General features: G+C 57.7%; 210 protein-coding genes, 4 tRNA genes, 8 pseudogenes and 1 riboswitch (2 of these 223 cut by a window edge). Of the genes and pseudogenes, 136 read left to right on the plus strand and 86 right to left on the minus strand.

Annotation, left to right across the window (positions count from 1 at the left end; all coding sequences use genetic code 11):
- The 7 genes from ltaE to I9H09_RS08145 all read left to right on the plus strand — a co-directional run.
- Positions 1–520 carry the 3' portion of a low-specificity L-threonine aldolase gene (gene ltaE, locus I9H09_RS08115; protein WP_236502257.1) on the plus strand. 485 nt of this gene lie to the left of the window's left edge, so 520 of the gene's 1,005 nt are visible here — the last part of the coding sequence; the start codon falls outside the window, past its left edge; its stop codon occupies positions 518–520.
- A 144-nt stretch (positions 521–664) separates the two neighbouring features.
- Entirely contained in the window at positions 665–3,289 is a 2,625-nt protein-coding gene (gene alaS / locus I9H09_RS08120; RefSeq protein WP_122346661.1) for an alanine--tRNA ligase, read from the plus strand.
- Positions 3,290–3,379: 90 nt separating this feature from the next.
- The gene (locus I9H09_RS08125; RefSeq protein WP_005889913.1) at positions 3,380–4,612 is read left to right on the plus strand and encodes an aspartate kinase; all 1,233 of its coding nucleotides are present in this window, start codon (positions 3,380–3,382) and stop codon (positions 4,610–4,612) included.
- A gap of 172 nt (positions 4,613–4,784) precedes the next feature.
- A complete protein-coding gene (gene csrA / locus I9H09_RS08130; RefSeq protein ID WP_002554426.1) occupies positions 4,785–4,973 on the plus strand; it encodes a carbon storage regulator CsrA in 189 nt (62 codons plus the stop codon).
- A gap of 62 nt (positions 4,974–5,035) precedes the next feature.
- A tRNA-Ser gene (locus I9H09_RS08135) sits at positions 5,036–5,126 on the plus strand.
- A 109-nt stretch (positions 5,127–5,235) separates the two neighbouring features.
- A tRNA-Arg gene (locus I9H09_RS08140) sits at positions 5,236–5,312 on the plus strand.
- 87 nt (positions 5,313–5,399) lie between these two features.
- Positions 5,400–5,476, plus strand: a tRNA-Arg gene (locus tag I9H09_RS08145).
- 43 nt (positions 5,477–5,519) lie between these two features.
- Here the strand turns inward: I9H09_RS08145 and bamE are convergent.
- On the minus strand, positions 5,520–6,011 hold the full coding sequence (gene bamE / locus I9H09_RS08150) for an outer membrane protein assembly factor BamE domain-containing protein (protein WP_122346662.1): 492 nt from the start codon (positions 6,009–6,011) through the stop codon (positions 5,520–5,522).
- A 324-nt stretch (positions 6,012–6,335) separates the two neighbouring features.
- Here bamE and mgtE point away from each other — a divergent pair, with 324 nt between their 5' ends.
- A complete protein-coding gene (gene mgtE / locus I9H09_RS08155; protein WP_024670853.1) occupies positions 6,336–7,778 on the plus strand; it encodes a magnesium transporter in 1,443 nt (480 codons plus the stop codon).
- A gap of 171 nt (positions 7,779–7,949) precedes the next feature.
- Here the strand turns inward: mgtE and I9H09_RS08160 are convergent, their stop codons facing one another.
- From I9H09_RS08160 to I9H09_RS08170, 3 genes are all read right to left on the minus strand, one after another.
- Positions 7,950–8,276, minus strand: coding sequence for an Arc family DNA-binding protein (locus I9H09_RS08160; protein WP_002554423.1), 327 nt, complete (start codon positions 8,274–8,276; stop codon positions 7,950–7,952).
- Positions 8,277–8,703: 427 nt separating this feature from the next.
- A complete protein-coding gene (locus tag I9H09_RS08165) occupies positions 8,704–8,889 on the minus strand; it encodes a PA3371 family protein (RefSeq protein WP_024689781.1) in 186 nt (61 codons plus the stop codon).
- Between the two features lie 49 nt (positions 8,890–8,938).
- Positions 8,939–9,178 (minus strand): hypothetical protein, encoded by a 240-nt coding sequence (locus tag I9H09_RS08170; protein WP_183142401.1) that lies wholly within the window; start codon positions 9,176–9,178, stop codon positions 8,939–8,941.
- Positions 9,179–9,494: 316 nt separating this feature from the next.
- On the opposite strand from I9H09_RS08170, the gene I9H09_RS08175 reads away from it, so the two are divergent.
- Positions 9,495–9,571, plus strand: a tRNA-Arg gene (locus I9H09_RS08175).
- A gap of 342 nt (positions 9,572–9,913) precedes the next feature.
- Complete coding sequence (locus tag I9H09_RS08180) at positions 9,914–10,102, plus strand: hypothetical protein (protein WP_005889922.1); 189 nt, start codon at positions 9,914–9,916, stop codon at positions 10,100–10,102.
- Positions 10,103–10,952: 850 nt separating this feature from the next.
- Here the strand turns inward: I9H09_RS08180 and I9H09_RS08185 are convergent.
- Positions 10,953–11,690 carry an NUDIX hydrolase gene (locus tag I9H09_RS08185; RefSeq protein ID WP_005889923.1) on the minus strand — a complete coding sequence of 246 codons (738 nt, stop codon included), beginning with the start codon at positions 11,688–11,690 and terminating at the stop codon, positions 10,953–10,955.
- A 167-nt stretch (positions 11,691–11,857) separates the two neighbouring features.
- Here I9H09_RS08185 and I9H09_RS08190 point away from each other — a divergent pair, with 167 nt between their 5' ends.
- Positions 11,858–12,292 carry an NUDIX hydrolase gene (locus I9H09_RS08190; protein WP_236502256.1) on the plus strand — a complete coding sequence of 145 codons (435 nt, stop codon included), beginning with the start codon at positions 11,858–11,860 and terminating at the stop codon, positions 12,290–12,292.
- 28 nt (positions 12,293–12,320) lie between these two features.
- Here I9H09_RS08190 and I9H09_RS08195 read toward each other — a convergent pair whose 3' ends face one another.
- Positions 12,321–13,001 carry a haloacid dehalogenase type II gene (locus I9H09_RS08195; RefSeq protein WP_053480546.1) on the minus strand — a complete coding sequence of 227 codons (681 nt, stop codon included), beginning with the start codon at positions 12,999–13,001 and terminating at the stop codon, positions 12,321–12,323.
- A gap of 302 nt (positions 13,002–13,303) precedes the next feature.
- Here I9H09_RS08195 and I9H09_RS08200 point away from each other — a divergent pair, with 302 nt between their 5' ends.
- Positions 13,304–14,038, plus strand: coding sequence for an IclR family transcriptional regulator (locus I9H09_RS08200; RefSeq protein WP_005889926.1), 735 nt, complete (start codon positions 13,304–13,306; stop codon positions 14,036–14,038).
- A gap of 140 nt (positions 14,039–14,178) precedes the next feature.
- On the opposite strand, the gene I9H09_RS08205 is transcribed toward I9H09_RS08200, so the two are convergent.
- Complete coding sequence (locus tag I9H09_RS08205) at positions 14,179–15,513, minus strand: MFS transporter (RefSeq protein WP_122324078.1); 1,335 nt, start codon at positions 15,511–15,513, stop codon at positions 14,179–14,181.
- 82 nt (positions 15,514–15,595) lie between these two features.
- Positions 15,596–16,579 carry a hydroxyacid dehydrogenase gene (locus I9H09_RS08210; RefSeq protein ID WP_236502255.1) on the minus strand — a complete coding sequence of 328 codons (984 nt, stop codon included), beginning with the start codon at positions 16,577–16,579 and terminating at the stop codon, positions 15,596–15,598.
- A gap of 226 nt (positions 16,580–16,805) precedes the next feature.
- Between I9H09_RS08210 and I9H09_RS08215 the strand changes: the two genes are divergently transcribed.
- Both I9H09_RS08215 and I9H09_RS08220 read left to right on the plus strand, forming a co-directional pair.
- Positions 16,806–17,483, plus strand: coding sequence for an RraA family protein (locus tag I9H09_RS08215; RefSeq protein WP_122347845.1), 678 nt, complete (start codon positions 16,806–16,808; stop codon positions 17,481–17,483).
- Positions 17,484–17,561: 78 nt separating this feature from the next.
- A complete protein-coding gene (locus tag I9H09_RS08220) occupies positions 17,562–18,806 on the plus strand; it encodes an MFS transporter (RefSeq protein WP_122347846.1) in 1,245 nt (414 codons plus the stop codon).
- 25 nt (positions 18,807–18,831) lie between these two features.
- Here I9H09_RS08220 and I9H09_RS08225 read toward each other — a convergent pair whose 3' ends face one another.
- From I9H09_RS08225 to I9H09_RS08240, 4 genes are all read right to left on the minus strand, one after another.
- The gene (locus tag I9H09_RS08225) at positions 18,832–19,644 is read right to left on the minus strand and encodes an oxidoreductase (RefSeq protein WP_122347847.1); all 813 of its coding nucleotides are present in this window, start codon (positions 19,642–19,644) and stop codon (positions 18,832–18,834) included.
- A 102-nt stretch (positions 19,645–19,746) separates the two neighbouring features.
- The gene (locus tag I9H09_RS08230; protein ID WP_053480550.1) at positions 19,747–20,535 is read right to left on the minus strand and encodes an SDR family NAD(P)-dependent oxidoreductase; all 789 of its coding nucleotides are present in this window, start codon (positions 20,533–20,535) and stop codon (positions 19,747–19,749) included.
- Positions 20,536–20,583: 48 nt separating this feature from the next.
- Positions 20,584–21,666: an alkene reductase gene (locus tag I9H09_RS08235; protein ID WP_248972602.1), complete on the minus strand. Its 1,083-nt coding sequence runs from the start codon at positions 21,664–21,666 to the stop codon at positions 20,584–20,586.
- A 251-nt stretch (positions 21,667–21,917) separates the two neighbouring features.
- The gene (locus tag I9H09_RS08240; protein ID WP_053480552.1) at positions 21,918–22,514 is read right to left on the minus strand and encodes a TetR/AcrR family transcriptional regulator; all 597 of its coding nucleotides are present in this window, start codon (positions 22,512–22,514) and stop codon (positions 21,918–21,920) included.
- A gap of 117 nt (positions 22,515–22,631) precedes the next feature.
- Here I9H09_RS08240 and I9H09_RS08245 point away from each other — a divergent pair, with 117 nt between their 5' ends.
- Positions 22,632–23,495, plus strand: coding sequence for an alpha/beta hydrolase (locus I9H09_RS08245; protein ID WP_005889938.1), 864 nt, complete (start codon positions 22,632–22,634; stop codon positions 23,493–23,495).
- A 52-nt stretch (positions 23,496–23,547) separates the two neighbouring features.
- On the opposite strand, the gene I9H09_RS08250 is transcribed toward I9H09_RS08245, so the two are convergent.
- From I9H09_RS08250 to I9H09_RS08270, 6 genes and pseudogenes are all read right to left on the minus strand, one after another.
- The gene (locus tag I9H09_RS08250) at positions 23,548–24,342 is read right to left on the minus strand and encodes an NYN domain-containing protein (protein WP_053480553.1); all 795 of its coding nucleotides are present in this window, start codon (positions 24,340–24,342) and stop codon (positions 23,548–23,550) included.
- A 117-nt stretch (positions 24,343–24,459) separates the two neighbouring features.
- The gene (locus I9H09_RS27105; protein ID WP_371903657.1) at positions 24,460–25,299 is read right to left on the minus strand and encodes a methyl-accepting chemotaxis protein; all 840 of its coding nucleotides are present in this window, start codon (positions 25,297–25,299) and stop codon (positions 24,460–24,462) included.
- A gap of 15 nt (positions 25,300–25,314) precedes the next feature.
- A pseudogene (locus I9H09_RS27110) lies at positions 25,315–26,349 on the minus strand (HAMP domain-containing protein); the annotation flags it as partial.
- 148 nt (positions 26,350–26,497) lie between these two features.
- A complete protein-coding gene (locus I9H09_RS08260; RefSeq protein ID WP_032618566.1) occupies positions 26,498–26,836 on the minus strand; it encodes a hypothetical protein in 339 nt (112 codons plus the stop codon).
- Complete coding sequence (locus tag I9H09_RS08265) at positions 26,826–28,907, minus strand: hybrid sensor histidine kinase/response regulator (RefSeq protein ID WP_005889950.1); 2,082 nt, start codon at positions 28,905–28,907, stop codon at positions 26,826–26,828. The genes I9H09_RS08260 and I9H09_RS08265 overlap by 11 nt, the downstream gene beginning before the upstream one ends.
- 263 nt (positions 28,908–29,170) lie before the next feature.
- A pseudogene (locus tag I9H09_RS08270) lies at positions 29,171–30,634 on the minus strand (NCS1 family nucleobase:cation symporter-1).
- A 343-nt stretch (positions 30,635–30,977) separates the two neighbouring features.
- Between I9H09_RS08270 and I9H09_RS08275 the strand changes: the two are divergent.
- Both I9H09_RS08275 and I9H09_RS08280 read left to right on the plus strand, forming a co-directional pair.
- Complete coding sequence (locus I9H09_RS08275; protein WP_055004288.1) at positions 30,978–31,697, plus strand: GntR family transcriptional regulator; 720 nt, start codon at positions 30,978–30,980, stop codon at positions 31,695–31,697.
- 10 nt (positions 31,698–31,707) lie between these two features.
- Complete coding sequence (locus I9H09_RS08280) at positions 31,708–32,439, plus strand: aspartate/glutamate racemase family protein (protein WP_054990838.1); 732 nt, start codon at positions 31,708–31,710, stop codon at positions 32,437–32,439.
- Positions 32,440–32,489: 50 nt separating this feature from the next.
- On the opposite strand, the gene I9H09_RS08285 is transcribed toward I9H09_RS08280, so the two are convergent.
- The 3 genes from I9H09_RS08285 to I9H09_RS08295 form a co-directional block, all read right to left on the minus strand.
- Complete coding sequence (locus I9H09_RS08285) at positions 32,490–32,714, minus strand: PLD nuclease N-terminal domain-containing protein (RefSeq protein ID WP_024670177.1); 225 nt, start codon at positions 32,712–32,714, stop codon at positions 32,490–32,492.
- 12 nt (positions 32,715–32,726) lie between these two features.
- Entirely contained in the window at positions 32,727–33,959 is a 1,233-nt protein-coding gene (locus I9H09_RS08290; RefSeq protein ID WP_122325087.1) for a zinc-dependent alcohol dehydrogenase, read from the minus strand.
- A gap of 104 nt (positions 33,960–34,063) precedes the next feature.
- A complete protein-coding gene (locus I9H09_RS08295; protein WP_005889960.1) occupies positions 34,064–34,969 on the minus strand; it encodes a LysR family transcriptional regulator in 906 nt (301 codons plus the stop codon).
- Positions 34,970–35,131: 162 nt separating this feature from the next.
- Here I9H09_RS08295 and I9H09_RS08300 point away from each other — a divergent pair, with 162 nt between their 5' ends.
- From I9H09_RS08300 to I9H09_RS08310, 3 genes are read left to right on the plus strand one after another with little or no spacing between them, the layout of a single operon-like run.
- Positions 35,132–36,022: an NAD(P)-dependent oxidoreductase gene (locus I9H09_RS08300; protein WP_122347653.1), complete on the plus strand. Its 891-nt coding sequence runs from the start codon at positions 35,132–35,134 to the stop codon at positions 36,020–36,022.
- Positions 36,023–36,025: 3 nt separating this feature from the next.
- A complete protein-coding gene (locus I9H09_RS08305) occupies positions 36,026–37,543 on the plus strand; it encodes an aldehyde dehydrogenase family protein (protein ID WP_122347652.1) in 1,518 nt (505 codons plus the stop codon).
- Between the two features lie 4 nt (positions 37,544–37,547).
- Positions 37,548–38,705: a M20 aminoacylase family protein gene (locus I9H09_RS08310; protein WP_053931366.1), complete on the plus strand. Its 1,158-nt coding sequence runs from the start codon at positions 37,548–37,550 to the stop codon at positions 38,703–38,705.
- Between the two features lie 207 nt (positions 38,706–38,912).
- On the opposite strand, the gene I9H09_RS08315 is transcribed toward I9H09_RS08310, so the two are convergent.
- Positions 38,913–39,839 (minus strand): LysR substrate-binding domain-containing protein, encoded by a 927-nt coding sequence (locus I9H09_RS08315; RefSeq protein WP_122325090.1) that lies wholly within the window; start codon positions 39,837–39,839, stop codon positions 38,913–38,915.
- A gap of 150 nt (positions 39,840–39,989) precedes the next feature.
- Between I9H09_RS08315 and I9H09_RS08320 the strand changes: the two genes are divergently transcribed.
- Together I9H09_RS08320 and I9H09_RS08325 are read left to right on the plus strand one after the other, a co-directional pair.
- Complete coding sequence (locus I9H09_RS08320) at positions 39,990–40,772, plus strand: YqcI/YcgG family protein (protein ID WP_183142495.1); 783 nt, start codon at positions 39,990–39,992, stop codon at positions 40,770–40,772.
- Between the two features lie 6 nt (positions 40,773–40,778).
- A complete protein-coding gene (locus I9H09_RS08325) occupies positions 40,779–41,414 on the plus strand; it encodes a LysE family translocator (protein WP_005889973.1) in 636 nt (211 codons plus the stop codon).
- A gap of 48 nt (positions 41,415–41,462) precedes the next feature.
- Here the strand turns inward: I9H09_RS08325 and I9H09_RS08330 are convergent, their stop codons facing one another.
- Complete coding sequence (locus I9H09_RS08330) at positions 41,463–42,839, minus strand: L-serine ammonia-lyase (protein WP_005889975.1); 1,377 nt, start codon at positions 42,837–42,839, stop codon at positions 41,463–41,465.
- A 129-nt stretch (positions 42,840–42,968) separates the two neighbouring features.
- Between I9H09_RS08330 and I9H09_RS08335 the strand changes: the two genes are divergently transcribed.
- Positions 42,969–43,898, plus strand: coding sequence for a LysR substrate-binding domain-containing protein (locus I9H09_RS08335; protein WP_024689790.1), 930 nt, complete (start codon positions 42,969–42,971; stop codon positions 43,896–43,898).
- On the opposite strand, the gene I9H09_RS08340 is transcribed toward I9H09_RS08335, so the two are convergent.
- The 3 genes from I9H09_RS08340 to I9H09_RS08350 form a co-directional block, all read right to left on the minus strand.
- Positions 43,892–45,220 (minus strand): DUF3100 domain-containing protein, encoded by a 1,329-nt coding sequence (locus I9H09_RS08340; protein ID WP_122347651.1) that lies wholly within the window; start codon positions 45,218–45,220, stop codon positions 43,892–43,894. The two genes, I9H09_RS08335 and I9H09_RS08340, sit on opposite strands and share 7 nt — an antisense overlap.
- Before the next feature lie 417 nt (positions 45,221–45,637).
- Positions 45,638–47,026: a 2-oxoadipate dioxygenase/decarboxylase HglS gene (gene hglS / locus I9H09_RS08345; RefSeq protein WP_122347650.1), complete on the minus strand. Its 1,389-nt coding sequence runs from the start codon at positions 47,024–47,026 to the stop codon at positions 45,638–45,640.
- A gap of 22 nt (positions 47,027–47,048) precedes the next feature.
- Entirely contained in the window at positions 47,049–48,296 is a 1,248-nt protein-coding gene (locus I9H09_RS08350; RefSeq protein ID WP_122347649.1) for a 2-aminoadipate transaminase, read from the minus strand.
- A 249-nt stretch (positions 48,297–48,545) separates the two neighbouring features.
- Between I9H09_RS08350 and amaB the strand changes: the two genes are divergently transcribed.
- Positions 48,546–50,036: an L-piperidine-6-carboxylate dehydrogenase gene (amaB, locus tag I9H09_RS08355; protein WP_122311653.1), complete on the plus strand. Its 1,491-nt coding sequence runs from the start codon at positions 48,546–48,548 to the stop codon at positions 50,034–50,036.
- Between the two features lie 42 nt (positions 50,037–50,078).
- Positions 50,079–51,365, plus strand: a complete 1,287-nt coding sequence (gene amaA / locus I9H09_RS08360; RefSeq protein WP_122311654.1) for an L-pipecolate oxidase — start codon at positions 50,079–50,081, stop codon at positions 51,363–51,365.
- Between the two features lie 12 nt (positions 51,366–51,377).
- Here amaA and I9H09_RS08365 read toward each other — a convergent pair whose 3' ends face one another.
- Together I9H09_RS08365 and I9H09_RS08370 are read right to left on the minus strand one after the other, a co-directional pair.
- Positions 51,378–52,751, minus strand: a complete 1,374-nt coding sequence (locus I9H09_RS08365) for a sensor histidine kinase (protein ID WP_122323953.1) — start codon at positions 52,749–52,751, stop codon at positions 51,378–51,380.
- On the minus strand, positions 52,748–53,410 hold the full coding sequence (locus I9H09_RS08370) for a response regulator (protein WP_005889997.1): 663 nt from the start codon (positions 53,408–53,410) through the stop codon (positions 52,748–52,750). The genes I9H09_RS08365 and I9H09_RS08370 overlap by 4 nt, the downstream gene beginning before the upstream one ends.
- Before the next feature lie 168 nt (positions 53,411–53,578).
- Between I9H09_RS08370 and I9H09_RS08375 the strand changes: the two genes are divergently transcribed.
- The 7 genes from I9H09_RS08375 (at position 53,579) to I9H09_RS08405 (ending at position 61,574) form a co-directional block, all read left to right on the plus strand.
- A complete protein-coding gene (locus I9H09_RS08375; protein ID WP_005890000.1) occupies positions 53,579–53,842 on the plus strand; it encodes a PepSY domain-containing protein in 264 nt (87 codons plus the stop codon).
- Complete coding sequence (locus tag I9H09_RS08380; RefSeq protein ID WP_122311657.1) at positions 53,842–54,387, plus strand: cytochrome b/b6 domain-containing protein; 546 nt, start codon at positions 53,842–53,844, stop codon at positions 54,385–54,387. Before I9H09_RS08375 ends, I9H09_RS08380 begins: the two co-directional genes overlap by 1 nt.
- A gap of 37 nt (positions 54,388–54,424) precedes the next feature.
- Positions 54,425–55,723 (plus strand): sialidase family protein, encoded by a 1,299-nt coding sequence (locus I9H09_RS08385; protein WP_122323952.1) that lies wholly within the window; start codon positions 54,425–54,427, stop codon positions 55,721–55,723.
- Positions 55,720–56,340, plus strand: a complete 621-nt coding sequence (locus tag I9H09_RS08390; protein WP_122323951.1) for a hypothetical protein — start codon at positions 55,720–55,722, stop codon at positions 56,338–56,340. The genes I9H09_RS08385 and I9H09_RS08390 overlap by 4 nt, the downstream gene beginning before the upstream one ends.
- Before the next feature lie 10 nt (positions 56,341–56,350).
- Positions 56,351–58,384, plus strand: coding sequence for an LTA synthase family protein (locus I9H09_RS08395; protein ID WP_122323950.1), 2,034 nt, complete (start codon positions 56,351–56,353; stop codon positions 58,382–58,384).
- Between the two features lie 341 nt (positions 58,385–58,725).
- The gene (locus I9H09_RS08400; protein ID WP_122323949.1) at positions 58,726–59,340 is read left to right on the plus strand and encodes a biliverdin-producing heme oxygenase; all 615 of its coding nucleotides are present in this window, start codon (positions 58,726–58,728) and stop codon (positions 59,338–59,340) included.
- Complete coding sequence (locus I9H09_RS08405; protein WP_122323948.1) at positions 59,337–61,574, plus strand: ATP-binding protein; 2,238 nt, start codon at positions 59,337–59,339, stop codon at positions 61,572–61,574. The genes I9H09_RS08400 and I9H09_RS08405 overlap by 4 nt, the downstream gene beginning before the upstream one ends.
- A gap of 61 nt (positions 61,575–61,635) precedes the next feature.
- Here the strand turns inward: I9H09_RS08405 and I9H09_RS08410 are convergent, their stop codons facing one another.
- The 3 genes from I9H09_RS08410 to I9H09_RS08420 all read right to left on the minus strand — a co-directional run bounded on the left by I9H09_RS08410 (position 61,636) and on the right by I9H09_RS08420 (position 67,385).
- Complete coding sequence (locus I9H09_RS08410) at positions 61,636–62,322, minus strand: permease (RefSeq protein WP_122346952.1); 687 nt, start codon at positions 62,320–62,322, stop codon at positions 61,636–61,638.
- Positions 62,319–65,717, minus strand: coding sequence for a toxin VasX (locus I9H09_RS08415; RefSeq protein ID WP_248972603.1), 3,399 nt, complete (start codon positions 65,715–65,717; stop codon positions 62,319–62,321). Before I9H09_RS08415 ends, I9H09_RS08410 begins: the two co-directional genes overlap by 4 nt.
- Before the next feature lie 342 nt (positions 65,718–66,059).
- Positions 66,060–67,385 (minus strand): MFS transporter, encoded by a 1,326-nt coding sequence (locus I9H09_RS08420; protein WP_122347227.1) that lies wholly within the window; start codon positions 67,383–67,385, stop codon positions 66,060–66,062.
- Between the two features lie 572 nt (positions 67,386–67,957).
- Between I9H09_RS08420 and I9H09_RS08425 the strand changes: the two genes are divergently transcribed.
- The 3 genes from I9H09_RS08425 (at position 67,958) to I9H09_RS08435 (ending at position 71,723) form a co-directional block, all read left to right on the plus strand.
- Positions 67,958–69,058, plus strand: a complete 1,101-nt coding sequence (locus I9H09_RS08425; RefSeq protein WP_005890020.1) for an amidinotransferase — start codon at positions 67,958–67,960, stop codon at positions 69,056–69,058.
- Positions 69,059–69,199: 141 nt separating this feature from the next.
- On the plus strand, positions 69,200–70,450 hold the full coding sequence (locus I9H09_RS08430) for an ATP-grasp domain-containing protein (RefSeq protein WP_122347226.1): 1,251 nt from the start codon (positions 69,200–69,202) through the stop codon (positions 70,448–70,450).
- Between the two features lie 31 nt (positions 70,451–70,481).
- Entirely contained in the window at positions 70,482–71,723 is a 1,242-nt protein-coding gene (locus I9H09_RS08435) for an ATP-grasp domain-containing protein (RefSeq protein WP_122347228.1), read from the plus strand.
- Positions 71,724–71,770: 47 nt separating this feature from the next.
- Here I9H09_RS08435 and pobA read toward each other — a convergent pair whose 3' ends face one another.
- Entirely contained in the window at positions 71,771–72,955 is a 1,185-nt protein-coding gene (pobA, locus tag I9H09_RS08440) for a 4-hydroxybenzoate 3-monooxygenase (RefSeq protein WP_054991436.1), read from the minus strand.
- A 152-nt stretch (positions 72,956–73,107) separates the two neighbouring features.
- On the opposite strand from pobA, the gene I9H09_RS08445 reads away from it, so the two are divergent.
- On the plus strand, positions 73,108–73,977 hold the full coding sequence (locus I9H09_RS08445; protein WP_054991435.1) for a helix-turn-helix domain-containing protein: 870 nt from the start codon (positions 73,108–73,110) through the stop codon (positions 73,975–73,977).
- 51 nt (positions 73,978–74,028) lie between these two features.
- On the opposite strand, the gene ppnN is transcribed toward I9H09_RS08445, so the two are convergent.
- The gene (gene ppnN / locus I9H09_RS08450; RefSeq protein WP_024670760.1) at positions 74,029–75,402 is read right to left on the minus strand and encodes a nucleotide 5'-monophosphate nucleosidase PpnN; all 1,374 of its coding nucleotides are present in this window, start codon (positions 75,400–75,402) and stop codon (positions 74,029–74,031) included.
- 437 nt (positions 75,403–75,839) lie between these two features.
- Here ppnN and I9H09_RS08455 point away from each other — a divergent pair, with 437 nt between their 5' ends.
- The 3 genes from I9H09_RS08455 to I9H09_RS08465 all read left to right on the plus strand — a co-directional run bounded on the left by I9H09_RS08455 (position 75,840) and on the right by I9H09_RS08465 (position 79,202).
- Positions 75,840–76,514, plus strand: coding sequence for a TIGR04211 family SH3 domain-containing protein (locus I9H09_RS08455; protein ID WP_024670759.1), 675 nt, complete (start codon positions 75,840–75,842; stop codon positions 76,512–76,514).
- Between the two features lie 394 nt (positions 76,515–76,908).
- Positions 76,909–78,510 (plus strand): tetratricopeptide repeat-containing response regulator, encoded by a 1,602-nt coding sequence (locus I9H09_RS08460; protein WP_122347225.1) that lies wholly within the window; start codon positions 76,909–76,911, stop codon positions 78,508–78,510.
- Positions 78,507–79,202, plus strand: a complete 696-nt coding sequence (locus I9H09_RS08465) for a sensor histidine kinase (protein ID WP_053481197.1) — start codon at positions 78,507–78,509, stop codon at positions 79,200–79,202. Before I9H09_RS08460 ends, I9H09_RS08465 begins: the two co-directional genes overlap by 4 nt.
- Positions 79,203–79,409: 207 nt before the next feature.
- On the opposite strand, the gene I9H09_RS08470 is transcribed toward I9H09_RS08465, so the two are convergent.
- Entirely contained in the window at positions 79,410–80,219 is an 810-nt protein-coding gene (locus I9H09_RS08470; protein ID WP_122347224.1) for a glycosyltransferase family 2 protein, read from the minus strand.
- Positions 80,220–80,452: 233 nt separating this feature from the next.
- On the opposite strand from I9H09_RS08470, the gene I9H09_RS08475 reads away from it, so the two are divergent.
- The 3 genes from I9H09_RS08475 to I9H09_RS08485 all read left to right on the plus strand — a co-directional run bounded on the left by I9H09_RS08475 (position 80,453) and on the right by I9H09_RS08485 (position 84,227).
- Complete coding sequence (locus tag I9H09_RS08475; protein ID WP_122347223.1) at positions 80,453–81,364, plus strand: methyltransferase domain-containing protein; 912 nt, start codon at positions 80,453–80,455, stop codon at positions 81,362–81,364.
- A 175-nt stretch (positions 81,365–81,539) separates the two neighbouring features.
- Entirely contained in the window at positions 81,540–82,781 is a 1,242-nt protein-coding gene (locus tag I9H09_RS08480) for a glutamine synthetase family protein (RefSeq protein ID WP_183130790.1), read from the plus strand.
- Positions 82,782–82,835: 54 nt separating this feature from the next.
- On the plus strand, positions 82,836–84,227 hold the full coding sequence (locus I9H09_RS08485; protein ID WP_236502271.1) for an MFS transporter: 1,392 nt from the start codon (positions 82,836–82,838) through the stop codon (positions 84,225–84,227).
- Positions 84,228–84,303: 76 nt separating this feature from the next.
- Here the strand turns inward: I9H09_RS08485 and I9H09_RS08490 are convergent, their stop codons facing one another.
- From I9H09_RS08490 to flgA, 4 genes are all read right to left on the minus strand, one after another.
- A complete protein-coding gene (locus I9H09_RS08490) occupies positions 84,304–85,050 on the minus strand; it encodes a flagellar brake protein (RefSeq protein ID WP_005890037.1) in 747 nt (248 codons plus the stop codon).
- Between the two features lie 82 nt (positions 85,051–85,132).
- Complete coding sequence (locus I9H09_RS08495; RefSeq protein ID WP_005890038.1) at positions 85,133–85,600, minus strand: flagella synthesis protein FlgN; 468 nt, start codon at positions 85,598–85,600, stop codon at positions 85,133–85,135.
- A gap of 49 nt (positions 85,601–85,649) precedes the next feature.
- Positions 85,650–85,964 carry a flagellar biosynthesis anti-sigma factor FlgM gene (gene flgM, locus I9H09_RS08500; RefSeq protein ID WP_005890039.1) on the minus strand — a complete coding sequence of 105 codons (315 nt, stop codon included), beginning with the start codon at positions 85,962–85,964 and terminating at the stop codon, positions 85,650–85,652.
- Between the two features lie 160 nt (positions 85,965–86,124).
- Positions 86,125–86,883, minus strand: coding sequence for a flagellar basal body P-ring formation chaperone FlgA (gene flgA, locus I9H09_RS08505; RefSeq protein WP_053481193.1), 759 nt, complete (start codon positions 86,881–86,883; stop codon positions 86,125–86,127).
- 78 nt (positions 86,884–86,961) lie between these two features.
- On the opposite strand from flgA, the gene I9H09_RS08510 reads away from it, so the two are divergent.
- From I9H09_RS08510 to I9H09_RS08550, 9 genes are all read left to right on the plus strand, one after another.
- Positions 86,962–87,888 carry a chemotaxis protein CheV gene (locus tag I9H09_RS08510; protein WP_005890041.1) on the plus strand — a complete coding sequence of 309 codons (927 nt, stop codon included), beginning with the start codon at positions 86,962–86,964 and terminating at the stop codon, positions 87,886–87,888.
- A 51-nt stretch (positions 87,889–87,939) separates the two neighbouring features.
- Complete coding sequence (gene cheR / locus I9H09_RS08515; RefSeq protein WP_005890042.1) at positions 87,940–88,767, plus strand: protein-glutamate O-methyltransferase CheR; 828 nt, start codon at positions 87,940–87,942, stop codon at positions 88,765–88,767.
- Between the two features lie 110 nt (positions 88,768–88,877).
- Complete coding sequence (gene cynS / locus I9H09_RS08520; protein WP_005890043.1) at positions 88,878–89,345, plus strand: cyanase; 468 nt, start codon at positions 88,878–88,880, stop codon at positions 89,343–89,345.
- Between the two features lie 10 nt (positions 89,346–89,355).
- The gene (locus tag I9H09_RS08525) at positions 89,356–89,829 is read left to right on the plus strand and encodes a nuclear transport factor 2 family protein (protein WP_003370064.1); all 474 of its coding nucleotides are present in this window, start codon (positions 89,356–89,358) and stop codon (positions 89,827–89,829) included.
- A gap of 319 nt (positions 89,830–90,148) precedes the next feature.
- Positions 90,149–90,556, plus strand: a complete 408-nt coding sequence (flgB, locus tag I9H09_RS08530; RefSeq protein ID WP_005767037.1) for a flagellar basal body rod protein FlgB — start codon at positions 90,149–90,151, stop codon at positions 90,554–90,556.
- Between the two features lie 3 nt (positions 90,557–90,559).
- Positions 90,560–91,000, plus strand: a complete 441-nt coding sequence (flgC, locus tag I9H09_RS08535) for a flagellar basal body rod protein FlgC (RefSeq protein ID WP_002554316.1) — start codon at positions 90,560–90,562, stop codon at positions 90,998–91,000.
- 15 nt (positions 91,001–91,015) lie between these two features.
- Positions 91,016–91,705 carry a flagellar hook assembly protein FlgD gene (flgD, locus tag I9H09_RS08540; RefSeq protein ID WP_005890044.1) on the plus strand — a complete coding sequence of 230 codons (690 nt, stop codon included), beginning with the start codon at positions 91,016–91,018 and terminating at the stop codon, positions 91,703–91,705.
- Positions 91,706–91,730: 25 nt separating this feature from the next.
- A complete protein-coding gene (gene flgE, locus I9H09_RS08545; protein WP_005890046.1) occupies positions 91,731–93,059 on the plus strand; it encodes a flagellar hook protein FlgE in 1,329 nt (442 codons plus the stop codon).
- A gap of 195 nt (positions 93,060–93,254) precedes the next feature.
- The gene (locus I9H09_RS08550; RefSeq protein WP_122347222.1) at positions 93,255–95,003 is read left to right on the plus strand and encodes a flagellar hook-basal body complex protein; all 1,749 of its coding nucleotides are present in this window, start codon (positions 93,255–93,257) and stop codon (positions 95,001–95,003) included.
- On the opposite strand, the gene I9H09_RS08555 is transcribed toward I9H09_RS08550, so the two are convergent.
- Positions 95,004–95,195 carry a hypothetical protein gene (locus I9H09_RS08555; protein ID WP_024670749.1) on the minus strand — a complete coding sequence of 64 codons (192 nt, stop codon included), beginning with the start codon at positions 95,193–95,195 and terminating at the stop codon, positions 95,004–95,006.
- Positions 95,196–95,479: 284 nt separating this feature from the next.
- Here I9H09_RS08555 and I9H09_RS08560 point away from each other — a divergent pair, with 284 nt between their 5' ends.
- The 50 genes from I9H09_RS08560 (at position 95,480) to I9H09_RS08805 (ending at position 150,759) form a co-directional block, all read left to right on the plus strand.
- Positions 95,480–96,220, plus strand: a complete 741-nt coding sequence (locus tag I9H09_RS08560) for a flagellar basal body rod protein FlgF (protein ID WP_024670748.1) — start codon at positions 95,480–95,482, stop codon at positions 96,218–96,220.
- Between the two features lie 46 nt (positions 96,221–96,266).
- Positions 96,267–97,055, plus strand: a complete 789-nt coding sequence (gene flgG, locus I9H09_RS08565) for a flagellar basal-body rod protein FlgG (protein ID WP_005890056.1) — start codon at positions 96,267–96,269, stop codon at positions 97,053–97,055.
- A gap of 84 nt (positions 97,056–97,139) precedes the next feature.
- Complete coding sequence (gene flgH, locus I9H09_RS08570; RefSeq protein ID WP_005890058.1) at positions 97,140–97,853, plus strand: flagellar basal body L-ring protein FlgH; 714 nt, start codon at positions 97,140–97,142, stop codon at positions 97,851–97,853.
- Positions 97,854–97,866: 13 nt separating this feature from the next.
- Positions 97,867–98,976, plus strand: a complete 1,110-nt coding sequence (locus I9H09_RS08575) for a flagellar basal body P-ring protein FlgI (protein ID WP_236502272.1) — start codon at positions 97,867–97,869, stop codon at positions 98,974–98,976.
- 10 nt (positions 98,977–98,986) lie between these two features.
- The gene (gene flgJ / locus I9H09_RS08580; protein ID WP_005890062.1) at positions 98,987–100,228 is read left to right on the plus strand and encodes a flagellar assembly peptidoglycan hydrolase FlgJ; all 1,242 of its coding nucleotides are present in this window, start codon (positions 98,987–98,989) and stop codon (positions 100,226–100,228) included.
- A 10-nt stretch (positions 100,229–100,238) separates the two neighbouring features.
- Complete coding sequence (gene flgK / locus I9H09_RS08585; protein WP_054990577.1) at positions 100,239–102,299, plus strand: flagellar hook-associated protein FlgK; 2,061 nt, start codon at positions 100,239–100,241, stop codon at positions 102,297–102,299.
- A gap of 13 nt (positions 102,300–102,312) precedes the next feature.
- The gene (locus tag I9H09_RS08590) at positions 102,313–103,905 is read left to right on the plus strand and encodes a flagellar hook-associated protein 3 (protein ID WP_054990578.1); all 1,593 of its coding nucleotides are present in this window, start codon (positions 102,313–102,315) and stop codon (positions 103,903–103,905) included.
- Positions 103,906–103,993: 88 nt separating this feature from the next.
- Entirely contained in the window at positions 103,994–107,569 is a 3,576-nt protein-coding gene (locus tag I9H09_RS08595; RefSeq protein WP_122347221.1) for a glycosyltransferase, read from the plus strand.
- A gap of 113 nt (positions 107,570–107,682) precedes the next feature.
- Entirely contained in the window at positions 107,683–110,592 is a 2,910-nt protein-coding gene (locus tag I9H09_RS08600; RefSeq protein WP_122347220.1) for a TIGR00180 family glycosyltransferase, read from the plus strand.
- Between the two features lie 305 nt (positions 110,593–110,897).
- Positions 110,898–111,824 carry a ketoacyl-ACP synthase III gene (locus I9H09_RS08605; protein ID WP_005890072.1) on the plus strand — a complete coding sequence of 309 codons (927 nt, stop codon included), beginning with the start codon at positions 110,898–110,900 and terminating at the stop codon, positions 111,822–111,824.
- A gap of 330 nt (positions 111,825–112,154) precedes the next feature.
- A complete protein-coding gene (locus I9H09_RS08610) occupies positions 112,155–113,003 on the plus strand; it encodes a flagellin domain-containing protein (RefSeq protein ID WP_005890073.1) in 849 nt (282 codons plus the stop codon).
- Positions 113,004–113,075: 72 nt separating this feature from the next.
- Positions 113,076–113,468, plus strand: a complete 393-nt coding sequence (locus I9H09_RS08615) for a flagellar protein FlaG (protein ID WP_005890075.1) — start codon at positions 113,076–113,078, stop codon at positions 113,466–113,468.
- 84 nt (positions 113,469–113,552) lie between these two features.
- Positions 113,553–115,004, plus strand: a complete 1,452-nt coding sequence (fliD, locus tag I9H09_RS08620; RefSeq protein ID WP_005890078.1) for a flagellar filament capping protein FliD — start codon at positions 113,553–113,555, stop codon at positions 115,002–115,004.
- A gap of 121 nt (positions 115,005–115,125) precedes the next feature.
- Positions 115,126–115,515 (plus strand): flagellar export chaperone FliS, encoded by a 390-nt coding sequence (gene fliS, locus I9H09_RS08625; protein ID WP_024670741.1) that lies wholly within the window; start codon positions 115,126–115,128, stop codon positions 115,513–115,515.
- Positions 115,516–115,541: 26 nt separating this feature from the next.
- Positions 115,542–115,838: a flagellar protein FliT gene (gene fliT / locus I9H09_RS08630; RefSeq protein WP_005890082.1), complete on the plus strand. Its 297-nt coding sequence runs from the start codon at positions 115,542–115,544 to the stop codon at positions 115,836–115,838.
- Between the two features lie 179 nt (positions 115,839–116,017).
- Positions 116,018–117,493 carry a transcriptional regulator FleQ gene (gene fleQ / locus I9H09_RS08635; protein ID WP_024670740.1) on the plus strand — a complete coding sequence of 492 codons (1,476 nt, stop codon included), beginning with the start codon at positions 116,018–116,020 and terminating at the stop codon, positions 117,491–117,493.
- 123 nt (positions 117,494–117,616) lie between these two features.
- A complete protein-coding gene (locus I9H09_RS08640; RefSeq protein WP_024690371.1) occupies positions 117,617–118,831 on the plus strand; it encodes a sensor histidine kinase in 1,215 nt (404 codons plus the stop codon).
- A complete protein-coding gene (locus I9H09_RS08645) occupies positions 118,831–120,243 on the plus strand; it encodes a sigma-54-dependent transcriptional regulator (RefSeq protein WP_122347219.1) in 1,413 nt (470 codons plus the stop codon). The genes I9H09_RS08640 and I9H09_RS08645 overlap by 1 nt, the downstream gene beginning before the upstream one ends.
- Positions 120,244–120,483: 240 nt before the next feature.
- Positions 120,484–120,813: a flagellar hook-basal body complex protein FliE gene (gene fliE / locus I9H09_RS08650; protein WP_005890094.1), complete on the plus strand. Its 330-nt coding sequence runs from the start codon at positions 120,484–120,486 to the stop codon at positions 120,811–120,813.
- 15 nt (positions 120,814–120,828) lie between these two features.
- On the plus strand, positions 120,829–122,616 hold the full coding sequence (gene fliF, locus I9H09_RS08655; protein ID WP_122347218.1) for a flagellar basal-body MS-ring/collar protein FliF: 1,788 nt from the start codon (positions 120,829–120,831) through the stop codon (positions 122,614–122,616).
- The gene (gene fliG / locus I9H09_RS08660; RefSeq protein WP_005890098.1) at positions 122,609–123,625 is read left to right on the plus strand and encodes a flagellar motor switch protein FliG; all 1,017 of its coding nucleotides are present in this window, start codon (positions 122,609–122,611) and stop codon (positions 123,623–123,625) included. Before fliF ends, fliG begins: the two co-directional genes overlap by 8 nt.
- Before the next feature lie 15 nt (positions 123,626–123,640).
- Positions 123,641–124,462 (plus strand): flagellar assembly protein FliH, encoded by an 822-nt coding sequence (gene fliH, locus I9H09_RS08665; protein WP_122347217.1) that lies wholly within the window; start codon positions 123,641–123,643, stop codon positions 124,460–124,462.
- Positions 124,452–125,810 (plus strand): flagellar protein export ATPase FliI, encoded by a 1,359-nt coding sequence (fliI, locus tag I9H09_RS08670; protein ID WP_024670736.1) that lies wholly within the window; start codon positions 124,452–124,454, stop codon positions 125,808–125,810. Before fliH ends, fliI begins: the two co-directional genes overlap by 11 nt.
- Positions 125,811–125,816: 6 nt before the next feature.
- Entirely contained in the window at positions 125,817–126,266 is a 450-nt protein-coding gene (fliJ, locus tag I9H09_RS08675; protein WP_122347216.1) for a flagellar export protein FliJ, read from the plus strand.
- Between the two features lie 82 nt (positions 126,267–126,348).
- Complete coding sequence (locus tag I9H09_RS08680; RefSeq protein ID WP_005890106.1) at positions 126,349–126,651, plus strand: STAS domain-containing protein; 303 nt, start codon at positions 126,349–126,351, stop codon at positions 126,649–126,651.
- Between the two features lie 4 nt (positions 126,652–126,655).
- The gene (locus tag I9H09_RS08685) at positions 126,656–128,362 is read left to right on the plus strand and encodes an ATP-binding SpoIIE family protein phosphatase (RefSeq protein WP_122347215.1); all 1,707 of its coding nucleotides are present in this window, start codon (positions 126,656–126,658) and stop codon (positions 128,360–128,362) included.
- A 33-nt stretch (positions 128,363–128,395) separates the two neighbouring features.
- Complete coding sequence (locus tag I9H09_RS08690; protein WP_005890108.1) at positions 128,396–128,752, plus strand: Hpt domain-containing protein; 357 nt, start codon at positions 128,396–128,398, stop codon at positions 128,750–128,752.
- A gap of 100 nt (positions 128,753–128,852) precedes the next feature.
- Complete coding sequence (locus tag I9H09_RS08695) at positions 128,853–130,268, plus strand: flagellar hook-length control protein FliK (protein WP_122347214.1); 1,416 nt, start codon at positions 128,853–128,855, stop codon at positions 130,266–130,268.
- Positions 130,269–130,473: 205 nt separating this feature from the next.
- Entirely contained in the window at positions 130,474–130,980 is a 507-nt protein-coding gene (gene fliL / locus I9H09_RS08700) for a flagellar basal body-associated protein FliL (RefSeq protein ID WP_005890110.1), read from the plus strand.
- A gap of 9 nt (positions 130,981–130,989) precedes the next feature.
- Positions 130,990–131,958, plus strand: coding sequence for a flagellar motor switch protein FliM (gene fliM / locus I9H09_RS08705; protein WP_005890111.1), 969 nt, complete (start codon positions 130,990–130,992; stop codon positions 131,956–131,958).
- A 60-nt stretch (positions 131,959–132,018) separates the two neighbouring features.
- Complete coding sequence (gene fliN / locus I9H09_RS08710; protein ID WP_005890112.1) at positions 132,019–132,480, plus strand: flagellar motor switch protein FliN; 462 nt, start codon at positions 132,019–132,021, stop codon at positions 132,478–132,480.
- Positions 132,481–132,921 (plus strand): flagellar biosynthetic protein FliO, encoded by a 441-nt coding sequence (gene fliO / locus I9H09_RS08715; protein WP_024690367.1) that lies wholly within the window; start codon positions 132,481–132,483, stop codon positions 132,919–132,921. It abuts the gene before it with no gap.
- Positions 132,921–133,673: a flagellar type III secretion system pore protein FliP gene (gene fliP, locus I9H09_RS08720; protein WP_005890114.1), complete on the plus strand. Its 753-nt coding sequence runs from the start codon at positions 132,921–132,923 to the stop codon at positions 133,671–133,673. Before fliO ends, fliP begins: the two co-directional genes overlap by 1 nt.
- 25 nt (positions 133,674–133,698) lie before the next feature.
- The gene (locus I9H09_RS08725; protein WP_002554277.1) at positions 133,699–133,968 is read left to right on the plus strand and encodes a flagellar biosynthetic protein FliQ; all 270 of its coding nucleotides are present in this window, start codon (positions 133,699–133,701) and stop codon (positions 133,966–133,968) included.
- Between the two features lie 6 nt (positions 133,969–133,974).
- Entirely contained in the window at positions 133,975–134,760 is a 786-nt protein-coding gene (gene fliR / locus I9H09_RS08730; protein ID WP_032618644.1) for a flagellar biosynthetic protein FliR, read from the plus strand.
- A 1-nt stretch (position 134,761) separates the two neighbouring features.
- Positions 134,762–135,898: a flagellar biosynthesis protein FlhB gene (flhB, locus tag I9H09_RS08735; protein ID WP_005890117.1), complete on the plus strand. Its 1,137-nt coding sequence runs from the start codon at positions 134,762–134,764 to the stop codon at positions 135,896–135,898.
- A 306-nt stretch (positions 135,899–136,204) separates the two neighbouring features.
- Positions 136,205–138,334: a flagellar biosynthesis protein FlhA gene (flhA, locus tag I9H09_RS08740; protein ID WP_005890119.1), complete on the plus strand. Its 2,130-nt coding sequence runs from the start codon at positions 136,205–136,207 to the stop codon at positions 138,332–138,334.
- A gap of 11 nt (positions 138,335–138,345) precedes the next feature.
- Positions 138,346–139,677 carry a flagellar biosynthesis GTPase FlhF gene (flhF, locus tag I9H09_RS08745; RefSeq protein ID WP_005890121.1) on the plus strand — a complete coding sequence of 444 codons (1,332 nt, stop codon included), beginning with the start codon at positions 138,346–138,348 and terminating at the stop codon, positions 139,675–139,677.
- Positions 139,678–139,792: 115 nt separating this feature from the next.
- Positions 139,793–140,626 (plus strand): flagellar synthesis regulator FleN, encoded by an 834-nt coding sequence (gene fleN, locus I9H09_RS08750; RefSeq protein WP_122347213.1) that lies wholly within the window; start codon positions 139,793–139,795, stop codon positions 140,624–140,626.
- Positions 140,623–141,363: an RNA polymerase sigma factor FliA gene (gene fliA, locus I9H09_RS08755; protein WP_003378731.1), complete on the plus strand. Its 741-nt coding sequence runs from the start codon at positions 140,623–140,625 to the stop codon at positions 141,361–141,363. Before fleN ends, fliA begins: the two co-directional genes overlap by 4 nt.
- 254 nt (positions 141,364–141,617) lie before the next feature.
- A complete protein-coding gene (locus tag I9H09_RS08760; RefSeq protein ID WP_172678989.1) occupies positions 141,618–141,992 on the plus strand; it encodes a chemotaxis response regulator CheY in 375 nt (124 codons plus the stop codon).
- 19 nt (positions 141,993–142,011) lie between these two features.
- Positions 142,012–142,797, plus strand: a complete 786-nt coding sequence (locus I9H09_RS08765; protein WP_005890129.1) for a protein phosphatase CheZ — start codon at positions 142,012–142,014, stop codon at positions 142,795–142,797.
- A gap of 32 nt (positions 142,798–142,829) precedes the next feature.
- Entirely contained in the window at positions 142,830–145,142 is a 2,313-nt protein-coding gene (locus I9H09_RS08770) for a chemotaxis protein CheA (protein ID WP_236502273.1), read from the plus strand.
- A gap of 50 nt (positions 145,143–145,192) precedes the next feature.
- Complete coding sequence (locus I9H09_RS08775) at positions 145,193–146,368, plus strand: protein-glutamate methylesterase/protein-glutamine glutaminase (protein ID WP_024670730.1); 1,176 nt, start codon at positions 145,193–145,195, stop codon at positions 146,366–146,368.
- Complete coding sequence (locus I9H09_RS08780) at positions 146,368–147,108, plus strand: flagellar motor protein (RefSeq protein WP_005890135.1); 741 nt, start codon at positions 146,368–146,370, stop codon at positions 147,106–147,108. Before I9H09_RS08775 ends, I9H09_RS08780 begins: the two co-directional genes overlap by 1 nt.
- Positions 147,109–147,114: 6 nt before the next feature.
- Positions 147,115–148,005 carry a flagellar motor protein MotD gene (gene motD, locus I9H09_RS08785; protein ID WP_122347212.1) on the plus strand — a complete coding sequence of 297 codons (891 nt, stop codon included), beginning with the start codon at positions 147,115–147,117 and terminating at the stop codon, positions 148,003–148,005.
- Positions 148,006–148,047: 42 nt separating this feature from the next.
- A complete protein-coding gene (locus I9H09_RS08790; protein ID WP_005890137.1) occupies positions 148,048–148,836 on the plus strand; it encodes a ParA family protein in 789 nt (262 codons plus the stop codon).
- A gap of 102 nt (positions 148,837–148,938) precedes the next feature.
- On the plus strand, positions 148,939–149,820 hold the full coding sequence (locus tag I9H09_RS08795) for a CheW domain-containing protein (protein ID WP_053481176.1): 882 nt from the start codon (positions 148,939–148,941) through the stop codon (positions 149,818–149,820).
- Between the two features lie 57 nt (positions 149,821–149,877).
- Positions 149,878–150,357 (plus strand): chemotaxis protein CheW, encoded by a 480-nt coding sequence (locus tag I9H09_RS08800; RefSeq protein WP_002554262.1) that lies wholly within the window; start codon positions 149,878–149,880, stop codon positions 150,355–150,357.
- A complete protein-coding gene (locus tag I9H09_RS08805; protein WP_005890139.1) occupies positions 150,358–150,759 on the plus strand; it encodes a DUF2802 domain-containing protein in 402 nt (133 codons plus the stop codon).
- Positions 150,760–150,949: 190 nt separating this feature from the next.
- Here the strand turns inward: I9H09_RS08805 and I9H09_RS08810 are convergent, their stop codons facing one another.
- Together I9H09_RS08810 and fnr are read right to left on the minus strand one after the other, a co-directional pair.
- Positions 150,950–151,498 (minus strand): adenine phosphoribosyltransferase, encoded by a 549-nt coding sequence (locus I9H09_RS08810; RefSeq protein ID WP_005887391.1) that lies wholly within the window; start codon positions 151,496–151,498, stop codon positions 150,950–150,952.
- 60 nt (positions 151,499–151,558) lie between these two features.
- Positions 151,559–152,290 carry a fumarate/nitrate reduction transcriptional regulator Fnr gene (gene fnr, locus I9H09_RS08815; protein ID WP_122323587.1) on the minus strand — a complete coding sequence of 244 codons (732 nt, stop codon included), beginning with the start codon at positions 152,288–152,290 and terminating at the stop codon, positions 151,559–151,561.
- A 152-nt stretch (positions 152,291–152,442) separates the two neighbouring features.
- Here fnr and I9H09_RS08820 point away from each other — a divergent pair, with 152 nt between their 5' ends.
- The gene (locus I9H09_RS08820) at positions 152,443–152,910 is read left to right on the plus strand and encodes a chemotaxis protein (RefSeq protein ID WP_122323588.1); all 468 of its coding nucleotides are present in this window, start codon (positions 152,443–152,445) and stop codon (positions 152,908–152,910) included.
- A gap of 15 nt (positions 152,911–152,925) precedes the next feature.
- On the opposite strand, the gene hemN is transcribed toward I9H09_RS08820, so the two are convergent.
- From hemN to I9H09_RS27115, 8 genes and pseudogenes are all read right to left on the minus strand, one after another.
- The gene (gene hemN / locus I9H09_RS08825) at positions 152,926–154,308 is read right to left on the minus strand and encodes an oxygen-independent coproporphyrinogen III oxidase (RefSeq protein WP_122347211.1); all 1,383 of its coding nucleotides are present in this window, start codon (positions 154,306–154,308) and stop codon (positions 152,926–152,928) included.
- 88 nt (positions 154,309–154,396) lie between these two features.
- On the minus strand, positions 154,397–155,086 hold the full coding sequence (locus I9H09_RS08830) for a sulfite exporter TauE/SafE family protein (RefSeq protein ID WP_122323590.1): 690 nt from the start codon (positions 155,084–155,086) through the stop codon (positions 154,397–154,399).
- On the minus strand, positions 155,079–155,282 hold the full coding sequence (gene ccoS, locus I9H09_RS08835; RefSeq protein WP_024690360.1) for a cbb3-type cytochrome oxidase assembly protein CcoS: 204 nt from the start codon (positions 155,280–155,282) through the stop codon (positions 155,079–155,081). The genes I9H09_RS08830 and ccoS overlap by 8 nt, the downstream gene beginning before the upstream one ends.
- The gene (locus I9H09_RS08840) at positions 155,261–157,723 is read right to left on the minus strand and encodes a heavy metal translocating P-type ATPase (RefSeq protein WP_122347210.1); all 2,463 of its coding nucleotides are present in this window, start codon (positions 157,721–157,723) and stop codon (positions 155,261–155,263) included. Before I9H09_RS08840 ends, ccoS begins: the two co-directional genes overlap by 22 nt.
- A 2-nt stretch (positions 157,724–157,725) precedes the next feature.
- Positions 157,726–158,262 (minus strand): FixH family protein, encoded by a 537-nt coding sequence (locus I9H09_RS08845; RefSeq protein WP_024670722.1) that lies wholly within the window; start codon positions 158,260–158,262, stop codon positions 157,726–157,728.
- A gap of 10 nt (positions 158,263–158,272) precedes the next feature.
- Entirely contained in the window at positions 158,273–159,685 is a 1,413-nt protein-coding gene (ccoG, locus tag I9H09_RS08850; protein ID WP_122347209.1) for a cytochrome c oxidase accessory protein CcoG, read from the minus strand.
- 64 nt (positions 159,686–159,749) lie between these two features.
- Positions 159,750–160,202, minus strand: coding sequence for a type II toxin-antitoxin system VapC family toxin (locus I9H09_RS08855; protein WP_122312765.1), 453 nt, complete (start codon positions 160,200–160,202; stop codon positions 159,750–159,752).
- Positions 160,202–160,315 (minus strand): annotated as a pseudogene (locus I9H09_RS27115) (type II toxin-antitoxin system Phd/YefM family antitoxin); the annotation flags it as partial. The gene I9H09_RS08855 and the pseudogene I9H09_RS27115, both read right to left, overlap by 1 nt.
- Positions 160,316–160,573: 258 nt before the next feature.
- On the opposite strand from I9H09_RS27115, the gene I9H09_RS08860 reads away from it, so the two are divergent.
- Positions 160,574–162,220: a metallophosphoesterase gene (locus I9H09_RS08860; protein WP_236502274.1), complete on the plus strand. Its 1,647-nt coding sequence runs from the start codon at positions 160,574–160,576 to the stop codon at positions 162,218–162,220.
- A gap of 73 nt (positions 162,221–162,293) precedes the next feature.
- On the opposite strand, the gene ccoP is transcribed toward I9H09_RS08860, so the two are convergent.
- Genes ccoP through ccoN form a run of 4 tightly spaced genes read right to left on the minus strand, consistent with a single transcriptional unit; the run spans position 162,294 to position 165,515 of the window.
- Positions 162,294–163,271: a cytochrome-c oxidase, cbb3-type subunit III gene (ccoP, locus tag I9H09_RS08865; RefSeq protein WP_122312736.1), complete on the minus strand. Its 978-nt coding sequence runs from the start codon at positions 163,269–163,271 to the stop codon at positions 162,294–162,296.
- The gene (locus I9H09_RS08870; protein WP_005887420.1) at positions 163,268–163,459 is read right to left on the minus strand and encodes a CcoQ/FixQ family Cbb3-type cytochrome c oxidase assembly chaperone; all 192 of its coding nucleotides are present in this window, start codon (positions 163,457–163,459) and stop codon (positions 163,268–163,270) included. Before I9H09_RS08870 ends, ccoP begins: the two co-directional genes overlap by 4 nt.
- 5 nt (positions 163,460–163,464) lie before the next feature.
- Positions 163,465–164,073: a cytochrome-c oxidase, cbb3-type subunit II gene (gene ccoO, locus I9H09_RS08875; RefSeq protein WP_024670718.1), complete on the minus strand. Its 609-nt coding sequence runs from the start codon at positions 164,071–164,073 to the stop codon at positions 163,465–163,467.
- Positions 164,070–165,515, minus strand: coding sequence for a cytochrome-c oxidase, cbb3-type subunit I (gene ccoN, locus I9H09_RS08880; protein ID WP_122347207.1), 1,446 nt, complete (start codon positions 165,513–165,515; stop codon positions 164,070–164,072). The genes ccoO and ccoN overlap by 4 nt, the downstream gene beginning before the upstream one ends.
- 294 nt (positions 165,516–165,809) lie before the next feature.
- Between ccoN and I9H09_RS08885 the strand changes: the two genes are divergently transcribed.
- A complete protein-coding gene (locus I9H09_RS08885; RefSeq protein WP_327393871.1) occupies positions 165,810–166,499 on the plus strand; it encodes an alpha/beta family hydrolase in 690 nt (229 codons plus the stop codon).
- A gap of 1 nt (position 166,500) precedes the next feature.
- Here I9H09_RS08885 and I9H09_RS08890 read toward each other — a convergent pair whose 3' ends face one another.
- From I9H09_RS08890 to I9H09_RS08900, 3 genes are all read right to left on the minus strand, one after another.
- Positions 166,501–166,959, minus strand: coding sequence for a hypothetical protein (locus tag I9H09_RS08890; RefSeq protein WP_122323595.1), 459 nt, complete (start codon positions 166,957–166,959; stop codon positions 166,501–166,503).
- A gap of 91 nt (positions 166,960–167,050) precedes the next feature.
- Entirely contained in the window at positions 167,051–168,643 is a 1,593-nt protein-coding gene (locus I9H09_RS08895; protein WP_183136849.1) for a hypothetical protein, read from the minus strand.
- 88 nt (positions 168,644–168,731) lie between these two features.
- The gene (locus I9H09_RS08900) at positions 168,732–170,612 is read right to left on the minus strand and encodes a hypothetical protein (RefSeq protein WP_122323599.1); all 1,881 of its coding nucleotides are present in this window, start codon (positions 170,610–170,612) and stop codon (positions 168,732–168,734) included.
- Positions 170,613–170,938: 326 nt separating this feature from the next.
- On the opposite strand from I9H09_RS08900, the gene I9H09_RS08905 reads away from it, so the two are divergent.
- Positions 170,939–173,233 carry an autotransporter family protein gene (locus I9H09_RS08905; protein WP_221033512.1) on the plus strand — a complete coding sequence of 765 codons (2,295 nt, stop codon included), beginning with the start codon at positions 170,939–170,941 and terminating at the stop codon, positions 173,231–173,233.
- Positions 173,234–173,296: 63 nt separating this feature from the next.
- Here I9H09_RS08905 and I9H09_RS08910 read toward each other — a convergent pair whose 3' ends face one another.
- From I9H09_RS08910 to acnA, 3 genes are all read right to left on the minus strand, one after another.
- A complete protein-coding gene (locus I9H09_RS08910; protein ID WP_053480636.1) occupies positions 173,297–173,830 on the minus strand; it encodes a hypothetical protein in 534 nt (177 codons plus the stop codon).
- A 908-nt stretch (positions 173,831–174,738) separates the two neighbouring features.
- Positions 174,739–176,304 (minus strand): methyl-accepting chemotaxis protein, encoded by a 1,566-nt coding sequence (locus I9H09_RS08915; RefSeq protein ID WP_122312734.1) that lies wholly within the window; start codon positions 176,302–176,304, stop codon positions 174,739–174,741.
- A gap of 165 nt (positions 176,305–176,469) precedes the next feature.
- Positions 176,470–179,214, minus strand: coding sequence for an aconitate hydratase AcnA (acnA, locus tag I9H09_RS08920; RefSeq protein ID WP_122347205.1), 2,745 nt, complete (start codon positions 179,212–179,214; stop codon positions 176,470–176,472).
- A 191-nt stretch (positions 179,215–179,405) separates the two neighbouring features.
- Here acnA and rlmM point away from each other — a divergent pair, with 191 nt between their 5' ends.
- From rlmM to pdxB, 3 genes are all read left to right on the plus strand, one after another.
- Positions 179,406–180,479, plus strand: coding sequence for a 23S rRNA (cytidine(2498)-2'-O)-methyltransferase RlmM (gene rlmM, locus I9H09_RS08925; RefSeq protein WP_053480633.1), 1,074 nt, complete (start codon positions 179,406–179,408; stop codon positions 180,477–180,479).
- A gap of 66 nt (positions 180,480–180,545) precedes the next feature.
- Positions 180,546–180,800 (plus strand): sulfurtransferase TusA, encoded by a 255-nt coding sequence (gene tusA, locus I9H09_RS08930; protein WP_005887451.1) that lies wholly within the window; start codon positions 180,546–180,548, stop codon positions 180,798–180,800.
- An 89-nt stretch (positions 180,801–180,889) separates the two neighbouring features.
- Positions 180,890–182,032 carry a 4-phosphoerythronate dehydrogenase PdxB gene (gene pdxB / locus I9H09_RS08935; RefSeq protein ID WP_122347204.1) on the plus strand — a complete coding sequence of 381 codons (1,143 nt, stop codon included), beginning with the start codon at positions 180,890–180,892 and terminating at the stop codon, positions 182,030–182,032.
- A gap of 85 nt (positions 182,033–182,117) precedes the next feature.
- Here the strand turns inward: pdxB and I9H09_RS08940 are convergent, their stop codons facing one another.
- Complete coding sequence (locus I9H09_RS08940) at positions 182,118–182,288, minus strand: PA1571 family protein (protein WP_005887456.1); 171 nt, start codon at positions 182,286–182,288, stop codon at positions 182,118–182,120.
- Between the two features lie 286 nt (positions 182,289–182,574).
- Between I9H09_RS08940 and I9H09_RS08945 the strand changes: the two genes are divergently transcribed.
- A complete protein-coding gene (locus I9H09_RS08945; protein WP_024670707.1) occupies positions 182,575–184,344 on the plus strand; it encodes an ABC transporter transmembrane domain-containing protein in 1,770 nt (589 codons plus the stop codon).
- A 32-nt stretch (positions 184,345–184,376) separates the two neighbouring features.
- Here I9H09_RS08945 and ppnP read toward each other — a convergent pair whose 3' ends face one another.
- Together ppnP and I9H09_RS08955 are read right to left on the minus strand one after the other, a co-directional pair.
- Positions 184,377–184,658, minus strand: a complete 282-nt coding sequence (gene ppnP, locus I9H09_RS08950) for a pyrimidine/purine nucleoside phosphorylase (protein ID WP_005887461.1) — start codon at positions 184,656–184,658, stop codon at positions 184,377–184,379.
- 141 nt (positions 184,659–184,799) lie between these two features.
- A complete protein-coding gene (locus I9H09_RS08955; protein ID WP_005887464.1) occupies positions 184,800–185,342 on the minus strand; it encodes a 3'-5' exonuclease in 543 nt (180 codons plus the stop codon).
- Between the two features lie 239 nt (positions 185,343–185,581).
- Between I9H09_RS08955 and I9H09_RS08960 the strand changes: the two genes are divergently transcribed.
- A complete protein-coding gene (locus I9H09_RS08960) occupies positions 185,582–186,421 on the plus strand; it encodes a substrate-binding periplasmic protein (RefSeq protein ID WP_122312732.1) in 840 nt (279 codons plus the stop codon).
- 33 nt (positions 186,422–186,454) lie between these two features.
- On the opposite strand, the gene I9H09_RS08965 is transcribed toward I9H09_RS08960, so the two are convergent.
- Positions 186,455–186,622 (minus strand): DUF2897 family protein, encoded by a 168-nt coding sequence (locus tag I9H09_RS08965; protein WP_005887468.1) that lies wholly within the window; start codon positions 186,620–186,622, stop codon positions 186,455–186,457.
- 116 nt (positions 186,623–186,738) lie between these two features.
- Entirely contained in the window at positions 186,739–188,103 is a 1,365-nt protein-coding gene (gene eat / locus I9H09_RS08970) for an ethanolamine permease (protein ID WP_122347203.1), read from the minus strand.
- A 294-nt stretch (positions 188,104–188,397) separates the two neighbouring features.
- Between eat and pyrF the strand changes: the two genes are divergently transcribed.
- Positions 188,398–189,096 carry an orotidine-5'-phosphate decarboxylase gene (gene pyrF, locus I9H09_RS08975; protein ID WP_024670705.1) on the plus strand — a complete coding sequence of 233 codons (699 nt, stop codon included), beginning with the start codon at positions 188,398–188,400 and terminating at the stop codon, positions 189,094–189,096.
- Between the two features lie 129 nt (positions 189,097–189,225).
- Here the strand turns inward: pyrF and I9H09_RS08980 are convergent, their stop codons facing one another.
- Complete coding sequence (locus tag I9H09_RS08980; protein ID WP_005887473.1) at positions 189,226–190,233, minus strand: NADP-dependent oxidoreductase; 1,008 nt, start codon at positions 190,231–190,233, stop codon at positions 189,226–189,228.
- 230 nt (positions 190,234–190,463) lie between these two features.
- Between I9H09_RS08980 and I9H09_RS08985 the strand changes: the two genes are divergently transcribed.
- The gene (locus tag I9H09_RS08985) at positions 190,464–191,399 is read left to right on the plus strand and encodes a S66 peptidase family protein (RefSeq protein WP_122347202.1); all 936 of its coding nucleotides are present in this window, start codon (positions 190,464–190,466) and stop codon (positions 191,397–191,399) included.
- Positions 191,400–191,420: 21 nt separating this feature from the next.
- Here the strand turns inward: I9H09_RS08985 and I9H09_RS08990 are convergent, their stop codons facing one another.
- Together I9H09_RS08990 and I9H09_RS08995 are read right to left on the minus strand one after the other, a co-directional pair.
- Positions 191,421–192,611, minus strand: a complete 1,191-nt coding sequence (locus tag I9H09_RS08990; RefSeq protein ID WP_236502275.1) for a benzoate/H(+) symporter BenE family transporter — start codon at positions 192,609–192,611, stop codon at positions 191,421–191,423.
- 115 nt (positions 192,612–192,726) lie between these two features.
- On the minus strand, positions 192,727–193,197 hold the full coding sequence (locus I9H09_RS08995; RefSeq protein WP_122325323.1) for a MarR family winged helix-turn-helix transcriptional regulator: 471 nt from the start codon (positions 193,195–193,197) through the stop codon (positions 192,727–192,729).
- A gap of 82 nt (positions 193,198–193,279) precedes the next feature.
- On the opposite strand from I9H09_RS08995, the gene I9H09_RS09000 reads away from it, so the two are divergent.
- From I9H09_RS09000 to I9H09_RS27120, 3 genes and pseudogenes are all read left to right on the plus strand, one after another.
- The gene (locus tag I9H09_RS09000; protein ID WP_024690345.1) at positions 193,280–194,446 is read left to right on the plus strand and encodes an aminotransferase-like domain-containing protein; all 1,167 of its coding nucleotides are present in this window, start codon (positions 193,280–193,282) and stop codon (positions 194,444–194,446) included.
- 39 nt (positions 194,447–194,485) lie between these two features.
- Entirely contained in the window at positions 194,486–195,088 is a 603-nt protein-coding gene (locus I9H09_RS09005; protein ID WP_005887479.1) for a glutathione S-transferase family protein, read from the plus strand.
- A 36-nt stretch (positions 195,089–195,124) separates the two neighbouring features.
- Positions 195,125–195,259: pseudogene (locus I9H09_RS27120) on the plus strand (lysozyme inhibitor LprI family protein); the annotation flags it as partial.
- Between the two features lie 21 nt (positions 195,260–195,280).
- Here I9H09_RS27120 and I9H09_RS09010 read toward each other — a convergent pair.
- The 5 genes from I9H09_RS09010 to I9H09_RS09030 all read right to left on the minus strand — a co-directional run bounded on the left by I9H09_RS09010 (position 195,281) and on the right by I9H09_RS09030 (position 198,155).
- The gene (locus tag I9H09_RS09010; RefSeq protein ID WP_024670701.1) at positions 195,281–195,658 is read right to left on the minus strand and encodes a glutathione S-transferase N-terminal domain-containing protein; all 378 of its coding nucleotides are present in this window, start codon (positions 195,656–195,658) and stop codon (positions 195,281–195,283) included.
- Between the two features lie 75 nt (positions 195,659–195,733).
- Complete coding sequence (folE, locus tag I9H09_RS09015) at positions 195,734–196,279, minus strand: GTP cyclohydrolase I FolE (RefSeq protein ID WP_005887481.1); 546 nt, start codon at positions 196,277–196,279, stop codon at positions 195,734–195,736.
- A gap of 218 nt (positions 196,280–196,497) precedes the next feature.
- Positions 196,498–197,055: a Smr/MutS family protein gene (locus I9H09_RS09020; RefSeq protein WP_005887482.1), complete on the minus strand. Its 558-nt coding sequence runs from the start codon at positions 197,053–197,055 to the stop codon at positions 196,498–196,500.
- 45 nt (positions 197,056–197,100) lie between these two features.
- On the minus strand, positions 197,101–197,418 hold the full coding sequence (locus I9H09_RS09025) for a hypothetical protein (RefSeq protein WP_005887483.1): 318 nt from the start codon (positions 197,416–197,418) through the stop codon (positions 197,101–197,103).
- A 146-nt stretch (positions 197,419–197,564) separates the two neighbouring features.
- Positions 197,565–198,155, minus strand: a complete 591-nt coding sequence (locus I9H09_RS09030; RefSeq protein WP_005887484.1) for a cysteine hydrolase family protein — start codon at positions 198,153–198,155, stop codon at positions 197,565–197,567.
- Between the two features lie 247 nt (positions 198,156–198,402).
- Here I9H09_RS09030 and prmB point away from each other — a divergent pair, with 247 nt between their 5' ends.
- On the plus strand, positions 198,403–199,311 hold the full coding sequence (prmB, locus tag I9H09_RS09035; RefSeq protein WP_053480628.1) for a 50S ribosomal protein L3 N(5)-glutamine methyltransferase: 909 nt from the start codon (positions 198,403–198,405) through the stop codon (positions 199,309–199,311).
- A gap of 55 nt (positions 199,312–199,366) precedes the next feature.
- On the opposite strand, the gene I9H09_RS09040 is transcribed toward prmB, so the two are convergent.
- Both I9H09_RS09040 and I9H09_RS09045 read right to left on the minus strand, forming a co-directional pair.
- Positions 199,367–200,170 (minus strand): hypothetical protein, encoded by an 804-nt coding sequence (locus I9H09_RS09040; RefSeq protein WP_080267883.1) that lies wholly within the window; start codon positions 200,168–200,170, stop codon positions 199,367–199,369.
- Positions 200,171–200,270: 100 nt separating this feature from the next.
- Positions 200,271–201,290 carry an alpha/beta hydrolase gene (locus I9H09_RS09045; protein WP_122347200.1) on the minus strand — a complete coding sequence of 340 codons (1,020 nt, stop codon included), beginning with the start codon at positions 201,288–201,290 and terminating at the stop codon, positions 200,271–200,273.
- Between the two features lie 141 nt (positions 201,291–201,431).
- On the opposite strand from I9H09_RS09045, the gene aroC reads away from it, so the two are divergent.
- From aroC to I9H09_RS09075, 6 genes are all read left to right on the plus strand, one after another.
- The gene (gene aroC / locus I9H09_RS09050) at positions 201,432–202,523 is read left to right on the plus strand and encodes a chorismate synthase (RefSeq protein ID WP_005887488.1); all 1,092 of its coding nucleotides are present in this window, start codon (positions 201,432–201,434) and stop codon (positions 202,521–202,523) included.
- 30 nt (positions 202,524–202,553) lie between these two features.
- On the plus strand, positions 202,554–203,717 hold the full coding sequence (locus I9H09_RS09055; protein WP_122325326.1) for an MFS transporter: 1,164 nt from the start codon (positions 202,554–202,556) through the stop codon (positions 203,715–203,717).
- Positions 203,714–204,328, plus strand: a complete 615-nt coding sequence (locus I9H09_RS09060; RefSeq protein ID WP_005887490.1) for a methylthioribulose 1-phosphate dehydratase — start codon at positions 203,714–203,716, stop codon at positions 204,326–204,328. Before I9H09_RS09055 ends, I9H09_RS09060 begins: the two co-directional genes overlap by 4 nt.
- Positions 204,329–204,424: 96 nt before the next feature.
- The gene (locus tag I9H09_RS09065; RefSeq protein WP_005887491.1) at positions 204,425–204,970 is read left to right on the plus strand and encodes a 1,2-dihydroxy-3-keto-5-methylthiopentene dioxygenase; all 546 of its coding nucleotides are present in this window, start codon (positions 204,425–204,427) and stop codon (positions 204,968–204,970) included.
- 16 nt (positions 204,971–204,986) lie between these two features.
- Complete coding sequence (mtnC, locus tag I9H09_RS09070; protein WP_122312729.1) at positions 204,987–205,670, plus strand: acireductone synthase; 684 nt, start codon at positions 204,987–204,989, stop codon at positions 205,668–205,670.
- Between the two features lie 277 nt (positions 205,671–205,947).
- Positions 205,948–206,670, plus strand: coding sequence for a response regulator transcription factor (locus I9H09_RS09075; protein ID WP_005887493.1), 723 nt, complete (start codon positions 205,948–205,950; stop codon positions 206,668–206,670).
- 124 nt (positions 206,671–206,794) lie between these two features.
- Here the strand turns inward: I9H09_RS09075 and I9H09_RS09080 are convergent, their stop codons facing one another.
- Positions 206,795–207,073: a DUF3509 domain-containing protein gene (locus I9H09_RS09080; protein WP_005887494.1), complete on the minus strand. Its 279-nt coding sequence runs from the start codon at positions 207,071–207,073 to the stop codon at positions 206,795–206,797.
- 378 nt (positions 207,074–207,451) lie between these two features.
- On the opposite strand from I9H09_RS09080, the gene I9H09_RS09085 reads away from it, so the two are divergent.
- Complete coding sequence (locus I9H09_RS09085; protein ID WP_024690340.1) at positions 207,452–207,997, plus strand: ankyrin repeat domain-containing protein; 546 nt, start codon at positions 207,452–207,454, stop codon at positions 207,995–207,997.
- A gap of 95 nt (positions 207,998–208,092) precedes the next feature.
- Positions 208,093–208,611 (plus strand): hypothetical protein, encoded by a 519-nt coding sequence (locus tag I9H09_RS09090; RefSeq protein ID WP_236502276.1) that lies wholly within the window; start codon positions 208,093–208,095, stop codon positions 208,609–208,611.
- On the opposite strand, the gene I9H09_RS09095 is transcribed toward I9H09_RS09090, so the two are convergent.
- Positions 208,608–209,534 carry a ZIP family metal transporter gene (locus tag I9H09_RS09095; RefSeq protein ID WP_024670692.1) on the minus strand — a complete coding sequence of 309 codons (927 nt, stop codon included), beginning with the start codon at positions 209,532–209,534 and terminating at the stop codon, positions 208,608–208,610. The genes I9H09_RS09090 and I9H09_RS09095 overlap by 4 nt on opposite strands.
- A gap of 154 nt (positions 209,535–209,688) precedes the next feature.
- Between I9H09_RS09095 and I9H09_RS09100 the strand changes: the two genes are divergently transcribed.
- The 8 genes from I9H09_RS09100 to I9H09_RS09135 all read left to right on the plus strand — a co-directional run bounded on the left by I9H09_RS09100 (position 209,689) and on the right by I9H09_RS09135 (position 217,975).
- A complete protein-coding gene (locus tag I9H09_RS09100) occupies positions 209,689–209,880 on the plus strand; it encodes a PLDc N-terminal domain-containing protein (protein WP_002552853.1) in 192 nt (63 codons plus the stop codon).
- Between the two features lie 200 nt (positions 209,881–210,080).
- Positions 210,081–210,941: a polyamine aminopropyltransferase gene (speE, locus tag I9H09_RS09105; protein ID WP_053931338.1), complete on the plus strand. Its 861-nt coding sequence runs from the start codon at positions 210,081–210,083 to the stop codon at positions 210,939–210,941.
- A gap of 261 nt (positions 210,942–211,202) precedes the next feature.
- The gene (locus I9H09_RS09110; RefSeq protein ID WP_005887499.1) at positions 211,203–213,290 is read left to right on the plus strand and encodes an LTA synthase family protein; all 2,088 of its coding nucleotides are present in this window, start codon (positions 211,203–211,205) and stop codon (positions 213,288–213,290) included.
- A gap of 187 nt (positions 213,291–213,477) precedes the next feature.
- Complete coding sequence (locus tag I9H09_RS09115; RefSeq protein WP_005887500.1) at positions 213,478–213,714, plus strand: hypothetical protein; 237 nt, start codon at positions 213,478–213,480, stop codon at positions 213,712–213,714.
- 246 nt (positions 213,715–213,960) lie between these two features.
- Entirely contained in the window at positions 213,961–214,302 is a 342-nt protein-coding gene (locus I9H09_RS09120; RefSeq protein ID WP_122346933.1) for a ribonuclease E inhibitor RraB, read from the plus strand.
- A 464-nt stretch (positions 214,303–214,766) separates the two neighbouring features.
- Positions 214,767–216,176 (plus strand): circularly permuted type 2 ATP-grasp protein, encoded by a 1,410-nt coding sequence (locus I9H09_RS09125; protein WP_122346932.1) that lies wholly within the window; start codon positions 214,767–214,769, stop codon positions 216,174–216,176.
- Positions 216,177–216,188: 12 nt separating this feature from the next.
- A complete protein-coding gene (locus I9H09_RS09130; RefSeq protein WP_005887503.1) occupies positions 216,189–217,148 on the plus strand; it encodes an alpha-E domain-containing protein in 960 nt (319 codons plus the stop codon).
- On the plus strand, positions 217,145–217,975 hold the full coding sequence (locus I9H09_RS09135) for a transglutaminase family protein (RefSeq protein ID WP_005887504.1): 831 nt from the start codon (positions 217,145–217,147) through the stop codon (positions 217,973–217,975). The genes I9H09_RS09130 and I9H09_RS09135 overlap by 4 nt, the downstream gene beginning before the upstream one ends.
- A 51-nt stretch (positions 217,976–218,026) precedes the next feature.
- Here the strand turns inward: I9H09_RS09135 and I9H09_RS09140 are convergent, their stop codons facing one another.
- The gene (locus I9H09_RS09140) at positions 218,027–218,398 is read right to left on the minus strand and encodes a rhodanese-like domain-containing protein (RefSeq protein WP_005887505.1); all 372 of its coding nucleotides are present in this window, start codon (positions 218,396–218,398) and stop codon (positions 218,027–218,029) included.
- Positions 218,399–219,006: 608 nt separating this feature from the next.
- Here I9H09_RS09140 and I9H09_RS09145 point away from each other — a divergent pair.
- Positions 219,007–219,117, plus strand: a pseudogene (locus tag I9H09_RS09145) (amidotransferase); the annotation flags it as partial.
- Between the two features lie 7 nt (positions 219,118–219,124).
- On the opposite strand, the gene I9H09_RS09150 reads toward I9H09_RS09145, so the two are convergent.
- From I9H09_RS09150 to I9H09_RS09175, 6 genes and pseudogenes are all read right to left on the minus strand, one after another.
- Positions 219,125–220,287, minus strand: a protein-coding gene (locus tag I9H09_RS09150) for an IS3 family transposase (protein WP_122346372.1) whose coding sequence is annotated in 2 segments (ribosomal slippage) — positions 219,125–220,032 and positions 220,032–220,287 — 1,164 coding nt in all. Because the reading frame shifts where the segments join, the coding sequence is not laid out codon by codon here.
- A gap of 536 nt (positions 220,288–220,823) precedes the next feature.
- On the minus strand, positions 220,824–221,204 hold the full coding sequence (locus I9H09_RS09155; RefSeq protein ID WP_122312406.1) for a hypothetical protein: 381 nt from the start codon (positions 221,202–221,204) through the stop codon (positions 220,824–220,826).
- 81 nt (positions 221,205–221,285) lie between these two features.
- Positions 221,286–221,711: a hypothetical protein gene (locus I9H09_RS09160; protein ID WP_268949056.1), complete on the minus strand. Its 426-nt coding sequence runs from the start codon at positions 221,709–221,711 to the stop codon at positions 221,286–221,288.
- A pseudogene (locus I9H09_RS09165) lies at positions 221,686–222,863 on the minus strand (polymorphic toxin type 44 domain-containing protein). Before I9H09_RS09165 ends, I9H09_RS09160 begins: the two are co-directional and overlap by 26 nt.
- Positions 222,864–223,055: 192 nt before the next feature.
- Entirely contained in the window at positions 223,056–223,475 is a 420-nt protein-coding gene (locus I9H09_RS09170) for a hypothetical protein (RefSeq protein ID WP_054997232.1), read from the minus strand.
- Positions 223,462–224,532 (minus strand): annotated as a pseudogene (locus I9H09_RS09175) (polymorphic toxin type 44 domain-containing protein); the annotation flags it as partial. The pseudogene I9H09_RS09175 and the gene I9H09_RS09170, both read right to left, overlap by 14 nt.
- A gap of 66 nt (positions 224,533–224,598) precedes the next feature.
- Here I9H09_RS09175 and I9H09_RS09180 point away from each other — a divergent pair.
- Positions 224,599–225,761, plus strand: a protein-coding gene (locus I9H09_RS09180) for an IS3 family transposase (RefSeq protein WP_122346372.1) whose coding sequence is annotated in 2 segments (ribosomal slippage) — positions 224,599–224,854 and positions 224,854–225,761 — 1,164 coding nt in all. Because the reading frame shifts where the segments join, the coding sequence is not laid out codon by codon here.
- Here the strand turns inward: I9H09_RS09180 and I9H09_RS27125 are convergent.
- From I9H09_RS27125 to acnB, 3 genes and pseudogenes are all read right to left on the minus strand, one after another.
- Positions 225,761–225,862, minus strand: a pseudogene (locus tag I9H09_RS27125) (PAAR domain-containing protein); the annotation flags it as partial. The gene I9H09_RS09180 and the pseudogene I9H09_RS27125 sit on opposite strands and share 1 nt — an antisense overlap.
- A 302-nt stretch (positions 225,863–226,164) precedes the next feature.
- Positions 226,165–226,737 carry a manganese efflux pump MntP gene (gene mntP / locus I9H09_RS09185; RefSeq protein ID WP_005897358.1) on the minus strand — a complete coding sequence of 191 codons (573 nt, stop codon included), beginning with the start codon at positions 226,735–226,737 and terminating at the stop codon, positions 226,165–226,167.
- 6 nt (positions 226,738–226,743) lie between these two features.
- A riboswitch (yybP-ykoY riboswitch) is annotated at positions 226,744–226,909 on the minus strand.
- Positions 226,910–227,016: 107 nt separating this feature from the next.
- On the minus strand, positions 227,017–229,617 hold the full coding sequence (gene acnB / locus I9H09_RS09190) for a bifunctional aconitate hydratase 2/2-methylisocitrate dehydratase (protein ID WP_024668896.1): 2,601 nt from the start codon (positions 229,615–229,617) through the stop codon (positions 227,017–227,019).
- 402 nt (positions 229,618–230,019) lie between these two features.
- Between acnB and I9H09_RS09195 the strand changes: the two genes are divergently transcribed.
- Both I9H09_RS09195 and I9H09_RS09200 read left to right on the plus strand, forming a co-directional pair.
- Positions 230,020–230,490, plus strand: coding sequence for a DUF1289 domain-containing protein (locus I9H09_RS09195; RefSeq protein ID WP_005897353.1), 471 nt, complete (start codon positions 230,020–230,022; stop codon positions 230,488–230,490).
- 85 nt (positions 230,491–230,575) lie between these two features.
- Positions 230,576–230,686: the 5' end (the start) of a MiaE family protein gene (locus I9H09_RS09200; RefSeq protein ID WP_024668895.1), read on the plus strand. Its footprint extends 501 nt past the window's final position; the window shows 111 of its 612 coding nt (coding positions 1–111); its start codon is at positions 230,576–230,578; its stop codon lies beyond the right edge, outside the window.

Consider the following 230,686-nt stretch of genomic DNA (forward strand, 5'->3'; position numbering starts at 1 on the left):
CCTGGCGCTGCACCTGGACGGCGCCCGTCTTTACAACGCAGTGGTGAGGCTGGGCGTCGATGCTCAAGAGATTACCCGGCATTTCGACTCCGTTTCGGTGTGCCTGTCCAAAGGCCTTGGTGCGCCGGTCGGCTCCGTACTGTGCGGCTCGCAGCCACTGATCGCCAAGGCGCGCCGCCTGCGCAAAATGGTTGGCGGCGGTATGCGCCAGGCTGGCGGCCTTGCCGCTGCCGGGCTGTACGCTCTGGATCATCAGGTCGAGCGGCTGGCTGACGATCATGCAAATGCAGCGCTTCTCGCCGAAGGGTTGAGCGGGCTGGGCTACAGTGTCGACCCTGTTCAGACCAATATGGTCTATGTGCAGATCGATGATCATGCCGCCTCACTCAAGGCGTTCTGCGCCGAACGCGGTATCGTGCTTACCGCTACGCCGCGGTTGCGTATGGTCACCCACCTGAATATTTCGCGTGCGCAGGTGGCGCAGGTCGTCGATGCATTCGCTGCGTTCAACCGCCCATGACATGCCGGGCGTCAAGTTACTTGTTTCTATCGCACAAACACACTGTACCGAGAGCGCAACGCCTATATAATGCGGCCCTTTGCCGTCGCAACGTCCTTTGACGTTATGTACTTGCCTCTGGCCGCAGTCTCCGTGGAAGAACCTATGAAAAGCGCAGAAATCCGTGAAGCCTTCCTTGGCTTCTTCGAAGAGCAAGGCCACACCCGTGTCGCTTCAAGCTCCTTGATTCCGGGCAATGACCCAACCCTGCTGTTCACCAACGCAGGCATGAACCAGTTCAAGGATTGTTTCCTGGGCCAGGAAAAGCGCGCCTACACCCGGGCCGTGACCAGTCAGAAATGCGTGCGTGCCGGTGGCAAGCACAACGACCTGGAGAACGTCGGCTACACCGCCCGTCACCATACTTTTTTCGAAATGCTGGGTAACTTCAGCTTCGGTGATTATTTCAAACGCGATGCCATCACCTACGCCTGGACCTTTCTGACGTCCGAAAAGTGGCTGAACCTGCCCAAGGAAAAGCTCTGGGTTACCGTCTACGCGACCGATGACGAAGCCTACGATATCTGGACCAAAGAGATCGGCGTGCCTGCCGAGCGCATGGTTCGCATTGGCGACAACAAGGGCGCGCCGTACGCCTCCGACAACTTCTGGACCATGGGTGATACCGGCCCGTGCGGTCCTTGCAGCGAAATTTTCTTCGATCACGGTCCGGAAATCTGGGGCGGTCCTCCAGGCTCGCCGGAAGAAGACGGCGACCGTTACATCGAAATCTGGAACAACGTTTTCATGCAGTTCAACCGCACGGCTGATGGCGTGCTGCATCCGCTGCCCGCGCCGTCGGTGGACACAGGCATGGGCCTTGAGCGTGTCAGTGCCGTTCTGCAGCACGTGCATTCCAACTACGAAATCGATTTGTTCCAGAGCCTGCTGGCTGCGTCGGCCAAGGCCATCGGCTGCAGCAACGAAAACCAGGCTTCCCTGAAAGTGGTGGCGGATCATATCCGCTCCTGCGGTTTTCTGATCGCCGACGGTGTGCTGCCGTCCAACGAAGGCCGTGGCTACGTGCTGCGCCGTATCATTCGTCGCGCCTGCCGTCACGGCAACAAACTGGGTGCCAAAGGCAGCTTCTTCTATCAGATCGTCGCCGCGCTGGTTGCCGAGATGGGCTCTGCCTTCCCTGAACTGGTGCAACAGCAGTCGCACATCGAGCGCGTTCTGAAAGGCGAAGAAGAACAGTTCGCCAAGACTCTGGAGCAAGGCTTGAAGATCCTCGAGCAGGACCTCGCCGAGCTGAAAGGGACCGTGGTTCCTGGCGAAGTCGTGTTCAAGCTGTACGACACGTATGGCTTCCCGATGGACCTGACCGGCGACATCGCCCGCGAGCGTAACCTGACCCTGGATGAAGAAGGCTTCGAGCGCGAAATGGACGCCCAGCGCGTGCGCGCCCGTTCTGCCAGTTCTTTCGGCATGGACTACAACAGCCTGGTCAAGGTCGACGTAGCCACGCAGTTCACCGGCTACTCGGCAACCACTGGCAGCGCCACTGTCGTCGCCCTCTATAAAGAAGGCCTGTCGGTCACGCACCTGAACGAAGGCGAAGAGGGCATGGTGATTCTCGACTCCACGCCGTTCTACGCCGAATCGGGCGGCCAGATCGGCGACAGCGGCTTCCTGCTGGCCGGTGATGCACGCTTCGACGTCAGTGATACCACCAAAACCGGCGGTGCGTTTCTGCACCACGGTGTTGTGGCGTCCGGCAGTCTGAATGTTGGCGCTCAGGTGGAAACACAGGTGGCTGATGAGGTTCGCGATGCAACCGCATTGAACCATTCGGCCACTCACTTGCTGCACGCTGCATTGCGCCAGGTACTGGGCGATCACGTTCAACAGAAAGGCTCGCTTGTCGACAGTCAGCGCCTGCGCTTTGACTTCAGCCACTTTGAAGCGATCAAGCCCGATCAGTTGCGAGCGCTGGAAGATATCGTCAACGCCGAAATTCGCAAGAACACGCCGGTAATGACAGAAGAAACCGACATCGAAACCGCCAAAAAGAAAGGTGCGATGGCACTGTTTGGTGAAAAGTATGGCGACAGCGTTCGGGTACTGAGCATGGGCGGCGAGTTTTCCGTCGAGCTGTGTGGCGGCATCCATGCCAAGCGTACAGGTGACATTTCGCTGTTCAAGATCGTCAGTGAAGGCGGCGTTGCTGCCGGCGTGCGCCGTATCGAAGCGGTGACCGGTGCTGCAGCCCTGGCTTGGCTGAACTCGGCCGAAGATCAACTCAAGGAAGCCGCGACGCTTGTCAAAGGCAATCGCGACAACCTGCTGGATAAGCTGACGGCGGTGCTTGAACGTAATCGCCTGCTGGAAAAGCAACTGGAACAACTGCAGGCCAAGGCAGCCAGCGCAGCCGGCGACGACCTGTCGTCTGCCGCGCAGGATGTCAAAGGGGTCAAGGTTCTGGCCACGCGCCTGGATGGTCAGGATGGCAAGGCGCTGTTGGCGCTTGTCGACCAGTTGAAAAACAAGCTCGGCCGCGCAGTGATCCTGCTCGGCAGTGTTTATGAAGACAAGGTTGTCTTGGTCGCAGGCGTGACCAAGGACCTGACTGGCCAACTCAAAGCCGGTGATTTGATGAAACAGGCGGCCGCCGCCGTCGGTGGTAAAGGTGGTGGTCGTCCTGATATGGCTCAAGGTGGTGGTGTCGATGCGAGCGCGCTGGATGCAGCACTGGCCCTGACCGTTCCTTTTGTAGAGCAGGGAATCTGAGTCGAATCCGCGGGCCTGCCGGATGACGACAGGCCCTGCATGATTCGAATGTCAATGGATGCTCTTAACGGGTTTTGAGGCGGCTTTGAGATGGCTTTAATCGTACAAAAATTTGGAGGCACCTCTGTTGGCTCTGTCGAGCGCATCGAGCAGGTGGCCGACAAGGTCAAGAAATTCCGCGAGGCGGGTGACGATCTGGTGATCGTACTGTCGGCCATGAGCGGCGAAACCAATCGCCTGATAGAGCTGGCCAGGCAGATCAGCGAACAGCCGGTTCCTCGTGAACTGGACGTGATCGTCTCTACGGGCGAACAAGTCACCATCGCCTTGCTGGCGATGGCGCTCATCAAGCGTGGCGTGCCAGCGGTGTCCTACACCGGTAATCAGGTGCGTATTCTCACCGACAGCGCGCACAACAAGGCGCGCATTCTGCAAATCGATGACCAGAAGATCCGCTCCGACCTCAAGGCAGGTCGTGTGGTAGTGGTCGCCGGTTTCCAGGGCGTCGATGAGAACGGCAACATCACAACCCTGGGGCGTGGCGGTTCTGACACCACCGGTGTGGCCCTGGCGGCGGCGCTGAAAGCCGACGAGTGCCAGATCTACACCGATGTCGATGGTGTCTACACCACTGACCCGCGTGTGGTGTCGCAGGCTCAGCGTCTGGACAAGATCACGTTCGAAGAGATGCTGGAAATGGCCAGCCTCGGCTCCAAGGTGCTGCAGATCCGTGCGGTCGAGTTCGCCGGTAAATACAACGTCCCGCTGCGCGTTCTGCACAGCTTCAAGGAGGGGCCGGGCACCCTCATTACCATTGATGAAGAGGAATCCATGGAACAGCCGATCATTTCCGGCATCGCGTTCAATCGCGATGAAGCCAAGCTGACCATCCGTGGCGTGCCAGACACCCCCGGCGTGGCGTTCAAGATTCTCGGCCCGATCAGCGCGGCAAATATCGAAGTCGACATGATCGTGCAGAATGTCTCGCACGATAACACCACCGATTTCACCTTCACGATCCACCGCAACGATTATCAGGCGGCACTGCAGGTGCTTGAAGCGACCGCGCGCGAAATCAGCGCACGTGAGGTTTCCGGCGATACCAAGATTGCCAAGGTGTCTATTGTCGGTGTCGGCATGCGCTCGCACGCAGGTGTCGCGAGTCGCATGTTTGAAGCTCTGGCCAAAGAGAGCATCAACATTCAGATGATCTCCACGTCCGAAATCAAGGTTTCTGTGGTTATCGAAGAAAAGTATCTGGAGTTGGCTGTGCGCGCGTTGCACACGGCATTCGAGCTGGATGCTCCTCGGCAGGGTGACTGATGCTGCCGCCGAAGGGTGCGGTCTGATCGCGTCTTTCGGATACTGCGCAGATAGGCTGATGTTTTCTCTGCGCAAGTCGATACACAGATAATGGTTATGGCATTTTGCTACTGGCCATTGCCTATTGGTTTTGCAGACTGTTGTCCCTGAATAAAGGCGTAAGGAGAAAAGTATGCTGATTCTGACTCGTCGGTGCGCGGAAAGCCTGATCATCGGTGACGGTGAAATCACCGTTACCGTACTCGGTGTAAAGGGTAATCAGGTGCGAATTGGTGTCAATGCGCCCAAGGAAGTCGCTGTTCACCGTGAAGAGATTTACCTTCGCATCAAGAAAGAGAAGGATGAAGAACCAAGCCATTAATTTTTATTGAATTTTTGGTTTGCAAACGGGGAAAAGGGTGGTTATTATACGCCCCGTGTTGCGGAGAGCTGGCCGAGTGGCCGAAGGCGCTCCCCTGCTAAGGGAGTACACCTCAAAAGGGTGTCGGGGGTTCGAATCCCCCGTTCTCCGCCATTATTTGTGTAGTGCGTCAGATTGGGCTTGATCGGTAAGTTGTTGAATTTACTAGAGAAAGTGATTGACAAAACAATCTGACGACCTATAATGCGCGGCACCAACACATGCACTCGTAGCTCAGCTGGATAGAGTACTCGGCTACGAACCGAGCGGTCACAGGTTCGAATCCTGTCGAGTGCACCATTTAAAGTTGTTTGAATCACTGTAAGCAATTACAAGGTTTCCGATAGCTGGCTTCAACCAGGGGTGATCTGGTCTAAAAACACCAATGCACTCGTAGCTCAGCTGGATAGAGTACTCGGCTACGAACCGAGCGGTCACAGGTTCGAATCCTGTCGAGTGCACCATACAACGAAAAGCCCGTATCGAAAGATGCGGGCTTTTTGCTTTCTATCGCTTTCCTTTAACGCAGCCGTGTTCGTCGAACGTCACCTTGTTGGTGCGGCCTTTCTTCTGTTTGTATTCGTAATGCAACTCGCCATTGCGGTTGGTGACGTTGTCCGGGCGCCCCAGCAGGCTCTCGACATCGCGCTTGGTCATGCCAGGCGGCGTGCGTTGATTGATGATAGCTGCTCTGCGTTGTTCGGCGTTCAGGCGATTGCCGCAGCCGTCGTCACGTGTGCCCACCACTACCAATTCCCTGGTTGTCGATTGACCGCCCGCGAGCGCTCGATCGTCTTTGGGTGGCAGTAATCCGATGATGGTCCCGGGCGGGGCGTTGAAGGCTCTCTGTGTGCGGGTACTTTGGCCTGACGCACAGCCCAGGGTGGTAAATGTAATCTTTCCGGTTGCATCCTCGCAGCGTTGAACGCTATTGGCGGTTGCATGGCCGGGCAAGCAGAGCAGAACGCTCCACAGGGATAAATGAATGACGGCACGCATAACCAGGTCCTCCATGACTGAGTGTCGCAAGAGCCTAGCGGCGGCCTTTTGCCGGGGCCAGCGGGATTTATTGCCAGGATGTGACGTCGGGTGCCCGGCGGTTCAAGCAAGCTTGCAGCTTTGTGTTGCAAACGATTGTTATAAGCTGAATTTCTCGCGTGCGCTTCGCTAAAAGCGGTGTATCATTGCGCCCGTCAGCCCCGCCGGGGCTTGTGGAATACCTCCATGGACTTACCCAGTCGTAACTCAATAGTGTTTTTTGACAATCATGAATTAACTGATTGATCTCCCGGCGTGCTCTGCTGCTGGGAGTGGAGCTCGCCTATGACCGAAAGAGAAGTAAAAAAAACGCAGGAAAGCTTGCAGGATCGCCTGGCTCAGGTTGTGGATCTGCTGCAGCGCCAGCGTATTGTTGAAGACCTGACTCACCGTCAGGAAGGTCAGCATCAGGATCGCGTAGAGCACCTGGTTCACCGGCAGAACCTTGTCGAGCTGCAGCGCAAGCTCGAAGATCTCCACTCTGCCGATGTCGCTTATATCCTCGAAGCCTTGCCTCTGGAAGATCGCCTGACCGTCTGGCAACTGGTCAAGGCCGATCGCGACGGCGACATTCTTCTCGAAGTATCCGATTCCGTTCGTGAAACCCTGATCGCCGACATGGACGATCATGAGTTACTCGCGGCGGCACGGGACATGGACGCCGACGAATTGGCTGACCTTGCTCCCGAATTGCCCCGTGACGTTGTTCACGAGCTGATGGAAGCGCTGGACTCACAGCAGCGTGAGCGCGTGCGCTCTGCATTGTCCTACGACGAGGATCAGGTCGGCGCACTGATGGACTTCGAGATGGTGACGATCCGTGAGGATGTCAGCCTTGAAGTCGTGTTGCGCTACCTGCGAAGGCTCAAGGAGCTGCCGGGTCACACCGACAAATTGTTCGTAGTTGATTCAGAAGGTGTGCTCAAGGGTGTTTTGCCCATCAAGCGCTTGCTGGTCAATGACCCGGAAAAACAGGTTGGCGAAGTCATGGCCAACGATCCGGTCAGCTTCCATCCTGAGGATGACGCCTATGATGCTGCGCAAGCATTCGAGCGTTACGACCTTATTTCCACGCCTGTTGTGGACAAGAATGGCCGACTGATCGGCCGACTGACCATCGATGAAATGGTCGACCTGATTCGTGAGGAAAGCGAAAGCGAAGTCCTCAACATGGCGGGTCTGCGCGAAGAAGAGGATATCTTCGCTTCGGTATGGCGCTCGCTGCGTAACCGTTGGGCCTGGCTGGCAGTCAATCTGGTGACGGCATTTCTGGCGTCGCGGGTCATCGGCCTGTTCGAAGGGTCTATCGAAAAGCTGGTCGCGCTTGCTGCCCTGATGCCGATCGTTGCTGGTATAGGTGGTAATTCGGGTAATCAGACCATCACCATGATTGTTCGCGCGATGGCTCTGGATCAAGTCAACACGGGGAACACGGCTCGGCTGCTGCGTAAAGAGCTGGCTGTCGGCCTGATCAACGGCTTGCTTTGGGGGGGCGTGATAGGCGTTGTCGCCTACATGCTGTATGGCAGTTGGTCACTCGGCGTTGTCATGACGGCGGCTATGACGCTCAATCTGCTGCTGGCTGCGCTGATGGGGGTTTCGATCCCTATGGCTCTGGCGCGTCTCGGGCGGGACCCTGCGATGGGGGCGAGCGTCATGATTACGGCGATGACCGACAGTGGCGGTTTCTTCATCTTTCTTGGGCTGGCTACGATCTTTTTGCTCTAAGCCGTCTTTCTTAAAAGCGTTAAACAAAAAAACCGCCATAAACAGGCGGTTTTTTATTACCCGGCGCATTGCCCTACGGCGGTATTTGTTAATACAGCCGGTATTAACGACGAAAAGGACTACAACAAAAAAGGCCAGCTTTCGCTGGCCTTTTAACGTTTACGCTGAATCTCAAGACTCTTCGGAAGCAAGTTCCGTGTCGTGGGCAATCAGCGAAACAAGGGCGTTCTGTTGACGATGTGACAGCTGGCGAAAACGCTGCAGCAATTCGCGCTCGTGCAAGGACAGCTCAGGACTGTCAAGGCGCAGGCTTGGCTCGTCGCCAAGAGCACCTTCCTGAATCAGGCTTTGTTCGAGGCGAGCAATGATCTCCGAGTTCATGCTGCGGTGATGATTCTTGGCTACCTCTTGCACGCGATTACGCATGCCGTCTGGTAGGCGAACGACGAACTTGTCAGCCGTGCGGCTGGAATAAGTAGCCTGTTTCATAGGGCTCATATATTTAACCGGTTAGTTCAGGGGGAGCGGTTCTAGCAAGTGGCCGCAAGATTGTCATTCTCAGACAGTCGTTTTGGACAAATGTTCAACCGCGAATCCAAGGGCCGACATCATGCCGCAATACGTCGAATCCTTGGCGTCAATTCTGTGACAAATATTGACTCAGGTAGAGGCGTTTAGCCAGTACTAATTGTCGGAAATGCGAACGAATCTGCAAAGTCAGCGCATTGGCCGTCAGACAATTCAGACAGCATCTGAATGCTAAGTGCCATCACGCTCGTCTGATTCTCAGCTTAGGCGCGAATTCAAAACACAAGGAGGCTAACCGACCGAGGGTCTGGTAAGGCTTAAAGCAGGGGTTTGGACGGTTTGGGCGTGAAGATACAGGGTCGGGGGAGGTTATCCGGCGTGGGGAGGTGCTACATGATCAGCGCAGAACGGGGTCAAACTTGAAGCGGCGGCCGACGAACAGCGCAACCACGAACAGACTGGCAAACACTCCGGCACAAATGTTGGCTGCAATGCTCATGGCTTGGGCCTGGACAGGCAGCAACAGATCAACGACCACAGCCATGAGCGCAAGGACCAGAAACGACAGTGCAGATTTTGACATGGCTACTTTCTCAAAAATGGGGGCGTGAAACCGGTTTGCACATACACAATCAGAAGACCCAACGCTGATCGGCGTGCGGCATCTGTAGCGCTTCATCGCCATCGTTTGCCAGCACCACAGCGCTTGAACTGTGGTCGGTCATGATCGCCAACTGAGGCGCCTGGCTGATTTGATGATGAACACGGACCGGTGCAGTTACCTGCTCGCTTTGAGCGCCAGAATCCTGGAAATGAAACGCTACCAGAGCCACCAGAGCTGCCGCATTCAACACTGAGAGAGTCTTGTTCATTGTCCAGTACCTGTGCCCGACCGTTTGGGATGAGATGTGTTCACTGATATTGATAATGCAGTCTGCATGCCAAGCTGAAATAGATAAAAAGTCTATATAAATCAATAATTTATTAAATATAAAAAAGTCTGATCCAGTGCGTTTTGCAATGATGGCTTTTTGGGGTGTTGCAAAATGCACGATGGGTTTATTCGGCCCGCTTCCGAGGTGACATCGGCTACAGCCCTGAAGGGCAATGACGACATGACAAATGCCGTGCATGCCGCTAAGATGCACGCCGTCCTCGCTGGCACCGATCGGTGTGCTGGCATGCAGTGTCTCAGTAGCTCAATTGGATAGAGCATCCCCCTCCTAAGGGGAAGGTTGCAGGTTCGAACCCCGCCTGGGACACCATATTTATCGAAGCTTTACAGGCTTTTCTACTGCTCATACTGAAACCTTATGGTGTTGCATCGTATGTGCATGGAAGATGGAAAGCTTTCGGTGGCCCGCCGTTGCTTGATGTGAGTACGAAGCTTAACGCGATGATTGATTCCCTACCAAAAGCCGAATTTTTTTATCGGCTTTGACGTCTCTTACGTGTGTTTATTCTTCAATATGCCGAATTGGTTTCGGCTTCCTTTGCTCGATACTTCCCCTTGTAATGTTATCAATTTGATAGCGTATCAAACGCTCAATCAGCCACGATCAGATGGTGCCAGACTGTTTTTTCTTGCAAACCAAAGGACGTGTCAGATGAAGCTGATTTTTGCAATGTTGTTGATGTTCAGCGCGTATACATTTGCCAGTTGCAGCAGCATCAGTGATCATGACGAGCGTGCCTATTTTGAAGCCAAACAGGGTGGCGGTAGTTGTACCACTATCAATGATCATGATTTACGCGCTCAATGTGAGTCGATGAAACAGTGGTATTGGTTTTGCTGATTAAGCTTCCTTACTGACCGATAGTTTTCGGTCACAGGGATAGCCATTTTTTTGCCTGGCCTAGTCTCGATGGTTGAGGCCGATGGAGGCGCGGCAGTTCCGGGATTGGATACTTCCCTGTCTGTAAGGCCAGCACGCTCGATCTTTCATGCTGGGTGATTGCCGCACGATGGTCAGTTTTACTTTCTTTGAGGCCTCCTTTCTCAGGGAAAGGTCGGAGCCAACTCGAAGTGCAACGACGTTGTCGGCGCCTTCAGGAATGAAGTTCTGATCATTGAAGACGGTTTGATGAGCTGTATTGGCGGGTAAGCGTGTTTCCGATGATGCTCGAAGCCATGATGAATCAGGGCCTTGCCTCGCAGGCATGTCACTTGCGCGCGCCAGTGCCTCGATTTTTCCGGTTGGGCTTATCGTCTGTTTATACGCTGAGTCCAGGCCGGGGGCTCGGCTTACCCACTGTAGCGCACCTATCGTGGCTACGCTTCCAATCACCAGGCAGGTGACCGTGTAGAAAACGCTGTGTTTGTGACGTCTTCGCATTACTTGTTTAGGAGCATCGCTACTGTCAGCTTTCATCCATTCTCCGGCTCGTCCTTGAAGGGCTAAAATCGTCCCTCTCTTACGGGTTCAGCCCGCACAAGGCGGGCTAAGGGGGCGTATTTCTCGTCCGGATTAAATCATATCGGAGCGATGCAAGGCGATCACTTTGAGATATCAGAAACAGTGGGCTGCCCTCAATATATTGCGCTGCCAGATGATTCAAACTAACCCAGCGCTCCGCATATATGACAGTCGGTTGGGTTAAAAACATTCAATAGCCGGACGTATTCCTGACGCTGGTCTGAATTGATCAGCCAGCCGCCGTGAAAATTTCCTGTTTTTTGTGAGGCCCAATGTTGCCCGAATAGGGAGTGGAGATCAGCCCTTGACTGAATGCTACATCGGTAACCAACTGCCGGTTGAACAAGCTGTTGCGAGCGTCTGCCACGTAGGTCTGCAGCGCTACCCATTTTGCTTCTTCAATCTCGTCGGTGTCCTGTATGTTGATACGTTGCGTCATGGCTGTCATTCGGCAAATAAAGTGAATGTTGGATTTGCCAAACTGGTAGGGGTGTTTGGTAGTGAACGCCACAATAGAATCGCACTTCGATTCAATCCCTGTCTCTTCGAGTACCTCGCGCTCGATCGAATCCTGAATTCGCTCGGCTGGGTCTACATGGCCTCCCGGTAGTTTGAAACCAGTAGTACCTCGTTCCCTTATGACAAGAAGTTCTCCCGCGTCGTTTATGACGATGGCCCCGGCCCCTACTGTATGGGTGGGTATGAATGGCACAAAGGCTTGCTCGAAGTGGCGGCGTACCAAGGTCAACTGATCGCTCAGACAGCTATGGAAGGAGAAACCGGCGGCGGTGAAGACCGGAATGGCTTGAGCATCGCTGATCGGCAGGGTAATCCAGGCCAGGGCAAGACGCTCCTGCTGGATGAGGACGACTAACGCGTCGACGGCGCTACGCAACGCTTGCAGGTCGACCGGCAGCGAGGCGGCGGCAATAATGATGCCGTTGAATTTATCCCGTTTGAACTCCACGTCACACCTTTGAATTGTCGATTTGTCGAGATTGTAGTGGGGGAGGGGCCGCTCCAAGAATGGCAGCCATACCTTGACGACGCATCTAAATCAATACATTCCGTTGTAGGCTACTGTCGTTTCAACTCGTTCAAGACTAAAAATTATTGACCAAGAGGTGGCACGGCATGGTGGTGGACAAAGCTTGCCCGGTAGTGCTGCGAAACCGGGAAACCATAGAGATTTTGGCGTTCGTCCATCCAATGGCAGGGGGGCAACTGGTCAAGGGAAGTGTTGAGCCGGGAGAGTCAACCGAAGTGGCTGCTGTGCGTGAGCTGCTTGAGGAAGCCGGTATCCGTGGCAAGGCTGGACGATATCTCGGTTTGTTGCGTTCTATAACAGGACAGACGTGGGCATTTCACCAATGTCACGTTACGCAAGAGCTTCCCGATACTTGGGTTCATTTTGCCGAAGATGACGGAGGCCACGCCTTTGAATTCTTTTGGCATCCGCTGGATAGCGAGCCCTCTGGCGCATGGCATCAAATCTACCAAGAGGCCTTGGGTTTCCTCAAGCGCAGCCTTGCTCAAGCACCCCAAGACAGTTCATATCCAATCGATTGATCTGCAAAGCACCCCTCTCGAAGCGCCGCTACGACGCTTCGGTATTGTCTGCGCATATTTTTCTGGCGACATCCTCGAGATCTTTGCCGATCCAGTCGGGCTTCGTTCCGATCGGGTTGAGTACCTTTCCCGGACGTTCGACAAAAGCCGTCTTGCAACCGGCCCGGGCCGCCCCGGCGATGTCCCAGGCATGGGCCGCGACCATGATCATCTGGTCCGTGTTGACGCTCAAACGGTCTGCGACCATTTGATAGGTTTGCAGCGCTGGCTTGAATCGACTGATTTCGCTACCCGCCATGATGTAGTCGAAGCAGTCGGTCAGTCCTGACGAGTTGAGCTGTTTGCTTAGCGCTTCCAGCGCGCCATTGCTCAGGGCAACCAGGACAAACCCGTTGTCACTCAGCATTTGAAGAGCCTGATGAACATCCTTGTGCGGAGGAAGCGACGTGATTCCATCTGTCAGTTCCCGGCACTGGTGGTTGCCGATCTTTACCTGATGTCGTGAGGCGACCATGTTCAACGCGGCCTGTGCCAGATCGCCGAACGGTTGATACTGGCCGGTTATGACGTTGGTCATCCAGCACTCTTGCAGCGTCAAAAACCATTCGGTTCGCACGCAGTTGTTGCCGAACAGGTTTTCGAATAAGGGGTCGAGTGCAGCCAGGTCCAGCAGTGTTTCGTTTACATCAAAAACAATAGTTTTGAGCATGCAGCAGGTCCCCTCCGGGCATGATTTTCTGGAACGGGCGTTGACTCGGCAGGCTGCCGGTTCGCCGTTGACCTCATTTGATAAAGAGAACGAAGTCAGGTGAGAGTTCAGCATCGCGGACGCCCGGGCGAGCACGATGTCAGCTTTCGGCTTTTGCCTGCTGGCGCCAAACGAAGCTGGTAGCCAGCTCGCTATAACCTGTTTACCCCTCACCAATAGCGATCAGGCCGCCGCTAACGGATAATGGTGCTCACGCGTTCGGTTTCTGCTGAACGATCCAAGACAAACGGAGCATCTATTCAATGGTTAAAACGCGTCCAAGACCCGCCGTCAGTGGTGTCGCGTCTGCTGATCGTGTGCTGACCGTTCTGACCGCGTTTCAGGTTGGGGACACGGCCCTGAACCTTGTGGAGCTCACAGAGCGCACGGGCCTGATAAAAAGTACGATCATGCGCCTCATGGTTTCTCTGGAGAATCATGGTTTTGTGACGCGTCTGTCTGATGGTCGCTATATGCTGGCCAGCGAGGTGATGCGCCTGAATGCGGTCTATCAGGAGGCGCTGGATCTGGAGCGGCACGTACTGCCAAGGCTGCAGCGGCTGACCGATGAGACCGGAGAAACGGCCTCTTTCTATGTCCGTCACGGGGCTTATCGACTGTGTCAGTACCGCGTCAACTCGCCTCATCCGCTTCGGCTTCATCTTCAGCCCGGGGATATGCGACCGATGGATCGCGCAGCGGGGGCACAGGCTTTGCGTGCCACTGGTGCCGTCGAAGGCATGGAACCTATCTACTCGTGTGGCGCGACTGATCCACACGCGGCATCGATGGCGCTGCCTGTGTTCGGGCCGTTGAACGAGCTGGTGGGGGCGCTGGTTATTTCCGGGCCGGCCAGCCGCTTGACGGAGGAGCATGCCAGGCAGTTAGGGAAGATTTTCTCTGATGTCGCTGATGACCTGACACGCAGCCTGGGTGGCAAGCATCATCGGGCTGATCCGCTTGCAAAGGATGCTCTGAAAGCAGGCGCGGTTAGCTGAAACCTTGAGGTTTTACCAGGTTGTCGCGAAGAGTTGGGCGGTGATCCCTCTTCATAAACCCATTGAATCAACGCCATCCAGAATGCTGGCGTCAACGCCATTGGCCGTGTCAGTGCCTATGGCGTTGCGCAGAGGGCGGGTCAGCTTACTTTCGACGGGGTTGCGCTGGAAGACGCTTCTTTCTGACGCTTGCGGCCCATGACCAGCACCATGATTCCGCCTGTTGCGCACAGCGCTGCCAGTGGCAGCATGGCAATGGCATAGCTGCCGGTTGCTTCATGAATGGCGCCATAAGCGTTGACCATCAGGCCGCCGCCTATCAGGTTGGCAAGTGCCCCGATTGCCGCCAGGCCAGCCGCAGCGGTCGACGAGGACAGCCAGCCAGATACCAGCGCCCAGAAAGGGCCTTTCATCGAGTAGGCGCCAATCAGAACCATGGTGAGCAGGAAGACGGTTGCGGCGAGCGAGGACGTTACCAGCGCCAGCAGCAAGCCTGCGGTAATCAGCAGCAATGTCAGCGAGGTGTGCCAGCGACGCTCGTTGGTGCGGTCGGAACTGCGCCCCCAAATGATCATCGCCACCGAGGCAATGCCGTAGGGAATGGCATTGACCAGGCCTATTTCCAGGTTGGACAGGCCGAAGGTTTTCAACAGCTGCGGGGCCCATACGCTCATGGTGCTTCCGGCTGCCGAGGCACCGGAGTAGATCAGTGCAAGCACCCAGATATCTTTGTGCTTGAGCAGCTTCCAGAGCGACATATGCCCGATGTTGGTTTTTTTCTGACGCTCTTCTGCGAGCCTGCCCGTGAGCCAATGGCGCTGCTCGTCGGTCAGCCATTTCGCCTGTTCGGGGCGATCGGTCAAAACAAACAGGCAGGCAATACCGAGCAATACAGCCGGGATGCCTTCCAGAATGAACAACCAGTGCCAGCCGCGCATGCCCATCCAGCCATCGAGACTGAGCAGCAACCCGGACAGCGGAGAGCCTATGAAGTTGGCGCCCGGGATGGCAACCATGAAGATCGCAACCATGCGCGCCCGATAAGCGGCCGGCAGCCAGTAGGTGAGGTAGAGCAGCACGCCGGGGAAAAAGCCGGCTTCCGCCGCCCCTAGAAGAAAACGCATGACATACAGGGAGTTCGCGCCTTGCACGAACGCAGTGCCTGCGGAGACGATCCCCCAGGTGATCATGATTCTGGCGATCCACAGCCGTGCGCCGAATTTCTGCAGCGCAAGGTTGCTGGGCACTTCGACCAGAAAATATGAAACGAAAAACAGACTGCTGGCAAACCCGAAAATGGCCGGGCTCAGGCCCAGGTCATGGTTCATTTGCAGCGATGCCATCCCGATGTTGCCACGATCGATAATAGCGATCAGGTAGCAGATGATCAGAAATGGAAGCAGGCGCCAGGCCACGCGTTTCATGGTCAGACGTTCTAATTCACTGATGCCGGGTGAGGCTGGGGCTACGGCCATGATGCTCTCCTATGTTTATTTTTTTGGAGAATCGGTGTGCAGGTTATCGCCGGTTCGGGAATGCCGATCCGGTCGTGAAACGTCAGGCTTCAGCCGATAGCAAGCGTCGGTTGACGATGCAGCGCGGATCCAGATCGCCACCTGCCCAAACGCTGACGATCTGCTGAACGGCCAGCAGTCCGACCCGATCACGGGAATCGGTGGTATTGGCGCCCACGTGAGGTGTTGCTACCAGGTTTGCGAGGCTCCACAAAGGGCTGTCTGCAGGCGGTGGTTCAGGGTTGAAAGTGTCCAGCCCGGCGCCCAGGATCTGACCTGTCTTCAGGGCTTCGACCAGTGCAGCAGTGTCGACAAGTTCTCCGCGAGCAGTATTGATAAGAATGCTGTAAGGGCGCATGCGCTCGAATTGTTCGCGGCCGAAGAGGTTGCCGTTGTCGTCAGTCAGCGGGCAGTGAAGGCTGATGACATCGCTGGTTGCCAGCAGGTTGTTGAAGTCGGTTTCACGCTCGACGTAATCGCGATCAGGAAGCGTCTTGAGGTAGGGATCGAAGACTTTCACTTTCATGCGCAACGGAGCAACCAGTTCCATCAGGATGCTGCCAATAGAGCCCAGGCCTACCAGGCCCAGCGTCTTGCCAAAAAGCTCGACCCCATTGGCCGTTGCCTTGTCCCAATGCCCCGCGCGCATGTGGGCATCAAGTGCCGCTGTCTGGCGAGCCACACTGAACATCAGCGCAAAGGCATGTTCTGCAACCGATTGGGCATTGGCACCGAGTGCGATTGTCACGGGAATGTTGCTGTCAGCCGCCGCCTGAATGTCGATGGTGTCGTAACCCACACCATGCTTGGCAATGATTTTCAGATTGCCTGAGGCCTGGATCATGTCCTTGGTCAGCTTGCCTTGGCGCACGATGATCGCGTGAGGTTGTTCGTCACGGATTATTGCAGTCAGCTCTTCGGCGGGCATGTAGGGCGTGGTGGGGATGATGGTAATGCCTTGAGATGCGGCGTAGGCCATCGCATCGGCTGCCAGTTCGGGGCCTGTCAGCAGGATCTTCCGATTCATGATCGATACCTTGTTTTTATAGAGGTCGTGTGCGGCGTCGAGAAGACATCTGCACCTGGCTGAACCCTACCATAATGAAATGTCGTTGCAATATAGATGAATTGATAATCTTGATGAGTGGTTTTTATTTGGGTATCCGCCTATTGATCCTGTTAAAATGAAATGTCATTCTGTTATTTGGTTTAGTGCCTGGCCGCATCCAATAATTTCAAGAGAGAAAAGCCACATGACGATCGGATTCAGAGTTCTCAGTGCAGCCCGCAAAGTCAGCCCGGAATGGGTCGCCCGCTACCGCGATGTTCCGGTGGCCAATGTCAGTGACTCGATGAACCGGATGACCGCTGGCGGGTCCAGGCTGCGCCCCATGCACCGTGCGGGCGTTCTCGCCGGGCCGGCCTTGACGGTCAAGGCCCGTCCGGGTGACAACCTGATGCTGCATTACGCTATTGATATTGCTCAGCCGGGCGACGTGATTGTGGTGGATGCCGGGGGCGACCTGACTAACGCGCTGATTGGCGAAATGATGGTGGCTTATGCTGTAAAACGTGGTGTGGCTGGCATCGTCATCAACGGCGCCATCCGTGATGCCGCCAGCATCGGTGCACGCGACTTCCCGATGTTTGCAGCTGGTGTATCGCATCGGGGTCCTTATAAAGACGGGCCAGGCGAAATCAATGTCCCGATCGCCATCGACGGCATGGTCATCGAGGCGGGGGATCTGGTGATAGGCGATGACGACGGCTTGCTGTGTGTCCCTTACGACCAGGTTGCAGAGGTGTATGACCGGGCAGCAGCCAAGCATCATGCAGAGCAAAAGCAACTGGAGCAGATCGCCAAGGGCGAAAATGATCGCTCCTGGGTACTTGAATCATTGAAGAAAAAAGGCTGCCAGCTTCCAGAATGAGCTGGTGTAATCGTGCCTTTCGCGCACGATCTCCAGCTTGCCAGGGGTTGAGCGCGAAGGGCTTTATGTGAGGGCTCCATGCAATCTTCCCCAGATTCAGCATCGACGCGCTGGCCCGGCCCTGTTCGGGCATTGGCGCATCGAAATTTCCAGATTTATTTTGCCGGCCAGGCCATCTCTACCCTCGGCAAGTGGGTACAGCAGGTCGCGTTATCCTGGTTGGCCTACCACCTGACATCTTCCGCGTTATTGTTGGGGCTTCTGACGTTTCTGATGTTGGCGCCGCAGTTGGTGGTGGGGCCTTTGGCTGGCGCCTGGATCGATCGGCATGACAAGCGCCAGCTTCTGATCTGGGCTCAAGGGCTGCTGGCTGTGCAGTCGTTTTGCATGGCTGTGCTCGCCTGGACAGGCTGGCTGACGGATGTCGCAATGATCGTCATGGCGTTGATCCTTGGGTTGCTGAACGCTGTGGAAACACCCTTGCGGCAGGCACTCATTGCAAGCTTTGTCCCAAAACCGTCCGACCTCCCAAATGCATTGGCACTCAACGCCATGCTTATCAATGCTGCCCGGTTCATTGGCCCACCCCTGGCAGGCGTGCTCATTACGCTCAGTGGTGAAGGCGCGTGCTTTCTCATGACCTCCATCGCCTTCACGTTGCTGCTGGTCAGCTTGAGCAGAACGAAAATAGCGCCTGTCGCGAGGGCCACAGGCTCGACAGGCGAGATGTTCAAGGAGGGCCTGAATTACATCTGGCGCACGATGAGCGTCCGTCGTTTGATTATCGGCGTCGTCGCGGTGAACCTGCTGGCCTCGAACTACGCGGTACTGCTGCCCATCCTGGCAAAAACCGACTACGCCGGTGACGCGCAGACACTGGGCTGGTTGTGGGGTGCTGCCGGGGCGGGCGCATTTATTGCCACGCTGATGCTTGCGTTAGGCGGGTCGCTTGATCGGCTTCAAGTGTTCATCTCGGTGGCTGTAGTCAGCTGTTCAGTCGCAATGCTCGGGCTGGGTTTCAGTCTTCCGCTGACGGCCGCGTTGGGGCTATTGGCGCTGGTGGGTTTCGGCATTACCGCCAGTAACGTCAGCACCAACATGTTGCTGCAAAGCCAGGCGCCATCTGAGCTTCGTGGGCGCATCATCTCGTTCTATATCGCGATGAGGTTTGGCTTCGAGGCCATTGGCGGCCTTTTGGCCGGGCTGTGTGCGGCGGCGCTGGGCGCGCCCGCGACCCTGGGCATCAGCGGTGCCCTGCTGGCGCTGTTTTTTATCGCCGATGCCTACTGGTTCGCGAAGCGCTCACCAGGCTTTGCACGTTAAGTGGCTGCGGTCGGAGCGCTGTGGTTCAGGTCGGCAAGCGGAATTGCTTGCGCAGGCTTTTATCAAATAGCCCGGCGGGGGCGAAGCGACGCAGGATGCTGATTTGTCGTGCCGCCTTGCCGGCCGTGTAACGCTGTTTGGGGCTGGTATCGCCTGCGGCGTTCAGCACGACAGCCGCCACGACTTCCGGCAGGTCGGCTTTGGGCATCACATCGGCCAACAGTGCCTTGAACCCGGCTCGCGCCTGGTCGTACTCCTTCAATCGTGAATCCGGCTCGATGCCGTTTTGATCGAAAACGGTTCTTACAAATGCAGGTTCAATGACCGAGACTCTGATATTGAAGGCCCGAATCTCGTGATCGAGAGATTCCGAATAGCCTTCCAGCGCGTGTTTGACCGCCGAATAATGAGACGAGTAGGGCGCAGGTATCACTCCCAGAATCGAACCGATATTGATGATGCGCCCTTGGCCACGTTGCCGCATCGACGGCAGCACTGCGTTGATCATGCGGATGACGCCGAACAGATTGACATCGAACAGTGCCTGCACCTGCGGAATCGAAAACTCTTCGGCGCCACCCAGCAGACCGATGCCAGCGTTGTTGACCAACAGGTCGATCCTCCCGGTCTGGGCAAGTACCGAGGATACGAGAGCGCTGACAGACTCATCATCTGTCACATCGCAAGGGAGCATCGACACTTGCTGAGGACTGTCGCCGGTTTTGCGACTTGTGCCAAATACCGTATAGCCTGCCTGCGAAAGCGCCTCGGCAATCGCCCTGCCAATACCGGAGGACGCACCCGTTACGATTGCGATTTTTTCGGAAAACTGATTCATCTGATACTCCGGCGTTGGGCAGGCCAGCCTTGGGCAATGTACGAAAAGTGGCTGCGCTCGATGTTGCTGAGTTAAAAACAGGCTCGGATACGAGTCCAGTCCTCAGGCGTCTGGCCGGTAACGCTCTGCGGCCCTGGCTTGTTGAATGTCCGACAGCAGGCCCTGACGCGCGCCTTCCAGCGCATCCCAACGGCCCGCCACGTGCAGCGGCGGAATGGTCACCAGCTCTCGTCGGTCGAAACCGAGCAATGCCGCATCGACCAGTTCCGCAACGTCCATTACCTCAGAGAGCGTGTTGACGTCGATCCCTGCGCGCTCCCAGATTTCGGTGCGGGTGGCTGCTGGCAATACCGCCTGCACGTAGACCCCTTTGGGCGACAGCTCCAGGTGCATGCCTTGCGACAGGTAAAGCACGAAGGCCTTGCTGGCACCGTAGATGGACATGCCGAACTCAGGCATGAAGCCCACCACCGAGCCAATGTTCACGATCGCCCCGGTGCCTGATTGCGCAAAGCGTGGCGCTACGGCGGCGGCAAGACGCGTGAGCGCGGTGATGTTAAGCGCTATCAGTTTGTCGATGGCTTCGGCGTTCTGCTGGACGAGCCCTCCGGATTGGGCAATGCCGGCGTTATTGATCAGCACGCCGATTCGGGCGTCGTCGCGCAGGCGGATCTCGAGTGCGCCAAGGTCCGCAGGCTCGGTCAGGTCAGCCTGAAGCACCTCCACAGCCACTTGGTTTTCTTCGCGCAGGCGCGCAGCCAGCGTATCTAGACGTTGCTTGTCGCGGGCGACCAGCACCAGGTCATGACCACGGCGGGCAAACCGTTCGGCATAGACGGCACCGATACCGCTGGAGGCGCCGGTGATGAGTACAGTGGAAAGTGTTGTCATCGAGAATGTCCTTTAAAAATACGCCGCGGGGCAGTGCAGCGACGTGTTTCAGCCGTTGAGTGGCGGGTAGTCGGTGTAGCCTTCGGCGCCACCGCCATAAAGCGTCGCCTGGTTGAGCGCTGCCAGTGGCGCGCCTGTTTTCAAGCGTTCGACCAGGTCAGGGTTACTGATGAACGGACGGCCGAAGGCGATCAGATCCGCCTGGTTCGCGTTGACGCGGGCGGTAGCGAGCGTCAGGTCGTAGCCGTTGTTGGCCAGGTAGGTGTGCTTGAAGCGCTGGCGCAGTGCGTCGTAATCGAACGGCGCAACATCACGCGGGCCGCCGGTCGCGCCTTCCACCACATGCATATAGGCAATACCCAGCTCACCGAGCTGTTGTGCGATGTAGTCGAACTGCGCTTGCGGGTCGCTGCTGGACACACCATTGGCTGGAGAAACCGGCGAGATCCGGACACCGATGCGCTGCGCACCTATTTCCTTCACCACGGCGCCGACCACCTCCAGCAGCAGGCGTGCCCGGTTCTCTATCGAGCCGCCGTAGGCGTCGGTACGCACGTTGGCGTTGTCCTTGATGAACTGATCGAGCAGGTAACCGTTGGCACCGTGAATCTCCACGCCGTCGAAGCCCGCAGCGATGGCGTTCGCCGCCGCCTGACGGAAGTCGTCCACAATGCCCGGCAGCTCGTTCAGCTCCAGCGCGCGAGGCTCGGAAACGTCTGCGAAACCGTTATTGACGAAGGTTTTGGTCTGAGCGCGGATCGCGGAGGGGGCAACCGGCGCTGCGCCGCCCGGCTGCAGGTCAACGTGGGATACGCGGCCTACGTGCCAAAGCTGCACAAAAATGTGTCCGCCCTTGGCATGCACGGCATCTGTGACCTTGCGCCAGCCAGCGATTTGCTCGGCCGTGTACAGGCCTGGAGTGTCCTGATAACCCTGCGCCTGAGCTGAGACTTGCGTCGCTTCGGTAATGATCAGCCTGGCAGAAGCGCGTTGGGCGTAGTAAGTCACCGCCAAGTCTGTAGGGACCAGACCTGCACCCGCACGGTTGCGAGTGAGCGGCGCCATCACGATATGGTTCGCGAGTGTCATGTGATCCAAGGCAAAGGTTTCAAAAAGCGTTTTCTCGGACATTGTGTCGACTTCCAGAGGAGGGGATGGTGCTTATGATTACGATCAAACTCTAAAAAGTCAACGCATTGATGTTGAGTGGCATCAAAAATTCCGAAAGCTCGTATTTGCCTGGTGATTGGCGAAGATTGAGGTGAGGGGGAAGGCAGATCGTACGCACACCTGAACCGCCTTCCCCCGTTCATGGACGCGGTTACAGTGACGTTCGCTTTCAGGGGGGAGTGGCGGATTGAGCGATCCGTGCTCCGTGTGCTTTATGGTGTAAGCAGGAAAACGGCCATCGGTTTGAATATCGACTCGGCGGACACGGAGGAGGGTTCATCTATCTTTCTGTCGATCGTCAGCGATGCATAGCCATGTGCGGTACTCCAGGCCGAAAAGGTACGCTGCTCCAGCACCTGCGTATCAGGTTCGGTGCCGTTTTTTTCGATCCAGGCGCTGCGTATCGACTGGCGAAGCAATTGCAGCGTGGTTTCGCCTGACTCGAGAAGCCTGGGCAGTGTCCGGTTTACGCCAGCGCCAAACATCAACCGGAAATGCTCCGGGTAGCTTTTGGCGAAGTTCACGTAGCCTATGCCGCAGCCCAGTACGGTGTCCTCAAGATCTTGCTGCGCAGCAAGGATGAAATTCGCCATGCGCTCGTAACCATCTGCCACCACCTCAGCCAACAGGTTTTCCAGAGAGCCGAAATGGTGAGCGGGGGCCGCGTGAGAGACATTGGCTCGTCTGGCGCACTCGCGCAGAGACATGGCCCGCACGCCAGATTCGCCCACGATGTCCCACGCCGCCTGGCGCAGGACTGCTGGCAGATTGCCGTGGTGGTAGGCCCGCGAGGTCTCGGACGTCGACATGTGAGGCTCCCCTATCATGAAATAAAAGTTATGGTCTGTTGATTCACTCTATCTTGTCGGTGACAAGATGGGCTGCTCTAATGGCGCCAAGTCTTCTGGTCGACGCGGTGAATCCCAATGAGCAAGATCATCAACAGGCTTCGAATGTTTATGCTGCGTGGCGGTTTCATGCTTGCCAGCCGTATTCTACCGGGCATCACAGGAAGATATCTCGCTCGACGTTTCGTCACGCCGCAGGCAGCCGGGCGTTCCCAGGCGGCAGCCGCCTTGAGCGCGGCGCCGGATGTAAAAAGCAGCACGCTGGAGCTGGACGGGCTCAGGATTCAAACCTACGTGTGGGGCGACCCGTCGAGTCAGCCTTATGTGCTGCTTGCTCACGGCTGGTCAAGCTATGCGTTGCGATTCATCGGCTGGATACCGTCGTTGCGGTCAATGGGTTATGCGGTGGTAGGTTTTGATCAGCCCGCACATGGCTTGAGCGCAGGTCACATCAGCCATATGACCCAGTTCGTAGACGTTCAGCAACGCGTGGGTCGCCACTTCGGGAAACCTGCCGCTGTGATAGCACACTCGCTGGGAGCGTCATCCATTGTCTTCGCTCAAGAGGAGCAGTGGCGTCCCGAGCGCTTTGTGATAATTGCGCCGTTTCTGGCACCCACGGAGAGCGTGTTTCAACTGTTCGATACCGTCGGTGTTGCGCATAAGGTGTTCGACCCCTTCGAAGGGGTCCTGCATTCGCTGACCGGCCAACGTTTTGCGGACTACGATGCCCGCCCGCGACTGCCTTTGCTCAAAAGTCCCGCATTGGTTATTCATGACCGGCGTGATCGTGAAACGCCGTGGGAAAAGGGCGCTCTGTTCGCAAAACTATGGCCGGGAGCACGTCTCTTTACCACCGAAGGTCTGGGGCACAATCGGCTGATTGATCATCCCTCGGTTATTGCCGAAACCATGAAGTTTCTGACACCGGATAATCATTGATGGTCTGCGGCTGCGCGTGAAAGGCAGCCAGTGACCGGCTGCCTGATGAACATCACTTGCTTTGCACTTTATGCCGCGCGTACAGCACCGCGGTTCCGCCTGCGCTTGTTCTGGCCTGTAACTCGAAGGCGTGCGAGTGGCCCTTGATCAAATCGCTCAGCTTTCTATAGCCGTGGGTACGCGGGTCGAATTCCGGTCGCAGTTTGGTGATGTTCGTGCCGAGTGCACTCAGGTGCGCCCAGCCGTCCTCGTCGGCGATGTCGTCCATGATTTTCGCGATGAACTCCACTGGGGCCTTGGGCTTCTTGCTTGGCTCGGCAGCGGCAGCTTTGACGTTGCCGGAAGTTGCAGTTGCATCCGGCGTGGCATCTGCGCTGACGGGCACAGGCTGCTCTTCACGAAGCAGTTCTATATAGATGAACTTGTCGCAGGCCGCCACGAATGGCCGGGGTGTCTTTTCCTCGCCAAACCCATAAACGGTCAGGCCTTCTTCGCGCAGACGTGAGGCCAGGCGAGTGAAGTCACTGTCGCTGGAGACCAGACAAAAACCGTCGAAACGGCGCGTGTAGAGAAGGTCCATTGCATCGATGATCAACGAACTGTCGGTCGCATTCTTGCCTTTGGTATAGGCGAATTGCTGAATGGGCTGGATGGAATAGTCGAGCAGGACTTTCTTCCAGCCGCCAAGTTGCGGGCCGGTCCAGTCGCCATAAATACGTTTGACACTGGCAACGCCATACTTGGCGATCTCTTCAAAGAGGCCGTCGACAATGGCGGCCGGGGCGTTATCGGCGTCAATCAGTACGGCGAGGTGTTTTTGCGAACTGTTGGGGGTCTGAAGGGCCATGAATAACACTCGTATGAAAGCATTACCCTACCTTCAAACGAGTGATGATGGCTGTTTTTTAAAACATGTTTAACTCGGCTCGCTGCCAGAATTGCTCCGGCAGCAGCACGTGGAACATCAGATACGGAAACTTCCGACCAGTTGAGTCAGGCGTGTCGATTGCTGTTCGAGGTCAGTGCAGGCACGCAACGTAGCGTTAAGGTTTTCGACGCCTTGTTGGTTCAGTGTATTTATTTCGGTAATGTCGACGTTAATGGCCTCGACGACTGCAGTCTGTTCTTCTGTGGCCGTTGCCACCGACTGGTTCATGCCGTCGATTTCGCCAATACGATCGGTCACTGTTTCCAGGCTTGTAACGGCTTTGTTGGCGATGCCGACAGTCTCAACGCTTTCTCGTTGGCTTTCGTTCATGATTGCAACTGCCTCGCGAGCCCCGGATTGCAGTTGCTCGATCATCTCTTGCACCTGGCTCGCCGATTCCTGGGTTCGATGTGCGAGGTTGCGGACTTCGTCCGCAACAACGGCAAAACCTCGTCCTGCTTCACCAGCACGGGCCGCCTCGATCGCAGCGTTGAGGGCCAGCAGGTTGGTCTGTTGGGAGATACCGGTAATCACTTCCAAAATCTGGCCGATGTTGGCTGTCTTGGTATTGAGCGTTTCAATCTGCGCACTTGCATTGCTGATTCGGCTGGACAGACGACTCATTGCCGCAATGTTCTGGCCGACCACTTCCTGACCGTCCGAAGCCAGGGTGCGGGCGTCGCTGGAATGGCCAGAGGCACGCGCGGCATTCTGTGCGATCTCTTGCGTGGCCGCACCCAGCTCATTAATGGCAGCAGCCACACTGTTGGTGCGGTGGGACTGCTGATCGGAATTGAGCATCGACGAGTTGGAGGCATTCACCACCCGCTGGGCAACTTCGTTGAGTTGGACGGTCGAGGAGGCTACTTCTCGCATCGAGTCGTGGATTCGCTCGACAAAGAGATTGAAACCATTGCCCAGATAGCCGAACTCGTCTTCGCTCTGAATCGTCAGGCGCTTGGTCAGATCACCTTCGCCGGCAGCGATGTCGTGCATGGCGCGGCCCATCAGGTTCAACGGTCGCAACAGCACGGTCAGGAGCATGCCCAGCAGAAGAATGATCAATACCACTGCGATGACAGTGGCCACGATGGCCGAGTTTCTGAACTCACCCAGTGCCGCGAAAGCAGTGTCTTTGTCCATCGCCACGCCCACGTACCAGTTGACCGAGGGCAGCCCGTCCACATGGGCGAAGGTCAGGATCTGCGTTTTCCCGGCGCGCTCGCTCTCGCTGATCTCCTCGGAAAGCTCAGGCGTATGAGCCGGGTAGACCTCCGCCAGCGTCTTCATGACCAGAGAAGTATCCGGATGAACAAGAATGCGTCCGGTCGAATCGACCAGAAAGGCATAGCCGTCGTTATGCAGTTTAAGCGAGCTGATCATCTCTACCAGGATTTCCAGGCTCAGATCACCGCCCACTACACCTGTCACGCCCGCAGCGCTTTTTACCGGTGTCGCGATGGTGACGATCAGCCCTTTGGTCACCGCATCCAGATAGGGTTCGGTCAGGGTAGTCTTGCCTGCGCCGATGGCTCCGGTGTACCAGGTGCGGGTTCTCGGGTCGTAATCGGCAGGCATGTCATCAGGCGGCTGAGTGACGAAAGAACCGTCCGTCTTGCCCTGGTAGATGCTCATGAACGTGGCGAGCAGCGTGGGCTGGCCGAGTGCGAATTTCTGTTGTTCCTCAGACTGGGGAACAACGGCGTTTTCCGCCAGGTTTTCCACCAGAAGAATTCGCCCTGACAGCCAGTTGCGTATATTGCCAGCGGTGCCTTCACCCGTCTGGTTCAGGCTCTCTTTGAGTTGCTCGTGAAGCGCATTGCGTTGCAGGTAGTCGTTGTAGGACGTGAACGCAGTGAATGCCGCGATGACGACGAGAGACGCCGCCAAAAGAATTTTATGGCTGAATTTCAGAGACTTTGTCATGTCGGGAGATGCCTTCAAAAAGCTATTGCGCAGAAGTAGTGTGGAGCGGGGCGGTGCAGGCGGGTTATCGGCAATGTTTCTTATTTATGAATGTCGTGTGTCATATAACAAATCGCGCATTCAGGTTTTCTGATGAATGGTTTCAGCGTTAACCGTCACTCAGTCGTTCATACCACTCGGCATAAGGCGTATTTCCCACCTTGCGCCGATTGAAGTCCTCGGCGCCATCTGTCCACCAGACATCCCCGCGTTCTCCAAGCGCGACCTTGGCCTGATTGACGTCGGCCCGCGCAGCCTTCAGTGCGTTCGCGTCTCCAGACGCTTTGGCAGTCTTGACCGCGCGCCGCGCAGCCATCAGTCCGTTCACCAGTCGCTGGCGAACGTCTTCGCTCAAAGAAGGGTTGGAGCACCGCCAGAGCTGTCCTTTGACCACAAAATACCGGCCGTCGGGCGTGCCGTGCCTCACCTGGCTGCGCTCAGCGCACATAACCCTGGCTAATCGTTTCGGCGGCGCCTATCAGCCCATTCACTCGCCCTGCAAGCGCGTCCAGGCCGAAGGGCTTGGTCAACACTTGTGTACAAGGTCGCAGGTGGCAACCGTCAAGCACGGAAGTCTTGGCATACCCGGTAATGAACAGTGTGGGCAGTCCGGGGCGGTATTCGCACGCAGCATCGGCCATCTCCCTGCCGTTCATGCCACCGGGCAAGCCTATGTCACTGATCAGCAGGTCAATGCGCGTGTCCGACTTGAGAATCTGCAGGCCGGACTGGGCGTCGGCGGCTTCAATGCAGGTGTAACCAAGGCCGGTGATTACTTCGGTCACCAGCATGCGCACTGACGGCTCGTCGTCCACCACAAGCACTGTTTCGCCAGAACGATCCGCAGGCTCTTCCAGTGTTTCCGGCTTGATGTCGCTCAGAGCGACGCCGGACACGTGGCGTGGCAGATGCATCACGATGCTGGTGCCCTGGCCTGCAACGGATTCAACTTTTATCTGCCCACCAGACTGGCGAACGAAACCGTAGACCATCGAAAGCCCAAGTCCGGTTCCGGCACCAATGGGTTTGGTGGTGAAGAACGGTTCGAAGGCCTTTGCAACCACCTCGGGGCTCATGCCGCTGCCGGTATCAGTGACGCGTATGCTCAGGTGCTCGCCAGCCGGAATGCCGTGATCGGGGTCGATGCATTCATCGAGTGAAGCGTTTGCAGTCTCGATGAGAATACGGCCACCGTTCGGCATCGCGTCACGGGCGTTCAGGCACAGGTTCAGCAACGAACTTTCCAGCTGCGCGTGATCGATCAGCGCGGGCCACAAGTCATTCTGGGCAACCACTTTGATATCTATTTCAGGGCCGACGCTGCGCGTGATCAGCTCTTGCATATCCTTGATCAGCGCATTCACATCGGTCTCTTTCGGAGACAACGTCTGGCGGCGCGAGAAGGCCAGCAAGCGATGCGTCAGTGATGCGGCGCGGCGCACTGCGCTCTGCGCTACAGACAGATAGCGATCGACTTCGCCAGCGCGCCCTTGCGAAAGACGTTTGGTGATCAGCTCAAGGCTGCCCGAAATACCCGCCAGCAAGTTGTTGAAGTCATGGGCAATGCCACCAGTCAGTTGTCCGACGGCATCCATTTTCTGAGAATGGCGCAAGGCATCTTCAACCTGCTCGCGCTCCAGCACAGCTTGTTCGATGCGCTGTTCCAGCGTTTGATTGAGTTCTCTGACAGCCTCTTCGGCTTTCTTCCTGGCGGTCACGTCAATTGACGAGCCAATCAGGCCGATCACGCTACCGTTGCCATCAAGCATCGGTGCTTTGGTGGACAGCCAGATAGCGGCAGAGCCGTCAGGAAGATTGACGTGCTCTTCTATCTGTTCGCAGGCGTTGTTCGTCATGATCCGGCGATCAGTCTCCATGAGAGTCCGCGCCTGATCCTGATCATCGAGAAATTCCAGGTCGGTCTTGCCGATAAAAAACTCGGGTGGCTTGCCAATCAGCTCCGCCGTACCGCGGTTTGCCACGAGCATTCTGCCTTCGAGGTCCTTGGCGTAGACAACACCAGGTACTGCAGCTGTGAACACGCGCAGCAATTCATTCAGCCTGTCTCGCTCTACCTCGGCAGTGCGACGACTGTCGATGTCCAGCAGAATGCCGAGGCTGCGAACCGGGTTGCCGTTGATGTCGCGCTCAAGCCGTCCGCTCGCCTCAACCCAACGATAAACACCGTCCTCGTGAAGCACGCGGTATTCGTATCGGTAGGCGGTGCCATTGCGCAGTGCTTGTTCGACGGCTTGCTGGACGCTGGCTTTGTCTTCAGGGTGTATGGAAGACATTACTTTGTTCAGAGGCAAACCTCTGGCGCACAGTTTCGGGCACAGGCCGAAGGTGCGGGCAAACCGTTCATCGCCAGTCAGGTTGTCCGCAACCACGTCCCACACCCACGTGCCGACCACGGCCCCTGAATCCAGGGCGAGTTGCAGCCGCTCGGCAGATTCCTGCGCAGAAGTTCGGTCTAATTGGGGGGCAAAAGGCCTGCCACCGGACACATCATTGCTCATCACTATCAACCCACTTGAACGCCTGGTTCGCTAAGCCTCAGTCATAGGGCAGCGCAGCGGCGTGAAAGTTGTACAAAATTTATTCTATTTTGTGCATCCGTTCGTACAAGGAGTCAGTGACACTTGATCATCCAATGACCTTAGACTATGCGTGATGTTAAATTAATATCAATCCCCTCTGCGCCTTAATTTGTGTGGCCTGTGCCAAGGCAGGCGTTTCAGGCCATACCTGACACAGGCTCGCACGCCGTTCGCCGACTTCTTTACAGGGCCTGGTGCTGCTGGCCAACCGCCGCTGGCGCGTTCGCGGCCTGCTCAGGTGACCAGCGGGTCAGCGCGTAGAAGACTGCCCCGCCCAGAATGCAGCCGGTAAACCAGGCAAAGTTGGCGATGGGCCTGAACCATTCGATGAAGGTGAAGCACAGGCCCACCAGCGCAGTCAGCAGCAAGGCCTTGACCGCAATCCAGTTCACGCCATTGGTGTACCAGTAACGGCCGCTCGGCGTGTCATCGAACAAGGCATCGACATCTATCTGCTGTTTTTTGATCAGGTAGTAATCCACCAGCAGAATGCCGAACAGCGGGCCGATGCACGCAGCCAGCACGTCCAGCGTGTAGTGAATCACTTCAGGGTTGTTGAACAGGTTCCATGGGGTGATGAAGATCGAGGCCACGGCGGCGATCATGCCTCCCCCGCGCTAACTGATGCGGCTGGGTGCCACATTGGCGAAGTCGAAGGCCGGGGAGACGAAGTTGGCGACAATGTTGATGCCGACAGTGGCGGTGACGAAGGTAAAGGCGCCAAGCAGCACTGCAGTGGTGTTGTCGATGCGCGCCACAGTGGCGATTGGGTCGTGAATCATCTCGCCGAAGATCGGCAAGGTGCCGGAAACGATCACCACGGTCACCAGCGAGAACGCCAGGAAGTTCACCGGCAGGCCCCAGAAGTTGCCGCGGCGCACGTCTGCCATGCTGCGGCAGTAGCGGCTGAAGTCGCCAAAATTCAGAGTCGGGCCGGAAAAATACGAAACCACCAGGGCGATGGCCATGACCACCTGACCGAATGCGGCCCAGCCGGATAACTCTTTTTCAGCCAGGGTAAAGCTGATGTTGTCCCAGCCTGCGCGCCAGACAATCCAGCCCGCCAGCGCAAACATCACCGCATACACAGCAGGGCCGGCCCAGTCGATGAAGCGTCTGATCGACTCCATGCCGGTCCAGAATACAGCTGCCTGGACCACCCACAACGCCAGAAAACCGAACCAGCCAAGCCATGACAGACCCAGAAAGGTCATGCTCTGGTAACTGGCCAGCTCCGGAAAGAAACGTAGCACTACGATGACCAGCGCGCTGGATGCCAGGTACGTCTGTATGCCGTACCACGCCACGGCGATCAGGCCGCGAATGATGGCGGGAATATTGGCCCCGAACACACCGAAGGCAAGCCGGCAGATGACAGGGTAGGGCACGGCCGCCTGCTGGCTGGGTCTGGCGACCAGGTTGGCGATCACCTGAATGATGCAGATGCCGACCAACAAGGCGATCAGTACCTGCCAGCTGGCCAGCCCGAGCGCAAACAGGCTGGCGGCGAACACGTACCCGCCGACGCTGTGTACGTCACTCAGCCAGAACGCGAGGATGTTGTACCAGGTCCATTTCTGTGGCACCGGCCCCAGGTCATTGTTATGCAGGCGCGGGCTATAACCGGCCGGGCGTTGTTGTGTCATTGCGCTACTCCCTCGATGAGTCGGGAAGAGATCGGGGTACGATCGCCTGTTTTTTTGTATACGATCGTGTACGCAAAAGATGTGCCAGAGGGTTTTTAGCTGGCTTCAAGGCAACGCAGACTCTGCTGGTTGGCGATTCGGGCCGATAAAAGCTCTTTTCGACCCAGTGATAAGGAATGCCGGAACTGCACGTAAACAGGGCGCTTTTGCGCGGTTGCGGTGCGATTTGCACGCGTGTGCCTTTTGACCTGCTGACGCAGTCGCCCAGATAGCGCTACTCATCCTGCCCCACATCGGGCACTATTCTTGTATACGATTTGTGCCACGCAAGTGATTAGTAGTTATGACCCGACCTGCCAGCGCCCCTTTGTTCCTCACGCCCTCTGCCGATGAAAAAGGCCGTGACGAGCAAATTTATCAACATGTACTGGAAGCCATCGTCGAACACCGGCTGGCACCGGGCACGCGTTTGCCTGAAGACGCACTGGCCGAGGTTTTCGAGGTCAGCCGGACCGGTATTCGCAAGGTTCTGCAGCGTCTGGCACTGGAACGGCTCGTCACCTTGCGGCCCAAGCGTGGCGCTGAAGTTGCGCAGCCGTCGGCGCAGGAGGCCCAGGATGTACTGGGGGCCAGGCAACTGATCGAGCCTGCGCTGATGGCCAGCATTGCTGCGCGGGTCGCTGGTCAGCGGCTGGAGTCACTGCGAGCGCTCTGCGAGCAGGAGCACGAAGCCCAGCATGCAGGTCGTCACAGCGAAGCCATCCAGCTGTCGGCGCGTTTTCATGTGCAACTGTGCGCGCTGGCCTGCAATCAGGTATTGACCGAACAAGTGGCACAGCTCACCAAGCGCTCATCGCTGGTTGTGGCGGTGTACGGTTCGCGGCGCAGTGTTGGGTGTGATTGTGGTCAGCATGTTGACTTGCTGACGTTGCTCGAAGCCGGGCAGGGCGAGCAGGCGCGCGAGTGGATGGCCGAGCACCTGCGACGCATCCGGGCCAGCCTGAATGTGGATGCGCCGGCCAGCGAGGCAGTCGATTTTCATAGCATCTTCAAACGACGCTGAAGGAGTTCCGGTGCGTATTCAAGTGATCAATCCCAATACCAGCGAAGCCATGACCGACAAGATCGGGCTGGCAGCGCAAACCGTTGCGCGCCCCGGTACGCAGATTCTGGCGTGCAGCCCGCAGGACGGCCCGGTGTCTATCGAAGGGCATTTCGACGAAGCCATCGCGACCCTTGGCGTGCTTGAAGAGATACGCAAGGGGCGCGAGCAAAACGTCGATGCGCACATCATCGCCTGCTTTGGCGACCCTGGCTTGTTGGCCGCGCGTGAATACGCCAGCGCGCCAGTGATCGGCATTGCCGAGGCGGCGTTTCACATGGCCAGCTTGATTTCGACTCGTTTTGCAGTGGTCACGACGCTGACCCGCACCCGAATCATCGCCGAACATCTGTTGCAGCGTTATGGCTTCAGTGGCCTGTGTACGTCAGTGCGCTGCATTGATTTGCCAGTGCTGGCGCTTGAAGACGGTGGACTGGAGCTGATCGAGCGGATGGCTGAACAGGCTTGCATGGCCCGTGACCAGGAAGGTGCCGGTGCCATCGTGCTGGGCTGCGGCGGCATGGCTGATCTGGGCCGGCAGTTGAGCGAAGCAATTGGTCTGCCGGTCATCGATGGTGTGGCTGCAGCTGTGAAACTGGCGGAATCGCTGGTCGACCTGAGGCTGACCACCAGCAAGCATGGGGATCTGGCTGACCCTATCGGCAAGCCATTCAAGGGACGGTTCGCGTATTTGAGCCGATGACGTGAAAGTGGCGCATGCCGACACGAATGTGTCGGCATGCACTTCACCTGTCAGCCACTGCTGTGTTTGCTCGATGCAGGCGCCTGCACCACACCACGCGGCCCGCTGATGCCCCAGATACCGGCACCGATTATCGGTAAAGCCAACACCAGAAGTGTCCAGCCAGCCTTGGTGCCTGGCGTCTTGGTCGAGCGCCAGACGCTGTAGATTACCCAGACGTCCAGCAACACAACGATGATCGCCGCGGCGATCCAGAACACACTTAGCGCTTCCATGACGTGCCTCCTTCAGACTGCCGGTATGCCGCCCACCAGCGTTTCGGTTTCTCTGTCCGGCACCACAATTGTGTTATTACCCGGCGTCAGAATGACCTTGCGGCAATCCTCTTCCTTCTTGTCGAACAGCTTGTAACCCAGCGCCGCATCTTCCAGCGACATGCGGTGAGTGATGATGGCTTCAGGTTCAAGTCGGCCCGCTTCAATGTGTTCCAGTAATTCGGGCAGGAAACGCTGTACATGGGTCTGACCCATCTTGAAAGTCAGGCCCTTGTCGAACGCGTCGCCGAACATGAAGCCATGAATGAACCCTGCGTAGACGCCCGGCACGCTGACCACACCACCGCGTCTTACCGCAGCGATGCACTGACGCAAGGCCTTGCCACTGCTGCCTTCCAGCTTCAGGGTGGCCAGAATGGTTTCAGTCGTGCTGCCTTTGGCTTCGAAACCTACGGCATCCACCACGCCATCGACGCCGCGCATGCCGGGCGTCTGGCGGATGATCGTGTCAGCCGGGTCGTCGTCTTCGTCGAAATTGATCGGGATCACGCCATAGGTCTTCTGCGCGTAGGCGAGGCGGTATGGGTGGTGATCGACCATGAAGATACGCTGTGCGCCGAGCATTTTCGCGCACGCAGCGCTCATCAGGCCGACCGGGCCAGCGCCATAGATGGCCACGCTTGAACCTGGGCCGATGCCCGCATTGGTCACCGCCTGCCAGGCAGTGGGCAGGATGTCGGAGAGGAACAGAACCTTTTCGTCAGACAGTGTGCCAGGCACCTTGAACGGGCCGACGTTTGCCTTGGGTACACGAACATACTCGGCCTGACCGCCCGGGATCCCGCCATACAAATGGCTGAAGCCGAACAGCGCCGCGCCTGGCGGAATCGACTTTTTATTCATGATCGCACCGCGCCCGGTGTTGGTGGTTTCGCAGGCCGCGTACAAATCGATGTTGCAGAAAAAACAGCTGCCGCAGGCGATCACGAAAGGGATCACTACGCGATCACCTTTTTGCACTGCAGTCACTGCCGAGCCGGTCTCTTCCACGATGCCCATGAACTCGTGACCGAATATATCGCCATGCTCGACCGTCGGAATCTTGCCGCGATACAAATGCAGGTCCGAACCACAAATGGCTGTTGCCGTCACTTTCAGGATGATGTCGTCGGCTTCTTGTATTACGGGGTCCGGCACGGTGTCGACCTTTACACTGTTCGCGCCGTGATAAGTCAGAGCTCTCATGTTTTATCCTCGTTAGCACCAGAAGGTTTGTTCCGTTACTAAAGAGGAACCGCGGGTTTTTTTTTGGTTCAGCGAGATTAATCGAGCCTGGGACTAACGGTCGGTCAATTGCGAAACGCCGTCATATCTTGTAACAGCATGCCCATCAAACGATTGGCACCGACACTCAATTGGCGGCCCAGGCGGCTGATCAGGTGCGTCTGCGGGCTGCTGAACACTTCATGCTGCAAGGGCAGGGCGCGCAGTTTTCCGGACTTGATTTCTTCCTCCACGACGAAGGTCGGCAGCAACGTGATACCGCCCTGCATGGCGAAATGCTTGAGCATCGCGAAGGTGCTGCAGGTCAGCGTCGGTTGCACCGTAATGCCCAGTTGATGCTCGGCTTGCAGGAGAATCTGGCGAATGCCGTAAGACACCGCTGGCAGCGCGACGCGGTACTGCTCGAGCGCCCGAAGCTGTATCGGCCCAGGTTCATCGGTCAGCGGATGATCCGGCCCTGTTATCACGCAGACTGGCTGACGCTGATGAGCATGCGAGCGGATTTTCGGGTCGGCAGCCGGGTTGAATACCAAGCCGATGTGCGCTTCATCCTCGACCACCTGGCGGATCACTTCATTGCTGCCGCAGACATTCACGAGCAACTCGATTTTCGGATACATCTCGGAAAACCGCGCCAGCGGTTGTGCCAGACTTTCGAGAAACCCTTCTCCGGAGACCAGCGTTACAGAGCCGCTGTGCAGGCCTTTCAGGGCCTGAATCGAATCCAGCAGCACCTCTTGCTGAGTCAATCGCTGGCGGTAGTATGCCAGCACCCTGTCGCCCGCTTCGGTCGGTTTGACGCCACGACGATGACGTTCCAGCAGGGGCGAACCGAGTTCCTGTTCCAACTGGGCAATCTGGCGGCTGACCGCTGAGGGCGCCACGTTCAGGAAATCTGCCGCAGCCCGGACACTGCCCAGTCTGACGGCTTCGAAGAAGTACAGGATGCGTCGATCTTGGACGAGGCTCATGGGGCTTCCAGTGTTGCGCTAAAGGCAACATAAATTCGATTTTCGGATTATTGCTGAGAGGGTAAAGCGCTGTCCATACTCGAATCATCGGCACAGGGCTGGCGATAGCCGCTGGCAGCGTCATCTTCGAATGCGTACACAACCTTTAATCGAGATGCAGACATGACTTTGAAAACAGGTGTGATCGGATTGGGCAACATGGGTGGAGGCATGGCCGCCACCCTGGCCGGCAAGGGCTTTGACGTGAGCGGCTTCGACCTGTCGCAGGCTGCGCTGGCCCAGGCCGAAAGCAAAGGCGTCAAGCCGGTTGCCGACCGCAAGCAACTGATTCAGAGCGTCGACATTCTGATTCTGTCGTTGCCCAAGGCCGAACACGTGGAGTCGGTGTGCCTCGGCGCAGGTGGCATCAGCGAATTCGGTCGCAAGGGCCTGGTGGTGGTCGACACCACCACCTCAACGCCGGAAATGAGCCGCAAGGTGGCCGCCGAACTGGCAAAAACCGGTATCGCGTTTATCGATGCCCCTGTCTCCGGCGGCCCGAAAGGCGCAGCCACCGGCACCATGTCGATGGTCATCGGCGCCGAAGACGCCGATCTGGCGCGCGTCATGCCGGTGCTGGAAGGCATGAGCGGTACCCGCGTGCATGTCGGCCAGTGTGGTGCGGGCAATGTGGCCAAAATCGCCAACAATATGCTTGCCGCCTGCCACCTGATCAGCACCGCCGAAGCGGTCGCAATGGCGGCGCGTGCAGGTGTCGATCCGGAAAAACTCCTGCAAGGTCTCAACGCCGGATCCGGTCGCAGCGGTGCCACGCAAGTCATGTTCCCCACCTGGGTGCTCAACAAGGCGTATGACTCCGGTTTCACGATGGGGCTGATGCGCAAGGACGTGGGCCTGGCCAGTGATCTGGCCGACAGTCTGGACATGGACCTGCCGCTGTCGCGTGTGGTCGCGCAATTGTGGCAAGCCAGCAGCGAAACCCTGGCAGACAACGAAGACTTCTGCGCCATCGTGCAACGCACCGATGCCGCACTTTACGGTCATGGAGAATAATTGATGAGCACTGCAAAAATCCTCGAACTGATGCGCCCTTATTGGGGGGACCGCAGTGTTATCGCCAGCTACGTCGGCGGTGAGTTCATCGAAGGCCACGGCGCACCGGTTGAAGTTCGCAATGCTCATGACGACAGTCTGTTGCTGAGTTTTCCGGATGCCGACGAATCGTTGGTCGCCGTCGCTGACAAGGCTGCCAAGGCAGCGCAACAGCAATGGTGGGCATTGACTGCCCAAGCGCGTGGTCGCGCCATGTATCAGGTAGGTAATCTGATTCGCGACGAGCTGGAAAATACCGCGCAGGTCGAGTCCCTGACGGCCAACAAGCCGATTCGTGATGCTCGCGTCGAAGTGCTCAAAGTTGCCGAAATGTTCGAATATTACGCTGGTTGGGCGGACAAACTGCACGGCGAGATCATCCCGGTGCCGACCACGCACCTCAACTACGTGACCTACGAGCCGCTGGGCACCGTGTTGCAGATCACCCCGTGGAACGCGCCGGTGTTCACCTGCGGCTGGCAGATTGCTCCAGCGATTGCCGCCGGTAATGCCGTCATCCTCAAGCCGTCCGAACTGACGCCGCTCAGCTCGCTGATCGTCGGTGTATTGATCGAGCGTGCCGGTGTGCCGAAAGGGCTGGTCAACGTGATCGCAGGCTTTGGCCATTCCATTGGCCAAGCGTTTATCGCCAAGGCTGATATACGCAAAGTGGTATTCGTCGGTTCGCCGGCAACCGGCAGGCATATTGCCGTAGCGGCGGCGCAGCGCTGTATTCCCGCAGTGCTGGAGCTGGGCGGCAAGTCAGCCAACATCGTCTTCGAGGATGCCGATCTGGACGTCGCCCTGCGCGGTGCTCAGGCAGCGATCTTTTCCGGTGCCGGGCAGAGCTGCGTTTCCGGTTCACGGCTGTTGGTACAGGAGTCGATTTTCGAGAAGTTCACCAACGCGCTGGCGGTCGCCGCCACGCAATTCAAGGTGGGTGACCCGAGCGATCCGGAAACCCAGATCGGCCCGATCAACAACGCCAAGCAATACAACCATGTGAAAAGCATGGTCGAGCGCGCCTTGAAAGATGGCGCCAGGCTGGTTGGCTCGCAGGCTGATCCTGTCCCGGAAAAACCGGGTTACTACATCAACCCGACCGTACTGGCGGGCACCAACGATTTGCACTGTGCCCAGGAAGAAATCTTCGGCCCGGTGGTGGTGGCCATCCCGTTCAAGGATGAAGAAGACGCGATTCGTATCGCCAACGACAGCCGCTTTGGCCTGGCCGGTGGCGTCTGGACTCGCGATGTCGGGCGTGCTCATCGCGTTGCAAAACAGGTGCGTGCCGGTACGTTCTGGGTCAACGGTTACAAGACCATTCACGTCAGCTCGCCGTTTGGCGGCTATGGTGACAGTGGCTATGGCCGATCGTCCGGCCTGGATGCACTGCGTGAATACAGCGAAGTGAAAAGTGTCTGGGTCGAAACCGCAGCCAAGCCTGCCGCCAGTTTTGGCTACGGCGCGAGCCTGGAGTAAGCACATGTCCATTTCAAAGACACTGATTGACGAAGCAACCGTCTGGCGCCGTACCCTTCATGCAGCGCCGGAGCTGGGCTTTCAAGAGCTGAAAACCTCAGACAAGGTGGCTGATCTGCTCACCGGTTTTGGCCTTGAGGTGCATCGCGGGCTGGGTGGTACAGGTGTGGTCGGCACCCTGCGCAACGGCGATGGCCCGACTATCGGCATTCGTGCCGACATGGACGCCTTGCCGATTCAGGAACTGGGCGACAGCGTGCACAAGTCGGCACACAAAGGCTGCATGCACGCCTGCGGGCACGACGGCCACACGGCGATCCTGCTGGCCACCGCCCGGCACCTGTCGGAAACCCGCCGGTTCGCCGGTACGGTGCATTTTGTCTTTCAGCCTGCCGAGGAAAACCTGGGTGGCGCTCAGCGGATGATCGACGACGGTCTGTTCGAGCTGTTTCCGATGGAAGCTATTTATGGCCTGCACAACTGGCCGGGTGTGCCTGCGGGCAAGGTGGTGATCAATCCGGGACCAATGATGGCGTCGCTGGACACTTTCGAAATTACCCTGACCGGCAAGGGCAGCCATGCGGCCATGCCGGACAAGGGCTATGACCCGATCGTGGCGGCCGCCGAACTGGTACTCGGTTTGCAAACCATTGTTTCCCGACGTCTCTCGCCACTGGATTCGGCGGTGGTCAGCATCACCCAGTTCAATGCCGGTGAAGCGATCAATGTTATTCCGGAAACCGCCACGTTGCGTGGCACCGTGCGTTGTCTGCAGACGCCGGTACGCGAGAAGGTCCAGCAACTGATCGGTGAATTCGTCGAGCGTCTGCCAACGGCCTTCGGTGTGCGCGGCGAGCTGGTCTACAACGTCGGTTACCCGGTCACCGAAAACCATCCCGAAGCCGCCGCCACGATTCGTCGCGCAGCGGTTGCAGCGGTGGGGGAGGCCAGCGTGCAGTGGGGCTGCAATCCGTCCATGGCCTCCGAAGATTTCGCCTTCATGCTGCATGCCTGTCCGGGCGCGTACATCTGGATGGGCGTCGATGGCGATAAACCATCGGCGGCGTTGCACAACCCGTATTACGACTTCAACGACCAGGTCATTGAGCCGGGTGTCGCGGTCTGGACTTCGCTGGTGGAGCAGTGTCTGCCGCTGAGTTGAATGGTTGGCCTGCGCGCTTATCGTTATACACACTCCCGAAGTGGTTTCTGGTCGGTCTGCTGCTGTGTGGTTTCAGCAGCGTATAACGACCGACCTCGTGTGTAGGGGCTCTGCGTCCGGCTTTCGACGCAGAGCGTCGAGACATGCATTCCCACGCAGAGCGTGCGGAACAATAGGCCTAAGGCCTATAAATGGCCAGGCTGTCAATCAAGGTGCTGCGAGCAATTGCACACGAATACTGGATATGTCCGGCAGGCAGGTCAGTAGGTGGTCGCGCAATTCCAATACCCGCTGGCGCTTGAAGCTGTCCTGCAGCCAGACCAGGTAGTAGGCATCCCCGGTCCCGACCGCCGATTGGAAGGGTAAAAACACCTGACCCTCGTTCAAGTCATCGGCGACCAGAAACAGATCGCCGATGGATACGCCATGCCCTCTGACCGCAGCAGTAATGCCCTGATCAAGTGTGTCGAAGACTTTTCCCTGGCTCAACGTCACCTGACCGGCCAGGTCCATGCGGGTCAGCCAGCGCCGCCAGTCGCGGCGGTCACTGGACGGGTGGATGAGCTCGGCAGCCTGCAATCGCTCCGGCCCCCACGGCTGATCCCCCAATGTGTCCGCCGAACATATCGGGATCAGCCATTCATCGAACAGCTTGCAGGTTTCCACCTCGGCGCCAAAGTTGCCATTGCCCAGCAGAATCGCGCAGTCGTAAGGCTCTGAGTAAAAGTCCACACTATCAAAGTCCATCCATACGCTGGACAGTTGAACCGGCAGAGCGGGGGCGGGCTGTTTGAAGGATTCAAGTGCGTGCAGCAGCCACCTCATGGTCAGGGTGGAAGGTGATTTGAGACGCAGATTCGCGCCCTGACCACGAAACGGCTGGCAGGCGTCCTCGATGATCCGGAAGCCGATCTTTAGCTGGCTGGACAACCGCCGGCCCTCGTCACTGAGTGAAAGCCTCGGGCCATTGCGCTCGAACAGACGGCAGCCAAGGGTTTCTTCCAAGGTACGAATATGGCGGCTGATAGCACTTTGAGTAAGTGAAAGCTCTTGCGCAGCACGCGTGAATGAGCATGATCGAGCTGCCACTTCAAAGGCTCTGAGCGCGTAAAGAGGCGGTATACGTTCAGTCATGTGATAACTAACCATGATTATTTATCATAGTAGGTTACACGTTTTTCCATTTTTCCGCGCACCCGACTCCAGTCAGAATCGCCGGCTCGTCACTGTCGTAAAAAATAAACAATAAGGCGGTGTTCTTATCTGCTGCGTGCGTGAGCGAATATGCTGCCCAAGTCCGAAATGCTGCTGCGTCAATCTGTTGTAAGGCACTTGCTGGAAAGTGATACCGCTCAGGAAATGGGCTGGAGAGTTCAGGCTTACAGGCAGTTCGAACAGGTGCTGAGTGACAAGGGCTTCCCTTGTCTGTTCGGACGTCGTGCCAACAAGTCCGGAAGTTGCCTGCTGCTGTTCATCCCCCGTGAGCATGAGCAGCAGGCGTTGCGCGACGGCATGGAAGAGTACGTGAGGTTCGTCAATGACACGCCACTTGAAGATCGCCTGTTCAATCCGTTGATCGTCATTTTCGAGATAAACGATTTCAACAGCCTGGCCGAGGAACAGGCCTATGCCTGGGCTACGTTGCAACATTTGCATGACGATGACCGATCCCCTTGGCCCGCCGATGCCTGCAGCAACCCTGAAATATTCGAGTGGACTTACCACTTTGCCGGGCTGCCGATGTTCATCAACATGAGTTTTCCCCGCCACAGTGCGATGAAAAGCCGGTCGCTGGGCGGGCACATTGTATTTGTGGTCAACCCTCGCGAGAACTTCGACGAGGTGGCAAGCGCCGAGACGGACAGTGGCCGCAAGGTCAGGGAAAAAATTCGTCAGCGGGTCGCCGATTACAACAACGGAGTTGTACCTGACACGCTGGGCTTTTTCGGTGATCGCAACAGCCTGGAATGGAAGCAGTACCAATTATATGAAGAGGGCGGGCTGGCATTGTCCCGCTGTCCTCTGCACATCAAAGTCGACAAGACTGACCATTTGAAAGAGCGTTGAGTACCCATGGATATATCGTTGCTGCTGATCTACATGTTCAGCGTGTTCATGTTGATCATCACCCCTGGCCCGGTAGTGGCACTGATCGTCAACACCAGCCTGGCGTGCGGGCCGAAACGCGCGATGCTGACGGCGCTGGGCACTAATTGGGCGTCGCTGGTGTTGGTGCTGGTCGCGGCATTGATCCTGACGGGTACGCTGTCGGTGAGCGTTAGTATGCTCAACTGGATCAGCCTGATCGGCTGCTTCTTTATCGCTTACCTGTCGGTGCAAGCGCTGGAGCACGCGATGCGTTACGCTCCGTCGCAGACCGAAGCAGCGCCGCTGCCCCCGCGCAGCAGGCATAGCGGTCTGGTGACAGGTTTTCTGGTGGGGATTTCCAATCCGAAGGACATCATCTTCTTCGTCTCGTTTTTTCCGCAGTTCATCCACGTCACCGAATCGTTCAAGGGCAGCATTGCCTTGTTGTCTGTGCTGTGGATCATCATTGACCTGTCGATCCTGTTCGCCTACATCTTCCTGATGCGCCAGAAACTGGCCTTGAAGTACAAGCGCAAGATCGAAATCGTTTCCAGCGTGACCTTGCTGCTGATCGCACTGGGCGGGATTTTCTATTCGGGCTCAACGCTGTTGAATCAATAACTCAGTTGAGCCAGTGCTCGTCGAACCCGCGATATACGCCTGAGCGGATCAGCACTCGATCAGGTTCACCGCCAGCCCGCCGCGTGAGGTTTCCTTGTATTTGTCATGCATGTCCGCGCCGGTATCGCGCATGGTACGGATGGCATGATCCAGCGATATGTGGTGCTCGCCGTCGCCGCGCAGGGCCATTTGTGCTGCGTTGATTGCCTTCACGGCAGCAATTGCGTTGCGCTCGATGCAGGGGATCTGCACCAGCCCGCCAACCGGGTCGCAGGTCAGGCCCAGGTTGTGTTCCAGGCCGATCTCGGCGGCGTTTTCCACTTGCTCAGGCGTAGCGCCAAGGATCTCTGCCAGGCCCGCAGCGGCCATGGCGCAGGCCGAGCCCACTTCACCCTGACAGCCGACCTCGGCACCCGAGATCGACGCATTTTTCTTGCACAGAATGCCCACCGCTGCGGCGCTCAGAAAGAAGCGCACGACGTCGTCGTCATTGGCTGTGGGTTTGAACTTCATGAAGTAATGCAGCACCGCAGGCACGATACCGGCTGCCCCGTTGGTGGGCGCGGTGACCATGCGCCCGCCGGCCGCGTTTTCTTCGTTGACGGCCAGAGCGAACAGGTTGACCCACTCCATGGCGCTCAAGGTCGAGCCGATGACGTTCGGGTTATCGAGGTTCTGCAGGTTCTGATGCAAACGGTAAGCGCGACGCCGCACGTTCAGGCCGCCGGGCAGGATGCCGGTTTCGAGCAAACCCTTGTCCACGCAGGCGCGCATCGCTGCCCAGATGACCATGATCTTTTCGCGAATTTCCTCCTCGCTGCGCCAGACCTTTTCATTGGCCATCATCAGTTCGGAAATGCTCATGCCGTGGGTCTTGCACAGTCTCAGCAATTGCGCGCCGCTGAAAAAGTCATAGGGCAGCACAGTCGTGTCACTGTCCAGTACGCCACTGGCTGCCTGCTCGGCGTCAATCACGAAACCGCCGCCCACTGAGTAGTAGGTCTGCTCGTGAATTTCGCCGCTCTTGCCGTAGGCGCACAACGTCATGCCGTTGGGATGGTAGGGCAGGCTTTCGTCGAGCAGGCACATGTCGCGCTCCCAGACGAAAGTGATGGGCTGCTCGCCCGCCAGCAGCAACTGGTTGTCCGCGCGCAATGCATCGATCCGCTGATTGACCTGACTGGGGTCGATCTGGTCTGGCCACTCGCCCATCAAGCCCATGACAGTGGCACGGTCGCTGCCATGACCGATGCCCGTGGCGGAAAGAGATCCGTACAATCGCACCTCGATACGTTCTACGCCGGGCAACCGGTTCTGGTTGCGCAGCTCGGTCACGAACAGCGCCCCGGCGCGCATTGGCCCTACGGTGTGGGAACTGGACGGCCCAATGCCGATTTTGAACATGTCGAAGACGCTGATGGCCATCACGGAGGTCCTTCAAGTGAGATGATGCACGGGAATTCGGTATTCCCCTTTTTCTGGTCCTCATCTTTGGCTTCGACGGTCGAAACAACAAACGATTGTTGCTATGCAACGCTTTAGCGGAACTCTTCAATGAGCAGAATCTTCAACGCACAGATGCACGCCTGGTTACAGGTCTTTGCCTGCGCCGCCCGACATCTTTCCTTCACCCGCTGCGCGGAAGAGCTGCACGTCACTCCGGGCGCGATCAGTCAGCAGATGCGTCAGCTCGAAGAGCGTCTGGGGTTTGCGCTGTTTCATCGGGTCGGGCGCGGGCTTGAGCTGACGGCTGAGGGTCAGCGTCTGGCGGTGGTCGCCAACGAGGTGCAGAGCCGTATCAGCGAAGAGCTGCGGCTGCTGTATTCCGGGCGTATCGGCGGGGTGTTCAGGCTGCGTTGTATTCCTTCGTTTCTCAGCAAGTGGCTGATGCCGCGTCTGCCACGCTTGCAGGCAGCGTTTCCGGACATCCAGTTGCGAATCATCGCCGAGGACAGCAGCGGCTCGCTGCGTGATGATGATTTCGATCTGGCCATCGACCTGAACGACGGCAGTTATCCGGGCCTGTCGACTACGCCTTTGCTGGAAGAAGAGCTGTTCCCGGTCTGTTCGCCGAGCCTGCTGGTTGGTAAGCCGCCGCTGGATACGCCAAGCCAGCTGGCGCATTTTCCACTGCTGCACGACATCACTGCCTGGCGCGGCAGCTATGAATATGCTGAATGGGAGTTTTATCTGACGGCTATCGGCGCAGACGGCATCGACGTGCGTCGCGGCCATACCTTCAACCGCAACCACCTGACCATCGACGCCGCACGCATGGGCATGGGTGTCGCGATTGCCCGCAAGGCGCTGATTACCGATGAACTGGAACAGGGTCTGCTGATTGTACCGTTCGGGCATCCGATCAAGGCCAGGAAGAAATACGTCCTGGCCTATCGCGAAGGCGCGCTAACCACCCCGGCTCGCCGCGCCGTGCATGACTGGCTGGTGAGCGAGGCGGCGAGCCAGTTTGCTGTGAATCAATGAAACAGCTCGGCAATCAACACGGCGCCGATGAAGGTGCCGAAGTTAGCCAGGAACGATACCAGCACGATACGCCAGCCCAGGCGGCGGAAAGCTGGCAGGTCCTTGGCGATCGACAGCCCGGCGAAGGTCAGCATCGGGGTAATGACCGCCAGCAGGTTGATCGAACTGGTCAGTCGGGCGATCTCGGCAGCCCAAGGGCAGGCCGGCGAAGTCAGGAACATCGCCACCAGTGACACCGTACACACCGCAGGGATCTTGCGACCGATGAGGCTGCACAGTGCTTCACCGACGAATGCACAGAAAATCATGATGCCCATGCCGGTAAAGGCATCTGCAGACAAGGTCTTGTAACCCACATAGTTGGCAATCAAGGCCAGCGCACCGGCCGCCAGCCACGCACTGATCTTGCCCGACCAGCCCAGCTCCGGCGCTTCCAGCAATACATCGCTCTGGCGCAGCCCCTCATCGCTCATCGAGGCTTTGGTGGTGCGGCCTATCAGCGGCTCAAGCACCCGATAGCCCCACACCGCCAGCGGCAAGGAAATGAACAGCGTGAAGTAGGTGCCGATGGTGGTGGTGATCAGGTTGGAAGCAGCGGCCAGCGTCATGACTTCCTTGGCCACTTCCGGCGTCTGCTGCGCTGCAATGGCACCCGCGGCGGCGGCCATCATGCTCCCCGAGCCGATGCCTGAGCCCATCGCCAGTGAATTGGGATGAAAAATTCCCAGACTGGCGATATAGCCCGCGACGATAGCTATGAACAACGCACCGAACAGCGTCCCGGTCAGGTATTCGGCGAGCACCCCGCAACCTTCTGGAGAGTCCATGCCGTAGCGCTCACCGATGATCGCCAGGCTGGGCTCGCGGCCAACCGAGAAGGTTGCGCCAACTGCTTCGCGCTTGATACCGAGCATCAGCGCCACAGGCAGGCCGAGCATCACGGTGCCGACAAAGTGGCCGAACTCCTGAAACACCAAGGCCCATCCTGACGCGAACACCACAGGCAGCGAACCACCCACCACCAGGCCGAGTTTGGCGATGAAGATCAGCAGGGCAGGTTGCAGAATGGAGGCCGCACGCAATTGAGTGCGATGATCGATACCGATGGTGCCTGGCAGGCGCCGACTGGCGATGCCCACTACCGCGCCGATCAGCAGCGCCCAGACCATCGGCAGCAATACCACCTTGCCGGGGCCCAGCGGGATACTGATTGCGCCGATACTTTCGGCAATGATGAGGATAACGGCAGCCCAGACATACAATTTCACCATAGATGAAACCGCTTGGTCGTTGCCCGCCACTGCAGCGTGTGCGTCTTGCATGATGATCCCCTTGCCTGCTGATGGCCTTTTTCGGGCCTTATCAATAGTTATTCTGTTTTCAGGTCGGCGCCGTGAAGCGCCAGGGCAGCGTTGAAGTCCATGGAGTCATGGAGACCGTTATCCGGCCGAGTATTTTTATAGCGTCCGACGTGAACCGGACCAGGCTGCTTCGAGCCTTTTATGAGGGATCGTCAGGTGCGTTGTTCGCCGGGATGAGCCTTTGAATACGGCGCTTTGATGTCCACTCGCCACCGCAGTATGCATAGCGCAGGGTTGCACACCAATATTACGGATTTTATTTATCGTTGCTTTAAACAGAACACAGAAAGGACCTGAAAAGATGACGCAGAGCGTCACCAAATGCGTTCCCACGCGGAGCGTAGGGAACGAGATTGGTTGCGACTATCTGAGATCAGGTCAGGCCAGTGTTGTCAGCCCCAGCGCCCTGGCACACGCCTCCAGCGAGCGGCGCTCAGTGTCGGCGTACAGCGCCAGTTCATCAAGCGTCTCGCGTCCCAGTGCCTGTTCGAAATCCTGTCGGTTTGACTGGGTGGTGTAATGCGCCTGGGCGTTGTCGCCAAGGTTGGACTGAAAGATCCCCGCCGCGCTGACTGGCAGGAAGTCTTCGTACACCAGCGGCTCGAAGCGCACATGGCCGGCCTCGATAAGCTGCTTCAGGGTGCCGGACCTGCGTTCAGCGTTGTCCGATTCAGTCGGGAGATAGCGAAAGTAGGCCAGACCCTGCGCACGCATTTCATCGTGACTGTCCGGGAACGCCTTGAAGGTCTTTTCCAGCAGCCCTGCGTAGCGCACGGCATTGGCTTCGTTGGGGAACTCACCCAGCTCTTCACGGGCTTCATTCAACAGCCGGTCATACAGCGCGCGGCCTTTGGGCGTCAGGGCCGCGCCGCGCTGTTCGATTTCGCCAAAGCGTGCCGAATGACTGCCTGACTGATTGCCGCCCTGACCGATGAAGATGATCGGTTCTTCAAGCGCCTTGAAGCTGGTCTGGCGCAGCAGGATGGGACATTGGCGACGCGGCGGACCTTCGACCACGGCCTTGGGCGTGATGCCTTTGCCGGGCATGCCGCTTTGCACCGCATCAATGTCCAGCGTTCGTGGTGTCAGGTGATTGATGTGCGGGCCATGAAACGCCACTACGTCAGCGATCAAGCGGTGCTGGGCGTTGAGCTTTTTATATTCGTCGAGCGAGACAGTGGCGGTGTTGTGCCAGCGAAAGGTTTCCAGCGCCTGCTGAATGAATTCGGTCGCATCGGTTTCACTCAACCCGCCGTCGGTTTCATGCTTCTCGATCAACGCCAAGGCACCGGGTGTGAAAATCGAGCGCTTGGCCAGCACCTGACTGGCGAATTCGCGCAGTCTGTCGCTCTCGATCAGCTCCAGGCGCAGCAATGAGGTAAACACCCGAAACGGGCTGACCTGCAACGCCTGCTCATGCACGGCGCGGAATGCCGTGGAGTGAACCGGCACGCCAGCGGGTGTCAGGTCGTAGTAACCGACCGGCTGCATGCCCATCACGGCAAAGAGGCGGGCGAGGGTAGCCAGTTCCTGCGCCGTACCGACGCGTATCGCGCCGTGACGCTCCTTGTTGAGGCGCTGAATTTCGCCGGTCTGGCGCAGGCTGTTCAGTACTTTGCTGTCGCGGCTCATAACTTGCTCATTGACCTCGCTCACCAGCTCCATGAGCGTGCCGTACAGCGGCACTTCGTGCTGGTACATCTGCGACATGGCACTGGAGAAGTCAGCGCGGATTCTGTCAGGGTCGAAAAAGCGTGCGGTACTCATCAGCGTGTCTCTCCGTACAGGTTCAAGCCAGCGCCGCCAGGCAACGCTCGAAAATATCCAGCCCTTCGTGCAGTACTTGTGACTCAATGGTCAGCGGGATCAGCAATCGAATGATGTGCCGTGACTTGCCGCTGGGCATCAACAACAGACCGGCGTCTCTGGCTGATTCAAGCAGCGCGGCGAGCTGCCGTGTGCCGGGTTTGCCGTCCGGGGTGGTCAACTCGATGCCACGCATGCAGCCGAGGCCGGTCAGCCTGCCGAGGCAGGGCGACAGTTTGCTCGCCTGCCAGGCGTTGTAGCGCGCAACAATGGCGCTTTCCTGTTGTTCGCCCCAACTCGAGAGATTGGCATCGGTCATCTGCGCCAGCGATGCCAGGCCCGCCGCGCAGCCAATCGGGTTGCCGGAATAGGTGCCCCCCAGTCCGCCTTTTGGCAGGTTGTCGATCAGCGCCTTGCGTCCCACCACGGCCCCGAGCGGGATGCCGCCGGCGATGCTTTTGCCGAGCAGGATAAGATCCGGTTCGATGCCCAGCCGGCTGAATGCGAAGCGCTGCCCGGTACGTCCGAAGCCGGACTGGATTTCGTCGGCAATCAACACGATGCCGTGCTCATCGCAGAACGTTCGCAGCGCTTGGGCAAAGTCCGCTTCCATGGCCAGAAAGCCGCCTTCACCCTGCACTGGTTCGAAGATGAAACAGGCTACATCGTTGACATCGATCTCGACGCTGAACAGCCGATCCATTGCCATGAGCGCCTGTTCGGTGGTCACGCCGTTGTCCTTGCTAGGGAAGGGGATGTGGAACACCGGGCCGGGCAGCACGCCGACTTTCTGTTTGTAGGGCGCGACCTTGCCGTTAAGGTTTAGCGTCGCCAGCGTGCGGCCGTGAAAACCGCCGTCAAAGGCGATCACTGCAGTGCGCCCGGTTGCCCCACGCACGATTTTCAGCGCATTCTCTGCCGCTTCTGCACCGCTGTTGGTGAGCATGCCGCTCAGCGGGTAATTCACCGGAACAAATTCCGTGAGTTGTCGCATGAACTGGATATACGGATCGTGAGGCGTGGCGTTGAAACAATAGTGAGTCAACTTTGCGGCCTGATCCTGAATCGCCCGGACTACTTGCGGGTTGCAATGCCCCAGGTTGAGCACACCGATGCCGCCGACGAAGTCGATGTAACGCTTGCCGGTGGTGTCCCAGACTTCGGCATTGCGGCCATGAGACAGCGTCATGTTGTGGACAAAGGAAATGGATTCGCTGATGTGTTCGCTCATCGGCCTGGCCCTGGCGTCGGGTGATCTTGATGGGCGTATCCAAGCAAACATCGGACTTCGCTCGCAAACGAAATAAAATCACCGGGTCATTCCAATAATTCCCGAAGTGAGGGGCTTAATCGTTCCAAGTGGCCAGAAGTTCATTCCTAAAAGGAATCATGTTTTTCAAAAACGTCGTTTGTGGGCTGGCCGTGTCTGGATCAATACTGCGGTTATCCGTGATTTCTAGTCCATGACAGGAGAATCAGCATGGTTGCCGAATTATTAGCACGTCTGGGTGTGGCGAACAGTGCCCACACACAAGGGAATTACCCGGTTTACACCCCGATTGATGGCAGCCAGATTGCCTCGGTCACGCTCGAAAACAAGACGCAGGTAGTGGCACGCATCGACAGCGCCCACAGCGCGTTCCTGCAATGGCGCACCGTCCCGGCCCCGCGCCGTGGCGAACTGGTGCGGATTTTTGGTGAAGTGCTGCGCGAGCATAAGGCTGACCTTGGCGAACTGGTGTCGGTCGAGGCAGGCAAAATCACTCAGGAAGGTCTGGGTGAAGTGCAGGAAATGATCGACATCTGCGACTTCGCCGTCGGTCTGTCGCGTCAGTTGTATGGTCTGACCATCGCCTCGGAGCGTCCTGGCCACCACATGCGTGAAACCTGGCACCCATTGGGTGTGGTCGGGGTGATCAGCGCGTTCAACTTTCCGGTTGCGGTCTGGGCCTGGAACACCACGTTGGCGCTGGTCTGCGGCAACCCGGTCATCTGGAAACCGTCGGAAAAGACCCCGCTGACTGCACTGGCCTGCCAGGCGCTGTTCGATAAGGCATTGAAGATATTCGGTGATGCGCCCGCAGCATTGGCGCAGTTGGTGATCGGTGATCGGGATGCCGGCGAAGCGCTGGTCGATGATCCCCGCGTGCCATTGATCAGCGCGACCGGCAGCACCCGCATGGGCCGCGAAGTCGGGCCGCGTGTGGCTGCGCGTTTCGGGCGTAGCATTCTGGAACTGGGCGGCAACAACGCCATGATTCTGGCCCCCAGCGCCGATCTCGACCTGGCCGTACGGGGCATTCTGTTTAGCGCCGTGGGCACTGCCGGTCAGCGTTGCACCACGTTGCGTCGTCTGATTGTGCACCGTTCTATCAAAGACGAAGTAGTCGCCCGCGTCAAAGCGGCCTACGCCAAGGTGCGTGTCGGTGATCCACGCCAAGGCAATCTGATCGGTCCGCTGATCGATCAGCAGGCGTTCTCGGCCATGCAGAACGCGCTGACCAAGGCCCGCGACGAGGGCGGAGAAGTGTTCGGCGGCGAGCGCCAGTTGCAGGACAAATACCCGAACGGCTATTACGTCACGCCGGCCATCGCCGAAATGCCCGGCCAGAGCGATGTCGTACGTCACGAAACTTTCGCACCGATTCTCTACGTGCTGGCCTACGACGATTTCGAAGAGGCGTTGCGCCTGAACAACGAAGTGCCGCAGGGCCTGTCTTCGTGCATTTTTACCACTGACTTGCGTGAGGCCGAGGCTTTCCAGAGTGCAGCGGGCAGCGATTGCGGCATTGCCAACGTTAACATCGGCACCAGCGGTGCAGAAATTGGCGGCGCGTTCGGCGGCGAGAAGGAAACCGGAGGCGGTCGCGAGTCCGGCTCCGATTCATGGCGCGCCTACATGCGGCGGCAGACCAACACGGTCAATTATTCCCGCGAGCTGCCACTTGCTCAGGGCATCGTTTTCGACTGATCGAACCGAGCGCTTTTCCCCCGACATTGCTGGAGTTTTTCGATGGTGCAGTTTGCTGAAGGCTGTCTGTGGGAACAATTGACTCCGCAACGTCCGGTCAGCGCGGCCTTGAGCGGGGAGCGGAGCGCCGACGTGTGCATCATCGGCGCAGGTTTCACTGGTTTGTCGGCTGCGTTGCGGCTGCTGGAAGGCGGCAAGTCAGTCTGCGTAGTCGAAGCACATCAGGTCGGTCATGGCGGCTCCGGGCGCAACGTCGGTCTGGTGAATGCCGGAACCTGGGTGGCGCCCGATGCATTGGAAAAGGTGCTGGGCAGTGTCGAGGCCGGCCGCCTCAACACTGCATTGGGTGCGGCGCCGGCCCTGGTGTTTGAGACCATCGATAAATACCGCATCGATTGCCAGGACACCCGCACCGGCAACCTCCACATGGCACACAATGCCAAGGGTTTGGCAGATTTGCGAAGCCGTGCAGAGCAGTGGCAGCGGCGCGGTGCGAACGTCGAATTGCTGACCGGCAAACCCTGCGAAGATGCCTGCGGCACCGACAAGGTCAGCGGCGCGTTGCTCGACCATCGCGCGGGTACGGTGAACCCGATGGCATATGTGTCAGGCATGGCGCTCAACGTCGTGGCACGGGGTGGCCAACTGTTCGGCGAGTCGCCAGTGACTGGCCTGCAACGCACGGCGGATGGCTGGAAGGTTTGCACTGCAACCGGCAGCGTTCGCGCCGAGAAAGTGATCATTGCCTCCAACGCTTACACCGAGGGTGAGTGGACCGATATCAAGGACCATATTTTTGCCGGCTATTACTATCAGGTCGCCTCGCAGCCCCTCAGCGGTGAGGCGCAAGCGGACATTCTGCGCGGTGGGCAGGGTTCTTGGGATACGCGCACGGTGCTCAGCAACATTCGCCGCGATGCACATGGGCGATTGTTGCTGGGCAGCCTCGGCAATGCGGGCAACTATCCATTGTGGTTCATTCGTCGGTGGGCTGACCGCGTCCAGCAGCATTACTTTCCGCAGTTGGGGCGGGTGGAGTGGGAGAGCACCTGGACCGGCCGCATCGGCTTTACCCCAGACCATTTGCTGCGCCTGTTCGAGCCTGCACCGGGCTTGCTGGCCGCGACCGGTTTCAATGGCCGGGGCGTGACCACCGGAACGCTGGTGGGCAAATGCTTTGCCGATTACCTGCTGAGCAACGATAAAGCGGCGCTGCCGGTGAGCTTTTCCGGCACCAGGAAAGTGTCGGCCAATGGTTTGCGTACATTGGCCTACGACGCCGGTTTTACCCTTTACCACGCCGGGCAATGCCTGCGCGTCGTCCTCTGACACGATCGAACGTCAGGCCGTTCGGCTCTTGAGCCTAAGTTCCGCACACAGCCCGCCTTGCGCCGAATTGCGCAGGTGCAGGCTGCTTTCCAGTTTGCGCACGATCATGTCGACAATCGCCAGCCCCAGGCCTGCGCCATTACTATGGCCCTGGCTGTAAAAACGTTCGAACAGGCGAGCCTTCTGCTGCTCGTCGATGCCGGGGCCAGAGTCTTCGACGCAAAGATGCGCGCTGCCGTCCTCCTGACGGTTGAGCAGCACACGAACCTCGCTGGCAGGCGGAGCGAAGTTGAGTGCATTGGTCAGCAGGTTTTGCAAAGCGATGGTGATGGCTGCCGGGTCGCTGTGGATCACGCAATCATCACCCGCCTCAAACACCAGATCGACGCGTTTCTCGAGAGCCAGGGGGGTCAACTCGGCCATTTCTTCGCGCACCAGTGTGTTCAGTTCGAAGGTCTGCAACTGGCTGAGCTCGACCCGTGGTTCAAGCCGGGCCATGGTCAGCAACTGGCTGGCGAGGCGGGCGGCACGGTCGACGCCATGCACCAGAAAATCCAGTGCTTCCAAGCGCTGTTCCGGGCTTTGCGCCTGGCGTGCGTTCTGGGCGTGGATGCGCAGGATGGTCAGTGGTGTGCGCAGTTCATGGGCGGCATCGGCAATGAATCTTCGCTCGCGCTCCAGCACGCTTTCGATCTGGGTCAGCAGACGATTGAGCGCGTGCTGCATGGGCTCCAGTTCCTTGGGCAGCGGGGCTACATCAAGAGGCTCGAGGCTTTCAGCATCGCGTTTGCGGATGACCTCGGCCATCGACTGTAACGGGCGCAGGCCCCAGCCGATGGCCAGCCAGATTGCCACCACCAGCAACGGCACACCGATCAGGGTCGGCCACAAGGTGTGGCTGACAATACGCTGGATCAGGTCCTGACGGACATCGTCGCGCTCTCCGACCCAGATCAGGAAACCCTGCTGCGGATCGGCCAGCAGAAAGCCGCACCACTCGTGGCCGTTCTCGATCAGGTCGTGTGAGCCTTCTTCGGCAGGCGGGGCGCTGAGCAATGGCGCTTCTGCCGAGCGCACCAGCAGCTCGCCCGATGTGCGCCAGACCTGAAACGTCAGTCGGGTTTCATAGGGGTGGGCAACGCCGCTGGTGCCGACCCGGCTCATGGCCTGGTCGAACGCCTGATAAAGCTTGTCCAGATCCTGTTCGCCCGCCGCTCGCTGGCTGAGTACGCCTTGCAGCAGGCGGGCGCTCTGGGCCAGTTGCGCGTCATAGACTTCTTCTATTTCGTGATGGCTGTCGCGCAAGGCGAGCAGGCTGATCGTCAGGTCGCCGAGCAGCAACAGCAGCAGGACCGGGACCAGAATGCGCGCGCGTACCGAGGTCATGCCTTGAGCTCCAGCAGGTAGCCGACGCCGCGCACGGTGCGGATCAGCTCGGTGGACAGTTTTTTGCGCAGGTTGTGAATCAGCACTTCCAGCGTGTTGCTTTCGACCTTTTCCTGCCAGCCGTAGAGCGTGTCGGACAGGCGCTCGCGGGTTACTACTTTGCCGGGTCGGATCATCAACTGATGCAGCAGTTGATATTCCATCGGCGTCATCGGAACTTCGCAGCCATGAAAGCTGACTTGCTGCGAGGCTGGATCAAGGCTGATGCCTGCATGCTCCAGCAACGGCTGCGCACGGCCCTGACTGCGCCTGAGCAATGCGCGCACCCGGGCTTTCAATTCATCGACGTCGAACGGCTTGATCAGGTAATCGTCGGCACCTGCATCAAGCCCGGCGATGCGATCGGCGGTGCCGTCACGGGCGGTCAGGATCAGCACCGGAAGGGCGAGTTCTTCGGCACGCAACTGCCGCAGCAGGTCGAAGCCGTCCATGCGCGGCAGGCCGAGGTCGAGCAGCAACAAGTCGAAGGGCTCACTGCGCAGGGCATGCAGCGCGCTCAGGCCGTCCTCGAGCCAGTCCAGCGTATAGCCTTCGGTATTGAGGGCCACGCGGATGCCTTGGCCAATCGCACGATCATCCTCGACAAGCAGCAGGCGCATAGGGTTTGACCAATGTGAATAAGGGAGAAGGGCGCCATGATGCCGTCAGCGCGTAGTGCCGCGAAGTGCCCTGTGTCCGGGAAGATGTTACCAGCTGTTGCAAATTAAGCTTTTCCTAAGACTTGTTTCGCACAGTAGGTGCTCCTTAACTGCCCGCGAGTATTTTTCATGCACAAGTTCCTGCTGATTCCCCTGTTGTTGGCCAGCCCGCTGGCGCTCGCTGGCCCGCAGTGCACCACTGCCGAAAAATCCCAATGGCAGGATCAGGCCAAATTCCAAGAGCAGCTCAAGGCTGAGGGTTACCAGATCAGCAAGTTCAAGGTGACTGACGGCAACTGCTACGAGATTTACGGCTTCGATAAGGACAAGCGCAAGGTCGAGATCTATCACGACCCGGTCACCGGTAAAGCGGTCAAGACCGAGATCAAGTAATGAGCCGGGTTCCCCTGCGCCTCTGGGACCCGCTGGTCAGGCTGTTTCATGTCTCGATCGCGGGTGTTTTCGTTGCCAACTACTTCTTCAATGAAGTCGGCGACGACTGGCATGTCTGGCTGGGCTATTACGCAGTGGCATGGCTGACGGTGCGAGTGGTGTGGGGGTTCGTCGGGCCGCCCAGTGCCCGCTGGAGCGATTTCTGGCCGACCGCGGAGCGTCTGCGTGCGCATATTCGCTCGCTGACAAAACGCCAGCCGATGCATCGGCTTGGCCATTCTCCGCTGGGTGCGCTGGTCATGGTCTTGATGATGGCGCTGATCTTCGGCATGGGCCTGACCGGTTTCCTGATGCAGGAAGTCGATGCTTTGTGGGGCGCCGACTGGCCCTTGCAGACCCATGAAGTGCTCGCCAACACACTGTGTGCCGTGGTGGTGCTGCACATGGGTGCTGCCATTTTCGAAAGTTTTCAGGTGCGTGACAACCTGCCTTTGTCGATGCTGACAGGCAAACGTCGTCCGTTGCCTGAAGATCGCCATCGCTGACCACTATTCTTGCCCTTCATCACAGTGATGCCTCCTGATGCCTGTTATTTCCCGAAACCTGACTGCATGGAGCGCAGCCCTGATTGTCGTAGCGATCTTTCTCAGCGCATGGCTCAGCCATCCGTTGCACCGGATTTCCGGATTTGCGGTGGCCCCGGCACCTGTGGGTACTGAAAGCCTTGCGCCCAAGGCGTCCTACAGTTCGCGTTTCGCCTCCTCGGACCTGAACGATTTCGTACATTCTTCAGCCGTGACCGCGCTGCCCGGCGGCGACCTGATGTCGGTGTGGTTTGCCGGCTCCCGCGAAGGCGCTGGGGATGTCGAGATTCGTACATCGCGTTTCGATGCGCGCACCGAAGAGTGGGGCGGCGAGCAAGTCCTGGCGACCCGCGAATCCACCCAGTCGGGCACCGGCAAATACATCCGCAAGCTCGGCAACCCGGTGATTGCGCTGGCTCCGGACAACCGTTTGTGGCTGTTCTATGTCTCTGTGTCGGTGGGCGGCTGGGCCGGCAGCTCGGTCAACGCGATGGTCTCCAGCGACATGGGCGCCAGCTGGTCGCCGCCGCGTCAACTGGTGACCTCGCCGTTTCTGAACATCAGCACGCTGGTCCGTGGCGCACCGGTGTTTCACGCCGATGGCTCAATCGGTCTGCCGGTGTATCACGAGTTTCTCGGCAAGTTCGCCGAATACCTCTACCTGAGCGCAAACGGCGAGGTGATCGACAAGTTTCGCATCAGTCGCGGCAACAACTCTCTGCAGCCGACCGTTGTGCCGCTCGACGGGCAGCGCGGCGTGGCGTTGCTGCGTTACGCCGGGGAAACCTTCCACCGGGTACTTGCCAGCCGCACTGAAGATGGAGGGCAGACCTGGAGTGAGCCGTATCCGCTGACCCCGAGCAACCCCAACTCCTCCCTGGCGGCGGTCGGCGTGCCGGGCAAGGGCTTGCTGGTGGCGCTCAATGACCTGCGCGAAGGCCGCTTCAAACTCAGCCTGTATGGCACTGACGAGCAGATGAACGTCTGGCGACCGCTGATGGACTTCGATAAATCACCTGATCCATTGGGCACGCCGTTCGCGCTGGATGCCTACAAGGAAGTCATCGGCGAGGGCTTTCGAAGCTCCAGCGGCGTACGACGCCAGCCAATGGAAGCAGAATTCCTGAGTAACCTGGATCAGCGTGTCTGTTCGCCGCAAGGCTGTGATTTCGAGTATGAATACCCTTATTTCATCCGCAGTCCGGAGGGCCTTTATCACTTGGTCTACTCGTGGAATAACACCTTCATCAAACATGTCAGCTTCAACGAAGCCTGGCTGGCGGAGCAGCTTTTATGATCGCCCTGGGCTTGGCTCATCTGGCGTTTGCCTGGGGGCTGTTTATTCTGTTGGCGCCTCTGACCTCATCGCTCTGGCGACGCTGCGGCCTGCTTGCAGTGACCTCGTTGTTGAGCGTTATGCCGGTTGACGGGCTATCGATGGCTGCCTATACCCGCAGCCTGACCGATGATCTGGCGATCAGCACTCTGGTGCTGCTGGGCTGGCTGGTGCTGCAAAGGCTGGGCGTTTTGAAGCCCGTGGCTGTTTCGCCGCGGCTCATGGCGTTGCTGGTCTTCGCACTGCTGGCCTTGACGCTGTACCCGGCCACGCTGGGCCTGACTTATTTCGATCCTTACCGCTGGGGGTATAACCCGAGGCCGATGATCATCATCGTCGCTTTCATCGCGTTGGGGCTGGTCTGTCTGCGTAACACACTGGCAGTGGCGATGCTGGCCGTCGCCACGCTGGCGTTCACGTTCAGGATAAAACCATCGGAAAACTATTGGGATTACCTGATCGACCCACTTCTCGGGCTTTGCTGTTGCGCAGCTTTGCTGGGTTTGGCTGTCCGTTTTATATATCGTCGAGTAACAGGTCAGCGTCGTTCAGCTGGCGTGTCTGCCGGCAACGTGTAGAGGAACAAGAATGAGTGCTTTGCAATCGCGACGACTGCGCTACTGGCTGAGCGCTGTGCTGTTGGTGTTCCTGGTGTCGGCGCTGCTGAGAATTGTGTTTTTCTTCGGGTTTTCCGGCATCGAGCCGGGCATGCTGTTTTCCCGCAATGAAGTGCTGCAGACGCTGGGTATCGGCTTGCGCTTCGACTTGCGTCTGGCGCTGATTGTTTTGCTGCCGGTCGCTATGTTGCTCTGGTTGCCGCGCTGGAACCTGATCAGCGTGCCGACCCTGCGCTGGCTTTCAAGGGGTTACCTGATTCTCGCGCTGGCGGTTCTGACGCTGATCTACATCGTCGACTTTGGTCATTACGCCTACCTCGGGGTCAGGCTGAATGCCAGCGTGGTGCGCTATCTGGAAGACGCGCAGATATCCCGTGACATGCTCTGGCAAACGTACCCTGTGCTGTGGATTACTGCCGGCTGGCTGTTGACCGTCGTCGTATTGGGCTGGGCACTGCTGCGCCTTGAACGTCTGACCCTGGATCGTGACGCCAGGCCGATCAAGCGCGCGTCAGTGGTGTGGGTATCTGCCTTGGTGGCCTGTGCGACGTTTCTCGGTTTGCTGGGCCGTGTCGACAATCTCAATCTGGAAAACCCGGTGCCGTTGCGCTGGAGTGATGCGTTTTTCTCTGGCAACAGTCAGCTGGCGGCCGTCGGGCTCAATCCGGTGCTGTTCTTGTACGACACGCTCAAGGTTGCGCAGTCACACTTCGATGAGGCTCAGGTGCGCAAGCATTATCCGTTGATCGCGCATTACCTCGGCGTGCAGCAGCCCGATGCGCGAACGTTGAGCTTCAAGCGTCCTCAGTCCGGCCAGCCTTACCAATTGGCGGGAGAACGGCCGCCAAACGTAATGTTTGTGATGCTCGAGTCACTGGGCACCAGTGCGGTCGGCGCATACGGTAACCCGCTCAATCCGACCCCGAACCTCGATCACCTGGCCAGGCAGAGCTGGTTCTTCAAGCATTTTTACGTGCCGGTCACGGGCACTGCGAAAACCGTCTGGGCGAGTATCACCGGCGTGCCCGACGTGACTCGTCAGGAAACAGCGACGCGGCATCCGCTGCTGACGCGCCAACACACCATCATCAATGACTTCAAGGGCTACGAGAAGCTGTACATGATTGGCGGCAATTCGGGCTGGGCCAACATGAACGCGCTGATCCGCCGCAGCATCGATGATGTGCGCCTTTACGACGAACGAGACTGGAAGTCGCCGCAGGTGGACGTATGGGGTATTTCCGACCTTGACCTGTTCAAGGAAAGCGACCAAATCCTGCGTGCGTTGCCGGCAGACAAACCGTTTTTTGCCTACGTGCAGACCGCGGGTAATCACCGACCTTTCACCATTCCTGAAAACAATGATGGTTTTCAGGTCAGCGACAAGACCCCGGAGCAAGTGCAGGCGGCAGGGTCGCGCAGTGTCGAACAGTACAACGCCGTGCGCTTGCTGGACTTCAATATCGGCCGGCTGATGGAAATAGCCAAGGCGGGCGGCTATTACGAGAACACCATTTTCGTGCTGTTCGGCGACCACAACACGCGTATCAGCCAGATCCCGCACATGGCTCCTGCGTTCGAGCAACTGGGGCTTGAAAGTAATAACGTCCCTTTGCTGATTCATGCCCCAGGCCTGCTCGGTACGCGAGTGATCGACGAAGCCGTCGGCCTGGCGGACTTGCTGCCAACGCTGGCGGGCATGACCGGTATGGCGTTCACCAGCGGTACGATGGGGCGTGACATTCAGCAGCCTGCCCCTGAGGGCGAACGTGTCGTGCCGCTGGTTCTGCGCGAAGGCACGTTTCCACTGATCGGTGGTGTGACGCGCAACTTCCTGTTGCAGATGGAGCACGACGGCAGTTCGCCAACCCTTCACGATTTGTCCTCGCCTACGCCGCTGGACAATGTGGCCGCGCAGCATCCACAGGAGTTTCAGCGGTTGCATGACCTCACCCGTGGCCTGCATGAGACCTCACGAATGATGCTCTACCAGAATGTACGCTGAGCCAAAAAACGATGCACTGGTCAGCCACAGGTCACGCCGGACTGGGCCAGTGCTTGCGCGATAGCACTCTTGTGCTGGATGATGTTAAAACGCCGCATGATGGAATCAGTGGCCATTGAATTACAGAGAACGTCCTGTTGAGGTTTATCGCCATTATTGACGGCGGATTACCGGACGATTGAAACAGCCGGTCTTCAGCGTCGGCTGTTTTCTTCAGCGAAAGGGCATTTCATCGCCAATACAGGAAATAACTGTCAGTTTTAGCGTTGAATCTGTATTTTGGCCGCCAATTTCTGTTCGGATGTGATTCTCGTCTATCGCATACTCAAGAGCCTTCCTGGATGCTGGCATGTTCTTCAAGCGTCACCCCGCCGAAGTTGCTTGACGCACTTCGCGCTGAAACGAAACAGCTGCACGTTCGACTCGAAAAACGCATGCCGTTTTTTTCACCGGTTCTGAACCACGCTCTTTACCTTCGTTTACTCCAGGCTTACTACGGCTTTTATGCACCTCTCGAAGTGGCACTTCATGACAGTGGTCTGGTGCCCTGTGCGCTCTCCCCGGATGAGCGGATCAAAACGAAAGTGCTGGTGAAGGACTTGCGAGCACTGGAGATGTCCGAACATCAGATCGGACAACTTCCGCATTGCATGCAACTGCCCGTCATCGATTCGCCCGGTGCCTGCCTGGGGGTCATGTATGTGCTGGAAGGGGCAACGCTGGGCGGGCAAGTGCTGCGGCGCGAGATACTCAAGCGCATCGGGCTGGATGAACAGAGCGGGGCAGCTTTTCTCGACGTGTATGGTGTCCAGACAGGGCCGCGCTGGAAGGCTTTTTTGAACTACCTTGATAACGTACCGCGAGACGTTGTTTTTACAGAAGCGGCTGCCGTGGCAGCGCACTCCACATTTTCATGCTTCGAGCACTGGCTCGGCGGTCAAGAGGTACTGTTATGAGCCAACTCGACAAGGACTCTTTTGAAGTCCTATTGGCTAATTGCGCGGATGAGCCCATCCAGTTTCCGGGCGCCATCCAGCCTCATGGTGTGCTGTTCACTCTGACCGAACCCGAGCTGACGATCATGCAGGTCAGCGCCAACGTGCAGACAGTGCTGGGCCAGGCACCGGAACACCTGCTGGGCAAGTCGCTGGACTGTGTGCTTGGGTCTGGCTGGGCTGAAGTAATCAAAAGCGCAAGCGTCCATGATTCGTTCGCCGATGCGCCGCGCCTGCTGATGTCGGCCAATGGCGTCGAGTTCGAAGCCATGCTCCACCGCAGTCAGAACGTTCTGGTCCTGGAGCTCGAAATTCAGGACAAGGCAACCCAGGCAGTCAGTTATTCCGAGCGCACCGGCAACATGGGCCGCATGCTGCGTCAGTTGCATGCAGCCAGCGACTTGCAGACGCTTTACGAAGTCAGCGTTCGCGAAATTCAGAAGATGACCGGTTATGACCGGGTGTTGATCTATCGTTTCGAAGAGGAAGGCCACGGTCAGGTCATTGCTGAAGCGTCGGCGCCTTCGATGGAATTGTTCAACGGCCTGTTTTTCCCGGCTTCGGATATTCCCGAGCAGGCGCGCGAACTGTATCGCCGCAATTGGCTGCGCATCATTCCGGACGCCGATTACACGCCTGTGCCTCTGATGCCGCAACTGCGCCCGGACACCAAAACACAGCTCGACCTGAGTTTCTCGACGCTGCGCAGTGTTTCTCCGATTCACTGCCAATACATGAAAAACATGGGCGTTCTGTCTTCAATGAGTGTTTCGTTGATTCAGGGCGGCAAGCTGTGGGGGCTGATCAGCTGCGGGCATCGCACGCCGCTGTACGTGTCTCACGAGCTGCGCAGTGCATGCCAGGCGATTGGCCAGGTGTTGTCGCTGCAGATCAGCGCCATGGAAGCGTTAGAAGTCAGCCGCCAGCGCGAAACCAAGGTTCAGACCCTGCAACAACTGCATCAACTGATGGCGACATCCGGCACAGAAGTGTTCGATGGGCTGGCACAGCAGCCGCAGCTGTTGATGGATCTGGTAGGTGCTACGGGCGTAGCGATCATCGAGGACCGTCATACGCATTGTTTCGGTAACTGCCCGGAGCCTGCCGATGTGCGGGCGTTGCATGCCTGGATGATGTCGAGCGGCGAGCCTGTATATGCCAGTCATCATCTCTCTAGTGTCTATGCGCCCGCCGAGGTTTACCAGCCAGTTGCCAGTGGCGTATTGGCCATGAGCCTGCCCAAACCGGTGGACAACGGGGTCATCTGGTTTCGTCCCGAGGTCAAGGAGACGGTGCAGTGGAGCGGAGATCCGGAAAAGCCGTTGAACATGGAAAGTTCGGAAACCGGCATGCGTCTTCGGCCCCGCACTTCGTTTGAAATCTGGAAGGTCGAGATGACCGGGATTGCTGCAAAGTGGAGTCATGGTGATGTATTTGCGGCTAAAGACCTGCGCCGCTCTGCGCTGGAAAATGACCTCGCCAGGCAGGTGAGCAAGGAACAACAGGCCGTTCGTGCCCGCGATGAGCTGGTAGCGGTCGTTTCCCATGACCTGCGCAACCCGATGACGGTCATTTCAATGCTCTGCGGGATGATGCAGAAATCGTTCAGCTCTGATGGTCCGCACACCTCGCGTCGCATTTCCACGGCCATCGACACCATGCAGCAGGCTGCCAGCCGGATGAACGTGTTGCTTGAGGATTTGCTCGACACCTCGAAAATCGAAGCCGGCCGCTACACCATCACCCCACAACCGCTGGAAGTCAGCCAGATATTCGAAGAGGCCTACACGCTGCTTGCGCCGCTGGCGATGGACAAGTCCATCGAGATTTCCTTCAGCGCCGAACCGGATATCAAGGTCAACGCAGACCCGGAGCGTTTGTTCCAGGTGCTGTCCAACCTGATTGGCAATGCCATCAAGTTCACCCCGAAGCAGGGCAGGATCGGCGTAGCGGCGATGTCCAACGGCAGCGAGATCGTGTTCACCGTCATTGACTCCGGTGAAGGCATTCCGCCTGAGCAACTGCCACATATTTTCGAGCGCTACTGGACAGTCAAGGAAGGTAACCCGACCGGCACCGGCCTCGGTTTGTACATCTCCCAAGGCATCATCAAGGCCCACGGCGGCGAGCTGGCGGCACACAGCCAGGTCGGGCAGGGCAGCGAATTCCGCTTTACAGTGCCGATCGCGCATTGATTGCCTGACAGGGCCTGAGTGATGAGTTAATCACTCAGGCCTTGTCATCAACCAACGATGGCTACTTCCAGTTCGAGGCTTTCTCGGTGTACTCCGTACTTTCGGGAAGTACCTCCTGGAGAAACGCCAGGTATTTGTTCATCAATTCCTTACTGGGAAAGCGGGCAGGGAATCCTGTGGTGACGTCGTCGCAGTGAATGATGATCATCAGGCGCTTGTGATCAACCGTGACAAACTCATGCAGGTGCCAAGGGGCGGTTTGTCGATGGTGGACGGGGTTTTCCCAATTCAGCAGCTTGACGGCTGCGATAACGGCCATCGCTACCGGGCCGATCAGGAAGAGCAGTGAGCCGGTGAGAAGGGCGATGAAAACGAATATCAGGATGACGGATATGGCGATGCCCTTGAAGAAACTTGAGGCGAAGTCTGGGTAGTGGAGGTAATACTCGACTGTGGCGCCGTCGGTTTTGAGGGTGTAGTTGTAGATGGTTTTTTGGCGGATGAGCAAGCCTATATAGTAAGCAAAGTGTCCCGTAAACATTAATATCACCATAATTAGAAAGTTAGAGTTTTCTAAAAAATGATCCCAACCTCCCCAAACAAGAAGTGAGGCGGCGATTAAATGAATGGCGGTCAATCCAAGCTGCGTGATCATGATCTCTTTAGGTGGCCTGGCAATCGTTTTGATTTTCCAGTTTAGAATGTCGTTGCCTTTCGGAAGATCCAAGGCTTTTTCTTGCTGTGTCATACCGGTGTACCCTCTGCGACTTCCAGGGTCAGGGTGCCAATTCTGCTTGAAGCCCTTACCTCAAGTTCCACCGCAGCAAGACCATCAATAACAGTATCGCCTCTAGTGCCAAGCTCCATCTGAAACAGATAGCTTCTATCGTCTTCGCCAGGGTTTAAAAGATTGGCCGGGTACCAGATTTGCAGTTCAAGATAGGTTGCGTCCTTGTCCAGCGGCACCCAGGTTTCCCATATGAGATCTTCATTCTCAGGCGGCATCAACGGGTAGGTGAAGTCCTCACTCGCTTTACCCGCTGGTTTGTTGGAAAGCGTTCCGAACTGTACGGCCTTCCTGAACTGCCCGTTGTCCAAAAAAGCTTCATGCAGAGGGTCGTCTATTTTTTCTACAGGCAGCACTCCCCACGCTCGCTTGCTGCTGGCAATGTTGAAATGCACTGACTGACCGCGTATCAGAGTTGGCAAGTGCACTTGTATTCCGGCGCCATTTTGTGCTGCTACGCTATAATAATCGCCTTTACCAAAATAACGATCTTCATGATGTACGGTACTTTTTACATGAACCTGCGGAGATAAATGAATTTCCATGAGCGCACGTATTTCTTCACTCTCGCCTTTGGCTGTCTCGGCGTGACGATGGTCTATGGTTCTCGACCAACAGCATTTACGCAGCCACCAGCCGACACTGTCTTGTTTGAAATAATTCAGGACCATCGTAGCAAAAAGATAAATTAAGCCTATTACTAGTAACGATACGCTGAACCACGGACTCATAACGATAATCGCAAGATTGCCAGCAGGAAAGAAACCTGCGATTAACTGAGCGGTTGACGCTACTCCCATCAAACCTACAGAGATAATCTTCAAAGCCATCCAGTTTTTTTCTTCTAGCGTCTTAACTCCGACTGAATCATCTAATACGTCAAATATCTCCAATATAGCCGCTACGATCCCAAACCCACCCATCGCCACCATCGAAACCCTGAACCCACGTATCGCATCACCCCAGACTGCGTTGCCCCGTGCTTTCCAATAGGCTGCGGACTTATCAAGAATGCCTACGTTATACCCGCCAATGACAAGTGGCTTGGCCGTACTGATAATCGCCCACGGCGCCTCGACAAACACCACCATCAGCAGATTGAAGCTGTACCCCAACCCATACATCACCTTGCCGATATCCTTGGCACTGAAATCGCCGTCCTGACTGAGATCCTTGTAAACGAAGGCAGTGTTAATTAGGTTGAGCATGACCACGCCCCAGGTAATCGAGCCTGCGATACCTCCCAGTTTGTCGGTCCAGCCTTTGGCGTGGGCGAGCCAGTCCTTGGTCAGGGTTTTGCCGGACTGAAAGTACTGACGAATCTCGTCCTGCAATTGCCTTGCATACTGATTGTTCTGGAAGTCCAGCAGGGCGGGCATGCTTAGTTCGTGCAGACGAAGTTTCTGAATATGGGCGTGCAGGTTGCGGGAGGTGCTTTGCCGTGTGTTGTAAGCCGTTGGATAGAGCCAGCTGCGCCGGATATCGTTGATCTGCCTATTGAGCACTTGCCATTCGCGTACCCACTGTTTGAGCTTTATGAGCATCTGCTGGTTGATCGCGATACGCGCAGGCGAGTCGAGCAGGATCTGGCCGATCAACAGTGTGCGAATCAACGCGACAATGTTCTGCTGCTTGCCAAGGGCCATGCGACTGTCGATGGGCACCCAGGCCAGCAAGATGCTTTCGAGTGTCGCCTTGCCTGCACCGCTGGCCAGTTCGCCGAGAGCCTTGAACGTGTCTTGAACCGGTTGTTTCAGTGCCTTCATCCACGGTTTGTCGGCAAAACCCTGATGGTTGAGCGCGCCATTGAGTTCGCCAATACGAGTGGCGAGGTTGGTGACGTCGCCAAGGCCATTGATCAGCGCATCGGCTTCCTCATGCAGAGCCTGTTTGAGCGCGGCTGAAAAACCATAGCGCAGGGTGCCAAACAGGCTGTTGGTGTTGATTTCCTGCTCGGCAAGCCAGGCGCTGGCTGAGCTGTCTTGAGCGTATATGATCTGCAGGTTGAGCATGGTCGTCTGCAAATACAGCAGGTTTTTCGGGTTGGTGGTGTCGATGAACAGCTTGAGTGGTTCTGTACCTATGTGTGTCGACCACAGGCGGAAATCGCTTTGCGTCTCGCGCACTTGTTGCCGGAGCCTGTCTCTGGTCGGAAGATGCTGCAAAAGGTACTCACGCGCACCTGTCAAATCGACTTCGCGACGCCATTTGTGGCGATCTTTCCAGACCTGCGCACCCTCTTCAGTAGGGTTACTGCCGTAACGCGCGTTAATCGACTTGCGCATATCCGGGCTCTTGAAAACATCCGGCAACAACAGCAAGCCTCCGGGGACGGTGTTGCTGCCTATCTGTGCTGCTTCAAAATCACACTGTTCAAAGTAGGCTTCAAGCTCGCTCAGGTACTGATGCGTTTGTAGCGTATTACCGCGCACCGAGGCAGGCAGTTTATCCGTTTCACTCTCTGCGCCGCACAGGGTGGCGACGGTCTGGGCGATCTGGATCTTGTGTTCGTGTTCGCTTTGCCAATCCCGAAGCGCCGCCTGATCGGCTGCCAGCTGCATGCCCAGATCGTTGAAAACGGCCAGAGGGTCATCAAGGGCGATGACCAAGGCGCTGTCCTGATCGTCAACGCTGCCTTGCCAGAAGACGTCAGCCCCCAATGGGGCCCATGACGGTTGTGCGTCTGGGTCTTCTGACAATGGGCGGGCAGTGGGGACCGACGTATCTGCAAAACGTCCATCTTCAATCACGTGGCCCTGGTCGATATCCGCCACGGCCTCTGCGATGCGGTCCAGCGACAAGGTATCGGGCTCGGCCATGCTGGTGCAGTAGCGGGCCAGGTCCAGCGCTTTCATCCATAAGGCGCGGCTTGGGGCATTGGAGCGCATGTGTTCGCAGAGGCGCCATGTCCACTGGATCGGGGAGAAAGCAATGTGCAGCGTGTTGCGGCGCGGGTAGAAGAGGAAGGGTTTACCGTCGCTGGCGCCGTTTCGCTGGTCATTGCCGATCTGTGCCTCGGCCCAGACAATACGGCTCAGTTGACCGCTCAGGGCTGACACCGCGTATTCGTGCAGCGTGTCGGCGGTTTCGTCGAACACGTAGACATAGCCGTCGTACAGTTGGCGCAGGGTATGGCTGCGCGTTTTCAACGGCGGCTGGCGGGCCCACTTGCCGTCTTTCGGCAGCGGCTTCAGTTGACCGGGCGCGACGTCATACCGCGAGCGATCCAGCGCATAACGCACTGGCACGATGGCGACGTTGGGCCCGCGGAACGGGCACAGGCTGGTGGCCGTAGCCGGTGTCCTGGCGAAACAGGCCGCACGTCGCTGTTGGCGTGTGCCGTTTTTATCGGTCATGCGGAAAACTCTCTGTGCAGCGGGTCGTTCACCCGCCTACTGAAAGAGCTGCATACCAAGAACTGTGCCGATAATATTTTTATCGTTTTAAAACAAGGTCATAGGCTGAAAGAAACAAAGACAAGCTCAATTCTCTCGGTAAAAAGAGCTAAATAGTGCGCAGGCTTTTGCACTTACCTGCGCAAGCTCGTTTACGCACTGTCGGGCTTTTATATAAGCCTTGGTCGGTCTGACCGGCCAAGTGGTGCGCAAAAGTTTGCGCATCACAGGTTTTTTGAGACAAGCGTGAAGTGAGCAAAGCCAGGCACAAGGCTTGGCCAAAGAGGAGGGTGGCGCTAAAACTCAGCTTGCCGACGCCGCATTGCGCGCTGACGTGCGACTGACCCGCAAGGCCACTATGCCGCCGACAATGATCAGCGCAGCCAGTGAGTACAGCGCCAGGGTGGTCGAGCCGGTCTGATCCTTGATCCAGCCCACCAGATACGGGCTGAGAAAGCCTGCCATCTGGCCTATCGAGTTGATCAGCGCCAGGCCGCCTGCGGCGACGCTGGCGCTCAACAGCGCGGTTGGCAACGGCCAGAACATTGGCAGGCTGGTCAGGGCGCCCATGGTGGCGATGGTCAGGCCGAGGATGGCGATGACAGGCACAGTCGCGAAGTTGGCGGCGATGATCAGGCCAGTTGCGCCCATCAGCATCGGCACCACCAAATGCCAGCGGCGCTCATTGCGCAGGTCGGCGGAGCGGCCGACCAGCAGCATGAAAACGCCTGCCATCAGATACGGCACGGCGCTGATCCAGCCGATCACCAGCGCGTCGCTGAAGCCCAGATTTTTGATGATCGACGGCAGCCAGAAATTGATCGCGTAGACACCGCTCTGAATGCAGAAATAGATAAACCCGAGAATCCATATGAACGGCATGGTCAGCACCGAAGCCACCGAGCTTGTGCCTTGTACCGGGCGGCTGAGTTCATCGTGGGTGATGTCGGCCTTTACCCGCTGGCGCTGGTCCGGTGTCAGCCAGCGAGCGTCTTCGACCTTGTCACACAGCAGGAAAAAGGCCAGCACGCCGAGTGCCACTGTCGGCAGGCCCTGAATCAGAAACATCCACTGCCAGCCTGCCATACCGCTTTGGCCTGCGGCAAAGTGATTGAGGATCCAGCCGGAAAACGGCCCGCCGAGCAGCCCTGATACCGGAATGGCCGACATGAACAGTGCCATGATCCGCCCGCGACGCTGGTTCGGGTACCAGCGCGACAGGTACAGCACGATGCCGGGGAAGAAGCCGGCTTCTGCCATGCCGGTCAGAAAGCGCAGCACGTAGAACTCGACCGGTGTGGTGACGAACAGCAGACAGGTCGAGAAAATGCCCCAGGTGATCATCATCAAACTGATCCAGCGACGCGGCCCGAAGCGGTTCAGCGCCAGGTTGCTGGGCAAGCCACACAACACGTAGCCGATGAAAAAGATCCCCGCGCCCAGGCCATAGACCGTCTCGCTGAAACTCAGCGCGTCGAGCATTTGCAGCTTGGCGAAGCCGACGTTCACGCGGTCCAGGTAGTTGAACAGGTAGCAGATGAAGATAAACGGGATGAGGCGCAGGGTAATGCGACGGTAGACATGATTGCCTTCAACGTCGCCCGCCTTGTGGTTTGAAACAGGGGTCATGGCGCGTGGTCCTTGTGCGTTTTGTTTTTAGGGGAGTTGCCGGGTGCACACCTGATCATAAGGTGCGGATGGCGAAAACGCTTCGGGGTTTTGCATGCCTGTGCGAGGCATGCGTTGTGTCATTGCACAACGCCCGGGGGCTCACGCTGTGGCGAGCGTCGGGCCTTGTTGGGCCGGATGACCGGTTTTTTGAAGATTTGTCATGGAACCAGTCGAATGGTTCGAACCACTGAGGGGCATTTGCAACGCGCTTCCTGAGCGTAGTTGCCTGGCGTTGTTTGCATGCGGTTAATACAAAAATGCCGGTTCTTCCACGTTTGTACGGGCTGTTTTAGATGGCAGGGCAGTACTGTTTTAATTTTTAACGCAAGGCGCAGCTATTAAGCGTGCCTTTTTAATCTTACAGGGAGGTGCACCATGCGCGATGGGCAATGATGTGTTCTGCGCCCAAGAGTTGAAGCCTGAGTCAGTGAGCCGCTTTCGAAAATAACGGATGTCGTACGTCGTCTTCGCTGTCGACCTGTTTTGCTGTGCGACGTTCGAGTACCCTGAATAAGTCGTCAAGGATAGCCATGCTATTTCAAAAAGAAGAACCTCCTTTCTTTTCCGATACTCAAAGCCCCGTGGAAGTCTATACCGAGTGGGACCCGCTCGAAGAAGTCATCGTTGGCATCATGGACGATATTCGTGTGCCAGAGTGGGACACCGGTTTAAAAGCCATCATCCCCCAAGAGTCCAGTGACTTTTTTCAGACGTACTCCGGGCGACGGTTTCCGGAGGAGTTGCTTGTCAAAGCCAGGCAGGAAGTGAATACCCTGGCCCAGATTCTGGAAGCCGAAGGCATCAGGGTAAGAAGGCCGAACGAGACGAATCACCATCAGCCTATCATGACGCCCCACTTTACCACTGGTGGCACTTTCTATTCCGCCATGCCGAGAGACTGTCTTTTTGCAATCGGCAAGAAGATTATCGAAGTGCCCATGGCCTGGCGCAGCCGCTACTTTGAAACTTTCGCGTTCCGCGACATATTGAATGACTATTTCACTCGAGGTGCCGAGTGGATCTCCGCGCCCAAACCGATGCTGACGGATGCGGTGTGGAAAACGGATTACGACTTTGAACAGGACATTCCGTTTAATTCCATTATCACGGAAGTCGAACCGCTGTTTGATGCCGCCGACTTCATGAAAATGGGGCGCGACATTATCGGGCAGCGGAGTCACGTGACCAATAATAAAGGGATTGAATGGCTGCGCAGAACACTGGGGCCGGAGTACCATATTCACATTTATGAGTTCGAAGAACCGGGGCCCATGCACATCGACACGACGATATTGCCATTGGCGCCGGGTCGTGTACTTATTAACAAAGGTTGGGTGCCACAGATTCCCGATATTTTCAAAGACTGGGAAATTCTGAATCCACCGCCCTCTACGCTGCCAGATGATCATCCGCTATACATCACGTCCAAGTGGATTCACACCAACGTGCTCATGCTGGATGAAAGGACCGTCGTTGTTGAAAAAGACGAGGACGCGCTGATCAGTGCATTTCAGAAGTGGGGTTTCAAAACCATCCTCTGTCCGTTTAAACATTTCCAGACATTCGGCGGTTCTTTTCACTGCGCCACGCTGGATGTAAAACGCAGCGGCAGTCTGAAGCGTTATATCTGACGGTTGTGTGCCGCTTCCCCTGTTCCCCAGCGTGCAGGGGAGGCGTGCGTTTAACCAGGCGCCGGGTACCCAACCCAGGCTCTGCCACATCAGCAGTTTAAGGGGATTCGAGCAATCGAATTACCGCGACGGGGCGTTGAAATGCATCACAACAGAACAGTACTGATCGTCTCTTCCGAGTTGAACGTTGCACTGACAATAGACAACATCAAGGCGGTGTATGACCTGAGCGACTGGCAATTTGTTTTTTTGCTGGAAGATTATCTGGGCGTGGCAAGCGAGGCGTTGAAATGCTCCGGAACATTCATCGTATCTGATTTTTCCGTTTCAGCCGAGGTAGAGGCCGCACTGGATAACATTGCCCGGTACTGCAGTGTTTCCGTTGCTGTCCCTTTCGATGAGTTCTCTCTTTACGTCGCGGCATCGGCCAATGACCGTTGGGCGCTGCCTGGCATAACTCGCCAGAATGCGCGGAAGTTTCGTGATAAAAAAAGAATGAAAGAGATCGCCCAGCAGGCCGGCATCCTGACGGCAAAAGAGATCACGCTGGATGAAATCAAAAGCGGGCAGGTCGCGTTCCCTGTGGTTGTCAAACCGCGCTCTCTGGCGGGGTCTGAGGGCGTCCAGATACTCTCTGATGCAACGCAGCTTCATGAGATGGATGTCGATTGGTACGCCGAATACCAAGACATGAATGAACGTCAATATTTTATTGAACAGTACAATCCCAATACCATTTACCATATTGATTGTGTGGTGCTGAACGGCGTGATGTCGTTCATCTCGGTCGGCGAATATTTGGGTAAACCCCTGGATTTTCAGCACGAAAAACCCGTCGGCGTATTGTCTGTCACCGATGAGATGATCGAGGACACCTGGCGGTATTTTACTGAGTCGGTACTCACTGCATTCAATGCGCCAGATGGCGTGTATCACATCGAAGCGTTTGCGGACGCAGGTGCAGGTGCAGAACTTCTGGAGATTGCCTATCGTCCAGGTGGAGCAGCCATTGTCGAGATGATCGAGATGGTCTATGGGCTGGACCTGCAGTTTATTCATGTTGCGGCGCAGATGGGGCTGAATCCGCCGCTCAATATCCAGCGCAACGCGCAAGCCTTCGGCTATATGACCTTTCCGAAAAAACATCTCTCCGCTGAAGCGCTTTACGTCACTCAGATTTCCTTGCCTCCTCTCGAAAACATGCCCACCTTGAGAACTCACGCCGTACCGACTCTGGGTGGCATCGCATCGGGAAAATTCTACTGTTACAAGGATTCGCTGGGGTCTTTCGTATTTTGTGGGGATCGTGACCTTGTCTCACGGGACGTGCGTTATCTGAACGAACATTATTCGGTACAGGTTGCGGCTGAAAAACAGCCCTCTGCCCAATAATGACAACCACTTTCAGAAGGGCTGCCAGTTGATCGACATACGTAAGCCAAACACTATTCTGATCGTTTCCTCCGAGCTGGATGTCAGCGAGGTAGTTGCCCGAATCAGGAGCCGTTACCCGATCCCTGCGTGGACGTTCATCTACCTTCTGGAGGATCTTCTGGGTCAGGCTGGAGAGGAGCTGAAGCGCGATGGCAACTTTGTGGTCCGGGACTTTGCCGTTCACGAAGACGTCGAAAAAGTATTCAGTAAGATCACAAACACCTATTCCGTAACGGCCGTCATTCCGAATGATGAGTTTGCCGTATACATCGCTGCGTGGGCCAATGACTATTGGCAGTTGCCAGGGTTGACGTTCGACATGGCGACACGATTTCGTGATAAAAAACGAATGAAGCATATTGCCCAGACATTCGATATTCCGACAGCAAGAGAAATCACCGTGGATGACATTAGCCGCGGGGCAGTGACCTTTCCGGTTATCCTCAAGCCTCGGTCCATGGCGGGCGCTGTCGGGGTCAAAATCATTACTGAGGCTCAGCAACTTTTCGAGGCATATGCCCCTGCTAGTGATGACTATCAGGACATGAACGAACACCAGTATCTGATCGAAACTTACAACCCGCAGCCTCTTTATCAGTTGGACGCGGTCGTTCTGAAAGGGCAGTTGGCATTCCTTGCGGCGGGAGAGTACCTGGGTAAACCCATCGACTATCTCGCCGAATGCCCGCTGGGTTATTTTTCACTTGCCGAAGAAGATATCCAGCACCTCTGGCGGCCCTTCATCGAGCGTGTGTTGTCCGCTTTTGACGGGCCTGATGGCGTTTACCATATCGAAGCGTTTGGTGATGCTGGCAACGGCTTTGAATTGCTTGAAATTGCCTATCGGCCTGGTGGGGCTTCCACTGTCGATATGATAAAGATCGCTCATGGGATAGACCTGCGTTTCATTCACCTTGCCGTTCAGTTAGGGCTTCTCGATGCACTACATGTTGAACGTGCGGGCGAGGCGTTCGGTTATATGACATTCCCCAAAAAACACCTCGCCAGAGAAAAACTTCACGTTACTCAGGTTCTACTGCCGAGCATCGAAACTCTGACAACCCTGAAGATGAAGACTATTGCGCAAGTTGGCGATATCGCTTCAGGCGAGTTTTTCTGCCATAAGGACTGTCTGGGCGCCTTTGTATTCTGCGGAGATCGAGACAGCGTTGCGCGGGACTTGAAGCATATTGTGGACAGTTACAGTGTTCATACAGCGTCCGAGCTGTAAAGCGACGCCTTCGGTATCGGCATTAGGTTATGTGTTCGGTGCCCTCACTATTCAATCGCTTCATACGGCAAACCTACATAATTCTCGGCAATGGTCCTGCGTCCGGCTTCCGAGCCGACGTAGTAGTCCAGTTCGGTCTGCTGAATGCGCTGGCTGAAGGCGTCGGTGCCTGGGAAGTTGTGCAGCACCGAGGTCATCCACCAGGAAAAGCGCTCGGCTTTCCAGACGCGGCGCAGGCAGATCTGCGAGTACTTTTCCAGCAGGTCGGTGCGGCCTTCGCGATAGACCTTGAGCAGGATCCGGTACAGCGTGCTGACGTCACTGGCCGCGAGGTTCAGGCCCTTTGCGCCGGTGGGCGGGACGATGTGTGCAGCGTCGCCGAGCAGGAACAGGCGGCCGTACTGCATGGGTTCCACCACAAAGCTGCGTAGCGGCGCGATACTTTTTTCAATGGACGGGCCGGTAACCAGGCGTTTTGCCAGGTGCGCGGGCAAACGGGCTTTCAATTCACCCCAGAAACGATCGTCCGACCAGTCTTCGACCTTCTCGTCAGCGCTGACCTGTACGTAATAACGGGTGCGAATGGCTGAGCGCATGCTGCACAGGGCAAAGCCGCGCGGGTGGTTGGCGTAAACCAGCTCTTCATTGACCGGCGGCGTGTCGGCCAGCACGCCGAGCCAGCCAAACGGGTAGACGCGCTCGAAGATTTTCAGTGCTTCAGACGGGATCGATTGTCGGGACACGCCGTGAAAACCGTCGCAGCCAGCAATGTAATCGCAGTCGAGACGCACGGTCTCGCCGTCTTTCACAAAGGTCAGGTAAGGGCTGTCGGTCTTTGGGTCATGGACGTTGACGTCTGCTGCATCATAAACCGTCATTGCCCCGATAGACGCGCGAGCAGCCATAAGGTCGCGGGTGACTTCGGTCTGGCCGTAGACCGTCACGGTTTTGCCTCCGGCAAGGTTTTTCAGGTCGATGCGCTCGCAGCGACCGTCGAAGGCCAGCTCGAAGCCATCGTGAATCAGTCCTTCGGCGTCCATGCGCTCGCTGACCCCGGCTTCACGCAGCAGGTCGGTCATGCCTTGCTCAAGCACGCCAGCGCGGATGCGCGAGAGGATATAGTCCGGGTTCTTGCGCTCGACGATCACGTTGTCGATGCCGGCACGCTGCAGCAGTTGGCCCAACAGCAGCCCGGAAGGACCTGAACCGATAATGGCAACCTGGGTTTTCATGGCGATAGTCCTGTCTATTGATCCCTGCCGGCGGTAACCAGCGGGATGTGATTGTTTTTGTCTCCTGCATTTTTAATGGATGCCATCGAGATAAGAAGGCAATATCCAGCGAATTATCTGGACTTTTCAGGGGTTCGGGCGAGGAGGGCGACATGGCCAGACCTGCTGTCACAGCGATACCGGTTTTCAAGCTTTACGGCGAAACCACGGCCTGGCCCACGCCCGACCTGATCCATTGCGAGTCGATACCCGAGCGCAGCAAGATGCACGAGTGGGAGATCAAACCGCACCGGCATGGCGATCTGGTCCAGTTGCTGTATGTGCAATCGGGCAAGGCGATGTTGAAGGTCGAGGACATGGTCAGCGAGGTCCAGACGCCTTCGCTACAAGTGGTGCCCGCACTGAGCGTCCACACTTTCAGGTTTGCCGAAGACATTCAGGGGCACATTCTCAGCTTGGCGCGACCGCTGGTAGAGCAGCTCGAGACGGCGCTCGACATCACTGCGATGAGCACGGCGCGTTGCTACTCCCTGGGCGCAGACAGCCATTATGTGGACACGCTGTTCAGCGCCATTGCGCGCGAATACCGGCAACCCGGAGCCGGTCGCGATTTGATGCTGCATTCGCTGATCAATGTATTGGCGGTATGGCTGAGCCGGCGCTGCAGCGCGCACGCCGGCGAAGAAACTCATTCGCTTGACCGTGGCCGCGAGCATCTACAGGCGTTCATGCATCAACTGGAGGCAAGCTTTCGCGAGCACTGGTCCATCGACCAGCACGCGCAGGCGATGGGCCTCAGCGCGGCTCATCTGAATGCGCTGTGTCGGCGCCTGTGCAACCAGTCAGCGTTGCAGATCATCAGCCAGCGGCTGCTGCTCGAGGCCAAGCGCAACCTGATCTACACCACCATGACCATCAATCAGGTGTCCGACAGCTTGGGGTTTTCCGAACCCGCCTATTTTTCGCGGTTCTTCAAGCGCGCTACCGGCCAATCGCCCCGAGAGTTTCGTCAGCAGAAATAGAAACGGGGCGCTGAGCGCGCCCCGTTTATCGACAGCGTATTACTTAAGCGTTCAGGCAACGACCTGATAGCACGGCACATACTCCGCGCCACCCGGCAACTTCATCCGGTGCTGGTCGACAAACGCCTGCAATAGCTTGTCCAGCGGGCCCATGATCGACGGGTCGCCCTGGATCTGATACGGGCCGTGTTCTTCGATCAGCCGAATACCCTTGTCCTTGACGTTACCGGCAACGATGCCAGAGAACGCGCGGCGCAGATTGGCGGCCAGTTCGTGGGCAGGCACGTCATGGTTGAGCTGCAGCTTCGCCATGTTTTCGTGGGTCGGATCGAAGGGGTGCTGAAAGCTCTCTTCGATTTTCAGCAGCCAGTTGAAATGAAACGCATCGTTGCGCTCGCGGCGGAACTGCTTTACTTCCTTCAGGCCCTGGGTCATCTGCCGCGCTACGTCTGCCGGGTTGTCGATGATGATCTGGTAATGCCGCTGCGCTTCTTCACCCAGCGTGGCACCGACGAACGCGTGCAGTTGCTGCAGGTACGGTTCGGTGTTTTTCGGGCCGGTCAGGATCACCGGGAACGGTACGTCCTTGTTGTCCGGGTGCATCAGGATGCCCAGCAGGTACAGGAACTCTTCGGCAGTGCCTGCGCCGCCCGGAAAAATGATGATGCCGTGGCCGACACGCACGAACGCTTCGAGACGCTTTTCGATGTCCGGCAGGATCACCAGTTCGTTGACGATCGGGTTCGGCGCTTCGGCAGCGATGATGCCAGGCTCAGTGAGGCCCAGATAACGACCGCCGACAATGCGTTGCTTGGCGTGAGCGATGGTCGCGCCTTTCATCGGGCCTTTCATGACGCCCGGGCCGCAGCCGGTGCAGATGTCCAGGCTGCGCAGGCCCAGTTCATGACCGACTTTCTTGGTGTACTTGTATTCTTCGGTGTTGATCGAGTGGCCGCCCCAGCACACCACCATCTTCGGTTCGACACCGGCGCGCAGGGTACGGGCGTTGCGCAGCAGGTGGAACACGTAGTCGGTAATGCCCTGGGAATTGCTCAAGTCGATGCGCTGGCTGTCCAGTTCGCTTTCGGTGTAGACGATGTCGCGCAGCGCACTGAACAGCATTTCACGGGTGCTGGCGATCATTTCTCCATCAACGAAAGCATCGGCCGGAGCGTTGAGCAGCTCCAGGCGCACACCGCGATCCTGTTGATGGATGCGGACTTCAAAACTTTCGTACGCTTCAAGAATGGTCTTGGCGTTATCGACATGGGCGCCGGTATTGAGGATGGCCAAGGCGCACTGGCGAAACAGGGTGTAGGTACTGCCAGAGCCTGCAGCGCTGAGTTGCTGTACTTCACGTTGCGACAGGGTTTCAAGGCTGCCTTTCGGGCTTACGGTGGCGTTAATCACTTGTCTTGAGAGCATTCTATTTTCCATTAGAGCGATGCAGTCGAGCATCAGGATGGTGAGTGCGCTCGGCACTCACGCCTGTGACACCTTTTCTACAGCACTTGCACGGGAAAGCAAACGTTGCACAGTGCCTGAGCCTGATTTGATGGCCAAACGTCGCGCCAGAGCCGAATTCGTTTGAAAGCAGGGACTTGCTCACGGCCACCGTGCGGCTGAATTTTGACGCAAGCGCAGGGCGATAGTGAACCTGACCCGTTTCGAGGAGTCTGTTAGCTGATGGTGTTTTTGGACGTTCTGCAAAAAAGGGACCTGATACGCTTTTTGTTGCGTGTCATTGGCAGACAATCCGTCCGGGCAGGAGTTGCAAAACCTTTGGTCGCCTGCCGTCCCCATCCTAAGCCGGCCCGTTCAACGAGGCTTTATTTTCATTCCGGATAAAGATAATTATCGCCATGTCTCGTCATCTTCCTGCACTTCTTTCCCGTGCCCCTGGCCTGTTCTCCGTGTCACGTCGTTTATTGGGGGCTGGCCTGTTCGGTGCTGTACTTACCGTGATTGTTCCTGGTAACGCTCAGGCGGCGGGCAACGAGCGTTGGGTCAGCGACAGCCTTACCACTTACGTACGCAGTGGGCCAACGGATGACCATCGCATCGTCGGTACGCTGAAATCCGGGCAGAAGGTCGAATTGCTCTCCAACTCCGGCAAGTTCAGCCAGGTGCGCGGCGAAGGCGGGTCCACCGTGTGGATTCCCAGCAGTGACTTGCAGGAGGTCCCTGGCCAGGCCGAGCGTGTGCCGCAGTTGACCCAGCAGGTCGCCGAGCTGACCGAACAACTGGCCGGTATCGACAACACCTGGAAAACCCGCGTGCAGGGCATGCAGGAGACTCTGGATGCGCGCAAAAAGCTGGTCGATGAGCTCGAAGCGCGGACCAAGACCCTCAACGATCAGTTGGCGGACTCCCAGGCCGAATTGCGTGCTACCCAGGCGCGCCTTGGCGACGAGAACAAGCAAGTAATGATGCGTTACATGGTCTACGGCGGGAGCATCGCCGGTGCCGGGCTGCTGGTCGGTCTGATTCTTCCGGCTCTGACCAAAGGCCGCAAGAAGAACGACGGCTGGGTCTAAGCCGTCACGCAGGCATGCCGACGCCCTGTGTCGGCATGCTGCCCGTGAAGTTGTGCGTCGCATGACGCCTGCCTTCATTCGTCGATCTGCTTCCCCGCAATACCCTTCCTGTTTCTGCCTATACGATCCAGCTCGCAAATTCTGCACCTGACTGACTCGCACACAACAGGCGAAGTGCATGTTTGCGCTATAGTTTTTGTCCGGGTGGTCGAAAAACTGAGTGTCGCTGCAAACCTTGTCCCGTTACGCGGGATAGCGGCGCAGGGCTTTGCCTGAATATCAGTCAGCTATCAGTTATCAAGCACGTCTTGAAAGACGTGCTGCCGAGCCCGGTCCGAGTAGCTCTCGGGGCTGTCAGGGCTCGTATTTTTACCTCTCCTGTGCAGGAATCCGGATGCTGGCGTACAACCAAAAAAGCATTCTTATTGTTGATGACTTCTCTGACTTTCGCAGTTCAGTCAGGTCGATGCTGCGTGAGCTGGGCGTCAAGGAAGTGGATACCGCCGACTCCGGTGAGGAAGCTTTGCGCATGTGCGCGCAAAAGCGCTATGACTTCGTGTTGCATGACTTCAACCTTGGCGATGGTCGCAAGAATGGTCAGCAGGTGCTGGAGGACCTGATGGTCGAGCGGCTGTTGAGTCATGAAAGCGTCTTTATCATGGTCACTGCCGAAAACAGTCAGGCCATGGTCATGAGCGCGCTGGAGTGGGAGCCGGACGGCTACCTGACCAAGCCGTTCAATCGGGCCGGGCTGGCTCAGCGCCTGGAAAAACTTGTGCAGCGCAAGACGCTGCTCAAGCCGATTCTGCAGGCGCTCGACCAGCGCAATCCGGCCCAGGTGCTGGCCGCTTGCGACGCCTTGATCAAGCAGGACCCACGTTATGCGCCGCTTTGTCTCCGCTACAAGGCCGAGGCTCTGCGCGACCTCAAGCAGAACGAACCGCTGGAAGCCTTCCTCAAGACTATTCTGGCCGACCGCGCCACCCCTTGGGCATATGGCGCGCTGGGCAGGCTGTTGCTGAAGCGTGGCAAGGCCGCCGAGGCGCAGGTGGTCTACGAGCAGGGGATCAAGGCTTTTCCGATCATGCCCGCGCTGTTCGACGGGTTGGCTGACGTGCTGGTGGCCCTTGGTGATGCCAAGCGCGCCCAGACTGTGCTCGAAAGTGCAGTGCGTCTGTCACCGTTGGCGGTCCGCCGCCAAAGGCTGCTGGGCAAGCTGGCGTTGGGTAACGAAGACTTCGAGAGTGCCTCCAAGGCTTATCGCCAAGCGGTTTCCCAAGGGCAGCATTCACGCTTCAAGGACCCTGAAACCAACCTCGGGCTGGCGCATGCCTTGATCAGCAAAGGTGGCGAGCAGGGCCTTGATGCGCGGACCAGGGTCGAGGTCAACAATGCCTTGGGCGAAGTCGCCAAGGAGCACAGCAACGACGAAGGTCTGCAAGTGCGTACGCGCTTGATGAAGGCTTCCAGCCTGCAACACTCGGACCCCGAAGCTGCCGCCAAACTCACCGAGCAGGCTATGGCCCGACTCGATGGGTCGGAGCTGTTCCTCAGTGCCGACGCCGCCTTGATGGTGGCAGCACAGCTTAAGCAACTGGGGCAGGAAGAGGCGGGTGCCGGTGTCTTGAAGCACTGCGCGCAGGTCTACGGCGATGACCCGGCGGTGATGAAAAGCGTCGCCAGCATGACTGACGACCCTGCCATTCTGGGCGCCAACAAGGCCGCCAGCGATTTGAACCTGCAAGGCGTGCGCAGCTACAAGTCCGGCAACCTCACCGAAGCACAGGCATTTTTTCGCAGCGCTCTGGCGTTGCAGCCGAAAAATCTCAGTATTGCGCTCAACATGGCGCAGTCGTTGCTCCATCCCGGCCAGAATCTGGGCCAGGCAGGCCTGGACGAATGCCGGGCCAGCCTGACCATGGTCGGCAAGATCCCGGACAGCGACCCGCGTTTTGAGCGTTATCAGAAACTCAGGGAGAGGGCGTTTGGCGCATGAGTGAAGAGAGGGAGCAGGGGCTTGATTTCTCGATGGTGATTGCCTCCACCGTGCATGACATGAAGAATTCGCTGGCGACGCTGACCCAGGCGCACAGTGAGTGGCTGGCGAAGCTTTCTGTTCAGCAGCGCGACACACCGGAACACGGTGTGATTGAGTACGAGTTCGCCAACCTGAACGGCATGCTGGTGCAGTTGCTGGGCCTGTACAAACTCGGCGTCAACCAGATGCCGCTGCGTCCGGACTATCACGAGCTGGACGACTTCATCGAAGCGCAGCTGGCCCATCATCAGGACGTGCTGGCCAGCCGTGGCATCGTGGCCCGCAGCGACATCGATGTCGTGAGCCCGCTGGGCTTTTTCGACCGCGAACTGGTGGGTTCGGTGGTGGGTAACATCATCGTCAACGCTATCGGTTTTGCCCGCGAGCAGATATTCGTCAGCGTTTCCGGGGCAGACGGTCAATTGAAGATCACCGTCAACGACGATGGCCCGGGTTACCCGGCCTACCTGATCGAGCAGCAGACCGACTACGTGCAGGGGATAAATCAGGGCAGCGGCAGCACCGGGCTGGGCCTGTATTTTGCGGCGCATATCGCGCGGCTGCATGCGCGAGGCGGCATGCAGGGGCGTATCGAGATTGCCAATGGCGGCGTGCTGGGAGGTGCGCTGTTCAGCATGACACTGCCTTGAATTAGGCTCTGTACGAAGAGTGGCTGCGCTCGGTGATGCTGCGTTAAGAACAGGCTCGGATGAGAGTCCAATCGGAATGCCCATTCACAACACGTAGAGTCGAACGCGACCCCGGCCGCTCCTCGCCTGTTTTGCCTTGCCTGACCTTCGCTCGCCGAGGTTTCGTACAGAACCCTGGGGGCAGTGATTCTCCGACACAATCGTGGCTCAGATATTCAGGCCGAAGTTCTGCTTGATGCTGTTGAGGCTCTCCATCAGCTCCTGATTGGAGGCAAGCGGGTGTTTAATCGGCGAACAGCCATGCTTGAGCGTGAAGTGTTCGATAGCTTCGAGGGCGTTTTTGCGGTGCTGGGTATTGGACGAAATCGTTGATTTTTCCAGCGTCCAGGGCTCGTCTCCGAGGTAAAGCTGGGAGTTGTCGATGTCGGCAAAGAACCAGTACGGCGGATGCATATTCTGGTTGATGATGGCCAGCGTGTGGTCAACGTGTTCAAACGCATTGTAATACGTTTCGTCCATCAACCCGGCGGCTTCCAGGCTGCGCCTCGAGTAGTACGAAAACGCCCCGACGCAATGGCGGTATAATGGCAAATTGATGCCATTGCCATAATCAATCTTGCACACTGCATTGGCCTCGCCATCCGGCGTCTTGTTCATCAAACCGTGCTGGCTGTAATTCAGGTGCTGTATGCCGGTCAGAGTCGAGGTCAGTATATAAAGCTCGAACACCTCAGGGCTTTTTATGTAGATGTCGTCTTCGATGAGGAAAAAATGCTCGCAGCCAGCCTCCATCAGTCGCGACAACGCTCTGTTCTTGGACTTTCCGACGCCGAGGTTGCTTTCATTATTGAATAAAACCTCGCTGCCGTAGGCAGAGAACTCGGGGTACTCGTCGCCATCATTGATGATGACAATGCTGTCGATGATGTCGGTGGGCAATGAATCGTAAAGTTTTTTCAGCAGTGCCGGACGGTTATACGTGACGATCCCGCAGCCAACCTTTTGACCATCGATCATGGTGATCCTCTGTTCTCTTGAGCGTTAACCTGATTTTTCATGGCCTGCGTCAGCGTTGGCACCGTGTTCAGGGCTGCGCTGACGTAAATCATTATGCGTACCTGGTGGTCTGCAATATTTGCGCCAATGCCCCGGCGGGCGGGGCTTCGGGCCTGTACCGGCTAAAGTTTTGCCGGGGACCGCCGACACCCCGGAAAGGCTGTATCCAATATACGATGAGCGGTGGGTAGGTGATGCTGTTAGCTAATAAGTACTGCCAGGGGCACGGTATCGAGTTGGGAGCAGCCGCTCATAACGCTTTCAACCTTCCCAGTTGTCTGAACGTCGCACCGTGCAACGGTGTCGAGTTCCTGCACCCTCGTGACATGGAGGATTATCAGCAGTACTTCGTTGAACAGATGAAGGTGTCGGGTGGTGTCTCGACAGTCGATATGCTTGGCGACTTTCAATGCATCCACACGGCGGACTCGTCGGTCGATTACCTGATCAGCTCGCATGTCATCGAGCACGTTCCCAACCTGTTTTCCGCTTATGTCGAAGCCTTTCGGGTATTGAAGAACGGTGGCGTTTTCTTCTGCATATTCCCCAAGCGCACCGCCGCACGGACAGACCGCGCTCGTCGTTTGACGACGCTGGCGCAAATGATCGAAGACTATGAAAACAAGGTCGACATGACCACCGTCGCCGATGGTGAATGGCGCGGTCACTACCAAGTGTTCTCTCTGCAGAGCATGATTCGCGCCGTCAACCATGTGAACACTTCCGGTCTGGGGTCGTGGTACATCGAGTGCGTGGAAGAGACCGATTCGAAAGTAGGCAACGGCCACACCATCGTGCTGCGCAAGGTTGAAGGCTTGTCGGCAGAAAAATGGCAGGATATCGCCGGTTTCAATGCACAGTTCAATCAGTTGCTCATGGAGGGCAAGCTCGAAAACGCGCTGACCCTGACCAAAATCCTGCTGTCCTTCAATTTTTTCGACGCCAACAGGCTGCATCTGGCTGGCGCCCTGAGTCGTGAATTGGGTCATTTCGCCGAAGGCGTCGAGTTCTTGCGTCAGGCCCTCGTGGTCGACCCGGAGAACGAGGATTACCGCAAGGAGTTCATCGAAGTGAGCGGAGCGCCTTTCCACAATCCGGTGCTTTGACGGGACAGGTTTAATGCTTGAGGCTTGAAGCCAGTCGCTTCAGACTTGCAGCTCCCCCTCAAAGGATTGACCCATGACACGCAATAATCCCCACTCGCTGGCTCAGCTATTGTCGGGCATTGATGAAGTGGAGTGCGTAACTCCCGACTTGAACGGCGTGCCGCGCGGCAAGGTCATGACGGCCGAGGGCTTTGTGCAAGGGCGGCGATTGCAACTGGCGCGCGGCGTGCTGCTGCAATGCATCATGGGTGGTTATCCCCCGGCGCGCTTTTACGGCAGCGATGATGGTGACCTGGCGCTGGTCAGCGACTCGCAGCAGATCCATCGCCTGCCCTGGAGCGATCAGCCCAGGGCATTGGCGATCTGCGATGCCGTTGACCTGAGCGGCGAGCCTTGCATGCTATCCACCCGCAGCCAGTTAAGGGCGGTGGTTGCCCGCTACGCCGGTCACGGCCTGGCACCGGTGGTCGCCACCGAGCTCGAGTTTTTCGTCTTTGCGCCCAATCCCGACCCGCATCAGCCGTTCATGCCGCCGGTTGGGCTGGACGGGCGCCGCGAGGCGGGGCACTCGGCGTTTAGTATCAGTTCCAATAACGGTCTGCGGCCGTTTTTTGCCGAGGTCTATGCCTGTATGGCGGCGTTGGGACTGCCACGTGACACCGTTATGCACGAGATGGGCGTCAGTCAGTTCGAGATCAACTTGTGGCACGGCGATCCGTTGACGCTGGCCGACCAGACCTTTCTGTTCAAGCACCTGCTCAAAGAAGTCGCCCTCAAGCACGGTCTGATGGTGGTGTGCATGGCCAAACCGTTGGCCAATACTGCGGGCAGTTCGATGCATATTCATCAGAGCGTGGTAGAGATAGCGTCCGGACTCAATGTATTCAGCAACGCCGACGGCGAGGCGACAGCCACTTTCCGCCACTTCATTGGCGGACAGCAGGCCTGCATGGCTGATTTCACGGCATTGTTCGCGCCGAATGTGAATGCCTACCAGCGCCTGTTTCATCCCTATGCCTCGCCCAACAATGCCTGCTGGTCCCACGATAATCGCGCCGCCGGACTGCGTATTCCGGCGAGTGCGGCGGCGGCCAGAAGAGTGGAGAATCGTCTGCCGGGCGCAGACGCCAACCCTTATCTGGCCATTGCGGCGAGCCTTGCGGCGGGGTTGTACGGTGTTGAACAGGGCCTGGAGCCGACTGCGGCTATGCAAGGCGAAATCGAGGTGCCAGAAGAATTGTCACTTCCTTGTACCTTGCATGCCGCTCTCGAACGTCTGAAAAGCAGTGAGCTGGCCAAGGAACTGTTTGGTCATGAATTCATCGAAGGCTACGTCGCGTCGAAGGCTATGGAACTGAGCAGTTTTTTCGACGAGATCACCCCCTGGGAACGGCGCGTTCTGGCTGCTCAGGTTTAAGAATCGCAGTATCGGGCTTGTCCATTCGGACGACTCCTTATTTTTGGAAAGTTGATGCGCCAAATCTGGAAATCCTTTCGAGCGCTTTATTTTGCCTCGTTGATGATGTTGATCGGCTCGGGTCTGCTGAGCACTTATCTGGCCCTGCGCCTGGCGGCTGATCAGGTCGACAGCTTGTGGGTGGGTGCTTTAATGGCTGCCAACTATTTCGGTTTGGTGCTGGGCGGCAAGATCGGCCACCGTCTTATTGGCCGTGTCGGCCATATTCGCGCCTACGCCACGTGCGCCGGGATTGTCGGGGCGGCTGTGCTTGGGCATGGCCTTATCAGCTGGCTGCCAGCGTGGCTGGTGCTGCGGGTAATCGTCGGCCTGGGCATGATGTGTCAATACATGGTCATCGAGAGCTGGCTCAACGAACAGGCCGAGGCCAAGCAGCGCGGCATGGTGTTCAGCGGTTATATGATCGCTTCCTATCTGGGGCTGGTGCTTGGCCAGCTGGTGCTGGTGGTTCACCCGCAACTGGGCCCTGAGCTGCTGATGCTGGTGGCATTGTGTTTTGCACTGTGCCTGGTGCCCGTCGCCTTGACCCGCGCCATTCACCCGGCGCCTCTGCATCCGGCTCCGCTGGAGCCCCGGTTCTTCATGAAGCGCGTTCCGCAGTCACTGACGGCGGTGCTTGGGGCAGGTCTGATAATCGGTTCGTTCTATGGTCTGGCACCCGTTTACGCCGCCGAACAGGGGCTGTCTACCAAACAGGTCGGTTTGTTCATGGGTTGCTGCATTCTGGCCGGCTTTCTGGTGCAGTGGCCGCTGGGCCTGCTTTCGGACCGCTATGATCGCTCGGTGCTGATGCGGGTGTTTGCGGCTGCGCTAGTGGTGGCGTCATTGCCGCTGGCGGTATTCCCCAGCGTGCCGGTTGAAGTGTTGTTCGGTGTCGGTTTTCTGGCATCGCTGATGCAATTCTGCCTTTATCCGCTGGCGGTGGCATTTGCCAATGACCACGTCGAGGCCGAGCGTCGTGTGTCGCTGACTGCCATGCTGCTTATGACCTACGGTATCGGCGCAAGCATCGGCCCGCTGGCTGCGGGTGTGGTCATGAAGGTTTTCGGCGGCCACATGCTGTATGTGTTTGTCTGCGGCGCTGCGGCGATTCTTGTATTGCTCATCAGGCCGAAGGCTGTCACTCACCTGCACCAGGTGGAGAACGCTCCGCTGCACCACGTTGCGATGCCGGACAGTATGTCCAGTTCACCACTGGTGGTGGCGCTCGATCCGCGTGTGGATGAGCAGGTGGTCCAGGAGCAGATGCAGAATACCGTCGAGCCAGAGACTGTCGAGCCACAACCGGAGCCAGAGTCGGAGCTTGAACCGGAAGCGGTGGCTGACGTCGAGCCTGAGGTGGCGGAGGAAGTGCGCGAGGGCGAGAACGAGACCTGGAAGGCCTGAGGGCAGCAGAAGGGGGGATGCGATTGCGGCGTGGCTGCCGCAATCAGCCGCAATCATTGGCACATGTTCTTTGCTGTCAGAAGTCGTCGTCTTTGTCGAAGCGACGTGCTTCACGCTGTAACTGATAGACGAATCGTTCGACCTGACGCTGCACCAGCCCGCTCATGTTGTGAAAGCGTACGCCGGCAAATGTAGTGTGAAACCTTTCTTCGAAGTGCAGATGGCGCAGCTCCACGGGAGCGGTCATGGCACCGAAGGGCAGTTTGGCGATAAAACGATCGTAGACCTGGCCCAACTGCATACGGTCGGAAACGTCGCCTTCGAAACGCAATTTGCAGCCGGTGGCAGAAATATCCAGCAGTTTGCCGGTGAGCGTCGTTTTCATGCGCTCGCCACCGATCTCGACATCAACCAGTTGAGCCAGCTTCAGGGCTGCGCGGAAGGCGTTGCGACGCTGGTGGTAGATGACTTCATCGGGCATCGGGCCGCGGTACGTACGCTGGCCATCAATCTCGAGGATTTCCATGGGCGCCGAGCTTTCCCAGGCAATGCGCACGCCGTCGTGAAAACCTTCTACGCGATAGGATTCGCCATTACCGATAAAGCGTTCGCCGTCGCGGGGTATCATCTCGTCGAGCGCCATGGTGTTGCTATCGCGGTCGACTTCCAGGAGGTAGCTCTGAAAACGCTGGGCGCGCTCATTGAAGGTAATGATCAGCGGATCATGACTCTCGACCAGCAGCCGCAGGTTTGCGGCAATTTCCAAAGGTGTGTTGAGGACCTTGGGGGGCTGCGGAGCATCGTCCGCGCTTGAGCCATTCACGTTCTTGAATCTCCAGGCAAAATACTACGGCAACGCAACAACAGGCATTCTGCCACTACGCACGACACCTTGGTACAGGAAGTTACGCCTGACTCAGAGGGCGGGGTTTTGCTCTAAGCGCAGTTGAACCGCGACTGTCGTAGAGCGTTGGCGTATCGCCGCCGTTCAGTATACGCAGCTGATGGGCAGTGCTGACCTGTTGCAACTGAATAAGACTGCCGTTCCGATCATTCAGAACCTGACATTCATTGATCAACGCGTTCAGTTCGTCGCCCGCCGTCAACAATTGCTCACCGATATCCGACTGGCTGGCCAGTTGCTGGAGACCGTCGCGATTTGCAGGCAGGCCAACACTGGCTAGCAACTGGCTGCGTTTGCGACCATGTTGGTCGAGCAGAATGACCAGCGCCTGTTTCTGCGCCAGTACCTGTTCCATATCGCCCATGTCGCGGCCATGAAGTATCACTGATTCGGCCTGCAACAGCTCAAGTAGCTGACGGCTCGAAGCAATGTCATCGGTGAACATCTGCAGCAAATTAGTGTCTTGCATCGCATGCTCTGGTTTTTAAGCGTCCAGAATATCCAGCGCGAGCCGTGGCTTAGCGTTGGGTTTCGAAATTCAACAGTTTGCTGGCAACACGGTTGCTGTCGACCTTGTAGCTACCGTCTGCGATGGCCTGCTTGAGCTCGGCGACGCGTGCACTGTTGACGGTTGGCAGATCGTTCAGCTTGTCCGTGATGTTGTGCAACTGCTGAGCCTCACTGCTCAAGGAAAACGTTTCCCCGGTGCTCTTGACGCCTGCGGTGGCAGCAGGTGCTAGTGCATCGGTTTTAATGGTTTCTTTATTGGCGCTGGCACGGTTCGTGCTAGAGACAGTTTGTGAATTGTTAAGGCGACTGAAATCTATGACCATGATTGAAAAACCTCTGGGTGTTTGGACGCTTGCCTTGTTTTCGGCCAACCCCAATTAAACTTTAGGCGGATTGTGATAAAGCTTCTCAATAGATGCTTTCCACCGTCGGACATTCTCCGCAGTCTAAAAAAAACCCACCCTTTGCGCCAGCATCAATGCATCACATGGCCACTTCCACCTGACCAGGGCCTGTGACACTGGCTTTTATCACCCGCTGTGAATTGAGGTTCTTCACCCGAATCTGTTCGTTGAAACCGCCGTCGGACATCGCTTCCCCTGGCATCCGCACCGCCAGCGTACCGGTGCGGGCTATGATCACCACTTGATCACCCTTGTGAATCATCTGCGGCTGCTCGAGTGCCACAGGCGTGACGACTTGATCGATAACCATTTGTCGGACAACCTTCTGACCGACTGCCTGATCAAGTGATGCCAGAAATCCCTGCCCCAGGCTGCTCACATCACGCTCGCGCATGGCAACGTCCTGTTCGGTCACGATGGCGTCGCGTTTGAGCGGACGCATGACCGTCACGACGTTGCGAAACAGCTGAACCTGGGCAGGTACGAACACTGTCCACGGCGAGGAGCCTTCACAGCGCACGCGCACTGTTACCCGGCCAACCGGACGCGGGCTCTCCAGGCTGGCTGTCAAATCCTTGTCGCATGCAGCCATCCGCAAACGCGGGTCCAGCTGCTTTACCTGTATGTCATGACGTCCATCAATCTGGTTGGTTGCCAAATAGTCTTCTACTGTGAACTCAAGAAACCCTTGGGTGACGCCGATAAGCTGTTCAGGCAGTGTGAAATTCTCTGCACGGACGAGGTTGCTGGCGCCACAAAGGCACAGCAGAGCGATTGCGCACAGAAGCCTGCGGGTTTCTAATGCGAAGTGTCGAGAAATTGTCGTCTTTGCGTTCATGGAATTACAAATAGCAAAGCCCGTGCCGCTTGTTGATCGAGTGCACGGGTGGCGGTCATTTTGGTTAGGGGGTTCGGCATGGCAGGTGTAATGGATTCAGTAAACCAGCGAACTCAGCTGGTGGGTCAGAATCGCCTGGAGCTGCTCTTGTTTCGTCTCGACGGCAAGCAGCTCTACGGGATTAACGTCTTCAAGGTAAAAGAAGTACTGCAATGCCCCAAACTCACCATCATGCCCAAATCGAGCAAGATCGTCCGGGGCGTCGCCAGCATTCGGGGCGGCACCATTCCGATCATGGATCTGGCAATGGCGACAGGCTCCGCCGGGATGATTTCGCTGGTTAATTCCTTCGTCATCATTACCGAGTACAACACCAAGGTTCAGGGTTTTCTGGTGCATTCCGTTGAACGCATCGTCAATATGAACTGGGAAGAGATCCATCCGCCGCCCAAGGGCACCGGGCGCGATCACTACCTGACGGCCGTGACCCGTGTCGATAATCAGTTGGTGGAAATCATCGACGTCGAGAAAATTCTTGCCGAAGTGGCACCGGTCTCCGAAGAGATTTCGGTGGGTGTCATCGATGCAGACGTCAAGCACAAGGCCGTGTCGATGCGCGTGCTGACGGTCGACGACTCTTCTGTGGCTCGCAAGCAGGTCAGTCGTTGCCTGGAAACTGTCGGGGTGGAAGTGGTAGCACTCAACGACGGTCGTCAGGCGCTGGATTACCTGCTCAAGCTGGTCGCGGAAGGCAAAAAACCGGAAGAAGAGTTTCTGATGATGATCTCCGACATTGAAATGCCGGAGATGGATGGCTATACCCTTACTGCGGCGATACGTAATGACCCGCGCATGCAGAAGATGCACATCACCTTGCACACTTCGTTGTCCGGAGTGTTCAACCAGGCGATGGTCAAGAAGGTTGGCGCTGATGACTTTCTCGCCAAATTCCGGCCTGATGACCTTGCCGCCAGGGTTGTTGCGCGGATCAATGCAGCAGAATAATCAGCCGGGGGCGTCGTCCCCGGTGATTCACATGATTTGAGAGGCGGCACCTTGTCTACGGGTAATTTGGATTTTGATCAGTTCCGGGTATTTCTGGAAAAAGCCTGTGGCATCTTGCTTGGGGAAAACAAGCAGTACCTGGTGTCCAGCCGCCTCAACAAATTGATGGAGCAGCAAGGCATCAAATCGTTGAGCGAGTTGGTCCAGCGTATCCAGACCCAGCCGCGCAGTGGTTTGCGTGAGCAGGTGGTCGATGCGATGACCACCAACGAAACCCTGTGGTTTCGCGATACCTACCCGTTTGAGGTATTGAAGAACAAGGTTCTGCCCGAGCAAATCAAGGCAAGCCCTGGTCAGCGCCTGCGCATATGGTCGGCAGCCTGTTCGTCGGGTCAGGAACCGTATTCGCTGTCGATGTCCATCGATGAGTTCGAACGCGCCAACCCGGGCCAGCTCAAGTCGGGCGCGCAGATTGTTGCAACCGATCTGTCAGGCTTGATGCTCAATAACTGCAAAACCGGCGAATACGACAGCCTGGCGATTGGTCGCGGTCTTTCACCTGATCGTCTGCAGCGTTTTTTTGACGTGAAAAGCCCGGGCCGCTGGGTGGTCAAGGCGCCGATCAAAAGCCGTGTGGAGTTCCGCTCGTTCAACCTGCTCGACAGCTACTCGGCGCTGGGCAAGTTCGACATCGTGTTCTGCCGCAACGTATTGATCTACTTCTCGGCAGAAGTGAAGAAAGACATCCTGCTGCGCATCCACGGCACGCTCAAGCCGGGCGGCTACCTGTTCCTGGGCGCCTCCGAAGCGCTCAACGGTTTGCCGGACCACTACCAGATGGTTCAGTGCAGCCCGGGGATCATCTACAAGGCCAAGTAATAACTGCTGGCTGCTGTTCATAAAGAGACCTTCGGGTCTCTTTTTTTATTCCGCGTCTCAATGTGGTATTGCTGAGGGTGTCATTTAGTCAAACCGTAAAGGAATGAGTTATGCCACACAGCAATATATCCAGCACGCCGCGCCAGCAGTTGACCGAACGCGTCTTGCAGGCCAAGGCAGCCAAGAACCTGACCTGGGCGGCGCTTGCCAATGACACCGGGTTGAGCGTGGTCTACGTCACTGCAGCGCTGCTCGGCCAGCATCCTCTACCGCAAGCGGTAGCCGAGGTGGTCGCCGAGCGTCTCGGGCTGGACAGAGACGCGGTCGCAGAACTGCAAACCATCCCGTTGCGCGGCAATGTCGAAGACGTTTCCAGTGATCCGACAATCTATCGCTTCCACGAAATGGTTCAGGTTTATGGCACCACGCTGAAGGCTTTGGTACACGAGCAGTTCGGCGACGGCATCATCAGCGCAATCAACTTCAAGCTCGACATCAAGAAAGTCGAAGATCCAGAAGGGGGTGAGCGAGCCGTGATAACCCTCGATGGAAAATTCCTGCCCTACAAGCCGTTCTGAGGACGCTGAGATGAGTGATAAAGGAAGACCGCCATTTCCACCCTTTACCCTGGAGACTGCAGTCCAGAAAGTTCGTGGCGCCGAGGATGGCTGGAATTCGCGCGACGCGGCTAAAGTCGCTTTGGCCTACACCGAAGACACCTATTGGCGTAATCGTAGCGAGTTCATCAATGGTCGCGCAGAGGCTCAGGCCTTTCTGGAGCGCAAGTGGCGCAAGGAACTGGACTACCGCTTGATCAAGGAACTCTGGGCATTCACGGATAACCGCATTGCCGTGCGCTATGCCTATGAGTGGCACGACGACTCGGGCAACTGGTTCCGTTCCTACGGTAATGAGAACTGGGAGTTTGCCGCAAATGGCCTCATGCAACGGCGCTTTGCCTGTATCAACGATCTGCCGATTGCTGAGTCCGAGCGCAAATACCATTGGCCGCTGGGGCGGCGACCTGATGATCACCCGGGGTTGAGTGAGCTGGGCCTCTGATTGAGCTGTCTGGCGTACCGTGTACGCCGGCTTTACTGTTGGTGCCCGACTAATCGGGTACAAGCGAAGCGTCGCCCGACGACCTTCGGGGCGACGCTCGCAATGGCGGGCTCGCTTGAAGCGACACACACCATACTGGCAAAAAAACGGCACCCATCTTGCCGCTTTACCCCTCACAGCGGAAATGCCTTGCCGCTTTTCTGGCATTGCCGCCTCCGCGTTGCCTGCAACCCTTGCAATCATTGGCTTTTGCAACATGGCACGCCGATTGCTTTGTCAGTAACAACAGAATCAGGTCAACCGGCAAAGGTTTCCCGAAATGAGCATCAGCTTCGATAAAGCGTTAGGCATACATGAAAAGGCCCTTAACTTCCGGGCTCAGCGGGCAGAGGTGTTGGCCAACAACATTTCCAACGCTGACACTCCGAATTTCAAGGCTCGCGATCTGGAGTTTTCTTCGGTGCTGGCTGCCGAAAACGACAAGGCCCAGAACGGTCATTTCGCGCTGAACAAGACCAACAGCCGTCATATCGAAGCCGAGGGCATGGGGAATGACGATGGCACGCTGATGTATCGCACGCCGTCGCAGCCTTCGCTGGACCAGAACACCGTTGACTCGCAGGTCGAGACGGCCAGTTACACCGAGAACGCCATGGGCTTCCAGGCCAGCTTCACATTGCTCAACAGCAAGTTCAAAGGGCTGGTTGCAGCCCTTCGCGGAGAGTAAATCATGTCACTAGCCAATGTGTTCAACATTGCCGGTAGCGCCATGAGTGCCCAGACCACGCGTCTGAACACCACGGCCAGTAACATCGCCAACGCCGAGACCGTGTCGTCGAGCATGGACCAGACCTACCGCGCCCGTCATCCGGTGTTTGCCACCGTGATGCAGGGTCAGCAATCGACAGGTGGTTCGCTGTTCCAGGATCAGGGTGAGGCGGGGCAGGGTGTTCAGGTCAACGGCATTATCGAAGACAGTTCCAACCTCGAAGCGCGCTACGAGCCCAATCATCCTTCCGCCGACAAGGACGGGTATGTCTATTACCCCAACGTCAATGTCGTGGAAGAAATGGCCGACATGATCTCCGCCAGCCGGTCTTTCCAGACCAACGCCGAAATCATGAACACCGCTAAATCCATGATGCAGAAGGTTCTGACCCTCGGTCAGTGATAGAAGGCGAACGTTATGGCCGTTGATAGCACCTCATCAAACAGCGTTTCATCGACATTTTTGAACACGCTGCAAAACCCGACACCTACCGCGACCAACTCGACCGGTACGCTGGGCAAGGATTCTTTTCTGCAACTGCTGGTTACGCAGATGAAGAACCAGAACCCGCTGGACCCACAGGACAATACCCAGTTTGTGGCTCAGCTGGCCCAGTTCAGCAGCCTTGAAAGCATGCAGAACCTGACCAAGACGGTTGACACGATTGCCGGCAGTTACAAGTCGTCACAGGCCTTACAGGCGTCGTCGCTGGTGGGCCGTTCGGTGATCATCGATTCGGGCAGCACTTCTGTCGATACGAGCAAGGGCCTGACCGGCTCGATCGTGGTTCCGGGCGCCAGCTCGGTGACAACGGTCAAGGTTTACGACGCGCAATCCAATCTGGTCGACAGCGTCGATCTTGGGGCGCAAAAAGCCGGCACTACCAGCTTTGCCTGGGACGGTACGGATTCAAGTGGTACAGCACTTCCATCGGGCACTTACAGCTTCAAGGCCGAGGGCTCGATCGACGGCAAGAACACGCAACTTTCGACTTATCTGCCCGCCACGGTTCACAGCGTCACGCTGGGTGTCAACGGTGCTGAAACAACGCTTAACCTGGCCAGCGGCAGTGTTGCCCTGTCCAAAGTTCAAACCATCGGATTGTAGAGCCGCTACGGCGCAGGAGTGAAACATGTCTTTCAATATCGGCCTTAGTGGGCTCTATGCTGCAAACAAAAGTCTCGACGTTACCGGCAACAACATTGCCAACGTAGCGACTACCGGTTTCAAATCATCGCGTACCGAGTTCGCTGACCAATACGCTCAGTCGATCCGTGGCACGTCGGGCAAGAGCAGTGTCGGCAGCGGTGTTACCACTGCAGCGGTTTCCCAGCAGTTCTCGCAGGGCAGCCTGACCACCGGTACTGCCAACAGCCTGGACCTGGCCATCAACGGCGACGGCTTCTTCATGCTCAGCAATAACGGCGAGAAGCTTTTCACCCGTGCCGGTGCATTTCACACCGACAAGGAAGGCTACGTCGTCAACAGCAGCGGCATGAAGTTGCAGGGTTACAACGTGGACGCCAGTGGTTCGGTGGTAACCGGTGCGCTCAGCGATCTGCGTGTGGACTCGTCCAACCTGGAGCCCAAGGCCACGACCACCATCACCAACTCGGCCAACCTGAACTCGACGACTCCCATGCCGTCCGTTGCGACTTTCGATGCCACTGACACCAAGACCTACAACACCAAATACAGCACGCCTACTTACGACACCCAAGGCAATGCTCATACCCTGGATCAGTATTTCGTCAAGACCGGCACCAACACCTGGTCGATGTATTCCCTGATGGACGGGCGCAGCATTTCCAACCCGGCCAGCACCACGCCGGACAAGAACAACCTGACGTTCAACTCTGCGGGTAATCTGGTCACTGCTGCGCCGGGCACTGTCCCCAGCGACAGCGCCAACATCAAGTTCAATGCCGACGGTACGTTCGCCGTCAACAACTGGGTGCCTGGTGTACAGATCGGTACTGGCAGTTCGGCAACCTGGGCCGCAAACGGGGCAACCGGCGCAGCTTCCATCAAACTGAATATGTCCGACATTACCCAGACTGCTTCGGTTTCTGGTCTGCTCAAGCAGGATCAGGATGGCTACGCCACGGGTCAGCTCAGCGCGATGAACGTTGATTCGACCGGCAACCTGTTTGCAACCTACACCAACGGCAAGTCTCAGGTGATCGGCCAGACGTCGCTGACCAGCTTCGCCAACGTGCAAGGCCTGGCGCAGGCCGGTGGCACCAACTGGCGCGAAACGTTCTCTTCCGGTGTACCGGTAAGTGGCGCTCCGCAGTCCGGTACCCTGGGCTACATCACGGGTCAGGCGCTGGAAGAGTCCAACGTCGACCTGACCGTGGAACTGGTTAACCTGATCAAGGCGCAGAGCAACTATCAGGCTAACGCCAAGACTATCTCCACACAAAGCACTATCATGCAGACTACTATTCAGATGACGTAATCCACGTCATAGCGGTCGGTATTGAAAACCCCTGTAAAAAGGGGTTTTTTTATGCGCGGTCATTAATGAATCCGTCAAGTTCTGACCGTGTTTAAAGTTACGGATGGGTCGTTCAACCTACTTGGAAATGTCCTACGCACGATGGTGTGAGAATAAAACTCCTCTATAAAATGCCTTTGTGGCAAGGGAGTACTCATGTCATTCAACACAGCGATCAGTGGTATTCACGCTGCCAACAAGAGACTGGAGGTAGCAGGCAACAATATCGCCAACGTAGGCACCCTCGGTTTCAAATCCTCTCGTGCGCAATTCTCGGCCTTGTATTCGTCCGCGCAGCTCGGCAATGGAAACAATGCCGTGGGCGATGGTGTGCGACTGGCTGCGGTGCAGCAGAACTTCAATCAGGGTGAAACGGTGATCAGTTCCGGCAATGCGCTGGACATGCGCATTCAGGGTAACGGCTTCTTTGTGGTGAGTGATCAGGGCTCTCTGGCCTATACGCGAGCCGGCGCTTTCCTCAAGGATGCCGCCAATTTTGTGGTCGACAGCGATGGCGGCCGCTTGCAAGGCTATGCGGCGAATGACAAGGGCGAAATAATCAGTGGCATTCGCACGGACTTGCAGATCGACACGTCCAACGTCGCAGCCAGGGCCACGACCAGAGTGTCGGAAAATATCAATCTGGATTCGTCGCTGCCCTCGCTCTCCCGCTTGCCGGTTTTTGATCCTGCCAACCCGGCGACCTACACTCGGGTTGCTGGCCGTACCATTCAGGACGTGGGGATTGTTCCTGTGCAGGCGGCTGATCACGAGCTCAAGCAGTACTTCGTCAAGACCGAAGATAACCAGTGGACGATGCATGTGTTGGTGGATGGGCGCAACCCGCTGGACCCAGACAGTGTGACGCCGCTGCAAGTACGCGTTGAGCTCAAACCCGATGGCTCTCTGTCGTATAGCGATAATAACCAGCACATTCGTAAAATCTCGGACACTGAGTTTGCGTTGCAGGACTGGGTGCCTGCCAGGCAAGTCAATGGCGTGTGGATGGCAAGCGGTTCTCTCAATGGCGGCACTGTTTCGTTGCCGCTGGAAGAGGCTGGAGTAAGTGTTCTCGACCCCGCCGATTCGGTCATGAGTCGTTCTGTTCCGGACTTCGATGCCTCTGATTTGAACACTTACAGCAGGATGTTCGGCAATCAGATTTTTGACAGTCAGGGCAACATGCACGAGTTGAAACAATACTTCGTGAAAGACGGCACCAACAGCTGGCGGATGCACGTACTGATTGATGATCGAAACCCGCAACAACCCGAATCAAAAGCGCCGCTTACGGCCAACATCGTGTTCGATACCCATGGTTCGGTCGTGTCGCTGACCGGCAGCACTGGTCTGGACAGCAGCAAAGGCAACCTGCTGCAGCTTACGGGCTGGTCGCCGGCGATGGTGGCGAGCCCCGGTACCGAGCGCGAGCATTGGGTACCCAACGGGGCGGCTGGCAGCGCCAACGGCATGACCATCGACTTTACCAATCTGCTTCAGCACAACGCCGCCAGCTCGCGCTCGTCTGCCTACGTCGACGGTCATTCGGCAGGTGAACTCAAGAGCCTGGACGTCGGGCGCGACGGCATCTTGCGCGCGGGTTTCACCAACGGCATGAACAAGGATATTGGTCAGGTGATGCTCGCCAGTTTCGCCAACCCTCACGGTTTGCAGCCGCGCAGCGACACACGCTGGGCGGCAACTGCCGATTCCGGAGTGGCCGACTACGACGTGCCGGGCATCGGCACGCTGGGCAGCATCATCAGTGGCGGGCTGGAGGGGTCGAACGTCGTGCTCGCGGATGAGCTGATCGCCCTGATTCAGGCGCAGACGGCCTATCAGGCCAACTCGAAGGCGATATCCACAGAGGTCACGCTGATGCAGACGCTGATTCAATCGACTTGATCAGATCGAACAGTCGGCCTTGATGAAGTGGCCTTTCAGTCGTTTCCAGCCCGGCCCGGGGCTGCTCTGGGCACAGACGATGCGGCTGTCGCCCTGCCATTTGTAGTAATGCGCGGGGGCGGCCTGGGCGAGCAGCGCCAGGGCCATCAGGCTGGCAGCTGCAGTGCCGACGAAGCACCCACGAAAAGACATGGCGATTTACCGATGAGGTCTGTAATGACGGCCAGATTATCACTGTCGTCCGGGTCGTCGATGCGTGTGTGCGAAGTTTTTTTGGCGTTGTATCGGCTTCGGCGAAGGAGGGGCGGCAGTCCGCCGCCGCTATTGGCTGGCGCTTTGCCTCGACCTGTATCTCGGGTGCCCGTTTTTGCTGACTAATCAAGCATTTGTATCGTTCCTGACAAGTTGGTCCCAAAATTGCTTTAACCCTTTCAGAACAGCTACAGGCGGCAAGCGTCTGTCGGAGGAGGAAGACTGTGGACAAGTTGCTTTACGTCGCCATGAGCGGTGCATCTGAAAACGCGATTGCGCAGAAGGCTCACGCCAACAACCTGGCAAACGTCTCGACCAACGGTTTCATGCGTGACCTTGAACAGGCCCGCTCGATGCCGGTGTTTGGCGAGGTCATGCCTTCCCGTGCCTATGCCATGAGCGAACGCCCTGGCACTGATTTCTCCGCTGGCGCGATGGTACAGACCGGTCGTGAACTGGACATCGCCGTCAAGGGTGATGGCTGGATCGCAGTACAGACGCCCGACGGTGGTGAAGCGTACACCCGCAGTTCCGGCATGAACATCGATGCGCTGGGCGTGTTGCGCGACGGCAGCGGTTTGCCGGTAATGGGCAATGGTGGTCCGATCGCCGTGCCGCCTCAGCAGCAGATCGAGATCGGCTCCGACGGCACCATCAGCATCCGTTCGCTGGGCGAGAGCCCGCAGGTGATGGCCCAGGTTGACCGCATCAAGCTGGTCAAGCCTGATCTCAAGACCATGGAAAAAGGCCCTGACGGCCTGATTCACACCAAGACCGGTCGGCCTGCCGATGCAGATGCCACGGTTCAGGTCGAGTCCGGTTTTCTGCAGGCGAGCAACGTCAATGCGGTCGAGGAAATGACCTCGGTACTGGCCTTGTCCCGTCAATTCGAATTGCACGTCAAGATGATGAAGACCGCTGAAGAAGACGATCAGTCTATGGCGCGCGTCTTGCAACTTGGCTAATCAATGACAGCTTGCGCCGACAAACCGGCGCTTGAGGAGAACACACATGCTTCCTGCACTATACGTCGCCAAAACCGGCCTGGCCGCTCAGGACACCAACCTGACCACGATCTCCAACAACCTGGCGAACGTTTCGACCACAGGTTTCAAAAGTGATCGCGCCGAGTTCCAGGACCTGCTGTATCAGATCAAGCGTCAGCCAGGCGCTCAGTCCACTCAGGACAGCGAACTGCCGTCCGGCCTGCAACTGGGTACCGGTGTGCGCATTGTCGGCACGCAAAAGAACTTCACGGCAGGCAGCCTGCAGACCACCAACAACCCGCTGGACCTGGCGGTCAACGGTCGCGGCTTCTTTCAAGTGACTCAGCCGGATGGCACCGTGGCCTATAGCCGCGACGGTACCTTCCACCTTGACGCCAACGGCCAGATCGTGACCGCCAACGGTTATGCCCTCGAGCCTGCGATCGTCGTACCACAGGCTGCACAGACCTTCACGGTCGGCCAGGACGGTACGGTTTCGGTCACGCTGGCGGGTGCAACCGCAACGCCGCAGATCATCGGCAACATTCAGACTGCCGACTTCATCAACCCGGCCGGCCTGCAGGCCATCGGTGGCAACCTGTACCTGGAAACCGGTTCGAGCGGCGCGCCGCAGATCGGCACGCCGGGCCTCAACGGCCTGGGCCCGACCCTGCAGAACACCCTGGAAAACTCGAACGTCAGCACGGTAGAGGAGCTGGTCAACATGATCACCACCCAACGCGCTTACGAGATGAACTCCAAAGTGATCTCCACCGCTGACCAGATGCTGCAAAACCTGACTCAGAACCTTTAAGGCACTGATGTTGTTGCCAGGAAAACTGCTCAATCCGACAGGGCGCCTGATAAGCGCCTGCTACACCGCGAGGTTTCAAGTGTCATGAACCGCCTTAGTGTTCCGCGTCTTTCAGTGTTGATCGCTTCATTGTGCGGGATCACCCTGCTGTCCGGCTGTGTTGCGCCGACGGCAAAGCCCAATGACCCTTACTACGCTCCGGTGTTGCCGCGTACGCCCATGTCGGCTGCTTCGAACAATGGCGCCATCTATCAGGCCGGTTTCGAGCAGAACCTGTACGGCGACCGCAAAGCGTTCCGTGTCGGCGACATCATCACCATCACGCTTTCCGAGCGTATGGCGGCAAGCAAGGCGGCGACATCCGCCATGTCCAAGAACAGCAACAACAGTATTGGCCTGACCTCGCTGTTCGGTTCGGGGCTGACTACCAACAATCCGATTGGCGGCAATGACCTCAGTTTGAACGCCGGTTACAACGGCGCCCGGACGACCAAAGGTGACGGCAAGGCCGCGCAGAGCAACAGCCTGACCGGTTCGGTCACCGTTACGGTTGCGGATGTGCTGCCCAACGGCATCCTGTCTGTGCGTGGCGAGAAGTGGATGACCCTCAACACCGGTGATGAACTGGTACGGATCGCCGGGCTTATTCGCGCCGACGACATTGCAACCGACAACACTGTTTCTTCTACCCGTATTGCCGATGCACGCATCACCTATTCGGGGACCGGAGCCTTTGCCGATACCAGCCAGCCAGGCTGGTTCGACCGGTTCTTCCTCAGCCCGTTGTTCCCTTTCTGATAGCGGGATAGACATGATCAAGCTCAAGCAACTGATAGCGGCGACCTTGTTGTTGTCCACAACGTTCGGCGTTCAGGCCGAGCGCCTGAAGGACATCGCAAGCATCTCCGGCGTACGGGCCAACCAGTTGATCGGTTACGGTCTGGTCGTGGGTCTCAACGGTACAGGTGACCAGACAACCCAGACCCCGTTCACCCTGCAGACCTTCAACAACATGCTGTCGCAATTCGGCATCAAGGTGCCGGCCGGTTCCGGCACCGTACAGCTCAAAAACGTCGCGGCGGTGGCTGTTTATGCAGACCTCCCGGCGTTTGCCAAGCCGGGTCAGACGGTCGATATCACCGTGTCCTCGATCGGTAACTCCAAGAGCCTGCGTGGCGGTGCGTTGTTGATGACGCCTATGAAAGGTGTCGACGGCAACGTCTACGCCATCGCTCAGGGCAACCTGGTCGTGGGTGGTTTCGATGCGGAAGGTCGTGACGGTTCGAAAATCACTGTAAACGTCCCGTCTTCGGGGCGCATTCCAGGTGGTGCGTCGGTAGAGCGCTCGGTGCCGAGCGGCTTCAATCAGGGCAATACCCTGACCCTCAACCTGAACCGTTCCGACTTCACCACGGCCAAGCGGGTTGTGGACAAGATCAACGACTTGCTCGGCCCTGGCGTTGCCCAGGCGCTGGACGGTGGCTCGGTGCGTGTGACCGCGCCGCTTGATCCGGGTCAGCGTGTCGATTACCTGTCGATTCTGGAGAACCTGGAAGTCGATCCAGGCCAGACCGCTGCCAAGGTCATCATCAATTCCCGGACCGGCACCATCGTCATCGGCCAGAACGTCAAGGTTTCGCCTGCCGCTGTGACGCACGGCAGCCTGACCGTGACCATTACCGAAGACCCGATCGTCAGCCAGCCGGGCGCGCTGTCCGGTGGCCAGACCGCGGTAGTGCCCCGTTCGCGGGTTAATGCCCAGCAGGAGCTGCACCCGATGTTCAAGTTCGGTCCAGGCACCACGCTGGATGAGATCGTCCGTGCGGTCAATCAGGTGGGTGCTGCGCCCGGTGACCTGATGGCCATTCTCGAAGCCCTGAAACAGGCCGGCGCACTGCAAGCCGACCTGATCGTTATCTGAGGACTTGCGCATGGATATGCCAAAGGGCGGAATTTCATCAGCGGTCGACTCCGGTGCCTACACCGACGTCAACCGTCTGGCGGCTTTGAAGCATGGCGACAAGGACAGCGTGGAAAACCAGAAAAAGGTGGCCCGCGAGTTCGAATCGCTGTTCGTCAGCCAGATGCTCAAGGCCATGCGCTCGGCCAACGAAGTGCTGGCCAAGGACAACCCGATGAACACCGCGGCGACGCGGCAGTATCAGGACATGTATGACCAGCAATTGGCAGTCACGCTGTCTACCCGTGGTAACGGTATCGGCCTGCAGGACGTCCTGATGCGCCAGTTGTCGAAAGACAAGGGCATCCAGCACGCGGCTCCGACCGATGCGGCCAGGCCTGCGACCGCCACTGACGCGGCGCCTGCCAAGACCGGTCTGGCGACCAGTGTTTACCAGCGTCCGCTGTGGGCCACGCGCTCGGCGGCGGCAGACCAGGCAGCTGCAGCGGCTTCGGCGTCCGGCGAAGGCCGCAACGACATGGCCATGCTCAATGCCCGTCGCCTGTCCTTGCCGAGCAAGCTCACCGACCGCCTGCTGGCAGGCATCGTGCCGTCGGCCACCGCAGCGGTGACCAACAGTCCTGTGCCGGCTCGCGCTGCTCCGGGGATCGCTGGCAAGAACGGCGACTGGACACTCGACCCGAACCTGGCGCCTGCGCCGGAATACGTGCGCACGATGGCCCAGCCGCCGCTGGCCCCGGCCAAGCGCGCGTTCAGCAACGCCGATCAGTTCGTCGAGACCATGTTGCCGCTGGCCAAGGAAGCCGCAGCGCGTATCGGTGTCGACCCGGTCATGCTGGTGGCTCAGGCCGCGCTGGAAACCGGCTGGGGCAAGTCAATCATGCGTCAGCAGGACGGCAGCAGCAGTCATAACCTGTTCGGCATCAAGGCCGCCGGTAGCTGGAAGGGCGCCGAGGCGCGCGCTATCACCAGTGAGTTCCGCGACGGCAAAATGGTCAAGGAAACGGCAGATTTCCGCTCCTATGGTTCGTACGCTGACAGCTTCCATGATCTGGTCAGCCTGCTGCAGAACAACAATCGATATAAAGAAGTGGTCAACTCGGCCGATAAACCGGAACAGTTTGTAAAAGAATTGCAGAAGGCCGGTTACGCCACCGACCCGGACTATGCCAGCAAGATTTCGCAGATTGCGAAGCAGATGAAGAGTTACCAGACATACGCCGCTGCAACGGGCTCTTCCACGACTTTATAAGGTTTTAATCATGTCGCTGATTTCAATTGGGCTTTCAGGTATCAACGCCAGTAGTGCTGCGATCAACACCATCGGTAACAACACGGCCAACGTGGACACCGCTGGTTACTCGCGTCAGCAAGTGCTGAGTACGGCGTCGGCACAGATTGCCCTTGGTCAGGGTGTCGGCTATCTCGGCACCGGCACAACGTTGTCCGACGTGCGTCGCATCTACAACAGCTACCTGGACACCCAGTTGCAATCGAGCACCGCCCTTAGCGCGGATGCAGTCGCCTATTCCGGTCAGGCAGGCAAGACCGATACGCTGCTGTCCGACAATGCGACGGGTATTTCCGTCCAGCTGGCGGATTTCTTTACCAAGATGCAGGGTATTGCCACCAGCGCCACGCAGTCGGCGGAACGTTCTTCGTTCCTGACCCAGGCCAGCGCGCTGAGCGCACGCTTCAATTCGGTCTCTTCGCAGTTGTCCACGCAGAATGACAACGTCAATTCCCAGCTCAATACCTACACCAAGCAGGTCAATGAGCTGACCACCACGCTGGCGAGCCTGAACAAGCAGATTACTCAGGCGTCGGCGGGCCACGCCACGCCAAACACACTGCTCGACTCGCGCAGCGAAGCGGTTCGCCAACTCAACGAGCTGGTGGGTGTGAAGGTGGTCGAGAACAACGGTAACTACGACATCTATACCGGCACCGGGCAATCTCTGGTCAGCGGTGGTACCTCCTACAAGATGTCGGCCACCCCGAGCCCGTCCGATCCGTTGCAATACAACGTGCAGATCGCCTACGGCCAGACTCAGACCGACGTCACCTCAGTCCTCACCGGCGGTTCGATCGGCGGGCTGCTGCGTTATCGCTCCGAAGTGCTGGTGCCTGCGGCCAATGAACTGGGCCGTACTGCGATGGTGCTGTCGGATCAGGTCAACAGCCAGCTGAACCAGGGTATCGACAGCAAGGGTAATTTTGGTTCGAGCCTATATTCCAGCATCAACAGCGCTGATGCCATCACCCAGCGCAGCATCGGCAAAACCACCAACAGCGGTGGTTCCGGCAATCTGAACGTCACCATCGGTGATGCCAGCAAGCTGACCGCCGATGATTACGAAGTAACGTTCAGTGATGCTTCCAATTTCACGATCCGTCGCCTGCCCAACGGTGAGAGCGTGGGCGCCGGTGCGTTGAGTGACAACCCGCCAAAGCAGTTCGACGGTTTCAGCGTCAGCCTCAACGGCAACAATCTGGCCGCGGGTGACAGTTTCAAGCTCACACCGACACGCACTGGCGCCTCAGGCATCTCGGTGGTCCTGACCGATGCCAAGGACATTGCAGCCGCAGCGCCACTGACGGCGACGGCGGGCAGCAGTAACTCCGGCACGGGTGGTTTCACCCAGCCGGTGCTGAACACCAAATCAAATATCTACAGCAGCACGCAGACTGCCGACTTGCGCAATGCGCTCAAAGATTCCACCCCCATGAAACTTGTGATGGGTGCCGTCAGCAGTACCGGCGTGCAGACTTATAGCCTGATCAATGCCAGTGGCGGCGCAGTGCTTGACCAGAACGGCAACGCGGTGGGCGGTTCGATCATTCAGGGTCAGGCCAACACGGTGAAGTTGAACGTCGGCTACACCGACACTACGACAACACCGAGCAGCAAGACCGCCTTCGAATTGCAAATGACGATTTCCGGATCGCCGGTTGCCAACGATACCTTCAGCATCGGCATGACGGGCGGTGGTTCGTCCGACAACCGCAACGCGCTGGCTGTAGTAGGGCTGCAGACGGCCAAGACCGTCGGCGTGAGCAACGGTGGCGTGGGTAGCAGCCTTTCGGGTTCTTACGCCAACCTGGTTTCGGTGGTGGGCACTCTGGCGAGCCAAGGCAAGAACGATGTCACGGCCACTGCTGCCGTTGTCGGTCAGGCCAAGGCATCACGTGATTCGGTCTCGGGTGTATCGCTCGACGAAGAAGCCTCCAACCTGATCAAGTATCAGCAGTACTACACGGCCTCGTCGCAGATCATCAAGGCGGCACAAACCATTTTCAGCACGCTGATTAACAGCCTTTAAGGAATCGTGAGCCATGCGTATCTCGACTACCCAGTTTTACGAAGCCACGAACGCTAATTATCAGCGTAACTATTCGAACCTCAGCAAGACCGGCGAAGAGGTTTCCAGCGGCATCAAGCTTAATACGGCAGGCGACGACCCGGTCGGCGCAGCCCGTGTTCTGCAACTGGCTCAGCAGAACTCCATGCTGAACCAGTACGAAGGCAATATCGGCACGATCAATACCAACGTGGTGACCACTGAAACTACGCTGAGCAGCATTATCGACACGATGCAGGCTGCCCGCGATGAAATCGTATCGGCTGCCAACGGCGCCTACACTGACTCTGATCGTCTCGCCAAAGCCGCGGCGCTCAAGCAGTATCAGGGCCAGATTCTAGGCTTGATGAACAGCCAGGACCCTAACGGCAAGTACATATTTGCCGGGTCGAAGGCCTCGACGCCGCCGTATTCCCAGAACGCCGACGGTTCATACAGTTACAAGGGCGACCAGACCAGCATCAATCTGGCGGTGGGCGATGGTCTGGTAATGGCCAGCAACACGACGGGTTTCGACGCGTTCGAGCAGGCGGTCAACACCACTCGCACGTCCTCGACATTGATGTCCCCGGCAACCGATGATGGCAAGGTCAGCCTCAGCGGTGGCCTGGTGACGTCTACCCCGGTCTACAACTCGAGTTATCAGGGCGGCGAACCCTACACGATGACGTTCCTGAGCGGCACGCAATTCAAGATCACCGATGCCACTGGCACCGATGTGACCACGGATACGTCGTCCGGAGGCAAGTTCAGCAATGGCTCGTTCGATGCTCAGTCGTTTACCTTCCGGGGTGTGGAACTGAGCCTCAACATCAACCTGCCTGCTGCAGACAGAGCTTCGCAAGCCACAGCCGATGCCGCGCTGACCAACCGCAGTTATCAACTGGCTTCGACGCCAGACAGCGTTTCCACGTCGCGCAGTGCCGGTAATACATCGACCGCTACCGTCAGCAGCTCGAATGTCGGTAATACGGCTGCCGACCGTACCGCGTTCAACAATACGTTCCCGACCGAAGGCGCGATTCTCAAGTTCACCAGCCCGACCGCTTACGATTTGTACGCAGCGCCACTGACCAGCAACAGCAAGCCGGTATCCAGCGGCACTATGACTGGGTCGACGGCCAATGCTTCCGGGGTCAACTTCAACCTGAGCGGCACGCCTGCGGCTGGCGATCAGTTCGTCGTCGAGTCCGGTACCCACCAGACCGAAAACATACTGAATACACTGACAGCTGCCATCAAGGCGCTGTCAACGCCCACCGACGGCAATCTGGTAGCTTCCCAGAAACTGACTGCGTCGCTGAATACCGCGCTGGGCAACATGAGCAGCAGTATCGAACAGGCATCCACGGCGCGTTCCGCTGGCGGTGCGCGTCAGCTTGCGGCAATTGCTCAGGGCGTGACCAACGATCTGCTCAAGGGCAACAACACCACGGAGCAGGGCTCTTACGTCAACGCCGACATCGTCGAGGCAACTACCCGGTTGACGCTGCAGAAGACCATGCTGGATGCTTCCCAGCAGGTGTTTACCATGCTATCCAAGTTGAACCTGTTCAGTCAGCTTTGAACCCTGACGTGAGCATCCGCCGTCTTTTTTCAGCGGTAAGGGGAGCCATTCGACCTGTTGGTTTCCCGCCGCTCGCGAGTCTGTAATAGTGAATTCAGCCCCTCTCGTCAGTGTCGTCATCCCCGCCCTCAACCCACGCTTTTTCCGTGCTGCGCTGCAAAGTGCTCTGGATCAGGTGTACGACAATATCGAAATCATCGTCTGCGACGATTGCCTTACCGACGAGATAAAAACGATTTTTGACGAGCTGGTGCCTTCCGGCCACGAGCGAGCGCGCTACGTAGGCAATCCTCGGCGTCTGGGTTTTCAGGGCAACTTGCTCAAGTGTCTGGAAGAGGCTGACGGCGAATACATCAAGTTTCTCTGCGACGATGACCGCCTCTACACCTACTGCGTCGCGCATCAGGCGCAGACCCTCGACACCTATCCGGATGTGCAGCTTGTCGTCAGCAAACGCCATCTGGTGGATGTGGATGATTATGTACTGCCGGCGCGCATGGAAAACGTCGGTCTTGTACCGTACGACGCCGTGTTCAAGGGTGAGGACATGCTGGCGATCTTCGAGCGTACGTCACGCAATTATCTCGGCGGTTTCAGCGGTGCGCTGATGCGTAGTGCCGATGTCCTGGAGTATCTGCCGTCCCTTGCGGTGCCGGGGCAGGGCTTTGTCGCACTGCTGGATTTCACGCTTTTCATTTGCTTGCTGCGTCGCGGCAATCTTGTGGTGCTTAACGCTATCGAGAGCACCGAGCGGCTTCATCCCGGTCGCCTCAGCAGTCAGACGGATATGCTTCAAAAAGCCACCACCGAATGGGATTGGCTGAATGAAATGCTCAAGGCGCGCAGCGGGGAAGACGCACCTGCCCAGGGCTGGGCGCGTTTCCTGCCATTGCGCAGAGCGCACGAAGTGCCGCGCGAGTGGGATGAAGTTGGCCTCTACGGGGTAATGGCCGGTCGACAGGGCATCATGATGAGCCGCGTCGGCAGCAACAGCGACAGTTATGCCGAGCTGTACGCGGAGTGGCTGTCCTGCCGACGCTTTTCGGTTCCGCAAAAAAAGCTGCTGGAACGACGCATTGGCAGTTGGGCCTGGCAGCCGCGGATTGTCCCGGTGATCATCGACCCTGACGGTGATGCCGAAGGTCTTGACATCACGCTGAGTAGCATTGCCGAGCAGGATTACGCTGCCGATTCGGTGGTGGTATTGACCAACGCTGACGTTGACGACCCTCAGGTATTGCGTTTTTCCTTACAGCGCGATTGGGCTCGGCAGTTGAACGAAGTACTGCCGCTGCTGGACAGCGCCGACTGGGTTTACCTGCTTCGCGCTGGCGACCGATTGACCCAGCCCGCGCTGCTGGTGCTGGCCGAGCGTATCGCCCAGACTTCTGGCTTGTTGTGTATCTACAGTGATGAAGGGGCTCTGGTCGAAGACGAATCCAGAGAGCCTATTTTCAAGCCTGGTTTCAATCTGGACCTGCTGCGTGCCTACCCTTATGTGGGGCGCACGCTGGCGTTCGAACGCCGCAACCTGCTCGACATGGGCGGTTTTGATTCGGCCCACGCGGAGCTGGCACCCCATGACGTCATCTGGCGCCTGGTCGAGGGTGTAGGGCCGCAGACCATTGAGCATATCGCCGAGGTGCAGGTCGAGTCCCGCCTGGCGTTTGCCGACTGGCTGTCATTGCCCTGTGTCGCTGAACACAACGAATCGGTAGTGGCCGCCCACCTGACGCGTATCGGCAGGGATCATGTGATTCACCATGACCATTTGCCGTTGCTGAACCGCATCGAGTACGTGCATCCGTCACTGCCTCTGGTGTCGGTCATCATTACTGCCAAGGACCAGTTGGGCGCTTTGGAGCGCTGCGTAGATAGCCTGCTCAGTAATACGACCTACCCGAACTACGAAGTATTGGTCGTCGATAATGCCAGTGAAGGCGCCGATGCTCGCGAGTGGTTTGCGGCGATGAGCCTGCTAGGCACCGACAAACTGCGGATTTTTTCGTTGCCTGAAACAGGCAGCGAAGCATTCGCTCAGAACCATGCTGCCCGTCAGGCGCGTGGCGATTATCTGTTGATGCTCAGCCCGCATGCCATGATTCATCAGGCTGACTGGCTACAAGGGCTGCTCAATCACGCTCAGCGCCCTGAGGTCGGAATCGTCGGCCCACGTATTCTCAACCCGCAGGGCACTGTTCTGTATGCGGGCATGGTGATGGGCATGGACGGCCTGGCTGGTCGGCCCTTCATCAATTTCCCGGCAGGGGCGAGCGGCTACATGCAGCGCCTGCAATTGACGCAGAACTGGAGTGCGGTCAGCGGCAATTGCCTGATGGTGCGCAAGGAAGTGTTCGACAGCGCGGGAGAAATGGACGCCGCGACCTTCACGCAGGGGCTGCAGGATCTGGACCTGTGCATGCGCGTCGGTCGTGAGGGTTACCTGATTGTCGGCACCCCCGATTCGTCAATGGTGCTGGCCGAGCCCGGTGCCGCAGAGCGTAACGAGACCTTGCGCAAGGCGCTCGATAACGAACAAAAGGCATTCTTCCAGAAATGGCTGCCGAAGATGGCCAGGGATCAGGCGTACAACACCAACCTGTACCTCAACGAAACGCTGTCGTTTACCCTTGATCCCGGCCTGCTGGTCGGCTGGGACCCGTTCTGCAGCCGTCATCTGCCTTCTATCCTCGGCATGGCGGTCAACTCGTCGGCGGTCGGTCATTACCGGGTCAGCCAGCCATTGCTTGAATTGATCAGTGCCGGGCGGGTGGTTGGCCGCATGACCTACGAGACGGCATCGCCGGTCGAGATAGAGCGTCAGTCGCCAGATGTCATCGTGTTTCAGGGGCGCTACACCGAAGCCAAGGTCCCGGACATCGAGCTGGCCAAGAACTATTCCAATGCGATGCGTATATTCGAGCTCGATGATTACATCGCCGATGTTCCGGAGCGAAACGAGCACAAGCGCAACATGCCCGACAACATTGGCGCCATGCTGCGCAAGGGCATCGGCCTGTGCGACCGGGTAGTGGTGTCGACTCACCCGTTGGCCGAGGTACTGTCGAGCATGCACAGCGATATTCGCGTAGTGCCGAACATGCTGGCGACCCATCTGTGGAACAACCTGAGAAGCAAGCGTCGCAGTTCCGACAAGCCACGCATCGGCTGGGGCGGCGGCACCAGCCATCGCGGCGATCTGGAACTGATCGTGGACGTCGTGCGTGAACTGGCTGATGAGGTCGAGTGGGTGTTTTTCGGCATGTGTCCGGATCTGCTCAAACCTTACATTCATGAGTTTCACTCGGCGGTCAGCCTGAAGACTTACCCAGCCAAACTGGCCAGCCTGAACCTTGACCTGGCACTGGCGCCGCTGGAATTTCATATCTTCAATGACTGTAAAAGCAACCTGCGGTTGCTGGAATACGGCGCCTGCGGCTACCCGGTCATCTGTTCAGACACCGAGGCGTATCGCGGCCATCTGCCAGCCACCCGCGTGTACACCAACAGCTCTGAAGAATGGTTGCAGGCAATTCGCATGCACTTGTCCGACCCCAGCGCCAGTTACCGCATGGGCGACGAACTGCGCGAGACGGTGCTGCGTGATTTCATGCTGCGCGGAGAAAACCTGCAGTATTGGGCCAACGGCTGGCTGCCGGACTAATCTGATTCGTTGGACAGGCCTCAGCGGCTCGCCCGCCGAGGCCGAACGCTATGCTCTTGCTTCAACGCCCGCTGCGGGTTGAAGGCGCAATCGATTCGCTATAAGGAAAGACCATGCAAAGCCATTCGGGAAATGAACACACCGCTCTGAATCAGCGTCTTACCCTGCTGCTATTGGCCAAGGAGCAACCTGACTTCCTGCGTCGTGCCTTGAAGTACTACAGCGCCTTTGCGTGCAACGTGGTGGTGGTCGATGCGTCGGCTGAGCCTGATGCGGAAATCGCCGGCAATTCCAGCGTGCATTACGTGCAAAGCGCCGAATTGGCAAATGCCAGCCTCAGTGCAAGGATCGCCGAAGGCCTCAAGCAGATAACTACGCCGTTCGTGGTGCAGGCCCCGGTTGACAGTTTTCTACTGCCTGACGCGTTGATCGCAGCGTTGAGCTTTCTTGAAAGCAACCAGACTTATGGCGCTTGTCAGGGCTACAGCCTGAGCTATCAGGCACAGGTCAGCCAGGTGGACTATTTCCGTCGCGACCGCAAGATCTGCGAAGACCATGCCTCAGATGATGCTGCCGAGCGGGTTCTGGGTTTCATGAGCGAAGGTCTGTCGTTGCTCAGTGCGGTGACGCGGACCGAGCTGGCGCAGCAGTGGTTCGCTTCAGTTGCCGAGGACACCGAGCCGCACTGGCAGGAAATCGGTCATATGACCTACCTGGTTGCTGCGGCACGCCTGCGCATCCTGCCGATTGCGTACGCCCTGCATTTCACGCCGGGCAAAGAGGCCGGTACAAGCCACGGCGGGGCCATCGCCGCAGCGGTGAAGCACACTGACCCGAAAGCCAAGGCGGCCCGCGAGGCGTTTGCCAAAAAACTGGCCGCGCTGCTCGGCGAAGGTTCGGGCTTTGAAGGCGTGCAGGGCACCCAGCACATTCTGGCCGGGTTTGCCGCCATGGCTGAGCGCCTCAAGACCCAGGGTTTTCAAGGTGACGAGAAAATCATCAGTGCAGTCTGGAACGTCGCTCTTGAGCAGTCGGATGCGCTGTTCGAGCCTCGCCAGTTTGTCGAGCTGCCGTTTTATAATCAGCCGCTGTTCGATGAGCTGGCCAGGATCGAATTCCTGATTCACGTCATGCCGGCAGGCCGCGTGCAGATGGAAGGCCTTGAAGCCGCACTGCTGAAACAGGCTGAATTGCTGCGTGCGCAGAACAACCCGGACGCCGAAGCGCGACTTAGCCGTCTGTGGTACGCCTACGAAACTTACGCATTCAATATCGGCGTCGTGCAGAGCCTGCTCGATGAATTGCGCAACAATAAAGATGACGAAGACAGCGAGAAGCAGATCGAACTGGTTTCCGCCTGGGGGCAGCGTCTGCAGGCGGCGTCCGCTGTCGACAACGGCCGACTGCTCGACAGTATGGCGTCCGGTCGGCTGCTCAACTGGCTCGATTCGCGTGATCCTGCGCCTGACGCTCTCAAGCAAATCACCGAAAAGCTCGCCAGTAAATCGGCCGGCTCGCAGATCGGTATCCTGTTGCTGGATCTGGACGCAGACGTGTTCAAGCTGCAAGCGACGTTCGACAGCCTGATCAACAGTCATTACAAGTCGTTCAAAGTGGTGGTGTTCACGACCGGAGAACTGCCGGCAGTAACCACGCTGCACAACACCCTGCATTTCGTGAAGGTGACTGAAAGCAATTACATCGACAAGATCAACCTGGTCGTCAAGCAGTCGCCCAGCGACTGGCTGATGCTGGCGCAGGCCGGTGAAGAGTTCACTCGTAGCGGTCTGCTCCTGGCAAGTGCCGAACTGGTTGATGCAGCAGAGTGCCGGGCGGTCGCGGTCGACGAAGTTCAGCGTCAACCCAACGGCACACTGGCCCCCGTGTTCCGTCCGGGGTTCAACCTTGATCTGCTGCAAAGCCTGCCGGCTTTGATGGCCCGCCATTGGCTGATCCGTCGTGATTTGCTGGTCGAGGCTGGCGGTTACTCGCGAGAGTTCCCCAGGGCGCTCGAGTTCGATCTGTTGCTGCGCCTGATCGAGGAGGGCGGCATGAGCGGTCTGGCTCACCTGAGCGAACCTGTGCTGATCTGCGAAGCGCCTGCGCTGGAAGACAATCAGGATGAGCAGAAAGCCCTCAAGCGGCACCTTGGCAAACGTGGCTATCAGGCGGAAATCAGCTCTGCGCAGCCTGGCACCTACAAGATCGATTACCGTCATGCCCATCGTCCGGTGGTCTCGATTCTGCTGCACAGCCAGGACAACTTGCCAGAGTTGCAGCGCTGTCTGCAAAGCATCCTGCAACGTACTCGTTATCAGCGTTACGAAGTGTTGATCGGCGACAACGCCAGCACTTCCACCGAACTGTCGACCTGGCTCGACAAGCAGGAGCAGGTGTCCGGGCGTGTGCGTGTACTGCGGGCCTCGCAACGTATGAGTGCCTCTGCCTTGCTCAACCTGACCAGCCAGGAGGCCGGCGGCGAATACCTGATCCTGCTGGATGCGCAGAGCCAGATCGTCAACGTCGGCTGGATCGAGTCATTGCTCAATCAGGCTCAGCGTCCGGAGGTGGGTGTAGTTGGTGCCAAGCTGGTTGACCGTGAAGGTACGGTGACTCAGGCCGGTCTGATCCTGGGCCTCAACGGTGGGGTTGGATCGGGGTTTGTCGGTGAGCCAAAGACGTCCAAAGGCTATATGCAGCGGTTGGTGGTCGAGCAGAATTACTCTGCCGTTTCATCGGCTTGCCTGATGATTGCCAAGCAATTGTATGACGCGCTGGGCGGGCTGGACGAAGCCGAATTCGCCGAGGGTTTGAGCGATGTCGACCTGTGCCTCAAGGCTTCGCAGGCGGGGTATCTGACGGTATGGACCCCGCATGTTCAGGTGGTTCATCCCGGTGTGGTGCATGCCCCCGAGCAAGCGCGCGCCGCGCTGATCGACAAATGGTCGGCGCAGTTCGCGCAAGATGAAGCCTACAACGCAAACCTTGATCTGAAAGGGCCGGGGTTCACGCTCGCTGTTTGAGTACTGTACGCCAGCGAAACAGTTGCGCCGCAGCCGTTTCGCTGCTTGAAAGCCTCTTCGGCGGAGCCTGCCTGTCAAGCTCCGACTGGTTTTCCCCTCGCTTAAATTATCGCAAAGCATGCAATCCGGAGTGACCTGCAGGTCATAAAGTGCATCTTCACTGTATTGTGTTACAGGGAGCGACATGCGCCTGACTTGCTTTAACCTGCCAAGCGCCCTGAAAATGTCTGAAAATCACCCCTATTCGTTAGCGCCCTGATTTCGTCGGGACGGAAAATGACCTGTTTACTCATCGGGAAGCCATGATGATTGGCATTAAAAGCATAGCGAGTTACGTGCCTGTTGCAGGCGTCGATAACTACGCTCAAGGCGCCAAATTCGGCAAGGATGAAGAATTCATCCTTGGGAAAATTGGCTCCACCTTTCTGCCGCGCAAAGACGCCGGTCAGGAAACCTCTGACCTGTGCGTTGAAGCGGCCAATACGCTGTTTGCCAACAACCCCCAGCTCAAGCGCGAAAGCATTGATGTGCTGATCGTCGTCACCCAGAACGGCGACGAGGAAGGCTTGCCGCATACCGCTGCCATCGTTCAGGACAAACTGGGCCTGTCGACCAACGTTGCTGCATTCGACATTTCGCTGGGCTGTTCCGGCTATGTGTACGGTATTTATGCGATCAAGGGCTTCATGGAAGCGGCAGGCCTGAAAAACGGTCTGCTGATCACCGCCGACCCGTATTCGAAGATTGTCGATCCGGAAGACCGCAACACCACCATGTTGTTTGGTGATGCGGCCACTGCCACCTGGATGGGTGAAGACGCCGATTGGCAGTTGGGCAAGGCGAAGTTCGGCACCGACGGTTCCGGCGCGCCGCACCTCAAGGTCAGCAATGGCGTGTTCTTCATGAACGGTCGTCAGGTCTTCAACTTTGCCCTTATCAAGGTGCCGGCACACTTGCACGAACTGCTGGCCGAATCAGACCTTACGCCTGACGACATCGATGCCTTCTGTATTCACCAGGGCAGTGCTGCAATCGTCGACGCCGTTGCACGTCGCTTCGAAGACAAGCCCGAGAAGTTTCTCAAGGACATGGTCGAGACAGGTAATACCGTGTCTTCGAGCATTCCGCTGCTGATTGAAAAGCACGTACTCGGCTCTTCATGGCAGCGAGTCGCATTGAGTGGTTTCGGGGTGGGGCTTTCCTGGGGCTCTGCCATTATCTATAAAGCCTGATTCAACATGGCTGTACAGAAAACGCCTGCGGATATGTCCCCAGGCGTTTTTTTTTAAAACAAATAGTGATGCACTTCACACTTTAACTTCTCTGCCGGGCGCCCCCTCTGCGCAGGCTCTTTACTGTGGGGGTCTGCCTGTCTTTGTGATCGCCTGATTATACGCCAAGTCCTTGTTTTATAAGGGATGGCAGGGTGATGGCAAAATATTAAAAAAAAACCCTCAAGCAACCTGCCATCGCGACGATAACTATTACGAAGGTTCTCTAGGCACACCCGGCGCTTGCAGGGGCCGGAAGCCACGTAGTACCAAACCAACGAGGAATTCATCATGGCTTTAACAGTAAACACTAACGTAACGTCGCTGAGCGTCCAGAAGAACCTGAGCCGCGCCTCCGACGCACTGTCGAACTCGATGGGTCGTCTGTCTTCCGGCCTGAAAATCATGAGCGCGAAAGATGACGCTGCTGGCCTGAACATCGCCACCAAGATCAACTCGCAGATCAAAGGTCAGACCATGGCGATCAAAAACGCCAACGACGGTATGTCCATTGCTCAGACCGCTGAAGGCGCGCTGCAAGAGTCGACCAACATTCTGCAACGTATGCGTGAACTGGCTGTTCAGTCGCGAAACGACAGCAACAGTGAGTCTGACCGTACTGCACTGAACAAAGAATTCACTCAGATGAGTTCGGAACTGACCCGTATCGCCCTCAGCACCAACTTGAACGGCAAGCCGCTGATCGATGGTACTGCAAGCACCATGACTTTCCAGGTTGGCTCCAACTCGGGCGCTTCGAACCAGATCACTCTGACTTTGAGCGCCAGCTTTGACGCAAACACCCTGGGTGTCGGTTCGGCAGTCACCATCGTCGGTTCCGACAGCGCTGCTGCAGAGACCAACTTCTCTGCTGCCATCGCCGCGATCGACTCGGCTCTGCAGACCATCAACAGCACTCGTTCTGATCTCGGTGCTGCACAAAACCGTCTGACCAGCACCATCTCCAACTTGCAGAACATCAACGAAAACGCCAGTGCTGCACTGAGCCGTATTCAGGACACCGACTTCGCTGCTGAAACTGCACAGCTTACCAAGCAACAAACGCTGCAGCAGGCTTCGACTTCGATCTTGGCGCAGGCTAACCAGCTGCCGTCTGCTGTACTGAAACTGCTTCAGTAATACCGTAATGAGTTTTGGCGGGGGAGTACTTAACAGTGCTCTCTCGCTTTTTTACTTTCAGAGGTGATGGTCATGGATATGAGTGTGAAGCTGAACTTGTCTTATCCGGCCGTTCAACCGGCGAGTCAGGTCTCCGTGACCGAGCCGTCAGTTGATAAGCCTGCCGACACGAAGCCCGTCGAGCGTGTTGCAGCGACGGCCGAAAGTAAAGGTTCCGACCTTCACAAGGATGATTCCAATGACGACGCCAAAGTCAAGGCGGCGGCGGAGGATATCCAGAAATTCTTTCACACGGTAAAGCGCAATCTTGAGTTTTCGATTGACGAAGATTCTGGCAAAGTCATTGTCAAAGTGATTGCAAGCGATTCCGGTGAAGTCGTAAGACAGATTCCCAATGCAGAAATCCTGAAGCTGGCCGATAGCCTGAGTGATGCGAACAGTTTGTTGTTCCGCGCCAAGGCCTGATCGTCAGTACGGTATTTGTTGCCGGGTTATGTGCCTTTTTGAAAAGGCGACAGGCCTCGCGATATTCTTGAAGGGAGAAGCACCATGGCAAGTCCAATTTCAGCTTCCACAGGTTTGGGTTCAGGCCTGGCAATCGGCAGTATCGTAAAGGTGCTGACTGATGCAGAGCGTACGCCGAAACAAAACCAGATCGACCGTCAGACCGCCACCACCACGGCATCTCTTTCCGGGGTAAGCCAGCTGACATCAGCTCTGGCTGCTTTCCAGAAAGCAATGGATACCTTGAGCAGCAAAACCACGCCTGCTTTTCTGGGCTTCGCTGCGTCATCTGCCAATGAAGCAGTGGTCAAGGCAACCGCAGACAACACCGCAGTCAGCGGCGCGTATGCCCTTAATGTGCAGAAGCTGGCGACCGCGTCGAAGGTTGCGACCGTCGCGATGAGTTCCTCGCAAGCCAGTGCTATTCCGAGTGGTGTTCTGGAAATCACTCAAAATGGCACTACACAAAAAGTCGACATCTCCAAGACCTCTACGCTGCAGGAAGTGCGTGACCAGATAAACACGTCGCTTCAGGGTAAAGGTATTTCTGCCAACATCATCACTGACAACAACGGCTCCCGGCTGGTGTTCAGTTCAACCACTACGGGCGCTGGCAGCGATATTTCCGTCAAAGGTGCTGCCGGTCAGGAAGCGCTGAACATCGATGGCACCAAGCTGATGAGTGCTACCAGCCCTGGTAATGACGCCAATGGCAAGCCGATCCCGGGTGCGGGTGCGATTTCCGCGACTGCCGGGGACGCCCAGTTTTCCATCGATGGTCTGGCCCTTTCGAGCAAGACCAACACGGTAAGCACGGCGATTTCGGGCGTGTCATTTAATCTCCTGGCGCCCAGCACTGCAACTACGGGCGATACAGTGGTTACCGTAGGGGTCAACACTGACGGTATCAAAGCATCGCTGCAGACGTTTATCGACTCTTACAACACTCTGGTGAGCCTGACGTCGTCGCTGACCAAGGGTAGTGTGGATGCTAAAGGGGTGTTCACCCCAGCTGCATTGACGGGCGATGCCACTCCTCGTGCGCTGCTCGCCAGCATTCGTGATCAGATCGCCAGCGCTACATCGGGAGACGGGCTCAACTCGCTCTCGCAATTGGGGATCAAGACCCAGCAGGGTGATGGCAAGCTGTCACTGAACGCCGTCGAGTTCACCGCCGCGCTGAATGATAAAAAGCTTGGCGGTCAGATTGACGCTTTGTTCAACGGCGATAAAGGGCTGGTCACCCGCATGAGCAAGGCAATCGACCCCTACACCAAGGCTGGTGGTGTTCTGGCCGGCAAGACCCAAAGCCTGAACACGGTTCAGAAACGCCTTGACGCTGACAAGGAAGCGCTTGACCGCCGTATCGAGACGCTGACCACAACGCTTACCAAGAAATTCAACGCCATGGACCTGATCGTTGGTCAGCTCAAGGCAACGGCCAGCAGCATCACCTCGATCTTCGAGGCGATGAACGCGCAGAAGAACGCTTCGTAAGTTCTTTTACCGAAGTGCCAAGAACCCGACCCTGTGTCGGGTTCTTGCTTTTGGGCTAAAGTTTCCGGGCAGTGCGTCGATAGCTTAGTATCAATATTCTGGATTTGTTACGAGGCCCATTATGAATCCGATGTTAGCGTTGCGGCAGTATCAGAAAATCGGCGCCCAGGCTCAGACCTCGGAAGCAAGCCCTCATCGTCTGGTCCAGATGTTGATGGAAGGCGGTCTTGACCGTATCGCTCAGGCCAAGGGTGCGATGACCCGCAAGGACATCGCCAATAAGGGCGTACTCATCAGCAAAGCTATCGACATCGTCGGTGGGCTGCGTGAAGGGCTGGACCTGGAAACTTCGCCTAGCGAAAGCCTGCTGAGACAGGACAACCTTTACCATTACATGATGACGCGCCTGGCCGAAGCCAACGCTCGTAATGACCAGAAGATTCTCGATGAAGTTGCTGGCCTGCTGATCACTGTCAAAGAAGGCTGGGATGCGATTGGCACCCTGCAGTAAGCAGATGTCCTGAGGAGAACAAGAACATGAGTGCTGCGCTCAAGCGTATCGAAGAAACCCGAGAGGCCTTGGTTGGGGCGCTTGCCGAGCGCGATTGGGAAGCTATAGGCAAGCTTGACCTGGCCTGTCGCGAGTGTGTCGATGCGGTTGTAGGCGAGTCGCCGACCGATGAACCTGCTTTGCGCAGCAATCTGGAAGAGCTGCTGGGTGTCTATCGGCAATTAATTGATATTGCAACCGGTGAGCGTCAAGCCGTTGTCGATGAAATGGCTCAAATCCAGAATGCCAAAAATGCGACGAAGGTATACCATCTCTTCGGTTAATGTTTAATTGTCATTTTTATTGTCGAACAAGATTTTCGCCATAAATTTGACTGTGTCCGTTTTTTTGACTTAACTAGTGATGTTTACTATTTTCTGGCGTCTCAAGATTACATTCGGCTGAGATGCCAAGCTGCCCCCCCAATCATGGGCATTGAGTTGACTAGGGAAGTTGCTATTGCATGTGGCGTGAAATCAAGATTCTGCTAATCGATGACGATAGCCAGCGCCGCCGGGATCTGGCGGTTATCCTGAATTTTCTTGGCGAAGAAAACCTCTCTTGCTCCAGCCAGGACTGGCAGCAGATAGTCGGCTCTCTGACGTCTACGCGAGAAGTACTGTGCGTGCTGGTGGGCAGCGTCAGTGCACCGGGCAGCCTTCAAGGGCTGCTTAAGACCATCGCAGCATGGGATGAGTTCCTTCCTGTCTTGCTGATGAGCGAAAATTCTTCTGTCGAGCTGCCGGAGGACCTGCGTCGTCGCGTGCTTTCGGCGCTCGAGATGCCGCCCAGCTACAGCAAACTGCTCGATTCTCTGCACCGTGCCCAGGTCTATCGTGAAATGTACGATCAGGCTCGCGAGCGTGGTCGCCATCGTGAGCCGAATCTCTTCCGCAGCCTTGTAGGCACCAGCCGTGCGATTCAGCACGTACGGCAGATGATGCAGCAGGTTGCCGACACCGACGCCAGCGTGCTGATTCTCGGTGAATCGGGCACCGGCAAGGAAGTCGTCGCCCGTAACCTGCACTATCATTCAAAGCGCCGCGATGCGCCATTTGTCCCGGTCAATTGCGGGGCCATTCCGGCCGAACTGCTTGAAAGCGAGCTGTTCGGGCACGAGAAGGGCGCGTTTACCGGGGCCATCACCAGCCGTGCCGGCCGTTTCGAGCTGGCCAATGGCGGCACTCTGTTTCTCGATGAAATCGGTGACATGCCGTTGCCGATGCAGGTCAAGCTGTTGCGCGTATTGCAGGAGCGTACGTTTGAGCGCGTGGGCAGCAACAAGACCCAGAGCATCGATGTGCGCATCATTGCGGCGACGCACAAGAATCTCGAAAACATGATCGAGCTTGGCAGTTTTCGCGAAGATCTCTATTACCGCCTCAATGTATTCCCCATCGAAATGGCGCCGTTGCGCGAGCGCGTCGAAGACATCCCGCTGCTGATGAATGAATTGATCTCGCGCATGGAGCACGAAAAGCGCGGCTCCATCCGTTTCAACTCTGCGGCCATTATGTCGCTGTGCCGTCACGCCTGGCCGGGCAACGTCCGTGAACTGGCCAACCTGGTGGAGCGCATGGCGATCATGCATCCCTACGGCGTGATTGGCGTGGCCGAGCTGCCTAAGAAGTTTCGCTACGTCGATGATGAAGACGAGCAGATGGTTGACAGCTTGCGCAGCGACATCGAAGAGCGTGTCGCCATCAACAGCAACACGCCGAACTTTTCTTCGGGTGCCATGCTGCCGCCTGAAGGGCTTGATCTGAAGGACTACCTCGGTGGCCTTGAGCAGGGCCTTATTCAGCAGGCGCTGGACGATGCCAACGGTATCGTTGCCCGCGCTGCGGAGCGTCTGCGGATCCGTCGGACCACACTGGTCGAGAAGATGCGCAAGTACGGGATGAGCCGTCGCGAAGGGGACGAACAGGCGGAGGATTGACGCCTGTTGTAAACGCCAAAAATCAAGCCTCTGAATTTTCAGGGGTTTTTTTTCGGCACGAGGATTGCTAAGTCTCTCTTAACACACCGTTTAACTGACGGTTCGCCACGAGAGAGATGAACTATGTCCCAGGCCGCCCAACTGACTTCTGCCTCATCTGTTCAGGTTCCGTATTCCCCGGAGCTCGAAAGTCGTCAGGGACTCGAGCAGGCGTTCTCGCTGTTTAACCAGATGTCGGCGCAATTGACCGATTCCTACGGCTTGCTCGAGGCGCGTGTTACTGAACTCAAGGGCGAGCTGGCCGATGCCGGCGTCCAGCGTCTGCAGGAACTGGCAGAAAAGGAGCGTCTGGCCAATCGTCTGCAGAACCTGCTCGACCTGCTGCCGGGCGGTGTGATCGTCATTGACGGCATGGGTGTTGTGCGCGAAGCCAATCCGGCCGCCATCGACCTTCTGGGCCAGCCGCTGCTGGGGATGCTCTGGCGTAACGTCATCAGCCGCTGCTTTGCTCCGCGCGAAGACGACGGCCATGAAGTGTCTCTCAAGGACGGCCGCAGGCTGTCCATTGCCACTCGATCACTGGATGCCGAGCCGGGTCAACTGGTGCTGCTCAATGACCTGACCGAGACCCGTCATCTACAAGGGCAGCTGGCCCGTCACGAGCGTCTTTCGTCGCTGGGGCGAATGGTGGCTTCTCTGGCGCATCAGATCCGCACCCCGTTGTCGGCCGCCATGATTTATGCCAGCCATCTGGCCGAGCAGGAATTGCCGGTTGAGACTCAGCAGCGATTCGCTGCGCGTCTCAAGGACCGTCTGCATGAGCTTGAGCATCAGGTTCGCGACATGCTGGTGTTCGCCCGTGGCGAGTTGCCGCTGACTGATCGCCTGACGCCGGGCGTGCTGTTCCAGGCACTGCAGAATGCCGCGACCACTCATGTGCAGGGCGTTGCGGTGCGTTGGCAGTGCGACAGCATTGACGGCGAACTGCTGTGCAATCGCGACACGCTGGTCGGTGCGCTGCTCAATCTGATTGAAAACGCGGTGCAGGCCAGTGCCGGTCAGGCGCGCCTGAAAATTCATGCCTACAGCCGCGGCAACATGCTGCGTGTGTGTTTCAGTGATAGCGGCAGCGGCATGGACAGGGCTGCACTGGCCCGTATCGGCGAACCGTTTTTCACCACCAAGACCAACGGCACCGGGCTGGGTCTGGCGGTGGTAACCGCAGTATCGCGTGCGCATCAGGGCGGGGTGCATTACCTGTCCCGCGTCGGGCGCGGCACCTGTGCAATTGTCAGCCTGCCGCTGATTCCGGCTTCCGGCCAGTTGGGTAATCACTGATGTCGATCAACGTGCTATTGGTCGAGGATGACCGTGCATTGCGCGAAGCGCTGGGCGAAACCCTGGAGCTAGCCAGCTATGGCTACAAAGCGGTCGGCTCTGCCGAAGAGGCGTTGCTGGCGGTCGAGGCGCAACCGTTCAATCTGGTGGTCAGCGACGTCAACATGCCGGGCATGGATGGCCATCAGTTACTGAGCCTGCTGCGCAGCCGGCATCCGCAGTTGCCGGTGCTGCTGATGACGGCGCACGGCGCTGTCGAGCGAGCGGTGGACGCTATGCGCCAGGGTGCAGCCGATTACCTGGTCAAGCCCTTTGAGCCCAAAGCCCTTATCGCCTTGGTTGCTCGGCACGCGCTCGGGCGTCTGGGGCCTGCCGAGAGTGACGGGCCGATTGCCGTCGAGCCTGCCAGCGTTCAGTTATTGAACCTCGCCAGTCGGGTGGCAAAAAGCGACTCCACAGTCCTCATTTCCGGCGAGTCCGGTACTGGCAAGGAAGTACTGGCGCGTTTCATTCACCAAAATTCGCCGCGTGCCGATAAACCGTTTATAGCGATCAACTGTGCGGCCATTCCTGACAACATGCTCGAGGCCACCCTGTTCGGTCATGAGAAAGGCTCGTTTACCGGCGCTATTGCAGCGCAGGCCGGCAAGTTCGAGCAGGCTGACGGCGGGACCATCCTGCTTGATGAAATTTCCGAAATGCCCATGGGGCTTCAGGCCAAGCTGTTGCGGGTGCTGCAGGAGCGAGAGGTAGAGCGCGTTGGAGCGCGCAAGCCGATTACGCTGGATATCCGTGTCGTGGCTACCACCAACCGTGATCTGGCGGGCGAAGTGGCGGCGGGGCGCTTTCGTGAAGATCTGTTTTATCGTCTGTCGGTGTTTCCACTGGCCTGGCAGGCGTTGCGTCAAAGGACTGCCGATATTCTGCCATTGGCCGAGCGGCTTCTTGCCAAGCATGTCAATAAAATGAAGCATGCGCCGGTCCGGCTTTCTGCCGAAGCGCAGCAGTGTCTGGTGGGTTACCCCTGGCCGGGCAACGTGCGAGAACTGGATAACGCCGTGCAGCGCGCTTTGATTTTGCAGCAGGGCGGCGTGATTCAGGCGCAGGATTTCTGTCTGTCGGGGCCAGTCACCGGCTTGCCAGCGGCGGTTGTAGAGGCTGCAGCGTCCTTGCCTGTCATGTCCGTCGCGGAGAATGCCAATGCCGGTGTCAGTCCCGAGTCGGTCGGCGCGTTGGGGGATGACCTTCGGCGTCGCGAGTTTCAAATGATCATCGACACGCTGCGTTCGGAGCGCGGGCGTCGCAAAGAAGCCGCTGAAAGGCTGGGTATCAGCCCGCGTACATTGCGTTACAAGCTTGCTCAGATGCGCGACGCAGGTATGGACGTCGAGGCTTATCTGTTTGCCACTTGAATGACGGACTCAGCTCGTCAGGCATTAAAATCGATTGCTGAGTCGCAACAACACTGACACCTGTCTTGAAAGTCTTCAGGCCTTTAACCGCGCGGGTTTCAGGGCCATTTCATGACAGGCGACATGACATTTTATCTGGTGTGGCAAATTGCCTCTATCTAGCTGGCACCGTTGTTGCTAAGTCTTCTGTACCCGCTGAATCAGTGTCAAAAATTTGCGGGCCTTACGAGAGAAACGTCCATGAGCCAAGGTGTTGAATTTAATCGCTTGATGTTGGATATGCGGGCCATGCAGATGGATGCGATGTCTGCTCCCAAGCCCGTGTCCGGCGCGCAGGAAGCCGGAGCCAGCAGCTTCGCCGACATGCTTGGCCAGGCCGTGAACAAGGTTGCTCAGACTCAGCAGGCCTCTAACCAGTTGGCCAGTGCTTTTGAAGTCGGCAAGAGCGGTATTGATCTGACCGACGTCATGATTTCGTCGCAGAAAGCCAGTGTGTCTTTTCAGGCATTGACCCAGGTTCGTAACAAGCTGGTTCAAGCGTATCAAGACATCATGCAGATGCCGGTTTAAGGGACGTACTGAGTCATGGCCGAAGCAACTGCCGATCCCGTTCCTGCAAGAGCGGGCGCTTCCGATAAGAAACCGTTGTTCGGTTTGTCTTTTCTGGAAAATCTTTCCGAAATGACCATGCTGCGTCAGGTCGGCCTTATGGTCGGTCTGGCAGCGAGCGTGGCCATCGGCTTTGCCGTGGTTCTCTGGTCGCAGCAGCCTGACTATCGTCCGCTGTATGGCAGTCTGGCAGGTCTGGACAGCAAGCAGATCATGGAAACCCTGACGGCGGCGAACATCAATTACACCGTCGAGCCCAACTCCGGGGCTCTGCTGGTGAAATCCGATGACGTGCAGCGTGCGCGCATTCAGCTGGCCCAGGCAGGCGTGGTACAGAACGACGCCAATATCGGTTTCGAGATCCTCGACAAGGATCAGGGGCTGGGCACCAGTCAGTTCATGGAAGCCACGCGCTATCGTCGCGGGCTGGAGGGCGAACTGGCCCGGACCATCTCGGCCCTGAACAACGTCAAGGCTGCCCGTGTCCACCTGGCAATCCCGAAGAGCTCGGTGTTTGTTCGTGACGACCGCAAGCCCAGCGCTTCGGTACTGGTCGAGCTGTATGCCGGTCGTTCGCTGGAGCCGAGTCAGGTTCTGGCCATTATCAACCTGGTTGCCACCAGCGTCCCTGAGTTGAGCAAGTCGCAGATCACCGTTGTGGATCAGAAGGGCACTTTGCTGTCTGACCAGGCGGAAAACTCCGAGCTGACCATGGCTGGCAAACAGTTTGATTACAGCCGTCGCATGGAAGGCATGCTGACCCAGCGCGTGCAGAACATATTGCAGCCGATTCTGGGCAATGATCGCTACAAGGCCGAAGTGTCGGCGGTGGTGGATTTCAGTGCTGTCGAATCGACCGCAGAAAGCTTCAACCCTGATCAGCCTGCCCTGCGCAGCGAGCAGTCGGTCAACGAACAACGCTCCAGCAGTTCAGGCTCGGGCGGGGTTCCGGGTGCATTGAGCAATCAGCCGCCCGGCCCTGCGACGGCTCCGCAGACTGCCGGAGCAGGTGGCGCAGGTGCTGCTGGTCCTATTGCCCCGGGCCAGCCGCTGCTGGATGCCAATGGTCAGCAGATCATGGACCCGGCCACCGGTCAGCCTGCACTGGCGCCGTTTCCAGCTGACAAGCGTGTGCAGTCGACCAAGAACTTCGAACTGGACCGGTCGATCAGTCACACCAAGCAACAGCAGGGTCGCTTGACGCGCTTGTCGGTTGCTGTGGTGGTCGACGACATGGTCAAGACCAATGCTGCCAACGGTGAAGTCAGCCGGGCGCCGTGGAGCGCCGCAGATCTGGCCCGCTTTACGCGTCTTGTGCAGGATGCTGTCGGTTTCGACGCCAGCCGCGGTGACAGCGTCAGCGTGATCAACGTGCCGTTTTCCAGCGAGCGTGCAGAAGTCTTGCCCGAGGCATCGTTCTACTCGCAGCCCTGGTTCTGGGACCTCGTCAAGCAGGCCGTGGGTGTGATTTTCATCCTGATCCTGGTCTTCGGCGTACTGCGCCCTGTGCTGAACAACATCACCAACGGCAAAAGCAAGCAACTGGCCGCTTTCGGCGGTGGCGATGTCGAGCTCGGTGGCATGGGCGGGCTGGACGGCGAGCTGTCCAACGACCGCGTGAGCCTGGGTGGACCGCAGAGTATCTTGCTGCCTAGCCCTACCGAGGGTTATGACGCACAGCTGAATGCAATCAAGAGTTTGGTGGCTGAGGATCCTGGCCGTGTGGCTCAGGTTGTGAAAGAGTGGATCAACACTGATGAATGAACGAGCCATGGTAGCCAAACTCTCGAAAGTTGAAAAAGCGGCAGTATTGTTACTCTCTCTGGGTGAAACTGACGCGGCTCAGGTGCTGCGGCACATGGGCCCCAAAGAAGTCCAGAAAGTGGGCGTAGCCATGGCTCAGATGCGCAACGTGCATCGCGAGCAGGTCGAAGAGGTGATGAGCGAGTTTGTCGACATCGTCGGCGATCAGACCAGTCTCGGCGTCGGTTCCGATGGTTATATCCGCAAAATGCTGACCCAGGCATTGGGTGAAGACAAGGCTAACGGTCTTATTGATCGTATCCTGCTGGGTGGCAATACCAGCGGTCTGGACAGCCTCAAGTGGATGGAGCCGCGCGCGGTGGCCGACGTGATCCGTTTCGAGCACCCGCAGATTCAAGCCATTGTGGTGGCGTATCTGGATGCCGACCAGGCTGGTGAAGTGCTCGGGCACTTCGACCACAAAGTCCGTCTGGACATCATCCTGCGAGTGTCCTCGCTCAACACGGTGCAGCCTGCCGCGCTGAAAGAACTCAACCAGATTCTCGAGAAGCAGTTCTCTGGTAATGCCAACACGTCGCGTACCACGCTGGGTGGTATCAAGCGTGCGGCAGACATCATGAACTTCCTCGACAGTTCTATCGAAGGCGCACTCATGGACTCGATCCGCGAGGTCGACGAAGACCTGTCGGTGCAGATCGAAGACCTCATGTTTGTCTTCAACAACCTTTCCGATGTCGACGACCGTGGTATCCAGGCGCTGTTGCGCGAAGTATCCTCGGACGTGCTGGTACTGGCGCTCAAGGGCTCGGACGAAGCGATCAAGGAAAAGATTTTCAAGAACATGTCCAAGCGTGCCGCCGAACTGCTGCGCGACGACCTGGAAGCCAAGGGTCCGGTACGTGTCAGCGATGTGGAAACTGCCCAGAAAGAAATCCTCACCATCGCGCGTCGTATGGCCGAGGCCGGCGAGATCGTACTCGGTGGCAAAGGCGGCGAGGAAATGATCTAAGGATTCAGCTGACTCATGTCCACTCCCAATAAAGAATTGGCCAGCGACCTCATTCGCGCCAAGGACGCCGGGACGCTCGATATCTGGGCGTTACCCAGCTTCGACCCGCATGTGGAACCCGAGCCTGAACCCGAACCGGAGCCTGCCGACGAACCGCTCGAGATGGAAGAGGTGCCGCTGGACGAAGTTCAGCCGCTGACCCTCGAAGAGCTGGAGAGCATTCGCCAGGAGGCCTGGAACGAAGGCTTTGCCACCGGCGAAAAAGAAGGCTTTCACAGCACCCAGCTCAAGGTTCGGCAAGAGGCTGAGGTTGCATTGGCGGCTAAAATCGCCAGCCTTGAACAGTTGATGGGGCATTTGCTGGAGCCTATCGCCGAGCAGGATACGCAGATCGAAAAAGCCGTTGTCCATCTGGTCGAGCACATCGCGCGCAAGGTCATTCAGCGCGAGCTGGTGACCGATTCCGGGCAGATCGCCACGGTGTTGCGTGATGCGTTGAAGCTGTTGCCGATGGGTGCTCAGAACCTGCGTATCTTTATCAACCCCCAGGATTTCCTGCTGGTCAAAGCGATGCGCGAGCGCCATGAGGAGGCCTGGAAAATCGTCGAAGACGAAGACCTGCTGCCCGGCGGTTGCCGGATCGAAACCGAGCACAGCCGCATCGACGCCAGCGTCGAAACGCGCATCGCGCTGGCGATTTCCAGGATGCATGATCAGTTGCACGAGCAGATCACTCATCCGGCTGCGGCAGACCTGAATGTCGATCTGGACGCCGCGCCGGTAAAAGCCTCCGGTGGTGCTGTAGAACCTGACGCGGACACACTCGATGCGCCTTGATCGCACCAGCTTCGGCAAGCGACTCGGCACCTACGCCGAGTCGATCAGCCTGCCTGCCCAGCCTGTGGTCGAAGGGCGCCTGCTGCGCATGGTCGGCCTGACGCTGGAGGCTGAAGGCATGCGCGCGGCAATGGGCAGTCGCTGCATGGTCATCAACGACGACAGCCATCACCCGGTGGAAGTCGAAGCCGAGGTGATGGGGTTTTCCGGTGGCAAGGTGTTTCTGATGCCGGTAGGCAGTGTGGCAGGCATCGCACCGGGTGCGCGGGTTGTGCCCCTGGCTGACACCGGACGTCTGCCGATGGGCATGAGCATGCTGGGGCGGGTGCTTGACGGCGCCGGTCGTCCGCTGGATGGGCGCTCGCCGATCAAGGCCGAGGACTGGGTGCCGATGGACGGCCCGACGATCAACCCGCTCAAGCGCGACCCGATCAGTCAGCCGCTGGATGTCGGCATTCGCTGCATCAACGGTTTATTGACAGTCGGGCGTGGCCAGCGTCTTGGCCTGTTTGCGGGTACGGGTGTGGGCAAGAGTGTGCTGCTCGGCATGATGACGCGCTTTACCGAAGCGGACATTATCGTCGTCGGCCTGATCGGCGAGCGGGGCCGGGAGGTCAAGGAGTTCATCGAGCACATTCTCGGCGAAGAGGGCCTGAAGCGTTCGGTGGTGGTTGCCTCGCCAGCCGATGATGCGCCGCTTATGCGCCTGCGTGCGGCCATGTATTGCACGCGAATTGCCGAATATTTTCGCGACAAGGGTAAGAACGTCCTGTTGCTGATGGATTCCCTGACCCGTTTTGCTCAGGCTCAGCGGGAGATTGCCTTGGCAATTGGCGAGCCTCCGGCCACCAAGGGTTATCCGCCGTCGGTGTTCGCCCGCCTGCCAAAACTGGTCGAGCGCGCCGGTAATGCCGAAAAGGGCGGTGGTTCGATTACCGCTTTTTATACCGTGCTGTCGGAAGGCGATGACCAGCAAGACCCGATTGCCGACTCCGCACGAGGCGTGCTCGACGGCCACATCGTGCTGTCCCGGCGTCTGGCCGAGGAGGGGCATTACCCGGCTATCGACATCGAAGCGTCCATCAGCCGGGTCATGCCCGCAGTGGTCAGCCCGGAGCATATGGCCCAGGCGCAACACTTCAAGCAACTGTGGTCACGCTATCAGCAGACCCGTGACCTGATCAGCGTGGGCGCCTATGTAGCCGGTGGCGACCGCGAAACCGATATGGCAATCGCGTTGCATCCGGTGCTGGTGCGTTATCAGCGCCAGGCGCTGCGCGAGAATGAAAGCATGCAGGGCAGTGGCGAAGCGCTTGCATCGATATTTGCCCCGGCACCTGGCGGCTGATAGGCGATGGCTCAGAGTAGAGCGGCGCGCCTGGCGCCTGTGGTCGAGATGGCCGAGACTGCCGAGCGAACGGCGGCTCAGCGTCTCGGGCATTTTCAGGGGCAGGTCAACCTGGCCAACAACAAACTGCAGGAGCTGGACCAGTTCCGCCAGGATTATCAGCAGCAATGGTTGCAGCGCGGCAGTGCCGGGGTTTCCGGGCAATGGTTGCTGGGCTATCAACGCTTTCTCAGTCAGCTGGACGTCGCGGTTGCACAGCAATATAAAAGCCTCGAATGGCACACGGCCAATCTGGCTCGGGCGCGTACGGCCTGGCAGGACTGCTATGCGCGGGTCGAAGGCCTGCGCAAGCTGGTGCAGCGGTACATGGACGAAGCACGCAAGCTTGAAGACAAGCGCGAGCAAAAGCTGCTGGACGAACTGTCGCAGCGACTGCCGCGTCATGAACCATTCTGATTTTTGACCTAATCAGACCTGGCCTTCTGTTGGTCTGGTCTACGCTCTCAATGTCTCGTTGATGAAACACCTCGGAGTTCCCATGACAGTCACGTCCGAACGTTCGGCAGATGGTCGACAACTGACCCTTTTCATTGAGGGGCGCTTTGATTTTTCCGCCCATCAGGAATTTCGCGAGGCTTATGAGGACTGTCCGCAGGACCTGCATTACGTGGTGGACCTGCGTGGCACGCATTACCTGGACAGCTCGGCGCTGGGCATGCTGTTGCTGTTGCGTGATCATGCCGGTGGCGATAAAGCGGTGGTGCGTCTGATCAACTGCACGCCTGATGTCTGCACGATCCTCGCCATTTCAAACTTCTCGAAGCTGTTCCAGCTGGGCTGAACCTTTGCAGTCCTCCTTGAAAAACCTCTGCATTCTGATTGCCGACGACAGCACCAGTGACCGGTTGCTGCTGTCGACCATCGTTGCGCGTCAGGGGCACCGGGTATTGAGTGCTGCCAATGGCGTCGAAGCCGTGGCGATGTTCACCTCTGAAAGCCCGCATCTGATCCTGATGGACGCGATGATGCCGGTCATGGACGGTTTCGAGGCTGCACGGCGGATCAAGGCGCTGTCAGGCGAGTCGCTGGTGCCGATCATCTTCCTGACCTCGCTTACCGAAGGTGAGGCATTGGCGCGCTGTCTGGATGCTGGCGGCGATGATTTCATGTCAAAGCCTTACAATCCCCTGGTTCTGGCCGCCAAGATCAATGCCATGAACCGCTTGCGAGTACTGCACGAGACTGTTCGTCAGCAGCGTGATCAGATTTCCAGACATCATGAATACCTGCTTAACGAACAGCGCGTCGCCAAAGCCGTGTTTGATCAGGTGGCACATGCCGGGTGTCTGGGGGCGGGCAATATCCGCTACCTGCAGTCGCCCTATGCGCTGTTCAACGGTGACCTGATGCTGGCCGCCTACACCCCGGCAGGTCATATGCAGGTGTTGCTTGGGGACTTCACTGGCCACGGACTGCCGGCTGCCGTGGGCGCCATGCCGCTGGCCGAGGTGTTTTATGGCATGACCGCCAAGGGTTACGGTCTGGTGGCCATTCTTCGTGAGATGAATGCCAAGCTGAAGCGCATTTTGCCGGTGGACATGTTCTGTTGTGCGACGCTGCTGTGCGTCAACCTCCAGCAGCGTCAGGTCGAGGTGTGGAACGGCGGATTGCCGGATGGTTATCTGCTGCGTGGCACTGAAGGCGAGCACGTGCCGCTGGCGTCGAATCACCTGCCTCTGGGCGTCTTGAGTGTCGATGCGTTCGACGCGCACACCCAGGTCTACCCGTTGGCGCCGGGCGACCGGATCTTCCTGCTGTCCGATGGCGTGCTCGACACCAGCGACAGCCGTGATGAGTTATTCGGCGCGCAACGTCTGCGCGGCGTGCTGTCCGCCAATCGCGAGCCGCAACTGCTGATCCAGGAAATTCTTCAGGCACTCAACGATTTTGGCGGCAAGGCCCGAGACGATGTAAGCCTGCTTGAAATCAGCGCGGTCGAAGAGCCGCTTGACCGCCTGCCTGCCCTGACGTACTCCGACAGCGGCGCATCGAGCCCGCTGGACTGGTCATCGAGCTTCGAACTGCGTGCTTCGACCCTCAGGCGTTTCAATCCGCTGCCTTACGTGCTGCAATTGCTGCTTGAAGTGCATGGTTTGCGCAATCAGGGCGCCGCGTTACATATGGTACTGGGCGAGCTGTACAGCAATGCGCTGGAGCACGGCGTGCTAGGGTTGGATTCTGCACTGAAGCATGATGCGGCGGGTTTTGCGCTTTATTATCAGCAGCGGGCCGAGCGTCTTGGCGCTCTGGAGTCAGGGTTCATCCGCATGACTCTGCACGTTGAACCTGTCGGTGAAGGAGGGCGCCTGACCCTCAGCGTCGAAGACAGTGGTGACGGATTTGATGCAGAACGGCTGCATATGTTGAAACCTGCGAGCGATAAGCTGTACGGTCGCGGGCTGCGTCTGGTGCGCGAGTTGAGTCACAAGGCCAACTGGTCCAGGGATGGCAGGACCGCGTGCGTGGAATTTACCTGGGAGGGAGTGGCATAATCCGTTCCACAGTCTTGATCAAGGAGTGAACAAGTGTCGATTCATCTGGATTACAGCGTGTTGAATGCTCTGCAGGAAGTCATGGAGGATGAATATCCGACATTGCTGGATGTGTTTCTCAAGGATTCCGAACAGCGCATTGTGCAACTTCGCCAGGCTGTCGAGACCGGAAACATGGACCTGCAGGAGCTTAGCCTCACGGCCCACAGCTTCAAAGGCAGCAGTAGCAACATGGGTGCGTTGCGTCTTTCCGACCTGTGCAGACAGCTTGAAGATCGTGCCCGTCAGCATCAGTCGCTGGGGCTGGCAGAGTTGGTCGGCAAGATTGATAACGAGTACCTGACCATCCGTGGTCTGTTCAACGCAGAGCGGCAGTTTTTCATCAGCTGATCTGCCGCTTTCGGCCGATCTGGCCGCTTTCACGAGTTGGCCCGCATATTGCTAAGTTCTGGTGGTAAGGCGATTACCAGCTGCTTATGCGGAGACCGAAATGCCACTTTCCACCAATGCCCTTCTTCAGGCCACGAACGCTGCGACCTCCAGGTCCGGTGCCGTCAATAATTCGGTCAAATCCGCCGACAGCAGCAAAGACGGGGCTTCCAGCTTTTCCAACGTCTATGCAAAGCAGACCAGGGATACCGTGGCGCCACGTGACGATGCGCCGGTCAAGCAGAGCCGTGACAAGTCGGCGCCTGACAAAGACAAGGTTGCCGCAGGTAAGGACAAGCCGGTAAACGACCCGTCGAATGCCGCTGACAAGTCGACCGTTGCCGATAGCGGCAATGACTTGCCTGCCAAGTCCACTGCTGCGGATGGCGACGCCGCCAAGTCCGAAACCGCCCCGGATGATGCTCAGGCACAGGCATCTGCCGACCCTGCGCTGGCTGAAGGTCAGGTAGCTGTCGACCCCGCTCTGGACCCGGCTTTGCAGGCAATGGCGGCACAAATGCCTGCCTTGCCAGCTGCTTCGGCAGTCAAGCCGCAGACGCCAGACGCCAGCGCCACACCGGCGATCGCATCGCTGGCAGTTGGTCAGGCGGCGGTTCCTGCAAAAGCCGAAGCCGCGTTCAATCCGGATGCCGACCCGCTGGATGGCCTTGATGCCGTGCAGTTGGCGCTTGAAAATGCCACCGCGAAAACCCAGTTGGCCGCGCAGAATGCCCAAGCCGCCAACAAGGCGACGCCTTCGAACGCGGAGGCTGACCCAACGCAGAATTTAGTCAATAACCTGTCGGTTTTGAGTGAGCAACTGCCATCGGATGAAAGCAGTACCGAGAGCAGCGACAAATCGTTCAGCGGTCTGATCGGCGAGGGCCTGAAGGACGTCAAAGGGGCTGCCGGTGACACGCGTGTAGACAATTTCGCTGATCGTCTGGCTGCCCTCAGTCAGGCCGCGCAGCCTGCACGCACTGCGGCCGCACCTGCTGCGCCGTTGATGAATCAGCCGCTGGCCATGCATCAAAGTGGCTGGACCGAAGGCATTGTCGATCGCGTGATGTACCTGTCGAGCCAGAACCTCAAGACCGCCGACATCAAGCTTGAGCCTGCCGAGCTTGGTCGTCTGGATATCCGCATCAACATGGCGCCGGATCAGCAAACCCAGGTGACCTTCATGAGCGCTCATCTAGGCGTGCGTGACGCGCTGGAAAACCAGATGTCGAAGCTGCGCGAGTCATTTGTTCAGCAAGGGCTGGGCAACGTCGACGTCAACGTTTCCGATCAATCGCAACAGCAGGCTCAGCAACAGGCTCAAGAGCAGGCAAGTCGCGCTCAGCGTGGTGGTCGTGGAAATGGCCTAAATACCAGCGATACATCGGATGATATTGCTGGCATTGACGCCGCCGTACCTGTCAGCCAGCCGGCGGCACGCGTGATCGGCACCAGCGAGATCGACTATTACGCCTGATACCGGGCTGATTGCTGCATCCATGTTCCTTCAACTCCTGTACCCGTTGCGAGCATCGGGGCAGGAGTCCTGTCTATTGCTGCATGACCCGGCTGCGTAACCAGTCGTGTCAGGCACATCTCCCGTTTCCCACAACTCTGGCATAACACTTGCTCTGCCTCTGTCACGTATTGAAGAAACTCTTGAATAGTGACGGATTATTGGCATGGCGCAGAGCGAAGAAGTTAAAGATCCCGCACCCAAAGGCAAAGGTAAACTCAAGCTCATCATAATCGCCGTTGTGGCGCTGTTGCTGGCGGTGGGCTTATCGGTGGGTGCGACCTGGTTCCTCATGCACAAGAGCGAGAGCAAGGAAGACCCGGCTGCTGCAGCCGCGGCGGCCAACGCCAAGCCAGTGGCGGTGTTCGAGCCGATGACTCCCGCCTTTGTGGTCAACTTCAACGCCAATGGCCGTCAGCGTTACATGCAGGTCAGCATTACCATGCTGGGCCGCAATGCTGCCGACATGGAGGCGCTTAAAGTACACATGCCTCTGATTCGTAATAATCTGGTGATGCTGTTCGCAGCCATCCCCTTCGAATCGCTGGCGTCGCCGATCGGTCAGGAAATGCTGCGTCAGAAAGCGACCGCGAGCATTCAGGAAGTGGCCCAGAAAGAACTCGGCAAGACTGTGATCGAACAGTTGCTCTTCACTAATTTCGTATTGCAGTAGGATCCTCACATGGCCGTGCAAGACCTGCTCTCCCAGGATGAGATCGACGCGCTGCTGCATGGCGTCGACGACGGGATGGTTCAGACCGACAACGCTGCCGAGCCTGGCAGTGTCAAAAGTTATGACCTGACCAGTCAGGACCGGATCGTCCGTGGGCGCATGCCGACACTGGAAATGATCAACGAGCGATTCGCCCGCTACACGCGTATCAGCATGTTCAACCTGCTGCGCCGCTCGGCGGATGTGGCGGTGGGCGGTGTTCAGGTCATGAAGTTCGGCGAGTACGTGCATTCGCTGTACGTCCCGACCAGCCTCAACCTGGCCAAGATCAAACCGTTACGCGGCACGGCGCTGTTCATTCTCGACGCCAAGCTGGTGTTCAAGCTGGTGGACAACTTTTTCGGTGGCGATGGCCGTCACGCCAAGATCGAAGGCCGTGAATTCACGCCGACCGAGTTGCGTGTAGTGCGCATGGTGCTGGATCAGGCCTTCATCGACCTCAAGGAAGCCTGGCAGGCGATCATGGAAGTCAACTTCGAGTACATCAACTCTGAAGTGAACCCGGCCATGGCCAACATCGTCGGGCCAAGCGAGGCGGTGGTGATCTCCACGTTCCATATCGAGCTGGATGGCGGTGGCGGCGACTTGCACGTGACCATGCCGTACTCAATGATCGAGCCGATCCGCGAGATGCTCGATGCCGGCTTCCAGTCCGACCTTGATGATCAGGATGAGCGCTGGGTGAACGCGCTCAAGGAAGACGTGCTGGATGTGAACGTACCACTCACGACCACCATCGCTCAGCGTCAGTTGCCCCTGCGGGACATCCTGCACATGCGCCCCGGCGATGTGATTCCGGTGGAATTGAGCGATTCGCTGGTCATGCGTGCCAACGGCGTGCCTTCTTTCAAGGTCAAGCTAGGCTCGCACAAGGGCAAGATGGCCCTGCAAGTAATCGAACCCATAGCGCGACGTTGACCTGTAAGGTCGATGTCGGAAATTTTGCGTAATTGAAATACTGCGTGCAGAGGACAACCGATGGCTGATGATAACGAAATGACGTCTGCTGAAGATCAGGCGCTGGCCGATGAGTGGGCTGCTGCTCTGGGCGAGGCTGGCGATGGCGGGCAGGCTGATATTGATGCCTTGCTGGCTGCCGACGCCGGTAATGCGGGTAGCCGTCTGGCCATGGAAGAGTTCGGCAGTGTGCCGAAGAACACCGGGCCGGTGACGCTGGACGGTCCTAACCTGGACGTGATTCTGGATATTCCGGTCTCGATCTCCATGGAAGTGGGCAGTACCGATATCAATATTCGCAACCTGTTGCAGCTCAACCAGGGCTCGGTCATCGAGCTGGATCGTCTGGCTGGCGAACCGCTGGACGTGCTGGTCAACGGCACACTCATCGCCCACGGCGAAGTGGTTGTGGTCAATGAAAAGTTCGGCATCCGTCTGACCGACGTGATCAGCCCGAGCGAACGCATCAAGAAGCTGCGCTGAATGAAGCGCTTGCTGAGTGTTCTGCTGATGTCGCCGTCGCTGGCCTGTGCTGTAGATCCCGCCGCTCAGACGGCGCCTGCGCAAGTGGCCAATACCGTGTCTGGTGGCATGGGCGGGCAGCTGGCACAGCTGCTATTCGGCCTGATACTGGTGGTTGGTCTGATATTCGTTCTGGCATGGCTGATGCGCCGTGTGCAGAGCGCCGGCCCGAACAACAGTCAGGTCATCGAGCTGGTGGGTTCGCGCGCACTGGGGCCGCGTGATCGGCTGGTGCTGGTCCAGATCGGCAACGAGCAGGTACTGCTGGGTATCACGCCGGGCCGAATCACGCCCCTGCATGTGCTCAAGGAACCGGTTCAGGTGCCTGTGCGTGAGCAAACGACACCTGAATTCGCTCAGCGCCTTATGGAGCTGATGGGCAAGGATAAGGACAAGAAGTAATGGGCGCCTTGCGTTTCCTGATACTGCTGATGCTGGTCATGGTGGCGCCTGCGGTCCTGGCTGCCGACCCTTTGTCGATACCGGCGATCACCCTGTCCAACAGCACGGACGGCCAGCAGGAGTATTCGGTCAGTCTGCAGATTCTGCTGATCATGACCGCGCTGAGCTTCATTCCTGCGTTTGTCATGCTGATGACCAGTTTTACCCGGATCATCATCGTCTTCTCGATCCTGCGTCAGGCCCTGGGTCTGCAGCAGACACCGTCGAACCAGATACTGACCGGCATGGCGCTGTTTCTGACCATGTTCATCATGGCGCCGGTCTTCGACCGTGTTAATCAGGACGCATTGCAGCCTTATCTGGCTGAAAAGCTGTCAGCGCAGGACGCGGTTGCCAAGGCGCAGGTGCCGATCAAGGACTTCATGCTGGCGCAGACGCGTACCAGTGATCTCGAGCTGTTCATGCGGCTGTCCAAGCGCACCGATATTCCGACGCCGGATGCTGCGCCGCTGACCATTCTGGTTCCGGCGTTCGTGATCTCCGAGCTCAAGACGGCGTTTCAGATCGGCTTCATGATCTTTATTCCGTTCCTGATCATCGACCTGGTGGTGGCCAGTGTGCTGATGGCCATGGGTATGATGATGCTGTCGCCACTGATCATATCCCTGCCGTTCAAGATCATGCTGTTTGTGCTGGTAGATGGCTGGGCGTTGATTGTCGGCACTCTGGCCGGCAGTTTTGGTGGCGTATGAGCCGTTTTGACGAGGAGTCTGCCCGATGACGCCGGAAGTTGCCGTCGATCTGTTTCGCGAAGCGCTGTGGCTGACCACCGTGCTGGTTGCGATTCTTGTAGTGCCCAGTCTGTTATGCGGCCTGCTGGTAGCGATGTTCCAGGCTGCTACCCAGATCAACGAACAGACATTGAGCTTTCTGCCGCGTTTGCTGGTCATGCTTGTGACCCTAATCGTCATCGGCCCCTGGCTGCTGAAAATATTCATGGAATACATGCTGTCGCTGTACACCAGTATTCCGACGCTGATCGGCTAGCGCCGAATGCAGCCGATGCTTGCGCTGACCGATACCCAGATCAGTACCTGGGTGGCGGCCTTCATGCTGCCGCTTTTTCGCATCATCGCGCTGCTGACGACCATGCCGGTCATCGGTACGACGCTGGTGCCCCGTCGCGTGCGCATGTATCTGGCCTTCGCCATCACCGTGGTGGTCGCGCCAGCCTTGCCTGACATGCCTCCGGTCCAGGCGCTCGACCTGAGCGCCTTGTTGTTGATTGGCGAGCAGATCATCATCGGGGCCGGCATGGGCCTTTCGCTGCAGTTGTTCTTCCATATCTTTGTGATCGCGGGGCAGATCATCTCGACGCAGATGGGCATGGGCTTTGCCTCGATGGTCGACCCCACCAACGGCGTGTCTTCAGCCACCATCGGGCAATTTTTCACGCTGTTGGTGACTCTGTTGTTTTTGTCCATGAATGGCCATCTGGTGGTGCTGGAAATCCTCGTCGAGAGCTTTACCAGCATGCCGGTTGGCAGCGGCCTGCTGGTCAACAATTTCTGGGAGCTGGCAAACGGCCTGGGCTGGGTTTTGGGTTCCGGGCTGAGGCTGGTATTGCCGGCGATCACGGCGTTGCTGATCATCAACATCGCTTTCGGTGTCATGACCCGCGCTGCGCCACAGCTCAACATTTTTTCCATCGGTTTCCCGCTGACTCTGGTGATGGGCATGGTCATTCTGTGGATGACGATGGGCGACATTCTCAACCAGTATCAGCCGATTGCCACCCAGGCACTGCAGATGTTGCGCGATATGGTGAGGGCTCGTTGAGATGGCAGAAAACGAGAACGGTCAGGATAAAACAGAAGACCCCACGGAAAAAAAGGTCAAGGACGCTCGTGCCGATGGTCAGATTGCGCGCTCCAAGGAACTGACCACGCTGGTGGTGATGTTGATGGGGGCGGGCGGTTTGCTTATGTTCGGTTCTGACATTGCCGCGATGATGTCGGAGCTGATGCGTGACAACTTCACGATCACGCGTGAAACGCTGATGGATCAGTCTTACATGGGCAAGGCTTTGCTCAGTTCCGGGCTGCATGCGCTGGTGGTGATTCTGCCGTTTCTGATTGCCATGCTGGTGGCAGCGCTGGTGGGGCCGATCATGCTCGGCGGCTGGCTGTTCACAACCAAGTCCCTGATGCCCAAGTTCAGCCGGATGAACCCTGCTGCAGGGCTCAAGCGTATGTTTTCGCCACACGCGCTGGTCGAGCTGCTCAAGTCTTTAGGCAAATTCCTGATCATTCTGGCGGTGGCGCTGGCGGTGCTGAACAGCGAGCGCAAGGACCTGGTTGCCATTGCCCACGAGCCGCTCGAGCAGGCGATGATCCACAGCTTGATGGTGGTGGGCTGGAGCAGCTTCTGGATGGCTTGCGGACTGATGTTCATTGCGGCAGCGGATGTACCGTTTGTGCTGTATGAGGCGCACAAGAAGCTGCTGATGACCAAGCAGGAAGTGCGCGACGAGCACAAGAACAGCGAAGGCAGCCCTGAGGTCAAGCAGCGGATTCGCCAGTTGCAGCGCGAGATGTCTCAGCGGCGGATGATGGCATCGATTCCCGAGGCCGATGTCATCATTACCAACCCGACACACTTTGCCGTGGCCTTGAAGTACGACCCTGAAAAAGGTGGGGCGCCCATGCTGCTGGCCAAGGGCACTGACCTTGTTGCCCTGAAGATTCGCGAGATTGGTGCGCATAACCAGATACTCATTCTGGAATCCGCTGCCTTGGCCCGGTCCATCTACTACAGCACTGATCTGGATCAGGAAATTCCAGCCGGGCTGTACCTGGCAGTGGCTCAGGTACTGGCGTACGTCTACCAGATCCGCCAGTTCCATGCCGGCCAGGGCAAGCGCCCAGACCCGCTGGGCGATGTTAAAATCCCCCCTGACCTGCAGCGCGATTCCTGATCGTCAGAAAGGGCGTCTCGCCTGATGAGGGCATTGCCACGCTGAGCGTGAGGAACGATAGGTGTTTGCAGGACCGCTATCGTATGCATGTTCTGCGTCACACATCTTTAGTCTGGCGAGATACAAGACTTAATTCCAATTCAGGCCTGAATTTCGTGCGAGAAGGGCATGCTCGCTTTGCGCGATTTCTGTCTCTAAAGCCTTGCCGCCACTGGCGTTGTAAAAGTTGGACAGCTTTTTGCAACAGGGTCGATACAGGTCGCCATCGGCGTCAATGTTTTGATCTAGTGCGCAGGTAACGAATCAGTGGATCGCTCTCAATTACTCAGTAGCGCACGCAGCAATATCTCTGGCCTGGGTCGCGGTCAGCTAGGCGTTCCGTTGTTGTTGCTGGTCATGCTGGCAATGATGATGTTGCCCATTCCTCCTTTTTTGCTGGACGTGTTCTTCACGTTCAACATCGCACTCTCGATCGTCGTGCTGCTGGTCTGCGTCTATGCACTTCGGCCGCTGGATTTCTCGGTGTTCCCGACCATCCTGCTGGTTGCCACGTTGCTGCGTCTGGCACTGAACGTCGCTTCCACCCGTGTAGTAATGCTTCACGGGCAGGACGGCCACGCTGCTGCGGGCAAGGTGATTCAGGCATTCGGTGAAGTAGTGATCGGCGGTAACTACGTCGTTGGTATCGTGGTGTTCGCGATTCTGATGATCATCAACTTCGTGGTTATCACCAAAGGTGCCGGTCGTATCTCCGAGGTGAGCGCACGTTTCACCCTCGATGCGATGCCCGGCAAGCAGATGGCGATCGACGCCGACCTCAACGCCGGCCTTATCGATCAGCCTGAAGCCAAGCGCCGTCGCGCCGAAGTGGCTCAGGAAGCCGAGTTCTACGGTTCAATGGACGGTGCCAGTAAATTCGTGCGCGGCGACGCCATTGCCGGGTTGCTGATTCTGTTCATCAACCTGATCGGCGGCACGCTGGTCGGTATCATGCAGCACAACATGTCGTTTGCCGATGCAGGCCGTGTCTACACCCTCTTGACCATTGGTGACGGTTTGGTGGCGCAATTGCCATCACTGCTGCTGTCCACTGCTGCCGCCATCATGGTGACCCGCGCTTCCGGTTCGGAAGAGATGGGCAAGCTGATCAATCGCCAGATGTTTGCCTCGCACAAAGCGCTGGGTGTGTCCGCTGCAATCATGATCGTCATGGGTCTGGTTCCGGGCATGCCGCACTTCTCTTTCATCAGCCTTGGTCTGGTTGCTGCAGGCGGCGCCTATATGTTGTGGAAGAAAGAAAACCAGGTGAAGGTCGAAGCCATCGCCGAAGTGCAGCGTCAGCAAGATCTGCTGCCATCACCGACCCGCGTTCAGGACTCCAAGGAGCTGGGCTGGGATGACGTGACCCCGATCGATATCATTGGTCTGGAAGTGGGCTACCGCCTGATTCCGCTGGTGGATCGCAATCAGGGTGGCCAATTGCTCGCGCGGATCAAGGGCGTGCGCAAGAAGCTGTCTCAGGAGCTGGGCTTTCTGATGCCGACCGTACACATTCGCGACAACCTCGATCTGGCGCCCAGCGCCTATCGTTTGACGCTGATGGGTGTGATTCTGGCCGAAGCCGAGATCTATCCGGATCGCGAACTGGCAATCAACCCCGGGCAGGTGTTCGGTACGCTGAACGGCATTACCGCCAGAGACCCGGCGTTTGGTCTGGAGGCTGTCTGGATCGAAATCAGCCAGCGCAGCCAGGCGCAGTCGCTGGGCTACACCGTGGTAGACGCCAGCACCGTGGTGGCAACCCACCTCAATCAGATTCTGTACAAGCATTCCCATGAGCTGATCGGGCACGAGGAAGTGCAGCAGTTGATGCAATTGTTGGCCAAAAGCTCGCCCAAGCTGGCTGAAGAGCTGGTGCCGGGTGTGTTGTCCCTGTCGTCGCTGCTCAACGTATTGCAAGCGCTGCTTTCCGAGCATGTGCCGGTGCGAGATATCCGCAGCATTGCAGAAGCTATCGCCAACAACGCTGGCAAGAGTCAAGATACCGCCGCTTTGGTGGCGGCAGTGCGGGTCGGTCTGAGCCGTGCAATCGTCCAAAGCATTGTAGGCATTGAGCCGGAGCTGCCTGTTATCACTCTGGAGCCAAGGTTGGAACAGATATTGCTCAATAGTCTTCAGAAGGCTGGTCAGGGTCAGGAAGAAGGCGTTTTGCTTGAACCCAGCATGGCTGAAAAGCTCCAGCGTTCGTTGATAGAGGCCGCCCAGCGTCAAGAGATGCAAGGGTTGCCGGTAATTCTTCTGGTAGCAGGTCCTGTCCGGGCGATGCTGTCACGATTTGGACGATTGGCTGTACCGAACATGCATGTTCTGGCGTATCAGGAAATACCGGACAACAAGCAAGTAACCATCGTAGCGACTGTCGGGCCAAACGGCTGAGGTAGTGAGTCATGCAAGTTAAGCGATTTTTCGCCGCCGATATGCGTCAAGCCATGAAGCTGGTTCGCGATGAGCTGGGCGCCGAAGCGGCCATCATCGGTAACCGGCGCATTGCTGGTGGCGTCGAGCTGACTGCTGCTCTGGATTACAAGCTTTCTGCCCTGGCCCCTCGCGTGCCCAACATGGAGCTGGAAGACGAACTGCGCAAAACCCAGTCGCGCATCGTTTCCGCTCAGGCTGAACTGAACAATCGCAGTGACAGTGACGTGTCGGTCAACCTCCAGCTGTTTTCCGGCAAGACCGGCAGCGCTGCAGACACACACATCGAACCCACGCTTGAAGAGCCGCCACGTCCGTTTGCTGCCTATGCGTCTGCGCCTGCCGCAGAGCCTGCTGGCGGCCAGCGCGCCTTCGAGTCGATGCGTTCCGAACTGAATGGCCTGCGCGAGCTGCTGGAAGTCCAGCTGGGCTCCCTGGCCTGGAATCAGCTTCAGGGCAGCCGTCCGCAGCAGGCCAACCTCTGGCGCCGTCTGCAACGTGTCGGCTTGTCCGGCCCGCTGTCCCGCGACCTGCTGTCGATGATCCCCGACATAGACGAGCCTCGTCAGGCATGGCGCATGTTGCTGGCGCATCTGGCCCGCATGATTGCCGTGCCTGACATTGAGCCGCTGGAAGAGGGCGGCGTGATCGCCATGGTCGGTCCTGCCGGTATGGGCAAGACCACCACACTGGCCAAACTGGCAGCCCGCTACGTGCTGAAGTACGGTCCGCAGAATATCGCTCTGGTCAGCATGGACAGTTTCCGCATCGGTGCCCAGGAGCAGCTCAAGACGCTCGGGCGCATTCTCAACGTGCCGGTTACCCATGTCGATCCGGGCCAGTCTCTGGTTCAGGCTCTCGAGCCACTGCTGCGCAAGCGCGTGGTGCTGATCGATACCGCCGGCCTGCAGGCCAGTGATCCTGCGCTGCGCATGCAGCTGGAGAGTCTGGCAGGGCGTGGCATAAAATCGCGCAACTACCTGGTACTGGCAACAACTAGCCAGAAGCAGGTACTGACAGCGGCTTATCACAGTTACAAACGTTGTGGCCTGGCCGGATGCATTCTGACCAAGCTCGATGAAACAGCCAGCCTCGGCGAAGTCCTGAGCCTGGCGATCAGTCACGAACTACCAGTGGCCTACCTGACGGACGGTCCACGTATTCCTGAAGATCTGCATATTCCACGCCGTCACCAACTGGTTAGCCGTGCGGTGAGCGTTCAGATGCAGGATGAGCCGAGCGAGGAAGCGATGGCTGATATGTTTGCCGACCTCTATCACACCCCTGGCAAGAGAGTGGGTTAAGTGATGGATATTATTGAAATGTCCCTGCATCAACGGTCTGCCTGGCATTGTTCATTAGTGAATGTGCGGTTCTCGGTGTGGTTTCGGTCTACGCAAGACAAGGTAAAGAAATAACATGGGCAGCATGCATCCCGTACAGGTGATCGCGGTGACCGGCGGCAAAGGTGGCGTCGGTAAGACTAACGTGTCAGTGAACCTCTCACTGGCCCTCGCCGAGCTTGGCCGGCGCGTTATGCTGCTTGATGCCGATCTTGGTCTGGCCAATGTCGACGTCTTGCTGGGCCTGACGCCGAAGCGCACGCTTGCCGATGTCATAGAGGGTCGCTGCGAACTGCGCGATGTTCTATTGCAGGGGCCGGGCGGGGTTCGTATCGTGCCTGCAGCTTCCGGCACCCAGAGCATGGTGCATCTGTCTCCGGCCCAGCATGCCGGTCTGATCCAGGCGTTCAGCGATATTGGCGACAATCTCGACGTACTGGTGATCGACACGGCTGCCGGTATTGGCGAATCAGTGGTGAGCTTTGTGCGCGCTGCTCAGGAAGTGCTGCTGGTGGTGTGCGACGAGCCCACGTCGATCACCGATGCCTACGCCCTGATCAAACTGCTCAACCGCGACTACGACATGAACCGCTTCCGGGTCCTGGCCAACATGGCTCAGAGCCCTCAGGAAGGGCGCAACCTGTTCGCCAAGCTCACCAAAGTGACAGACCGTTTTCTTGATGTTGCCCTGCAGTATGTAGGCGCTGTGCCGTATGACGAATGCGTGCGCAAGGCCGTGCAGAAACAGCGTGCCGTCTACGAAGCATTCCCGCGTTCCAAATGTGCACTGGCGTTCAAGGCTATTGCCCAGAAGGTTGATACCTGGCCGTTGCCGGCCAATCCGCGGGGTCATCTCGAGTTCTTCGTTGAGCGACTCGTTCACCAGACCAGTGCGGGGCCTGTGCAATGACTGCGAGCGGCTACCAGATGTACAGCAAGACTTCTCGGAACTCACAATATGAGCTGATCGAGCGCTATGCGCCTTTGGTCAAGCGCATTGCCTACCACTTGCTGGCGCGTTTGCCAGCCAGCGTGCAGGTCGAGGATCTGATCCAGGCCGGCATGATCGGTCTGCTTGAAGTCTCTACCAAATATGACTCCACCAAGGGTGCGAGCTTCGAGACCTATGCCGGCATTCGTATCCGTGGTGCGATGCTCGATGAGGTCCGCAAGGGTGACTGGGCTCCGCGTTCGGTACACCGCAATACGCGCATGGTCAGTGACGCAATTCGGGCAATTGAAGCTAAAACCGGTCGTGACGCTAAAGATCACGAGGTTGCTGCCGAACTCCAGTTGAGTCTTGATGATTATTACGGGATTTTGAATGACACCTTGGGCAGCCGCCTTTTCAGTTTCGACGACCTTTTGCAGGACGGGGATCATGAAGGGCTGCACGAGGACGGTGCAAGCGGTTCGCTTGAGCCGTCGCGCGATCTGGAAGACGAGCGCTTCCAGGCTGCGTTGGCCGATGCAATTGCCAATCTGCCAGAGCGTGAGCGTCTGGTATTGGCGCTGTACTACGACGAAGAGCTGAATCTCAAGGAAATCGGAGAGGTTCTTGGGGTCAGCGAATCTCGAGTCAGTCAGTTACACAGCCAGTGCGCAGCTCGTTTGCGAGGGCGTTTGGGGGAGTGGCGAGCGCGTTGACGGCAATCCGCGACGCAAGTCGCGAGTTGTCTGCATGCCGGCTGTGCAAAGCGTTACGTGGTAACAGGATGAACGAGACGCAAGCCCATCGAACATTGTCTCGATGGGCTTTCGTTCAAGGTCTTTGCCTGTCGTTGTGCCAAGCCCGTCGTCGTTTCGTATAGCTGGAGGTGTGCTGTGCCAGTATTGAGTGAACAGCGTGTTCAGGTGCTGAATGCGTTAAAGACTGCTTGGAGGTCGAATTGGACAAGAACATGAAAATCCTCATCGTTGATGACTTCTCAACGATGCGGCGGATCATCAAGAACCTTTTGCGTGATCTGGGGTTTACCAACACATCGGAAGCGGATGATGGTCTGACCGCACTGCCGATGCTGCAAAGCGGTGCCTTTGACTTTCTGGTGACCGACTGGAACATGCCTGGCATGTCCGGTATCGATCTGTTGCGTCAGGTCCGTGCGGATGATCGCCTCAAGAATCTTCCCGTGCTGATGGTCACTGCAGAAGCCAAGCGTGAGCAGATCATTGAAGCTGCTCAGGCCGGGGTGAACGGTTATGTAGTCAAGCCATTCACGGCTCAAGCGCTGAAAGAGAAGATCGAAAAGATCTTTGACCGCGTCAATAGCTGATGCATGCCGCGAGGGCGCTATGGATAACAATGATTCGATGGCCGACTTTGAGTCGACCCTAAAAAGACACGCGCAGGAACTCGTTACCAGCCTTGAAAAGGGTCGTTTCGGCGAGGCTGTGCAACTGATCCATGAGCTCAATCAGACACGTGACCGCGGCCTTTATCAGGAAGTGGGCAAGCTGACGCGTGAGCTTCACAGTGCAATCGTCAACTTTCATATCGATCCGCACATGCCTCAGGCCGAGGAAGTGTCGCAAATCACCGACGCCACCGAACGCCTGTCGTACGTAGTCAGGCTGACCGAGAACGCAGCCAACCGCACGATGGACCTGGTCGAGGAAAGTACGCCGGTCATGAATGGCCTGAGTTCCGACGCCAAGGCTTTGAGCGAGGATTGGGGGCGTTTCATGCGCCGCGAAATCAGCGCTGAAGAGTTTCGCGAGCTGGCCAAGCGAGTCGACGGTTTTCTGACGCGCACCGAAAAGGAAACCCACCAGGTTGCCGGCCATCTCAACGATATTCTGCTTGCTCAGGATTATCAGGACCTTACGGGTCAGGTGATCAAGCGCGTTACGCAGCTGGTCACTGAAGTTGAGAGCAATCTGCTCAAGCTGGTGCTCATGGCCAGCCATGTCGATCGCTTCGCAGGCATCGAACATGACGAAGAATCCATCCTTGCAGAAAAAGATCCTAAAAAACATCTCGCCAAGGGTGAAGGTCCGCAGATTCATGCCGATAAACGTGAAGACGTCGTATCCGGACAGGATGATGTAGACGATCTGCTATCGAGCCTCGGCTTCTAAGGTCTGTTGACGGTTAATTTAGGGAGCACCCCATGAGCTTCGGCGCCGATGAAGAAATCCTTCAGGATTTTCTGGTAGAGGCCGGCGAAATTCTGGAGCAGTTGTCAGAGCAGTTGGTCGAGCTGGAAAGCCGACCGGATGATGCTGACCTGCTCAATGCAATTTTTCGCGGTTTTCACACTGTAAAAGGCGGCGCCGGCTTCCTCCAGCTCCATGAGCTGGTGGAGTGCTGCCACATCGCCGAAAACGTCTTCGACATCCTGCGCAAGGGTGAGCGTCGCGTTGATTCCGAACTGATGGATGTGGTCCTGGAGGCTCTGGACACCGTCAACAGCATGTTTGGTCAAGTACGAGAAAGAACCAACGTCACCCCGGCGACCCCTGAGCTGCTGGCTGCCCTGGCGCGGCTGGCTGAGCCACAATCTGCGGATGTGGTCGAAGCGCCAGAGCCAGAGCCGCAACCAGTGGCCGAGGCAGTTGCCCCGGCGGCTCAGGCTCAGGCCGACGGCGACATTACCGATGATGAATTCGAGCAACTGCTGGATTCGCTGCACGGCACCAGCCCGGTGTCTGTGGCCGCGCCAGTGGCAGCTGCTGCTGCACCTGCGCCAGTGGGCGATGAAATCACCGACCAGGAATTCGAATCGCTGCTTGATCAGCTGCACGGCAAGGGCAAGTTTGCACCCGACGCCGCAGCTGCCCCGGCCCCTGCTGCCAAGAGCGCCGCTGCTGCGCCCGCCGGTGATGAAATCACTGACGACGAGTTCGAGGCGCTGCTTGATCAGTTGCATGGCAAAGGTTCTTTCGACGCTGCTGTAGCCGCTCCGGTTGCCGCTGCACCTGCGCCCGCTGCTGTAGCCGCTCCGGTTGCCGCTGCACCTGCGCCCGCAGCTGTTGCTGCAAAGCCTGCGCCTGCTGCGAAGGCATCGGACGAAATCACCGATCACGAATTCGAAAACCTGCTGGATGAGTTGCACGGCAAAGGCAAGTTCGAACCTCAGGCTATCGCTGCCAAGGCACCTGCGGCTGCTCCTGCTGCCCCGGCGCCTGTGGCCAAGCCTGCTGCAGCGCCCGCACCGGCTGCCAAGGCCGAGCCAGCCAAGCCCGCTCCAGCAGCTGCACCGGCACCGGCACGAGCGCCGGCCCCAACCGGTGAAAAACCGGTCGCGACCGAAGCTGAAACCACTGTTCGCGTTGATACCGCCCGCCTGGACGAGATCATGAACATGGTGGGTGAGCTGGTGCTGGTTCGTAACCGTCTGGTTCGTTTGGGGCTCAACAGTGGCGATGAAGCCATGTCCAAGGCGGTTTCCAACCTTGACGTGGTGACGGCAGACCTGCAGACCGCGGTGATGAAAACGCGCATGCAGCCGATCAAGAAAGTCTTCGGACGCTTCCCGCGTCTGGTTCGCGACCTGGCCCGTCAGCTCAAGAAAGAGATCAACCTCGAGTTGGTCGGTGAAGAGACCGATCTCGACAAGAACCTCGTCGAGGCGCTTGCCGACCCGCTGGTCCACTTGGTGCGCAACGCGGTCGACCACGGTATCGAAACCCCGGAAGAGCGTGAAGCCACAGGCAAGTCTCGTGGCGGTCGGGTGATTCTTTCGGCAGAGCAGGAGGGCGACCACATCCTGTTGTCGATTTCCGATGATGGCAAGGGCATGGACCCTAACGTTCTGCGCTCTATCGCTGTCAAGCGTGGGGTCATGGACAAGGATGCGGCTGATCGGTTGAGTGACACCGATTGCTACAACCTGATCTTTGCTCCGGGTTTCTCGACCAAGACCGAAATCTCCGACGTCTCTGGCCGCGGTGTGGGCATGGACGTGGTGAAGACCAAGATTTCCCAGCTCAACGGCTCGATCAACATCTACTCGACCAAGGGCCAGGGCTCCAAGATCGTCATCAAGGTCCCGTTGACCCTGGCGATCATGCCGACCCTGATGGTGATGCTGGGCAACCAGGCATTCGCTTTCCCGCTGGTCAACGTCAACGAAATCTTCCACCTGAACCTTTCGACTACCAACGTGGTGGACGGTCAGGAAGTGGTGATCGTGCGTGACAAGGCCTTGCCGCTGTTTTACCTCAAGCGCTGGCTGGTCAGTTCCGCAGCTCATGAAGAGCAGCGAGAAGGGCACGTCGTGATTCTGACGGTTGGCACCCAGCGCATCGGCTTTGTCGTCGATCAACTGGTCGGTCAGGAGGAAGTGGTTATCAAACCGCTGGGCAAGATGCTGCAGGGTACGCCGGGTATGTCGGGCGCCACCATTACCGGTGACGGCCGCATTGCCTTGATTCTCGATGTACCCAGCATGCTCAAGCGATACGCCGCACGGCGTATTTGAATCCGGGGTTGCGGGCAGCCTGGCTGCCTGCAGCACCTATTGGAGTGTTTATGGCAGTCAAGGTCCTGGTGGTGGATGATTCCGGTTTTTTCCGCCGCCGCGTTACGGAAATTCTTTCTTCGGACCCCAACATTGTAGTTGTCGGCACCGCCACCAATGGCAAGGAAGCAATTGAGCAGGCGCTGGCGCTCAAGCCTGACGTCATCACCATGGACTACGAAATGCCGATGATGGATGGCATTACGGCAGTTCGCCATATCATGCAGCGTATTCCCACCCCGGTCTTGATGTTCTCGTCGCTGACGCACGAAGGTGCGCGCGTAACGCTGGACGCGCTTGATGCCGGTGCCGTGGATTTTCTGCCCAAGAATTTCGAAGACATTTCGCGCAATCCGCAAAAGGTCAAACAACTGCTGTGCGAGAAGATCAACAGTATCTCGCGTAGCAACCGCCGTTCGAGCGGTTTTGGTTCTGCCAGCGCATCATCTGCGGCACCAGCGCCTTCGACGATTCCGAGTCGTGCGCCAGCGCCGGCTACGCCCGCGCGTACTGTGCCTTCGCGTACGGCTGCTCCGGCCCCTGTTTCGGCGCCGGCAGCGCATGGGCATGCTCATGCTCATCATGCGCCTGCGCACGCCACGACCACTGGAACCGCCAAGCGCAAGGCCTACAAACTGGTCGCCATCGGTACGTCGACTGGCGGTCCGGTTGCCCTGCAACGAGTACTGACCCAACTGCCAGCCAGTTTTCCGGCGCCCCTGGTCCTGATTCAGCACATGCCTGCGGCATTCACCAAGGCATTTGCCGAGCGTCTCGACAAACTGTGCAAGATCAGCGTCAAAGAGGCCGAGGACGGTGATGTTCTGCGTCCAGGGCTGGCGCTGCTGGCCCCTGGCGGCAAGCAGATGATGGTCGACGCTCGCGGCACGGTGAAGATTCTGCCAGGCGATGAACGCTTGAACTACAAGCCTTGCGTCGACATTACTTTCGGCTCGGCGGCCAAATCCTACGGCGACAAAGTGCTGTCGGTAGTATTGACCGGCATGGGCGCAGACGGCCGGGAGGGCGCACGCCTGCTCAAACAGGCGGGCAGTACCGTATGGGCGCAGGATGAAGCAAGCTGCGTGATCTATGGCATGCCGATGGCTATCGTCAAGGCGGAGCTCGCCGACGCGATCTACAGCCTCGATGACATCGGTCGGCATCTGGTCGAGGCTTGTCTCTGATGGATGTACTGAGTCTTATCGGTCTGATTTTGGCGTTTGTCGCGATTATCGGCGGTAACTTTCTCGAAGGCGGACACCTCGGCGCATTACTCAATGGTCCGGCAGCCCTGATCGTGCTGGGCGGTACACTGGGCGCATCGCTGTTGCAATCACCGATGAGCGCGTTCATGCGCGCCATGAAGATCGTTCGGTGGATTGTTTTCCCGCCTCGCATCGATCTGCCCGGTGGTGTTGACAGGGTCATAGGCTGGAGCATGACCGCCCGCAAGGAAGGTTTGCTGGGGCTGGAAACTGTAGCCGACGCTGAGCCCGACAGTTATGCCCGCAAAGGCCTGCAACTGTTGGTGGACGGGGCTGAGCCAGCGGCGATCCGGAGCATTCTGGAAGTGGATTTCATCACTCAGGAAACCCGCGATATCCAGGCTGCCAAAGTATTCGAAAGCATGGGCGGCTACGCGCCGACCGTGGGCATCATCGGTGCAGTGATGGGGCTTATTCACGTGATGGGCAATCTGGCCGACCCGAGCCAGCTTGGCAGTGGCATTGCGGTTGCGTTTGTCGCAACCATCTACGGTGTGGCCATAGCCAACCTCATCCTGCTGCCGGTGGCCAACAAGCTCAAAGGTATTGCCCATCGTCAGTCACGCTACCGCGAAATGCTGCTCGAAGGTCTGTTGTCCATCGCCGAGGGTGAAAACCCGCGCTCCATCGAACTCAAGCTGCAAGGCTTCATGGAGTAACAGCGCATGGCTCGCCGACGTCAGCCCGAGGAACACGAAAATCATGAACGCTGGCTGGTGTCCTATGCCGACTTCATTACGTTGCTGTTCGCGTTTTTCGTGGTGATGTACTCCATATCTTCGATCAACGAAGGCAAGTACAAGATTCTGTCCCAGGCGCTGGTGGGGGTCTTCAACGACACGGAGCGGACCATGAAGCCGATCCCGATCGGCGAACAGCGTCCGGTGTCGACGAAGCCTGCCGAGCCCTTGCTCAAGGAAAGCGAGCAGACTGACGCCGGTATCGGGCAGGCGTCCGATGACCCGTTGCAGACTATTGCCCAGGATGTACGCGATGCGTTTGGCGACTTGATCAAGTCCGACCAGATGACCGTGCGCGGCAACGAGTTGTGGATAGAGATCGAGCTTAACTCCAGCCTGTTGTTTGTCAGTGGCGATGCCATGCCCAGCGACAAGGCATTCACCATCATTGAAAAGGTCTCCGATATCGTCAAACGCTTCGACAACCCGATCCATGTCGAAGGCTTCACTGATGATCAGCCGATCCGCACTGCACAGTTTCCGACCAACTGGGAACTCTCCTCGGCGCGCTCTGCCAGCATTGTGCGCATGCTAGCGATGGACGGCGTCAACCCGGCGCGGCTCGCCTCTGTAGGCTACGGCGAGTTTCAGCCTGTTGCTTCCAATGCCACCGCTGCCGGGCGCGCCAAGAACCGCCGTGTGGTGCTGGTTATCTCGCGAAACCTGGATGTTCGCCGCAGTCTGACCAGTGCGGGTTCCGCGAATGTGCAACCTGATGCTGCTTTAAGGCGTGCTGGCACACAAACTGCACCGGTGCCAGCAAAGCCGCCGGTACGCGCGAACGCCGTCAATTCTCCGTCACCCGCCTTCCAATAATCGTATCGGTATGGTCTTCGCTGTACGGAAGGAAAAAAATCAATGAGAGTCTGGGCAGTAGCCAATCAGAAAGGTGGAGTCGGAAAGACCACCACGACCATTGCCCTGGCCGGGTTGCTGGCTGATGCAGGCAAGCGCGTGGTCGTTGTCGATCTGGACCCCCATGGCTCCATGACCAGTTATTTCGGGCACAATCCGGACGAACTGGAGCACAGCGCGTTCGATTTGTTCTTGCACAAAGGCGCGGTGCCGGATGGTCTTCCCGCGCAGCTGTTGCTGCCTACCAGTGACAAGCGCATATCCTTGATACCGTCCAGCACGGCGCTTGCCACCCTTGAGCGTCAATCGCCTGGCCAGAGCGGTCTCGGCCTGGTGATCGCCAAGAGTCTTGCCCAGTTATGGCAGGAATTTGACTATGCGCTGATCGACAGTCCGCCGTTGCTGGGCGTTCTCATGGTCAATGCGCTGGCGGCAAGCCAGCAACTGGCAATCCCTGTGCAGACCGAGTTTCTGGCTGTAAAAGGCTTGGAACGGATGGTCAATACGCTGGCCATGATCAACCGCTCGCGAAAAGTCCCGCTGCCTTACACCATTGTGCCCACGCTGTTCGACCGCCGCACCCAAGCGTCGATGGGCACCCTGAAGCTGTTGCGTGACAGCTTCCCCGAGCATGTCTGGCAGGCCTATGTGCCAGTCGACACACGGCTTCGGGATGCCAGCCGCCTGGGCCTGACGCCCTCGCAGAACGACAGCAAGAGTCGTGGCGTGATTGCCTATCGGGCTTTGCTCAAACACATGCTCGCCGAGCAGCTCAATGCTCAGGTGGCCTGACATGAACCTTTACTCTTTCTGCACAGTTCGCTCAAGTGATGCCTCAATGCGGCCGATAACTCTATCAGGCTGCACACGCTCCATTTTTTGTTGGGCCCCGGTATGAACCGCCCTGTAGAAGTTGCAACACGACCCAAGCTGGCTTTGCAGTCCTATCTGGACGCATTGCTTTACGACGCGACCGAAGAGCTTGAAACGCCTTCCGGCAGTATCGATGAATTCCAGGCTGCGGTGCTTGAAGAGCAAGCGTTCGATGCGCGCATGCAGGCGCAGGTGAAGCCGCTGGCGGTCGCGGTTGCCGCACCTGCCGCGGTGGCTGTAGCCGTCAAGGTTGCGGCACCTGTTGCGGTGCCAGTGCTTGAGGTTGCTCCGGTGATCGTTGCCGAGGCCGTACAGGTTGAAACGTTAAAGGTTGAAACGACGGTGCCGACAGTAGATCTGGTCGAGCCTGTCGCCGAATTGAGTACGCTGGTGACTCAGCGAACTCCAACGCCGCCACCGACCAGCGATGGTCGTCCGGCGTGGGCTGCCGAGCCGTTCGAATGCCTGTTGTTTGATGTGGCGGGTCTGACACTGGCGGTGCCACTGGTCTGTCTGGGGTCGATTTATCCGCTGGCAGGGCAGGAACTGACGCCACTGTTCGGGCAGCCGGACTGGTTTCTCGGGATCCTGCCCAGTCAGGCAGGCAACCTGAAAGTATTGGATACCGCGCGCTGGATCATGCCTGATCGCTACCGCGACGATTTTCGCCAGGGATTGCAGTACGTGATCTCGGTGCAAGGATACGAATGGGGGCTGGCGGTGCATCAGGTCAGTCGCTCGTTGCGTCTTGATCCGAACGAGATCAAATGGCGCACGCAACGCGGTCAGCGACCTTGGCTGGCAGGCACGGTTATCGAGCACATGTGTGCGTTGCTGGATGTTGCAGAGTTGGCCGAGTTGATAGCCAGTGGCGCGGTCAAGCAGTTGAACAAGTCGAAATAATCATGGGCAGGCGCCAGTGGCGTCACCCGCAAAGAATACACGTGAGGGGTTGGGGTTATGAATAAGTCGTCTGCACAAGGTTCCGAAGATCCGATCCTGCAATGGGTTACATTCCGCCTGGACAACGAGTCCTACGGCATCAATGTAATGCAGGTGCAGGAAGTGCTGCGCTACACCGAAATCGCCCCGGTTCCGGGTGCTCCAAGCTACGTGCTGGGCATCATCAACCTGCGCGGTAATGTTGTCACCGTAATTGACACTCGTCAGCGCTTCGGCCTGGCGCCGGTTGAAGTCAGCGATAACACGCGTATCGTGATCATCGAGGCTGACAAGCAAGTGGTCGGTATTCTGGTCGACAGCGTGGCGGAAGTGGTTTACTTGCGTCAGTCCGAAGTCGAAACCGCGCCCAACGTGGGTAATGACGAGTCGGCCAAGTTCATTCAGGGCGTCTGCAACAAGAACGGCGAGCTGTTGATTCTGGTCGAGCTGGACAAAATGATGTCCGAAGAAGAGTGGTCCGAACTGGAGAGCATTTGATTGATCTTTGAGGTAGCTGTCGTCTTTCTGGCCATTCTATGGGGCGTGACCCTGTTTCTGTTCCTGGCCCATACCAAGCGTCAGCGCAAGCTTGACGCCGAGCGTGACGAGGCGGCTGCCTTGCGTGATCAGCGGATCAAGGAGTTGGCCAGACGCCTGGACAACTACCAGAACGGTACGGTGCGCATGGGCGAAGCCTTGCATGAACTGCGCGCCACCGTTGCGCCGTTGCCGGACAAGCTCACCGCACTGGAACAGCGCGATCCCTCCACGCTGTCCTTCGCCCAGGCCGCCAGGCTGGTGGGCATGGGTGCCAGCATCGATGAACTCACTCAGTCCTGCGGCCTGACCCAGGCCGAAGCGCAGCTCATGACCAAGCTGCACGGCAATACGGCAGGTTAGATTATCGGACACGAAAGCCGAGGGCTGTCAGTAGCCTGGGTGACGCTTCGCTTGTGCGCATCTGCCAGGAAGCGGTAGTAAACCGTTTCAGGACTGCTTCGCAGCCCATCGCAGCCGTCGTAACCTCCTAGGCTCACAGGCTTCCGGGCAAAAGCCCGTTTTCGGGCGCTTCATGGCTTGCAAATAGCCCTTACTGCTCGTCCAGCGCAAACTCGGTCAGGCAGAACGTCGGGATCTGCAGATCGTGCAGGCGTTTCGAGCCGCCCAGTTCCGGCAAGTCAATTATCGCAGCAGCTTCATGCACCTTGGCGCCCATGCGGCGGATCAGATTGGCGGCAGCGATAAGGGTGCCGCCCGTGGCGATCAGGTCATCGAACATCACCACCGAATCGCCCTCGCACAGGCTGTCCGCATGCACTTCCAGGTAGGCTTCGCCGTATTCGGTCTGATACCCCTCGGACAGTACGTCAGCAGGCAATTTGCCCTGTTTGCGGAACAGCACCAGCGGCTTGTTCAACTGGTAGGCGACAACCGAACCAATCAGAAAGCCGCGCGCGTCCATGACACCGATGTGACTGAAGTCGGCCTCGATATAGCGCTGCACGAAGCTGTCAATGACTTGACGGGTGGCTTTGGGCGACTGGAACAGGGGAGTGATGTCACGAAACACCACGCCCGGCTTGGGGAAATCTACGACCGGGCGTATCAGGGATTTGAAGTTCGGTTGATCGAAGGTCATCGGGGAGTCCATGGCAGTTTTGGCCGACAGTTTAAGCCGACCCGCCAAAGATCGCACGCCTCAGCTTTGCATCGAACCGCCTGCCAGTGCGCACAGGTCGATTGGGGCGAGGATATGGATCTCCTTGCCCTCTGCGTTGATCAGCTCGTTTTGCTGGAACCGCGTGAACACGCGTGACACGGTTTCCACTGCCAACCCGAGGTGATTGCCGATTTCGTTGCGGGACATGCTCAGCCTGAACTGATTAGCCGAAAAGCCCCGTGCCCGGAAGCGCGCCGACAGATTGATCAGGAAAGTGGCAATGCGCTCGTCAGCGGTTTTCTTCGACAGCAGCAGCATCATTTGCTGATCGTCACGGATCTCGCGGCTCATCACGCGCATCAATTGCCGACGCAGTTGTGGCAGTTGCACCGACAACTCGTCCAGACGCTCGAATGGAATTTCGCACACCGATGTAGTCTCCAGTGCCTGCGCCGAAACCGGGTAGGCCTCGGTGTCCATGCCAGACATGCCCACCAGTTCACTGGGCAGATGAAAACCGGTGATCTGTTCTTCACCATTGTCGCTGATGCTGAAAGTTTTCAAGGCGCCGGCACGTACCGCGTATACCGATTCGAATGTGTCGCCCTGACGAAACAAAAACTCGCCTTTCTTCAACGGGCGGCCGCGCTTGACGATCTGGTCCAGGGAATTCATGTCATCCAGGTTGAGCGAGAGCGGCAGACACAGCGGTGCGAGGCTGCAATCCTTGCAATGGGCTTGGCTTTGAGCACGTTTCACTGGCTCGGACATCACTTAATTCCTTGTGGGAAATCACACATAAGTCATAAGGGTAACTCACCCTGGATAAATCGGGCCAGCGTCGAAGGCCATCTGATTAATCAAGTTTGCGCTCTTAATGCCGATGCATTCGTATATTTCCAGCCGATTCAGGATGCCTTGCCATGTCAACGACTCTCCCGTTGATCAACAGTATTACAATACGTACGCCTACCTCGCAGGTGACCTACAGCCAAGCCATTGAAAGCAATGCAGAAAAACCTGTCGGCGAGACAAAAGGCGTGGAGGTCAATCTTTCCACGGAAGGCAAGGCCGCTGCAGCGTCCTCCTCGAAAAATGCGGATATCGAGCAGAGCGGGCTGCCTTCCTCCGTACAGAAGATCCTCAAGGCCATTCGCGAGTTGCAGCGCAAGATAGAGGAAACCATGGACCAGCTTCAGAAGGTCATGAGTGACCAGAGCCTGGACCCCGATGAGCGCCGTACCAAGGCCGCCGCGTTACAGACCGTGCTTGGAACATTGCAGGCGCAGATAAGCAATTCCACGGCCGATCTGTCGTCGCTCATGAACAGCCTCAAGTCCAGTGACTCCGACAAGACCAAGGCGGGCATGCTGGTGCTGGCCAAAATGTAGTGCAGCACCGCCTGTTCAAATTACCCGGGAAAACTGCTGCCGGTTTTTCCGGGTCAGGTACGCATCGAACACCATGCACACCGAGCGCACCAGCAAACGACCTGCCGGTCTGACGTCGATCTTTGTATCGCCCAGCGCAATAAGCCCATCGTTTGCCATAACCACCAGCTGTGGCCATGCGTCGTTGAAATAAATCCTGAAATCGATGCGAAATGCTTTTTCAATCGCGGCGAAATCCAGCGTGAAGTGGCAGATCAACTGCTGGATGACGGCGCTTCTGATCCGGTCGTCGTCGCTGCATGTCAACCCTCGCCTGGTGGCAGGCTGGTCGCTGTCCAGCATTCGTTGATAGTCGGTAAGGTCGCTGCTGTTCTGGCTGTACAGCTCGCCGATCTGGCTGATGGCCGAGACGCCTAGCCCGATCAGGTCACAATCATTCTGCGTGGTATAGCCCTGAAAGTTGCGCTGCAGGGTCAGGTCCTCCTGGGCAATGGCCAGATCGTCGTCGGGCAAGGCGAAATGGTCCATGCCGATATGACGGTAGCCCGCGCTGCCGAGTTGTTCGAGGGTGCGCTCGAGCATGATCAATTTGCTCTCGGCGGTCGGCAGTTCGCTTGCATCGATCCGGCGTTGCGGCATGAAGCGTTCCGGCAGGTGAGCATAGTTGAACACTGAAAGACGGTCTGGCTGCAGGTTGATGATTTCGTCCAGCGTGCCGCTGAAGGCGTCCGGCGTCTGTCTTGGCAGGCCGTAGATCAGGTCGATATTCACTGAGCGAAACTGCAGCGTGCGGGCGGCTTCAACGATAGCGCGGGTTTCTTCCAGGCTCTGCATGCGGTTGATCGCTCGTTGCACTGCCGGATCAAGATCCTGAACGCCCAGGCTCACCCGGTTGAACCCCAGTTCGCGCAGCAGACCCATGGTTGCCCAGTCGGCTTCACGGGGGTCGATTTCGATGCTGTAGTCGCCCGAATCATCGTCCAGCAGCGTGAAACATGCGCGCAATTGCGCCATCAACCGACGCAGTTCTTCATGGTTGAGAAAGGTCGGCGTGCCGCCCCCCAGGTGCAGCTGTTTCACCACCTGACCAGGTGCCAGGTGGCAGGCAAGCATTTGTATTTCATGCTCCAGTCGCTGCAGGTAGAGTTGCGCCCGACTGCGATCCTTGGTGACGACCTTGTTGCAGGCGCAGTAATAGCAAATGTTCGCGCAGAAGGGCAGATGCACATACAGAGACAGCGGACGCAGCGCTTTGCGACTGTCGCTAAGAGCCTGCAACAGGTCGAACGCGCCAACGCGTGTGTCAAATTGCAGCGCAGTCGGATAGGACGTATAGCGCGGCCCTGTCACGTCATAGCGGCGGATCAGATCTGAATCCCAACGAATGGTGTCGAGCATGCGCGCGTGTCCCGGTCAGGCTGGTGATGGCGCGAGCATACGCAGGCTGTTCAGGGGGAATCTTGATGTGGGTCAGGTGGCCAGCCTCTCAGTGCGACATCATCATCAGCCAGTGCTGATGCGGCCCGGGCAATGTCCAGCCCCCGAACACGATGACCAGTAACCCGCCCGCCACGCGAATGCCACGCTTGCGCAGCAGCGCGGTGGTGCGTTCGGCGGCAAGCCCGGTGGCCAGCAGAACCGGCCATGTGCCCAACCCGAATGCCAGCATCAGCAGGGCGCTATCGACCGCATTGCCCTGACTGGCAGCCCAGAGCAGAGCGCTGTACACCAGCCCGCAGGGCAGCCATCCCCAGAGTGCGCCGAGCAACAGCGCGCGCGGCACACTGGACACCGGTAACAAACGGCTGGCCAGCGGTTGCAGGTGTCGCCACAGGCCTCGGCCCAGCCGTTCGATGCGGGTCAGCCCGCTCCACCAGCCAGCCAGATACAACCCCATGACGATCAACAGCACGGCGGCCATTATTCGCAAGCCTGTGGCCAACGGGCTTTGCGCGACGGCCCAGCCGACCAGTCCGGACGCAAAGCCGGCCAGCGCGTAGCTGAGAATACGCCCAAGGTTATAGGCCAGCAGCAGACGAAATCGGCGGCTGCGCTGCTCTTTGGGGATGGCCAGTGTCAGCGCGCCCATCAGGCCGCCGCACATCCCCAGACAATGACCACCGCCCAAAAGGCCGAGAGTAAGCGCTGACAACAGTACCGGGGCCAGTTCAAGCATCGTGTTTCTCGTCACAACCTGACTTTTGATGCGCAGGCGGGAGCGGCTCTGCAGGCGGCGGGTCATCGAACAACAGGCTGTGTGCCGGGCCTTCCATGTCATCGTACTGGCCGCTGTCCACCGCCCAGAAAAATACGTAGATCGCAATGCCCACCAGCAGCAGGGCGGCAGGAATCAGGATGTAAAGCGCGGGCATACAACCTCCGGTGCAGGCGGGGTGAGTCGCGGCAGGCGGGTCAGACGCAGTGCATTGAGCACCACGATCAATGAGCTGACCGACATGCCGATTGCTGCCCAGATAGGGGTAATCCAGCCAAGTGCTGCAAAGGGCAGCATGAGGCCATTATACAGACCGGCCCAGATCAGGTTTTCGATAATGACCCTGCGCGTGCGTCGGGCCAGATTCAGTGCGTCGATCAGCACCGGCAAGCGGTTGCACAGCAGCACGCTGTCGGCGCTGGTCTTGGCAAGATCGGTGGCCGAGCCCATCGCCACGCTGATATCGGCAGCAGCCATGACCGGCACGTCGTTTACCCCGTCACCGACCATCAGCACCTTGTGCCCTTGTGCCTGCAGCTCGCGCAGCACGGCAAGTTTATCGTCTGGGCGCAAGCCGCTGCGAGCGTCTTCGATACCCAATGCCTTGGCGACGCTGGCAACCATGGGCGAGCTGTCGCCGGACAGCAACAGGGTTTTCCAGCCACGTGCCTTGCAGGCGTCTAACAAGGTATGGGCATCGTCACGCAGTCGGTCGTCCAGCACCAGCCATGCCAGAGGGCCTTGCGTGTCGCCGAGCAGCAGCCATTGTCCGGACTGATCTGTGATCACCGGTATCTGCGCGTCACTCAGTGCGCAGACAAAAGCCGGCTCGCCAATGCGCAGGTGGCGTGTACCGACAACGCCTTCAAGGCCCAGCCCCGGTGTGCTGTGGACGTCGTCGGCGGCCTTGGGCGCGCGGCCAAACGCGCGGGCGATCGGGTGCTCGGAGCGGTTTTCCAGCGCCGCCGCCAAAGTCAGGCAGGTGTCAGCGTCCAGCGCGCCCAGCGGCTGAATGCTGCGCAGCACCAGACGTCCTTCGGTCAAGGTGCCGGTCTTGTCGAAGATGACGGTATCGATTTGATTGAGGCCCTCCAGCACATGACCTCGGGTCAGCAGCAGACCGAGTGTGTGCAGCGTACCGGTCGCGGCGGTCAGCGCGGTCGGGGTAGCCAGCGACAGCGCGCAGGGGCAGGTGGCTACCAGCATTGCCAACACGATCCAGAGTGCACGCGATGCATCGATCTGCCACCAGATCACGCCTATCAACGCTGCGGCGACCAGCGAAAACAGCAAAAAGACCTGTGCCGCCCGATCTGCCAACTGGGCAAGTCGGGGCTTGTCCGCCTGAGCGCGCTCCAGCAGCCGGACGATAGCGGACAGACGGGTTTCCTGACCCAGTGCCGTCACGTGGACGTTTAGCGGGCTGTCGACATTCAGTGTTCCGCCAGTGACCGCATCGCCAGCGCCACGTGTCTGCGGCAGGTATTCGCCGGTCAGCAACGACTCATCGACACTGGACTGACCTTCGACAACTGTGCCGTCTGCCGGAATTACCGCACCGGGCTGCACCAGTACCCGGTCGGTCAGACGCAGCTCACTGAGCATGATGCGCTGGCTCTGGCCGTCTTCATCCAGGCGCAGGCAGGAGGCAGGCAGCAGGTTGACCAGTTGCGCGGTGGCCGCCGCAGTGCGCTCGCGGGCTCGCCGTTCCAGATAGCGTCCAGCCAGCAGAAACAGGGCAAACATGCCGACCGCATCGAAATACAGCTCGCCCACACCGGTGATTGCGGTCCAGATACCTGCGACATACGCCGCGCCGATGGCCAGCGACACCGAGACGTCCATCGTCAGCTGGCGGTTGCGCAAGTCGCGCAACGCGCCACGGAAGAACGGCGCGCAACTGTAAAACACGATGGGGGTGGTCAGAAAGAACGCCACCCAGCGCAGGATGGTGTGCAAGTTCGGGCTGAGGTCGATGTTGAACTCTGGCCAGGTTGCCATGGTTGCCATCATTGCCTGAACCCACAACAGCCCGGCGACACCGAGTTGGCGCAAGGCCAGACGATTTTCACTCGCCAGCCTTTCCGCCGCTCGGTCGGCCTGCCACAGGTGGGCAACATAACCGATGGCGTGAATTTCGCTCAGCAATTGGCTGAGGGCCAGCTGGTCGCCACGCCAGCGCACCTGCAGACGATGAGTCGAGAGGTTCATGCGTGCCTCGGCAATGGCCGGCAAACGTGCGAGACGCTGTTCGATCAGCCAGCAGCAGGCTGCGCAGCTGATGCCTTCGATAAGCAGAATGGTTTCTGACAGATCGCCTTCGTGTCGGACGAACGGCGCTTGTACGTCTGGCCGGTCATAGAGCACCAGCTCATCGATCAACTGCGTGGGCAGGCTTTCCGGGTTGGCTGCCGTTTCGCTGCGATGACGGTAATAGCTTTCCAGCCCGCTCGCGACAATGGCCTCGGTAACCGCCTGACAGCCTGGGCAACACAGCTCACGGGTTTCACCGAGCACCACTGCGCTGAAACGCCGGCCGCTCGGCACGGGCAGGGCGCAGTGGTAGCAGGGCGTGGGAGAGCGGTCGGGCGCGGTCACGTTCAGTCGTTCCGGCGTTGCGCGGCTTGCAGCGGTTCATCGCCCAGAGTCAGGTCATCGGTGCCGACTTGCTCTTCCTCGAACAAGCGCCAGGTCTGATCGCCTTCGACGCCCAGCAGCTCTACAAAGCGACGGCCTGTGACACGGTCCTGCAACTGGCCGACGTAACGGCCCGGTTCGGACGGGCTGCGAGTCAGAAACACTCGACGATCACTGGCGGGTTGTGTGGGGGAGATAAGGTTCAGCTCCAGACGCTGCGGGCTGCTGTTGCCGCTCAGGCGCAGCTCGACCTCGCCGGTCAGGCTGTCCAGATGGACGTCGGCATGCAGTTTGAGGCTCTGGGCCAGCACTTCACGATTCAGCGAGCGATTGATGCCTTTGCCTGCTTCGTAGTAGTTGTCGGTAACCAGTGGGTCCGGGTTGGTCACGGCAATAAAGACCATCGACAGGCTCAGCGTCACCGAGCAGGCCAGAATGGCAATGATGATCCAGGGCCAAAGATGCCTGTACCAGGGGCTTGAAGCGGTCGTGACAGGCATGACGTTGCTCTTAACGAATAGGAGGGCCGATGAAGCGGCCCGGCGTTTTGACGCGAGTGTCGCTGTCGATGTCCTCGAGGGTGAAAACAACCTCGTTGCTGCGTGACGACAGCGCTTGCGGAGCAACGGACAGCTCCACCGGCAGGCTGATGATTTCACCTGCCGGAACCTTGATTTCCCGTGAGCCTTGCAGCTTCAGATCAGGCAGGCCGCTGGCGCTCAGCAAGTAGGTGTGATCGACCTGATCCTTGTTCATGACTTTCACGCTGTAGACATTTTCGATTCGGCCTTCGGCGTTTTCCCGGAACATCATCCGGTCCTTGCTGACCTCCAGGCCTACCAGGGTGCGCATGCAGAAGGCCGTGGTCAGCAACCCGATCATCAGCAGTAGGGCCAATGCATAACCGATAAGGCGCGGGCGCAAGGTGTGGGTGCGTTGTCCGGACAGATTGTGTTCGGTCGTGTAGCGAATCAACCCGCGAGGGTAGTCCATCTTGTCCATGACGGTATCGCAAGCGTCTATGCAGGCCGCGCAACCAATGCACTCAACCTGCAGGCCGTCGCGAATGTCGATGCCGGTCGGGCAGACCTGAACGCATACAGTGCAGTCGATGCAGTCACCGAGCCCCTGAGCCTGATGATCGGTTTCCTTCTTGCGCGGCCCGCGTGGTTCGCCACGGCGCGGGTCGTAGGAAATGATCAGCGTGTCCTTGTCGAACATCACGCTCTGGAAGCGCGCGTAGGGGCACATGTAGATGCACACCTGCTCGCGCAGCCAGCCGGCATTCAGGTAAGTGGCCAGGGTGAAAAAGCCGACCCAGAAATACACCCAGCCATCTGCTTCACCGATGAACAGATCGATACACAAGTCGCGGATCGGCGAGAAATAGCCCACGAACGTCATGCCTGTGGCAAAACCTATAAGCAGCCACAGGCTGTGCTTGGCGAACTTGCGCAGCAATTTGCTGGCGCTCATCGGTGCATGGTCGAGCCTGATACGCTGGTTGCGGTCGCCTTCAGTGACTTTCTCGCACCACATGAACATCCAGGTCCAGACGCTCTGCGGGCAGGTATAACCGCACCAGACCCGTCCGGCATACACCGTGATGAAGAACAGCCCGAAGGCCGCAACGATCAGAATCCCGGACAACAGAATGAAATCCTGCGGCCAGAACGTCGCGCCGAAGATATAGAACTTGCGCTCAGGCAAGTCCCACCACACGGCCTGGTGCCCGTTTCGATTCAGCCAGACCGTACCGAAAAAGATGAGCAGCAGCACTGCGCCGCCTATTATGCGCACATTGCGAAACAAACCCTTGAACCCGCGAGTGTGGATTTTCTTGCGCGAGGCGTAGAGATCGATGAACTCGCCGTTTTTTTCGGAGGGCGGGGTGATGTCGTGTACCGGGATCTGGTTGCTCATCGATGGGTCCAGAGGCGCTTGCGTAGCTCTCGCCGATATGTGTCAGGCAGGTTCACATCCGCTTTCAAAGTAACGCACTTGAGTGATGGGCAGTTTCTTCGTTCAACTGGCTTATCCATGGATTGAGCAAGGCGGCTCCGCAGAATTCAAAGTCTACTGTATTACGAGTGACCAGCATCATGACGTGCAACAGTGTGGTGGCCGCGATCAGCCCAGCGCATTCGCTGCGCGGGTCGTGAACGTGCAGGTGACCGCAACGTTTTGCAACCTGAGTGTCGATCGGCAGAATGCGTCCGGCAAAGGCGTTCAGCACATGGTGGTCCAGCCACATTCGCAGCGCTGCGCCTTGCGTCGGGTCATTTCGCTCGATACGCAGGATACCTGTTTCGAGCTCAAGAATCGTGATGGACGAGACGAACAGGCTGGATGCCAGCTGGATTCGCGACCAATGGAGCACGTTCACGTCGGCGTTGCGTTTTCTGAGTTCGGACACCACGTGGGTGTCAAGCAGGAACATCAGGACAGATCAACGGGCGAGATTTGATGACAACCCGTGCACAACCCGTTCGGCTCGAATTCGATATCAGGGTCCGTCGGCATTATCAGCATGTCGGCGATGTTCGCCGCTCCGGGCTTTCATTGTCGGCTTTCTTGTTTGATATCGTTGTTGCCTTGGTTGAACTCGCGGCCTGTTTAGAACATTTGAGTATTAACTATCGTGTCAGTGTTTACTCAAGGATAGATTGCCGATAGTCGAACACCTACCTATCAGTTTTGATAGTAGATATTGTCTCGGTGTTCGTAATAATAGGTGCAGCCCAAAGGGCCGCCGGAAGTTTTAGATTCGCGCTTTGGTTCTGATGTTTTAGTCCGTGTGAGGAAATTAAAATGTCTACGTACAGGTTTTTTTGTTGTGCGCTGCTCAGTACCCTGCTGTGGGTGTCTGGGTGTGCTCAGAATTTGAAAAGTGAAGGTCCACTCGCTGTTGTGAACGCAAGCGAAGCCGCACCTAAAAATATAATAAGGCATATTATTTTTGCGTCTGATCCTCAATACCCTTGGTCAAAGGATGAAAAAAACGCAGAGGACGGTCTGGGTGCTTCGCCGCACCAGAAATCGCAGGACGTCCCACTGCAATCCCGCTCCTCGGTTAATCAGGTAAGTGATGAGGATCTCGTTAGAAATCAATATAATGCGATACAGAAATGGCGTACAGCTGCGATGGGAGGGGTCGGCAACAATCCGGTCATCATAAATGGTGATATGACAGCTTATGGTCACGGTTGGCAAAGAAGCTTTCTTTATGGAGCACTGGATTCGATATTGTCGACCAATTGGTATTTCGGGCTGGGTAATCATGATTATAAAAACAATGTCGGTGGCTGTTTAAATAATGGTTGCGCCAGAGACAGTATGAATGACCTCATTGGCCGGATGGGTGGTAATAATATGGATTACAGTACTAATCATGGCGGAGGTTTTCCTGAAACAAAGCGATATTCGGGAAGTTTTGGGTACTATAAGGATTTTGGCAAGGTGCGGTATATTCAGTTGAATCTGGACCCTTCCTATACTCAATGGTTTTACTCCAATGGTGCGACGGTGCTCAAGTCAAAGTATGAGTTCGATATCCAGTCGCCGGTCCAAAATAACTGGCTGGAGCGAGTGCTGATCAATGCAAGGGATCAGAAAAAATTTATCATTATTGGTATGCATGATCCGGCGGAGTGGACGTATTCATCTGACGCTCGAACGGCAGCAATATTAACCCGGTTTCGTCAATTGCTAAAGATCTACGATGTTTCAGCTATCTTTGCGGGTCACCTCCATTCCAGTGCTGGAAAGTACCAAAGTGTTTATGGGGACGTGCCTGTTTTTCTGAGTGGCTCGGCCACGGATGAGACATTTCTTATCGTTGATATTGACGAAAGCAATAAGACTTTTCAGACGTGGCTTGTTAACAATAACAATCCTCAAAACGCTAAATATCTCGGTACGATGTATTTCAAACACTCTGTTGTTGTTCCTCCCGTCGATGAATATGACAATACTGGACACTGGGGGAACTGGGGGGTTACGGCATCGTGTTCATCGCCAAACTACATAAATGGTTTCAGTATGAGGGCTCAGTCGTCGCAAGGTAGCGGTGACGATACAGCTGTCAATGCGATCGCTATGCACTGCTTCACGGGGTCAGAATTGCACAGCAACGAAGGGAACTGGGGGCATTGGTATGAGTACGCTCTTTGTCCTTCAAACGAGGCAGTGGTCGGTTATCAATTGAAAATGCAGCCTAGTCAAGGAAGTGGAAACCATCAGGACGACACTGCCGTTGACTCTGTCAGACTATTCTGTGAAGGAGGAGGGTATCTGCCTTCACCCTTCGACACTCCTTATGGTATCTGGAAGAACGCGTTCCGTTGTCCCGCCGGAATGGTTGCCACCGGCTTTGAAACCCGTGTCGAAGTTGATCAGGGTAACAATGACGATTCGACTTTGAACGGTATGCGGATGAGGTGCGATCCCAAGCCTTGATTGATCGGCAATGGCAGTCGTGATGTTTTTTGTACTTTCACGACGCCAGGTTTCGCTATAAGGCAGAGCAACATCATTTGGGCTCGGCCGGCTTCTCCTGACGAGACAGGCTGTAGACGTACGCTGCGAGGATATGCACTCGGTCATTGCCCTGCAGCGCTTGCTGCGCAGGCATCTGGCCCTGGCGACCCTCACCGATGGTTTGTTGCAACTGGGCGAAACTCGAGCCGTAGATGAACGCATTCGGGTGTGTCAGGTCCGGGGCGCCGAGAACAGGCATCCCCTTGCCCTCCGGGCCGTGGCAGGCAGCGCAGAGTGTGGCGAAGGTTTTCTGACCTGCAACGGGATCAGCCTGCGCACTTTCGGGCAGTTGCCTGGCGTCCAGTCGGGTCAGCACGTAAGCCGCCACGTCGCGAACGCCTTGTTCGCCAAGCGCGCCACCCAGGGCTGGCATCACGCCCATGCGGCCAGCAAGGATCGACGTCTTGATCGACTGCGCATCGCCACCCCAACGCCAGTCGGCATCGGTCAGGTTAGGGTAGCCGTAGGCGCCTTTTGCATCCGAGCCGTGACAAACCGAACAATTGGACGCAAACAGACGCGCGCCTATTTTCAGCGCTTGCGGGTCTTTGGCGACCTCCTCGACCGGCATTGCAGCGTATTTTGCGAACAGTGGGCCATAGCGGGCTTCGGCGTTCGCAACTTCCCGCTCCCACTCGTGAACACTGCTCCAGCCATGCTGGCCGTCGGAAAATTGTACTGTACCGGTCTTGTCCCGGTGCTCGTAACCCGGCAGCAGGCCCTGCCAGTTGCCCAGGCCCGGATACAGCACCAGGTAACCCAGCGTAAAAACGATGGTTGCCATGAACAGTAGAAACCACCACTTGGGCAGCGGGTTGTCGTACTCCTCGATGCCATCGAAAGACTCGCCGACGGTTTCATCAGTGGGCTCGTCACGCTGGCCTCTGCGCGTAGAGAGCAGCAGCCAGAGCATTGCGATGATCGTGCCCAGCGTCAGTACCGTGATGTACAGGCTCCAGAATGTACTCATGGCCTGTCTTCCTTGTCTGTCGCGGTGTGCTCGACTTTGCGGATGGCGTCGGGGTCGTCGGCGAAAGGCAGCAGGGTGGCGTCATCGAATTCAGCCTTGCGAGCAGGGCTGAACACCCACAGCATCAGGCCGATGAAGGCGACCATCACCACCAGCGTACCAAGGCCTCGAATCATTCCGATGTCCATCGTGATCACCGCTTGCTCTTGATGAGCGTGCCGAGGCCTTGCAGATAGGCCACCAGCGCGTCCATTTCAGTCTTGCCCTGTACGGCGGCGGCCGCACCGGCGATGTCGGCGTCGGTGTATGGCGTACCGAGGGTACGCAATACCTGCAGCTTTTTCGCCGTCTGTGTGGTGTCGATTTTCTTGTCGTTCAGAAACGGGTACGCCGGCATGATCGACGCGGGAACAAGGTCTCGGGGATTGTTCAGGTGCGCACGGTGCCACTCGTCCGAGTAGCGACCGCCGACCCTTGCCAGGTCCGGTCCCGTGCGTTTGGAACCCCACAGGAATGGATGGTCCCACACGCTTTCACCCGCCACCGAGTAATGCCCGTAGCGCTCTGTCTCGGCGCGCAGCGGACGGATCATCTGTGAGTGGCAGCCCACGCAACCGTTGGCAATGAACACATCCCGGCCTTCCACCTCCAGCGCGTTGCGTGGCTTCATGCCCTCTATGGGCTGCTGGGTCACGTCCTGAAAAAACAGCGGAACGATCTGGGTAAGCCCGCCGATGCTCACTGCGATGACCATGACAAAGGCCAGCAGGCCGATGTTTTTTTCGAGTACTTCATGTTTCATGCATGGCCCCCCGCGACGCTGATCCGCGCAGCGGCTTCAGCTGCCCGCAGGTCCGATGCGCGCACGGTACGCAGCACGTTGTAGGCCATCAGCAACATGCCGCTGGTGAAGATGGCACCGCCGATCGCCCGCACGATGTAGCCCATATGGCTGGCCTGCAGGGTCTCGACGAAGGAATACGTCAGTGTGCCGTCGTCGTTCACGGCGCGCCACATCAGGCCTTGAGTGATGCCGTTGACCCACATCGAGGTGATGTACAGCACGGTGCCCACGGTGGCGAGCCAGAAATGCGCATTGATCAGGCAGACGCTGTGCATCTGCGGACGGGCGTAGAGCTTCGGGATCATGTGATAGAGCGAGCCGATGGTGATCATCGCAACCCAGCCCAAGGCGCCTGCGTGGACGTGGCCGATGGTCCAGTCTGTGTAATGCGACAACGAGTTCACGGTCTTGATCGCCATCATCGGCCCCTCGAAGGTCGACATGCCGTAGAACGCCAGCGAGACCACCAGAAAACGCAGAATCGAATCGGTGCGCAGCTTATGCCAGGCGCCTGACAGGGTCATCATGCCGTTGATCATGCCGCCCCAGCTCGGCACCAGCAGGATAATCGACATCACCATGCCCAGCGACTGTGCCCAGTCCGGCAGCGCGGTGTAATGCAGGTGGTGAGGGCCAGCCCAGATGTACAGGGTGATCAACGCCCAGAAATGCACGATGGACAGGCGATAGGAGTACACCGGACGCTCGGCCTGCTTGGGCACGAAGTAATACATCATGCCGAGAAAACCAGTGGTCAGAAAAAAACCCACGGCGTTGTGCCCGTACCACCACTGGATCATGGCATCGGTCGCTCCGGCATAGGCCGAATAGGACTTGAACAGGCTGACCGGCAACGAGATGTGGTTGACCACATGCAGCATGCCGGTCACGACGATGAACGCGCCATAAAACCAGTTTGCAACATATATATGTCGGGTTCGGCGTTTGACGATGGTGCCGAAGAACACTGCGGCATAAGCGGCCCAGACCACAGCCAGCAGAATCGCAACCGGCCATTCGAGTTCGGCATATTCCTTGGTGGTGGTGTAGCCCATGGGCAGTGTAACGATGGCGCCGATGATCACTGCCTGCCATCCCCAGAATGTAAAGGCTGCCAGCCGGTCTGAAATCAGCCGCGTCTGGCAGGTTCGCTGCACCACATAATAAGACGTGGCAAACAGGGCACAGCCGCCGAACGCAAAGATCACCAGATTGGTGTGCAACGGTCTCAGGCGGCCGAAGGTCGTCCATTCGAGTTCAAGGTTCAGTCCCGGCCAGACCAGTTGGGAGGCGATGAACACACCCAGGCCCATACCGATCACGCCCCAGACTACCGCCATGATGGCGAACTGGCGCACCACGGTGTAGTTGTAGGCAGTCGGGCTGATTGTCGTACTCATTGCAGACTTCCACGATTCAGATAGTGACCAGAGACGTATTCGGGCAGCCGATGCAGCGCTGTAACAGCATCCAGGCGGACCGAAAAGGCAGGGGCAGGAACACACAGGCACGTTTACGTGCGTCAAAGGGTTGCAGCAGACGCGTGTCAGCGAGTTTAGCTTCGAAAGGAGGGGTGTGGGAAGCCGCAGCACCTTCTTGCGCGCTACGTATCTGAATCGCGGTTGGTCATGCAGTTGCTGACGCAGTTGCCTATAGTGATCGGCCAACGCCGTACTTATCAAAACGAGACAAGCATGAGCAAAAGCTTACAGCCCCGTATCGCCCCGGAACAATGGCTGCAATTGGTGCGTGAAAGAGGCTGGCTATGGACGCAAGGGCAGCCGTTGGACGGTATGCAGCCTGCCACCTTGCTGCTGGCACACGGCGCAGGCGCTCCGATGGACAGCGACTTCATGAACCGCATGGCTGATGAACTGGCAGCACAAGGCATCAGCGTCTTGCGTTTCGAGTTCCCCTACATGGCTCAGCGACGCCAGGGCGGCAGCAAGCGACCCCCGAACCCTCAGGCCCGGTTACTGGAGTGCTGGCGAGACGTTTATGGCTGTGTGCAGCCCAAAATTGCCGGGCGTCTGGCGGTGGGCGGCAAATCAATGGGAGGGCGAATGGCCAGTTTGATTGCCGATGAACTTCAGGTTGATGCGCTGGTGTGCCTGGGTTATCCGTTCTACGCCGCAGGCAAACCTGAAAAACCGCGCGTTGCGCATCTGGCTGAACTGAATACTCCGGCCCTGATCGTTCAGGGTGAGCGCGATGCATTGGGCAACCGCGAAACCGTGGAGGTTTATAGTTTGTCCAGCGCCATTCGGCTGCACTGGCTGCCGACGGCCAATCACGACCTCAAACCATTGAAAATGGCAGGTGTCAGCCATGATCAATGCCTGGCCGAGTCGGCGCAGGTGATCGCCCGATTTTTGCGTACCTGAGTCACTGGCAGCGCACGTCAAAAAAGCCGTTGGTGACGTCTAAATTGATCGATGACATGCTAAAGCGGAAGCGTCCTCGCAGGCGAAGGGTACAGGGGTTGACCTCAAACAGGTCCAGCGTACCGCTTTGAAAGTGTGCCGAGTGATAAAGGGTGTTTTGCCTGTGCAGCGTTTCGCTGTAAATCACTTTGATCCGGGCATGGTCTACCAGGTCGTGATTGCCGGGCCTCAGATCGCTGTCCAGAAACAAGCCTATGGTGGTTCGCGTTGAGCCCACCTTGCCATCGGCGACCAGCTTCCATATCCATTGTTCGGGAGCCTGCTCCAGCTCTGCGCGCAACGTCAGCTGGCCTGCCAGCGAAAGTACGTGGAATGGGTGCTTGTTGACGCTGACGTGAAAACTGCCTTCACAAGGTGCGGGACGAAAAAAGCGTTTGGCTGGGGATGTTGTGCGGTGTATGACCTGACTCTGTAAAGCGTATGAACAGAAGCAGGAAGTTGCCTTTTCAGGTAACGCCCTGCTTGATGATTACAGGTTCACCAGTTGTCGATCATTGGATACCGACGCCAAGACTGGAGTTGTGACTTTTCAGCTTGAAGTTTCCGCCAGAAACCATGTCTTTTACGTAGTACCAGTTCCAGCCCCCGATGCCAGCGCTGGAAACAGTGGATGACCAGTAATTGCCACTGCCCATCGGCCAGCGATTGCCGTACAGGGCGTAGATCTCCACCAGTTCATGAATTGACGGAATCCTTGCACCCCGGTTACTGGCAGCGCTGCTCATCTGGGAGAAGTTGCCGCTGCCCACACCGATGCAATGAATAACGCCGGTCACGGTGACCAGGCAATTTTTGCTCGCGCCCAAAGCATCGGTTGCGGTAAGCGTGGCCGTGCCCTTGCCTCGAACGGAGGCCAGGCCATTGTCATCCACGTTCACCACCAGCGGATCACTCGACGTATATTGATAAGGCGCGAGCCCGCCGCTGGCCTGACGCAAAACGGTGGTCTCGGCCGGGAAGTTCGGCAACACTTCCGGCCTTCCCGGGATCAGGTAGATCTTGCCTGCCAGCGTCACCGGTGAAGTATCGAACACCAGTTCGGGCAGTCCTTCCAGAATCTGCAAGGCCAGTGTGCCCGAGACCTGCACCAGGCCGTTGACGCGATTGACGACATAAGAGACAGCGACCGACTGCCCGGCGTTTGCCGTAACCAACACCGCGGCGAACAGCACTTCCAGCGTTTTGCCAGCTTCTGTACCTGTCAGGGTCTTTTCCTTGGTATCACTGCCGTTGCGTCCCTGCCACTGCACGATCACCTGATCGCCGGCTTGCAGATTGGCGGTGGCGTCGATCACCACTGTCGCACCGGACAAGGCGTTGGCCGGATCCAGAGTGGTGCCGATGGCCTCTTTTACGGTCGGGTTAGGCAGGGGCGTAGCGTGCGTGAGCTGCAGCTTCACGTTCACAGCTTCTGACGCCATCGACAGATTTCCCGCGAGGTCCGTAATCGTGTAATAAACCGGCGCCTCAATGTCGCCGATCAGCTCCAGGAACGGTCTCGCAAAGTCGACCACTGTCTGCCTCAGACCCACGTCATCCTTGCTCACCATGGTCATTGGACCAGGCACGTCATTCCAGTAGGTGTGGACAACATCACCTTCCTGCATGCCGTTGTAGCCGGCAATCGTCCCTGAAAGCACATTGCCCAGGCTTCCCAGCTCTTCGGAGGTCAGGCCGTCCTGCGTCTGTTCCGGAAAAATGATTGGGGCGAGCAGTGGGTCGCCAGGCGGCGTAAGGTCTACGATTACTGCTGTCTCGGCAGAGTATTCGACGACCATGTTAGCCGGGTTTTCGACGGCATAAGCCACCGAGTGGCGGCCCTCCTTCAACAGCTCGGGTGGAATGTCCAGATGTAGCGGGTCGCCGGGCTTGTGTGACGGCAGTATTTCTTTCTTGAGGCCGATAAGCATCTCGTCGAAGCAAAGTTGATACGTATAGCCCGGGCGTGCGCCTTGCCATACGTTCAACCCTACGTCGAGGGGGGTGTTCAAACTGTCGACGGGTAATACTCCGCCGTTCAAGGCGGCTGCGATGACGGGGGCTGGCAGCGAGTTGTTCTTTCTTTCAGTCGATACGTGATACATGTGCTTTCCTTGCTTTTAGGTGTCTTGGGCTCGGTACGTTGACTTCCAGTACAGAACCAGAATGCGGGCTTTGTGGGCCCGCAACGGGTTAGCGGCTAAGACAGGTAAAGTCGGTGGGTTTAAGCATGTGCACGATCACGCGAGTGACTGTGGAATTCGCTGGGCTTTGATTGCTGCCTTCCACGGGGTCGACGGTATAAGAGGCCTCCGCAAACCCGGTACAAATAAGGAGTGTATTAATCTGTGGGACCGTGAATACGTGGCCGTCCACAACATCGACTTCGTCGAGCTTGCGCGTCGTTATGTAAGTGGCCGCTTCAATGGGATTGTTGGAATCGTCGAATCCCTTGAACGTGAAGGTGATCTTCTGGCCCTCGGCAATGTTTACATACGGCGAAACTTTTACATCTGCACCGTTCGGGTTTTCATTAGGCCCCAGTACTCCGTTCGGAGTGAGATTGAAGGTGGGGCCGGTCAAACCGTCCTCGCCGCCGGGTTGCTCTTCTCGAGACCTTACTGTTACGGGCTGCGTCGGGCTAGTCATGCTATTCGGGTTTCCTGTACGCGTGGCAGTAAAGTAAACCGGGATGGCTTCACCGGTGCCTTGCAACTTCATAAGTTCGTTATCAATCGGAATGATCAGGTTTCTTGCTGCTGTAACGTCACTCGACCGTATTTGATACCACTGCGGTTTTACCTGATTACCCCAGTACAGATTCAGGTCGTCATTGATCTTGAAGCCGGTGTTCCAGACCACCACACCTCTACCGTTCAACTCGTAATCGTCTTCGTCGATGAAGTTGTCCTGAGTGTTCGGGTTTTGTACGCTCGTTCCCTGTACCGTCAGGCTGTTCAGTGGGTCGGGGAAAGGGAGTGTGGTAAAAACGTCGATATGGGCGTCGAGCGAAGTGCCGATCAATTCGCCATTGCGCAGCACTTCATAATGCACCGCAGTATTGCCTTGCGGCCCTTGAGCAATGGCCTCGAATGGCAACTTCAACGTTAAAAGAACTGCCTCGTTTTCGTCGCCAGGCGCCACGGAGACAGGGGTCAAGGGGTTATTGGCACCCCAGAACAGCTGAATACTATCAAGCGCTGCGGCGCCCGAATAATGAGGGATGTCGACCCGTACCCCCGCCTGAGCTTCCAGATAATCGACCAGTTCGCCGACGGCCTGATCAATAACAGGTGCCGGATAATTGGAGGGCAAGTCTTGCAGTCTCAGTTTTACGGGCACGGTATTCGACAGGATTGAAGGGTTGCCCGCACGGTCGATGACCTGATAACACACCTGCTTTTCGTCCTCCCCCAAAGATTGCAGAAATGCTCGTGTGAAAGTGACCGAGACTTTGTCCAGGCCCATATCGGTTTCGTTGACTACAGCGCTGGGACCCACGATATCTCCCCACCGTGTCAGAATGCGGTCGTGCTTGGCCATACCGGTGTAGCCAGCAATCTGTACATCAAGCTGACCTCCCAGTTGATCGAGCTCTGCGGCAGTCAGACCGTTCTGGATCTCGGCTGGAAACTGTATGGCGGCAAGTTCAGGGGCGCCTGGCGCTGTCCGGTCAATCTGAATCCGGAAAATGCCTGATTCCTGTTTTGTCTGGTTGATCGGGTTGACAACGAGGTAGGCGACATTGTGGAAACCCTCCAGCAACAGGTCGGACGGAATTTCCAGCTGCAGCGGATCGCCTGGTGCATGTGAGGGCAGAATCAGCTTTCGGGGGCCAATCGCTATGCCGTCAAACAGCAGTTGGTAAGTGTAATCAGGGCGCGCGGCTGGCCACACGACCAAGTCCACCGCCAACGGCTGAGACAGTTCAGCGACCGGTATGAGGCCTGGCGTGTCTTGATCATGAAACGCGGCGGCGATATCGGGAGGCGTCAATACAAGGTTCAAGTTTCGGTGCCTGTTGCCTGGCACCGCGACAGGGGTAGGCAGATAGCTATTCGAGCGAAATTCCATGGACATAACCTTCTTTAAAAACAATTTGTAGGAATATTCCTGCTTTTAACAATGTGGTATTGAATGAGCGTGCTGTAAGTAGCACTTGGCAAAGTAATCTTTGTTTTCTCAGTCACGATTGGACGTAATAGGCTTTTTCGTGAGTGGTCAAGTGGGGGTGTAAGTTTTATTTTTGAAAAGTTTGGTCCGGCCTTGATATAGAGTCACGCTGTAAGAACTTTCCTATCTCAATTTGGGAGCGTTCCTACGCTTTTGGTAGTGAGCAGATACAAAGTTGATTAATTAAGTGAGCTACCTTCGGTCCTCAATAACCGAGGAGATGGACGGTGTCTTTTAGAAAAAATAATGTCATTAATCCGCAGGGTGGTGCATTTCGGCTTGCCGTGATTGCATTCGGGGCTTTGGCTAACTTGCAGGCGTCGGCAGAGGTATCGGGCGATAAAACTGGTTCAGTGTTTGACCTCGACAATGTCATAACGGTGCTGCCGGACAGAGCGGGGACAAAGGCAACTGGCAGGCCGGGTGAAATCATTAATGTCGGTCCTGATACCCCCTTCGGTTCTCACTCTGTCGACGATCAGGGCGTTCTCAATATTGTCGGTGGGCGAGTAGACAGCGCGAAGGTAGATCGCTCTACGCTTAATATTGAGGCTGGCGTGGTGGAAAGCGGTATCACGCTGTACGATTCCGTGGGAAATCTTTCCAACGCTACAGTAAGAAACGCGACAGGTTCCGGCATCGTTATTGGTGGAGTGAGAAACTCCGTCAATCCTGGCTCCTCGGCATCGGCTCGTTCAAGCGACATATCGGGATCTGGCTATGGTATCGCAGCCGGGATATGGGGGACGTTGAGTATCTTCGATACCGATGTGTACGGGTTTGCGTCGCAAGGCAAAAATGGTCAGGGTATTTTGTCTTCTGGTGCGAATGTACTGATAGCGGAAGACAGTCATGTAACAGGCGACATGAATGGAATCCACCTTGTAGATGGATCTGAAGCCAAGCTCCTTATCGGAAACAAGTCCGTTACTGTGATCGATCGGTCGATCGTCGAAGGTCTGGCCGGCGCTGCTATCAGGGTCGACCAGCGCGTAGCACTCGACATCGAGGCCGATATCACTGTGCAAAACCATTCCGAGCTACTGGCCGGCAATGGCAATCTGCTAGAAGTGGCTGATCATAGTACCGTCAACTTCAACGTCGACAACAGCGTGCTCAGCGGCAACCTCGTTGCCGATGACACCAGCATCCTGAACGTCACCTTGCAGAACGGCGCGCAATTGTCCGGTGACATCATCAATGGCAGCACGCTGGCGATCAACTCCGGTGCTCAATGGCAGATGCAGGGTGACAACGCGGTCAAGTCGCTCTCCATGCAGGGTGGCAGCGTCGGGTTCAGCGAGGAGGGGTTCCATACCCTTTCTCTGAACGAGCTGTCCGGATCGGGCACATTCGGCATGCGGGTGGATCTGGACAATGGGGTGGGTGACCTCATCGACGTCAACGGTCAGGCCAGCGGGCAATTTGGATTGCGGGTGCGCAATACCGGGGTGGAGGTGTTATCGGCTGACATGCAGCCGCTCAAGGTGGTGCACACCGAGGGCGGCGATGCGCAATTCAGTCTGCTGGGCGGTCGGGTCGACCTCGGGGCCTATTCGTACCTGCTGGAACAGCAGGGCAATGACTGGTTCGTCGTTGGCAAAGACAAGGAGATAAGTCCCTCGACCCAGAGCGCTCTTGCTCTTTACAGCGCGGCACCTGCCATCTGGATGAACGAGCTTTCAACCCTGCGCTCGCGCATGGGCGAGGTTCGTGCCAGCGGCAAGGCCGGTGGCTGGATGCGCGCCTATGGCAATCGACTCAATGCGACGACCAGCGAGGGCGTCGATTACAAACAGACGCAAAGTGGTCTGTCGCTGGGTGCCGATGCGCCCGTAGACGTCGGCAGCGGACAGTTGCTGGTGGGTGTGCTGGGCGGCTACAGCACGTCTGGTCTGGACATGAGCCGAGGTACGAGCGGGAAAATCGACAGTTTCTATGCGGGTGCTTACGGCACCTGGCTGTCGGACGATGGTTACTATGTAGACGGCGTATTGAAGCTCAACCGCTTTCGCAACAAGGCGGACGTTGCCATGAGTGACGCGAGCAAATCCAAGGGCGACTACACCAATAACGGCGTGGGAGGCTGGGTGGAAGTCGGTCGCCATATCAAGCTGGCGGAGGACTACTTTCTTGAGCCGTTTGCGCAGGTCTCCGGTGTGGTGGTGCAGGGTCAGGATCTGCACCTTGATAACGGCATGAAGGCGAAGAGCGATCGAACTCAGTCGATACTGGGCAAGGTCGGTACGTCGCTGGGGCGTACGGTGGCGCTCAAGGATGGTGGGATGATACAGCCTTACGTACGTGCCGCCGTTGCGCAGGAGTTTTCCCGCCGTAACGAAGTCAAGGTCAATGACACGACGTTCGATAACAGCCTGTACGGCTCACGCGCCGAGTTGGGTGGCGGGGTGTCGGCTTCATTGTCCGAGCGTGTGCAATTGCATGCGGATCTCGGCTACATGAAAGGTCGGCATATCGAGCAACCCTGGGGCGCGAACGTGGGGCTGCGTATTGCGTTCTGATGGTTCGGTCTGAAGGCTGAATGGCACCAAAGCCCCCGGTGAGTGATCACCGGGGGTTTTCAGTTATGTGTCGAAGAACCTGCGATTGACAAGACGCTTGCGTTGCCGTTGTCTGGACGTAGCAGGCGCGGAGTAATTGACATTGACCCTTAGTACCGGCGAGGTGCCGATCAGTCGATTGTCACGATAAAGCTCGTAGTACAGGTCAACCAGGCCGAACTGAATGTAGGGCGTGAAGTTGTAGGAAACGCATAGCACGCGGACGATGCTGTCCTTGCCCACTCGATGAAACAGGGTTGTTGACGATAGATTTTTCCCCCAATAGAAACGGATTTCATCTCCCCAGCACATCTTCACCGAGCCGGGAATATGGATGGTGATACCTGCATAGGCCTGTTCTTCACTGATGGCTTCAGGATCGATACCAGGCAGCACGGGTGGCTTCATGGTGTCTGAAATGTCTGATGGAGCAGGGGCAAGCCCCGCCGCTTTATAGTCACCCTCTCGCGGTGGTGATTCTTGAGCAATACCCGCGTTTTTGGGGATTTTTTCTTGCAGGACGCGCGCAGTGACATCCGTGGATTGCTTCTTATCCATCGTACACTCTTTAATTGGCATTAATTTGAGTTGTTGTACTTGCACCGACAATCGCCAGTGCGAGAAATATTACAAGTCACTCAAGTGCTGAGGTCAAGTCGGTTGGAAGAGCAAAGGAAGAACAGGGTTTGGCGTTAGTAATGCAGTTACATTTGGTTTCATGTGGGCGTTAAATTATCGACTATTACGGCGGCGGTGCTGTAAATAAAGGGTGTTGCTGTACAAGGAGAGCCCGCTGAGGTTTTTTCTGCTATCTATATCTGTAGGACGGTTACTACAGAGAATTCTTACAAGTAGAAAAATATTGCATTTTGTCTAATATCCTACTTGTTCACAGGATGATTCACTCAAACTTATCATTGTTTTCCCTCACACATAACTGCAGGAGGCCTTCGGAGTTTTGAGCCAAAAATGTAGGTCGTGTAGCTCAAGCCTGCTTGGAGGTGTGCAGCGCAGCGCGTCAGCAGCTAGAGATCGCCTGCACAATCGATGATCCTGTCGCTGGTTCTGAGGTTATCGCTGTCCTGCTTAAACAGTATTTTGCGTGAGACAGCCATCCGGAATGGTCAGTGGGATTCGAGGTGCAAAAAACCAGGGTGTTGTGCAAACGCTCGTTGTATTTCTCCCGCTGACAAGTCAGGCGCCACAAGGCGCAGATCTGAAGTTCGCATCGGGTGATACTTGATAATTAAAAGTGGTAATACATAACTACCGCGTCTTGCCATGAAATCAGCTGATTGGAGTAAATATCTTATGCCGATACCGGTGTGGGCCCCTTGCGGTTGTTGGCGGTGCTAAATAATGCTCTGCGCAATGTGGGGCTTCATATATTAAAGAGCAGGCTGTGTACCTCAATAAAAAAGCCCCGACAGACCGAACTGGCGGGGCTTTGCGAGGCTAATCAAATCTCAGCGATTGAATCGTTCCACCAGCGAATATTGTGAGTTGGCAGTCGCAGTCAGCTCCCCGCTCAATACAGCCGAGCGGCGCGCCTCATCAGCTGTCGTGTCTGCCAGGCTGGCGATGGTCGCGATATTGCGGTTGATCTCTTCGGCCACAGCGCTCTGTTCTTCGGTGGCAGTAGCGATCTGGGTCGTCATGTCGGTGATATTGGCGACGGCTTCGCTGATGCCTACCAGCGCTTGATCCGCTTCCAGCACCCTGGCCACGCCTTCCTCGGCCTGACGTCGCCCAGCATCCATGGTCTGCACAGCGTCATTGGCGGTCTGCTGCAGCTTAGCGATCAGGCCGTGAATCTGCCCGGTGGATTCTGCGGTGCGTTGTGCCAATTGACGTACTTCGTCTGCCACCACCGCAAAGCCGCGACCCATTTCGCCGGCACGTGCCGCTTCGATGGCCGCGTTGAGTGCCAGCAGATTGGTTTGATCAGCGATACCTTTGATCACATCGACCACGCCACCGATTTCATCGCTGTCCTTGGCCAGTCGTGTGACGGTCAGGCCGGTTTCGCCCACTGAGGTGGAGAGGCGCTGAATGGCTTCGCGGGTCTCACCTGCGATGTCACGGCCACGGCGGGTCAGTTCATTGGCCTGCTGCGTGGCGTCGGCAGTACGATTCACATGGCCGGCAACTTCTTGCGTGGTGGCAGCCATCTGGTTGATGGCTGCTGCAACCTGCTCGGTCTCTACCCGCTGACGTTCCAGCCCGATCGAGCTGGCGTTGGCCAGTGAATTGGACTGGCGAGCCTGACTGTTCAGGTGTTCGGCAGTGTCCTGCAAGCGCGTCAGGCAGGTTTTCAGACGCGCTTCCTGGCTGAGGGTCGACATTTCAAGGCGCGCTTGCGGGCCACGGCTGTCGGTATACATCTGCGCAATCAGAGGGTCAGAGGTGGTCTGTTCGGCCAGACGCAACAGGCGTTTGATGCCACGCTGCTGCCAGGACAGCCCCAGCAGGCCCAAGGGCACTGACAATGCTGCTGCCAGGGCAAAACCCCAGGGGGAGTTGAGCCACGTGCCGATCAGAAAACTCAGTTGACTGACCAGAATGAACGGCAGCCAGTCCTGAAGGATCGGCAGCCATTTGTCGCGACCCGGGACGGCACTCTTGCCCTTGTTGATACGGGCGTAAAGCGCCTCGGCACGACGGACCTGTTCGGCCGTTGGCTTGACACGCACCGACTCGAAACCCACGACCTTGCGGTTTTCCAGTACCGGTGTCACATAAGCGTTGACCCAATAGTGGTCGCCGTTCTTGCAGCGGTTTTTGACGATGCCCATCCACGGCTGACCGGTCTTGAGCGTGGTCCACATGTGTTCGAACACAGCAGGCGGCACATCCGGGTGACGCACCGTGTTGTGGGCGGCACCCAGCAGCTCCGCCTCGCTATAGCCGCTTATATCGATAAAGGCATCATTGCAGTAAGTAATGGTGCCTCGGGTATCGGTGGTGGAGATCAGTCGCTGTTCGGCAGGGAATGTGCGCTCGCGTTGAGTGACGGGCTGGTTGTTGCGCATGGGAGTTCGATCCTTCGATCCTGAAGACGATGGCGTGTTATCGGCCGCATGGCCGATAAATTGAGTATTGCACGCCAAATGACCGATGAGTCAGTGCGGCAAAAGCAGGTCGCGGTGTGCCTGACACCGCGACCTTTTCTGCTCGCCGGGCTCTGCGCTATACCCTCAGGAAGCGATCAACTGGCGCAATACATAATGCAGGATACCTCCTGACTTGAAGTACTCCACCTCATTGAGCGTGTCGATGCGGCACAGTACGTCGGCGGTCTCCTTGCTGCCGTCTTCGCGTTCAATGTGCAAGGTCAGGCTCATGCCTGGCTGAACTTCCGCATTGGTCAGCCCGGTAATTTTCAATGTTTCCTTGCCGGTCAGGTCCAACGTCTTGCGGGTCTGCCCGTTCTTGAACTGCAATGGCAGTACGCCCATGCCCACCAGGTTCGAGCGGTGGATGCGTTCGAAACTTTCGGCAATGACGGCCTTGACGCCCAGCAGGTTGGTGCCTTTGGCGGCCCAGTCGCGGCTTGAGCCGGTGCCGTATTCCAGACCGGCGATTATCACCAGTGGGGTGCCTTCAGCCTGGTAGCGCATGGCGGCATCGTAGATCGCCAGTTTTTCACCGGACGGCACATGCACCGTGTTGCCGCCTTCCTCGCCGCCAAGCATTTCGTTGCGAATGCGAATATTGGCAAATGTCCCGCGCATCATCACTTCATGGTTGCCACGGCGTGAACCGTAAGAGTTGAAGTCCTGATACTGGACGCCTTTTTCCTGCAGATAGCGTCCCGCAGGGCTGTCTGCCTTGATGTTGCCGGCAGGGGAGATGTGGTCGGTGGTCACCGAGTCGCCCAGCAAGGCCAGGATACGCGCGTCTTGCACGTCTTCGATGACCGGCAATGGTCCGCCGATGTCTTCGAAGAACGGCGGATGCTGGATGTAGGTCGAGTCTTCCTGCCATACATACGTGGCAGCCTGCGGAACTTCGATGGCTTGCCATTGTTCGTCACCGGCGAAGACTTCCGCGTATTCCTTGTGAAACATCCCGGTGTTCACGTTGGCGACCGCATCGGCGATTTCCTGTTGAGTCGGCCAGATGTCACGCAAATACACCGGTTTGCCATCCGAGCCTTCACCGAGCGGTTCGCTGCTGATGTCGATGCTCACCGAACCGGCCAGCGCATAAGCAACAACGAGCGGCGGCGATGCCAGCCAGTTGGTCTTGACCAGCGGGTGGACACGTCCCTCGAAATTGCGATTGCCGGACAGCACCGAGGCGACGGTGAGGTCAGATTGCTGGATGGCTTTTTCGATAGGCTCCAGCAATGGCCCGGAGTTGCCGATGCAGGTGGTGCAGCCGTAACCCACCAGGTCGAAGCCCAGGGCGTCAAGGTATTGGGTCAGACCCGCTGCTTCATAGTAGTCGGTGACGACTTTGGAGCCGGGCGCCAGTGAACTTTTCACCCATGGTTTGTGTTGCAGGCCTTTTTCGACCGCTTTTTTCGCGACCAGCCCGGCCGCCATCATGACGCTGGGGTTGGAGGTGTTGGTGCATGATGTGATCGCTGCAATCACCACCGCGCCGTCCTTCAGGTGATAGGTCTGCCCATTGTAATCGTAGGGCGTCCCAGCATTGATCTGCGCCTCGTTACCTACCGCGACACCGCCGCCACCTTCGCTTTCCAGACGGCCTTCTTCCGTCTTCGCGGGCTTGACCTGCAGGCCAAGGAAGTCGCTGAAGGCCTTGGCGACATTCGGCAGTGCTACGCGGTCCTGTGGGCGTTTCGGTCCGGCGAGGCTGGCCTCAACTGTGCCCATGTCCAGTTCAAGACTGTCCGTGAACACAGGTTCCTGACCTGGCTGGCGCCAAAGGCCTTGAGCCTTGCAGTAGGCTTCGACCAGCTTCACAGTCTCGTCGGGACGACCGGACAGGCGCAGGTAATCGAGCGTCACTTCATCGACCGGGAAAAAACCGCAGGTTGCACCGTACTCCGGTGCCATGTTGGCGATGGTTGCGCGGTCTGCGAGTGGCAGGTCAGCCAGCCCGTCGCCGTAGAATTCGACAAACTTGCCGACCACGCCTTTCTTGCGCAGCATCTGCGTCACGGTCAGGACCAGGTCGGTAGCAGTAATGCCTTCCTTCAATTTGCCGGTCAGTTTGAAGCCGATGACTTCCGGGATCAGCATCGACACCGGTTGGCCGAGCATTGCCGCTTCGGCTTCGATGCCGCCCACGCCCCAGCCCAGTACGCCCAGGCCATTGATCATGGTGGTGTGGGAGTCGGTGCCGACCAGGGTGTCGGGGAATGCGTAGGTACGGCCGTCTTCTTCTTTGGTCCAGACAGTGCGGCCCAGGTACTCCAGGTTCACCTGATGGCAAATACCCGTGCCAGGCGGCACCACACTGAAGTTGTCAAAAGCGCTCTGGCCCCAGCGCAGGAACGCGTAGCGCTCACCATTGCGCTGCATCTCGATGTCGACGTTCTGTTCGAACGCCGAGGAATTGCCGAACTTGTCGACCATCACCGAGTGGTCGATCACCAGATCGACCGGTGACAGCGGATTAATCCGCTGCGGATCGCCACCAGCCTTGGCCATTGCAGCGCGCATGGCGGCCAGATCGACCACAGCGGGTACGCCGGTAAAGTCCTGCATCAGAACGCGGGCAGGGCGGTATTGGATTTCACGGTCCGAGCGGCGCTCGGTCAACCAGTCGGCGATGGCCTTTAGGTCGTTGCCGGTGACGGTTTTGTTGTCTTCCCAGCGCAGCAGGTTTTCCAGCAGTACCTTGAGCGACATGGGCAGCTTGTCCAGATTGCCGAGTGATCGGGCAGCGTCGGGCAGGCTGAAATAGTGGTAAGTCTTGTTGTCGATTTCGAGCGTTTTCAGGCTCTTCAGGCTATCGAGGGAGGGCATTAATGTCTCCTTTTGGGATGATATCTGCAGGTCGGATCACAGGGCTCGGTGTGCATCAGGTCAAGAGCGCCGAATCAGGCTTCAGGTTCTGTGGACTGTCTGGCCGCGCCAGTGGTTCCTGATTGGGCTATCATGCGCGGCTTTCAAGTCTGCGGGGTTACGCCCGAGCGCCCGTTGCCCAGGAGTGACCCATGAATACGCTGTTTATGCATTGCAGGCCCGGCTTTGAAGGCGAAGTCTGTTCGGAGATAGCCGAACACGCGGCGCGTCTGGACGTCGCCGGGTATGCCAAGGCGCGCCCCGATACAGCATGCGCCGAGTTCATATGCACCGAAGCGGACGGCGCCGAACGGTTGATGAATGGCCAGCGTTTCGACAAGCTGATCTTTCCTCGGCAATGGGCGCGCGGTGTGTTTCTGGATTTGCCGGAATCTGACCGGATCAGCGTCATCCTTGCTCAGCTGGCAGCGTTTCCGGTCTGCGGCAGCATGTGGCTGGAGGTGGTGGACACCAATGACGGCAAGGAGCTGTCGAATTTCTGCAAGAAGTTCGAAGCGCCGTTGCGCAAAGCCCTGACCCAGGCTGGCAAGCTGGTCGAAGACCCACGCAGGCCGCGCCTTTTGCTGACCTTCAAGAGTGGCCGCGAGGTATTTCTCGGCCTGGCCGAAGCTGACAATTCGGCGATGTGGCCGATGGGCATTCCGCGCTTGAAGTTTCCCCGCGAGGCACCGAGCCGCTCGACCCTCAAGCTCGAAGAGGCGTGGCACCATTTCATCCCTCGGGATCAGTGGGACGAGCGTCTGTCCGGTGACATGACCGGCGTGGACCTGGGAGCTGCTCCCGGTGGCTGGACCTATCAACTGGTGCGTCGCGGGATGCTGGTGACGGCCATCGACAACGGCCCGATGGCCGAAAGCCTGATGGACACCGGGCTGGTGCAACACCTGATGGCCGACGGTTTTACCTACAAGCCTCGCCAGCCGGTGGACTGGATGGTCTGCGACATTGTCGAAAAACCTGCGCGCAATGCCGCCCTGCTGGAAACCTGGCTGGGTGAAGGACTGTGTCGCGAAGCCGTGGTCAACCTCAAGCTGCCGATGAAACAGCGTTACGCTGAAGTGCGCCGCCTGCTCGACCGTATCGAAGAGGGCTTTCAGGCGCGCGGCGTCAGGGTATCGATCGGCTGCAAACAGCTCTATCACGACCGTGAAGAAGTCACCTGCCACCTGAGAAGGCTGGATGTGCCCAAATCGGCGCGCAAGTGAGGCAAGCTGACGCTTATCGTGCCTGGTGAATTGAGCGACAATAGTGACCCGTTGCTGGAGAGCCCCATGTCTGAACCCATCGAAAGTCTCGCCGTTGACTCCGTTCTGGATGCCACCGGGCTGAACTGCCCGGAACCGGTGATGATGTTGCACCAAAAGGTCCGCGACCTGCCTGCGGGCGGTTTGCTCAAGGTCATCGCGACCGATCCGTCCACACGTCGCGACATCCCCAAGTTTTGTGTATTCCTGGGTCATGAGCTGGTTGCGGAGCAGACCGGGGAAGGAACGTTTCTGTACTGGATTCGCAAGAAAGCCGACTGATTGCCCTATCGCTGCAACCCGCGCCTGTTCACGACGCGCCTGTCCATACGATGGACAGGTCCATGTTCGCCAGACCCAGAGAGTCTTCCATGCGCATTGTTGCCGACGAAAATATCCCGCTGCTTGACGCCTTTTTTGCCGGGTTCGGTGAAATCCAGCGCTTGCCTGGCCGCGCTATCGACCGCGCAGCAGTCGCCGAGGCCGATATCCTGCTGGTGCGCTCCGTGACACCGGTGACCCGCGAAATGCTTGAAGGCAGCCCGGTGCGTTTTATCGGTACCTGCACGATTGGCACCGATCACCTGGACCTAGAGTATTTCGCGGAAGCCGGAATCCAGTGGGCCAGCGCACCGGGTTGCAATGCGCGTGGCGTGGTGGATTACGTACTGGGCAGCCTGTTGACCCTGGCGGAAATAGAAGGCGTCGACCTCAGGCAGCGTACCTATGGCGTGGTGGGAGCAGGGCAGGTGGGTGGGCGTCTGATCGCCGTCCTGAAAGCGCTGGGCTGGAATGTCCTGGTCTGCGATCCCCCGCGTCAGGCCGCCGAAGGAGGCGATTTCGTCAGCCTTGATGAAGTCCTGCAACGCTGTGATGTCATCAGCCTGCACACGCCCTTGAGCAAGACCGGGGAGCTAGCAACCTGGCACCTGCTCGACGACACGCGTCTGCGCCAGTTAAGGCAGGGCACGTGGCTGATCAATGCCAGCCGGGGCGCGGTGGTAGATAACGCCGCATTACATGATGTCCTGCTCGAGCGGGAAGACTTGCAGGCCGTGCTGGATGTATGGGAGGGCGAGCCGCAGGTCAACGTTGCGCTGGCCGACCTGTGTGTACTTGGAACGCCGCACATCGCCGGTTACAGCCTTGATGGCCGACAGCGCGGTACAGCGCAGATTTACCACGCGCTGTGCACGTTTCTTGAGCAGCCGCCGCTGATCAGTCTTGACGATCTACTGCCGGCACCCTGGCTGGCGCAGGTCAGCCTTGCCGCCGCAACCGAGCCGCTGTGGGCACTGAACATGTTGTGTCGTGGTGTTTATGATCCGCGCCGCGACGATGCAGACTTCCGTCGCAGCCTGACCGGCAATATTCCCAGTCAGCGCCTGGCATTTGATGCGCTGCGCAAACACTACCCGCCCCGCCGAGAGATCGAGGGTTTGCAGGTCAGGCTGGAAGGCGAGTCCGCGGCCCTTGCGCAGATAGTGCGAGCGCTGGGGGCAGTGCTGGTCTGATTGGCCGAAGCGTATTCCGGGTTTTTACGGACATAAAAAACCCGACTTTACCGTCGGGTTTCAATGCATTCGGCAGGATCAGGTCTTATTTTTCCGGAGTTACCCAGTTCTTGTCGCATTCCTGGCAAGCAGCCTGAACCATTTCTTCAGTGATCACGACTTCTCGCCCGTGCTGGTCAAGAACGGCACCGCCAACAGGCAGGTCGGGCGTGGCTCGAACGACCGGGACTTCTTTGCTGTGCTCTTGCAGGCTCATGGTTTTCTCCTTTCATCAGGTAACGGCGTTAAGTTAACCGCGCTTGATGACCGGTCCGTGACAGGTACTGTCAGCCTTTCAAACGCGATACCAGTGCAACAGATTTGTTCTGAATCTGCCAGCAGGCCTTTAGATCAATCACTTGTAGCCTGCTCTGTAAAGCAGTCATAACCAGACCTTGGCATCCCGCCGCAAGTTCACTCTGAATGGCGCGCAGCGCTGTGTGTCGGACAGGTGTAGGCTTCGCAGTTCAGACATTTCGGGCAGACAGGCAGGTTCACTCTCCATGATTTCACTGATTTCCCGACGTCAGCGCCAGGCAATTCGCCTGGCCGCGAGTTTTATTGCCCCTTATCGCTGGCAAGTGCTGGGCGCTTTGCTGGCGCTGGTCGTGACCGCTGGCATCACACTGTCGATCGGGCAGGGCATCAAGTTGATGATCGATCAGGGGTTCATGACCCGTTCAGCGCAATTGCTCGAGCGTTCGATAGGGTTTTTCATGCTGCTCACGGTCGGCTTGGCGATCGGAACCTTTACCCGTTTCTATCTGGTGTCATGGATTGGTGAGCGCGTCGTTGCAGACCTCCGCAAGAAAGTGTTCGACCACTTGATCGAGCTACATCCCGGCTTTTATGAAAACAATCGCAGTTCGGAAATCCAGTCGCGATTGACCGCCGATACGACTTTGCTGCAATCGGTGATCGGCTCATCGCTGTCGATGTTTCTGCGTAACGCGTTGATGGTCATTGGCGGGATCGTGTTGTTGTTCATCACCAACCCCAAACTCACCAGCATTGTGATGGTGGCCTTGCCATTGATCATTGCGCCGATCCTCATGTTCGGGCGGCGGGTGCGCAATCTCTCGCGTGAGAGCCAGGACCGGGTCGCCAATGTAGGCAGCTACGTGGCTGAAGCGCTCGGGCAGATAAAGACGGTTCAGGCGTACAACCATCAGCAACAGGACAGACAGCGTTTTTCCCACACGGTCGAGCAGGCGTTCGAAACCGCCCGCAAGCGGATTCTGCAACGCTCCTGGCTGATTACACTGGTGATCGTTCTGGTGCTGGGTGCGGTGGCCGTGATGTTGTGGGTGGGCGGCATGGACGTGATCAGCGGCCGCATCTCCAGCGGTGAACTGGCAGCGTTTGTGTTTTATGCACTGGTAGTGGGAATGGCGTTCGGCACATTAAGCGAAGTGATCGGTGAGCTGCAGCGTGCAGCCGGTGCTGCCGAGAGGATCGGCGAACTGCTCCAGGCCCGCAGCGAGATCAGTGCGCCGGCCACTGGGCTGCTGAATCTGCCGCAGCGTATCAGCGGGAGGCTGGCGCTGGAAAACGTCAGTTTTGCCTATCCCTCGCGTCCTGAACGTAATGCGGTCGATAACCTGACCCTTTCCGTGGAGCCTGGAGAAACCCTGGCGCTGGTCGGCCCCTCCGGTGCGGGCAAATCGACGATTTTCGATCTGCTGCTGCGTTTTTACGATCCTGGACACGGGCGCATTCTTGTCGAAGGGGTGCCTGCTACGCAGCTTGATCCGCACGATTTGCGTCGCTGTTTTGCGTTGGTTTCGCAAACCCCCGCGCTGTTTTTTGGCAGCGTTGAGGACAACATTCGTTATGGCAACGTCAACGCCAGTTTCGAACAGGTTCAGGCTGCGGCACGTATTGCTCATGCTCACGAGTTCATTCTGGAGATGGCCGACGGTTATCGTACCCACTTGGGCGAGGGCGGGCTGGGCCTGTCCGGCGGGCAGCGGCAACGTCTGGCAATCGCCCGGGCATTGCTGGTCGATGCGCCTGTTCTGTTGCTGGACGAAGCGACCAGCGCACTGGACGCGCACAGCGAGCATCTGATTCAGCAGGCGTTGCCCAGTCTGATGCAGGGTCGTACCACGCTGGTGATCGCCCATCGGCTGGCGACGGTGCAGAATGCCGACCGGATTGCGGTCATGGACCAAGGGCGGTTGGTCGCCGTCGGTACTCATCAACAGCTGATTGCCAGCAATCCGCTGTACGCGCGTCTGGCAGCCCTGCAGTTCAATGCGGCCGCTGAATAAGCGCGGGAGGTCCACCTCCCGATTCATCGGGGTCAGCGGTATTCGCACAGATAAGCAGTGTCGACACTGACCTTGAGCTGGAACTTGCTGTTGGCCGGCACATTGAACTGACTGCCGGTCGCGAAAGTTTCCCAATCAGTGCTGTCCGGGAGTTTTACCTGCAACTCGCCCGACACCACGTGCATGATTTCCCGTTGCGCCGTACCGAACTCGTATTCGCCCGCTGCCATTACACCGATGGTTGCCTGACCGTCAACCTGGCTGAAGGCGATGGATTTGACGGTGCCGTCGAAGTATTCGTTGACCTTGAACATGGGCGATTCCTTATGAAGGGCTGTGAGTGGCTCGCCAGTATGCCCAACACGCCAAACCCCGTCACGCCCTGTTAAGGACGTGTTTTGCAAGAGCGCATCAATAATATGCGTGCAAGGGCTCGGGCTATTATGCCGTCACACTCAGTTGGGCATGATCAGCGGTAAAAGCCGTGCCGTGTTCCGGGCATCGACCAGCGCTCGGTGTTGCTGCCCTGTGAACTGCATGCCCGCCAGTTGCAAAGCGCTGTTCAGCCCCAGCGGTTTTTGCAACTGGCGAGCCTGGGCAAAACGCTGTTTGAGATTGACATGCGGCATGCTCGACAGCGCGCTGTCGAGTTGGTGATGACGCCATTCCTCTTCCAGTTGCTGACGGTCATAGTCACCCCAGCTGGCCCAGCCCAGCACCCGCGCACGGTGATGACTCAGCCAACGCTCGAACTGAGGCCATACCGTCGTCAGCGGTGCAGCGCTGTCGATATTGCTCTGGCTGATGTGAGTCAATTGGCGGCAAAAGTGAGTCAGCAACGGCCTGCGTACAGGGCGCACGAAACGTTCGAAATGGTCCAGTTCGCGCCCGTCCTGATTGACGAGCGTTGCGCCTATCTCGATGACTTCCATTTCTGCGACTGGCCAGCCACCTTCTTCGGTTGTCGCTTCCAGATCAATCACCAGCCAATGCGGCATCATCAAGCTCCGTTTTGATATTCAATGGCTTCAGCGTAACTACATTAGCCGATGCCAGCCCCTTATGTCCTACGGTTCACTGTGCATTCGGCCGTCGCTCTACAATGACCGCCCTTTATTGCAAAGGTGCGGCCTGTTATTCGCTACGCACTGGCCGCCCTCTGCACAAGGGTATTGGCGCCGTTGATTTGACAGTTGTCTAAATCAAAGAAACCGCATAGCGTGGGCGGCTTTGATTGATGCCGTGTTTTATGAAAAGACTCGCAGTGGTAATTGATAGTGTCGTGCGCACTGCCGTGGCGGGGGCGTTAGTGCTTATTCCGCTGATGGTGGCGCCGTCGGCCGTTGCTGCGCAGTTGGTGCGGGTTGCGGCAGTGCATTTTCCTCCGTACATGGTGCGTCCCGAGAAAGGCGAAGACACTGGGCTGTTGCCCAAACTGATCAATGCCCTGAACGCCGAGCAGAACGATTATGAATTCGTGATGATCCCGACGTCGGTGCCCCGACGCTTTCGTGACTTCAGTGAGGGTCGTTTCGATATTGCGATGTTCGAGAACCCCGAGTGGGGCTGGAAAGACATTCCTCACGACACGGTCGACCTTGGGCTTGAAGACGCTGAAGTGTATGTGGCGCGGCAGGTTGAAGGGCGTCAGCAGGATTACTTCGATACATTGTCCGACAAACGCCTGGCGTTGTTCAGTGGTTATCATTATGGATTTGCCAACTTCAATGCCGATCAGAAATACCTGAGCGAACACTTCGACATGACGTCGACTTACTCTCATGACAGCAACTTGCTGATGGTGGTCCGTGGACGCGCGGACGTGGCGCCTGTTACCCGTTCCTATCTGATCGACTTCATGTCCAATCACCCGAGTGAAGCCTCGCACCTGATGGTTTCCGAACGGGTCGATCAGGTTTACCGGCAATATGCATTGCTGCGCCCAGGCGGCAATATCGACGTGCCACACTTCACCCGCTTGCTGGACAACTTGCGCAGTGGAGGGGAGTTGGCAACGATCTTCCAACCGTTGCACATCAAGGTGCTGCCAGTCAGCATAGCCCCGCCCGAAAAATAACGGGCGGTGTATCAGCCTGCCGACCCAACCTTCTTAACGATCCTTGGCGTCTTTGGCGTCCATTTCTGCATTGCGCTCATGCACACGCTTGAGCTGTTCTTCGCTGAGGGGCAGTTTCTTGGCTGTGTCGCGCAGCATCATCAGACCGCCGACAATCGAGCCAATGGCTACAAGCAAAATTAACCAGGCATACCAGGGCATAGCGCTCTCCTTGTTGTGATACCGGTTTGAGCGGCGATGCTGCTCAATGGTTCAAGTGTACGCGCCATGAACGGGTCGCGTGCAAGGCCGATTGCACGTGACCCGGAGGAGACGTGTTACCGGCCGGTCAGCATTGCATCGGCCGGCGCATCAGCGCGCGATTTGGCGGTCAGGCTGAAATAGATGAAGCCGATCGCCATAAGCCCCAGGAAGATCAGGCCGATGAGCATGTTGAACCAGGCCATTGCCACCAGACACACCACTGCCAGCGCCAGCGCAATGCCAGGCACCACCGGGTAGCCCGGCGCGCGGAAGGTGCGCTCCAGGTGCGGCTCGGTCTTGCGCAGTTTGAACAGGCTGAGCATGCTCATGATGTACATCACGATCGCGCCGAACACAGCCATGGTGATCATGGCTGCGGTGAGGGTCATGCCGCTCAGGTTGATCAGGCCGTCACTGTAGATAGCTGCGATACCGATCAGGCCACCGGCGATGATCGCCCGGTGCGGTGTCTGAAAGCGTGACAGTTTTGCCAGCGAGGCATGCAGATAGCCGGCACGGGCCAGTGCGAAGAACTGACGTGAATAACCCATGATGATCCCGTGGAAGCTGGCCACCAGGCCGAACAGACCGATCCATACCAGCATGTGCAACCAGCCGGAGCTGTCCCCGACAACCGCTTTCATGGCCTGCGGGAGCGGGTCGTTGATATTGGCCAGGGTGCGCCAGTCGCCTACGCCGCCGGCAAACAACATGACGCCGATGGCCAGCACCACCAGGGTGATGATCCCACTGATGTAGGCTTTGGGGATGGTACGTTTCGGGTCCTTGGCTTCTTCGGCGGCCATGGCTGCGCCTTCGATGGCGAGGAAAAACCAGATGGCAAACGGAATGGCGGCGAACATGCCGGCGATGGCTTCGGGCCCGAACGTCTGCGAACCGGCCCATCCGTTGAGAGCGAAGTTGCTGAAACTGAAGGCTGGCGCTACCACCCCCATGAACACCAGCAATTCGGCCACAGCGAGGATGCACACCACCAGCTCGAAAGTCGCGGCCAGTTTCACGCCCACGATATTGAGCGCCATGAATACGATGTAGGCACCGACGGCAGCGTGCCTGGGGTCCAGGCCCGGATACTGCACGTTGAGGTAGGCACCGATGGCCATGGCAATGGCCGGTGGTGCGAATACAAATTCAATCAGCGTTGCCATGCCGGCGATCAATCCGCCTTTTTCTCCGAAGGCGCGACGGCTATAGGCAAAGGGTCCACCTGCGTGCGGGATGGCGGTGGTCAGTTCGGTAAAACTGAAAATGAAACAGGTGTACATGGTTGCAACCATCAGGGCTGTTACCAAAAAGCCCAATGTTCCGGCCACCCCCCAGCCATAACTCCAGCCGAAATATTCGCCGGAAATCACCAGCCCGACAGCAATCCCCCATAAATGAATCGTGCCTAGCGTTGGCTTGAGTTGCGTACTCATTGTTGTCTCCCTGAGGTTCTGTAATCGTTGAAACATCCTGTTGCAGAGGCCGTGCCAGTGCATAGGAATCCGTCGTATTGCCTCAAAAAAGGTCGTTTGCAGACCGTCAGGGTCAATTGATGTGACCTGCTGAGTGGATTTGGTGCAGGTCTGCGCGAGTGTGTTCGCTGCAAGTGCAGGTAGTAGCAAGGCTGTTTTGCGCGCATCGGCGATGGATGACGATCTACGGGTCCCCGTCCGCTTGCAGCTTCGGCTACAATGCGCGCCGATTTCGACTTACCTGAGACCACGCTCATGTCCGCCTGCCAGACTCCTGTCATCGTCGCCCTGGATTTCCCGACCCGTGAAGCTGCCCTGCGCTTGGCTGATCAGCTCGATCCCACGCTGTGTCGGGTCAAGGTCGGCAAGGAGTTGTTCACCAGCTGCGCATCGGACATTGTCGAGACCCTGCGTGACAAGGGCTTCGAAGTGTTTCTGGACCTCAAATTCCACGACATTCCCAACACCACGGCCATGGCAGTCAAGGCTGCTGCCGAGATGGGCGTGTGGATGGTGAACGTGCATTGTTCCGGCGGCCTGCGCATGATGGCAGCCTGCCGAGAGGTGCTGACTCAGCGTACCGGACCTCAACCTTTGCTGATCGGCGTGACAGTGCTGACCAGTATGGAGCGTGAGGACCTTGCCGGTATCGGTCTGGATATCGATCCGCAGGTGCAGGTATTGCGCTTGGCAGCGTTGGCCGAGAAGGCCGGTATGGACGGTCTGGTCTGTTCGGCACTCGAGGCCCAGGCGCTTAAAGCAGCGCATCCGTCGCTGCAACTGGTAACCCCCGGCATTCGCCCGGCGGGCAGTGCACAAGATGATCAGCGCCGCATTCTGACCCCGCGTCAGGCGCTCGATGCAGGCTCTGACTACCTGGTTATCGGCCGCCCGATCAGCCAGGCGGCAGACCCGGCCAAGGCGCTGGCTGCAGTGGTTGCAGAGCTGGCGTAAACATGCCCTGCGCAGGGTGAGGGCGCCCCGGCGGCGCCCGTTCTGCTCTCACGCTTTACAGGCAAGAGCAGCCGGGTGCGCGACGCGGAGCGTTGAAACTCGCTCGATAGCTGAAGTCAGGCGTGTGCCTTATTCCACTTTCAAGATCAGCTTGCCGTAATTCTCTCCTGTGAACAGCTTCAGGAATGTCTCTGGGAATGTTTCCAGGCCGTCTTCGATATGTTCCTTGCTCTTGAGCTTACCTTCCTTGATCCAGCCAGCCATGACCTGACCGGCTTCGGCGAAGCGGTCGCCATGGTCCAGCACGATGAAGCCTTCCATGCGCGCGCGGTTGACCAGCAGGGACATGTAGTTGGCCGGACCCTTGACTGCTGTGGTGTTGTTGTACTGGCTGATGGCACCGCAGATCACCACACGTGCACCGACCGCCAACTGGCTGAGTGCGGCGTCCAGAATGTCACCGCCGACGTTGTCGAAGTACACGTTCACACCGTCCGGGCAATGGCGTTTCACCGCCTCCATAACGTCCTCGGATTTGTAGTCGATGGCTGCGTCGAACCCCAGCTCTTCGGTCAGCAGGCGGCATTTCTCCTTGCCCCCGGCGATACCGACAACCCGGCAGCCCTTGATCTTGGCAATCTGCCCGGCCACGCTGCCGACAGCGCCAGCGGCACCGGAAATCAAAACAGTATCACCGCTCTTTGGCTGACCCACGTCCAGCAGCGCCAGGTAGGCCGTCATGCCGGTCATGCCCAGTGCTGACAGGTACAGCGGCAAAGGCGCCAAGCTGGTGTCCACGGTGTAGAAACCTTTCGGCTCACCGACAAAATAGTCCTGGACACCCAGTGCACCCTGAACATGGTCGCCCACTGTGAATTTCGGGTTTTTCGATTCAAGGACTTCGCCCACGCCCAGCGCGCGCATCACTTCACCGATCTGCACGGCCGGAATGTAGGACTTGCCTTCGTTCATCCAGCCACGCATGGCCGGGTCCAGCGACAGGTATTTGTTCCTGACCAGAATCTGGCCGTCGCTCAACGCGGTGACCGGGCCTTCCTTATAGTCGAAGTCATCACGGCGTACAGTGCCCGAAGGACGCTTGGCGAGCAGAAACTGGCGGTTGGTAAAATCAGTCATGGCAGGGCCTCACAAAGTGGTTCAAGAATGGAATCAAGCGCTCATGGCGCTGTTCAGGCAAGAAGCGATCATCCAGCGAATGCCGTTTGATCCATGTGGTTGATAGAGTCCACTCAGCCTCTGGCGTTCAAAGCGATCGACTTGACTGGCCTGATCAGGCCATCTTGCAGCTTGAGTCGCTAAGCGCTGTGCTCTACATTGCTGGTCAAATGAATGCCCGGACGAGTGCAATGCCCACGACGAATCTTCAGACCCTTCACCCTCAAGTACTGCGGGCCGGCGACGCCGTGGCGCTGGTTTCGCCGGCAGGCCCGGTGGACCCCGCCAAGCTTGAAGCTGCAGTCGAGGTGCTCAAGGGCTGGGGGTTGCGTCCGCGCGTCTATCCGCATGCATTGGGCAATTATTCGTTTTACTCAGGGACCGATGAAGAGCGGCTCGCCGATTTGAACGCAGCGCTGGCAGATCCGGAAATTCGTGCGGTCATCTGCAATCGCGGCGGGTATGGCGTGCAGCGGATTGTCACGCGCGTGGACATCGAAGCCGTGCGCCGCGACCCCAAGCTGGTGACCGGCTTTTCCGACATTACAGCCCTGCATGGTGCGCTGTGGAACCATGCACGTCTGGCCACCATTCATGGTCCTGTGGCCGCTCAATTGGGGGCAGGTGGTCTGTTTGTCAGCGGCATGCGCCATGCGTTGATGAGTACCGAGCCGGTGTTGCTCAAGGCCGATCCAGCTTCACCCACAGCGAAGGTCAGAACCGGCGGCAGTGCGCAGGGCCTGTTGCTGGGTGGCAACCTGTGCATTCTCGATACGTCCGTCGGTACGCCGTTCATGCCGGACATGACCGGGGCGATTCTGCTGATCGAGGAAGTCAAAGAGCCTGCTTATCGGGTCGACCGCATGCTGACTCATCTGGGCAACTGCGGCATTCTCGAACGTCTGGCGGGTATCGCGGTGGGCGAGTTCACCCCGGCGCCCAACACCGGGGGCACCATCAGCCCGGCTCATGTGTTGCTGGAGCGCCTTGGCAGCCTGGGAATCCCGGTGCTCGGGGGCTTGCCGGTCGGCCACGGTGACCTGAACCAGGCCGTGCCACTGGGCACCCAGGCGATACTGGATTCCGATGCCGGAACCTTGCTCGTCGCTGCCGCCACGCGCAGCTGAACAAGCCGGTATGGCCCAGCGCTAAGGCGCCTTGCGTGCATTCAGAATCAACAAGGTCAGCAAGCCCGCCACAATGCCCCAGAATGCCGAACCGATTGAAAACAGCGTCAACCCTGAAGCTGTCACCATAAAGGTGATCAGCGCAGGTTCGCGCTCACTCGGTTCGGCCATCGCCACGGTCAGGCCGTTGGTGATCGAACCGAGTAATGCCAATGCGGCGATCGATAGCATCAGTTCTTTGGGAAATGCGCTGAACAAGCCTGCCAGCGTGGCCCCGAAAACCCCTGCGATACCATAAAAAATCCCGCACCAGATTGCCGCTGTGTAGCGCTTGGCTTTGTCTTCGTGAGCCTGAGGGCTGGTGCAGATGGCGGCCAGATTGATCCCGTGGCAACCGAACGGAGCGGTCAGCAGAGAGGCGATGCCGGTCACGGAAATCAGTGGCGAGGTAGGCGGGTAGTAACCGTCGGCGCGCAGCACGGCGACCCCCGGCATGTTCTGGGAGGTCATGGCCACCACGAATAATGGAATGCTGATGCTGACAGTCGCCGCCCATGAAAACTCGGGGGTGGTCCAGACCGGCATCGCCACTTGCAGTGCCAGGCCGCTGAAGTTCAGCAAGCCCAGCAGGGCGGATATCACGATGCCGACCAGCAGCGCGAGCAGCACCGAGTAGCGCGGTGAAAGACGCTTGACCAGCAGGTAAGTGAAAAACATGCCCATCACTAGCCCGGTGCGATGCTGTGCGGCGACGAAAATATCACTGCCGATCCTGAACAGGATTCCCGCCAGCAAGGCTGCTGCCAGAGAAGCCGGCAAGCGTCGGACCATGCGCTCGAAGCTGCCGGTCAAGCCGCAGAGAATGACCAGAACTGCGCTGGTCATGAATGCGCCGACTGCCTCCGGGTACGTCACACCGCCGAGGCTGGTGATCAGCAGCGCCGCGCCGGGTGTGGACCTCGCCACAGTGATCGGCGTGCGGTAACGCAAGGAAAGGCCAACGCTGCACACCGCCATGCCCATGAACAAGGCCCACAGCCATGACGAAATCTGCAGGTTGCTCAACCCGGCAGCCTGCCCGGCCTGGAACATCAGCACCAGCGAACTGGTGCAACCGGTCATCATGGCAATGAAACCCGCCACTAACGCAGACGGCGATGTATCGGCCCATGGCCGCAGTGGTTGCGGTGGCACCTTGAGGATCTCGTTCATGCAGGACGTCCTTGAAGCGGGCAGGTAGCAAAGGACGCCAAGCCTAAACGTATGGCCACGCAGCCTTGCTATACAGCGATACGAGTAAACGCCAGCACAGTTGCGGCGGGTGCGTTTACTCGACTTCAGGGCTGACCGGGCAGGCGCCGGATTGCAGCGTCTGGCCCAGCGCCAGGTTGACCGCCATCCAGCCATCCACTGCGCTCTGACCCGCTTCGGCGAACACGCGTTGCAACAGCTTGACCTGCTCGCGCCGCAACCCTTGCTCGAACCGGCAGCCTTCTTCGGTCAGTGCCAGCAACCGCTTGCGTTTGTCATTCTCGGGGGCAGCGCTGTGTACCAGGTTCATGGCGATCAATTGGCGGAGCGGGGCGTTGAGTGCCTGCTTGCTCACGCCCAGTACCGTGAGCAGTTCCTTGACGCTCAAGTCGGGGTAGCGGGCGATGAAAAACACGATGCGCTGATGCACACGACTGAAGCCGCGCTTGGCCAGCATTTCATCGGCCTTGGCGGTGAATGCCTGATAGCCGAAAAAGAAGGCCTCCATGGCGATTTGTTGATTGGCAGGTTTTTTTAAGTCAAGCATGTTGACGTATCCGGGATGATCGTCGTAATTTGAGTCAATAAGTTTGACTCATTTTCCTTTGTCTCGGCTACAGGTAAGTACCATGGCATTCTCCGAACGCGTTTCCCGTCTGAAAAGCTCTTTGATTCGCGAGATCCTCGCCGCTGCTCAGCGTCCAGAGGTGATGTCGTTTGCCGGAGGCCTGCCTGCCGAAGCGATGCTGCCCAAAGTCGAATGGGCCGACATGCCTGTTTCTCTTGGGCAGTACGGTATGAGCGAAGGCGAACCTGCGCTGCGTGAGGCGTTGGCGGCCGACGCCCGAGCGTTGGGTATTGCCTGTGAGGCCAGTCAGGTCATGGTGGTCAGCGGTTCTCAGCAAACACTGGACCTGGCGGCCAAGCTGTACATCGACAAGGGCACCGAGATTCTGCTCGAAGCGCCCACGTACCTGGCCGCGCTGCAGATATTTCAGTTGTTCGGCGCAAATTGCATCACCGTGCCCTTGCTGGCTCAAGGCCCTGATCTGCTCGCCATGCGTCAGCGTCTTGAACAACACAAGCCGGCCTTCGCCTATCTGATTCCAACGTTTCAGAACCCCTCGGCAGTGCGCTACAGCCAGGCCAGTCGCGATGCGGTTGCGGCGCTGCTGGACGAGTTCGATGTGACGCTTATCGAGGACGAACCGTACCGTGAGCTGAGTTTCGATGGCGGCAGCGCAAAGCCGATCGTCAGCAGCCTGAAAAAAGCCAGCTGGATTTACACCGGCACGGTTTCCAAAACGCTGCTGCCTGGCCTGCGCGTCGGTTATCTGATTGCCAGTCCCGACCTGTTTCCACATTTGTTGCGCCTGAAACAGTCCGCCGACCTGCATACCAATCGTCCTGGCCAGTGGCAGGCCTTGCAGTGGATCGGCACTGAGCACTATCGTGAGCATCTGGTGACCCTGTGCGAGTTCTATCGCGGTCGCCGTGATGCGTTTGAAAGCGCCTTGCAGACGCATTTTTCGGATCTGGCAGTGTGGAACAGTCCACAAGGCGGGTTGTTTTTCTGGCTGACCCTCAAACAGCCACTGGACACCCGGACCTTGCTGGATGCCGCGCTGGAGCAGGATGTTGCGTTCATGCCGGGCGAGCCGTTTTTCGCTGATCCTGATGCCAATCATGGCCATCTGCGGCTAAATTTCAGCCACATCGACCCGACGCGCCTGGATGAGGGCATAAAACGACTGGCATCCGTGGTCCGGGCGGCACAGAATCTGAAAGCTGCCTGATTCGATCCGGCAACACAGGCATATCAAGAGGGCAGGGCGATGTACAAGGTTTATGGCGATTACAACTCGGGCAACTGCTACAAGGTCAAGCTGATGCTTAACCTGCTGGGCAGCGAGTACGAGTGGGTGCCGGTCGATATTCTCAATGGCGAAACCCAGACCCCGGCTTTTCTGGAAAAGAACCCCAACGGCAAGATCCCGGTGCTGGAGCTGGAAGATGGCACCTGCTTGTGGGAGTCCAATGCGATTCTCAACTTTCTCGCCGATGGCTCCAGGTTCCTCCCGGCCGAACCGCGTTTGCGCACCCAGGTACTGCAGTGGCAATTCTTCGAGCAGTACAGCCACGAGCCTTCAGTGGCGGTTGCGCGTTTCATCCAGTTTTACCTGGGCTTGCCTGCCGAGCGCATGGTCGAATATCGCGCCATGCAGAAGTCCGGTTACCGGGCACTGGCCGTCATGGAGCAGCAGCTTGATCGCACGCCGTTTCTGGTCGGCGATAATTTTTCGATTGCCGATATCGCCCTGTATGCCTACACCCATGTGGCGCATCAAGGCGGTTTCGACCTCACACCGTACACCGGTATCCGTCGCTGGCTGGAGCGAGTTCAGGCTCAGCCGGGCTACATCGGCATGCTGGACTAGCCTGAACACCTGCGCCGCCAATGAGCTGGCAGTACTCAGGCGGGCAAGCCGGAAGACTCCGGCTCGATGTGGCCGCTGGTGCAAGCGCAATGCTTGGCCGAGCACATCCTCGTGCGGCTCAAGCAGTTGCAAGTCTGTGTTGCTTGTCGCGAGGAAGATTGCCCGCGTTGATCGACGTCGGGCAATCGCTGCTCAGATTGCTCCGAAGCGCTGATCAAGGTAATCGATGATCACCTTGGATTCATACATCCACACTGTCTTGTCTTCTTCTTCGATACGCAGGCAAGGCACCTTGATTTTGCCGCCTTCGTTGAGCAGGGTCTGGCGATCGAGCTCGTTGTTCTTCGCATCGCGCAGCGCGACCGGCACGTTGAGGCGACGCAGGGCACGGCGGGTCTTTACGCAGAACGGGCAGGCGTGAAACTGATAAAGCGTCAGGTTCTGTGCTGCTTCATCGACCGCCGCCTGGCTTTGCGGATCGCGTTTTTTCTTGCTTGGGCGGGTCAGGAAGTCGATGCCGATGACGAGTTGGCCCAGGCCCACTCTTAACGCTTTCATGAACACGTTCATACCTCTTGCGGACAGCGGGTGAGTTCTGCACAGCGTTCAGCGTGCGCTACCGCACGTGAACGCAGGCTGAACGCATTACTTGATCAGGCTGAGAAACTCACTGCGAGTCGCTGCGTTTTCACGGAATTCGCCGAGCATCACCGAAGTGATCATGGCCGAATTCTGCTTTTCGACGCCGCGCATCATCATGCACATGTGTTTGGCTTCAATCACCACTGCAACGCCTAGCGCGCCGGTTACCTGTTGAATGGCTTCGGCGATCTGACGGCTCAGATTTTCCTGGATCTGCAGGCGGCGGGCATACATGTCGACGATCCGCGCGACCTTGGACAGGCCCAGCACTTTGCCCTGCGGGATGTACGCCACATGTGCCTTGCCGATAAATGGCAGAAGGTGGTGCTCGCAGAGGGAATACAGCTCTATGTCCTTGACCATTACCATTTCGCTGGCCTCGGAGCTGAACAATGCGCCGTTGGTTACCTCTTCCAGCGTTTGGGCGTAACCGCGACACAGGTACTGCATGGCCTTGGCGGCGCGCTTGGGGGTGTCCAGCAGGCCTTCACGCGAGACGTCCTCGCCCAGTTGCCCGAGTATGGCGGTGTAATTCTGTTCCAGTGTCACAGGAGTGTGTTTCCGTGTGGGATTCGATAAATGCGAGGGCATGGCCGTTCGCCGAGGCGCACATAGTAACTTACGCACGGTAACTTACGCACGCGTGGGGGGTACGGCAGCGCGGCAAATCAACGTGTCAGGCGGGGTTTGTAACGTCTTGCTAACGCGTTGGCGACCAGGTCGCTACCCACTTGCTGCCCGGTCTGCCCGACAAGGCGTGAAGCGGGCTACTCGTCGCGACCTTCCATCATGGTGCGCTTGAGCACCACATAAACAGCGCCCGCGCCGCCATGTTTTGCCACGCATGAACAGAAGCCCAGTACCTGCGGATGCTGGCGCAACCAAGTGTTGACGTGGCTCTTGATCATCGGGCGCTTACCGTCCAGACGCACCGCCTTGCCGTGTGTGACACGCACGCAGCGTATCTCCAGTTTTGTGGCTTCTGCCAGAAACTCCCACAAGGTTTCGCGAGCCACTTCCACGGTCATGCCGTGCAGGTCGAGGCTGCCCTCGAAGCTAATCTGCCCGAGCTTGAGCTTGCGCATCTGCCCGTCCTGAACACCATCTCGCGACCAGCTCAGGACATCTTCAGGGCCGACATCGATCACGAATTGGTCCGAGAGCCCGTCGATGATCACCGAGTCGGTGCGCACGGTCGCCGACTGGCGCAGGCGGGCCAGCATTTTTCGATCAGCCTTGGGTTTGCCAACATCAGCGTGTTCATGCTTGAGAGGCTTTACGCCGCGCGTCTCGCTTCTGAACAGGGAAAAATCGTCGTCTTGCATGGGGCCTCCGCGAAGGAGGCTAGTCTACCCGTTCAAGCGAGCGGTTCAGTTGTGTTTTTTCATCAAATGGGCGGAGATGCTCAAGCCGCTCGATCCGCGCTGGCGTCGGCAACGCCGCCAGAGCCAGATGCCCAAGTAAAACACCAGTAGCCCACTGATCGCGACGAAAGCGGCGCCACCCGGGCTGGCATTCAGCTCGCCCAGCATTTGAGGATGGCCGATCAGGCTGGAGGCACCGGCGAAGGTCAGCACCAGGCCCACAACCGCCAGCATCAACGCGATCAGCATACCGATGCGCTTGCCCCAGTTACCCGGACCTTTGTTGCGCAAGCGACGTGCATTGAAACCATCTGACGTTTTCATGCCTTTCCTCGATAGGTAGCGGCTGAGCGGGTATCGGCGCTGTGACTTGGATAAAGAGGGGTGGTTCCCGCTTCCGGTACATAACCGGGCAGCAAAGGATGGGCGGTTATGTGAGCGCGTTCACACAACCCCTCGGTCAGGCAGTTTCAGATCAGGTCTTTGGTGAGGGCCAGCGTGGCAAAGTTGTCCGCCATGATTGCCATCTCGGTCCGGTGGACAACCTCGGCGCTGACGACACCGTGCGGGCTCGGCAGGTCGCGGGTCGCGCAGGCATCATCAACCAGCGTGCAGCGATAACCGTAATCCTTGGTAGCGCGCACTGTGGTGCTGATGCTCGAGTGACTCATGAACCCGCAGACCACCAGATCCAAGTGCCCCAGACGTTGCAGCAGCTCGTGAAGGCCAGTGCCGTTGAAGGCGTTGGGCAAACGTTTTTCGACCAGGTGTTCGTCGTCTTGTGGCGAAAGTCCCGAAACCAGTTGGCCGCGCTCGCCCTGCGGGTCGAACAGGCCGCCGACGGTGCCCAGATGACGGACATGGACGATCGGACACTTGACTGCGCGAGCCTTGGCGACCAGTTGACCGATGTTGGCCAGCGCTTCTTCGACCCCGGTCAGCGCCAGTGGACCGCTCAGGTATTCTTTCTGGGCATCGATGATGATCAGCGTCGCGTTGCTCAGGCTGGCGGGCGCATGCACCCGGCCACTGAGTTGAAACATGGTCTTTAAATCGGACATCCACGGGCTCCTTTGAGTGGGGCTTTTGCGACATTGTCCTCTGGCTGAAGCGTTCTGGGAATGGCAACTATCGAAAGCCACGTTTTCCGTGGCCTGCAGGGCAGGTTGCGGGCATGGCGGATGGCGGTTTGCCTTGATGGCATCAGACGAATCGTGGAAACTCCCGGGTTTAGCGGGTACGAAGCGTGCGTCGTTGTCCGGATCCAGGCCTGTCAAAGTGGCTCGTCGTTTTTTAAGGAGTTTGTTCATGATCACCTCCCGTTTGCGTACCGTACGCGACCATATCCGTTGGGCCGTCAGCCGCTTTCACGAGGAAGATGTGTTTTTCGGTCATGGCACTGACAATGCCTGGGACGAAGCTCGCCAACTGGTGCTGGGCGCTTTGCATCTGCCGTGGGAAATCGCCGACAGCTATCTGGACTGCCGTCTGGAAGTCGATGAGATATCCGAGCTGCAACGCCTGATCAAACGCCGCATCGACGACCGTATTCCGACGCCCTACCTGCTGGGCGAGGCCTGGTTTTGCGGCATGTCGTTCATTGTCGACGAGCGTGTGCTGATCCCGCGCTCACCCATCGCCGAACTGATCGAAGAGCGCTTTGCGCCGTGGCTGGCCAGTGAGCCTGCACGGATTCTGGACTTGTGTACCGGCTCCGGTTGTATCGGTATCGCCTGTGCCGACGAGTTTCCCGAAGCCGAAGTGGCGCTGGCCGACCTGTCCTACGACGCGCTTGAAGTGGCCAACCAGAACATCGAGCGCCACGGTATGGAAGATCGGGTCTACACCGTGCAGGGCGATGGGTTCGACGGCCTGCCGGGGCAACGCTTCGATCTCATCGTGTCCAATCCGCCTTATGTGGATTCCGAAGACTTCGCCGACATGCCGGACGAGTACCAGCACGAACCGGAACTGGCGCTGGCCTGCGGCAGTGACGGTCTGAACCTGGTACGCCGCATGCTGGCCCAGGCCGCTGATCATCTGAACGAGAAGGGTTTGCTGATCGTCGAAGTGGGCAACAGCCAGGTACACGTACAGGCGCTGTACCCGGAAGTCGATTTCGCCTGGCTGGACTTTCAGCGTGGTGGCCACGGTGTGTTCATGCTGACTGCCGAGCAGTGCCGCGAGCATCAGGCACTGTTTCAGTCTCGAATCTGAGGCGAACCTGACAGGGGCTGGCATCGCAGCCCCGGCAGTCCGCAGGCAAGCCGTTTCAGCGGTGCGTGGCGATCCAGATCAGCAGCCCTGCCTGGAACACAGCGAAAGTCACCAAGCAGGCAATCGTGAAACGCAGACTGGCGTCCTCACGCTTGTATTTGCCGACCCGCTCTTCGTGCTGGCGGATGGTGACTTCCTGCTCGATCATGTTTTTTTCTGCCTTTTCCAGCATTTGCGACGCTTCGAGAATTTCGACGATCTGCACCTTGTCGTTGTTCCAGGTGCTGTGCAGGTTGCCAACATGCACATCCTTGATACTGCCTTTCATGTGCTGGGCGTCGGCATAAGCGACTTCGAAGCCCAGGGTGCGCAGAAAGTGATCGCGGCGCAGGCGGGTGTCTTCGTTCAAGCCGTCCTTGCTGGCCAGGGCCACGCCCTCGATCTTGTAGGAAGACCATCTTTTCTGTGCCCAGTGGACCGCATGGGCAATCATGAAGCGACCGATCCCCCGGTTCCACGGCTCTATCTGCAAGCCTGACTCCGGGCCGAAACGCACAATGCGTTTCTCGTGGTCGGCCCATAAATCCAGATTGTTCTGTTCTTTACGAACGCGTTGGCCGGGCAGCTGAATGTTGATGCGCAGCAGGCTCAGCGCCTTGCTGTGACGTTCGGCACGACCGAACTGCACAAAACGCAACGGCCGCCCACCGGTAGCCCGGTCAGTAGGTTGCGGTGCGAGGCGCAGCATCTGAAAACTTTCGGGCAGAACGTCTTCCCACGGTTGTGGCGGTGCCGCAACCTCGGCTTCTGTGCTGATGGGTTCTGCAGTGGTTTCGGTCATGATATTCGCGTCAGTCATAGCGGTGGCCCTGTCCTTGACCTCGTGCAGCAAAACACAAGGCCGGCAAACTGCTATCGGCCAGAGCGGCCGAGACTGAAGGGTGGGTGGTTGCTGTCAGTCAGTTCTTTTTTGCCGACGCGGGCAATGCCTTGATAAAGCCCACAATGCGCGACGTCACTTCGTCAGCCAAGGGCTGGGTCGGGTTGCGATAAGACAGCAGTTGTTGCTGCAGGTCGTCCGGCACGATGCGCAGCACATGATTCATGCCGTCGATCAGGGCCAGTTCGGCGTCGGGTTTGGCTTTTTTCAGCAGCAGAGCGTCACGCACGCCGACCTGGATGTCATTGCGCCCCTGGACGATCAGCGCAGGAACATGCAATGCGCCAAAGGCAGCTGCCGGGTTCTGCCGAAACAGCGAAATCAGATAGGGCTGGACACTGGGACGGAACACCACCTCCATCTCGGAGGGAACCTTTTCGTCGGTTTTGCCCGCCTTGAGTTCGTCGAGCAATTGATCACTGCGCTGTAACAGTTCTGGCGGAAGTCGCTCGCGGAATTGCTCGCGTAGCACTTCATCCACAGGTCTGCCGGTGCCGGCTACAGAGATCACTGCCGCTGCGCCGGCCTTTTCCGCCGCTAGGCTTGCGACCAGCGCGCCTTCGCTATGGCCCAGCAGGATCAACTGACCCAGGCGCGGGTTAGCCTTGATTGCCCTGACCCATAGCTGCACGTCGGCAACATAGCGTTCGACGCTGAGGTTGCGCTCATCCGGCGTTACCGCCTTGCTGGCTGCCACACCACGCTTGTCGTAGCGCACGCTGGCAATATTGTTGTTGGCCAGGATCACCGCCAGGCGCTTCATGCTGTCGTTGCGTCCGCCTTCCGGGTTATTGCCGTTGCGGTCAGTCGGGCCTGAGCCAGCAATGATAAGCACCACCGGCACAGGTGTGTCCGAGCGCGGCATCAGCAAGGTGCCGTAAAGCTTGCCGTTTTCAGTGTCCACGCTGACTGTACGCTGCACCGTTGTCGGCCCTGCAGCGCTGGCTGCGTCAGGCATCAGGGTCAGGATCAGTGTGACCGGCAGCGCCAGAAGGCACAGTAGTTTGAACGCTCGATTCGGGGAATTACCGGATAACATCGCATGGCCATCATGGGTGGGGTCTCGCTTGGACGCACGCGGTCACAGAAGGTTCGAGGATGAACTGAACCGCGAGGCTGCGTATACTGGCGCGCTTGTTTCAACGATCTGGTTTTTTGGCTGATTTTTCGGAGCGCCCGCATGTCCGGCAACACTTTCGGCAAGCTGTTCACTGTCACCACCGCCGGCGAAAGCCACGGCCCGGCTCTGGTCGCTATCGTCGACGGCTGCCCGCCCGGGCTTGAGCTTGATCTGCAAGATCTGCAGCGTGATCTGGACCGCCGCAAGCCCGGCACCAGCCGCCACACGACCCAGCGCCAAGAAGCCGATGAGGTCGAAATCCTGTCGGGCGTCTTCGAGGGCAAGACCACGGGTGCCTCCATCGGCCTGCTGATCCGCAACACCGATCAGAAGTCCAAGGACTACTCTGCCATCAAGGACCTGTTCCGGCCCGCTCACGCCGATTACACCTACCACCACAAGTACGGCATCCGTGATTACCGGGGCGGCGGCCGCAGCTCTGCGCGGGAGACCGCCATGCGCGTTGCTGCCGGGGCCATTGCCAAGAAATACCTGGCGACCCAAGGCATTGTCATCCGCGGTTACATGAGCCAGTTGGGGCCGATCCAGATCCCGTTCAAAACCTGGGATTCGGTCGAAGACAACGCTTTTTTCTGCCCGGACCCCGACAAAGTGCCAGAGCTGGAGGCCTACATGGACCAGCTACGTCGCGACCAGGATTCGGTCGGCGCGAAAATCACGGTGGTGGCTGAAGGCGTGATGCCGGGCCTGGGCGAGCCGATTTTCGACCGTCTGGATGCCGAACTGGCCCATGCGCTGATGAGCATCAACGCAGTCAAGGGCGTGGAGATTGGCGCCGGCTTCGACTGTGTGGCCCAGCGTGGCACAGAGCATCGTGACGAAATGACGCCGCAGGGTTTTCTGTCGAATCAGGCGGGCGGCATTCTCGGCGGCATTTCCTCCGGTCAGCCGATCATCGCGCATCTGGCGCTCAAGCCGACGTCCAGCATCACCACGCCGGGGCGATCAATCGATGTGAATGGTGCCCCGGGCGATGTCATCACCAAGGGGCGCCATGACCCTTGTGTCGGTATTCGTGCCACGCCTATTGCCGAGGCGATGATGGCCATGGTGTTGCTGGACCACCTGCTGCGTCATCGCGGACAGAATGCCGATGTTCGCGTCGATACGCCTGTGCTGGCGCAGCTGTGACAAGCGCCGTCACGGTTGCGGTCTGCTAGCGTGACAGCACTCCCCGGCAGGCAGCTTCCGTACTGGAGGCTGTCCGGGTTTTACGTGTGTTATTTCGCCTTGCTGGGGGCGTCGGCGCCGTTTATGGCGCTTTACCTGAGCCACCTCGGCTTTGCCAGCGCCCGGATCGGCGAGCTGATTGCCATTCCCATGCTGATGCGCTGTGTGGCGCCCAACGTCTGGGGCTGGCTGGGCGACTATACGGGGCGGCGCCTGGCGATCGTGCGTTTCGGTGCAGTGTTCACACTCTTGGCGTTTTCACTGATTCTGCTTGAAAAAACCTATGCCTGGCTGGCGCTGGTCATGGCGCTGTATGCGTTCTTCTGGCATGCCATCCTGCCGCAATTTGAAGTCATCACGCTTGCCCATCTGCAAGGCCAGGCCGCACGTTACAGCCAGATCAGGCTATGGGGCTCCATCGGCTTCATTCTGGCGGTGGTGCTGCTGGGGCGAGTGTTCGAACGTTTCAGCCTCGACCTGTTTCCGTATATCTTGCTGGCGATCATGGCTGGCATTGCCGTCAGCAGCTGGTGGGTGCCCAATGCACAGCCACCCATCTCGACCCGCGAAGCGGATGGCAGAGGGTTTATTCGCCAGCTGGCGCGGCCTGGAGTGCTGGCGTTCTATATCAGTGTTGCGCTGATGCTGTTCAGTCACGGTCCGTATTACACGTTTCTGACCTTGCACCTGGAAGCGCTGGGTTACAGCCGTGGTCTGATCGGCATGTTGTGGGCGGTAGGGGTGGTGGCCGAAGTGCTGATGTTCATGGCCATGAGCCGCATCCTCCAGCGGTTTTCAGTGCGCCAGGTGCTGTTCGCAAGCTTTTTGCTGGCCGCGCTGCGTTGGCTTTTGCTGGGCCTGTTTGCCAAGCACCTGCCTGCACTGCTGGTTGCGCAAGTGATGCATGCTGCTACGTTCGGCAGCTTTCATGCTGCTGCCATCCATTTCGTGCAACGTAGTTTCGGTCCGCGTCAGCAGGGCCAGGGGCAGGCGCTTTATGCTGCCTTGTCCGGGGTCGGCGGTGCGCTGGGCGCTTTGTACTCCGGTTACAGCTGGAACGCGCTGGGGCCAGCCTGGACATTTTCCATTGCCAGCCTTGCAGCCATTGCCGCAGCCGTCATGATTGTCACACCCAAGAAAGAGGAAGGTGCATGAGCCGCGAACAACTGAGTCAGGACATCATTGAGGCAGGACGATTCCTGTACGGTCGTGGCTGGTCGCCAGCCACCAGCAGCAACTACTCCGCGCGCCTGTCGGCCAGCGAAGCCTTGTTGACCGTGTCCGGCAAACACAAAGGGCAGTTGGGGCCTGATGATGTGCTGGCCACTGATATGGCAGGCAACAGCCTGGAACCCGGCAAGAAGCCCTCTGCCGAAACACTGCTGCATACGCAGCTCTACAACTGCCGGCCAGAAGTTGGAGCCGTGCTGCACACCCATTCGGTGAATGCGACTGTGTTGTCGAGGCTGATCGCTGCAGATCATCTGGTGTTTGAAGATTACGAGCTGCAGAAGGCCTTTCATGGCGTGGTGACCCACGCGTCCAAGGTGGTCGTGCCTATTTTCGACAATGACCAGGACATCGCCCGTCTGGCCGCAAAAGTGCAACCGTGGCTGGACGCGCACCCCGATTGCGCTGGCTACCTGATTCGCGGTCACGGTCTTTATACATGGGGCGCAAGGATGAATGATGCATTGCGCCAGATCGAGGCATTCGAGTTTCTGTTCGAATGCGAGCTGAAAATGCGTACCGTGATGAACCGTTGACGACGTCCGGTCAATCCAGACACGTATTAACCTGTAGTTACGCCTGACCGGCCTGTAAAAGCCGGAGGGCGCTGCCCCAAACCGAGGATTACAGCCATGAGCAGCCTGTCCGTTTATCACGTTTCAAGCCCGGATACTCCCAACAAGGTGCTGACCCATCTGGAGGACATCGCGTCGACACTGGCCGAGCAGGGCGTAGCGTTCGACCGATGGGAAGCGGCTACCCCTATTACCCCCGGTGCCAGCCAGGAGGAAGTGATCAACGCTTATCGCTCGCAGATCGACAGGCTGATGAACGAGCGCGGTTACGTGACGGTGGACGTCATCAGCCTGAACAGTGATCACCCGCAGAAAGCCGAATTGCGCGCCAAATTTCTTGAAGAGCATCGTCACGGTGAAGACGAAGTACGCTTTTTTGTGGCCGGAAGGGGTCTGTTCACACTGCACATCGGCGACTACGTATACGCAGTTCTGTGCGAAAAGAACGACCTGATCTCTGTGCCAGCCGGTACCCCGCACTGGTTCGATATGGGTGAAAACCCGCATTTCGTTGCTATCCGACTTTTCAACAACCCCGAAGGCTGGGTCGCGAACTTCACCGGTGAAGACATTGCTGGTCGTTTCCCACGGCTGGAAGACTGACAGGAGCCCGTTTCTGATGCCTATCAAAGCTGTTCTCACGGATATCGAAGGCACGACCAGTGCGGTCAGTTTCGTGTTCGACGTGCTGTTTCCGTTCGCCAGAACGCACTTGCCTGACTTTGTCCGCAAAAATGCCGATCAACCTCAGGTAGCGTCGCAGCTGGAAGCCGTTCGGGTGCAGAGTGAAGAGTCTGACGCCGATGTCGAGCGAGTCATCGCGATTCTGCTCGAGTGGATAGCAGAAGACCGCAAGGCCACGCCGCTCAAAGCCCTGCAGGGCATGGTCTGGGAGCAGGGCTACAACGCCGGTCAGCTCAAGGGGCATGTTTACCCGGACGCCGTTGAAGCGCTGCAGCACTGGCATCGGCAGGGCTACAGCCTTTATGTTTACTCCTCGGGTTCGATCCAGGCCCAGCAGCTGATTTTCGGCTGCTCTGAAGCTGGCGACCTGTCAGGGCTGTTCAGCGGTTATTTCGACACCACATCCGGCCCCAAGCGCGAGGTGCAGTCCTACCGCACGATTGCCGCCGCCATGGGCCAGGACGCGCAAGAGGTTCTGTTCCTTTCGGACATCGTCGAAGAGCTGGACGCTGCAAAAGCTGCGGGGATGGCCACCTGCGGTCTGGTTCGTGATGGGGGAACACTGGCTGGGCACAAGAATGTGGCGAGCTTTGCACTCATCGATCCGGCCAATTTCTAGCTAGGCTGGTTATCCAGACGGGCCATGCTCCTGTCGAGCGGCATTGCCCTGATGCCGCTGACTGCGCGGTTTTCTGCCTGCGCTGGCACATTGACTGCTGACTTTTGTGAGCTTTATCCCGCCATACAGTGGGACTTTTCCTGTTCAAAAGTGCGTTGATTCTGTTTGTCCTGGCAGTCGTCTTTCGACGCGTTTATTCGTGTAAGTTCTGCGCGATCACTTCCCGAGTCACGGACAACACCTGTACCGGCTCAGGGGCGCAGAGGGAGCGGCAGCGATGTGCAGTGCCATGAAAGAGAGCGCGACCAAGGATCTACTGATACAGCAAATGGTGAGCACGATTACCGAACTCGATGGCCAGACTGCCATCGAGAATGCCCTCGAATGGTTGCGGCGTGAATGCGGCAGTGAGCGCGCGATGTTCTACCAGTTCAAGGGGCCGTTGCTGCTGACCTTCATTACGTCCAATGTCGACGATGCGTGGGGTGAGGCGTATCGCCGACACGAACTGATCAGGCACGACCCGGTCATCCGCTGTTATCACCATGAGTTAGGGTTCGTGAACTGGCAGGATGCATTCAGGCAATACCCGATATCAGCCTGCTACAAAAAAGCGGTTGATGCCTGCGAACTGCTTCCGGCCGTCTCATATGGTTACACTAACCACTGCCGTGGTGCAGACAGCGTCACCTCGGTATGCACCTTGGGTGACATTGAACGTGCGATAAGCGCCGAACAAAAATACCTGATCAGCAGTCTCATGCCCGTACTGCACAGCGTGGCACGAGGGTTGAAGTTCAGTTCCCGCGGTTTAACGCACCGAGAACTGGAAGTTCTACAGTGGGCCAGAGACGGAAAGACCGCTTGGGAAATATCAATGATTCGGGAGGTTTCTGAGTCAACGGTCAAATTTCACCTGAAGACCATTTATTCAAAACTGGGCGTGGCGAACCGGGCACAGGCGGTAGGTGAAGCGCTTTGCCGCGGACTGATCAGGTAATCAGCCAAGCCTGCTACATCAAAACGCGGGCAAAAAAAAGCCGCGAAAACATGCGTAATCGCGACAAACAAGGGATGAGAGAGCGTACAACGGCATGCCGCCCCGGAAAGGGCGGCAAAGAAAATCAACGTGTGTGATAAGTCGGCAGATCAAAGCGGTGCTGGCTTTGCAGCATCGAGATAGCTGGCAATTCACTGGCCTGTGCCGCCAGATCGCGGCGGATGGCGCTGATTACCCATTCCAGCTGAACCGGGGTGTGCAACTGCGCATAGGACACCGAGCGACGGATCTGTTTGCCTTCGGCACTGCGCAACGAAACCAAAACACCACCGTCCGGACGCGGCTGGGTGTTAACGGTGTAGTCGGAGAATACGGAAGCGAATTTTTCTTGAATAAAAGTCATGTTTGGCGGCTCCATTGCTCATGGGATAACAAGCTTGCAAGTACTGTTGCAGCGACTGTGCCAGTCTTTGCACTACAATTTATTCCTTTAAAATCAACGACTTAATATATTTGAAAATTTCAGGTCTCGTGCATTTTGCATGAACACCCATCGTGCGCCCTGCATTTTGCGGGTTTTGCGGGGCGGCGCTTCGGGCAGATAAGCCGGTTAGCTGCTCGCGCCTTCGTTGTTCCCGCTGTCATTGACCTGCTGGACACACCAACCCTCTGAAGCAGGAGGCCAAAAAGCGAATCGAACAGCTGGCGCGTCTTGCGGTCATTGTTTTATCGCTGCCGGGAGCACTGGATTCCCGGAGTACCTTGCGCCAAGGAGCCATTGATGACCGATTCAACCGCCAACCCGCCCAAGACGATGACCGAAGACGAGGCTGCTGCCTTCGCCGAACAGGTTTTCGACGTTGCTCGTCAGGGCGATGCTGTGATGCTGGAACGCCTGCTCGAGAAGGGCCTGCCAGCAGACCTGCGCAATCACAAAGGCGATACGCTATTGATGCTGGCCAGCTATCACTGCCATGCGGATGCTGTCCGGGTGCTGCTGAACCATCGGGCCGATCCGGAAATTCGCAACGACAACGGCCAGAGTCCCATTGCAGGCGCAGCGTTCAAGGGTGATCTGACCGTCGTCAAGTTGCTGGTCGAAGCAGGTGCCGATCTGGATGCCGCCTCTGCCGATGGCCGCACGGCGTTGATGATGGCAGCCATGTTCAATCGTATCGAGATCGTCGATTACCTGATCAGCAAGGGCGCTGACCTCCATGCTTGCGATGCCAAGGGCATCAATGCGCTGGACGCTGCGCAGGCAATGGGCGCCACTGTTGCCGTGGAGCACTTGAGCAAAATGGGTATGCAGCCTGCGCGGCCCTGATACCCATACCTTTGCGGCATGAACGCGCAGATAGAGGCGCGAGGGATTTACCGTTATCCTTCGCGCCTCTTTTTTGCCCCTGCAGGATTGCCTTTATGAAAGACGCACTGGTCGAATTAATCAGCAAAGTCAGCTCGGGCTGCATGGGCGACGACGAGATCGCGCAGATCGCTGATGAAGCGGCGCAGGCTTACGCTGACCCGCAGGCATTTCTAGCCGCCAACCCCTACATCAATTACGACGACACGTTTCCGATCGCCTTGGGCGAGTGGGTGGTGGTCGGCAGTCTGCCGGAGACTGTGTTGTTTCAGGCCGACAACTACATGCAGCTGTTCGAGCAGATTGTTCAGTCATTCGGCAAGGATGTGACGTTCAACATCAAACCGAAGCAATTGGCCAAGGTCGAGCCTCTGGTCGCCCTGAACCGAATTCAGATTCAGCTGAGCAGCATGAACAAGGATATGGGCGGCTACGTGCTGATGAATTTCAGCCAGCCACTGGATGACGAATTACAGGCGGTGCTGGTCTATGGACGTGACGAAGCGCGTGTGCTTGAGCTGACAGCGTTGGCGGGCATCCATGCCGCGCCAGCACTGCAGGCACTGCGCGGTTAGCCCAGGGCTGTATCGAGAAACATCATGACGGCAAAACCGCCCATCAGTCCCAGCGTCGCCGAGGTCTGATGGCCGTTGCGATGCGTCTCCGGAATGACTTCATGGGACACCACGAAGATCATTGCGCCTGCGGCCAGGCCCATGCTCAGCGGATAGGCGATCGCGAAGCCGCTGGAAATACCGAGGCCGACCAAAGAGCCCAGTGGCTCCATCAAACCGGAGCCAATGGCCACCAGCATTGCCTTGAAGGCCGACAGCCCGGTTGCACGAAGGGCGAGGGCGATTGCCAGGCCTTCTGGGATGTCCTGAATTGCAATGGCGGTGGTCAGCGGCAGACCTACGTTCATATCGCCGCTGGCGAAACTCACACCGATCGCCATGCCCTCAGGCAGGTTATGCAGCGTAATCGCCAAGACGAATAGCCAGACCCTGTTGATGCGCTCCGAATGCGGCCCTTGCCGTCCTACACTTTCATGCTCGTGCGGGGTGAACCTGTCCAGGCCCAACATCAACAACACGCCAAGCCCTAGCCCGGCCACCACCGTCGCCGCTGCCCCGGGGCCGCTGTTAGTGATGTCCCGGGCAGCTTCGAGGCCAGGCAGGATCAATGAAAACGAGCTGGCAGCCAGCATCATGCCTGCGGCGAAACCGAGCATGATGTCCTGGGCGCGTTGCGAAACGTTTTTCAGCGCAACCGCCATGACTGCGCCCAATGCGGTGGCCAGAAACCCCGCGGTACCCCCCATCAGCGCATGATTGAAGTTGACCTGACTGGTGCCGTAAAAGGCGTTGTAAACACTGATGCCGACCAGTCCGATAACGATCAGCAGGGCGAGCGCGAAACCCAGGCTTACCAGCGGGCTGTTCTGCAAGTGGTTAAACCACGTGGCCCAAGGCGTGCGGGGTTGTGCGGGTGTCGACATGAAAAGAACTACCTTTGGAAGAAGTGGACGCGATGGCAAGCGAAAAAACAGCTTCGCCCCGATTGGGAGCCCGAGAATATAAGGTTGGTTCAACGGAACCCCCGAACGGCGCGACTATCCTAGGAAGGCAAGCATTCATCTTAGGGGCAACACCATGGGTTCTAGCTTCAATGGCCTGGTCGGCCTGATCATTCTGGCGCTCGATATCTGGGCTATCATCAATGTTTTGAAAAGCGGCGCCGAAACCGGAAAGAAAATTCTCTGGGTGTTGCTGATTGTACTGCTGCCTGTAGTGGGCCTGATCATCTGGGCAATCCTGGGGCCGCGCGGCAACGTGCGTATCTGACACGCCAGCAGGCTGGCATGAAACGCCTGATTACTCGCGTAGTCAGGCGTTTTTTCGTTTTCGGGCCGAGGCATCTGCGCCCCACTCATGGCAGCCTGACGACAGAGAGGTTCGACCTGTCATGTTCCTCGACGTAGAATGCGCGCTTTTGTTGTGGGCGGTCGGCCGTCCTGTCATCAGTACCCAGCGGGAGCTTACCCATGAGCGATTATCAGGAAACGTTGTACGAAGGCTACGGCCAGCGCTTTCGTATGGAAAAAATGCTTCACGAAGTACGTACCGAGCACCAGCATCTGGTGATCTTCCAGAACCCGCGCATGGGGCGCGTGATGGCGCTGGACGGCGTCATCCAGACCACCGAAGCGGATGAGTTCATCTACCACGAGATGCTCACTCACGTTCCGATTCTGGCGCACGGTTCAGCCAAGCGTGTGCTGATCATCGGTGGTGGCGACGGCGGCATGCTGCGCGAAGTTGCCAAGCACCTGACAGTCGAACACATCACCATGGTCGAGATCGACGCCACAGTGGTCGAGATGTGCAAGGAGTTTCTGCCCAATCACTCCAACGGTGCCTTCGATGATTCCCGTCTGAATCTGGTCATCGATGACGGCATGCGCTTCGTCGCTACCACTGAAGAGAAGTTCGACGTCATCATTTCCGATTCCACCGATCCGATCGGCCCGGGAGAAGTGCTGTTTTCTGAAAACTTCTATCAGGCCTGCCATCGCTGCCTGAACGAAGGCGGCATTCTGGTCACTCAGAACGGCACGCCGTTCATGCAGTTGAGCGGTGTGCAGACCACTGCTGGTCGCATGAACGGTCTGTTTGCCGACTGGCATTTCTATCAGGCAGCCATCCCGACCTACATCGGCGGGGCAATGACCTTTGCCTGGGGGGCGACCGACAAGAGCTACCGGAAACTGCCGCTGGAAACCCTGCGTCAGCGTTTTTCGGGCAGCGGGATTGTTACGCGCTATTACAACCCTGAAGTTCACATCGGCGCGTTCGCCCTGCCACAGTACGTGCTGCAGGCTGTGAACAAGGCCAGCAACGACTGACCGGCCTGCGGCGCGCCAAGGCCTGAACGTCTGAAGCACCACTTGGGAGGCTCTTGGGCGCGCTTCTGGCGACAGAAATTTCACACGTTCTGTCCCAGAATTGCGCGCGAAACTGAACAGGTGTGCGCCTTCACGGGCGGACCTGGCCCCAGGCGCCCCGCAATCAAGTAATATCTGCGCCCTGCTGCACGCCGCCGTCCCGAGAGGAGGGCGTCGCTGCACCACTGAACCTACTTCTGAATCCACCGGATCCTGACAACCATGGCCAAAACGGACGCCCAGATTCATCGGCAAGCCCGCTTGCAAAACCCGACTGTCAAATCGCATCTGGCGTACATCCTGCTCAGCGGCTTCGCCCTGATGGTGATGTACACCCTGTTGCGCATTGGTCTGCTGGTCTACAACCGCGAGATGATTGGCGACACGCCAGCCTCGACGTTCGTTGAGGCGCTGTTCAACGGCATGCGTTTCGACCTGCGCCTGACAATGTATCTGCTCGTTCCGCTGGTGCTGTCGCTGTTCAGCGCCCGGGCCATGTCAGCGCGCGGCTTTTTCCGTTTCTGGCTGACCCTGGTCGGCAGCATCACGCTGTTCCTGGGCCTGATGGAAATGGACTTCTATCGCGAGTTTCACCAGCGCCTGAACGGCCTGGTGTTTCAGTACGTGAAGGAAGATCCAAAGACCGTTCTGAGCATGTTGTGGTACGGCTTTCCTGTGGTCCGGTACCTGCTGGCCTGGGCTGCGGTAACCTGGCTGTTGAGTCTGGTGTTCAAGGGTATCGACCGCATCACGCGCCCACGCCACGTCACCACGACGGGTACCCACACAGTGGCGTCTGTTGCGCCCTGGTACATGCGCACAGGCGTCTTCGTGCTGGTGCTGTTGGTCATGGTGGTGTGCATTCGCGGCACCCTGCGCCAAGGTCCGCCGCTGCGTTGGGGTGATGCATATACCACCGAATCGAACTTTGCCAACCAGCTGGGGCTGAACGGTACGCTGACTCTTATCACTGCGGCCAAAAGCCGTATGTCCGAGGATCGCGACAATATCTGGAAAGCCACACTGCCTCAGGATCAGGCGCAGCAGACCGTGCGCGACATGTTGCTGACCCCCCACGACAAGCTGGTCGAGCCTGACATTGCCGCCGTGCGTCGCGACTTCACGCCGCCGGCCGAAAACACGCTGCCGATCCGCAACGTCGTCGTGATTCTGATGGAAAGCTTCGCCGGTCATTCGGTGGGCGCGCTGGGCAGCGATGCCAATATCACGCCGTACTTCGACAAACTCTCCAAGGAAGGCCTGCTGTTCGATCACTTCTTTTCCAATGGCACGCACACCCACCAGGGCATGTTCGCCACCATGGCATGCTTCCCGAACCTGCCGGGTTTCGAATACCTGATGCAAACCCCTGAAGGTGCGCACAAGCTGTCGGGCCTGCCGCAGCTGCTGAGCGCAGGGCGCAACTACGACGACGTGTACGTCTACAACGGCAACTTTGCCTGGGATAACCAGTCGGGGTTCTTCAGCAACCAGGGCATGACCAACTTTGTCGGTCGCGATGACTTTGTCAATCCGGTTTTCTCCGATCCGACCTGGGGTGTGTCCGATCAGGACATGTTCGACCGTGGTGCGCAGGAATTGAAAGCCCGGCAGGATGGCAAGCCGTTCTATGCTCTGCTGCAAACCCTGTCCAACCACACGCCGTACGCACTGCCTGATCCCTTGCCGGTCGAGCGCGTGACCGGGCATGGTTCGCTGGATGAGCACCTGACTGCCATGCGCTATGCCGACTGGGCATTGGGCCAGTTCTTCGAGAAGGCCAAAAAAGAGCCGTACTTCAAGAACACCCTGTTCGTTGTATTGGGTGATCATGGTTTCGGTAACAACAAGCAACTGACCGAAATGGACCTGGGCCGCTTTAACGTTCCGTTGCTGCTGATCGGTCCTGGCGTGCAGGAAAAGTTCGGTCAGCGCAGCAGTACCGTGGGTACTCAGGTCGACGTGGTGCCGACCATCATGGGTCGTCTGGGTGGCCAGAACCGCAACCAGTGCTGGGGGCGCGATCTGCTGAACCTGCCGGAAGGCGACAAGGGTTTCGGCGTCATCAAGCCATCGGGCAGCGAGCAGGTGGTGGCCATTGTCAGTGGCAACCGCATCCTGATCGAGCCGACCGAGATGCCGGCCAAATTGCTGACCTACACCCTGGGCGCTAACCCGCACGCAGAAGAAGTGCCTGACGCTCCAGACACTCAGGAACTCAAGCACAAGCTGGAAAGCTTCCTGCAGACTGCAACCAAAAGCCTGCTGGACAACACAGCCGGTGTAGAGGCCAGCAAAAACCGCAACTGACGGAGACAGACTCGCCAAGCCGACGAGTCCTGTCACCCATGAAAAAGACCCTTGGCATGCACTGCAAGGGTCTTTTTTCTTGCCTGCTGTTCGCGCGGGTCCGGCACTAATCCGTTGGAACGAATGAGGGGCTGGAAATGTCCTTATGAGATAAGCCGGAGTGCCCGGCTTCGTTCTGGAGGCGTTGATGAAACAGTGGGCCATTTTGTATCTGGACAAGGACGGCGTGCAGCAGCGCCTTGAGGCTGATTTTGCAGCCCGTCCCAGCGAGGAAGAGGTTGCGCAGATGCTGCGCAAGGGCCTTTACCCGATGACCGATGAACTTGATCTCAATGATCTGGACGGCCGCACTGCTGAACCTACTGTAAAGACGCTGAAGGACCATAACAGCGTAGAGATCATTTCCATTACAGAAATGAGCTGACCGCTGGTTGCTCAAAAACCTTTTCGTGCCAACCACTTGGCATCCGGCCCGCGATAGGGCTACTCTGCAGATGAGGTCATTCGAATGACCTCTGACATCTCGATACCCGGCCTGCACACGCGCCCGGCCTGGTCAGCTACATGCTTGATTCCCTACGTCGGATTATCTGTCGTGAGGCGGCCCTCTCCAAGGTGGTCGCTCTGGAAGAGTTGAAACTCTATCTATCGTTGCATAGGAGGACGTTTCATGAGCACAGCCTATCAAGAGGACATCAGCAGTAACGTACTGCGCCGCATGAAAGAAGGCGGCTTCGATTTCGCGCGCATTTACCCCATCGAGTTTTATGCCATTTTCCCGGATGAGGAACGGGCTCGGCGGGCTGCAGAGCAATTTCGCGGCGAATCCCTCAATACCCAGATAAACGTACGTGACGACGGTGCCTGGCATTTGCAATTGAGCAAAGTGATGTACGCCACTTATGCCGGTATCGGTGACTTCGAGCAGGACTTCCAGGCGGTTATTTCGCCAATGGATGGTGAGGTCGAAGGCTGGGGCGTTACACAGGAAATCAGAAGACTGCATGCCTGAGGCATTTCGGTCGGAATGCAAGACATTGACCGGCCGATTCGGAATGCTTTCCGCGTCGGCCGGTCTTGTTTTTGGGCTCTGGCCAGGTCAGGCAACACTTGCTGTGGTCAAAAAAAAGCCACTCAATCGAGTGGCTCAAAGGGAAGTCTGTTTAGAATCTGCAGGCGGTGCCTGAACATGATGCTTGATACAAAAAGGGTGTCTGGCGCCCTGTTTGCTCGGTTGCCGGGGAGTATGGCGAACTAATATTGGTGGCGGAAATCAACTCTGACTATGCCGATCATAGATTTCACGATTCAATAATGCTTCCGAATGAAGCGTAAACGAATCAGCCAGAGCGTTTAATGCACAGGAATGGTGCGAGCAATGGTGGTTTTTTACCTAACCCGTTGATTAAAAAGCGTTTATGCCGGTGGCACGGGCTTTGCGAAGGTCTTGGTGTCCATGGTGACAAGGAGTACGGCATGATCCGCACCTTTTATGACGAGATGTACGATGCTGGCGGCATAGTCCGCCCGCACTATCGGGAGTTTGCCCGCTGGCTGGGTGATACGCCTCCCGAGCTGCTGGCTCAACGCAGGCGCGAAGCCGATCTGCTGTTTCACCGTGCCGGAATCACCTTCACGCTGTATGGCGATGAGCAGGGGACCGAACGGCTTATTCCTTTCGACACCATTCCGCGCAGCATTCCGGCCAGTGAGTGGCGGGTGGTCGAACGCGGCTGCATTCAACGCGTCAAAGCGCTGAATATGTTTCTGGCCGATCTTTATCACGACCAGCGCATTATCAAGGCCGGCATAATTCCCGCCGAGCAGGTGCTCGCCAACGAGCAGTACCAGCTGGCTATGCAGGGTCTGAACCTGCACCGCGATTTGTACTCGCATATTTCCGGCGTCGATCTTGTACGCGACGGAGACGGCACCTATTACGTGCTGGAAGACAACCTGCGCACACCGAGCGGCGTGAGCTACATGCTCGAAGACCGCAAAATGATGATGCGGTTGTTTCCGGAGCTGTTCTCGGCGCAACGTATTGCACCCATTGATCATTACCCGAATCTGCTGCTCGACACCCTCAAAAGCTCAAGCCATCTGGACAACCCGAGCGTTGTGGTACTGACGCCCGGACGTTTCAACAGCGCCTTTTTCGAGCATGCGTTCCTGGCCCGCGAGATGGGTGTTGAGCTGGTCGAAGGCGCGGATATGTTTGTCCGCGATGATCGCGTGTTCATGCGGACCACTGATGGCCCCAAGGCTGTCGATGTGATCTACCGCCGCCTTGACGATGCGTTTCTCGACCCGCTGGCGTTCAACCCAGACTCGATGCTCGGCGTCCCTGGCCTGCTGGCTGCCTATCGCTCCGGCAATGTGGTGCTGGCCAACGCCATAGGTACCGGCGTTGCCGACGATAAATCGGTCTACCCGTATGTCACTGACATGATTCGTTTCTATCTCGACGAAGAGCCGATTCTCAAGAACGTACCGACATGGCAGTGCCGCAAGCCTGAAGAGCTGTCGCATGTGCTGGCCAATCTGGGCGATCTGGTCGTCAAGGAAACCCAGGGCTCCGGCGGTTACGGCATGCTCGTCGGCCCTGCTGCAACTTCCGCTGAAATCGAATCTTTCCGGGCCCGCCTGAAAGCCAAGCCGCATGCCTATATCGCCCAGCCTACGTTGTGCCTGTCGACCTGTCCGACATTTGTCGAGAACGGCATTGCCCCGCGACACATCGATTTGCGCCCCTTTGTTCTGTCCGGTCGCGAAACCCGCGTCGTCCCTGGCGGGCTTACCCGAGTGGCCTTGCGTGAAGGCTCACTGGTGGTGAATTCGTCTCAGGGTGGCGGAACCAAAGACACCTGGGTGGTCGAGGATTAAGGATGCCTGTCAATGTTAAGTAGAACTGCCTCGGATCTTTTCTGGATGTCGCGTTACCTGGAGCGAGCGGAGAACCTCGCCCGAATGCTGGACGTGAGTTATTCGCTGTCGTTGATGCCTCAGGACGGGCGTGGCGACGGGCTGGATGAAATAGCCATGCCGCTGCTGATCACCGGCACGCTGGAAACCTACATCGAGCGTCATGGCGAACTGCATGCCGAGCGCATGCTGCACTTCTTCGCGCTGGACGCGACCAACCCGGCCAGCATCTACAGCTGCCTGGGCGCCGCCAGGGCTAGTGCGCATGCCGTGCGTGGCCGAATCACCGCAGACATGTGGGAGAACATCAACTCCACCTGGCTGGAAATTCGCGGCATCGCCCAGCAGGGGCTAACCCGCTATGGCATGAGCCGCTTCTGTGAATGGGTCAAGGAGCGCTCGCACCTGTTCCGGGGCGCGACCTACGGCACCATCATGCGCAACGATGCGTTCCGTTTCATTCGTCTGGGCACGTTCATCGAGCGCGCCGACAACACCATGCGGATGCTCGACGCGCGTTACGAAATGCTCGAGTTGCGTGGTCCACAGGCCAATGCCGCGGCGGATAATTCCGCTGCGGGTTATTACCAGTGGAGCGCCTTGCTGCGTGCGCTGTCATCGTTCGAAGCGTATACCGAAGTCTATCGCGATGCGCCAGGCGCGCGTCAGGTAGCCGAACTGTTGCTGTTGCGGGCTGATATACCGCGCTCGTTGCGCGCCTGCCTGGAAGAAATGGACGTCATTCTGGCCAGCCTGCCAGGCGTCAACGGTCGTCCTGCGCAGCGCATGGCGGCCGAGATGGACGCAAGATTGCGCTACACCAGCATCGACGAGATCCTCGAGGAAGGCCTGCACGAGTGGTTGAACGAATTCATTCCAATGCTGGCCCAACTGGGTGATGCGATCCACATTTCGTATCTGGAGGCTGCATGAGACTCTCTATAAGCCATGAAACCACCTATCACTATGATGATCAGGTGCGTTCCAGTATCCAGTATCTGCGCCTGACGCCTCACGACAGCGAGCGTCAGCAAGTGCTTAGCTGGCAACTGACCTTGCCGCGCCCGGTGCGCGCGCAGATCGACCCGTTCGGCAATATCCTGCACGTGTTAAGCCTTGAAGAGCCCCACGAGGCGATCATCATCGGCGCGCGTGGCCAGGTCGAGATTGACGAGACGCGTGAGTCAGAGCATGAAAGTCAATCGGCATTGCCGTTTTTGCGCGTCACGCGGCTGACGGAGCCGGACGAGGCGATTCGCAGCTTCGCCGCCACGGAGTGTCGCAAGCGCGCCGACCGCACGGCCTTGATCGACCTGATGCATGCGCTCAACCAGCACATGACTTACACCCAAGGCGCAACGGAAGTTGACACCAGCGCCGCTCAGGCGTTTGCCGGACGCTCGGGTGTCTGTCAGGACCACACTCACGCCTTCCTGGCCTGCGCTCGCACTATGGGCGTGCCGGCGCGTTATGTATCCGGTTACCTGTGCAGTGAAGACAGCGAACACCTGTCCAGCCATGCCTGGGCCGAAGCGTGGATTGACGACGCGTGGTACAGCTTCGATGTGACGAATCAGTTGGCCATCCCCGAGCGTCATTTGAAGCTGGCGGTCGGGCTGGATTATCTGGATGCCTGCCCGGTGCGCGGCATGCGCCGGGGTGGCGGGTCTGAGCAGATGCATGCCAAGGTCGTGGTCTCGCCCATGACCGGCACGCCAAAGGTGAAGACCCGGGTGCAGGTTCAGACACAGCATCAATGATGCGCGGGACGTGAAGGTCAGGCGGCCGGGATTTTATCCTCCGGCCGTTGCTTACTCGGCAGGGTCGTCAGTGATGTCGTAAAGCGCATTGTGCAATTCTTCGTAGTTACCGCCATTGATCACGCTGAAGTAACCTGCGGCCCTTAGTTTTTCCTGCGCCTTGTCGGCCTTGCTGTCAGTACTGCTGAAGATGACGAACACCGCATTGCGGTCGGCGATTACCTGCTTCATCTGGTTTACCAGTCGCCTGTCGTCAACCCGCACCGCATTCAGCACCGAGCCTGCTTCGTAGTCGGTCTGACTACGAATATCCATCGCCAGCTTCCCTTCCTTCAGTGCAGCCACGGCGGCTGCCTGATCTACAACGCCGGCGTGTGCAGCAACGCTGCCGACCAGCGCAAAAACAGCAATCCATTGGCGCATGAACCCATCTCCATCAGTGCGAGTGGAAATAGTGGCACAGTTACATACTGTCCGAAAGCGTAGCGGATCAGCCAAACAACCTGTTCAGGTTGGGCACTATCAATAGCAGGGTAGTAGTGAAGAGAATAAGTCCTGCCTGGCGTACTTTAGGATGTTTGAGCTTGAGTTTGAGCATGGCTGACCGCCTTTTGTTGTTATTCCTGAGCGACAAAAGCGCGTCGAAGGCATGACCGATTCGACGGCTCGCAAGGTTGCACGTTGAACAGGTGGGCGCGGTCAATTGACCGCTGGCCCGAGCGCTGAATGGATTTTGCGCGAATCCTGTTACAACTCTAACCATAGAGGTCATAAATGCAGGGGTTTATACCTGTTAGGCATTTGAGAGCGAAATAATCGATCTTAATGTTATGAACTATTGCAGCGCATGACCTGAAGGCCTTTGCTAGACACGTCGAACATAATCATCAGTTTTCTACCGTTCGTCCGAGTCGGATATTTCCTGCGATGATCAAGCATTCGTCTGGCACGCTCATCGCTTGATTTGGGCATGCCTACAGGGCAGTCTCCACCGTATATTCTCGCCTCATCGCCGCTTCAGGGTCCCATTTATGTCGTTACGCATCTGCATTCTTGAAACCGATAATCTCCGGCCTGAGCTGGTCGAGCAGTATCACGGGTATGGGCGGATGTTCGAGCAACTGTTCGCCCTTCAGCCTATTGTAGTGGTCAACTGATCCCGGACACGACGTTAAGTTTTTTCTCGTACTGAGCGGGTGCCAGTCCATTATTGAACTGGTGTGGCCGAACCCAGTTGTAGCGATGCATCAGATAATGACTGATATCCCGCTGTGCCTCTTGGGCCGTCATGTAGCCCACGGCGGGTATCCACTCGGTTTTCAAGCTGCGGAATACACGCTCCATCGGCGAGTTGTCGTAGCAATTACCTCGGCGACTCATGCTCTGGCGCATGCGGTATCGCCAAAGCCGCTGGCGAAACTGTCGGCTCCCATATTGGGAGCCCTGATCTGAGTGAAACAGCAGGCCCTGAGGCTTGCCGCGTTGCTCATAAGCCATGTCCAGCGCCTTGATGACCAAGTCCGTGTCCGGTTTGTTTGAAAACGCCCAGCCCACCACCCGACGCGCATAAAGATCCATAACCACCGCCAGGTAATGCCATTTTCCTTGCGCCCAGATGTAGGTGATGTCGCCACACCAAACCTGATTGGGCGCGGGTACATCGAACTGCCGATTCAAAATGTTCGGAATGTCAGGCCTCTCCACTGTTGCTTTTTTATAAGCATGAGAGCCAGGTTGCTTGCTGATTAATCCCAGTTCCCGCATCAGGCCACGTACCTTGAACCGGCCAATTTGCTCGCCATCTTCCTGCAATACCGAAACGATACTGCGGCTGCCAGCAGCGCTTCGACTTTGCCCGAACAGCTCATTGACTCGACTGAGTAAACGAACCCGCTCGGTGTCTGGAGCCCGACGCCGCTGGCAATGGTCGTAGTAGCACGAGCGAGGTGTCTCGAACATCTCGCACAGCAATTCGATCGGCTCATGGGCACCTAGCTGATCGATCAGCGCAAGCGCTCGTGTTCTTCCGACATCAAGAGCGCGGTAGCCTTTTTTAAAATGGATTTCTCCCGCTCAAGACGAGCGATGCGCGCTTCCAGCTCCTGAATTTTCTGCTGCTCGGGCGTCAGGGCTTTGCTCTGAGGCGTCACGCCATTGCGCTCCTGCTGGAGCTGGCTAACCCAGCGACGCAGCGCAGACTCGACCACTCCAAGCGAGCGAGAAGCTTCGACATGGCTATAACCTTGATCGAGCACGAGGCCTGCGGCCTCACGTTTGAATTCAGCGGAGAAGGTACGGCGTTGCTTGGTCATCAGACACCTCTATATCTGGCGATATTCTCGCCTAAATGAGTGTCCGGAATCATTAGACCACTACAGGAAGTGTTAGCCGGAGGCAAGGGTGTCGCGGGTGACTGCGAATCTGAAGGAAGCCCGAGGCAAAATGCTGGCCTGACGAACAGGAGGCGGATGAGGCGGCACAGCGGGGTAAGGAGGCCGCAATTGTCAAAGCCCGATACTTGCACGGAACGCTGTGAAGTTCTGACAGGCACAAGCAGGAAGGTCGTGCGAATTACCTTGAGATATCGGCACGCTTGCCATTGTGCTACCGAGCGTCGAGAGGCGACGGGATGAGCGTGCAGGAGTCAGCTGAAGCCGTAGTAAGTGACGAATAACCCGTTCAAGGGCTGAACAGGTTATGCCGTTAGTTGGCCTTCACCCCATGTCCGGGGCGGTACTGTAAGCACTTCGTCCATGATCATCTTGGCCGTGATGCTTCCTTCAGGATGTCGTCTGCGTTCTACTTGGTGGCTGTGATGGGTGTCTTTTGGTGACGCTGGTAGGCAACCTTAGGACCTAAAAGGATCAGGTTCCCCGGCACACTGTTTTAAACGAGCAATAACATCATGGTCAGTCGCAGCAGTGTCGATTCCACCTTTATCATCAAGGTAGATGTCTATCGTTGCCCAGCGCTTAGGTGTGATGTCGATGCATTTTCGTAAACCTCTGTCGGTCCACCAAAAGAACACCATGAAGAAGTTCTCATCAGGAAATACATGACCAAACTCCGATGTCGCTTCCCCCGGTAGCATTCGCTGCCGTGTGATCTGGTCGTGAGTGTTCCAAATTAAGCGCAGTTCGTCCGTGGCTTCTTTAGGGTAGTGGACAATTACGCCGGGTGCAGCAAAATACCAAGCCACCAGCGGAGCTATTAATAGGAAAAGGAACAAATAAGGGACCTTAATTTTCTTTGCAATTGTGCTCAATGACGCCTGCTCCCCCCCCCCATTCTTGGGGGGCTGGTTGGCAACTTAAAACCGGAAAGGATCAGCGTCACCCTCACATCGCTTCAAACGAGCAATAACGTCAGGGCCAGTTTTAGCAGTTTCGATGCGGCCACTGCCATCGAGGTAGATGTCTATCGCGTCACCCCATTTTGGCGTAATTGCTATACACCTCCGCAGACTCTTTTCATTCCACCAATCAAAGTTCATAAAGAATTTATCATTGGGGAAGATATGCCCGATATCGTATGTGCCCTGACCCGGAAGCATTTCTTCTTTATGAATGTTGTGCTGGGTGTTCCAGATCACACGAAGCTCGTCTGTAGCTTCTTTAGAATAATGGACACGAACGACAGGGATCGCCACGTACCAGAACAGCGCTGGAAGAATTATGAATGCCCCAATAAGATACCGGGCCTTAATATGTTTAACAGATATGGGCACTGACGCCATCTCCCCATGTTGACGGTGTGATCGCGAGTACTTCGTCCATGATCATCCTTGCAGTGACGACTTCGTTTGGATTTTCATGGAAGAGTTTCACGCCAATGCTAATAGAAATCCGATCTGGGACGTCATCCCATGCGCGCATCCCTTCTACGCCCTCAGTGGCATGAGGTCCTTTGAGTCTCTGATCTTCTTTGGCTTCGAATATCTGCTCTCTCCACCGTCGTAATTGATCTGAAATAAGTTGTTCGACACCTGCGCCGTCTAAAAGTGCGCTCTCACTGAGTCCTCCGGCCATACCCACATAGCCGTAATGAATGTTGGACCAAATATCGTAGTAGTAGTAGTAGTAGTAGTAGTAGTAGTAGTCGTACTTGCCTTGCCTATGGCGATACCTGCCAAACTTCGCGTGGATCTTTGGTTTGTGGTCCCAATCACGACCCTAGCCTACTCGCTCAGTCCAAAGGATCATGGCTGCCGCCACGTTTGAGGCGCCGATAGCTTGAGGGCTGGTGTTCCCTATTTGGGCGTACCAAGGCAGGTCCATTTTTTACGGGTCTCTTCCGCAACGTCATAGCTGAGCAGCTCTTTAATCTACAAGACGGAGGAGTGGTGGATATTGTTATTTATCTCGTCTGCGATGTAGGTCGCCAGCTTCTCCATCATGTTCGGATGCGTGCAGCCTTCAGGTCCATCATTTGGTACAGCTTCCTCTTCAGGCTTCTCACGGGCCGCATTTGGATTCACCAAAGCGTTTGCCGCCAAGGCTTTCTCCTCAAGCTTCGGGTCAGCCAAAAAAGTCGCCATCTTCTCGTCATCCACGGAACCGTCTGGCCGGAAGGCCCCCAGCGCCATGAAGTTAATAATGGTCGCGCCACCAGCGTCGCCCATGACGAAGCCGCCACCGACATTACTGGAGCCCGTGATGATTGTCCCGCCGTGGCTGGTTGGGCTTCCCAGGTGGGCCATAGGACGGCCATTCACTTGAATAGAGGGGAAACCTGAAGTGATAACCGCCCCGCACCCGCAGGTATCACCCACACGTGCCGCGCCCATGCTGTTGATGTTGGCGTCACCGGATGCAGAAGCGATAGGGGTTGTACCGTGACCCGGCAGTGGGCAGGCGTGCTTGTCGCCCAATCGAGCTGAAGAAATCATTGTAGGCCGTCCTTATGTCTTTGATCCGTAAACAATAACCAGCGTTTAGTCGACGCATGGGAGGCTATTGGAAACGTGAAAGGCGGTCTGTAGGAGAAGTCTTAATTTTCGCGTAGTGCCCTGAGAATCTGATCGGGATGTTATCTATATTTCTGCCTGTGGAGGGTGACATCGTCGTAGTGGTAACAAACCTTAGTGCCTGAAAGGGTCTGGCTGACCGGGGCAGGACTTCAACCGGGCAATGACGTCAGGGTCTGTCTTGGCTGTGTCGATCCTGCCGATATCATCAAGATAGATGTCTATCGTACTTCCCCATTCAGGCGTGATGTCGATGCACCTCTGAAAACCCTTGTCGGTCCACCAATCGAACATCATGAAAAAGTCCTTGTCAGGGAATATGTAGCTGAACTCTACGGCTGAGCCGCCGTGCCTGATATCACCCCTGTGGATTCTGTCTTGAGTGTTCCAAACGTATCGAAACTCCTCCTTGCTATTCGGAGAAAAATTGACCGCTACGACCGGGGAGGAAAAATACCAAAAAGCCACAGGAAGGATGACGAGTAGAAGAAGCATCCAGCGGCCATATCGGATCTTGGGTTTATTGACAGACATGTAGTTGGACCCCTTTAACCCATGCCTGGAGCGGTACTGCAAGCACTTCGTCCATGATCATCTTGGCCGTGATGCTTCCGTTGGGATGTTGTTGATAGAGCTTCACCCCAATGCTAATAGATATTCGGTCGGGAGCATCATCCCAAGCCCTCAGGCCCTCTACATGACCAGAACGGCCCGGACCGGGTAGCTCCCATTGAGCCTTAGGCTTTGTAAATACCTCCTCAACTTTCCGTCCGGCGTCTGAAATTATCTGCTCGGCTCCGGCGCCATCCAATAGAACACTTTCGGAGAGACCCCCAGCCATGCCCACATATCCGTAATGGACGTTGGACCAGATGTCATAAAAATAATCGTACTTGCCTTGTTTGTGCCAAATTCCACCAATTGTTCGACGGATGATCGGCTTGTGGTCCCACGGGCGATTCTGACCAACACGCTCTGCCCAGATGGCAAAAGCCTTGGCTTGCATACCGGCCGCCATGCTGTAGAAATCCGGGCCGGGACCAAGGCGCAAATAAAATGGAAGTGCCTCATACTCCTTCATCTTTGCAGCCGCATCGAAGCTATTGAGGTCTCTCATCTGCCGAACTTCAAGACTATTGATGTTGGCGTTCATCTCGCCAGCTATATAGCTCGCCAGCTCCTCCATTTTGTCGGGATCTTTGCAAGCAACATGTTTCGCTGTTAACTCCGGCTTCCCCTCTGACTCCTTACCGGCTGCCCTAGGGTCAACCAAAGCGTTTGCCGCCACGGCTTTCTCCTCAAGCTTCGGTTCAGCCAACAAGGTCGTCATCTTCTCGTCGTCCACGGAACCGTCTGGCCGGAAGGCCCCCAGCGCCATGAAGTTAATAATGGTCGCGCCACCAGCGTCACCCATGACGAAACCGACACCGACATTACTGGAGCTCGTGATGATTGTCCCGCCGTGGCTGGTTGGGCTTCCCAGGTGGGCCATGGGACGGCCATTCACTTGAATAGAGGGGAAACCTGAAGTGATAACCGCCCCGCACCCGCAGGTATCACCCACACGTGCCGCGCCCATGCTGTTGATGTTGTGTAGTGGTCTAATGATTCCGGACACTCATTTAGGCGAGAATATCGCCAGATATAGAGGTGTCTGATGACCAAGCAACGCCGTACCTTCTCCGCTGAATTCAAACGTGAGGCCGCAGGCCTCGTGCTCGATCAAGGTTATAGCCATGTCGAAGCTTCTCGCTCGCTTGGAGTGGTCGAGTCTGCGCTGCGTCGCTGGGTTAGCCAGCTCCAGCAGGAGCGCAATGGCGTGACGCCTCAGAGCAAAGCCCTGACGCCCGAGCAGCAGAAAATTCAGGAGCTGGAAGCGCGCATCGCTCGTCTTGAGCGGGAGAAATCCATTTTAAAAAAGGCTACCGCGCTCTTGATGTCGGAAGAACACGAGCGCTTGCGCTGATCGATCAGCTAGGTGCCCATGAGCCGATCGAATTGCTGTGCGAGATGTTCGAGACACCTCGCTCGTGCTACTACGACCATTGCCAGCGGCGTCGGGCTCCAGACACCGAGCGGGTTCGTTTACTCAGTCGAGTCAATGAGCTGTTCGGGCAAAGTCGAAGCGCTGCTGGCAGCCGCAGTATCGTTTCGGTATTGCAGGAAGATGGCGAGCAAATTGGCCGGTTCAAGGTACGTGGCCTGATGCGGGAACTGGGATTAATCAGCAAGCAACCTGGCTCTCATGCTTATAAAAAAGCAACAGTGGAGAGGCCTGACATTCCGAACATTTTGAATCGGCAGTTCGATGTACCCGCGCCCAATCAGGTTTGGTGTGGCGACATCACCTACATCTGGGCGCAAGGAAAATGGCATTACCTGGCGGTGGTTATGGATCTTTATGCGCGTCGGGTGGTGGGCTGGGCGTTTTCAAACAAACCGGACACGGACTTGGTCATCAAGGCGCTGGACATGGCTTATGAGCAACGCGGCAAGCCTCAGGGCCTGCTGTTTCACTCAGATCAGGGCTCCCAATATGGGAGCCGACAGTTTCGCCAGCGGCTTTGGCGATACCGCATGCGCCAGAGCATGAGTCGCCGAGGTAATTGCTACGACAACTCGCCGATGGAGCGTGTATTCCGCAGCTTGAAAACCGAGTGGATACCCGCCGTGGGCTACATGACGGCCCAAGAGGCACAGCGGGATATCAGTCATTATCTGATGCATCGCTACAACTGGGTTCGGCCACACCAGTTCAATAATGGACTGGCACCCGCTCAGTACGAGAAAAAACTTAACGTCGTGTCCGGGATCAGTTGACCACTACAGTTGACGTCACCGGATGCAGAAGCGATAGGGGTTGTACCGTGACCCGGCAGTGGGCAGGCGTGCTTGTCGCCCAATCGAGCTGAAGAAATCATTGCAGGCCGGCCTTATGTCTTTGATCCGTAAATAATAACCAGCGTTTAGTTGACGCATGGGAGGCTATTGGAAACGTGAAAGGCGGTCTGTAGGAGAAGTCTTAATTTTCGCGTAGTGCCCTGAGAATCTGATCAGGATGTTATCTATATATTTCTGGCTGTGGAGGGTGACATCGTCGTAGTGGTAACAAATCTTAGTGCCTGAAAGGGTCTGGCTGATCGGGGGGACGGTGGTGTGAGAGGACGGCGGGTGTGGACCCGCCCCCTAATCGATTCTGCGTTTATAGGTCTCGGGCCGTCAATCAGGCCGCCGCAGACAAGTGCTCGTAAAGAATTGTCGCGCCGACCACGATCAGCACGATACCGCCGACGATTTCAGCTCGTTTGCCGACCATGGTGCCGAGCACGCGGCCCAGCATCACACCTATAGTGACCATTACGGTGGTTGCCAAACCGATCGCCAGGGCAGCGACCATGATATTGACGTCGACAAACGCCAGGCCGACGCCGACCGCCAGGGCATCGATGCTGGTGGCGAACGCCGTGACGGCAAGAATCCAGAAAGAGTGCGAGCCGGGTTTTTCCTGCTCCTCATCATCATCGTGCTTAAGGCCGTTGTAGATCATGTGCAGGCCCAGCACCAGAAGCAGCGTGAAGGCGATCCAGTGGTCCCAGCTTTCAGCGAAGCGGGCGGCCACCTGACCAATGCCCCAGCCGATCACCGGGGTAATGGTTTCGATAGCACCGAATATCAGGCCTGTGCGCAACGCTTCGATAAAACGCGGCTTATGCAGGCTTGCTCCTTTACCAAGGGCCGCAGCAAAGGCGTCCGTGGACATGGCAAGCGCGAGAAAGAGGAGGGAAATCGGGTTCACGGTTATATCCAGTCGGGCTATGAGTCAACGACGCAACCACACGCCCGACTTTAGGCATGGATGCATCGTTGGTCTCGCCAACCAGAAGGTGTTCGCACCACGGCATGCTGCCGAGAATGTTGATACGAACGCTCTGTGACCGGAGTCAAGAGCAGGCTACTCCCCAACAAGGGCGGCCACTATAGCCATGTAAATGTGAAAAATATATGTACAGAATTGCACGACGGCAAAAAAAACCCCATCACGAGGATGGGGTTCTTTTAATGCTTCGTCTCGTGCTTACACTTGCAACGCCGGGATGTTGGCGTTTGCAGCGGCTTCACGGAACTCGGCGATCTGATCGAAGCTCAGGTAGCGATACACGTCCGCCGCCATGGTGTCGATCTGATTGGCGTAGCCCATGTACTCTTCCACAGTCGGCAGGCGACCCAGAATCGAAGCTACGGACGCCAGCTCGGCCGAGGCCAGGTAGACGTTCGCGCCGTCACCCAGACGGTTTGGGAAGTTACGGGTTGATGTCGACACCACGGTCGAGTTCGGCTCAACGCGTGCCTGGTTACCCATGCACAGCGAGCAGCCCGGCATTTCCATGCGCGCGCCGGCCTTGCCGTAGATGCCGTAGTAGCCTTCTTCGGTCAGTTGGTGAGCGTCCATCTTGGTCGGCGGCGACAGCCACAGACGCGTTGGCAACTGGCCCTTGACCTGCTCCAGCAACTTGCCCGCTGCGCGGAAGTGGCCGATGTTGGTCATGCACGAACCGATGAACACTTCGTCGATCTTCTCGCCCTGTACCGAAGACAGAAGGCGCGCATCGTCCGGATCGTTCGGCGCGCAGAGCACAGGCTCCTTGACGTCGGCCAGATCGATTTCGATGATTTCAGCGTACTCGGCGTCAGCGTCGGCTTCGAGCAGTTCAGGGTTGGCAACCCAGGCTTCCATCGCCTGAGCACGACGCTCCAAGGTGCGCGGATCACCGTAACCCTGTTCGATCATCCAGCGCAGCAAGGTGATGTTCGAGTTGAGGTATTCGATGATCGGCTCTTTGGCCAGCTTAATGGTGCAACCGGCAGCCGAACGCTCGGCAGAGGCGTCAGACAGCTCGAACGCCTGTTCGATGCTCAGGTTATCGAGGCCTTCGATTTCCAGGATGCGGCCGGAGAACGCGTTCTTCTTGCCTTTCTTCTCTACGGTCAGCAGGCCAGCCTGGATCGCGTAGTAAGGAATGGCGTGAACCAGGTCGCGCAGGGTGATGCCAGGTTGCATCTTGCCCTTGAAGCGAACCAGGATCGATTCAGGCATGTCCAGTGGCATGACGCCAGTGGCAGCGGCGAACGCCACCAGGCCGGAGCCGGCCGGGAACGAGATGCCGATCGGGAAGCGGGTGTGCGAGTCACCACCGGTGCCGACGGTGTCTGGCAGCAGCATGCGGTTCAGCCAGCTGTGGATGATGCCGTCGCCCGGACGCAGCGAAACACCGCCGCGGGTCATGATGAAGTCAGGCAGCGTGTGGTGCGTCTTGACGTCGATCGGCTTCGGGTAGGCTGCCGTGTGGCAGAACGACTGCATGACCAGGTCGGTCGAGAAGCCCAGGCACGCCAGGTCTTTCAGCTCGTCGCGAGTCATCGGGCCAGTAGTGTCCTGGGAGCCGACGGTGGTCATTTTCGGCTCGCAGTAGGTGCCCGGACGCACGCCTGTTACGCCGCATGCCTTGCCAACCATCTTCTGCGCCAGGGTATAACCCTTGGTGCTTTCAGCTGGCTGGTCAGGGGTCTTGAACAGGTCGAATTCCGGCAGGCCCAGTTCGGCGCGAGCCTTGCTGGTCAGGCCGCGACCGATGATCAGCGGGATACGGCCGCCAGCGCGGACTTCATCAAGCAGCACCGGGGTCTTCATTTCAAAGGTGGTGATGACTTCGTCGCTGTCGTGCTTGCAGACCTTGCCGGCATAAGGGTAAACGTCGATCACGTCGCCCATGTTGATGTTCGAGACATCGAATTCAATCGGCAAAGCGCCGGCATCTTCCATGGTGTTGTAGAAGATCGGAGCGATCTTGCTGCCGAAGCAGAAACCACCGGCACGCTTGTTCGGTACATAAGGAACGTCGTCGCCGAAGAACCACAGCACCGAGTTGGTGGCCGATTTACGCGAAGAACCTGTACCGACCACATCGCCGACGTAAGCGATAGGGAAGCCCTGGCCGCGCATTTCTTCGATCTGCTTCATCGGGCCGATAGAGCCCTGAACGTCAGGAACGATACCTTCACGGGCCATTTTCAGCATGGCGAGTGCGTGCAGCGGGATGTCCGGGCGGGACCATGCATCAGGTGCCGGGGAGAGGTCGTCGGTGTTGGTTTCGCCGGTGACCTTGAAGACGCGCAGGCTGATCTTGTCGGCCAGCGTCGGGCGCCTCTTGAACCACTCGCCGTCAGCCCAGGACTGAAGGACAGCCTTGGCGTGGGCATTGCCGCTCTTGGCTTTTTCGGCCACGTCGTGGAAGGCGTCGAACATCAGCAGGGTGTGCTTGAGTTGTTCGGCAGCGACTGGCGCGAGGGTGGCGTCGTCGAGCAGTTCGACCAGGGTGACGATGTTGTAGCCACCTTGCATGGTGCCCAACAGTTCGGTCGCGCGTTTTTTGTCGATCAGGGGGGAAGTGGCTTCGCCCTTGGCCAGGGCAGACAGGAAACCGGCCTTGACGTAGGCGGCTTCGTCAACGCCTGGCGGAACGCGATTGGTGATCAGGTCGACAAGGAAAGCTTCTTCGCCAGCCGGGGGATTTTTCAGCAGCTCGACCAGGCCTGCAGTTTGCTCGGCGTTAAGCGGCTGGGGCACGATACCCTGGGCGGCACGCTCTTCGATGTGTTTACGGTAGGCTTCAAGCACAGTATTAACCCTCATCAGTGGTCCCAAATGGGTGTCCGGGACGCTCATCCAGAAACCGTCCGCGCCCACGCAAGGCTTATTGAACCTTGTTGGCAGGGTGTCGGCGGTTCCTAACAGAAGCTGTTTTCAAAGTTTTACGCCTGCAGAACGGGGGGAGTGACGGTCGACACGGCCATTCTTGATGAGGGAATGGCCTGTCGACGCCGCGATGCGGGGTTAACCTGACTGTGCTCGTGACGCTTTGAAAACAGCTTCCAACGGACATTGGCGCCTTAAAAGGCTCGCTGATTCTACGCCAAAACTTCGTTAAAGGTAAGTTAGACCCTACATCTTCGGGGGTGAACTTGCTTAGACAAAGGGCTAACATACCTGCCTGTTTTGCCTTCCGCAGTCTTGCCTGCCATGCCCGATTACATCATCAAAACCCCCTGCGTCGGCCTTTGCTCCACTGTTTACGGGGACCTGGTGTGCCGTGGCTGTAAACGGTTCCATCATGAGGTCATCCACTGGAACGGCTACAACGAGGACGAAAAAAGAGCCGTCTGGCTGCGTCTGGAGCAATTGCTGGTTCAGGTCATGACCGCCAAGCTCGAAGTCTTCGATGTCGACAAGCTGCGCACGCAGCTCACCCAGCGCAAGATCCGTTTCGTGCCGCACCAGTCCGAATATTGCTGGGCCTACCAATTGATCGCACGTGGCGCACGTGTTATCAGTCAGGTCGAGGCCTACGGTTTCGTGCTGTTGCCGGAGTTCCGCGACTGGACGTTGCCCGAGCTGCGCGACGCGATCGACCGGGAATTCTTCCTTTTGTCAGAGGCGCACTATCAGCGCTACATCGCTCCGGGCTTTCTGCGTGACGCATTCGGGGCCTGACCCTCTGCCGTATGCATTTGTGTCGCGAGTCCCCGGTCCTGCTCGTATAATGCCGTGCCGTGCCTTTCCGTCATTCTGTGAGCTTATGTACCCGATCCCTGAAATCGAAGCCTTTCTGCTCTGCCGCACTCCCGACAGCTGGGTTCAGGCCGCATTGAACAACCTGGATATCCTGTTGATCGATCATGCGAACAAC

Source organism: Pseudomonas tremae (assembly GCF_023278125.1).
In the GTDB taxonomy this organism is placed as follows: Bacteria; Pseudomonadota; Gammaproteobacteria; order Pseudomonadales; family Pseudomonadaceae; genus Aquipseudomonas; species Aquipseudomonas tremae.

Coding starts and splice junctions, on each gene's coding strand:
- alaS (WP_122346661.1), top strand. CDS start 665: ATGAAAAGCGCAGAAATCCGTGAAGCCTTCCTTGGCTTCTTCGAAGAG.
- I9H09_RS08125 (WP_005889913.1), top strand. CDS start 3,380: ATGGCTTTAATCGTACAAAAATTTGGAGGCACCTCTGTTGGCTCTGTC.
- csrA (WP_002554426.1), top strand. CDS start 4,785: ATGCTGATTCTGACTCGTCGGTGCGCGGAAAGCCTGATCATCGGTGAC.
- bamE (WP_122346662.1), bottom strand. CDS start 6,011: ATGCGTGCCGTCATTCATTTATCCCTGTGGAGCGTTCTGCTCTGCTTG.
- mgtE (WP_024670853.1), top strand. CDS start 6,336: ATGACCGAAAGAGAAGTAAAAAAAACGCAGGAAAGCTTGCAGGATCGC.
- I9H09_RS08160 (WP_002554423.1), bottom strand. CDS start 8,276: ATGAGCCCTATGAAACAGGCTACTTATTCCAGCCGCACGGCTGACAAG.
- I9H09_RS08165 (WP_024689781.1), bottom strand. CDS start 8,889: ATGTCAAAATCTGCACTGTCGTTTCTGGTCCTTGCGCTCATGGCTGTG.
- I9H09_RS08170 (WP_183142401.1), bottom strand. CDS start 9,178: ATGAACAAGACTCTCTCAGTGTTGAATGCGGCAGCTCTGGTGGCTCTG.
- I9H09_RS08180 (WP_005889922.1), top strand. CDS start 9,914: ATGAAGCTGATTTTTGCAATGTTGTTGATGTTCAGCGCGTATACATTT.
- I9H09_RS08190 (WP_236502256.1), top strand. CDS start 11,858: ATGGTGGTGGACAAAGCTTGCCCGGTAGTGCTGCGAAACCGGGAAACC.
- I9H09_RS08195 (WP_053480546.1), bottom strand. CDS start 13,001: ATGCTCAAAACTATTGTTTTTGATGTAAACGAAACACTGCTGGACCTG.
- I9H09_RS08200 (WP_005889926.1), top strand. CDS start 13,304: ATGGTTAAAACGCGTCCAAGACCCGCCGTCAGTGGTGTCGCGTCTGCT.
- I9H09_RS08205 (WP_122324078.1), bottom strand. CDS start 15,513: ATGGCCGTAGCCCCAGCCTCACCCGGCATCAGTGAATTAGAACGTCTG.
- I9H09_RS08210 (WP_236502255.1), bottom strand. CDS start 16,579: ATGAATCGGAAGATCCTGCTGACAGGCCCCGAACTGGCAGCCGATGCG.
- I9H09_RS08215 (WP_122347845.1), top strand. CDS start 16,806: ATGACGATCGGATTCAGAGTTCTCAGTGCAGCCCGCAAAGTCAGCCCG.
- I9H09_RS08220 (WP_122347846.1), top strand. CDS start 17,562: ATGCAATCTTCCCCAGATTCAGCATCGACGCGCTGGCCCGGCCCTGTT.
- I9H09_RS08225 (WP_122347847.1), bottom strand. CDS start 19,644: ATGAATCAGTTTTCCGAAAAAATCGCAATCGTAACGGGTGCGTCCTCC.
- I9H09_RS08230 (WP_053480550.1), bottom strand. CDS start 20,535: ATGACAACACTTTCCACTGTACTCATCACCGGCGCCTCCAGCGGTATC.
- I9H09_RS08235 (WP_248972602.1), bottom strand. CDS start 21,666: ATGTCCGAGAAAACGCTTTTTGAAACCTTTGCCTTGGATCACATGACA.
- I9H09_RS08240 (WP_053480552.1), bottom strand. CDS start 22,514: ATGTCGACGTCCGAGACCTCGCGGGCCTACCACCACGGCAATCTGCCA.
- I9H09_RS08245 (WP_005889938.1), top strand. CDS start 22,632: ATGAGCAAGATCATCAACAGGCTTCGAATGTTTATGCTGCGTGGCGGT.
- I9H09_RS08250 (WP_053480553.1), bottom strand. CDS start 24,342: ATGGCCCTTCAGACCCCCAACAGTTCGCAAAAACACCTCGCCGTACTG.
- I9H09_RS27105 (WP_371903657.1), bottom strand. CDS start 25,299: ATGCGAGAAGTAGCCTCCTCGACCGTCCAACTCAACGAAGTTGCCCAG.
- I9H09_RS08260 (WP_032618566.1), bottom strand. CDS start 26,836: ATGTGCGCTGAGCGCAGCCAGGTGAGGCACGGCACGCCCGACGGCCGG.
- I9H09_RS08265 (WP_005889950.1), bottom strand. CDS start 28,907: ATGAGCAATGATGTGTCCGGTGGCAGGCCTTTTGCCCCCCAATTAGAC.
- I9H09_RS08275 (WP_055004288.1), top strand. CDS start 30,978: ATGACCCGACCTGCCAGCGCCCCTTTGTTCCTCACGCCCTCTGCCGAT.
- I9H09_RS08285 (WP_024670177.1), bottom strand. CDS start 32,714: ATGGAAGCGCTAAGTGTGTTCTGGATCGCCGCGGCGATCATCGTTGTG.
- I9H09_RS08290 (WP_122325087.1), bottom strand. CDS start 33,959: ATGAGAGCTCTGACTTATCACGGCGCGAACAGTGTAAAGGTCGACACC.
- I9H09_RS08295 (WP_005889960.1), bottom strand. CDS start 34,969: ATGAGCCTCGTCCAAGATCGACGCATCCTGTACTTCTTCGAAGCCGTC.
- I9H09_RS08300 (WP_122347653.1), top strand. CDS start 35,132: ATGACTTTGAAAACAGGTGTGATCGGATTGGGCAACATGGGTGGAGGC.
- I9H09_RS08305 (WP_122347652.1), top strand. CDS start 36,026: ATGAGCACTGCAAAAATCCTCGAACTGATGCGCCCTTATTGGGGGGAC.
- I9H09_RS08310 (WP_053931366.1), top strand. CDS start 37,548: ATGTCCATTTCAAAGACACTGATTGACGAAGCAACCGTCTGGCGCCGT.
- I9H09_RS08315 (WP_122325090.1), bottom strand. CDS start 39,839: ATGACTGAACGTATACCGCCTCTTTACGCGCTCAGAGCCTTTGAAGTG.
- I9H09_RS08320 (WP_183142495.1), top strand. CDS start 39,990: ATGCTGCCCAAGTCCGAAATGCTGCTGCGTCAATCTGTTGTAAGGCAC.
- I9H09_RS08325 (WP_005889973.1), top strand. CDS start 40,779: ATGGATATATCGTTGCTGCTGATCTACATGTTCAGCGTGTTCATGTTG.
- I9H09_RS08330 (WP_005889975.1), bottom strand. CDS start 42,839: ATGGCCATCAGCGTCTTCGACATGTTCAAAATCGGCATTGGGCCGTCC.
- I9H09_RS08335 (WP_024689790.1), top strand. CDS start 42,969: ATGAGCAGAATCTTCAACGCACAGATGCACGCCTGGTTACAGGTCTTT.
- I9H09_RS08340 (WP_122347651.1), bottom strand. CDS start 45,220: ATGCAAGACGCACACGCTGCAGTGGCGGGCAACGACCAAGCGGTTTCA.
- hglS (WP_122347650.1), bottom strand. CDS start 47,026: ATGAGTACCGCACGCTTTTTCGACCCTGACAGAATCCGCGCTGACTTC.
- I9H09_RS08350 (WP_122347649.1), bottom strand. CDS start 48,296: ATGAGCGAACACATCAGCGAATCCATTTCCTTTGTCCACAACATGACG.
- amaB (WP_122311653.1), top strand. CDS start 48,546: ATGGTTGCCGAATTATTAGCACGTCTGGGTGTGGCGAACAGTGCCCAC.
- amaA (WP_122311654.1), top strand. CDS start 50,079: ATGGTGCAGTTTGCTGAAGGCTGTCTGTGGGAACAATTGACTCCGCAA.
- I9H09_RS08365 (WP_122323953.1), bottom strand. CDS start 52,751: ATGACCTCGGTACGCGCGCGCATTCTGGTCCCGGTCCTGCTGCTGTTG.
- I9H09_RS08370 (WP_005889997.1), bottom strand. CDS start 53,410: ATGCGCCTGCTGCTTGTCGAGGATGATCGTGCGATTGGCCAAGGCATC.
- I9H09_RS08375 (WP_005890000.1), top strand. CDS start 53,579: ATGCACAAGTTCCTGCTGATTCCCCTGTTGTTGGCCAGCCCGCTGGCG.
- I9H09_RS08380 (WP_122311657.1), top strand. CDS start 53,842: ATGAGCCGGGTTCCCCTGCGCCTCTGGGACCCGCTGGTCAGGCTGTTT.
- I9H09_RS08385 (WP_122323952.1), top strand. CDS start 54,425: ATGCCTGTTATTTCCCGAAACCTGACTGCATGGAGCGCAGCCCTGATT.
- I9H09_RS08390 (WP_122323951.1), top strand. CDS start 55,720: ATGATCGCCCTGGGCTTGGCTCATCTGGCGTTTGCCTGGGGGCTGTTT.
- I9H09_RS08395 (WP_122323950.1), top strand. CDS start 56,351: ATGAGTGCTTTGCAATCGCGACGACTGCGCTACTGGCTGAGCGCTGTG.
- I9H09_RS08400 (WP_122323949.1), top strand. CDS start 58,726: ATGCTGGCATGTTCTTCAAGCGTCACCCCGCCGAAGTTGCTTGACGCA.
- I9H09_RS08405 (WP_122323948.1), top strand. CDS start 59,337: ATGAGCCAACTCGACAAGGACTCTTTTGAAGTCCTATTGGCTAATTGC.
- I9H09_RS08410 (WP_122346952.1), bottom strand. CDS start 62,322: ATGACACAGCAAGAAAAAGCCTTGGATCTTCCGAAAGGCAACGACATT.
- I9H09_RS08415 (WP_248972603.1), bottom strand. CDS start 65,717: ATGACCGATAAAAACGGCACACGCCAACAGCGACGTGCGGCCTGTTTC.
- I9H09_RS08420 (WP_122347227.1), bottom strand. CDS start 67,385: ATGACCCCTGTTTCAAACCACAAGGCGGGCGACGTTGAAGGCAATCAT.
- I9H09_RS08425 (WP_005890020.1), top strand. CDS start 67,958: ATGCTATTTCAAAAAGAAGAACCTCCTTTCTTTTCCGATACTCAAAGC.
- I9H09_RS08430 (WP_122347226.1), top strand. CDS start 69,200: ATGCATCACAACAGAACAGTACTGATCGTCTCTTCCGAGTTGAACGTT.
- pobA (WP_054991436.1), bottom strand. CDS start 72,955: ATGAAAACCCAGGTTGCCATTATCGGTTCAGGTCCTTCCGGGCTGCTG.
- I9H09_RS08445 (WP_054991435.1), top strand. CDS start 73,108: ATGGCCAGACCTGCTGTCACAGCGATACCGGTTTTCAAGCTTTACGGC.
- ppnN (WP_024670760.1), bottom strand. CDS start 75,402: ATGCTCTCAAGACAAGTGATTAACGCCACCGTAAGCCCGAAAGGCAGC.
- I9H09_RS08455 (WP_024670759.1), top strand. CDS start 75,840: ATGTCTCGTCATCTTCCTGCACTTCTTTCCCGTGCCCCTGGCCTGTTC.
- I9H09_RS08460 (WP_122347225.1), top strand. CDS start 76,909: ATGCTGGCGTACAACCAAAAAAGCATTCTTATTGTTGATGACTTCTCT.
- I9H09_RS08465 (WP_053481197.1), top strand. CDS start 78,507: ATGAGTGAAGAGAGGGAGCAGGGGCTTGATTTCTCGATGGTGATTGCC.
- I9H09_RS08470 (WP_122347224.1), bottom strand. CDS start 80,219: ATGATCGATGGTCAAAAGGTTGGCTGCGGGATCGTCACGTATAACCGT.
- I9H09_RS08475 (WP_122347223.1), top strand. CDS start 80,453: ATGCTGTTAGCTAATAAGTACTGCCAGGGGCACGGTATCGAGTTGGGA.
- I9H09_RS08480 (WP_183130790.1), top strand. CDS start 81,540: ATGACGGCCGAGGGCTTTGTGCAAGGGCGGCGATTGCAACTGGCGCGC.
- I9H09_RS08485 (WP_236502271.1), top strand. CDS start 82,836: ATGCGCCAAATCTGGAAATCCTTTCGAGCGCTTTATTTTGCCTCGTTG.
- I9H09_RS08495 (WP_005890038.1), bottom strand. CDS start 85,600: ATGCAAGACACTAATTTGCTGCAGATGTTCACCGATGACATTGCTTCG.
- flgM (WP_005890039.1), bottom strand. CDS start 85,964: ATGGTCATAGATTTCAGTCGCCTTAACAATTCACAAACTGTCTCTAGC.
- flgA (WP_053481193.1), bottom strand. CDS start 86,883: ATGAACGCAAAGACGACAATTTCTCGACACTTCGCATTAGAAACCCGC.
- I9H09_RS08510 (WP_005890041.1), top strand. CDS start 86,962: ATGGCAGGTGTAATGGATTCAGTAAACCAGCGAACTCAGCTGGTGGGT.
- cynS (WP_005890043.1), top strand. CDS start 88,878: ATGCCACACAGCAATATATCCAGCACGCCGCGCCAGCAGTTGACCGAA.
- I9H09_RS08525 (WP_003370064.1), top strand. CDS start 89,356: ATGAGTGATAAAGGAAGACCGCCATTTCCACCCTTTACCCTGGAGACT.
- flgB (WP_005767037.1), top strand. CDS start 90,149: ATGAGCATCAGCTTCGATAAAGCGTTAGGCATACATGAAAAGGCCCTT.
- flgC (WP_002554316.1), top strand. CDS start 90,560: ATGTCACTAGCCAATGTGTTCAACATTGCCGGTAGCGCCATGAGTGCC.
- flgD (WP_005890044.1), top strand. CDS start 91,016: ATGGCCGTTGATAGCACCTCATCAAACAGCGTTTCATCGACATTTTTG.
- flgE (WP_005890046.1), top strand. CDS start 91,731: ATGTCTTTCAATATCGGCCTTAGTGGGCTCTATGCTGCAAACAAAAGT.
- I9H09_RS08550 (WP_122347222.1), top strand. CDS start 93,255: ATGTCATTCAACACAGCGATCAGTGGTATTCACGCTGCCAACAAGAGA.
- I9H09_RS08555 (WP_024670749.1), bottom strand. CDS start 95,195: ATGTCTTTTCGTGGGTGCTTCGTCGGCACTGCAGCTGCCAGCCTGATG.
- flgG (WP_005890056.1), top strand. CDS start 96,267: ATGCTTCCTGCACTATACGTCGCCAAAACCGGCCTGGCCGCTCAGGAC.
- flgH (WP_005890058.1), top strand. CDS start 97,140: ATGAACCGCCTTAGTGTTCCGCGTCTTTCAGTGTTGATCGCTTCATTG.
- I9H09_RS08575 (WP_236502272.1), top strand. CDS start 97,867: ATGATCAAGCTCAAGCAACTGATAGCGGCGACCTTGTTGTTGTCCACA.
- flgJ (WP_005890062.1), top strand. CDS start 98,987: ATGGATATGCCAAAGGGCGGAATTTCATCAGCGGTCGACTCCGGTGCC.
- flgK (WP_054990577.1), top strand. CDS start 100,239: ATGTCGCTGATTTCAATTGGGCTTTCAGGTATCAACGCCAGTAGTGCT.
- I9H09_RS08590 (WP_054990578.1), top strand. CDS start 102,313: ATGCGTATCTCGACTACCCAGTTTTACGAAGCCACGAACGCTAATTAT.
- I9H09_RS08600 (WP_122347220.1), top strand. CDS start 107,683: ATGCAAAGCCATTCGGGAAATGAACACACCGCTCTGAATCAGCGTCTT.
- I9H09_RS08605 (WP_005890072.1), top strand. CDS start 110,898: ATGATTGGCATTAAAAGCATAGCGAGTTACGTGCCTGTTGCAGGCGTC.
- I9H09_RS08610 (WP_005890073.1), top strand. CDS start 112,155: ATGGCTTTAACAGTAAACACTAACGTAACGTCGCTGAGCGTCCAGAAG.
- I9H09_RS08615 (WP_005890075.1), top strand. CDS start 113,076: ATGGATATGAGTGTGAAGCTGAACTTGTCTTATCCGGCCGTTCAACCG.
- fliD (WP_005890078.1), top strand. CDS start 113,553: ATGGCAAGTCCAATTTCAGCTTCCACAGGTTTGGGTTCAGGCCTGGCA.
- fliS (WP_024670741.1), top strand. CDS start 115,126: ATGAATCCGATGTTAGCGTTGCGGCAGTATCAGAAAATCGGCGCCCAG.
- fliT (WP_005890082.1), top strand. CDS start 115,542: ATGAGTGCTGCGCTCAAGCGTATCGAAGAAACCCGAGAGGCCTTGGTT.
- fleQ (WP_024670740.1), top strand. CDS start 116,018: ATGTGGCGTGAAATCAAGATTCTGCTAATCGATGACGATAGCCAGCGC.
- I9H09_RS08640 (WP_024690371.1), top strand. CDS start 117,617: ATGTCCCAGGCCGCCCAACTGACTTCTGCCTCATCTGTTCAGGTTCCG.
- I9H09_RS08645 (WP_122347219.1), top strand. CDS start 118,831: ATGTCGATCAACGTGCTATTGGTCGAGGATGACCGTGCATTGCGCGAA.
- fliE (WP_005890094.1), top strand. CDS start 120,484: ATGAGCCAAGGTGTTGAATTTAATCGCTTGATGTTGGATATGCGGGCC.
- fliF (WP_122347218.1), top strand. CDS start 120,829: ATGGCCGAAGCAACTGCCGATCCCGTTCCTGCAAGAGCGGGCGCTTCC.
- fliG (WP_005890098.1), top strand. CDS start 122,609: ATGAATGAACGAGCCATGGTAGCCAAACTCTCGAAAGTTGAAAAAGCG.
- fliH (WP_122347217.1), top strand. CDS start 123,641: ATGTCCACTCCCAATAAAGAATTGGCCAGCGACCTCATTCGCGCCAAG.
- fliI (WP_024670736.1), top strand. CDS start 124,452: ATGCGCCTTGATCGCACCAGCTTCGGCAAGCGACTCGGCACCTACGCC.
- fliJ (WP_122347216.1), top strand. CDS start 125,817: ATGGCTCAGAGTAGAGCGGCGCGCCTGGCGCCTGTGGTCGAGATGGCC.
- I9H09_RS08680 (WP_005890106.1), top strand. CDS start 126,349: ATGACAGTCACGTCCGAACGTTCGGCAGATGGTCGACAACTGACCCTT.
- I9H09_RS08695 (WP_122347214.1), top strand. CDS start 128,853: ATGCCACTTTCCACCAATGCCCTTCTTCAGGCCACGAACGCTGCGACC.
- fliL (WP_005890110.1), top strand. CDS start 130,474: ATGGCGCAGAGCGAAGAAGTTAAAGATCCCGCACCCAAAGGCAAAGGT.
- fliM (WP_005890111.1), top strand. CDS start 130,990: ATGGCCGTGCAAGACCTGCTCTCCCAGGATGAGATCGACGCGCTGCTG.
- fliN (WP_005890112.1), top strand. CDS start 132,019: ATGGCTGATGATAACGAAATGACGTCTGCTGAAGATCAGGCGCTGGCC.
- fliO (WP_024690367.1), top strand. CDS start 132,481: ATGAAGCGCTTGCTGAGTGTTCTGCTGATGTCGCCGTCGCTGGCCTGT.
- fliP (WP_005890114.1), top strand. CDS start 132,921: ATGGGCGCCTTGCGTTTCCTGATACTGCTGATGCTGGTCATGGTGGCG.
- I9H09_RS08725 (WP_002554277.1), top strand. CDS start 133,699: ATGACGCCGGAAGTTGCCGTCGATCTGTTTCGCGAAGCGCTGTGGCTG.
- fliR (WP_032618644.1), top strand. CDS start 133,975: ATGCAGCCGATGCTTGCGCTGACCGATACCCAGATCAGTACCTGGGTG.
- flhB (WP_005890117.1), top strand. CDS start 134,762: ATGGCAGAAAACGAGAACGGTCAGGATAAAACAGAAGACCCCACGGAA.
- flhF (WP_005890121.1), top strand. CDS start 138,346: ATGCAAGTTAAGCGATTTTTCGCCGCCGATATGCGTCAAGCCATGAAG.
- fleN (WP_122347213.1), top strand. CDS start 139,793: ATGGGCAGCATGCATCCCGTACAGGTGATCGCGGTGACCGGCGGCAAA.
- fliA (WP_003378731.1), top strand. CDS start 140,623: ATGACTGCGAGCGGCTACCAGATGTACAGCAAGACTTCTCGGAACTCA.
- I9H09_RS08760 (WP_172678989.1), top strand. CDS start 141,618: ATGAAAATCCTCATCGTTGATGACTTCTCAACGATGCGGCGGATCATC.
- I9H09_RS08765 (WP_005890129.1), top strand. CDS start 142,012: ATGGATAACAATGATTCGATGGCCGACTTTGAGTCGACCCTAAAAAGA.
- I9H09_RS08770 (WP_236502273.1), top strand. CDS start 142,830: ATGAGCTTCGGCGCCGATGAAGAAATCCTTCAGGATTTTCTGGTAGAG.
- I9H09_RS08775 (WP_024670730.1), top strand. CDS start 145,193: ATGGCAGTCAAGGTCCTGGTGGTGGATGATTCCGGTTTTTTCCGCCGC.
- I9H09_RS08780 (WP_005890135.1), top strand. CDS start 146,368: ATGGATGTACTGAGTCTTATCGGTCTGATTTTGGCGTTTGTCGCGATT.
- motD (WP_122347212.1), top strand. CDS start 147,115: ATGGCTCGCCGACGTCAGCCCGAGGAACACGAAAATCATGAACGCTGG.
- I9H09_RS08790 (WP_005890137.1), top strand. CDS start 148,048: ATGAGAGTCTGGGCAGTAGCCAATCAGAAAGGTGGAGTCGGAAAGACC.
- I9H09_RS08795 (WP_053481176.1), top strand. CDS start 148,939: ATGAACCGCCCTGTAGAAGTTGCAACACGACCCAAGCTGGCTTTGCAG.
- I9H09_RS08800 (WP_002554262.1), top strand. CDS start 149,878: ATGAATAAGTCGTCTGCACAAGGTTCCGAAGATCCGATCCTGCAATGG.
- I9H09_RS08810 (WP_005887391.1), bottom strand. CDS start 151,498: ATGACCTTCGATCAACCGAACTTCAAATCCCTGATACGCCCGGTCGTA.
- fnr (WP_122323587.1), bottom strand. CDS start 152,290: ATGTCCGAGCCAGTGAAACGTGCTCAAAGCCAAGCCCATTGCAAGGAT.
- I9H09_RS08820 (WP_122323588.1), top strand. CDS start 152,443: ATGTCAACGACTCTCCCGTTGATCAACAGTATTACAATACGTACGCCT.
- hemN (WP_122347211.1), bottom strand. CDS start 154,308: ATGCTCGACACCATTCGTTGGGATTCAGATCTGATCCGCCGCTATGAC.
- I9H09_RS08830 (WP_122323590.1), bottom strand. CDS start 155,086: ATGCTTGAACTGGCCCCGGTACTGTTGTCAGCGCTTACTCTCGGCCTT.
- ccoS (WP_024690360.1), bottom strand. CDS start 155,282: ATGCCCGCGCTTTACATCCTGATTCCTGCCGCCCTGCTGCTGGTGGGC.
- I9H09_RS08845 (WP_024670722.1), bottom strand. CDS start 158,262: ATGCCTGTCACGACCGCTTCAAGCCCCTGGTACAGGCATCTTTGGCCC.
- ccoG (WP_122347209.1), bottom strand. CDS start 159,685: ATGAGCAACCAGATCCCGGTACACGACATCACCCCGCCCTCCGAAAAA.
- I9H09_RS08855 (WP_122312765.1), bottom strand. CDS start 160,202: ATGTTCCTGCTTGACACCCACGTGGTGTCCGAACTCAGAAAACGCAAC.
- I9H09_RS08860 (WP_236502274.1), top strand. CDS start 160,574: ATGTCTACGTACAGGTTTTTTTGTTGTGCGCTGCTCAGTACCCTGCTG.
- ccoP (WP_122312736.1), bottom strand. CDS start 163,271: ATGAGTACATTCTGGAGCCTGTACATCACGGTACTGACGCTGGGCACG.
- I9H09_RS08870 (WP_005887420.1), bottom strand. CDS start 163,459: ATGGACATCGGAATGATTCGAGGCCTTGGTACGCTGGTGGTGATGGTC.
- ccoO (WP_024670718.1), bottom strand. CDS start 164,073: ATGAAACATGAAGTACTCGAAAAAAACATCGGCCTGCTGGCCTTTGTC.
- ccoN (WP_122347207.1), bottom strand. CDS start 165,515: ATGAGTACGACAATCAGCCCGACTGCCTACAACTACACCGTGGTGCGC.
- I9H09_RS08885 (WP_327393871.1), top strand. CDS start 165,810: ATGAGCAAAAGCTTACAGCCCCGTATCGCCCCGGAACAATGGCTGCAA.
- I9H09_RS08895 (WP_183136849.1), bottom strand. CDS start 168,643: ATGTATCACGTATCGACTGAAAGAAAGAACAACTCGCTGCCAGCCCCC.
- I9H09_RS08900 (WP_122323599.1), bottom strand. CDS start 170,612: ATGGAATTTCGCTCGAATAGCTATCTGCCTACCCCTGTCGCGGTGCCA.
- I9H09_RS08910 (WP_053480636.1), bottom strand. CDS start 173,830: ATGGATAAGAAGCAATCCACGGATGTCACTGCGCGCGTCCTGCAAGAA.
- I9H09_RS08915 (WP_122312734.1), bottom strand. CDS start 176,304: ATGCGCAACAACCAGCCCGTCACTCAACGCGAGCGCACATTCCCTGCC.
- acnA (WP_122347205.1), bottom strand. CDS start 179,214: ATGCCCTCCCTCGATAGCCTGAAGAGCCTGAAAACGCTCGAAATCGAC.
- rlmM (WP_053480633.1), top strand. CDS start 179,406: ATGAATACGCTGTTTATGCATTGCAGGCCCGGCTTTGAAGGCGAAGTC.
- tusA (WP_005887451.1), top strand. CDS start 180,546: ATGTCTGAACCCATCGAAAGTCTCGCCGTTGACTCCGTTCTGGATGCC.
- pdxB (WP_122347204.1), top strand. CDS start 180,890: ATGCGCATTGTTGCCGACGAAAATATCCCGCTGCTTGACGCCTTTTTT.
- I9H09_RS08940 (WP_005887456.1), bottom strand. CDS start 182,288: ATGAGCCTGCAAGAGCACAGCAAAGAAGTCCCGGTCGTTCGAGCCACG.
- I9H09_RS08945 (WP_024670707.1), top strand. CDS start 182,575: ATGATTTCACTGATTTCCCGACGTCAGCGCCAGGCAATTCGCCTGGCC.
- ppnP (WP_005887461.1), bottom strand. CDS start 184,658: ATGTTCAAGGTCAACGAATACTTCGACGGCACCGTCAAATCCATCGCC.
- I9H09_RS08955 (WP_005887464.1), bottom strand. CDS start 185,342: ATGCCGCATTGGCTGGTGATTGATCTGGAAGCGACAACCGAAGAAGGT.
- I9H09_RS08960 (WP_122312732.1), top strand. CDS start 185,582: ATGCCGTGTTTTATGAAAAGACTCGCAGTGGTAATTGATAGTGTCGTG.
- I9H09_RS08965 (WP_005887468.1), bottom strand. CDS start 186,622: ATGCCCTGGTATGCCTGGTTAATTTTGCTTGTAGCCATTGGCTCGATT.
- eat (WP_122347203.1), bottom strand. CDS start 188,103: ATGAGTACGCAACTCAAGCCAACGCTAGGCACGATTCATTTATGGGGG.
- pyrF (WP_024670705.1), top strand. CDS start 188,398: ATGTCCGCCTGCCAGACTCCTGTCATCGTCGCCCTGGATTTCCCGACC.
- I9H09_RS08980 (WP_005887473.1), bottom strand. CDS start 190,233: ATGACTGATTTTACCAACCGCCAGTTTCTGCTCGCCAAGCGTCCTTCG.
- I9H09_RS08985 (WP_122347202.1), top strand. CDS start 190,464: ATGCCCACGACGAATCTTCAGACCCTTCACCCTCAAGTACTGCGGGCC.
- I9H09_RS08990 (WP_236502275.1), bottom strand. CDS start 192,611: ATGAACGAGATCCTCAAGGTGCCACCGCAACCACTGCGGCCATGGGCC.
- I9H09_RS08995 (WP_122325323.1), bottom strand. CDS start 193,197: ATGCTTGACTTAAAAAAACCTGCCAATCAACAAATCGCCATGGAGGCC.
- I9H09_RS09000 (WP_024690345.1), top strand. CDS start 193,280: ATGGCATTCTCCGAACGCGTTTCCCGTCTGAAAAGCTCTTTGATTCGC.
- I9H09_RS09005 (WP_005887479.1), top strand. CDS start 194,486: ATGTACAAGGTTTATGGCGATTACAACTCGGGCAACTGCTACAAGGTC.
- I9H09_RS09010 (WP_024670701.1), bottom strand. CDS start 195,658: ATGAACGTGTTCATGAAAGCGTTAAGAGTGGGCCTGGGCCAACTCGTC.
- I9H09_RS09020 (WP_005887482.1), bottom strand. CDS start 197,055: ATGCAAGACGACGATTTTTCCCTGTTCAGAAGCGAGACGCGCGGCGTA.
- I9H09_RS09025 (WP_005887483.1), bottom strand. CDS start 197,418: ATGAAAACGTCAGATGGTTTCAATGCACGTCGCTTGCGCAACAAAGGT.
- I9H09_RS09030 (WP_005887484.1), bottom strand. CDS start 198,155: ATGTCCGATTTAAAGACCATGTTTCAACTCAGTGGCCGGGTGCATGCG.
- prmB (WP_053480628.1), top strand. CDS start 198,403: ATGATCACCTCCCGTTTGCGTACCGTACGCGACCATATCCGTTGGGCC.
- I9H09_RS09040 (WP_080267883.1), bottom strand. CDS start 200,170: ATGACTGACGCGAATATCATGACCGAAACCACTGCAGAACCCATCAGC.
- I9H09_RS09045 (WP_122347200.1), bottom strand. CDS start 201,290: ATGTTATCCGGTAATTCCCCGAATCGAGCGTTCAAACTACTGTGCCTT.
- aroC (WP_005887488.1), top strand. CDS start 201,432: ATGTCCGGCAACACTTTCGGCAAGCTGTTCACTGTCACCACCGCCGGC.
- I9H09_RS09060 (WP_005887490.1), top strand. CDS start 203,714: ATGAGCCGCGAACAACTGAGTCAGGACATCATTGAGGCAGGACGATTC.
- I9H09_RS09065 (WP_005887491.1), top strand. CDS start 204,425: ATGAGCAGCCTGTCCGTTTATCACGTTTCAAGCCCGGATACTCCCAAC.
- mtnC (WP_122312729.1), top strand. CDS start 204,987: ATGCCTATCAAAGCTGTTCTCACGGATATCGAAGGCACGACCAGTGCG.
- I9H09_RS09075 (WP_005887493.1), top strand. CDS start 205,948: ATGTGCAGTGCCATGAAAGAGAGCGCGACCAAGGATCTACTGATACAG.
- I9H09_RS09080 (WP_005887494.1), bottom strand. CDS start 207,073: ATGACTTTTATTCAAGAAAAATTCGCTTCCGTATTCTCCGACTACACC.
- I9H09_RS09085 (WP_024690340.1), top strand. CDS start 207,452: ATGACCGATTCAACCGCCAACCCGCCCAAGACGATGACCGAAGACGAG.
- I9H09_RS09090 (WP_236502276.1), top strand. CDS start 208,093: ATGAAAGACGCACTGGTCGAATTAATCAGCAAAGTCAGCTCGGGCTGC.
- I9H09_RS09095 (WP_024670692.1), bottom strand. CDS start 209,534: ATGTCGACACCCGCACAACCCCGCACGCCTTGGGCCACGTGGTTTAAC.
- I9H09_RS09100 (WP_002552853.1), top strand. CDS start 209,689: ATGGGTTCTAGCTTCAATGGCCTGGTCGGCCTGATCATTCTGGCGCTC.
- speE (WP_053931338.1), top strand. CDS start 210,081: ATGAGCGATTATCAGGAAACGTTGTACGAAGGCTACGGCCAGCGCTTT.
- I9H09_RS09110 (WP_005887499.1), top strand. CDS start 211,203: ATGGCCAAAACGGACGCCCAGATTCATCGGCAAGCCCGCTTGCAAAAC.
- I9H09_RS09115 (WP_005887500.1), top strand. CDS start 213,478: ATGAAACAGTGGGCCATTTTGTATCTGGACAAGGACGGCGTGCAGCAG.
- I9H09_RS09120 (WP_122346933.1), top strand. CDS start 213,961: ATGAGCACAGCCTATCAAGAGGACATCAGCAGTAACGTACTGCGCCGC.
- I9H09_RS09125 (WP_122346932.1), top strand. CDS start 214,767: ATGATCCGCACCTTTTATGACGAGATGTACGATGCTGGCGGCATAGTC.
- I9H09_RS09130 (WP_005887503.1), top strand. CDS start 216,189: ATGTTAAGTAGAACTGCCTCGGATCTTTTCTGGATGTCGCGTTACCTG.
- I9H09_RS09135 (WP_005887504.1), top strand. CDS start 217,145: ATGAGACTCTCTATAAGCCATGAAACCACCTATCACTATGATGATCAG.
- I9H09_RS09140 (WP_005887505.1), bottom strand. CDS start 218,398: ATGCGCCAATGGATTGCTGTTTTTGCGCTGGTCGGCAGCGTTGCTGCA.
- I9H09_RS09160 (WP_268949056.1), bottom strand. CDS start 221,711: ATGGCGTCAGTGCCCATATCTGTTAAACATATTAAGGCCCGGTATCTT.
- I9H09_RS09170 (WP_054997232.1), bottom strand. CDS start 223,475: ATGTCTGTCAATAAACCCAAGATCCGATATGGCCGCTGGATGCTTCTT.
- I9H09_RS09195 (WP_005897353.1), top strand. CDS start 230,020: ATGCCCGATTACATCATCAAAACCCCCTGCGTCGGCCTTTGCTCCACT.